166 protein-coding genes, 1 tRNA gene and 1 pseudogene (2 of these 168 only partly in view) are annotated in these 230686 nt (G+C 50.5%); 78 read left to right on the forward strand and 90 right to left on the reverse strand.

The window, feature by feature from the left end; all coding sequences use genetic code 11:
- Together ACN0YN_RS04040 and ACN0YN_RS04045 are read left to right on the forward strand one after the other, a co-directional pair.
- Positions 1-139 carry the 3' end of a PVC-type heme-binding CxxCH protein gene (locus tag ACN0YN_RS04040; RefSeq protein WP_417383704.1) on the forward strand. 2834 nt of this gene lie to the left of the window's left edge, so only the last 139 of its 2973 coding nucleotides appear in the window; the start codon falls outside the window, past its left edge; the stop codon is at positions 137-139.
- Positions 140-219: 80 nt separating this feature from the next.
- Positions 220-1845 carry a S41 family peptidase gene (locus tag ACN0YN_RS04045; protein WP_417383705.1) on the forward strand — a complete coding sequence of 542 codons (1626 nt, stop codon included), beginning with the start codon at positions 220-222 and terminating at the stop codon, positions 1843-1845.
- A gap of 52 nt (positions 1846-1897) precedes the next feature.
- Here ACN0YN_RS04045 and ACN0YN_RS04050 read toward each other — a convergent pair whose 3' ends face one another.
- The 5 genes from ACN0YN_RS04050 to ACN0YN_RS04070 all read right to left on the reverse strand — a co-directional run bounded on the left by ACN0YN_RS04050 (position 1898) and on the right by ACN0YN_RS04070 (position 9216).
- The gene (locus tag ACN0YN_RS04050) at positions 1898-4969 is read right to left on the reverse strand and encodes a M56 family metallopeptidase (protein WP_417383706.1); all 3072 of its coding nucleotides are present in this window, start codon (positions 4967-4969) and stop codon (positions 1898-1900) included.
- Positions 4966-5412 carry a BlaI/MecI/CopY family transcriptional regulator gene (locus tag ACN0YN_RS04055; RefSeq protein WP_417383707.1) on the reverse strand — a complete coding sequence of 149 codons (447 nt, stop codon included), beginning with the start codon at positions 5410-5412 and terminating at the stop codon, positions 4966-4968. The genes ACN0YN_RS04050 and ACN0YN_RS04055 overlap by 4 nt, the downstream gene beginning before the upstream one ends.
- Before the next feature lie 216 nt (positions 5413-5628).
- On the reverse strand, positions 5629-7647 hold the full coding sequence (locus tag ACN0YN_RS04060; protein ID WP_417383708.1) for a cytochrome b N-terminal domain-containing protein: 2019 nt from the start codon (positions 7645-7647) through the stop codon (positions 5629-5631).
- 76 nt (positions 7648-7723) lie between these two features.
- On the reverse strand, positions 7724-8242 hold the full coding sequence (locus ACN0YN_RS04065; RefSeq protein WP_417383709.1) for a ubiquinol-cytochrome c reductase iron-sulfur subunit: 519 nt from the start codon (positions 8240-8242) through the stop codon (positions 7724-7726).
- A 464-nt stretch (positions 8243-8706) separates the two neighbouring features.
- Positions 8707-9216: a HEAT repeat domain-containing protein gene (locus ACN0YN_RS04070; protein ID WP_417384121.1), complete on the reverse strand. Its 510-nt coding sequence runs from the start codon at positions 9214-9216 to the stop codon at positions 8707-8709.
- Here ACN0YN_RS04070 and ACN0YN_RS04075 point away from each other — a divergent pair.
- The 3 genes from ACN0YN_RS04075 to ACN0YN_RS04085 all read left to right on the forward strand — a co-directional run bounded on the left by ACN0YN_RS04075 (position 9215) and on the right by ACN0YN_RS04085 (position 12890).
- Positions 9215-9361 carry a hypothetical protein gene (locus ACN0YN_RS04075; RefSeq protein WP_417384126.1) on the forward strand — a complete coding sequence of 49 codons (147 nt, stop codon included), beginning with the start codon at positions 9215-9217 and terminating at the stop codon, positions 9359-9361. The two genes, ACN0YN_RS04070 and ACN0YN_RS04075, sit on opposite strands and share 2 nt — an antisense overlap.
- A 1373-nt stretch (positions 9362-10734) precedes the next feature.
- Positions 10735-12090, forward strand: a complete 1356-nt coding sequence (locus ACN0YN_RS04080) for a tetratricopeptide repeat protein (protein ID WP_417383710.1) — start codon at positions 10735-10737, stop codon at positions 12088-12090.
- Between the two features lie 38 nt (positions 12091-12128).
- Positions 12129-12890: a polyprenol monophosphomannose synthase gene (locus ACN0YN_RS04085; RefSeq protein WP_417383711.1), complete on the forward strand. Its 762-nt coding sequence runs from the start codon at positions 12129-12131 to the stop codon at positions 12888-12890.
- Between the two features lie 23 nt (positions 12891-12913).
- Here the strand turns inward: ACN0YN_RS04085 and panB are convergent, their stop codons facing one another.
- Positions 12914-13729 (reverse strand): 3-methyl-2-oxobutanoate hydroxymethyltransferase, encoded by an 816-nt coding sequence (gene panB, locus ACN0YN_RS04090; protein ID WP_417383712.1) that lies wholly within the window; start codon positions 13727-13729, stop codon positions 12914-12916.
- 674 nt (positions 13730-14403) lie between these two features.
- Here panB and ACN0YN_RS04095 point away from each other — a divergent pair.
- The 4 genes from ACN0YN_RS04095 to ACN0YN_RS04110 all read left to right on the forward strand — a co-directional run bounded on the left by ACN0YN_RS04095 (position 14404) and on the right by ACN0YN_RS04110 (position 18848).
- Positions 14404-15456 (forward strand): FAD-dependent oxidoreductase, encoded by a 1053-nt coding sequence (locus ACN0YN_RS04095; protein ID WP_417383713.1) that lies wholly within the window; start codon positions 14404-14406, stop codon positions 15454-15456.
- A 52-nt stretch (positions 15457-15508) separates the two neighbouring features.
- The gene (locus ACN0YN_RS04100; RefSeq protein ID WP_417383714.1) at positions 15509-16648 is read left to right on the forward strand and encodes a M24 family metallopeptidase; all 1140 of its coding nucleotides are present in this window, start codon (positions 15509-15511) and stop codon (positions 16646-16648) included.
- A gap of 40 nt (positions 16649-16688) precedes the next feature.
- On the forward strand, positions 16689-17879 hold the full coding sequence (gene bioF, locus ACN0YN_RS04105) for an 8-amino-7-oxononanoate synthase (RefSeq protein WP_417383715.1): 1191 nt from the start codon (positions 16689-16691) through the stop codon (positions 17877-17879).
- 90 nt (positions 17880-17969) lie between these two features.
- Complete coding sequence (locus tag ACN0YN_RS04110) at positions 17970-18848, forward strand: alpha/beta fold hydrolase (RefSeq protein ID WP_417383716.1); 879 nt, start codon at positions 17970-17972, stop codon at positions 18846-18848.
- A gap of 6 nt (positions 18849-18854) precedes the next feature.
- On the opposite strand, the gene ACN0YN_RS04115 is transcribed toward ACN0YN_RS04110, so the two are convergent.
- From ACN0YN_RS04115 to ACN0YN_RS04125, 3 genes are all read right to left on the reverse strand, one after another.
- Positions 18855-20111, reverse strand: a complete 1257-nt coding sequence (locus tag ACN0YN_RS04115) for a DEAD/DEAH box helicase (protein ID WP_417383717.1) — start codon at positions 20109-20111, stop codon at positions 18855-18857.
- 66 nt (positions 20112-20177) lie between these two features.
- Complete coding sequence (gene ftsH / locus ACN0YN_RS04120) at positions 20178-22169, reverse strand: ATP-dependent zinc metalloprotease FtsH (protein WP_417383718.1); 1992 nt, start codon at positions 22167-22169, stop codon at positions 20178-20180.
- Positions 22170-22454: 285 nt separating this feature from the next.
- On the reverse strand, positions 22455-23297 hold the full coding sequence (locus ACN0YN_RS04125; RefSeq protein ID WP_417383719.1) for a glycosyltransferase family 2 protein: 843 nt from the start codon (positions 23295-23297) through the stop codon (positions 22455-22457).
- A gap of 349 nt (positions 23298-23646) precedes the next feature.
- On the opposite strand from ACN0YN_RS04125, the gene ACN0YN_RS04130 reads away from it, so the two are divergent.
- The 3 genes from ACN0YN_RS04130 to ACN0YN_RS04140 all read left to right on the forward strand — a co-directional run bounded on the left by ACN0YN_RS04130 (position 23647) and on the right by ACN0YN_RS04140 (position 28459).
- Positions 23647-24825 carry an aldose 1-epimerase family protein gene (locus ACN0YN_RS04130; protein ID WP_417383720.1) on the forward strand — a complete coding sequence of 393 codons (1179 nt, stop codon included), beginning with the start codon at positions 23647-23649 and terminating at the stop codon, positions 24823-24825.
- Between the two features lie 484 nt (positions 24826-25309).
- Positions 25310-27145 (forward strand): 30S ribosomal protein S1, encoded by a 1836-nt coding sequence (locus ACN0YN_RS04135; RefSeq protein ID WP_417383721.1) that lies wholly within the window; start codon positions 25310-25312, stop codon positions 27143-27145.
- 474 nt (positions 27146-27619) lie between these two features.
- Positions 27620-28459: a sigma-70 family RNA polymerase sigma factor gene (locus ACN0YN_RS04140; protein WP_417383722.1), complete on the forward strand. Its 840-nt coding sequence runs from the start codon at positions 27620-27622 to the stop codon at positions 28457-28459.
- A gap of 38 nt (positions 28460-28497) precedes the next feature.
- Here ACN0YN_RS04140 and ACN0YN_RS04145 read toward each other — a convergent pair whose 3' ends face one another.
- The 16 genes from ACN0YN_RS04145 to tsaE form a co-directional block, all read right to left on the reverse strand.
- Positions 28498-29565, reverse strand: coding sequence for a hypothetical protein (locus tag ACN0YN_RS04145; protein WP_417383723.1), 1068 nt, complete (start codon positions 29563-29565; stop codon positions 28498-28500).
- Complete coding sequence (locus tag ACN0YN_RS04150) at positions 29565-31904, reverse strand: glutamine amidotransferase (protein ID WP_417383724.1); 2340 nt, start codon at positions 31902-31904, stop codon at positions 29565-29567. Before ACN0YN_RS04150 ends, ACN0YN_RS04145 begins: the two co-directional genes overlap by 1 nt.
- Positions 31901-35722, reverse strand: a complete 3822-nt coding sequence (locus tag ACN0YN_RS04155) for a hypothetical protein (protein ID WP_417383725.1) — start codon at positions 35720-35722, stop codon at positions 31901-31903. Before ACN0YN_RS04155 ends, ACN0YN_RS04150 begins: the two co-directional genes overlap by 4 nt.
- Before the next feature lie 2 nt (positions 35723-35724).
- On the reverse strand, positions 35725-37833 hold the full coding sequence (locus ACN0YN_RS04160; protein ID WP_417383726.1) for a vWA domain-containing protein: 2109 nt from the start codon (positions 37831-37833) through the stop codon (positions 35725-35727).
- A gap of 28 nt (positions 37834-37861) precedes the next feature.
- Entirely contained in the window at positions 37862-38794 is a 933-nt protein-coding gene (locus tag ACN0YN_RS04165; protein WP_417383727.1) for a DUF58 domain-containing protein, read from the reverse strand.
- A complete protein-coding gene (locus tag ACN0YN_RS04170; protein WP_417383728.1) occupies positions 38791-39816 on the reverse strand; it encodes an AAA family ATPase in 1026 nt (341 codons plus the stop codon). Before ACN0YN_RS04170 ends, ACN0YN_RS04165 begins: the two co-directional genes overlap by 4 nt.
- Positions 39817-39861: 45 nt before the next feature.
- A complete protein-coding gene (locus ACN0YN_RS04175) occupies positions 39862-40668 on the reverse strand; it encodes a DUF4159 domain-containing protein (RefSeq protein ID WP_417383729.1) in 807 nt (268 codons plus the stop codon).
- Positions 40669-40719: 51 nt separating this feature from the next.
- Positions 40720-43329: a peptidase MA family metallohydrolase gene (locus ACN0YN_RS04180; protein ID WP_417383730.1), complete on the reverse strand. Its 2610-nt coding sequence runs from the start codon at positions 43327-43329 to the stop codon at positions 40720-40722.
- 373 nt (positions 43330-43702) lie between these two features.
- Entirely contained in the window at positions 43703-44686 is a 984-nt protein-coding gene (locus ACN0YN_RS04185; RefSeq protein ID WP_417383731.1) for a DUF1559 domain-containing protein, read from the reverse strand.
- 330 nt (positions 44687-45016) lie between these two features.
- Positions 45017-47173 (reverse strand): prenyltransferase/squalene oxidase repeat-containing protein, encoded by a 2157-nt coding sequence (locus ACN0YN_RS04190; protein WP_417383732.1) that lies wholly within the window; start codon positions 47171-47173, stop codon positions 45017-45019.
- Positions 47174-47356: 183 nt separating this feature from the next.
- Positions 47357-48418, reverse strand: coding sequence for a biotin synthase BioB (gene bioB, locus ACN0YN_RS04195; protein ID WP_417383733.1), 1062 nt, complete (start codon positions 48416-48418; stop codon positions 47357-47359).
- A 280-nt stretch (positions 48419-48698) separates the two neighbouring features.
- Positions 48699-49274 (reverse strand): hypothetical protein, encoded by a 576-nt coding sequence (locus tag ACN0YN_RS04200; protein WP_417383734.1) that lies wholly within the window; start codon positions 49272-49274, stop codon positions 48699-48701.
- 227 nt (positions 49275-49501) lie between these two features.
- Positions 49502-53017: a DNA polymerase III subunit alpha gene (gene dnaE, locus ACN0YN_RS04205; protein WP_417383735.1), complete on the reverse strand. Its 3516-nt coding sequence runs from the start codon at positions 53015-53017 to the stop codon at positions 49502-49504.
- Positions 53018-53316: 299 nt separating this feature from the next.
- Complete coding sequence (locus ACN0YN_RS04210) at positions 53317-53607, reverse strand: hypothetical protein (protein WP_417383736.1); 291 nt, start codon at positions 53605-53607, stop codon at positions 53317-53319.
- Positions 53608-53710: 103 nt separating this feature from the next.
- Positions 53711-54715: an NAD-dependent epimerase/dehydratase family protein gene (locus tag ACN0YN_RS04215; protein ID WP_417383737.1), complete on the reverse strand. Its 1005-nt coding sequence runs from the start codon at positions 54713-54715 to the stop codon at positions 53711-53713.
- Positions 54716-54762: 47 nt separating this feature from the next.
- On the reverse strand, positions 54763-55245 hold the full coding sequence (gene tsaE, locus ACN0YN_RS04220) for a tRNA (adenosine(37)-N6)-threonylcarbamoyltransferase complex ATPase subunit type 1 TsaE (RefSeq protein ID WP_417383738.1): 483 nt from the start codon (positions 55243-55245) through the stop codon (positions 54763-54765).
- 219 nt (positions 55246-55464) lie between these two features.
- Between tsaE and ACN0YN_RS04225 the strand changes: the two genes are divergently transcribed.
- The 4 genes from ACN0YN_RS04225 (at position 55465) to uvrB (ending at position 61415) form a co-directional block, all read left to right on the forward strand.
- Positions 55465-56661, forward strand: coding sequence for an MFS transporter (locus ACN0YN_RS04225; RefSeq protein WP_417383739.1), 1197 nt, complete (start codon positions 55465-55467; stop codon positions 56659-56661).
- Between the two features lie 477 nt (positions 56662-57138).
- Complete coding sequence (locus tag ACN0YN_RS04230) at positions 57139-57903, forward strand: gamma-glutamyl-gamma-aminobutyrate hydrolase family protein (protein WP_417383740.1); 765 nt, start codon at positions 57139-57141, stop codon at positions 57901-57903.
- Positions 57904-58229: 326 nt separating this feature from the next.
- Positions 58230-59198 carry a segregation and condensation protein A gene (locus tag ACN0YN_RS04235; protein WP_417383741.1) on the forward strand — a complete coding sequence of 323 codons (969 nt, stop codon included), beginning with the start codon at positions 58230-58232 and terminating at the stop codon, positions 59196-59198.
- 171 nt (positions 59199-59369) lie between these two features.
- Complete coding sequence (gene uvrB, locus ACN0YN_RS04240; protein ID WP_417383742.1) at positions 59370-61415, forward strand: excinuclease ABC subunit UvrB; 2046 nt, start codon at positions 59370-59372, stop codon at positions 61413-61415.
- 16 nt (positions 61416-61431) lie between these two features.
- Here the strand turns inward: uvrB and uvrA are convergent, their stop codons facing one another.
- The 6 genes from uvrA to ACN0YN_RS04270 form a co-directional block, all read right to left on the reverse strand.
- Positions 61432-64029 carry an ABC-ATPase UvrA gene (gene uvrA / locus ACN0YN_RS04245; protein ID WP_417383743.1) on the reverse strand — a complete coding sequence of 866 codons (2598 nt, stop codon included), beginning with the start codon at positions 64027-64029 and terminating at the stop codon, positions 61432-61434.
- Between the two features lie 12 nt (positions 64030-64041).
- Positions 64042-64593: a ribosomal protein S18-alanine N-acetyltransferase gene (gene rimI / locus ACN0YN_RS04250; protein WP_417383744.1), complete on the reverse strand. Its 552-nt coding sequence runs from the start codon at positions 64591-64593 to the stop codon at positions 64042-64044.
- A 356-nt stretch (positions 64594-64949) separates the two neighbouring features.
- On the reverse strand, positions 64950-65264 hold the full coding sequence (locus ACN0YN_RS04255; RefSeq protein WP_417383745.1) for a hypothetical protein: 315 nt from the start codon (positions 65262-65264) through the stop codon (positions 64950-64952).
- Positions 65265-65437: 173 nt separating this feature from the next.
- Positions 65438-66766, reverse strand: a complete 1329-nt coding sequence (locus ACN0YN_RS04260) for a PhoPQ-activated pathogenicity-related family protein (RefSeq protein WP_417383746.1) — start codon at positions 66764-66766, stop codon at positions 65438-65440.
- A 110-nt stretch (positions 66767-66876) separates the two neighbouring features.
- Positions 66877-67311: a hypothetical protein gene (locus ACN0YN_RS04265; RefSeq protein WP_417383747.1), complete on the reverse strand. Its 435-nt coding sequence runs from the start codon at positions 67309-67311 to the stop codon at positions 66877-66879.
- Positions 67312-67466: 155 nt separating this feature from the next.
- Positions 67467-68519: a DUF1559 domain-containing protein gene (locus ACN0YN_RS04270; RefSeq protein WP_417383748.1), complete on the reverse strand. Its 1053-nt coding sequence runs from the start codon at positions 68517-68519 to the stop codon at positions 67467-67469.
- Positions 68520-69261: 742 nt separating this feature from the next.
- Between ACN0YN_RS04270 and ACN0YN_RS04275 the strand changes: the two genes are divergently transcribed.
- From ACN0YN_RS04275 to ACN0YN_RS04300, 6 genes are all read left to right on the forward strand, one after another.
- Positions 69262-70764, forward strand: a complete 1503-nt coding sequence (locus ACN0YN_RS04275) for a UDP-N-acetylmuramoyl-L-alanyl-D-glutamate--2,6-diaminopimelate ligase (protein ID WP_417383749.1) — start codon at positions 69262-69264, stop codon at positions 70762-70764.
- 56 nt (positions 70765-70820) lie between these two features.
- Positions 70821-72233 carry a UDP-N-acetylmuramoyl-tripeptide--D-alanyl-D-alanine ligase gene (locus ACN0YN_RS04280; protein ID WP_417383750.1) on the forward strand — a complete coding sequence of 471 codons (1413 nt, stop codon included), beginning with the start codon at positions 70821-70823 and terminating at the stop codon, positions 72231-72233.
- A gap of 279 nt (positions 72234-72512) precedes the next feature.
- Positions 72513-73619, forward strand: a complete 1107-nt coding sequence (gene mraY / locus ACN0YN_RS04285) for a phospho-N-acetylmuramoyl-pentapeptide-transferase (RefSeq protein WP_417383751.1) — start codon at positions 72513-72515, stop codon at positions 73617-73619.
- Positions 73620-73840: 221 nt separating this feature from the next.
- Positions 73841-75301, forward strand: coding sequence for a putative lipid II flippase FtsW (gene ftsW, locus ACN0YN_RS04290; RefSeq protein WP_417383752.1), 1461 nt, complete (start codon positions 73841-73843; stop codon positions 75299-75301).
- Positions 75302-75387: 86 nt separating this feature from the next.
- Complete coding sequence (gene murG, locus ACN0YN_RS04295; RefSeq protein WP_417383753.1) at positions 75388-76545, forward strand: undecaprenyldiphospho-muramoylpentapeptide beta-N-acetylglucosaminyltransferase; 1158 nt, start codon at positions 75388-75390, stop codon at positions 76543-76545.
- A gap of 374 nt (positions 76546-76919) precedes the next feature.
- Entirely contained in the window at positions 76920-78716 is a 1797-nt protein-coding gene (locus tag ACN0YN_RS04300; protein ID WP_417383754.1) for an aspartate kinase, read from the forward strand.
- A gap of 109 nt (positions 78717-78825) precedes the next feature.
- On the opposite strand, the gene ACN0YN_RS04305 is transcribed toward ACN0YN_RS04300, so the two are convergent.
- The 5 genes from ACN0YN_RS04305 to ACN0YN_RS04325 all read right to left on the reverse strand — a co-directional run bounded on the left by ACN0YN_RS04305 (position 78826) and on the right by ACN0YN_RS04325 (position 82118).
- On the reverse strand, positions 78826-79200 hold the full coding sequence (locus ACN0YN_RS04305) for a hypothetical protein (RefSeq protein ID WP_417383755.1): 375 nt from the start codon (positions 79198-79200) through the stop codon (positions 78826-78828).
- A 17-nt stretch (positions 79201-79217) separates the two neighbouring features.
- Positions 79218-79604 carry a DUF4440 domain-containing protein gene (locus ACN0YN_RS04310; RefSeq protein ID WP_417383756.1) on the reverse strand — a complete coding sequence of 129 codons (387 nt, stop codon included), beginning with the start codon at positions 79602-79604 and terminating at the stop codon, positions 79218-79220.
- Positions 79605-79635: 31 nt separating this feature from the next.
- Positions 79636-80178 (reverse strand): FHA domain-containing protein, encoded by a 543-nt coding sequence (locus tag ACN0YN_RS04315; RefSeq protein WP_417383757.1) that lies wholly within the window; start codon positions 80176-80178, stop codon positions 79636-79638.
- Between the two features lie 97 nt (positions 80179-80275).
- Complete coding sequence (gene clpX, locus ACN0YN_RS04320) at positions 80276-81562, reverse strand: ATP-dependent Clp protease ATP-binding subunit ClpX (protein WP_417383758.1); 1287 nt, start codon at positions 81560-81562, stop codon at positions 80276-80278.
- Between the two features lie 202 nt (positions 81563-81764).
- Positions 81765-82118 carry a hypothetical protein gene (locus ACN0YN_RS04325; RefSeq protein WP_417383759.1) on the reverse strand — a complete coding sequence of 118 codons (354 nt, stop codon included), beginning with the start codon at positions 82116-82118 and terminating at the stop codon, positions 81765-81767.
- Between the two features lie 701 nt (positions 82119-82819).
- Here ACN0YN_RS04325 and ACN0YN_RS04330 point away from each other — a divergent pair.
- From ACN0YN_RS04330 to ACN0YN_RS04340, 3 genes are all read left to right on the forward strand, one after another.
- Entirely contained in the window at positions 82820-83305 is a 486-nt protein-coding gene (locus ACN0YN_RS04330) for a hypothetical protein (protein ID WP_417383760.1), read from the forward strand.
- Positions 83306-83357: 52 nt separating this feature from the next.
- Entirely contained in the window at positions 83358-84005 is a 648-nt protein-coding gene (locus ACN0YN_RS04335; RefSeq protein ID WP_417383761.1) for a bifunctional 4-hydroxy-2-oxoglutarate aldolase/2-dehydro-3-deoxy-phosphogluconate aldolase, read from the forward strand.
- Positions 84006-84353: 348 nt separating this feature from the next.
- Positions 84354-85997, forward strand: a complete 1644-nt coding sequence (locus tag ACN0YN_RS04340) for a hypothetical protein (RefSeq protein ID WP_417383762.1) — start codon at positions 84354-84356, stop codon at positions 85995-85997.
- Between the two features lie 34 nt (positions 85998-86031).
- Here the strand turns inward: ACN0YN_RS04340 and ACN0YN_RS04345 are convergent, their stop codons facing one another.
- From ACN0YN_RS04345 to ACN0YN_RS04360, 4 genes are all read right to left on the reverse strand, one after another.
- Positions 86032-86358 (reverse strand): Sec-independent protein translocase subunit TatA/TatB, encoded by a 327-nt coding sequence (locus ACN0YN_RS04345; RefSeq protein ID WP_417383763.1) that lies wholly within the window; start codon positions 86356-86358, stop codon positions 86032-86034.
- A gap of 108 nt (positions 86359-86466) precedes the next feature.
- Entirely contained in the window at positions 86467-86673 is a 207-nt protein-coding gene (locus ACN0YN_RS04350) for a Sec-independent protein translocase subunit TatA/TatB (protein WP_417383764.1), read from the reverse strand.
- A gap of 442 nt (positions 86674-87115) precedes the next feature.
- A complete protein-coding gene (locus ACN0YN_RS04355; RefSeq protein WP_417383765.1) occupies positions 87116-88171 on the reverse strand; it encodes a hypothetical protein in 1056 nt (351 codons plus the stop codon).
- A gap of 171 nt (positions 88172-88342) precedes the next feature.
- Positions 88343-91366: a PQQ-binding-like beta-propeller repeat protein gene (locus ACN0YN_RS04360; RefSeq protein ID WP_417383766.1), complete on the reverse strand. Its 3024-nt coding sequence runs from the start codon at positions 91364-91366 to the stop codon at positions 88343-88345.
- A gap of 398 nt (positions 91367-91764) precedes the next feature.
- On the opposite strand from ACN0YN_RS04360, the gene ACN0YN_RS04365 reads away from it, so the two are divergent.
- On the forward strand, positions 91765-93105 hold the full coding sequence (locus tag ACN0YN_RS04365) for a hypothetical protein (protein ID WP_417383767.1): 1341 nt from the start codon (positions 91765-91767) through the stop codon (positions 93103-93105).
- Between the two features lie 46 nt (positions 93106-93151).
- Here ACN0YN_RS04365 and ACN0YN_RS04370 read toward each other — a convergent pair whose 3' ends face one another.
- Together ACN0YN_RS04370 and ACN0YN_RS04375 are read right to left on the reverse strand one after the other, a co-directional pair.
- Positions 93152-94222 carry a glycosyltransferase family 2 protein gene (locus tag ACN0YN_RS04370; protein WP_417383768.1) on the reverse strand — a complete coding sequence of 357 codons (1071 nt, stop codon included), beginning with the start codon at positions 94220-94222 and terminating at the stop codon, positions 93152-93154.
- A complete protein-coding gene (locus tag ACN0YN_RS04375; protein ID WP_417383769.1) occupies positions 94219-94950 on the reverse strand; it encodes a class I SAM-dependent methyltransferase in 732 nt (243 codons plus the stop codon). The genes ACN0YN_RS04370 and ACN0YN_RS04375 overlap by 4 nt, the downstream gene beginning before the upstream one ends.
- A 260-nt stretch (positions 94951-95210) precedes the next feature.
- Here ACN0YN_RS04375 and ACN0YN_RS04380 point away from each other — a divergent pair, with 260 nt between their 5' ends.
- Complete coding sequence (locus ACN0YN_RS04380; RefSeq protein WP_417383770.1) at positions 95211-96989, forward strand: hypothetical protein; 1779 nt, start codon at positions 95211-95213, stop codon at positions 96987-96989.
- A 28-nt stretch (positions 96990-97017) separates the two neighbouring features.
- On the opposite strand, the gene ACN0YN_RS04385 is transcribed toward ACN0YN_RS04380, so the two are convergent.
- From ACN0YN_RS04385 to ACN0YN_RS04405, 5 genes are all read right to left on the reverse strand, one after another.
- Entirely contained in the window at positions 97018-99447 is a 2430-nt protein-coding gene (locus ACN0YN_RS04385) for a YfhO family protein (RefSeq protein WP_417383771.1), read from the reverse strand.
- Between the two features lie 293 nt (positions 99448-99740).
- Positions 99741-100589, reverse strand: coding sequence for a carbon-nitrogen hydrolase family protein (locus ACN0YN_RS04390; protein WP_417383772.1), 849 nt, complete (start codon positions 100587-100589; stop codon positions 99741-99743).
- A gap of 112 nt (positions 100590-100701) precedes the next feature.
- Complete coding sequence (locus ACN0YN_RS04395) at positions 100702-101421, reverse strand: metal-dependent hydrolase (protein WP_417383773.1); 720 nt, start codon at positions 101419-101421, stop codon at positions 100702-100704.
- Positions 101422-102202: 781 nt separating this feature from the next.
- The gene (locus ACN0YN_RS04400; protein WP_417383774.1) at positions 102203-103006 is read right to left on the reverse strand and encodes an inositol monophosphatase family protein; all 804 of its coding nucleotides are present in this window, start codon (positions 103004-103006) and stop codon (positions 102203-102205) included.
- Between the two features lie 70 nt (positions 103007-103076).
- Entirely contained in the window at positions 103077-104321 is a 1245-nt protein-coding gene (locus ACN0YN_RS04405; RefSeq protein ID WP_417383775.1) for a lactate racemase domain-containing protein, read from the reverse strand.
- A gap of 487 nt (positions 104322-104808) precedes the next feature.
- On the opposite strand from ACN0YN_RS04405, the gene ACN0YN_RS04410 reads away from it, so the two are divergent.
- A complete protein-coding gene (locus ACN0YN_RS04410; protein ID WP_417383776.1) occupies positions 104809-108141 on the forward strand; it encodes an SNF2-related protein in 3333 nt (1110 codons plus the stop codon).
- 18 nt (positions 108142-108159) lie between these two features.
- On the opposite strand, the gene ACN0YN_RS04415 is transcribed toward ACN0YN_RS04410, so the two are convergent.
- The 7 genes from ACN0YN_RS04415 to ACN0YN_RS04445 all read right to left on the reverse strand — a co-directional run bounded on the left by ACN0YN_RS04415 (position 108160) and on the right by ACN0YN_RS04445 (position 122760).
- The gene (locus tag ACN0YN_RS04415; RefSeq protein WP_417383777.1) at positions 108160-111729 is read right to left on the reverse strand and encodes a hypothetical protein; all 3570 of its coding nucleotides are present in this window, start codon (positions 111727-111729) and stop codon (positions 108160-108162) included.
- A gap of 161 nt (positions 111730-111890) precedes the next feature.
- Positions 111891-114170: a glutamine amidotransferase gene (locus ACN0YN_RS04420; protein WP_417383778.1), complete on the reverse strand. Its 2280-nt coding sequence runs from the start codon at positions 114168-114170 to the stop codon at positions 111891-111893.
- Positions 114171-114216: 46 nt separating this feature from the next.
- Entirely contained in the window at positions 114217-116706 is a 2490-nt protein-coding gene (locus tag ACN0YN_RS04425) for a BatA domain-containing protein (RefSeq protein WP_417383779.1), read from the reverse strand.
- Positions 116707-116971: 265 nt separating this feature from the next.
- Positions 116972-117790 carry a hypothetical protein gene (locus ACN0YN_RS04430; protein WP_417383780.1) on the reverse strand — a complete coding sequence of 273 codons (819 nt, stop codon included), beginning with the start codon at positions 117788-117790 and terminating at the stop codon, positions 116972-116974.
- A gap of 275 nt (positions 117791-118065) precedes the next feature.
- Positions 118066-119346: a dihydroorotase gene (locus ACN0YN_RS04435; RefSeq protein WP_417383781.1), complete on the reverse strand. Its 1281-nt coding sequence runs from the start codon at positions 119344-119346 to the stop codon at positions 118066-118068.
- On the reverse strand, positions 119343-120323 hold the full coding sequence (locus ACN0YN_RS04440; protein ID WP_417383782.1) for an aspartate carbamoyltransferase catalytic subunit: 981 nt from the start codon (positions 120321-120323) through the stop codon (positions 119343-119345). Before ACN0YN_RS04440 ends, ACN0YN_RS04435 begins: the two co-directional genes overlap by 4 nt.
- A 157-nt stretch (positions 120324-120480) precedes the next feature.
- A complete protein-coding gene (locus tag ACN0YN_RS04445) occupies positions 120481-122760 on the reverse strand; it encodes a serine/threonine protein kinase (RefSeq protein WP_417383783.1) in 2280 nt (759 codons plus the stop codon).
- Positions 122761-123114: 354 nt separating this feature from the next.
- Between ACN0YN_RS04445 and ACN0YN_RS04450 the strand changes: the two genes are divergently transcribed.
- A complete protein-coding gene (locus ACN0YN_RS04450; protein ID WP_417383784.1) occupies positions 123115-123903 on the forward strand; it encodes a hypothetical protein in 789 nt (262 codons plus the stop codon).
- Here the strand turns inward: ACN0YN_RS04450 and ACN0YN_RS04455 are convergent.
- The 5 genes from ACN0YN_RS04455 to gyrA all read right to left on the reverse strand — a co-directional run bounded on the left by ACN0YN_RS04455 (position 123875) and on the right by gyrA (position 131667).
- A complete protein-coding gene (locus ACN0YN_RS04455) occupies positions 123875-125173 on the reverse strand; it encodes a 3-keto-disaccharide hydrolase (RefSeq protein ID WP_417383785.1) in 1299 nt (432 codons plus the stop codon). The two genes, ACN0YN_RS04450 and ACN0YN_RS04455, sit on opposite strands and share 29 nt — an antisense overlap.
- Positions 125174-125225: 52 nt before the next feature.
- Positions 125226-126336 (reverse strand): peptide chain release factor 2 gene (gene prfB, locus ACN0YN_RS04460; RefSeq protein WP_417383786.1). Its coding sequence is split into 2 segments (ribosomal slippage): positions 125226-126266 and positions 126268-126336, totalling 1110 coding nucleotides; the frame shifts between segments, so codons are not numbered across the junction.
- A gap of 90 nt (positions 126337-126426) precedes the next feature.
- On the reverse strand, positions 126427-127740 hold the full coding sequence (locus ACN0YN_RS04465; RefSeq protein ID WP_417383787.1) for a UDP-glucose dehydrogenase family protein: 1314 nt from the start codon (positions 127738-127740) through the stop codon (positions 126427-126429).
- Between the two features lie 87 nt (positions 127741-127827).
- Positions 127828-128850, reverse strand: coding sequence for a dTDP-glucose 4,6-dehydratase (rfbB, locus tag ACN0YN_RS04470; RefSeq protein ID WP_417383788.1), 1023 nt, complete (start codon positions 128848-128850; stop codon positions 127828-127830).
- Between the two features lie 57 nt (positions 128851-128907).
- Complete coding sequence (gyrA, locus tag ACN0YN_RS04475) at positions 128908-131667, reverse strand: DNA gyrase subunit A (protein ID WP_417383789.1); 2760 nt, start codon at positions 131665-131667, stop codon at positions 128908-128910.
- Between the two features lie 494 nt (positions 131668-132161).
- Between gyrA and ACN0YN_RS04480 the strand changes: the two genes are divergently transcribed.
- The 3 genes from ACN0YN_RS04480 (at position 132162) to ACN0YN_RS04490 (ending at position 137256) form a co-directional block, all read left to right on the forward strand.
- Entirely contained in the window at positions 132162-134405 is a 2244-nt protein-coding gene (locus ACN0YN_RS04480) for a serine/threonine protein kinase (protein ID WP_417383790.1), read from the forward strand.
- Positions 134406-134441: 36 nt separating this feature from the next.
- Positions 134442-136223: an adenylate/guanylate cyclase domain-containing protein gene (locus ACN0YN_RS04485; RefSeq protein WP_417383791.1), complete on the forward strand. Its 1782-nt coding sequence runs from the start codon at positions 134442-134444 to the stop codon at positions 136221-136223.
- A 427-nt stretch (positions 136224-136650) separates the two neighbouring features.
- Positions 136651-137256, forward strand: a complete 606-nt coding sequence (locus ACN0YN_RS04490) for a response regulator (RefSeq protein WP_417383792.1) — start codon at positions 136651-136653, stop codon at positions 137254-137256.
- A gap of 122 nt (positions 137257-137378) precedes the next feature.
- Here ACN0YN_RS04490 and ACN0YN_RS04495 read toward each other — a convergent pair whose 3' ends face one another.
- Both ACN0YN_RS04495 and ACN0YN_RS04500 read right to left on the reverse strand, forming a co-directional pair.
- Entirely contained in the window at positions 137379-139031 is a 1653-nt protein-coding gene (locus tag ACN0YN_RS04495; RefSeq protein WP_417383793.1) for a hypothetical protein, read from the reverse strand.
- 384 nt (positions 139032-139415) lie between these two features.
- Positions 139416-141827, reverse strand: a complete 2412-nt coding sequence (locus ACN0YN_RS04500; RefSeq protein WP_417383794.1) for a hypothetical protein — start codon at positions 141825-141827, stop codon at positions 139416-139418.
- A gap of 400 nt (positions 141828-142227) precedes the next feature.
- On the opposite strand from ACN0YN_RS04500, the gene ACN0YN_RS04505 reads away from it, so the two are divergent.
- The 4 genes from ACN0YN_RS04505 to ACN0YN_RS04520 all read left to right on the forward strand — a co-directional run bounded on the left by ACN0YN_RS04505 (position 142228) and on the right by ACN0YN_RS04520 (position 146819).
- On the forward strand, positions 142228-142734 hold the full coding sequence (locus ACN0YN_RS04505; RefSeq protein ID WP_417383795.1) for a hypothetical protein: 507 nt from the start codon (positions 142228-142230) through the stop codon (positions 142732-142734).
- 187 nt (positions 142735-142921) lie between these two features.
- A complete protein-coding gene (locus tag ACN0YN_RS04510; protein ID WP_417383796.1) occupies positions 142922-143917 on the forward strand; it encodes a M50 family metallopeptidase in 996 nt (331 codons plus the stop codon).
- A gap of 543 nt (positions 143918-144460) precedes the next feature.
- Positions 144461-146122, forward strand: coding sequence for an HD-GYP domain-containing protein (locus ACN0YN_RS04515; protein WP_417383797.1), 1662 nt, complete (start codon positions 144461-144463; stop codon positions 146120-146122).
- Positions 146123-146186: 64 nt separating this feature from the next.
- Positions 146187-146819: a hypothetical protein gene (locus tag ACN0YN_RS04520; RefSeq protein ID WP_417383798.1), complete on the forward strand. Its 633-nt coding sequence runs from the start codon at positions 146187-146189 to the stop codon at positions 146817-146819.
- A gap of 43 nt (positions 146820-146862) precedes the next feature.
- On the opposite strand, the gene ACN0YN_RS04525 is transcribed toward ACN0YN_RS04520, so the two are convergent.
- The 6 genes from ACN0YN_RS04525 to ACN0YN_RS04550 form a co-directional block, all read right to left on the reverse strand.
- Positions 146863-148149: a beta-ketoacyl-[acyl-carrier-protein] synthase family protein gene (locus tag ACN0YN_RS04525; RefSeq protein ID WP_417383799.1), complete on the reverse strand. Its 1287-nt coding sequence runs from the start codon at positions 148147-148149 to the stop codon at positions 146863-146865.
- A gap of 116 nt (positions 148150-148265) precedes the next feature.
- Positions 148266-148463, reverse strand: a complete 198-nt coding sequence (locus ACN0YN_RS04530; protein WP_417383800.1) for a hypothetical protein — start codon at positions 148461-148463, stop codon at positions 148266-148268.
- 196 nt (positions 148464-148659) lie between these two features.
- Complete coding sequence (locus ACN0YN_RS04535) at positions 148660-149175, reverse strand: HYExAFE family protein (protein ID WP_417383801.1); 516 nt, start codon at positions 149173-149175, stop codon at positions 148660-148662.
- 141 nt (positions 149176-149316) lie between these two features.
- Positions 149317-150639, reverse strand: a complete 1323-nt coding sequence (hisS, locus tag ACN0YN_RS04540) for a histidine--tRNA ligase (protein ID WP_417383802.1) — start codon at positions 150637-150639, stop codon at positions 149317-149319.
- Between the two features lie 83 nt (positions 150640-150722).
- A complete protein-coding gene (locus tag ACN0YN_RS04545) occupies positions 150723-151178 on the reverse strand; it encodes a YkgJ family cysteine cluster protein (RefSeq protein WP_417383803.1) in 456 nt (151 codons plus the stop codon).
- 87 nt (positions 151179-151265) lie between these two features.
- Positions 151266-151631 carry a hypothetical protein gene (locus tag ACN0YN_RS04550; RefSeq protein WP_417383804.1) on the reverse strand — a complete coding sequence of 122 codons (366 nt, stop codon included), beginning with the start codon at positions 151629-151631 and terminating at the stop codon, positions 151266-151268.
- 246 nt (positions 151632-151877) lie between these two features.
- Between ACN0YN_RS04550 and ACN0YN_RS04555 the strand changes: the two genes are divergently transcribed.
- From ACN0YN_RS04555 to ACN0YN_RS04570, 4 genes are all read left to right on the forward strand, one after another.
- Positions 151878-152756, forward strand: a complete 879-nt coding sequence (locus ACN0YN_RS04555; RefSeq protein WP_417383805.1) for a hypothetical protein — start codon at positions 151878-151880, stop codon at positions 152754-152756.
- 108 nt (positions 152757-152864) lie between these two features.
- Positions 152865-153734 carry a rhomboid family intramembrane serine protease gene (locus tag ACN0YN_RS04560; RefSeq protein WP_417383806.1) on the forward strand — a complete coding sequence of 290 codons (870 nt, stop codon included), beginning with the start codon at positions 152865-152867 and terminating at the stop codon, positions 153732-153734.
- A 79-nt stretch (positions 153735-153813) separates the two neighbouring features.
- Positions 153814-154425, forward strand: coding sequence for a sigma-70 family RNA polymerase sigma factor (locus tag ACN0YN_RS04565; protein WP_417383807.1), 612 nt, complete (start codon positions 153814-153816; stop codon positions 154423-154425).
- 51 nt (positions 154426-154476) lie between these two features.
- A complete protein-coding gene (locus tag ACN0YN_RS04570; RefSeq protein WP_417383808.1) occupies positions 154477-156165 on the forward strand; it encodes a serine/threonine-protein kinase in 1689 nt (562 codons plus the stop codon).
- A gap of 14 nt (positions 156166-156179) precedes the next feature.
- Here ACN0YN_RS04570 and ACN0YN_RS04575 read toward each other — a convergent pair whose 3' ends face one another.
- Positions 156180-157283 carry a glycosyltransferase family 9 protein gene (locus ACN0YN_RS04575; RefSeq protein WP_417383809.1) on the reverse strand — a complete coding sequence of 368 codons (1104 nt, stop codon included), beginning with the start codon at positions 157281-157283 and terminating at the stop codon, positions 156180-156182.
- A gap of 279 nt (positions 157284-157562) precedes the next feature.
- Here ACN0YN_RS04575 and ACN0YN_RS04580 point away from each other — a divergent pair, with 279 nt between their 5' ends.
- Positions 157563-158186: an EF-hand domain-containing protein gene (locus ACN0YN_RS04580; protein ID WP_417383810.1), complete on the forward strand. Its 624-nt coding sequence runs from the start codon at positions 157563-157565 to the stop codon at positions 158184-158186.
- A 192-nt stretch (positions 158187-158378) separates the two neighbouring features.
- On the opposite strand, the gene ACN0YN_RS04585 is transcribed toward ACN0YN_RS04580, so the two are convergent.
- Complete coding sequence (locus ACN0YN_RS04585; protein ID WP_417383811.1) at positions 158379-159176, reverse strand: enoyl-ACP reductase FabI; 798 nt, start codon at positions 159174-159176, stop codon at positions 158379-158381.
- 194 nt (positions 159177-159370) lie between these two features.
- On the opposite strand from ACN0YN_RS04585, the gene ACN0YN_RS04590 reads away from it, so the two are divergent.
- The 4 genes from ACN0YN_RS04590 (at position 159371) to secD (ending at position 165214) form a co-directional block, all read left to right on the forward strand.
- Positions 159371-160408, forward strand: a complete 1038-nt coding sequence (locus ACN0YN_RS04590; RefSeq protein WP_417383812.1) for a type II secretion system F family protein — start codon at positions 159371-159373, stop codon at positions 160406-160408.
- A gap of 54 nt (positions 160409-160462) precedes the next feature.
- Positions 160463-161581 (forward strand): tRNA guanosine(34) transglycosylase Tgt, encoded by a 1119-nt coding sequence (tgt, locus tag ACN0YN_RS04595; protein ID WP_417383813.1) that lies wholly within the window; start codon positions 160463-160465, stop codon positions 161579-161581.
- A 192-nt stretch (positions 161582-161773) separates the two neighbouring features.
- Positions 161774-162127 (forward strand): preprotein translocase subunit YajC, encoded by a 354-nt coding sequence (yajC, locus tag ACN0YN_RS04600; protein ID WP_417383814.1) that lies wholly within the window; start codon positions 161774-161776, stop codon positions 162125-162127.
- 201 nt (positions 162128-162328) lie between these two features.
- Positions 162329-165214: a protein translocase subunit SecD gene (secD, locus tag ACN0YN_RS04605; RefSeq protein ID WP_417383815.1), complete on the forward strand. Its 2886-nt coding sequence runs from the start codon at positions 162329-162331 to the stop codon at positions 165212-165214.
- A gap of 104 nt (positions 165215-165318) precedes the next feature.
- On the opposite strand, the gene ACN0YN_RS04610 is transcribed toward secD, so the two are convergent.
- From ACN0YN_RS04610 to tsaB, 3 genes are all read right to left on the reverse strand, one after another.
- The gene (locus ACN0YN_RS04610; RefSeq protein ID WP_417383816.1) at positions 165319-166545 is read right to left on the reverse strand and encodes an amidohydrolase family protein; all 1227 of its coding nucleotides are present in this window, start codon (positions 166543-166545) and stop codon (positions 165319-165321) included.
- Between the two features lie 60 nt (positions 166546-166605).
- Positions 166606-166929 carry a DUF6793 family protein gene (locus ACN0YN_RS04615; RefSeq protein WP_002648145.1) on the reverse strand — a complete coding sequence of 108 codons (324 nt, stop codon included), beginning with the start codon at positions 166927-166929 and terminating at the stop codon, positions 166606-166608.
- A gap of 363 nt (positions 166930-167292) precedes the next feature.
- Positions 167293-168030, reverse strand: coding sequence for a tRNA (adenosine(37)-N6)-threonylcarbamoyltransferase complex dimerization subunit type 1 TsaB (gene tsaB, locus ACN0YN_RS04620; RefSeq protein ID WP_417383817.1), 738 nt, complete (start codon positions 168028-168030; stop codon positions 167293-167295).
- 207 nt (positions 168031-168237) lie between these two features.
- Here tsaB and ACN0YN_RS04625 point away from each other — a divergent pair, with 207 nt between their 5' ends.
- Positions 168238-170106: a chloride channel protein gene (locus ACN0YN_RS04625; protein ID WP_417383818.1), complete on the forward strand. Its 1869-nt coding sequence runs from the start codon at positions 168238-168240 to the stop codon at positions 170104-170106.
- Positions 170107-170113: 7 nt separating this feature from the next.
- Here the strand turns inward: ACN0YN_RS04625 and ACN0YN_RS04630 are convergent, their stop codons facing one another.
- The 6 genes from ACN0YN_RS04630 to gap all read right to left on the reverse strand — a co-directional run bounded on the left by ACN0YN_RS04630 (position 170114) and on the right by gap (position 177181).
- Positions 170114-172087, reverse strand: a complete 1974-nt coding sequence (locus ACN0YN_RS04630; RefSeq protein ID WP_417383819.1) for an ATP-dependent helicase — start codon at positions 172085-172087, stop codon at positions 170114-170116.
- A 79-nt stretch (positions 172088-172166) separates the two neighbouring features.
- Positions 172167-173348 (reverse strand): serine/threonine protein kinase, encoded by a 1182-nt coding sequence (locus ACN0YN_RS04635; protein ID WP_417383820.1) that lies wholly within the window; start codon positions 173346-173348, stop codon positions 172167-172169.
- A gap of 202 nt (positions 173349-173550) precedes the next feature.
- On the reverse strand, positions 173551-174405 hold the full coding sequence (gene accD / locus ACN0YN_RS04640) for an acetyl-CoA carboxylase, carboxyltransferase subunit beta (RefSeq protein WP_417383821.1): 855 nt from the start codon (positions 174403-174405) through the stop codon (positions 173551-173553).
- Position 174406: 1 nt separating this feature from the next.
- Positions 174407-175081 (reverse strand): histidine phosphatase family protein, encoded by a 675-nt coding sequence (locus ACN0YN_RS04645; RefSeq protein ID WP_417383822.1) that lies wholly within the window; start codon positions 175079-175081, stop codon positions 174407-174409.
- A 15-nt stretch (positions 175082-175096) separates the two neighbouring features.
- Entirely contained in the window at positions 175097-175801 is a 705-nt protein-coding gene (rpe, locus tag ACN0YN_RS04650; protein WP_417383823.1) for a ribulose-phosphate 3-epimerase, read from the reverse strand.
- A gap of 357 nt (positions 175802-176158) precedes the next feature.
- Positions 176159-177181 carry a type I glyceraldehyde-3-phosphate dehydrogenase gene (gap, locus tag ACN0YN_RS04655; protein ID WP_417383824.1) on the reverse strand — a complete coding sequence of 341 codons (1023 nt, stop codon included), beginning with the start codon at positions 177179-177181 and terminating at the stop codon, positions 176159-176161.
- A gap of 523 nt (positions 177182-177704) precedes the next feature.
- Here gap and ACN0YN_RS04660 point away from each other — a divergent pair.
- From ACN0YN_RS04660 to ACN0YN_RS04760, 21 genes are all read left to right on the forward strand, one after another.
- The gene (locus ACN0YN_RS04660) at positions 177705-180389 is read left to right on the forward strand and encodes a chemotaxis protein CheW (RefSeq protein WP_417383825.1); all 2685 of its coding nucleotides are present in this window, start codon (positions 177705-177707) and stop codon (positions 180387-180389) included.
- Complete coding sequence (locus ACN0YN_RS04665) at positions 180386-180856, forward strand: chemotaxis protein CheW (RefSeq protein ID WP_417383826.1); 471 nt, start codon at positions 180386-180388, stop codon at positions 180854-180856. Before ACN0YN_RS04660 ends, ACN0YN_RS04665 begins: the two co-directional genes overlap by 4 nt.
- Positions 180857-180898: 42 nt before the next feature.
- Entirely contained in the window at positions 180899-183433 is a 2535-nt protein-coding gene (locus tag ACN0YN_RS04670; RefSeq protein WP_417383827.1) for a methyl-accepting chemotaxis protein, read from the forward strand.
- Between the two features lie 324 nt (positions 183434-183757).
- Positions 183758-184126 (forward strand): response regulator, encoded by a 369-nt coding sequence (locus ACN0YN_RS04675; RefSeq protein ID WP_417383828.1) that lies wholly within the window; start codon positions 183758-183760, stop codon positions 184124-184126.
- Complete coding sequence (locus ACN0YN_RS04680; protein WP_417383829.1) at positions 184123-185169, forward strand: protein-glutamate methylesterase/protein-glutamine glutaminase; 1047 nt, start codon at positions 184123-184125, stop codon at positions 185167-185169. The genes ACN0YN_RS04675 and ACN0YN_RS04680 overlap by 4 nt, the downstream gene beginning before the upstream one ends.
- 14 nt (positions 185170-185183) lie before the next feature.
- Entirely contained in the window at positions 185184-186026 is an 843-nt protein-coding gene (locus ACN0YN_RS04685; RefSeq protein ID WP_417383830.1) for a CheR family methyltransferase, read from the forward strand.
- Positions 186027-186326: 300 nt separating this feature from the next.
- A complete protein-coding gene (locus ACN0YN_RS04690; RefSeq protein WP_417383831.1) occupies positions 186327-187649 on the forward strand; it encodes a putative sugar nucleotidyl transferase in 1323 nt (440 codons plus the stop codon).
- Between the two features lie 444 nt (positions 187650-188093).
- The gene (locus ACN0YN_RS04695; protein WP_417383832.1) at positions 188094-188321 is read left to right on the forward strand and encodes a hypothetical protein; all 228 of its coding nucleotides are present in this window, start codon (positions 188094-188096) and stop codon (positions 188319-188321) included.
- A gap of 192 nt (positions 188322-188513) precedes the next feature.
- A complete protein-coding gene (locus ACN0YN_RS04700; protein WP_417383833.1) occupies positions 188514-188792 on the forward strand; it encodes a ribosomal protein L7/L12 in 279 nt (92 codons plus the stop codon).
- A 314-nt stretch (positions 188793-189106) separates the two neighbouring features.
- A complete protein-coding gene (locus tag ACN0YN_RS04705; RefSeq protein WP_417383834.1) occupies positions 189107-190351 on the forward strand; it encodes a hypothetical protein in 1245 nt (414 codons plus the stop codon).
- A gap of 49 nt (positions 190352-190400) precedes the next feature.
- Positions 190401-191681, forward strand: coding sequence for an ABC transporter permease (locus tag ACN0YN_RS04710; RefSeq protein ID WP_417383835.1), 1281 nt, complete (start codon positions 190401-190403; stop codon positions 191679-191681).
- A 10-nt stretch (positions 191682-191691) separates the two neighbouring features.
- Positions 191692-192381 (forward strand): ABC transporter ATP-binding protein, encoded by a 690-nt coding sequence (locus ACN0YN_RS04715; protein ID WP_417383836.1) that lies wholly within the window; start codon positions 191692-191694, stop codon positions 192379-192381.
- A 37-nt stretch (positions 192382-192418) separates the two neighbouring features.
- Positions 192419-194014, forward strand: a complete 1596-nt coding sequence (modA, locus tag ACN0YN_RS04720) for a molybdate ABC transporter substrate-binding protein (RefSeq protein WP_417383837.1) — start codon at positions 192419-192421, stop codon at positions 194012-194014.
- Between the two features lie 110 nt (positions 194015-194124).
- A complete protein-coding gene (locus tag ACN0YN_RS04725) occupies positions 194125-195162 on the forward strand; it encodes an ABC transporter permease (protein WP_417384122.1) in 1038 nt (345 codons plus the stop codon).
- A 57-nt stretch (positions 195163-195219) separates the two neighbouring features.
- Complete coding sequence (locus tag ACN0YN_RS04730; protein ID WP_417383838.1) at positions 195220-195951, forward strand: ATP-binding cassette domain-containing protein; 732 nt, start codon at positions 195220-195222, stop codon at positions 195949-195951.
- A gap of 1 nt (position 195952) precedes the next feature.
- Complete coding sequence (locus ACN0YN_RS04735) at positions 195953-196231, forward strand: MoaD/ThiS family protein (protein WP_417383839.1); 279 nt, start codon at positions 195953-195955, stop codon at positions 196229-196231.
- A 57-nt stretch (positions 196232-196288) separates the two neighbouring features.
- Complete coding sequence (locus ACN0YN_RS04740) at positions 196289-197038, forward strand: HesA/MoeB/ThiF family protein (RefSeq protein ID WP_417383840.1); 750 nt, start codon at positions 196289-196291, stop codon at positions 197036-197038.
- A gap of 40 nt (positions 197039-197078) precedes the next feature.
- The gene (locus ACN0YN_RS04745) at positions 197079-198512 is read left to right on the forward strand and encodes a neutral/alkaline non-lysosomal ceramidase N-terminal domain-containing protein (RefSeq protein ID WP_417383841.1); all 1434 of its coding nucleotides are present in this window, start codon (positions 197079-197081) and stop codon (positions 198510-198512) included.
- Positions 198513-198667: 155 nt separating this feature from the next.
- Positions 198668-200878, forward strand: coding sequence for a prenyltransferase/squalene oxidase repeat-containing protein (locus ACN0YN_RS04750; RefSeq protein WP_417383842.1), 2211 nt, complete (start codon positions 198668-198670; stop codon positions 200876-200878).
- Between the two features lie 138 nt (positions 200879-201016).
- Complete coding sequence (locus ACN0YN_RS04755; RefSeq protein WP_417383843.1) at positions 201017-202120, forward strand: HD domain-containing protein; 1104 nt, start codon at positions 201017-201019, stop codon at positions 202118-202120.
- Positions 202121-202175: 55 nt separating this feature from the next.
- Positions 202176-202547: a response regulator gene (locus ACN0YN_RS04760; protein ID WP_417383844.1), complete on the forward strand. Its 372-nt coding sequence runs from the start codon at positions 202176-202178 to the stop codon at positions 202545-202547.
- On the opposite strand, the gene ACN0YN_RS04765 is transcribed toward ACN0YN_RS04760, so the two are convergent.
- Positions 202535-204139 carry an N-acyl-D-amino-acid deacylase family protein gene (locus ACN0YN_RS04765; RefSeq protein WP_417383845.1) on the reverse strand — a complete coding sequence of 535 codons (1605 nt, stop codon included), beginning with the start codon at positions 204137-204139 and terminating at the stop codon, positions 202535-202537. The genes ACN0YN_RS04760 and ACN0YN_RS04765 overlap by 13 nt on opposite strands.
- 321 nt (positions 204140-204460) lie before the next feature.
- On the opposite strand from ACN0YN_RS04765, the gene ACN0YN_RS04770 reads away from it, so the two are divergent.
- Positions 204461-205786 (forward strand): Gfo/Idh/MocA family protein, encoded by a 1326-nt coding sequence (locus tag ACN0YN_RS04770; protein ID WP_417383846.1) that lies wholly within the window; start codon positions 204461-204463, stop codon positions 205784-205786.
- Positions 205787-205863: 77 nt separating this feature from the next.
- On the opposite strand, the gene ACN0YN_RS04775 is transcribed toward ACN0YN_RS04770, so the two are convergent.
- Positions 205864-206142 (reverse strand): hypothetical protein, encoded by a 279-nt coding sequence (locus ACN0YN_RS04775; protein ID WP_417383847.1) that lies wholly within the window; start codon positions 206140-206142, stop codon positions 205864-205866.
- A gap of 343 nt (positions 206143-206485) precedes the next feature.
- Between ACN0YN_RS04775 and ACN0YN_RS04780 the strand changes: the two genes are divergently transcribed.
- On the forward strand, positions 206486-207652 hold the full coding sequence (locus tag ACN0YN_RS04780; RefSeq protein ID WP_417383848.1) for a hypothetical protein: 1167 nt from the start codon (positions 206486-206488) through the stop codon (positions 207650-207652).
- Between the two features lie 18 nt (positions 207653-207670).
- On the opposite strand, the gene ACN0YN_RS04785 is transcribed toward ACN0YN_RS04780, so the two are convergent.
- The 3 genes from ACN0YN_RS04785 to ACN0YN_RS04795 all read right to left on the reverse strand — a co-directional run bounded on the left by ACN0YN_RS04785 (position 207671) and on the right by ACN0YN_RS04795 (position 212531).
- Positions 207671-208798: a M20 family metallopeptidase gene (locus ACN0YN_RS04785; RefSeq protein WP_417383849.1), complete on the reverse strand. Its 1128-nt coding sequence runs from the start codon at positions 208796-208798 to the stop codon at positions 207671-207673.
- A gap of 27 nt (positions 208799-208825) precedes the next feature.
- The gene (locus ACN0YN_RS04790; RefSeq protein ID WP_417383850.1) at positions 208826-209761 is read right to left on the reverse strand and encodes a dienelactone hydrolase family protein; all 936 of its coding nucleotides are present in this window, start codon (positions 209759-209761) and stop codon (positions 208826-208828) included.
- A gap of 127 nt (positions 209762-209888) precedes the next feature.
- On the reverse strand, positions 209889-212531 hold the full coding sequence (locus ACN0YN_RS04795) for an ankyrin repeat domain-containing protein (RefSeq protein ID WP_417383851.1): 2643 nt from the start codon (positions 212529-212531) through the stop codon (positions 209889-209891).
- Between the two features lie 151 nt (positions 212532-212682).
- Between ACN0YN_RS04795 and ACN0YN_RS04800 the strand changes: the two genes are divergently transcribed.
- Positions 212683-212946, forward strand: a complete 264-nt coding sequence (locus tag ACN0YN_RS04800; protein ID WP_417383852.1) for a hypothetical protein — start codon at positions 212683-212685, stop codon at positions 212944-212946.
- A 49-nt stretch (positions 212947-212995) separates the two neighbouring features.
- On the opposite strand, the gene ACN0YN_RS04805 is transcribed toward ACN0YN_RS04800, so the two are convergent.
- Both ACN0YN_RS04805 and ACN0YN_RS04810 read right to left on the reverse strand, forming a co-directional pair.
- Positions 212996-213286: a hypothetical protein gene (locus tag ACN0YN_RS04805; protein ID WP_417383853.1), complete on the reverse strand. Its 291-nt coding sequence runs from the start codon at positions 213284-213286 to the stop codon at positions 212996-212998.
- Between the two features lie 107 nt (positions 213287-213393).
- Positions 213394-214281: a DUF1559 domain-containing protein gene (locus ACN0YN_RS04810; protein WP_417383854.1), complete on the reverse strand. Its 888-nt coding sequence runs from the start codon at positions 214279-214281 to the stop codon at positions 213394-213396.
- A gap of 444 nt (positions 214282-214725) precedes the next feature.
- Between ACN0YN_RS04810 and ACN0YN_RS04815 the strand changes: the two genes are divergently transcribed.
- The gene (locus ACN0YN_RS04815) at positions 214726-215745 is read left to right on the forward strand and encodes a hypothetical protein (protein WP_417383855.1); all 1020 of its coding nucleotides are present in this window, start codon (positions 214726-214728) and stop codon (positions 215743-215745) included.
- A 17-nt stretch (positions 215746-215762) separates the two neighbouring features.
- Here ACN0YN_RS04815 and ACN0YN_RS04820 read toward each other — a convergent pair whose 3' ends face one another.
- Positions 215763-216704, reverse strand: coding sequence for a hypothetical protein (locus ACN0YN_RS04820; RefSeq protein WP_417383856.1), 942 nt, complete (start codon positions 216702-216704; stop codon positions 215763-215765).
- Positions 216705-217137: 433 nt separating this feature from the next.
- Between ACN0YN_RS04820 and ACN0YN_RS04825 the strand changes: the two genes are divergently transcribed.
- From ACN0YN_RS04825 to ACN0YN_RS04835, 3 genes are all read left to right on the forward strand, one after another.
- Positions 217138-218532: a neutral/alkaline non-lysosomal ceramidase N-terminal domain-containing protein gene (locus ACN0YN_RS04825; protein WP_417383857.1), complete on the forward strand. Its 1395-nt coding sequence runs from the start codon at positions 217138-217140 to the stop codon at positions 218530-218532.
- 205 nt (positions 218533-218737) lie between these two features.
- Positions 218738-218811, forward strand: a tRNA-Arg gene (locus tag ACN0YN_RS04830).
- Positions 218812-218904: 93 nt separating this feature from the next.
- Positions 218905-219648, forward strand: coding sequence for a hypothetical protein (locus ACN0YN_RS04835; protein ID WP_417383858.1), 744 nt, complete (start codon positions 218905-218907; stop codon positions 219646-219648).
- Positions 219649-219662: 14 nt separating this feature from the next.
- Here ACN0YN_RS04835 and ACN0YN_RS04840 read toward each other — a convergent pair whose 3' ends face one another.
- Together ACN0YN_RS04840 and ACN0YN_RS04845 are read right to left on the reverse strand one after the other, a co-directional pair.
- On the reverse strand, positions 219663-220769 hold the full coding sequence (locus ACN0YN_RS04840) for a sialidase family protein (RefSeq protein ID WP_417383859.1): 1107 nt from the start codon (positions 220767-220769) through the stop codon (positions 219663-219665).
- 336 nt (positions 220770-221105) lie between these two features.
- Complete coding sequence (locus ACN0YN_RS04845) at positions 221106-221414, reverse strand: winged helix-turn-helix transcriptional regulator (RefSeq protein WP_417383860.1); 309 nt, start codon at positions 221412-221414, stop codon at positions 221106-221108.
- Between the two features lie 136 nt (positions 221415-221550).
- Between ACN0YN_RS04845 and ACN0YN_RS04850 the strand changes: the two genes are divergently transcribed.
- Both ACN0YN_RS04850 and ACN0YN_RS04855 read left to right on the forward strand, forming a co-directional pair.
- Entirely contained in the window at positions 221551-222231 is a 681-nt protein-coding gene (locus ACN0YN_RS04850; protein WP_417383861.1) for an FMN-dependent NADH-azoreductase, read from the forward strand.
- An 880-nt stretch (positions 222232-223111) separates the two neighbouring features.
- Entirely contained in the window at positions 223112-223561 is a 450-nt protein-coding gene (locus ACN0YN_RS04855; protein ID WP_417383862.1) for a hypothetical protein, read from the forward strand.
- Positions 223562-223763: 202 nt separating this feature from the next.
- On the opposite strand, the pseudogene ACN0YN_RS04860 reads toward ACN0YN_RS04855, so the two are convergent.
- Positions 223764-223886, reverse strand: a pseudogene (locus ACN0YN_RS04860) (type I restriction-modification system subunit M N-terminal domain-containing protein); the annotation flags it as partial.
- Between the two features lie 384 nt (positions 223887-224270).
- Here ACN0YN_RS04860 and ACN0YN_RS04865 point away from each other — a divergent pair.
- Together ACN0YN_RS04865 and ACN0YN_RS04870 are read left to right on the forward strand one after the other, a co-directional pair.
- On the forward strand, positions 224271-224771 hold the full coding sequence (locus ACN0YN_RS04865) for a transposase (protein ID WP_417383863.1): 501 nt from the start codon (positions 224271-224273) through the stop codon (positions 224769-224771).
- Positions 224772-225353: 582 nt separating this feature from the next.
- Positions 225354-230477: a PVC-type heme-binding CxxCH protein gene (locus ACN0YN_RS04870; RefSeq protein WP_417383864.1), complete on the forward strand. Its 5124-nt coding sequence runs from the start codon at positions 225354-225356 to the stop codon at positions 230475-230477.
- A 188-nt stretch (positions 230478-230665) separates the two neighbouring features.
- Here the strand turns inward: ACN0YN_RS04870 and ACN0YN_RS04875 are convergent, their stop codons facing one another.
- A protein-coding gene (locus ACN0YN_RS04875) for an ATP-binding protein (RefSeq protein WP_417383865.1) crosses the window boundary here: on the reverse strand, positions 230666-230686 show its end. The gene runs 2358 nt beyond the window's last position; only the last 21 of its 2379 coding nucleotides appear in the window; the start codon falls outside the window, past its right edge; its stop codon occupies positions 230666-230668.

Raw genomic sequence — 230686 nt, forward strand, 5'->3', positions numbered from 1 at the left:
GACGGCCTCCAATCTGTCCCTGATGCCGGAAGGCCAGCTCGATCAGTTGAGCGAAGAGCAACTGGCGGATCTGATTGCTTATCTTGCTGGTAATACACAGGTGAAACCACCGGTCGCATCAGCGACGACTGGCCCTTAAAGAGAGATGTGAAAAACAGAATTCGCAGGCACACTGACAGGAATCTCGACCCCTTTTCTACCCGATAGAAGGAGAGCGTGATGACAGGACGTGTTATACATTGTCTGATGTTTCAGGCTGGCAGAGTACTCTGTTTATGCGCTGTGCTGTTACTGCTGACAGCGACGGCAGTGTCTGCGGAAGATCTGGGTAAAAAATATCCTGCCGGTCTGGATTCTTCGAAGCAGCCTCGCAGTTATGCTACAACGACGACAAAAGAAGATGTCTGGAAGCTTTCTTCGTTTGAATTTCAACTGGCAGACAAGTTCAAAATCCAGCTCGGTCCCGCTCAGGTCGTCCTGGGTCACCATGACAGAAACGTACTCTGGGCGGCTGTTTTTCCAGAGGCTCCCGGGGAAATTGTAATATCCGACGCAGGTAAAGGGGAACATGTCACCAGTCTCTGGTTGCGATTTCATCCGGCTCGCGTGGGAGAACTGTTTCCTGCTGAAACTGTGTTAAAGCAGGGGGATTCAAAATGGATCGAACAGGCGGTTGCTCTGGCCCGGCACAAAATAAGGTCAAGCTGGCAACAGAGCGGGAAGCCGATGGTGCCTGTGAAAGAGTCCCTGATTTTCGATCTCGAAACAAAAGAAGGGAACCGCAGGTTCTACGCACTCGATACCAGTCAGCAGACTGCGCAATATGTTGACGCATTTCGCCAGAGGACTCTGCCTGTCGCAGCCCCATTCAAGACGGGGGACGGTGCTGAAATCTTCGACAAAGTCTGGAGTGCCTTTGACCGCGAGTATGCGATGTTCGTCATTAAACCGGAAGTGGACTGGCAGAAGTTGCGCGAGGAGTATCGCCCCCGGGCGGTTGCCGCGAAAAACAACCGTGAGCTGGTAGAGATTCTCAGTGAGATGCTCGCGCACCTGAAGGATCTGCATGTCTATGTCCAGGTGGAGGGAACCTATGTGAAAGGGTTCAACCGCGAACGAGATTTTAATGCCAGCCCGGCTGCAGCAGCGCATCTGATTGGGAAGATCAACCAGATCAAAGGCATGCGCTGGGGCCGCACGCAAGATGAGATCGGTTATATCGCCGTTGACAGCCTCTCAAACCAGGCGTTGCTGAATGAGTTTGAAACGGTACTGAAACAGATGCGGGGGACACGCGGCCTGATTCTGGATATTCGTGCAAACGGGGGCGGCGCCGAACCACTGGCGCAGAAGTTGGCAGGATACTTTTTAGATCAGCCATGTCTTTATGCGACGCATCAATATCGCAGTGGAACAAAACACGATGATCTGGGTTCTATGCAAAAGCGGCGTCTGACTCCCAGTCAGGACTGGTATTACCGGGGACCGGTGATTGTGTTACAGGGGGAAAAAACGATGAGTTCTGCAGAAGCGTTTGCATTGATGCTGGCAGAATGCCCCACTGTGACAACGATGGGAGACCGGACTGCCGGATCCAGTGGAAATCCACGAAGGATTGATGCGGGAGCAGAGATCATCGTCAATCTACCCCGCTGGATCGCTTATGATGCGGCCGGAAAACCTTTTGAGACGGTGGGAGTTCAACCGGATATCAGAGTGAAGACCACTCCCGCGGACTTTACAAAATCCAGTGATCCAGTCCTGTCCGCTGCATTACAAAGACTGAGAAAACCAACTGAAAATCAGTCGGGTGGTTCTGAAGAAACACTGATTCGGCGCAAGTGAAATTCAAAGTGGATTGTGAAAATGCACATTCTTTCCGCAATCCGAGACACTCTTATTGTTTCGCATTCAGCACCCGCTCTATTTCCCGACTGATCAATGTGTATTGCAGCTGATTCATGATTTCTATCATCTCAGTTTGAGTTGCATTCTCAGCGGGCGGCCATTTCACGCCGCTTGCTTCTGCCAGGGTTTTCATGAACGCTTCGCGATCCCCCGAGGGATCGACATCGCTGCGGAATGTGATCTGGCCTTCCTGATTGATGACAATCAGTGCCGGATATCCTTGAATCCCATATTTCGCGCCTGTCTTACTATCCAGAATGGAAGTGCCCCGATCGATTCCCGTGGGTGTCGTCCACTGCTCGCTCTGGAGCAGCTTTTTGATCTGGCTCAGTTCTCCATCTGCAGTATGGATTCCCAGGAAGACAACCCCCTGCTCTTTGTATTTTCGGGCAAGTCGTTTCTGCGCGGGGATGGAAGCGACGCAGCCACTGCAGCGGAGCCCCCAGAAATCGAGCACCACTACCTGGCCGCGAAAATCGGAAAGTTTACGGGTTCGTCCATCAGACCATGCCGCGATCTCCCATTCCGGAGCCTGCTGGCCAACCGCCAGTGGTTTCTGTTTTTCTACCCTGGATGTAGATGTGGGGGCGAACTCGTTGATATGAATTGTCACTTCTCTATTTTCAGACTGGTTTTTACTGATCACCAGGTTGGTCTCTTTGATTTTCGTACCCCAGCGGACAGAGAGTCGAATCACACCACTCGGCAGGTTTTTTAAGACGGCTTTTCCTGCGGAATCGGTCCGGGTGATCTGGCGTCTCAAAGCGTAATCGCTAACGGGTTCCAGGATTGATCCCGGCAGGGGCTGTTCCTGTTCATCGAGAACAAGGACTGGAATGGTATGTCCCGGCTGAAGCGTCAGTGTATTAAAGTCGATCGGGGCAAAGTCCTTTTTGGCGTCCACGATTTCTGAATCGGTACCGGCAAACCCGTCTTTTGTCAGCGTGACTGAAAACTGCTGATTATTAAATACCTGGTTATCATAGATCGGCAGTTTTATAGAGAATGTTCCATCATCAGTGGTCTGGGTTTCTTGTCCCGTTTCACCACTGCCTCCCCCTTTTAAGCCTTCGATCACTCCCACCCGCACATCAGCGAGTGGATTCCCCTTCTCGTCCACGGCACGACCGCTCAGGCTCTGATAGCCAGTCGGTTTCGCAGCTTCGGTCTGAAAGGTCAGTAAAGGAACGCCGTCGCTCAGCGTGACGGTTGCTTTGCTGACGATGGCTTTCTTTCCCGAGGAGTCGGTCATTTCTGTTTTTTCAGTATCGGGAATCTGTTTCAGCGAGACGACCCGTGTATTGTCGAAGCCGGGGTCCACAATCAGTTCGGCTGTCATATTGACGAGTGTCAAAATAAATTTGCCGCTCGTTCCCACTTGCGTCAGTTTGCCGCGACCTGACTGATCCAGATAACTCATCGAACTGGCATTCGCTTTCTGAAACGAGACCGGTTCCCCCTTCAGCCAGGCGGCCCGTTTCGCATCGTCTTCTACTTCCTGAAGGGAGACCCTGTACTGGATCGGCTGGTCGTTGAGATGCGCGGTCAGGAACTTCAGTTGATGCTCGTTGAGCTTGCCTTTCCAGTGAATATTCCAGGTGGGGCCCGTTTGGGCTTTGATATTATGTTCCAGCACGGGATTTTCAGCCGTCGTGACTAACGCCTGCGTGCATTCTTCAGGCAGGAGCCAGTATCCCGGTTTTAATGTCGGGAACCAGAGTTGGATATTTCCGATGGGGACTTCAATGCGATACTGACCGGCGTCATTTGTGATCCCCTTTTTTTCTCTCTTGTTAACATCTGGTTCGGAGGCAACAAATATTTGAATTTCTGCATTCGAAACCGCTTCACCTGTCTGCGCATCACTAACGGTGCCTGTGATGAAATATTGTGCTGCTGGTTTGCTCTCGGAACGCTGTTCTGGTCTGGTGGAGACAGCAGGACGTTTTTGATTCTTCTCAGGCTGTTCCTTCTTCTGTGCTGCATCACTCAAACCTGTAACAAGGAAAAGTAACAACACACAGATCGCAAGAGCGGATCGGCAGCGACTCTCCCGGGTCGGATTTGTCAGCTGACTGATTCGTGCGCGCAGTGCCGATCGTTTGCCGGCCATGGGAAGTGCCGCGATCAGCCTTTGTGAATACTGCGAAAGCTGGATTAACAGTTCACCGTATTGGTGACGGGTCTGTTCGTCAAAAGCAGCTACTGTTGCTGCATCTACGGCCAGTTCGATTTCACGGCGCAGCCGACTCGTGATCAGATAGACGAGTGGATTGAACCAGTGCACAGCGATGGCAATCCTGCTGAGGAACAGCAGCAAAGCATCATGACGGCGGATATGTTCCAGCTCATGAGTGACGATGGCGCGTCGGGATTGCTGATCAAAGTCATCCCACAACTGGCGTGGCAGCAAAATCGTGGGACGCCAGAATCCACAAGAGGACGGACCCAATTCTGTGTCCGTCACATAACAGCGAACTGGGAATTTGAGAAAACCCTGTTGTTGTCTGGCAGCAATTAATAAAAGCAATTCTGTGTCCTGGAGCGGCTGACTGTTCGCCATGAGGCGTGACAGCATCCAGCGGGAACCGATTTCTCTGATCAATAAAATACAAAAACCAAGGAACCAGAGACCGGTGATGAGAGCGGAAATCGAAAGATGGGCTTTTGATCCAGGCTCTGGTGAAATCGTCGCTGGATGATTCACATCCTGTTCGTCTGCCATGTGTGTTTGTACTGAGTTGTGAGAGTTTGAGAGTTGAGGACCAGGCGAACTGCGTATCACTGTCTCAGCGGGCACCGTCATCAAGGTATCTGTAACCTGGGGGATGCGATTGGGGTCGATAGAGAAGAACTGAAACAGGCTCAATCCACTGGCTGGAACGATTAACAGCATGAGGCGAACCAGGGGAACCGTCCACAGCAGCGCACGCCATTTGGGAGAAATCCAGCGCTGCAGCAGTAAAAGGACACAGAAAACCAGGCACGCCAGGATTCCTGCCTGCCAGGTTGCACGCCAGATCAGTTGCCAGAACGGGGGAAAATCAGATACGAAGTTCATTGGTTTTTCCTCCGTTTTTGAGTCGGTTTCCCGGAAGACGGTTGTTCTTTTGTCTGGCTCTGATTCGTAAGACGCTCGTCCAGGGTTTGTCTGAGCTCTGAGAGTTCCTCGCTGGAAAGCGTTTCATTCTCGACAAAATGCATCAGCAACGATTGCAGATTACCGGAGAAGAATCGTTCCGAGAATGAGTGGGCAGCCGAGCGGACACATTCGTTTCGGGTTACAGCGGCACGGTAAAGGTGACGGGAACCCTCGACATGCACATTGACGGCCCCCTTCTCGACCAGCCGCGCGAGCAGGGTTCTGATCGTGCGATGACTGCGGTCTCGCAATGTTTCCGTGCGGGCGATGATTTCGCCGGCGGTCTGGTCCTCTGCTTCCCAGACACCCTGCATCACTTCCCATTCCGCATCTGTTATTTGTAATTCCGATCGCTGGTTCATGCTGCCTCCTGTGACTACGGTTGTAGTAATCTCTGGGTGTAGTGTTACCACAGCTGTAGTAATGGTGCAAGCAGAATTCTGGAGAATTATAAAATTCGCCACATTGCGGAGGGATGGAGCATTGCAAATAACAAGTCTGCAGACTCAGGATCGCACAGTGTGCGCGAGAATGCTTTGTCAGGTCAAACCTGAAATCGTGTCTGAAGTTAAGACGAACTATTCAGCTGTGGTCTGTGCTTCTTTTTCCGGTTCAGGCCGCTGCCATTCGCCGCGCATCCATTTGACGAGCAAAGTCAGATCGTGTTTGGAGAGTTTTGATTCTTCAAAGGAAGGCATAATGTTTTTGTCGCCGTAGAAGCGTTCGGCTCCTGGTTTGCGAATAAAGTCCATCAGCCATTTTTCAGAGCCATACCCGTTGAAATCAGGAGCGGCTCCGCCCCCTTCTTCGTTGGGGTCTCCTGCTTTCATCGCGTGACACTGGGCACAATAGCCATAGAATTCGGCGACTTTACCTGACTTGTCTTTGAAGTCGACACCACTGAAAACGGAGACGCCGCGTTTCACGGTTTCTTCGCTCAATGGTTTGAAGTCTCTCCGATTGGCTTCGCGGGCCACCAGTGCAGCGACCGCTTCAACATCTTCTTTGCTGAGAATTCCTTCGGGACCGACGTAACTGTCAGCCCAGTCGCTCATGTCGCCATTCATGATTGCATCTCCGCCTTTCGTCGCTCCGATATGACCGAAAAATTTCGGTGATTTGGGGTCCATCAGAAATTCCGTCAACCATTTGGTGGTAGCGAAACCTGCCAGATCGGATGCGCGGGGCGTTGCGATGACTTTCTTCCCGTCTTTCATTTCCATGATGTTATGCCCTGTTCCATCATGCCCGTTCCAGGTATGACAGATGCCGCAGTGACGCGCGAAAATCAGAGGCCCCATTGATTTGGGGTCGTTTCTGAGCAGGGAGGCGGGACCTTCAGGGGGAACGCCGTTCTCACTGGCCAGCCAGGAAGCCCGGGCTGCGTATGCGATTTCCTGTGAACGGTCGAGTGCATAATCTGGCGCACTGCGTTCTGTCTGAATGCCGTACCAGCTGATTCCGGAAATGATGAGTAAGCCACCTACATAAACAATAATGGCAACCCGCTGTCCCCACTTCTCACCCAGAACTTTTTCGTAAAAGGGAACCAGGACCAGTACTGCCAGAATCACCCCGGGTAAGACTGCGGTTACCAGCACTTCCATCTCTTTGGGCACCATATGCCGCAGCTCAAACAGGAAGCGGACAAACCATTCCGGTCGGGCAACGTACGGGATGGAACTGTCAGCAGGGGCTTCCAGTTTGATCTCGCTTGCAGGCAGATCTGCTTCCCAGTCGTGGTGCCCGACTGAGAGATGCTGATTTTTTAAAGTGGGATAAACCACCAGTTGGAGAATCACAATTCCGATCAGGATCAAAGCCAGTACCAGCGTACGAGTTGTCTGGTAAGGCCAGTATGGTTGTGTGATTTCGTCTTTGACCGGGTCATCTTCCTCCAGCTGAAAGTCAACTTCAGGGTCATCGGCTGCTTCTTTGATTTTCGCTGTCCGCAGACGTTCGCGGCGGATCAGAGCCATGTGAATGGTAAACAGCATCATGGCAATGACAGGCAGCACGATCACGTGAATGGTATAGAGGCGGGTCAAAGTCAGATTGCCAAATTCACTCCCCCCCACGACCAGGGACCGCAGTGTCGATCCTATGACGGGCATGGTTCCTGCAATCCCTGTTTCAATCTGATAAGACCAGTAACCTTTCTGATCCCAGGGGAGCGGATTACCCGTGATTGTTAAACCGACAATTACGCCGCCGATCAGCAGGCTGGTCCAGTAAATGAACTCTTTGGGTTTCCGGTATCCGGCTGAGATGATCACCAGAAAGATATGCACGACAATGGCCACAATCATCATATGTGCGGTGTAGTGATGTAGCCCCCGTACGAACCAGCCCAGGTCGACCTGGGTTTCAATATAATGCACACTTCCCCAGGCAGAGGCCTCCGAAGGACTGTAAACGGTCATCAGCAGTGCGCCGGTTACCATTTCCACCAGCATCATCAAAACGAGTGCCCCGCCCCAGATGAACTGCCAGCGGGAGCGTCGTTTGGTAGGGAAATTTAACAGAAAGATCGCGTGCAGGAAATTTTTGTATCCGGTTCGTTCATCGATCCACTGTTGGGCTTTTTGAGGCAGCACTGAAATCTCTCCCTAAGGGAAATCAAATTGATGAGTCTGTTAGTCAGTCAGTGAAAGAATCAAGGCAGGAGTTTCATTAACCAATGGGAACTTTTTCCGAGATACCGGTTTCAAATTTCTGGTATTCCACTTTGACCCACTGTTCTCCCCGGAAGGTTTCGATGGTTGTTTTCAGCTCATCCATTCCCCGTGGCTGTGGACCACTGACCATTGCGCCATCGGTCTGGAAAGTCGCTGCATGACAGGGGCAGAAATACTCTTCATCACCAGCGACATAGTCAACCACGCAACCCAGATGGGGGCAGGTGGAAGAAAACGCAGTGACGACCCCTTCCTGAGATTTACTGATCCAGACTGAGCCAATCGGCCCGGATGGATATTTGGTCCAGGCATCAACGCGCTGATCGTTGATGGTAAAACGCTGGGGAACACCTGGTTCCAGGTCTTTCAGACGCGTCAGACGGTAAGTTTTTTCTGTCTGCTTACCTCTTTTGAGAGTTGAAAACAAAAAGCCCAAAGCTGGTACTGCAAGTACGGTGGCGTAGATGGCACCCAGAATACTCGTGCAGTGTTTGAGGAATTTTCGCCGTCGCATGGTGTGAACCTTTAAATCTGAAAAGCGCCAGTCGTCAGTTACCAGTTCGCTTTGAACTGATTGCATTCTGATTCAAACAACGGGTGCCTTAAAGGGTAACGGTTTAATTTGTTCAATCTTGGACAGTATAGTACTTAGTGGAGCTTTCAATGGCAGGTTGCAACCGGTTTCAGCCAGTTACATTTGAGGAGGGAATCGTGTCACTAAAATCCAAATCTAAAATTGAGGTAATCAGTTCAAAACTATTTTATCAGATCCAGTCAGTGTTTACGAATCTTTATTTTTAAGTCTAGTGATTTCAATTCCTTAAGACAACAGAATTCATAAAAAAGGATTGTAATGTCCAGAATGGCTGGGTTCAATACTGGAATTCCCGGATTGGCTGTAACCAAAAAAAAACGGCTCTCCCGTTAAGGAGAGCCGTTTCGATACTTCGATTCAGTCAAGCTGAAGGCTTAATTGAACTAGTCAATCAGACCGAACAGGTTTGACAGGCTGTTTCCGCTCAGACGACGAGTCTGCTTCTGGTTCTGCAGACGGCTGGGGAAGTAAGCTTTAGGATCAGAAGCAGGAGCAGGAGCTGCAGGAGCAGCAGATGGTGAGCATCCAGCAGGAGCACATCCGTTAGAAGTGCAGCATGGAGTTTCACAGCAACCTTCAACAACTTCGTATCCACACAGTTCCAGAGCCTGAGTCGCTTCACGAACAACCTTCTTGTCGCAGTCGCCCAGAGCACAAGTCAGAGCAGCTGTCAGCTCAGGAGAGCATCCACAGCAGTGCTTGCGAAGCTGGTCGCCGATTTCATCAGCAGCTTTAGCACGAACGCGTTCGTCAGCGTCGTTCAGAGCGTAGATGAAAGCACACATGATCTCAGGATTGCATTTGCAGTTGAAGTGGTCACCCAGTTTGTGGATCGCTTTGCGACGGTGTTTAGCGTAGCAGGCGGTCTGTGACTGGTAGATCAGTTCTGCAATGACGCAAGGATCTGCGTTGCAGCAAGGTTCTTCGTTGCAGCAGCTGTCTGCAGCAGGAGCAGCACAGGTCTTAGGGGCTGGTGCACAGCAAGCTTTGGGAGCTGGAGCACAGCAGGCCTTTGGAGCTGGAGCGGCACATGCTTGAGGAGCAGGAGCACAGCAGGCTTTAGGGGCTGGTGCACAGCAAGCTTTAGGAGCTGGTGCGGCACATGCTTTAGGAGCAGGTGCACAGCAGGCTTTTGGAGCTGGGGTGCAGCAGTCATTCTTTGGAGCTGGAGCACAGCAGTTATCCTGGGCACAGCCAGAATCTGAGCAGCAGCGTTTCTTGAACCAACCACGCAGTTTGCGAGCTGGTTTGCAGCATGCAGGAGCAGCTTCACAGCAGCAAGGTGGTTTAATGTTAGAGCACTGACGTTGGTACGTATAAACGTTAGGCTCGCATGGTTTTGTAATAGTTGGTTTACAGCATTCTGGTTGACAGGTCGAGGCACATTCACAGCTCTTTGCAGCCCCGCAATTAAGCGAAAGGTCAAAAAGATCTGCTTGTGCAACGGCATTCATCCCCAATGCCACAACAAATGCACTTAACAGACTAATCCATTTCATAGAACAGCGTCTCCTTCTTGGGTCGTTTTCTGACCATCATAGACAGATTGATGTGCCTCTTTTGTCACATCAGAGTGGTTACGGCGCGAATTTTGTTTTGTTCCTTTAGGGACTGCTTATTCGTCCAAGTTGAAATCATCAACTCGCGCTGGCTTGAATCTCAGAGTGTTCCCTGGGGTAACACTCTCACAAAAATCTTCTTAGTAATTTTGATTGCGGTCGATGCCCTTGGGAGCACCGCCTGAATTCACATCCGAATCGTTTCCTTCGATCGCTCAGATATGAATTCTCATTGCGACTGGTACAATCTATCGGCGTGCTGTAATCGTCGCTTGAATGTCTCAAGTCATTATCAGATAAAAAGGTTACGTCATTTTTCCTCACGATTATATGCGTCGTAACGGTTGGTTAAACTGGGAGAGATTTGCATCTGTCTCAGCCTGCTGAAGGGCCTGAAAACATGTAAGTCTGGGTAGGCTGTATGTCGCGGGGTGATATAGATGGGAGCTTCGCGGCTGTTCCTAATGTGAGGAGCGACCCGTTCCCGGGAGTTAATTTTGTTGGATGGTTTGCACCACCGCTAACTCCGGTCACGCGTAATTTGAGGCCATAAACTTTCACCAGACTGTCTGCAAGTCGTTTAATTTATACCGGTCAGGCCTGTTTCAAACGGTCACATGATTTCTTTTCAACATACCTGCTGTTTCAACTGCTCTCGAAATGGGAATTGTGCAAAAAACTGAAGATATACCCGATTCGCCAGTCATACTGACGAAGTGTTCTCCGTTAATTTTCAGTGTGGCTGGTGAGAAATGCTTTCTGTTGTAGCGATTGAACAGTTCTTGCATTTCCCTGTCAGTCCCTGCATAATGACGTTATTCATCAGGAACTGGGCCAGACAGGAGAGTACCAATGCGATCACTTCTCATCGTGAGCACAGTTTTTCTGTTTGTGGGATCTCCCGAGCAGGCTTCTGCTCAAAGGCATCATTCTGCACACGGGCACCATCACCATTCTCACCATTATGGTACGTCTTATCCTCGCTATTATGGACGGACGTGGGCTAATCCCGGCTGGTCTGTGAGTGGATTCTCCGGAAATACAAGTTTCAACTTTTCCTTTCCGGGAAGTTCCTATTATGGAAATCCCTGGGGACCCTATATGTATAACCGTTTTGGTTATTACAGCACGGATGCATTTGTTGCCGGAAGTCCGGTTCTTTTCTCCAGTGGCTATTCCTTAAACGGTTTCTATCCAATTTTACCGGGGCAAGGCTGGTCGACTCCTGCCGTGTACCCTTACAGTAATGTTCCGGGAACTCTACCGACCTTGCCTTCTTCTCCACAGGTCAATGGTCCTCCTGCTGCCAGAAATATCCCGCTTAATAATGCACTCCAGAATGATCTGGAACGCTGGAGCGATAAAAATTACCTGCCTGAGCCATCACGTAAGATTCAGAAATATATTGTTCCCTCGACCCGGCATGCCCGCGAGTTGAGTCTGCGGAATCAGGTAAAAGGGGATGAATACTTTAAGAAACTGGATTATCGCCGGGCATACGAACGCTACAAACTGGCTGCATCCCTGACGAAAGACCTGTCGACACCACATTTCAGAAAAGGATTCGCTCTCGTCGCTCTGGGAGATTATGATCGCGCCGCATTTGAGTTTAAGCAGGGACTGGAACTGGATCCCACCTGGCCTTCCACAGGAGAAAGTCTGAACGAACTGTTTGGTGCAGATCATGTGATTGCGAAAGATTCGATGCTGCATCAGGTCGCAGAGTGGGTTAAAGGAGATATTCGTGATCCTGAACGGCTGTTTGTGTTTGGTGTCGTCCTGCATTTTAACGGTCAGACCGAAGAGGCGCATGATGTCATGGAGACCGCTGCCCGACTCGCCGGTCGTGGTGATCACTTTCTGGCGTTCCTGAATCCCCAACCGGTACCCGTCGATCAGCAGGCCGTAAAGCAGAAAAACGGGAATCAGCAGGGTTTCGTTGTTGATCCTGCTAAAACCCGTCCGCCTGCGTTCGAATCAAAACCGACTCCGCTTTCACCAGCGAAACCTCTGGGACCAGCGCGTTCCCAGCCACTTTCCAAACCTTTGCCTCCCCCTCCTCAGACCCCTGTCAGGAAGCCTGCGGGCAACGATTCAGCACTGCCTCCCCTGCCTCAAAAGGCAGATGCACCGGGTGAGCCGTTGATTCCTCTGCCAGAGCCTGCTAAAAGTCAACCACAAGCACCGTTGTTGATTCCACCCAAATGATCTGAACCATCCCTGAGCGACTGGGCCTGATTTTTCCGATGACTGATTCTGCACATCCTCGACTGCTAGTGACATTGTGTACCTACAACGAACGAGAAAACCTGGAGTTATTAATTCCAGAGATTCATAACTATCTGCCGTATGCTGCAATACTGGTGATTGATGACAATTCACCCGATGGTACGGGAGATTATGCTAAAGAACTGAAAAAGACTGATTCTCGCATTCATTCCATCCATCGCACGGGAAAACTGGGATTGGGAACGGCGACGATTGCCGGTTTTCAGTATGCCATCGAAAATCATTATGATCTGGTGCTCAATCTGGATGCCGACTTCAGCCATCCCCCGCGATTCATGCCGGATCTCGTTGAAGCGACCCGGGAAGCGGATGTGGCCATTGGTTCCCGTTATGTTCCGGGAGGCAAAATCGAGGGCTGGGGGCCGAAACGCTATTTCATGAGTGGTGCCATCAACTGGTATGCCCGGTTATTATTGAGGCTCAAATCCCGGGACTGTAGCGGCAGCTTTCGCTGTTATCGGGTTCCCAAACTGGCTGAAATCGATTTTGCTCTGTTACGTGCGAAGGGGTATGCATTCCAGGAAGAGATCCTGTATCGCTGTCGCAGGGTTGGCTGCACGTTTAAGGAAGTCCCTTTCACGTTTGAAGAACGTCGGTTTGGAAGTTCCAAAATCAATCTGGGGGAAGCGTTCTCTGCGTTATGGGTGATGCTGGTGCTGGGAATTGACAACTGTCTGGGAAAACGCGTGCGTACCCTGCCTACTGACTCTACCCGGTAACCTGAGTTCTACCGACACAAAGCTCAGGAATGACTGTGGGAGTCATCCGGGAATGTGCCCTCTCTTACTTCACTGGCATATGCCTGCACAGCGGTTTTCATCTCTGCAGCGAAATTGGCGTATTTCTTGAGGAAGCGGGGGTGAAAGTCGGCATTCATTCCCAGCATATCCGGTGTGACCAGTACCTGTCCGTCGCAGCCTGGACCTGATCCGATCCCGATAGTGGGGACATTCACTGTCTCTGTAATCTTTCGGGCGATGGGAGCCGTGATCATTTCCAGGAGAATTCCGAAAGCGCCGGCCCGCTCTACAGCCAGCGCATCCGCGATCAGCTGATCTTCATCACGTTGAATTTTTCCCATACTGCCAATCGCACGGACAGACTGTGGTTTGAGACCCAGATGTGCCATCACCGGGATATCTGCAGATGCAATGGCTTCGATCGTCTTCACCTGATTGACGCCCCCTTCGAGTTTGACGGCGTCTGCACCGGTCTCTTTCAGGATTCGTCCGGCATTCTCCAAAGCCTGAGCCGGGGAGATATGAAAGGACATAAAGGGCATGTCAACGATGATCAGCGCCCGTTGAACGGCACGGCTCACAATTTCCCCATGATAGATCATTTCATCTACCGTCACGGGCAGTGTGGTGCTCTTGCCCTGGACGACCATTCCTAAAGTGTCGCCTACCAGCAGGCAGTCCAGACCGGCTTCATCCAGAATTTTTGCAGACAGGTAATCATAGGCTGTCAGCATGGTAATCTTCTGTTTTTTCTCTTTTGCAGCAAGAAACCGGGGAACAGTAAATTTCTGGGGCCGTGCGGCGGACGCATCTGACACGGAACTCTCCTTAAAAACGCTCAGCAAATCTGAATCTGGACTGGGTAAAGGGAAATCATCTCTTTAAGTAATTGTAGACATCATCATTAGTTGGAGGGTTCACAATATGAAAACTCAGACCTGATTCGCAATACTCGGGTCCGGTTTTCTTTGAAATCAGCGTCGTGGTAATGGGTGTTGCATTTTGCGCTGTTTAATTCTGCAACAACTGTTGCGTTATGCACCACCTAGATGTGGAGGCAATTCTATTCAAAATATCTCTGAAAAATGTAATCGACTAATATTTATAGGCTTAGGGAAAATTTTGAAGATAATTTTCTGAATGGTACGGCTTGTGCATAATACTCATGGCAGCGATGGTGGCAAGCGTTGGCCCGCACTTGCTCCATTCAGCACAGAAAAGGTGCTTCAGTCATTCAATGATTCGAAGCACCTTTTTTTTATGCCTTCATCTCACTTCTCGAAATCAATCTCAACCCTCATTTTCTGGTCCTGCTTAAAAACCCTTCCTCCGGGCATCTGGAATTCCTGAGCGTACTTCATTAGGATTGTGACACACTTCCGGTTCGTAAGCTGGCTGTGTTTCAGAATTACAATTCACACGCAACTTCTCTGACAGGAGAACTTTCAGTAGTTTTCTAACAGGGAGAATGCATATCAGGAGGTCACCTAACGTGCCAGAAAAAGTCGTCGTGATCGGATCAGGACCCGCTGGTTGGGCAGCTTGCATTTACACATCTCGAGCCAACCTGGAACCCCTCTGTTTTGAAGGAGCGATTTCGGAAGAAAATCGACTGCAGGGGACTCTCCCGCTGGGACAGTTGGCTTTAACGACTGAAGTCGAGAATTATCCCGGGTTTCCTGCCGGGAATCTGGAATCCTATCTCGATGGCTCCATCGATAAATCAAAGCGACAGTATATGGCTCCCCACCTGGGGCATGGAGTCAGTGGTCCCGAGTTGATGGAACTGATGCGTCAGCAGGCGGTGAATTTCGGTACCAAAGTTGTGACCGATGATGTGGTTGATGTCGATTTATCTGCGCATCCTTTCAAAGTCACACGCGCGAATGGTGAAACGGTTGAAGCACTTTCGATCATCATTGCCACCGGAGCCCGGGCGAACTATCTGGGGCTCGAATCGGAAAACCGTTATAAGAACATGGGAGTTTCTGCCTGTGCCGTCTGTGATGGAGCGATGCCCCGTTTCCGCAATCATCCGCTGGTGGTAGTGGGCGGAGGGGACAGTGCCATGGAAGAAGCAAATTACCTGACCAAATTTGCGTCCAAGGTTTATATCATCCATCGTCGCGATGAATTCCGTGCCAGTAAAATTATGGCAGATCGGGCACTGGCCAATGAAAAAATCGAAGTGAAATGGAACTCGGTCGTCGAGGAAGTTCTGGGCGATGACGAAAAAGGTGTCACCGGAGTTCGGATTCGCAGCACGGTTGATGAAAGTCAGACCGAGGATCTGGAAGCTGCCGGCTATTTCGCAGCTATTGGTCACACACCGAATACGAACTTCCTCAAAGGGCAGATCGAAACGAACGACAAAGGCTTCATTCAATGGCAGATCCCCTTCCGAACGAACACTAATGTCGAAGGTGTGTTTGCCGCGGGGGATGTGGCCGACGACAACTACAAGCAGGCGATCACGGCAGCGGGCAGCGGATGTATGGCTGCTCTGGATGCCGAACGCTGGCTGGTCGAAAAAGGTTTTGAATAAGCGTACTCTGATTACTAACTGATAGATTCCCGTCTGAAAGGACGTATAACGCATGCTGACTCAAGAAGGTTGTCTGGCACGACAGAAACGATTGTGGGAAACGGTTCCCGATCACCTCGAATGGATTCTGATCGCGGATCCCCGTCACGTTCTGTATCTTTCCAACTTCCTGGTGCAGCCCTGCAGCTTTTCACGGGGCGAGCGGGCTTTGCTGTTGCTGGATCGTGAGAAGGGCGTCACGTTGATTGGTGATAACTTCACCCTCCGTTCCTCTGCTGCCGAGTTCTATGTCGATCACGAGGCGATTGAAACCTGGTACGATCATAAGCACTCAGTTGAAAATCGCGATCATGCGTTGTTCAAAGCCTTGAAGTCGGTGGTCCCTCAGCTGAAAGGTCGCCCCGGTGCGATTGAAGCGGAATGGCTGCCCGTAGGAGCATTGCAGGAACTGGAGATCACTCAGACCGATGCAACTCTCGAACTGGGGACGACTCTGCGTCAGCTGCGTCGTCAGAAGCATGCCGACGAAATTGCTTTGCTCAAACAGTGCATGCAGGCCTGTGATGCCGGTCATGCCTGTGCCCGGGAGATCGTCGAAGCGGGGAAAAGCGAATTCGACATCTTTCGTAAGGTCCAGGCAGCGGTGCTGCAGGCGGCTGGTCTGCCCGTGATCATTTACGGCGACTTCCGTGCTTCTACCCCTGCAGTACCCAAAGCGGGCGGCTTGCCTACAGGCCATGTTCTGGAGAATGGCGATCTGTTCGTTCTGGATTATTCTGTGGTGATCCACGGATATCGCAGTGACTTCACCAATACGATCGCAGTTGGCGAACCGAGTGCGGAACAGAAAAAACTGTTCGGTCTCTGTCAGGCCGCCATGCAGGGAGGCGAATCGACGCTCAAAGCGGGAACTAAATGTGCTGACGTGCATGCAGCGACCGCCGCTCCTCTCTGGGATGCCGGCTATAAAGAAAACTTCCAGCATCATGCCGGTCACGGTCTGGGGCTGGGGCATCCGGAAGCGCCGATCCTGGTTCCGGAAAGCATCGATACGCTTCTGGCGGGAGATGTGGTGACCCTGGAACCCGGTGTGTACGTGGAGGGGGTTGGTGGAATGCGAATCGAGCATAACTATCTGATCACGGAAGACGGCTTTGAGCGATTGAGTAATCACGTCATCGCGCTGAAGTAACTGGACTGGGCATTCAATCTCAAATCAGGTATCCGTGACTATGTCCTCTTCTGATTTCTCGGAATGGATAGAAGACGACCTGCAGAAACTACGGAAAGCAGGTTTGTTGCGTTCGCGACGTACCTTCAAACCGCTGCCGGACGGACGTTGCCTGCTGGAAGGTCGGGAACTGATCAATCTTTCCAGCAACGACTATCTCAACCTGGCACACGATCCACGTCTGATTTCAGCAGCGGTCTTGGCTCTTGAGGAAACGGGAGTCGGTGCCCGTGCGAGTGCCCTGGTCAGCGGTCGTACGGAATGGCATGCGCAACTGGAACAGCGGCTGGCTGATTTTGAGGGGACGAACACAGCGATTCTGTTTCCAAGCGGTTATGCTGCGAATCTGGGAGTCGTATCTGCCCTCGCGGGTGAGGGAGATACGATCTTCTGCGATCGGCTGAATCATGCCAGTCTGGTTGACGGATGCCGGCTCGCAGGGGCAGCCTTTCGCGTCTATCGCCATGATCGTCTGGATAAACTGAAACGGGAACTGGATAAAAAAACGGGTGATGGAAAAACCATCATTGTGACGGATTCCATCTTCAGTATGGATGGCACCTGGGCGCCTCTGGATCAACTCTGTGAACTGGCGGAGCAGTATCATGCGATTCTGGTGGTGGATGAAGCACACGGGACGGGAGTCTGGGGCGCATCGGGACGCGGGCTGGCTGAAGAATTGAATGTCGAATCGCGGGTCACCATTCGCATCGGTACGCTGAGTAAAGCGCTGGGAGCCATGGGGGGATTTGTGGCTGGCTCTGATTCCCTGATCGACTGGCTCTGGAATCGGGTACGGACACAGATCTATTCGACTGCACTGCCCCCCGCAGTCTGTGCGGCGGCCTGCGAATCACTCAATATTATCAACGCAGAACCGCAGCGCAGGCAGCAGTTGCATACGCAGGCGGATTTTCTGCGGCAGGAGCTGGCAGCACGGTCGCTGCTGGGTGACACTGCTTCTCGTGGGCCTGTTATTCCTGTCATTCTCGCAGCTCCTGAAAGAACGATGGCAGTTGCAGCAGATTTACAGGCCGCTGGCTTTCTGGTGGGAGCAATTCGGCCACCCACGGTCCCCCAGGGAACTTCGCGACTGCGAATTTCGGTTACCAGTGCCCATCAGCGCGAGGATCTGGAGCGGTTTTTAAAAGCATTGGACCATTCCCTCGCCAGAGACGGGCAATCGCGATAAGGTATGCAGATCAGGTTTTTCTACTCTCCCGCTGAAATAAAAGACACAGCTTCTGTTCAGGCAGATCTCATCAACGTTTGAAGTACCCCTATGAATTTTCGTGATCAAATTAAAAATGAATATCCGTTTGAATCTCATTGGTTGAAGATCGACGGTCATCAATATCACTATCTGGATGAAGGCGCAGGCCCGGTTCTGCTGATGGTGCACGGCAATCCAACCTGGAGCTTCGCCTGGCGACGTCTGGTGAAACAGCTCTCTCAAAAGTACCGTGTGATCGCAGTCGATCACATGGGATGCGGGTTGTCTGACAAGCCGCAGAATTATTCCTATCAACTCGCGACACATATTGAAAATCTGAAAACACTCATTCAGGAACTGGACCTGCAGAAGATTACGCTGTTTGCGCATGACTGGGGCGGTGCCATCGGCATGGGGGCTGCCGTTGATTTGCCAGAACGGTTTCAGCGGTTTGTGCTCATGAATACGGCCGCTTTTCGTTCCCAGGAGATTCCGCTGCGGATTGCCGTCTGCCGAATCCCGTTTCTGGGGGCCTGGGGAGTGCGTGGTCTGAACCTGTTTTCCGGGGCTGCTGTGAAAATGGCGGTCGAGAAGCCCGAACGGATGACTGCGGAAGTCAAAGCCGGTTTTCTGGGGCCTTACGATTCCTGGAAACATCGCGTCGCCGTCCACCAGTTTGTGAAAGACATTCCGTTGAAGTCATCACATCCCAGCTATCAGTCGCTGCAGCATGTTGAAGAGGGGCTGCAGCAGTTCACAGCACATCCCATGCTATTGATCTGGGGCGAAAAGGACTGGTGTTTTACCACCAACTTCCTTGACGAATTTGAACGTCGATTCCCGACAGCGGAAACATTGCGGATCCCCGATGCCGGTCATTACGTGTTTGAAGATGCACACGAAATCATGCTGCCCCGGATTCAAGCCTTCCTGGAGCAGCATGCCTGATCGGGTTTAAAAGTCACCAAAGTCTGGATTGATCAGGTGCTCGGTGCTGCCCAGGTGAGAAACTTTCTCGATTTGCTTGCGGGGTTTCTGGGGTTTATAAGCTTCAAAGCCGTCAACGCGAAACTCAGTCACCATGTGGTTGATCCGGTTCTCGATATTCGTCAACTGGTCACCTTCATCCGGAGCGACGAATGTGAAAGCAGCCCCTTTCTGGTTAGAAGACAGGCGACCGACGCGACCAATGCGGTGCACATAGTCATCGCTGAATTCCGGAATATCAAAATTGATGATGTGGGAAATACCACTGACATCAATTCCACGGCCCATAACATCGGTAGCGATCAGCAGTCTGATTTTTCCTTCGCGGAATTTTTTCAGAACCCGGTCGCGTTTAGGTTGTGGTAAATCTCCATGGATGGCGGCCACATCTTTAAGTTTTTTCGAGAAGATTCGATCCAGTTTGTCAGCACCACGTTTCGTACGCGTAAAGACAATCGTCTGTTTCGGTCGTTCCTGGAACAGCAGACGAGACAGCAGTTTGATTTTGCGGTCAGGATCGACTGTGATGTAGTACTGATCGATGGCATCGACGCTGACTTTATCTTCAGAAAGGTCGATCATCACCGGATCCTGCATGTAGCGATTTGCCAGTCGTTCAACAGGGGGAGGTAAGGTCGCTGACAGCAGCAGTGTCTGTCTTTTTTCCGGACATTTCCGCAGGATCTTTTCGATATCCGGGCGGAAGCCGATATCCAGCATCCGGTCTGCTTCATCCAGTACGACAAATCCCAGTGTATTCAGTTTGAGGTTGCCGCGGTTAATATGATCGATCACACGGCCGGGCGTTCCCACGGCGATCTGAGCCCCTTTTTTCAGTTGATTTTCCTGGGGGCGGACCGGTTTGCCTCCGACCAGTACTGCGATGCTTAACGATTTCGAAGTGCATAGTTTCCGCATTTCAGCGGCGACCTGCTCGCTCAATTCCCGGGTCGGTGCCAGAATCAAAGCCTGCATTCCGGGCAGTCGAAGATCGATTTGCTGGAGCACCGGGAGTGAAAAGGCAGCGGTTTTCCCGGTTCCCGTGCGGGCCTGACCGATACAGTCCTGCCCTGTCACTGCGATCGGAATCAGTTCTGACTGGATCGGGCTGGGGGTTTCATATCCTGCCTTGCTCAGATCCTTCAGAATTTTTTCATTCAGTCCTAATTGTGAAAAACTGGTTTTAGCTGGTTTTTTTTTCTTCTTTTTCTTTTTGGGATTCATATCCTGTGTTTTCCTGCTGAGGCAGGAGAAAACTCGCTCTGCGATGAGGCATTCCTGATCGGGTGATTACTCTGGCTGCGGATCACTTTCGCTGTCCGTACCAGATTGATTTAACTTGTCGAGACTTGCCTGTTCTCGAACCGAAACCCCAATCAAACGCTTGATGTCATTACTGTCAATGGCCTCTTGTTCAACGAGTGCTTTTGCCAGCAGATCAAGTTTCTCCCTGTTTTCTGTTAATATTTTCACGGCCCGCTCTTCCGCAGCATTCATGAAACGCTGCATTTCCTGGTCGATGACGTGTGCAGTTTCTTCGCTGCATTCACCTTGTGATTTCATCTCTTTCCCCAGGAACGGGTTTTCATCGGAGTGGCGGAATGCCACTGGCCCGATGACATCACTCATGCCCCACTGTCCCACCATTTTTCGTGTGATCTGGGTAGCACGTTTAATATCGTCTGCTGCTCCGGCAGTGTGTTCACCAAACACGAGGCCTTCTGCAGCGCGTCCGCCTAACATGAACGCTAGCTGGGAGTGGAGTTGCTTCTCTCCCATGTTGTATCGTTCTTCATCGGGGAGAAGCTGAGTCACACCCAGCGCTCTGCCTCGAGGAATTACGGTCACTTTGTGTACCGGATCAATTTCCGGCAATAACCAGGCCAGCAATGCATGGCCGGCTTCGTGATAGGCTGTCATTTCCCTTTCTTTTTCGCTCAGGATCTCTTCGCGAGGCGGTCCCATCAGGACACGATCCCGGGCATTATCAAAGTCTTCATTATCGACCTGCCCCTTGTTTAAACGGGTGGCTGACAATGCTGCTTCATTAACAAGATTCTTCAGATCGGCACCGGAGAACCCAATCGTACCGGCGGCAATTTTCTGTAAATCAACGTCTTCCGAAAGTGGGATCTTCCGGGAGTGTACTTTCAAAATGGCAGCCCGCCCCTCTTTTGTGGGACGGTCTACAGTAATATGTCGGTCAAAGCGTCCGGGACGCAGTAAGGCCGGGTCCAGAACATCAGGGCGGTTGGTGGCAGCGATGATGATGACTGCTTCATTCTGCTGGAAGCCGTCCATTTCGCTCAACATCTGATTCAGGGTTTGTTCCCGTTCGTCATGACCGCCACCCAGGCCGGCACCTCGGATTCGTCCCACGGCATCAATTTCATCGACGAAAATGATACAAGGGGCGTTTTCTTTTGCCGTACGAAACAGGTCGCGGACGCGACTGGCACCCACGCCGACAAACATCTGAATGAATTCAGAACCATTGATGGAGTAAAATGGGACCCCTGCTTCGCCTGCCGTGGCGCGAGCCAGTAGTGTTTTTCCTGTTCCAGGAGAGCCCATCAGCAGCACGCCTTTGGGGATCTGTGCTCCCAGACGCTGAAACTTGGCAGGAGTCTTCAGAAATTCCACGACTTCCTGCAGTTCCGCTTTGGCCTGCTCCATGGCGGCCACATCGTCGAAGGTGGTCTGCTCTTCAGAGGGACGAAACCGCTTTGCCGGACTTTTCGTAAAATTACCCAGCATGCCGGATCCCATGGGGTCCGCAGATCGTCGCAACATGAACCAGAAGAACCCAATAATCAACAGTGGGCCGATTAACCAGGGCAGGATGTAGGCACCAATGCCGACGTTGGTGCTTTCTGCCTTGAAGGTGACTCCCTGTTTTTCCAGTTCGGGAAGCAGGTTCCGATCTTCAACCGGATGTGAAGGCAGAACGGTATTGAATTCCTCGGCCAGTTTTTCGTCTTTTTTCTCTTTGTCGGGATTCTCGGGTCTGGTTTTCCATTTACCTGTCAGGATATCACCATGGAAATCAACCGAATCAACGTTCCCCCGTTTGAGTTCTGAAACAAAGAAACTGTAATCCACCTTCGAACCGGTATTCTCGGGCGAGGTTTTCATCAACATCAGGCTGCCGATCACCAGTATGAGCAGGATAATCAGCCAGGGACCGGTCGATGGGGTATTCTGAATTTCTTTGCCTGGTTGTTTCTGAGGAGCTTTGCCTTTGGGAGGTGTTGCCTGGGGGTTCTCCGGAGGAGAGGCCATATGATGTTCCGTTCGTTTACTGAGATCTATTACTGTTTGCTGATAACTGCATTTCTCATGGAGTGACAATCACGTCGCATCAGCCGTCTTAGCGGAATTTTGTACTGGGAAATTACAGGTGACAGATGTTTCTTTCTGAGTTTCAGTAACATGTTGCTGATTCTATGGGAAAATCTGTGTCACAGGCAATGCTGGCAGGGTTGTTTTTAGAAAGGATCGGGTAAGCAATTAATAAATTAAGTGCTTCATAATTGGGACCTTAATGCATCAGGCCCTCGGGCAATGTCAATCCTTAAGGCCGTAGCGCACAATACACCAGAGCGCTTTCACGCCGTCCCGCCAGCCGATTTTCTTTCCCTGGTCGTAGGTGCGACCATCGTAGCTGATTGACATTTCAAAGATCCGGCACTGACGGCGAGCGACTTTTGCGGTGAGCTCTGGTTCGATACCAAACCGGTTCTGACACAGTCCCGGTGCGATCTCTTTGATGACTTCCTTTTTGAAGAGTTTGTAACAGGTTTCCATATCTGTCAGATTGAGGTTGGTAAAGCAGTTGGAAAGAGTGGTCAGAAACTTATTTCCCAGAAAATGCCAGTAATACAGGACCCGGTGTGGTTGATCTCCCAGAAAGCGGCTGCCGTAAACGACGTCTGCTTTGCCTTCAATGATAGGCTGCAGCAGTCGTGGGTATTCGGAGGGATCATATTCGAGGTCAGCGTCCTGAATCAGCATGACATCCCCCTGGGCTTCCATAAAGCCGGTTCGGACAGCGGCTCCTTTGCCCTGGTTCTGTTCATGGAAGATCACGCGGACCTGGTTTTGCGGATCGTTTTCCGCCTGCATCTGCTCTTCCAGTTTTCTCAGAATCTCCCGAGTCCCATCCGTGCTGCCATCATCCACCAGGACCAGTTCTTTCCGAATCGGAACTTCTTTTACCTGACTGATGAGATTCTCGACGGTTTTTTGCTCGTTGAAAATAGGGATCACCACAGACAGCAGGAAATCGGGAGGAATCGGATAGAAGCCAAGCTGGCGGCAACCAGCCTCCCCCAGGAATCTCTTGAGTGAATTGTACCATTCGTCGGTATAAGGATATCCGTGTTCATCCGCTTGAGGAACTGAGGTCATTGAGAGCTGGTCCATGGGTAACTTTAATTGATCGGAACAATAGGGAATATGAAAAACGGAGAATGCAATTCGTTGTCTTGAATTGTATCGAGTGGAGAATGAGTTAGATACTCGTTTCCGTATGTGGTTGCCGTTATGAGCGAAAACAGCTTATTCTGTATTATAAGTCGTAAATTCCAACTGCAAGAGGAGTTTCTGTTTCCTTTTTGCTTTCGATACTGGCGAAGTAGAACAAACCGGTTTACATTATCCATACTGTCAGACCGAATCTGCGAGTTATATCGCTTATTCAGGTTTTGATCATTAACTGTAACTGTACGACTGATATTGCAATCGCTGAGGAGCGCTCATGAAATCGACAACAGTCTTGCTTACCGATGTGAGTTCTCAAACCTGGATCGAAGAGACCCTGATCAATGCAGAGTCTCACCCCGATTTTTCCAAAGAGCTCGGCTGGTTCATTAAAAAACAGCAGATGCATGGCGGCACCTCCGAAGGCGTCGACCTGATCACCTTACACAATGGAGCGTTAACACTCTCGGTTCTACCAACCAGAGGCATGGGCGTCTGGAAAGGGCAGTATCAGGAAACTCCTGTTGGATGGGACTCTCCCGTCAAAGCTCCTGTGAATCCGGCGTACATCGATCTTTCCGAACGTGGGGGCCTGGGCTGGCTGAGCGGCTTCAATGAGCTGATCTGTCGTTGCGGCCTGATCTCGAATGGTCCTCCCGGTAAAGATCGGGGCGGAAATCCTCTGGAATCGGAATTAACACTGCATGGACGGATTGCTAATACCCCCGCACATTTTGTGAGCGTGACCCTTGATCCGGAGGATGGCGGCTGGATCAGACTCACCGGGCAAGTTCAGGAAGCCATGCTGTTTGGCAGCCAGTTGCTGCTGGAAACCACACTCGAAACACAGCTGGGCTCGAACACGTTTCGAATTCGTGATCGGGTGACCAATCCTGGTGCAGACAATACTGAGTCTGAACTCTTGTATCACATCAATGTGGGGGCCCCATTCCTGGGAGAGGGAGCCCGGTTTGAGATGCCTTTTGCAGAGATGGCGCCCCGGGATCCCCGCGCTGCGGAAGGTGTGAAGGAAATGAATACCTATCTCGGACCGACAGCAGGATATGCGGAACAGGTCTATTTATTTGATCCTGTTGCTGATGAGCAGGGATTTACTCCCGCTTTGCTTTCCAGTGAAGATGGGGGGATAGGGTTTCTGGTTAACTTTAAAAAGTCGACACTCCCCTGCTTTACTCTCTGGAAGAATACGCAGCCTGAGGCGAGTGGGTATGTGACTGGCCTGGAACCGGGAATCAATTTCCCGAATTTTCGTGCAGAAGAGCGGGAACAGGGGCGGCTCAAGAACCTTGGTCCCGGAGACAGCTACGAGACGGAATTTGAAGTCTCGATTTTGAATAATTCGAATTCAGTTGATGCCATGAGACAGAAAATCACGAAATTAACTGAACAGGCCCCTGCTGTGATTCACAGTGACCCGCATTCGAAGTTTTCATGAGCTGGCACAAGTATGTTTCCGCTTCGTTGATGCAGGCGGTCTGAATCGCGCGAGAATCGACGAAAAAATAGAAGAAATCAGCGATTTCATCACATTCTGCCGTCTATATGGCTGGAATTAAATCAAATGGTTCTGATATATTTGCTGGACTGATCTCCTGGGTGTATCGTTCAATGTGTTGTGCATTGGCCGCCGAGTGAGACGATTGGTTTTGGAGAAGTTAATATTCACTGGATGGTTGCGGGAGATTCTCTGATCTCTTCGCTTTTTTTTTCGATTGTTAGTTTGCGTTCATTGGCAAGTTAACGGAATTTCTGATGCCCGTTTCGGCTGCACAGACTCGTTAACGAAGAGACGTCTTTGTAACACTGGGACGGCTGATCCAAAGGATTTCAGATCCCCGAGCCCCTGACATCAAAATGAGACTGACTTTCCTGCAAGAATATGATTTCGAAATTTTAAGTGTAGTTGGACTTTTTTTAGTATGGTTGATCGTAATTTAATTCGAGAGTTTGGTGTTTCCGATGAAGACCTGGATGCCGCGTTCGCAGAGGTCATGCCGGAAGTCGATGCCGATGTAGAAGGTGATGAAAACGAGTGGGTACTGGATGATGTGTACGCTTCCGTCTCCTGTGCCTATGATGTCAATCAGATTATTGACGGTGTGGTTCTGAGTGTGGACGGTGAAGAGGTTCTCGTCGACATCGGATTCAAGAGTGAAGGTGTTGTCCACATCGATGAGTGGTCTGAAGATGAAGAACCTCCCAAGGCCGGCGACAAAGTTCAGGTCCTGCTCGAAGAAGTAGAAGATGAATTCGGTTTAACCATGCTCTCCAAGCGGAAAGCAGATCGGATTCGCGAATGGGAAAAAGTCATCGCGACCCACGCCGAAGGCGATGTGGTTTCCGGTACTGTGGTTCGCAAAATCAAGGGTGGTCTGCTGATCAATATCGGCGTGAATGTCTTCCTGCCCGCCAGCCAGGTCGATATCCGTCGTCCTTCAGACATCGCCAACTACATTGGTCGTACCATTGAGTGTGTGATTCTGAAAATTGATGAAGCCCGTCGTAACATTGTTGTTTCACGTCGTAAGCTCATCGAAGAAAAACGCGAAAAGCTCAAGCAGGACCTGCTCAGCAAAATCGAAGAAGGTCAGATCGTCAAGGGGATTGTCAAGAACATCGCCGATTTCGGTGCCTTCGTCGATCTGGGCGGAATCGACGGTCTGTTACACATTACCGACATGAGCTGGGGACGTATTAACCATCCCACAGAGATCGTCAAGATTGATGACGAAATCGAAGTCATGATCCTGAGTGTCGATCGCGATAAAGAGAAGATCGCTCTGGGTCTGAAACAGAAATCACCCAGCCCCTGGGAACTGGTCGAATCCAAATACCCCGTCAGTACCAAGGTTATCGGTCACGTTGTCAACGTGATGTCCTACGGTGCCTTCGTGAAACTGGAAGACGGTATTGAAGGTCTGGTCCACATCAGCGAAATGTCCTGGACCAAACGCATCAATCACCCCAGCGAACTGGTCAACATCGGCGATGAAGTCGAAGTTGTTGTTCTGGGCGTCAACAAAGACAAGCAGGAAATCTCTCTGGGTATGAAACAGACTCAGTCCAATCCATGGGACGAAGTCACCAAGAAGTATCCGGAAGGTGCCAAGGTCAAGGGAACTGTTCGCAACCTGACCAACTACGGTGCTTTCATCGAACTCGAAGAAGGTGTCGACGGTCTGCTGCACGTCAGCGATATGTCCTGGACACGTAAGATTTCTCACGCCAGTGAAGTCATGAAGAAAGGCGACGAAATCGAGTGCCTGGTGATTTCAGTTGATGAAGAACGCAAACGTATCGCTCTGGGTCTGAAGCAGCTGGCTTCCGATCCCTGGGAAACAGATATTCCTCAGAAATATCAGCCCGGTGCGATCGTTCAGGGAACCGTCACCAAGATTACCAACTTCGGCGTTTTCGTTGAACTGGAAGAAGAACTCGAAGGTCTGCTGCACATTTCAGAACTGGCAGATCATAAAGTCGAAAATCCAGAAGACATCGTCAAAGTCGGTGAAGCTCTGGATGTGAAAATCCTGCGTGTCGATACCGATGATCGCAAGATTGGCTTGAGCCGCAAACTGGAAGAACCCATCGAAGAAGAATCTGCTTCTGGCGAAGGTGGAGAACCAGCAACTGCTGCTGCACCTCGTAAGGAACTGATGGGCGGTACCGGTGGGGATGCTCCACTGTTTACAATGCCTTCAGAAAGCAACGAAGAGGCTGCTGTAGAAGAAGAAGCGGAAGAGAAAACTGAGTAATTCTCTTTTGCTGATTCCAGCATAGAAATTGAAAGCGACGGTCTAATCCAGGCCGTCGCTTTTTTGATTAATGATATGCTACGATCAGGTGAGAACTCCAACCGGTGGCGTCACGACAGAGAAAGAGTGCGCATGGATGGATCAGCCTCTTTTTATGCAATGGCTGAGCTCAGAAATTGTTCAAAACTCCTGTGCCTGTTGTATTTTAGCAACACCAATCATCCTGATCCGCATAATCGATACAGATTCTGCAGTTTCTGGTTTTCGCATCCTGGTTTTCCAGAGAGGGTTCAGGAATCGGACGTCTCTTGCCGATAATAATCCTACAGGCTACTGCTGTTTCTACACGGTAGCCTGTCAATTACTCATCGTGTCGAGAGGAAACGAGTTCCCGCGAACGGTTGCAAATCTAATGGAAGCCAGGGACAAGAACGGCTTTCCATTTGTCAACAACAAATAGATAACAGGTTTTCCATGCAGAAAACTGCTCGACGGCGTTCCTCTTCAGCCGTACAGAATCCATTAGAAACATATCTCAAAGAAATCAACGAAACGGCCCTGCTCTCTGCAGAAGAAGAGAGAGAGTTGTCGAACCGCATCGAACATGGGGATAAAGAAGCCCGTGATCGCATGGTGCGTGCCAACCTGCGGCTGGTTGTGAATATTGCCCGTGCTTACTCAGGCAAAGGTCTGCCTCTGCAGGATCTGATTGAAGAAGGCAACCTGGGACTGCTCAGAGCCGTCGAAGGTTTCGACCCTGAGATGGGGACCCGCTTCAGTACTTATGCCAGTTACTGGATCAAACAGTCGATCAAACGCGCACTGGTGAATTCAGCCAAGACCATTCGTATTCCGGCCTACATGGTTGAACTGCTTACGAAATGGCGACGAGCGACTGCACAACTGCAGGATACTCTGGACCGCACACCGACGACCGAAGAAGTCGCCCGTGAGCTGGATCTGCCACCGAAAAAACTGAAGATCGTGAAGAAGGCAATTCAGCTTTACAATTCTTCTCCTCAATCGGAACAACAGGATGCCGGCTGGTCACTGGGAGAAATGATTCCCGATGATCGCCTGAAAGGCCCGGATGACGAACTGGTTGAGAATGACAATCTCAAACACGTCTTCCGTCTGCTCAAAGAAATTCCGGAACGCGAAGCCAATATTCTGCGGATGAGGTTCGGTCTGGATGGTGATGAACCCAAGACGCTGAAGGAGATCGGGCAGGCATTAGGTCTTACCCGGGAACGCGTCAGGCAGATTGAGAGTGAAGCATTGAAAAAACTGGCCAAAGAAATCTCCGGCGAGTAACCAGAGCTTCCGCAAAAAAAATTATGCAATAAGGCCAGTTATCGACTGGCCTTTTTTGCATTGACGGGGACGACTTGTGAATCGTAAATGGTCCGTCTTTGTTTTTGATCAGAACTGCGATACACGTTTGCCAGCTGAACCATCAGTGGCTCCAGCTGCTGGTAGTATTCATCCAGATTGGCAAAGGAAGCTTTGCGTTGTTTCAGTTCCAGGATTTTGATTTCCAGTTCGTCTCGAAGCCGCTTCTGTTCGCCTGACACGAGCGTCAGACGTTGCGTTGCCGACAGAATAAATTGATGGGCACGATAGCCGTCAGGCAGTGAGGCGGCTGTCTTTACGACGGATCCGGGAGTCTGATGTAGGCCCTGGAACTGATCGCCGCGTGTCCCCTGCTGATCGGCGTTGTCATCCAGCAGGGCATGCTCGGTCGCCAGCTCCCCTTTTTCCAGATAGAATTCCGCGGTCTGACGACTGGCAGCCAGATACGCTTCCAGCAGTGAAATCTGGCCGTCATGATCCAGGTCAGCCAGTCTATCACTGGCGGCTGTGGAAAGAAAGTTGCCGAAATGGGAGAAGTAGAATTCGTGTCCCGTTTTGGTCGCTGTAATGACAACCCGGTTTTCCGCAGAGAGCACTTCCAGGAAAGGGGCGCTTGACGAAAAGCAGTTGATCACCGCCAGTGGATGTTGAATGGCATGACAGGCTTGGTTTAATGCATCTGCTGTCAGGTCCGGTCCGCGTAGATTGAAGCGGGCGTTTTTGCCGTCAAAGGTGCCATGTCCAATCAGAATCAGCCAGGTTGCCGTATGGTCTGTTTGCTGGCTGAGTTCGTGCAGAACCAGATCCAGGTCGCTATGCCGGGCATCTACGCTGTCACCGATCAAGATCAAATCTGCCTGTTTGTCGGCTGCCAGCTGCTGCCAGCGTTCGGACCAGTCGGCAAACTGCTGTCCGTATTCCGACGTCCCTTCCGCTCCTGTCACCACGATCATTCGTTCGGTCTTCTCTGCGGAACTCGCTTGCTGTGCAGATGCTGTCTGGCTGTGTACCAGCAGGCAGAGACTGAAGAATCCTGTCAGAAATCGATAAAGCTTCATATGAGGCATCAGGGCAATCCTTTCCAGCGTCGCAATGACCATTCACCAAACAGGCATCCCAGAACGAGCAGCAGTACCCAGGGATGATGCCAGAGTGGAGAGATTGATTCTTCTGTAACCGGGATTTCGCGTTGATCGATTGAACGGACAAATCGAGTCAGGTGTGAAGCAGGAATGACTTCTCCCTTTGACTGGTGTGCCAGTTGTTTTAATAACGCGAGATCCGGATTCACCGATCGGAACTCGACAGTTTCCGGGGCATGAACCCAGCCACCTGTCGTTGTGCTGGTTTTTGATTCAGGAGTGGTCACGCGGGCCGCAATGGAATAGCCGCCTGGTAAGTCGGGCAGATAAACAGCCTGGTATTCGCCGGGCTGATCAGCTACCGGCTCTGCGTTGAGTTTCAGCGTTTCCTGATTCGGTGTGGTGATTTCCAGTTCGACCTGGTAGTCACTCCGCTTCTGAAATTCCTCATCGCGGACATGGACTTTGATACGGGTACCAGCCGCGCCCGCTGAACTCTCTTCAATCTGCAGATTCACCGGTTCCAGAGCATCTGTTGTCATCCACCTTAACAGCTGCCTCCAGGCTTTGTTCAATTGGGGATCGGTTGTGTCTTCTTTTAATCGCCAGCGCCATAAGTCGCCAATCATAACCGCTGAGACACGTCCCAGGCCGTAACGCTGGCTGGCGATGGCAGGCTGCTGAGATTGTTGAGCCCCCTTGAGTTCTGCGGTCAGAATCGCGCCCGGTTTGGTGGAATCGACATGATTGACGGTTTTGAAAGCAGGCATCGCGGCGAGCCGATCGCGTTCGTCCGATTCGTTTTTATGATGGCGCATCCAGGGTTGCAGCCAGCCGTCGCGGGTCAGATCAAACTGGTAGTCACTTTCGACAGCGTCAGCAGTTCTCTGAGTAAAATAAACGGGTAACAGCTGTTTGAGATCCGTTTTGTCGTATCCCCCCTGCTGGAACGACTCCTGGCCTCCCAACATGACCAGCCCGCCCCCTCGTTCAGAAACAAAGCGGGTGATCAATTCGATCTGGTCATGGGTAAAGAAGGCGGCTTCCAGATCGTCGATGATAATCGTTTCGTATCGAAACAGTTCTGTTTCCGTTTTCGGGAAACCGTCGCGCAATTCATCTGGTGACTGTGTATTGATTCGGACAAAGACAGGCTGATCATAGCGTTCGAGGTCGGCTTCGTTCTGCCGGTCAAAGCCCCTGTAGAGTGCATTCCCTTCTTCTCCGTCGCGGCTGCGAAAATCGAACTTGGTCTCTTTTTTGGCAATCCGAATCAGACCGACCAGCTGAATATACTCATCATCTTCAATCGCGCGACGCAGAAACTTGAATTCCCAGTTAGGACGTCCCGAAACATACAGCACGCGGTGTGCGGTTCGACCTCGGTCCAGTTTCAGAGTGCGCTGGTTATTGGCCAGTGTCAGTTCCGGTTTCGCGTTCTTTTGCAGTCTGGTTTTGATCTGATAAAAGGCGATTCCAGGTTGATCTGGTAGCACCTGAAACCGGATTTGTAACTGCTGATCGGGAGTCTCGATCTGACGGGTGACGGTTTCAACGACTTTCCCGGCCTGATCCAGCAGTTGTGTTTCCACCTGGCTCTGCTGGCAGTTTGTGGTCGAAAGATCCGTCAGAATTCGGATGGGCGCGTCTTCAAACGGGGAATAAGTGACGGACGTGTTCGTGATCGCCAGATCGGTGGCGGGAGTTTCGTTGCCGATGGGAACCGGATACACGGGCACACCTGGTTTTAACTGGCTGATTTCTTCCGCGGAGATGCCGTCGGTCATCAGGAGGATACCTGCTAAAGGGAGCTTCTGATAACGCTGATTCAGTTCATTGATGCTGGAAATGAGATTACTGTGTTTCCCGGCGAATGTCAGATGCTGTAAATCAGATTTTGCATGGGCGTGCGAGTCAACGGAGTACTGGCGTACGGAAAAGTTCTGTTGCAGATCAATCAGCCATTGGGGCTGAGATGAGGGCTGCTTCTTATCTTCTCCTGCGAGTAGTTGCTGAACCTGCTGCAGGCGCGTTTGACCTGTGTCGGGATCGGTGATCTGCAGGCTGGCACTGTCGTCCACCAGGACTGCAAACAGGTTGGTGCCCGGCTGAATTCGTGTACCACTCCATAAGGGTTCAGTCAATGCGATGGAGAGGATGGCAATAGCGGACAGTTTCAGGCATAACGCTGCTCCTGAGAGCGACTGTTTTAAAGTCAATGAGCGATAGGCGTAGAATAATAACGCGAATGCTCCCGCGATGACCGTCAGCGAGATGACAAACCATCCCGGCGCACCAAATTGAAGCTGTGCCAGATGCATCATTTTCCATTTCCTAGTTCTTCATAGTAACGACGGACCAGGTCTGAGTATTTTTCCGGAACCGGATCGCGGTCAATCGGTGCCAGCGATGTTTCCTCGCCTCGTTTACTGATTTCATTGGAGAGAATGTTTTGAAGTTCAACCAGCGGTTCCAGGATTTGTGCATTGATCATGTCTCCCTGAGGTGCTTTGGAATGACGTTTAAAATCCGCACGCATGCTCTGAGCACGTTCACGGATCTGAGCGACTTTACTGCGTAGCTCCGGATCCCCCACCATCTCTTCGACATCCCGCATTCGATCTGACCATTCCCGGAACTGATTACCGGTCAGCGGTCCTGAAGCAGGACTGCCTGGTCCCCCCTGGCCTCCTGCAGAACTGGATTGCCCTGCACTGCGGGACCCCTTCAACGATTTCGGAGCCAGCGATTGCGACGCAGGTGTTTCGTTTTTCTTTTGGCCTGACTGCCCCGATCCGGATCCTGCCTGTGCCGATACCAGCTGCACGGAAGGAGATTCCTGACCTTTTCCCTGTCCCGGTGATGAGCCGGGAGTCGATGCGGGTGAACCACCGGGAGAGCCCGATTTTCCAGGTTGACTGGATTTCGCATCTGACGAGGGGGACGGCTGTGATGATTTCTGGCCTGATTGGTTTTTCCCGGGAGCAGCGGAAGTTGGTTTGTTTCCGCTTTGCTGACCGGGTGATTGCTGGTTACTCTGCTTCGGGGCATTTTCTCCTGGTTTGGATGAACCTGGTTTGGATGAACCTGGTTTGGATGAACCTGGTTTGGATGAACCTGGTTTGGATGAACCGGGCTTTGTCGAGTTGCCAGGTTCCCTATGGTTGGTATTCGCTGCCAGGCTTTCTTCCTGCTTCAGTTCTGATGTCAGTGATTTGAGTTCCTGTCGGGCTTTCTTGAGTGCTTCCAGGTCATTTCCCAACACGCTCTCGGCGGCCATTTGAATGCCCTGTTTCATGGTGTCGATCCCCGCAGCGGCCCGTTGTTCTGCTTCCTGCGCCCGTTGCTGATCGCCATCCTTCAGAAACTCGGCTGCATTCTTTAATGCATCATCAGGACGAAACGGACGGGTTTTACGGATCGCATCGTACAGATGTTTCGAAAGCAGCGGTTCAGATTTCTCAGATTCCTGAACAACCTGCTTCATTTGCTCCATCAGGTTTTTCAAACGGTCTTCCTGTTCCTGCAACTGGTTTGCCAGTTCCTGTTGTCCCTGATTTCTGCGGAGCGATCTACGTTCCTGAGCTTGTGCCTGCTGTTGCTGTTGATCCAGCTGTGCACCGATTTGCTTCTGTTTTTCGTCGAGCTGTTCCGCCTGCTGTTTCAGCCCCCGCATCGTATCTGCAAACTGGTTGGCAGTCTTTTTACGGAAGTCATTTTTGAGTTGATCCAGCTGCTGTTGCGCGCGGGTTCCGGAATTCAGGGCACGAGAGATTTGCCCTTCTTTCAGGGACTCTGAGCTTTGTTGAAGGTGATTTCGCGTCTGTTCCAGTTCCCGCCGGGACTTTGACGAAGAGGGTTGTTTAGACTGATCCATCCGCTGAGCGACTTCATCGGCTTTCCTGAGCAGTTCTCTCTGACGCTCCCGTAATCGCTTCAGCTGGCGTTCGATTTCTTCGCGTTCCTGATCTGTTTTTGCAAATCGCTGTTTATCTGCTAAAGCTTTGAGTTGCTCATTCAAATCTTTCTGACGCTGTGCCAGTTCTCTGAGTCGATTGAGGATCTGCAGTGACTCACGATCCGGTTGCGTTGCCTGTGGCATCGACGCCTGGTTTTCCGTTTCATAACGCTGCTTTTGATTTGTCAGTTCCAGTTGCTGTAACTGATTCTGTGAACGGCTGCTGCTTCCCCCTTTGCTGCCGCCGCCGTTTTTGTTCTGCGAAACACGATGTTCGCGGGCACGGAGTTTGAGCAGCATCTGATAGCTGGCCTGTTCTGTGGAAAGGGCAGTCGTTAATGGTTCGACGTTCCCGGCTTCCTGAGACGAAGCAAGTAACGCGACCGTCTCCTGCATTTTGGCAGTGATCGATTCAATGATCGCTTTGGATTTCTGTTCTTTTACTTTGGCGGCCAGTTCCAGAGTCGCAGTCACCAGAGCCTGCTGAGCCTGTTTCAATGTGCCGACATCTTCTTTGAACGCTGTCGAGACGGTTGATTTGATTTCCCGACGTATGATCTTCCAGGTGGCACTAATAATCTGCTTCTGCTGCTCGGCCAGTTTTTCCGCCTTTTCCGCATTGCCTCCACTCTTTCCGCCTTTTGATCCACCGCCGGCTGACTGTCCCTGGCGAAAGATTTCTTCAAAGTGACGAACTTCCATGAAGAACATGTCGCTCGAGATACGCCGGGGTTTACCATCCGCTGCGATATCTTCGGCAAACAGATAATAAGAAATGAGCGTGTCGGGCTGCACCTGTAACCGTTCCAGGGATAACAGATGCTCCGCAGAGAATTCCAGATCGTTCTGTTCAGAATTCTTGAGCTGCACCGTTTGAGCCGGCTGACCGGGGATGGAATAGACGAAACCCACCTGCTGCAGGCCGTAATCATCGTTGACGGTCCCTTGTACGAGTGCTTCTTCAAGCGGTGAGACACGCGTGTCCCGGCCCGGGAAGGTAATTTTGATTTCCGGTGGTAAATTCGGGATCACAGCCAGATCAACAAATGGGGGCGTCCGGTTTTCTCGCTGGTCCGTGTCGATCAGCTTCAGGTTCCAGGTCTGGTTCGACTCCGCTTTCAAGGTAAGTCGAGCAGACAGCCCATCCGAAGCGACAGCCAGTTTCAGTGGTGGTTGCTCTTTCGCTTCCAGAGTGGCGGTTGAGACCGGTTTATTGAAGTGCGCCTCCAGTTCCACTTCTGAACCGATAATCGCGCTGATGGTCAGACTGTCTTCCAAGTTTTGTGCAGGCTGTCCGGTATAATCTGGTGGAGTGATTTTCGAATTCAGCTGGACCAGTTCAGGCAGGATATAAACTCCCACCTGAAAGGTTTCGGACTTCCAGTCTGCGGTCTGCACCTGATACGACAATGCTTCCGTAATGTCTGACAGACGTGCGGCGAAGACGGGGGCATCCAGATGTTTTGTCAGAGGCAGTTGTTTCAATTCCCCTGCTGCATTTTTGACGAGCAGTTCGGCGGTGTCGGGGGTTTTGCCTTTAAATCGTGCCGTGATCAGTAAGGGGTGATGTTTTTCGACTTCCGTTGTGCCTGGTTTGATTTCGACCTCATAGCTTGCTTCCGGTGCGGCGATAGAAGGTAAAGTATGATTTACTGCAGGAGCAGCCTTTAAGTAGGACAAGCAACTCAGACAGCTGATGAACCAGGCTGCGAAACAGAGCAAATGGGTCGTACTTTGCAGAATCAGCCTGCGGTTTGAGATTGCCTGTCTCCAGTCATGTTGTCTGCCATGCGTGAGAACCTGTTGAATCAAACGGTTCTGCAGAAAAGTGGGCCGCGTTTCCTGAGGAGCTTTTTCCAGTTCGAGAGTCGCCAGCAGACTGGTATCCAGATCGGGATAGGTGCGTTCAATCAGCGTGGCGATGGCATGTCGATTTGCCGGGGAGAAGCGATTTCCAGGTCGATACACGAGGATTCCGACAGCAATCAGAATCGGCAGGCCGAGCATGGCTCCCAGCAGAAGTGACTGGGCCTGGCGTGAGTCGACGGGGCTGAGCACAAACAGCGAAAGTAAAGTCAGTCCGCAGGCAGCGAGCCAGAGATAAGTCAACCGTCTCAGTTTCACGCTGGTCTGATAGCGGATAATGATCTGATTGAGTTGTTTAACGAGATCGGACAGGCCCATACTTACGCCTTTCGTGTCGCAGAAGTTTTGTCGGCAAACCATTTTGCCAGCAGTGTTTCCAGGCCCAACAGCGCGAGAGCCCCGAGAATCAACCAACGCCAGAGTTTCTGTTTCTGTTCCAGTTCGCGAACCTGTGCCTGGCGTCGAAGGTCGGCAGATTGTGTTTCAATAACAGAAGCTTCACCAGCCTGAATCAGTTTGACTCCCAGTGCCTCCAGTTGTTCCACAGGCAGTGGAGCCGTTTTACTTTCGTTAATATCCAGATTGACGGCAAACTGATGTGCGGCTTTCGGCTGATCTTCGGTGGTGATCTGATACAGGCCCGGCTGAACGGTTTCTGTGAAATCCTGCTGTCCGGCAGCAAGGTGGATCTGCGGTTTCGTGGGAGTACTGACGTGAACGAGCTGAACCGGTTCGGGTAATTTGACCTTCTGGCCGACCAGAAACTGAGTTCGTGATGCATTGAATTCTGTTTTGAGATTCAGGATCGCGTTCATGATGGGAACGAACTTGGTTGAAAGTGCAAACTGGCTTTCTTGCGGTGTCCAGCCAAATGTAGAGACAATTAACCGCCCTGCTCCACGGGGAATGCTGACCAGCGCAGGGTCTTTGTGATCAAACCGTGCGAGTACCTGATGGGACAGGCTGTCTGGCAGAGAGAGTTTCCGGTAGCTCCAGAATTTCAGGTTCGTGAAATCGGAAAATTCCGGAGCCTGAAACATTTGAAACAGTTTATGTTCGAAATCGATATTGGTGAGCAAGGCATAACCATTGACTTCCGTCGGTTCAATTTGTGTTGCTGCCTGTTCCTGTTTTGAGAGCGACAGCAGTGATTTGAGGGAGTCTGCCGACGTTTGATCGTTTAATGATAAAAGTGCGACGCCCCCCTGTTTAAGAAATTCGTCAACCTGTGAGAATTCCTCGGCAGACAATTCCCGGCTGAGAATCATCAGGTCGATGTCTGCTGTGCCTACAAGTAGCTGTGGTGAATCCGGGCCCACAGTGAGGAATTCAATTTTCCGTTCCGGCGTAGAAGGAAAGGCGCGTTTTACAAAATAGTCGGGAGTCTGAATCGAATTTTCTGCCGGAATCCCATAATGGACGATCGTCCGATTCTCAGTCTGGGGTGGTTGAAAATGAAGCGTGTTGTCAAAGGGATGATCATCGCCGTTCAGTTTGATCAGAGGTGTTGGCTGATCCGGTTTTAACGCAGGCAGACGCAGCACACGCGATTGGCCACGCGGCACATAAATCGATTGAGCGAGTTCAGGTTCGCCCGGACGCCATTCGTAGGCGACGGTGAACTGTTCCTGCTTTGAGTTGGAAGCATTCAGGATGCGTACGGTCGGCTGAGAACTGTCGATCGCCAGCAGTTGCAGTCCGGCGTTACTGGTCTGGGGTGTCTGGAGCGGATGCAGACGAACCTGCAGAGATTCTGGCCAGGAAAATTCCGCCAGGGAAGTGATCTGCGCACCCTCCTGAAAATCAGTGATGAGTTCGATCGTGCAGTTTTGCAGCGAAGTTCCTGTCGGATCAGAAATTGCCTGTTGCTGCAGCAGAGCAGCGATTTCCGATAAAGCCAGTCCCAGGTCCGTTGCATGCCAGCCTGGTGACAGGCTGCGAAGTCGTTCCCCGTACTGTTCTGTTAACGGGGGCTGTGCAGTCTGCTGTGAGGCCTGCAGAGGTTTGATCGGGTGTAAACTGGAATCGAATGTGTAGATCGAAATCTGGTTCTGCGCGTTTTCTTTCAGAATCTGTTCTGCCGTCTGAATCGCCTGATCCCAGAGGGAAGCTCTGCGCATGCTGGAACTGGTGTCAATCAGCAGAATCGTCTGCTTAACAGGCTCGGCGGTGGTTAACTGGAGATCGGTGTTCTTGAAAAAGGGACGCGCAAAGGCTGTGACGAGCAGGATGACGGCCAGCGCACGCAGTGAGAGCAGCAGCCAGTGTTCGATCTTATTTCTGCGATTGGTCTGAGGAGGTTTGTGTTCGAGGAAACGGAGGGAGCTGAAGAGCAGCACGTTCTTAGGCTGGTGTCTGACCAGGTGCAGCAGAATCGGGAGCCCGACTGCAATGATTCCCGCTAAATAGAGAGGCGTTAAAAAACTCAACTTGTTTCCTTCCCTCTTTGGTTTGTTCTCAGGCGGCGCGATCCGTCAGAAAATCAGAAAGCCCTACTTCCAAGGGGGTATCTGTCGTTAATTTGTGATAATGCACGCCCTGCTTGCGGCAGATGGTCTGGATTGACTCCAGGTGTGCGTTGAACTGTTCCAGGTATTGTTTCTGGGCCGCTTTGGGATTCAGCGAGATACGTTCTCCCGATTCCATGTCTTCGAAAATGGCAGCTTCGTGAAAATTCAGATGTACCTCCGCAGGATCCAGAATCTGGAACAGTGCAACTTCATGCCCTTTTGCCCGCAGGTATCCCAGCTGGGTATTCAGTTCATCCACGGAAGTCATCAGATCGGAAATCAACACGACCAGACCTCGCTTTTTGATCGTTTCCACGGCGTGTTTGAGGGGAGAGATCAGGTTTGTATGTGTGCCTTGCGGAGGGCGTTCGAGTTCAATCAGGATGCGTCTGAGCTGACCGCGGGTGAAGCGTGCCGGCACAATGGAATCGACGTGTTCGTGAAAGATGATCAATCCGCTGGCGTCGCGTTGCGTCGACAGGAAGTAGGCAAATGTGGCCACCAGCGTTTTGGCATAATCCGATTTGGAATATCCCAGGCTGTCAAACTGCATGGAGGAACTTAAGTCGAGCAGCATGTGACAACAGAGATTGGTTTCTTCTTCGAACCGTTTGATAAAATGCTGGTTGGAACGGGCCGCCAGTTTCCAGTCAATATGACGCGGGTCATCGCCGGGCGTGTATTCCCGATACTCTGTGAACTCGACGGAAAATCCGTGGTAGGGGCTGCGATGCAGGCCTTTCCAGGTTCCTTCGACAACCGATTTGGCCCGCAATTCCAGTGATTTAATTCGCATCAGGCAGGCCGGGTCGATCCGCTGCGAGATCAGCCTCTGATTCTGACTGGATCGGGATGTCTGTTTGAAAGGAAGTGTGCTCATGCTTCGACGGGCCTTTTGATAGTTTCGATCAGTTGTTGTACGACCGATTCGACCGTGATGCCCTCGGCTTCTGCACGGTAGTTGATCAGGATACGATGGCGCAGGACGGGGGCCAGCAATGCCTGGATGTCTTCCAGAATGACATGCACGCGTCCCCGCAGGACTGCCCGTGCTTTGGCACCCAGGATCAGGCTTTGCGCAGCACGCAGACCTGCGCCCCAGTTGACCCATTCATTGATGAAATCAGGTGTCGTTTCCTGTCGAGGCCGCGAAGCTGCACAGAGCTGAACCGCGTAGCGGACGAGTTCCTCTGCCACGGGAACTTCACGGACGAACTGATGAAACTGCTGGATGTCGCTGCCGGTAAACAGCGGCTGAATCGGCTCGGAATTGCGGGCGGTCGTCTGGGCGACGACTGCGACTTCGTCATCTTCCGAAAGGTAATCAATCACGAGATTGAACATGAAACGGTCCAGCTGTGCTTCCGGAAGTGGATAGGTGCCTTCCATTTCAATCGGATTCTGCGTCGCCAGCACGAAAAAGGGTTTATCCAGTTCATACTTAATGCCGGTCACGGTGACCTGCTTTTCCTGCATCGCTTCCAGCAGTGCGGCCTGCGTTTTGGGAGGGGTGCGGTTGATTTCGTCGGCCAGGAGGATGTTTGTGAAGACCGGTCCCTTGACAAATTTCATCGCCCGGGACTCCTGGGAATTTCCTGCGAGAATTTCCGTTCCCGTAATATCTGCAGGCATCAGGTCCGGTGTGAATTGAATTCGTTGTGACTTCAATTTGAAAACCTGTGCCAGGGAATTTACCAGGAGTGTTTTAGCCAGACCGGGGGCTCCCGTAATCAAACAGTGTCCGCCGGCAAATAACGCGATCAGGAGCTGATCGATGATTTCTTTCTGGCCGATGACTGCTTTGGAGATTTCCGCATCGATCTGCTTGCGGCTGTTCTGCAGCAGTTCGAAAAGGCGTTCCTCTTCACTGCGACTATCGGGTGAGACAACTTTAAGGTTCACGTTTCTGCTCCTGATAGAAAAAACTAAAATTTCAAGGCGCTGAATTCAGTGTGTCATGGCGTAAAAAACAATATTAATTCCCAATGGATATGCTTTCTTCTCGGAAAACTCCTGGAAGTACCATTTGTCTTCCCCTTCCCGTTCCCAGCCATCACCCAGGTCGGTATTGTGGCAGACGACGACAATCAGCCGCCCTGCATCATCAAAGATCCCGCGATAATGAACTTCTTTAGCGTCTTCCCGTTCCCAGGTGATACCTTCGGAGCGGCCCCATTGCGCAACGCCGATGCTGGGGACCTGTGGTTTTTCTTTCAGATCGTAAACGCAATGAAAGATAGGATGTTCCAGGGGGATGTCGACCAGTTCCCGTTCGGGGAAGACGCGTTTCATCTCCATCGCGAAATTATCCCACTCTGCTTCTCCCCAGAAATCATCCACCATCATGAAGCCGCCGTTCAGCAGGTATCGCCGCAGGCAGGTGGCTTCTTCTTCGGTAAATTCCAGGGAGCCGGGTTCGATCATGTAGATGAACGGGTAGTCAAACAGTTCTTTGTCGGTCAGTTCCAGGATGCGACCTTCCGGATCGACTTTCATGGAAGTGAGCTGCTGCAGGCGATAAGAGAAGTTTAAGTCACTGTCCGGGTAATCGGTGGCCCAGCGTCGCCAGCCCTGGTGGGAGTTATAGCGAACCCTGACGAAGGTAAAGACATCGTGCCTGAATTCCGGGTCGTTCTTCCACTCGGGAACACCATTGCGGTCCGCGGGGATGCTCCTGCGATACTGTCCAATGGAGATCGTAACTACAATCAGAGATGCGCAGATTACTGCTAGCGAAATCAATGATTTTTTCATGTCAGGCTCCTCCTGAGCCTTTTCAGTCCCTACATCAACCTGTGTATGACATTAAGGTGTGTTTGCAGTTAATTCGAGCAATAGTTGGTGTGCGGCCCTGAATCGAGGGGCCTGTTCGAGCGCGATGAGTGTGTGTCGTTTTGCTTTCTGTTTATGAGTATCCTGTAGCAAACGGGCGAGCTGATAGTGAGTTTCTGCAGGGTTATGTGGTTCTAACGCAAGAATCGCCTGATACGCGGCGACCGCTTCCGCAGGACGGTTCAACTGAATACAGGCAGTTGCCAGTCTCTGTTGAGTCTCCTGGTCAAGAGGATTGATCGCGTTGGCATCCTGGCAGGCCTGATAGACGGCGTGCCAGTTTTCCTGTTGCTGGTAGAGAGTCGCCAGTCGCTGAAAGACTGCGAGTGCGTTCGGGTTATATTTCGCGTGCTGTTCAAGATACGATTGTTCTACGTCAAAGCGTTCCTGTTTCTGGTAGAGGGCGGCCAGCCGCAGGCAGGCATTGTCTGCTCCCGTATATTGCGGATAGAGCCTGACCAGTTTTTTCAGGGTTGCTTCCAGCTCCGCAGTGCGGTTTTCCTCTTCCAGAATCCGGGAATACGCCATCAGTCCCTGGAAATGATGGGGATGCTCGCGGATCCAGTCATCGAATCGTTTCGTGTCATCACTGGTGAGAGCAGTCAGATCCTGTTCGGACCAGTCGACTTCAGACGCGAAATTATTCGCTTCTGCTGTCAGGTACGTAGCGAAATCCTGTTCCAGTTCTCCCAGTGTTTTCGTGCGACGTTCTATGGCGACATTGACCGGGACACCAGCCTGCAGATCACTCAGGATGGACTTCATGGCGTCGAAACCGAATTCATTAATCAGGTATTCCACAACCATGGATGACTGGTAGTAGGCAAACTGGATGTGCAGACCGCTTTTGGGGTTCAGGAAGGCGCTGCTCAACTCACTGATGGGAGTTGTTTCCCCTTTCAGAATCATGTCCCGGTACTGGGGAATCATCGTCTCACCCCAGTGAGGGTTTTTCTGGCGTTCTTCATAGACAGAAAGGCCTTCACTGATCCAGCGCGGCATTTTATTTTTTGTCAGTTCCAGCGTCACCACATGGCAGAACTCATGCCATAAAACCGACTGCCAGTTTGTGGGATGTTCTGATTGAGAAGCCGGGCTGTTGGCGGTGATGACTTTTCCAAAACAGACGCCCAGGTAACCAGAGACGGCAGGCATGCCGAAGGTGCGGACTGCGAAATCATCTGGATTGGGAAAAATTTCGACGGTGATTTTCTGATCGAGTTCCAGGCCATATTTTTTGCAGAGGGACTGTTTTGCTGCGTGCAGGAGTTTCAGAACTTCCTGGCCGTAAACTTCGGCTTCACGGGCTTCCATGCGTACGATGAAGGTTTCATCTTCCAGTGTTTTGAAACTGGCCAGCTGATCTTTGAGTTCCAGGAGATTGAATGTGGTCGTGTCATAACCGTCCTGCTGATGTGCCAGCAGAGCGTGTTCCCAGCCACTGACTTCGAGTCCCAGGCGTAATTCGTCCTGAGCCAACTGGATACGGGCTGGAATGAACTTAGCATCTTTCTGAAGTGCCAGACGCTGGTAGGCGGCTCCTTCGGAAAAACGATAGTGCTCGGAGAGGGCTTTTCCGATCTGGTAATCAACTTTGGGGTTCTGGTCATGGTGACTGAGCGCCTCCCAGTAACAGGCTGTTTCTTCATGCGGACGATGCTCAAAGTGTGCGATGACTGCCAGAGTAGACCAGGCTTCAGCCTGATGGGGATTGATATCGAGCACTAACGCCAGACGTTGTTTTGCCTCTGTATACTGCTCGGAATGGATGCAGCGATCGATTTGTTCCAGGTGAGCCGGGATGTAGTGGGGGTTGATACTCAAGACCTGGAGCATCAGTTTTTCAGAGCGCTCGGAACTGCCGGACTGCAGTGCTTTTGCCAGGCCGAACAGCAGGTCAACATCTTCGGGAATCTTTTTGGTCGCAGCTTCGAATGTTTCCTGTGCCAGAATAAAGTCGCGTTTGGATAAAGCCAGATTGCCGCTGGCGAGGTAAGCGTCTTTGTGTTCTGGATATTCCCTGATGGCACGATCGTAAAAGGACTCCAGGACAATGGCAGGATCTGCTTTTTTCAGGATGGAAGCCTGACCTAATGCGATCAGGCTGCTGGCATCGGTATACCGCCAGGCAGAGCGGCTGGCCAGTTCGTGAATACTGTTGAGGAATTCTTCGGCTGCTTCATGCTCATTATTGAGCTGATAGATCTCATATGCTTTGAGGCGAAGCGGCAGGCTCCAGGAATAACGTTTGAGTCCTGCATCGATGGTCTGTTTTGCTTCTGCATATTGACCGACGGCCAGTTCTGCTTTTGCTTTGAGCAGTGGCCATTCGGAACCGTACGTTTTTTTCAGTATTGCCGCTTCTGTTTTTTCAATGCAGGTCCGATACTGACCGGAATTGAGAAGTTGCTCACATTCTTCCAGATCATTCGCAAAGAGAGCCTGCTGGCTGAAAATGAGCAGTAGCAGGAAACAGAATGAGGCAAGAGAAAGAGTGCGGTTCACAAGTGTTTTGTGAGCGGGCCGGTTGAGCGAGGCGACCGGAAGTTCAGGTTTGAACTGGTAACGTTGCACTCTTTGCATATGCGCCCTTCCCTGGGAAAGTCCAATGTGCGAAATAAATTTCGCGATCATTGTGATACCGTACTTCAGAGTCGGATCCAAAACGGCTTCGTATCCGAAACACCGAAGGAAGTTACTTCTGACTCAAGTAGCGCTTGATGTAGGTCATAAGTTGGAGAGCCAACGGAGAACCATATCTGAATTTTGCAAAATGTGCAATAAGAATTTTTTTCAGGAGGGATAATTCTCAAGTTTCTTTCTTTTTGCCGGCAGGCCAGGTAAAGAAAAACAGGCAGCTCACTTTACTGTTTTGAAGTAAAGTGGCTGCCTGTTAAGCAGATCTCAAATTATGCTGAATGCAATTAAAGAAACTGTTTCAGCAGATCAACTGACTTTAGAATTCACCCAGAACCTGACCATCGTTGATGATAGAGAGTTTCTGATAAGTACCCATGGCAGCAGCACCTGCTGTTGAGTTGTAGTCAGCAGAGTTGATGTTCTCGCTGATGAATCGGACGGTACCATCACCCAGCAAGAAGTGACATCCACCTACGTGCTGGCTGCTGAAACCACGATGGGGAGCAGAACCAGAAGTCTTCTGGTTAATGTTAGTTGCTTGAGATACAACGCCCGTTGCGTCCTGCTCTAAACCACCGACAGTGCTGGTGATACCGGCAGTACCTGCGGCATTGTAGCGTCCACCAACCCAGATGGCAGCGGAAGGCTGAGTAATGGTGCTGCCGGTCTGCTGGAAGGCACGCTCACCAACCAGAATGGTGTTTGAGGTTCCGTCTGTAAAATCGCGGAAACGAACACTGCTTCGTGGGAAGAAGGCACCTTTGTACTGGTATGTGGTGTTCTGTGTTCCTGTCAGACCGGAAATGTGACCGGAGACAGCTGGGTAGCTCAGAGCACCGTAGCCGTTTGTGCCATCGGTACGCAGGTTGTTGACTACAGGTACGATCGATGAAGGACAACGATAGACGGGAATTGCAGTCTGCAATGCATTTGATGTCGAACCATAAGTATAAGTAGCCACTGGCAACAGCAATCCACCATTGGGGTTGATCGTGTTGTACAGAGGAGCTTGGTCAACGAAAGGGAGCAGGAAGGTTGACCAGGCCCAGTTGTAGTCGGTAGTGCCGCTGGCTGCGGCATTGGTGTAGCCCAGTGGGAAAACTCTGTGGGTATCAGCGTAGTTGTGAATGGCGATACCAATTTGCTTGAGGCTGTTTTTGCAGGTAGAGCGTCGAGCAGCTTCACGTGCCTGTTGAACAGCGGGAAGGAGTAACGCAATCAGGATCGCGATGATTGCAATTACCACAAGTAGTTCGATCAGTGTGAACCCGCGCTTGGGGGTTCCGGGACAACTCTTCATCTTAACTCCAGTTAAATTCGGGGGGGTTAGAGGGTGCCTGCGAGAAACGGCTGGTTTCTTCTATTTGAAGGTGGGTAGCTTCGAGCGCGTTAAACGCATTAGAAACATATACCTGTCAGGTAGAGGAAACAAGCAATCATTGAATATTGTTCAAAAAAAAACAAAATATTTTTTGAACGGTGTGATTGTGTGTCGTGTCCGGGCTCTAACCCCCCTTTTTACAAGGAGTTATTTTGGAAAAATATGTCAAGAAAAAAATGATTTACACGAACGTGGTTTTCTGTGCATGGGGAAAATACCATGTTCTGCAAATACTGGCACGATGTTTGATCAGCGTCGCAGCCGCTCAAAACGGGCCAGGGCCATCAACGGAAAGTAGGTCCGGTAAAGGTGGTATTTGAGATAGAATACCTTGGGGAACCCGGTTCCGGTGAAGGGTTCTTCGTCCCAGTTGCCGTCTACTTTCTGTGTTTCGAGCAGGTAATGCACTCCCCGCCGCACGGCGGCAGAGTCGATTTCGTCAGCCGCCATCAATCCCATTAACGCCCAGGCGGTCTGGGAAGGCGTTGCAGCTCCCTGACCACGAAGAGAGGGATCAGCATAACTGTCGGCGGTTTCCCCCCAGCCTCCCGATGGCTGCTGGTGGGATTTTAACCAGCCAACCGCTCTGACAATGCGAGGGTCGTCTGCACGAACACCGATATTCGTCAGCCCGACAATTGACTGCCAGGTTCCATACAGATAATTCACACCCCAGCGGCCGTACCAGCAGTGATCGTCTTCCTGCTGGCTCCAGACGTATTCCAGAGCTTTCTGGCAGGCGGGATGGCTGAGAGGCAGATCCACGTCGGCAAACGCTTCCAGAACGCGTGCGGTTAAATCGGCAGTACTGGGGTCGACCATCGCATTATGATCGGCAAATGGAACCTGAGTAAACAGTTCCCGGTTATTGTCTCGATCAAAGGCACCCCAGCCGCCATCCTTGTTCTGCATTCCCAGGATCCACTGCATTCCCCGCTGAATCGCACCAATCATGGGTTCAAGCAGGTCCAGATCTGCAAAAGCCTGTTCGCGAGATTCACTGCGACCCACGACGATTGCTTCCGTGCTGAGTTCTTCATCATAGGGGTTCCATTCCGGCGTGATGAGGAAGTCGGTCAGCCATTGGTCCTGCTTCAGCGTTTTCGGCATGCAGCGTCTGAGCGCCATGATGACCATCGCTGTATCGTCCACATCGGGATAGAACTCATTGTTGAATTCAAAGTACCAGCCACCCGGTGCTTGTGATTTGCTGGAGTTGACCCAGTCTCCCTGCTCCCGAGCCTCCTGGGAGAGGAGCCACTTCACACATTTGCGGATCGCGGGATGACGATTTGAAACTCCTGCCTCCCGCAGCGCAATCGTGCTGAGGGCGGTGTCCCAGACAGGCGATTTACAGGGTTGCAGGCGAATGCGATCGCCTTCTTTGATCTGCAGTTTTTTCAGTTCGCGTAATGCACGCTGGATGCCGGGACTGCTTTCTTCCTGTCCCAGACACTTTAATGCGATGACAGTCCAGATGATGGGCGGAAAAATGGCTCCCAGCCCATCGCTTTTATCAAATCGTTCGGTCATCCACTGATGTGCTCTGTTAACTGCTGTCTTGCGAAAAGGCTTCAGTCCCAGATTTTCAACGACTTTGACTCCCTGATCGACAATCTGGAAAAACCGATGCCAGTTGAACCAGGTTTTCTTCGAAAGAGAATCGAGTGCTTCTGACTTGGCGATCGTTCTGGGGTAGTCTTCCGGTCGTCCGGTAAAAAGTTCGTTGATCCCCTGCTCTTCCGGCAGAGTGATGGAAGGGCGATAAGCCCAGAGGATGCTCAAGGGAACCAGGATCGTACGGGACCAGGCAGACATTTCAAAAATATTGAACGGCATCCAGCGGGGAATCAGCATGAGTTCGGGAGGAACAGCCGGGCATTTGGAATAGGGAATCACTCCCAGCAAGGCGAGGTAGAAACGCGTAAAACTGTTGACCGCTTCGACGCCGCCCGCCGCCAGGATCGCTGTTTTGGCGCGTTGCATGTACTCCTCTGTCGGCGAGTGACCGGTCAGTTTGAGCGCGAAGTAGGCTTTGACTGAGGCAGAGATTTCGATGGGGCCTTCCGGATACATGTTCCAGCCCCCAGCCGGCATTTGTGTGTCCATCAGGTAGTTGGCTGCCTGGACTGCTTCGTCTGAGCTCTGTCTTCCCAGAAATGCCAGCAGAAGAATGTATTCCGACTCCAGAATGGAATCTCCTTCGAGTTCTCCAACCCAGTAGCCTTCTTCATGCTGCAGTGACAGCAGGTAATCACGCGAGCGGGCGATGCCTTTCAGCAGTTGCTCAGGATGATCAAAGGGGGCCGCTTCCGTACTGGGGAAAATCTTAAAGGTGGGGGCTGTCTCGTGACCAGGTTCGGGGTTGCCGGACAGATCACTGGCTCTCAGTCTGCCTGAATTCATTTCAGGTACTCCCTGACGTAGTTGATTTGGATTCCATTCCCGGGAAATTGCCGCGCGGAGTAATGACCGCGCAGACAATTTCGAGGTCGAGATCATACGCGGAGACCGCTTTTTGTACAACCTCAATCAAAATAAGGAGTTTGAGAATCCAGACACAAACGCTGTCGAGAGTTCTTTCGGGTTTCAGCAGGATTCCGCCTGGGTTGCCAGTTCAGAAGGCTCGCCTGTGGTGGCTTCCATCTCATGTCCTGAAATGATCACTTCAAATCCCAGATCGGCGATCATTTCATAATCGGCTTCCGCGGCCTGACCTTTGGTTGTCAGATAATCACTGACGAACATGGAGTTGGCAGCATAAAGCCCCATGGCCTGCATCGAACGCAGATTGACTTCGCGGCCGCCGGCAATGCGGATTTCCGTAGCAGGATGTGCCATCCGGAACAGGCAGAGTGCTTTCAGGCAGTAGCGGGGGTCGAGTTCATCAACGGCTTCCAGTGAAGTTCCATCAATGGAGTTGAGGAAGTTGACCGGGATGGATCGGGTTTCCAGTTCGCGGAGTTCAAACGTGGCATCCACAATGTCTTCCGGAACTTCGCCCATGCCTACAATCAGACCACTGCAGAGTTCCATGCCGGCTTCCCGGGCCACTTTCAATGTCTGCAGACGATCTTCATAAGTATGGGTGGTACAGATCTTTTCATAATATTCGCGGCTGGTGTTCAAATTATGATTGATACGGTTTACGCCTGCCTGCTGCAGACGTTTTGCCTGATCTTCATTCAACAGACCCAGGCAGCAGCAGATGCGCAAGTCAAACGAAGATTTAATTTTTTCGACGACAGAAGCGACATGCTCGACTTCTTTATCTGTCGGTCCGCGTCCACTGGCAACGATACAGTAGGTTCCCGCTTTCGCTTCATCAGCTGCTCTGGCACCTTCGAGCAGTTTTTCTTCGTTGAGCATGCGATATTTGGGAATATCGGCCTTGGAACCGCGTGCCTGCGAACAGTAGCCACAATCTTCCGGACAGAGGCCGCTTTTGGCATTTTTCAGGTAATACAGTTGGACCTGTTTCCCAAAATATTTCTGTCGAATGCGATAAGTGGCAGACAGCAGGTCCAGCAATTCATCATCGCTTGAGTTTAAGATTTCCAGCCCTTCTTCACGGGTAATCTGATAACCAGATAAAACCTGATCTGCGAGTGTTTGCCAGCGTGAAGGAGATGAAGTGACCTGATTGTTCATCAAAGATATCTTTCAGTGCAGAAGGAGCGAGTTTTGCGAAGTCATCCGGGAGTTCCGGTAAATCGTTTGGAATTCAGGGCCTGTACCATACTGCATCCCGGAAACCAGGGAAGCTTACTCAATCTGCCGCCGTTCTGAGCGGACAGTTCTTGAGAAAAGGTGCTTTCATGTGCAGTGGGTGTCAGGCTCCTGTTGTGCTCTATGATAGGCGAAATGAAGGAGAGTACAAGTAAGCTGACAGTCAGGAAGTGGGGCTGTTTTGAGGATTTTCAGAATCAGATCAATAGGATGTTCGAATCCACTTCTGGCTGACATCTCCTTTGTCGTCCCGCAGTGTGAACATTTTGTCTTCGATCGAGTGAATCTCGCGTTTAAATTCACTGCCCCAGAGTTGTTTGATGTAATCCAGCTTGTTTTCAGGACTTCCGCCAACGGCCCGTAATGTCAACGTGGCGGCATTGAGCTGCCATTCAATATCAATGGTCACTTTTTTGCCCAGAACTGTGCTCCAGATCCCCTGTGGTTCAATCAGCATCGTGGCGGTTCCATTTTCCTTGATGGTCAGGATCTGCCTGCTGGTGCTCTTGGTCTGTTCCCATTTGCCAACGAGCCGTGACAGGAGTTCTTCAGAACTGAGTTCAACAGATTTTGCCTCTTTTACGTCGGATTCAGGCTGTTTTTGGGGGTCAGCAGAACTGGTTTGGGAAATCACACGCGCGGGAATCTGTTGCAGAACCGGTTTCTGATGCTGAGTCTGTGCTGTGGTTGATCGGCTTCGATTTGAATCTGCAGCAGGATACAGGAAGGCGGCTGAGAGTCCAGCCAATGTCAAAATCGTGATTCCCGTCTTTTTCATCAATTGAATTCCTGGAGCTTTTGAACAGCGAAACAGCATCGTAACTATAATCTTATTTTCGGCTGCAGGGAACACCAAGATTTCTTTAAAAATGCCAGATCAGGTACTTTAGACTGTGTCCAGTATTACTGTAGCGTTTCCAAGGCTGTTTGACCCGAGTATATTAGATTGAGAGACGCTATGCTTAAATGTGATGCGCTCTAGAATCGGTCATCGCTGCAAAAGGGCTACCGGACCTGACTTCCATTGGTATTTTTTTTCTTAACCGGTGTATGGAAGTGTATATGGCTCTGGCCAATCACTGCTGTCAGCTGTGTTTCGAATTCATTGCTGCAGGAGACACGCATGCTGCCCGGAGGATTGAGCACATATCGTAGCTGGGTACTCGGATTTTCCTGGTCCACCGAATCGACGACCAGAATGACTTCCGTCTGGCCGGGGAACTGCGTCAACACATCATGTACATTGACCATATCCTGTCTGGTATGCACTCCCCGTTTAAAATTAATGGCCAGACGATCGGTAAACTGTTTCCGGGCATCGTTCAGCGTGAGCAACTGATCGACAATAACGTTCGGCTCCCTGCCCCGTTTGTCGATTTTCCCTTTGATGATCACCATCGCTTCCATTTTGACTTTTTCGCCCATCGATGCGAACTGCTCGGGCCACATGATGCAGCGTACCAGTCCGTGGGGATCTTCGAGGTCAAAGTTCACATAGCGGGTGTTCCCGTTCTTGCTGGGTTTTTTCGTTGCAGCCATTTTGATCGAAGAAACCATGCCAGCGAGGATGACTTCAACCCGGTCATCCATTTCTGCCAGTTCGTTGGTCTGATTTTGAGCATATTTGGAAAGCGCGGATCCCATTTCAGCCAGGGGGTGTGAAGTGAGGTAAAAGCCGAACACTTCTTTCTCGGCACCCAGTTTTTGTGCACGAGGCCAGTCTTCTGCTTCCGGCAGCGCTGCATCTTCCCCAGAGCCGGTTTCTTCGTCCTCAGGCTCGTCGCCAAACAGACTCTTCTGACCGCGGGCGCGATCGCGATGAATGTTCAGAGCCGCTTGCACGGCCCGTTCTACAGTGAGCATTAACTGCGCCTGATTTCCGCCGAGGCTGTTGAGGGCTCCTGCTTTGATCAGGATTTCGAGTGTGCTCTTGTTGAGTGTTTTGGGATCGACGCGTTCACACAGATTATACAGGCTGGTAAACGGGCCGTTCTCTTCGCGTTCCTGGACGACTGCTTCGAGAACCTGTTCGCCGACCCCTTTGATGGCTCCCATACCGAAGCGGATCTTTTCGCCATCCACGCTGAATTCCACGTCAGAGCGATTGATGTCAGGTGGGAGCACTTCAATTTTCATGCGACGGCAGTCATCCACATGTTCGTTGATGCGCTCATGACTTTCCATACCGCAGGAAAGTAAGGCCGCCATGAATTCTTTGGGATAATGCGCTTTCAGGTAGGCGGTCGCATAAGCGACTCCCCCGTAGGCAGTCGAGTGTGATTTGTTGAACCCGTAACCCGCGAACTTTTCGATCATTTCAAACAGGTCGGTAGCCAGTTTGACGTCTACGTCATTCTCTTTGGCGCCGGCAAGATACTGATCGCGGAACTCGGCAATGATTTTCAGTTTTTTCTTACTGATCGCTTTAATACAGCGATACGCGGCGGAGAGCTCGATGCCTCCCACCCGGTTCAGAATCCGCATGACCTGTTCCTGGTAGACCATCACGCCGTAGGTCTCGTCCAGAATTTCATCGACGATGGGATGCACTTTGGGGATCGGGATCCGGTTGTGCTTCACATCTACGTACTGCATCACCATCCCCCCTTCGAGAGGACCCGGGCGGTACAGAGCGGAGGTCGCGATGATATCTTCGAACTTATCCGGCCTCATCTTGGTCAGCAGGTCGCGCATCCCGCCACTTTCCAGCTGGAAAATCCCTTTGGTTTCTCCCCGCTGAAGCAGCGCGAATGTTTCTTCGTCGTCCAGGGGAAGTTTATGTGGATTGATGTCGACGCCGCGATGTTTTTTAACGTTTTGAACCGCTTTGTCCAGAATGGTCAGGTTGCGCAGACCCAGGAAGTCCATCTTCAGCAGCCCTACCGATTCCACCGTCGGGCCATCCCATTGGGTGATGATGTCGGTCTTGCCGGTGATGGTCTGCAGGGGAACGACTTCGGAGAGAGGCAGGTCGGCCACCACCACACCCGCAGCGTGAGTACCGGCACTGCGGCATAAACCTTCCAGCTGCATCGCCAGATCGAGCAGGCGTTTGATCTCGGAATCCTGATCATAGGCCGACTGCAGATCGGGGCTTTCTTTCAAGGCATCTTTCAGTTTGATGCCGAGCGATTCCGGGATCATTTTCGCGATTTCGTTGACCCGCGCCAGGGGAACACCCAGCGCACGTCCGACGTCACGGATCGCTGCCTTGGCTTTCAGAGTACCAAAAGTACCGATCTGCGCCACACTTTTCTCACCATACTTCTGTTTGGTGTAATCGATCACCAGCTGGCGTCGATCACGACAGAAGTCGATATCGATATCGGGTGGTTCGGTTCGGCTGGGGTCCAGGAATCGTTCGAACAGCAGGTCGTACTTCAGCGGGCAGACCTGTGACATACCGAGCAGAAACGCGACGATGGCGCCACACGCCGATCCACGAGCCGTACAGGGAATGCCTTCGTTTTCAGCGAACTGGACGAAGTCCCAGACGATCAGGAAGTAGCTGGAATATCCCATCTGTTCGATCACGCCGAGTTCGAGATCGAGTCGATCCCAGTGAGCCTGTGTCAGTTCGTCGCCATACTTTAATGGCAGGCGTTCTTCACAGAGTTTTCGCAGGTATTGCGTATCGGTCAGGTTATCGGGGGGCTGGAATACCGGGTAGAATTTTTTCCCCGACATCTGAATGTCGACCCGTTCTGCCAGTTCCTGTGTTCGGGCGACGGCATCCTCATGTCCCGGGAAGGCATTGTACATCTCTTCCTGGGTTCGTACGAAGAACTGGTCGCCGGTCATTTTCATGCGTTTTTCATCACTGACGACGGCACGTGTACTCACACAGAGCAGTACGTCCTGTGCGACCGCATCTTTCTGATCGACATAATGCGCATCATTGGTGGCAACGAGAGGAAGGCCCATTTTGTTGGCCAGATCGACTGTTCCTTCCAGGCACTGTCGCTGAATTTCCAGACCTGCGTTCTGAATTTCCATATAAACCCGGTCGCCAAAGACCTTTTCATACCAGGCGCATAATTTTTCCGCTTCTTCCCAGTTTTCTCCCAGGATGTGATGCGACAGTTCGCCGGCGGCACAGCCCGTTAGCAGAATCAGACCTTCGCTGTGTGCCTCCAGAATTTCCTTGTCGATACGTGGCTTATAGTAAAAACCTTCCAGGTAGGATGTGGAGGAAAGTTTGATGAGGTTTTCAAAGCCCTGTCGGTTCTGTGCCAGCAGCGTCAGGTGAAAACTGGCTTCTTTCATCCGGGAAGCCCCTTTTTCGAAGCGGCTGCGGGGGGCAATATAGGCTTCCAGACCCAGAATCGGATTCACTTCCTGACTGCGGCACTGATGGTAAAAGTCCATCGCGCCGTACAGGTTGCCGTGGTCGGTAATCGCGAGCGCATTCATGCCCGCTTCTTTGACTTTACTCACCATTTCGGGGATGCGGCTGGCACCATCCAGCATGCTGAAGTGAGTATGACAATGCAGGTGAGCAAAAGGTCTGGGGTCGCTCATATTTTTCCGTGCTCCCGTTTTTATGAATGCCATCCAGGCAAAAAACAGCTCAGGCTGTGAGAGATAAATAACCAGAGGAAGCTGGAGAGAGTTCTACAACAGCATTCCATTCCCTGAGTGTATGTGGATTCTCTGGTTTGTCAATCAACCTCAAGGCTCTGTGCTTTGGGTTTTTGATATGTACTTTGCCTGATGGTTGCAGGCTGGAAATTTATGCTGTCGTGGTAACGGATTTCGGTTGAAAATGGTTCGCTGCTTCCATGATTCGCAGGGCAAAAAACTCTGCAGCATCAAAGATTTCAACCGATCCAGAGGTTGATGTACCAGTTCACCCCATCTGAAAGCGGGGGAAAGATATCGCAGGCCAGCAGAAGTGGCGTATAAAAAGCGGCGAAGAAAGGGGAACTCATCGAGTTAAAGGAAGCATACCACTGCCAGAACAAAGGGCCGATGGAGAGCACATACAGCAGTAGGAAGACAGTCACCTGAATAGTGGAGGTGATAATGTACCGCTTCCACGACCACGGTTTCTGAGCAGGCTGCTGCTTCTGGTCTGGTTGCTCGGGTGACTGCGATTGATTGCTTTCCATGAATACTATTCTAACTTTCAGGCACAGGTCAGGTCAATTGCCGGGTTTGAGCACTCAGCTGCATTCGCAGGGAATTTACGCAGAATTCATAAGCCGTTGTGGATTATGGTAATTGATGATGGGTTCGAAACCATTCAATCGTATCGCCCATCGACTGCTGAAACGTTTTTTGTGGATGATAATTCAGTTCCTGTTGAGCCTTCTGTGCACTGAAATCCAGGTTCAGACCCAGAAACTTGATCCGCGCCTGTGACAGGATGGGCGCCTGCTTCTTTCCCAGGAATCTCCAGAGGCCTTCCATCACGCGCGCCAGGTTTTTCGCAACCGGCAGTGGAACTACTTTTTTCGGAGGCTGGTATTCAGCCAGTTCCGCGATGGTGGAAATGAATTCACGTTTACTGACCAGTGAAACATCGGTGATATTGTACGTCTGACTTAATGCCTCTTCATTGAACAAAGCCAGAAAGATCGCATCGACCAGATGTTCGACATAGGTGTTATTCATCAGCTTTTCAGGACTGCCGAGGTAAGCGAATCGACCCGATTTCAATCGCTCCAGAATGCGTGGCAGGACGGTCCGGTCGCGGGGGCCATAAATAAATCCAGGGCGTAAAATGGTGTAGGGAATCGAATGCTTTCGCAGCAGTTGTTCTGATTCAATTTTGCTGAGTGTGTAACCATCGATGCCGGACGCATGCGGGGGCTCTGATTCGTCCGTGCCATAATGATCGCGGGCTTCATAGACGCCGAGTGAGCTGATGTGAATCAGGTGCCTGATCAAACATTGTTCTTCGAGTGCCGTCAGCAGATTTTCCAACCCCTTGACGTTCGTGTTACGGTATTCGTCGACACTCCCCCAGTCCCCTACTTTGGCAGCGGTATGGACGACAATGGTGACGCCAGTCAGGACGTCGCGCAGTGTTTTTTTATCGGTCAAATCGCCTTCAATCAGCTCGGTATCGAATTCTTTCAGGTATGCTGCCTGGTCAAGCGAACGAACCAGCGCGACCGTTGGTATGCCCGCTTCTCGTGCCCTCTGAATGACATGGCTGCCGACCAGACCTGTTCCTCCAGTCACAAGCAGTTTTTGTTCCGATTGAACGGTCATCTCTTTTTCCTGATTCCTGTCTGGGAGAAGGTGCTAAGTAAAAAAAATCAGAATGCTTCCGTTTGCAGTTGGGCGATGATCTGTTTTGAGCGTGGTCCCTGCCCCTGGAACCGGAATAGACGAGCTGTTGGCGATGTATGCTCGATATTGATCTGCAGGAGATCGCCGGGAAGGACCTCGCTGACTTTGTCGGCCCATTCGATCAGGCAGACGCCGTCGGAGTACAGCAGATCATCGGCACCCAGTTCGAGAAACTCGTCGGTATCACGCAGGCGATAGGTGTCGAAGTGATACAGGGGGAGCCGTCCCTGGTATTCCTGAATCAGGACAAAGGTCGGGCTGGTCACATCAGCCGGATCGACGTCGAGTGCCGCGGCAATTGCCTGAACCAGGCGGGTTTTGCCTGCTCCCAGGTTACCATTTAACGCGATGACCGTTCCCGGGGTCAGGTACTCTGCCAGTTTTAGCCCCAGTCGTTGTGTATCGAGTTCACTGGTTGATTCAAAAGTCCACTCAATTTCAGCTTGCAACGATGACTCTCTCGATAAAAATTGATTTTGAATACTCAATGATTCTGATGGTATAGCTGGTTTTCGCAAAGATCACAATACAAGCCGTTTCAAGCTGCATCAGGAAATGTAGTAAAACAGTGGGGCCGTCCAGCTTGGGCGATTCGCATTCTGCTCCCCTGCCCGGTAGAATACCTGTTGACTAACGACTTGAATTCCTGCCTTAAAGCTTTCCTGAACATGTCCCACGCCTATCGCAGCCTGATTTGCCTCACACTCACCCACATCATTGTTGACGCTTCCGCAATTGTCGTGGGGCCTTTGTGGGGAGAACTGGAACGGGTCCATTCTCTGACGGAAAATGGTCTGTTTCTCGTGCTGACCATTCATGCGCTGGCATCGTCCCTGGCACAACCGGTGTTTGGATACGTTCGAGATCGTTATCCGATCAAATCCATCTTGTGGCTGGGCCCTCTTCTGGGAGCCGTGATGATGCCGCTGGTCGGGCCGGCGAACAGTGTCTTTTTTCTCTGTGTGGCTTTGCTGCTGGGAGGAATCGGTATCGGTTCATTCCATCCTGAGGCAGCTGTGGTGGCGGGTTCCCTGATACCTGAACGCCGTACGCGGAGCCTGTCGCTTTTCATGTTCGGAGGAGCGATGGGGCTGGCGGTCGGACCGATCATCTGTGGCGCGATTGTTTCTACCTGGGGTTTGTCAAGTGTCTGGATTCTGGCGCCGCTGTATGCCGGTTTGATTATTGTGTTGTACCAGATTGGTAAACCACCGGCGGCTTTGTTTGAACGGGATCGTAAACAAAAGGCACAGTCCCTGTCGCAGATGCTGGAGGGACGTGTGCCGCTGGCTCTGTTTCTGTTTATGGTCTGTTCGCTCAGACTGGTTCCCAATATGGCGATGGACAAACTGATTTCGTTCATTCTGAAAGATCAGAATGTTTCTGCGTTTCAGATTGGTCTGATTCAGTCCGTCTTTCTGTTTTCAGCCAGTGCCGGGATGTTGCTGATGGCATTTCGATTCAAATCCGGCCATGAAAAATTATTCATGATTGTCTGTCCGCTGCTGGGCATTCCGCTGATGCTGGTACTGGGCTGGGAAGGCTGTCCGATCTGGTTGATGACGCTGATGCTGATTCCCAGTGGTCTGATTTTGTGGGGCACGAGTCCTGCGATGGTCTCTTATTCGCATCAGCTGTTCCCCAAAGGGGGAGGTGTGGCGTCCGCGATTACGATGGGGATGGCCTGGGGCGGTGGTGGTATGATTCAGGCGAAGATCACCAGTCACTTTGTCGCGCTGGGAATTCCTCAGCGTGCATTTCATGCCATCATTCCCTGCCTGCTGCTGGCAACGGTGGGAGCGATACTGTTACCTTCGCTTTCATCGGCACTGCAATCCAAAACGGAATCGGTCGAAACTGCGTGATTGACGTCTGCTAGAGTCCTGAAAAGCAGACGTTTTCGAGTGTTCAAGACAATTTTATAAAAAAATGGGGAGCGGGATCACTGAATTCCCTGTCTGTCAACAGCGTCGGCACAAGATATGGTATGCGAATCTCAATCGGTCAAAATATTCGCTCAAAATGGTCGATTCGCTGGACAGCATCCGGGGGCGGTACTAAGATCCGCTCACTCAAGTGATTCAGAAAGTTTGGAATGAATCATTTGAAGTTACTGAGAATTGATCAGTAGCAGACGGACCGAAGGAACGGACCGCTAGAAGAGAATGGATTCTATTTCAAATCGTTCGATAGGGGGGATATTTCATCCGCTCGAACGCACTTCGAATGCGAATCTCTACGCAAACCGCTTCCTTCCATCCGCAGAATTTGGGGAAATCCCGTTTAGCCCCCAACTGTTTTTTGACCGCACAGGAAGTGCACTGAAGTGAAGGATGGATTCGATGTCTAAAAAACCCTTGATCGGAATTACTGGAGACTTTCGCCCCGAGCAAAAAGAGTCTCAGGCTTTAAGCTGGTTCTTTACCGGATACTATGATTCTGTAACAGACGCCGGCGGTATTCCCGTGATGATGCCTCCCCTGTCTGACGACGATGACTTGAAACAGTTTCTGGAACAGCTGGATGGTCTGATTCTTTCCGGTTGTGCATTAGACCTGGATCCGATCCGTCTGGGATTCGAAAAACACCCCGCTTCCCGCGCCATGCCTTTACGTCGCGAAGATTTTGATCGTCGTGTCTGCACGATGGCCATGGAAATGAAAATGCCTCTGCTGGCAATTGGTTCGGGTATGCAGCTGATGAACGTCATCAGTGGCGGCACACTGCATCAGCATGTGACTGAAGATGTCCCCGGTGCCATGTATCATCGTGATGGCGTGGAAACAAACCTGCGTCATATCATCAATATCGAACCAGGAACCCGCGTTGATAAAATGTATGGTCCCGGCGAAATTCGTGTGAACAGCCAGCATCATATGGCTGTCAAATATGTATCGAAAATGTTTGTCGTTTCGGCAACTGCTCCTGATGGTGTGATCGAAGCCATCGAAGTTCCCGATGAAGACTGGTTCTGTGTCGGCGTGCAATGGCATCCACAGAATCATTCTGCGTCTGCTCTCGATATGCAGGTCTTCGAAAACTTCCTGGCTGCCTGTGAAGAGCCCGAACCACAAATTCTGCAAATGCCTGTCCGCAAAGCTGCTTAACCCACAGAGGGGTTACCGGCGGGGTTCCTGTCTGTTGAGGGTAGACGGGAGTCGCTGCAGCTTTGTGTCATCGTGATACGATGAACTCGAAATCGGCAAGTCATTACGACTTGCCGATTTTTTTCTTTACCGGTCTGGCAGTCGGAAAATTTGAACTTGTAACGGTTATTCTGACGATAACGATAATATCACCATCGAAATGGACGGGAGCTGACGACGAATCTGATTCGATCCCGATTCGATTAAAATCTGTAACCCGCAATGAGAAAACGGTTTATCGCTGTTGTTCGGCACCCGTTTTCCACGTCTGAGCCCGAAAAGATCATATGACGACTGCCCAATATAAGGTCGACCTGAGTATATACAGTGGTCCATTAGACCTGCTGTTATACCTGATTCGGCGGAATGAACTGGACATTCTCGACCTGCCTGTCGCCTCGATTACGGCATCATTCAATGAGTTTCTGGATGTGCTGGAACTGATCGATCTGGACCTGGTGGGTGACTTTATTCTGATGGCCAGCACTCTGGCTGAAATCAAAAGCCGGATGGTTCTCCCTCGTGCGGAAGAAGAAGAAATCGCGGAAGTCATTGATGATCCCCGCAGCGATCTGATTCAACAGCTGCTGGAATACAAAAAATTCAAAGATGCCGCCAATGCGCTGGAAGAACATGCCGCCGAATGGCAGGAACATTATCCGCGACTCTCCGATGAACGACCAAAGTCGGGTAAAGATCCTTCTGAAGACCTGATTAAAGAGGTCGAGCTCTGGGACCTGGTCAGCGCACTCGCTCGTGTTGTGAAACGAAAAGAAGTCGAAGAACACTCCAGCATTACCTACGATGACACGCCGATCTCCACTTATGTGGAACGTATCGGCGCGCGTGTTCGTGCCGAGCAGCGGGTTACATTCAGCAGTTTCTTCGAAGGCGAAAAATTACGCAGCCGGATTACGGGGATCTTCCTGGCAATTCTGGAACTGTTGCGTCATCATCACTTCCGGGCCGATCAACCTGTCGAACATGGTGAAATCTGGGTGATGGCTCCCCTGGAAGAGACAGAAGAAGCTCCGACAGAGACTGCAGATCAGGAGTCTACAACTGAAGTGCCAGAAAATCCTGAATCTGCTTCTGAAGCGCCTGCCCCGCTGGAAGCTTCTGCTGAAGACGAACAGGAGTCTGACGTACTGGAGTCTGACGTACTGGAGTCTGACGTACTGGAGTCTGGCAGATTGGAGTCTGGCAGATTGGAGTCTGGCAGATTGGAGTCCAACGAACCCGAGACGGAAGAATAGTCCGTTTTCAAGGTGTCCTTTCTCCTGAGTTCCACTTCTTTCGGTGCGGCAGAGCCAGTCCCTTTCTTAATGGCCTGTCGACTCTCTACAATACAGGCTGAGAGTCCATTTCCTGTCTGAGCGCCCCGTAAGGATTACTGCAGGGGCTGAATCCGGAGACTGCAAGCAACCATGTCTGTGTTTCAACTGAAGAGTGAATTTCAGCCCTCGGGCGATCAGCCGGCGGCCATTGAAAGCCTGGTGAAAGGGATCAAGGCAGGCAAATCGGATCAGGTTCTGCTGGGGGTGACCGGCTCCGGTAAAACCTTCACGATGGCGAATGTGATTGCCGAGCTGGGCCGCCCTGCTCTGATCCTCTCGCATAACAAGACACTGGCAGCGCAGCTCTATTCCGAATTCAGGGAATTCTTTCCCGATAACGCCGTCAGTTACTTCGTCAGCTATTACGATTATTATCAGCCGGAAGCGTACATCCCGCAGCGTGATATTTATATTGAGAAAGACGCGTCCATCAATGATGAAATCGATCGTCTGCGTCTGCTCGCGACCAGTGCGCTCGTCAGCCGTCGTGATGTGATTGTGGTTGCCAGCGTCAGCTGCATCTACGGTCTGGGTTCGCCCAAGGATTATCTGGAGATGATGATTCCATTGCGCGTGGGGGAAGAAATCGACCGGGATGAAATGTTGCGCAGGCTGATCGATATTCAGTATGACCGTAATAATGTGGAACTGGCGAGAGCGAGATTCCGGGTGCGCGGCGATGTCGTGGAATGCTGGCCTGCGTATGAAGAGTTCGCCTTTCGGATTGAATTCTGGGGGGATGAAATTGAGAACCTGGCAATCATCGATCCGCTGACCGGCGAAGTGCTGCGGACCGTCAACGAGGCTTATATTTATCCGGCGAAGCATTTCGTGTTGCCGCAGGAACGAATCGAATCGGCAATCCAGGAGATTCAGACGGAGCTGGATGAGCGGATTCAGGTCCTGCAGAGCGAAGGCAAACTGCTGGAGTCGCAGCGACTAAGTGCGCGGACCCGTTATGACATGGAGTTGCTGGAAGAGGTGGGGTTCTGTCCGGGGATCGAGAACTACAGTCGCGCACTGGCGGGCAGAAAACCGGGATCTCCCCCTGATACACTGCTGGACTTCTTTCCCGAAGACTATCTGTTATTTGTGGACGAATCGCATGTGACGGTTTCACAGGTACGGGCGATGTTTGCCGGCGACCGATCGCGAAAGACGAATCTGGTCGATCATGGTTTTCGCCTGCCGATGGCGCTGGATAACCGCCCTCTCACATTTGATGAATGGAATGCACGACGGAAACAGACTGTGTTTGTCTCTGCGACGCCGGGGGACTGGGAACTGGAACGCGTTGAAGGTGAAGTCGTCGAGCAGGTCATTCGCCCCACCGGGCTGATCGACCCCGTCATTCGCATTGAGCCCGCGCGGGGACAGGTGCCTCATCTCAAAGAAGAGATTCTCAAGCGGATTGCCGTCCAGGAGCGGGTACTCGTGACGACGTTGACCAAGCGACTGGCAGAAGACCTGTCTTCCTATTTTCAGGAGGAAGGGATTCGCTGCGCCTGGCTGCATTCGGAACTGGATGCGTTTGAACGCGTGGAAATTCTGCGCGGCTTGCGTGAACAGAAATATGACGTGGTGGTCGGCATCAATCTGTTGCGGGAAGGTCTGGATATCCCGGAAGTCTCACTGGTCGCCATTCTGGACGCGGACAAGGAGGGCTTTCTGCGAAGCGAGACCAGCCTGATTCAGACAATCGGTCGTTCTGCCCGGCACGTGAATGCGGAAGTGATTCTGTACGCGGATCGTGTGACTCCCAGCATGCAGAATGCCATCGATGAAACTGAGCGACGACGGGCGATTCAGGAAGAGTATAACCGGGAGCATGGAATTACACCCGAGACGATCAAAAAAGCAATTAAGCGAGGGATCGAAGAAGAGATCGAAGCACGCCAGTTCGTGCGGGAGTCTGTCGGGTTCAAAGATGAGTCGGAGTACATTACCCAGGAGTTTCTGGGAGAACTGGAGCAGGAAATGCTGGAAGCAGCAGAGAAGCTGGAGTTCGAACGGGCCGCCTTGCTGCGCGATCGAATCGATGATCTGAAAAATCAGCGCAGCACTTCAGGTGGTTCGGCTCAGAAAAAGTCGTCGCGTTCCGGTAAAAAAGGGAAACGCCAGCGAAAACGACGGTAATCGTGTCAATTGGAAATCAGGAAAACTTCCCGTTGAGTGCCCTGCCTGTCAATGATGTGGGATGGGCGGCGACTTCAGCGGGCGTGCCTGTGACAACGATGTGGCCCCCCTCTGCTCCGGCCTGCGGTCCCAGGTCGATAATATGATCGGCTGCGCGAATCAGATCGAGATTATGTTCAATCAATATGATCGAATGCCCTGCTGTCAGCAGATACTGGAAACAGTTCAGGACGAATTGAATATCCAGTGGATGCAGGCCGCGCGTCGGTTCGTTCATCAGAAACAGGGTTCTGTTGCGACTGCTGGTGTTGAGGTATGCGGCCAGTTTCAAACGCTGGCATTCCCCGCCTGAAAGGGTAGGCAGAGGCTGCCCCAGAGGCAGGTATCCCAGGCCGACATCTTTCAGCTGTTTCAGTTTCTTCTGTAAGGCCGGCTGTCCGCGGAAAAAAGGAAAGGCTTCATCAACCGTTAGCTCCAGCACGTCAGCGATATTCAGTTTTCGATACTTGATTTCCAGAACTTCCCGCTGATACTGTTTGCCGTGACATTCCTGGCAGTCGATGGTTAAGTCGGCGAGAAACTGCAGGTCGATTTCGATTTTGCCCGTTCCTTTGCAAACCGGGCAGCGGCCTCCCGACTTGCTGTTGAAACTGAAATGGCCCGCGGAAAGATTTCGCAGTTTTGCGTCTGGTGTCTGCGCGAAGATCGTGCGGATTTCGTCGAACAGATTCAGGTAAGTTGCCGGGATACTGCGCGGGTTCTGTCCTGTCAGTGAGTGATCGAGCAGGATGACTTCGTCAATCTGTTCCGCGCCGGAGATCGACTGGCAACCAGTGTCTGCCTGGCTGCTGTCCGTGTCGGTAAGTTGCGCTGCGAGCATGGGAAACAGTGTCTGCTCAATCAAGCTGCTCTTCCCGCTCCCGCTGATGCCGGTGACAACGCATAATTGCCGCAATGGGAATTGGACTGTGATGTTCTGCAGGTTGTTGCGAGATGCTTCCGTCAGTGTGATCCACTCGGAAGCCGGCTGGTCCGGCTCCGATTTCAGGGGGCTCGTTTCTGTTGCATTCAGGAACTGACCGGTGGGAGAGCGGTTACTGGTGATCAACTCTTCCAGTGTGCCGGAAAAGACGACTTCCCCCCCTGCCTTGCCTGCTTCCGGTCCCAGTTCGATGATGTGTTCTGCCGCGCGGATGAATGTGGGATCGTGTTCGACAATGAGCAGTGTATTGTTGAGCTGTCGCAGTTTCTGCAGGACGTTAATGACACGATGGCTGTCGGCGGGATGCAGCCCTGAAGAAGGTTCATCCAGTACATAGAGGGTGTTGACCAGATTCGATGACAGGATCGACGTGAGCGCCGTCCTCTGGATTTCACCACTGGAGAGAGTAGAACGCGTGCGATTTAAAGTAAGGTAACCCAGCCCCAGTTCGTTCATCAACGCGAGTCGTTCCCGGACCTCCCGTAAGACGGGGGCCAGTGGTTTGGCTTCTGTTGCAGTCAGTCCTTTCGAATACTGTTGCAGCCAGGTGTATGCCTGCTGGATCGACAGTTGACCGAGTTGATCGATATTCAGTTCCTGGATGCGAACAGCGAGCGCGGAAGCATTCAGGCGGCTGCCCTGACATTGGGGGCAGGTTTCAGCAGAGCTAAATCCGGATCCGCCGCAATTCGTACAGGCACCGCTGGGGCTGAAGAAATTAAAGAGCTGTGGTTCTGGCCGGGCAAATTCCTGCTGACATTGCGGACAAGACAGTTTCGCTGAAAAGTCAAAACGAAATGCTTGCTGCTGCCCGATTTGGAAGGGGGAGCCCGTTGTCCGGTCTGTGAGAGGTTGCATGACCAGGAGGGTTGCCAGCCCCGAGGATTCGGTGAAGGCGAACTCCAGGCTTTCCCGAATGCGCTGCTCGTCGATCGATTTTGTCGTCAGGCGGTCGAGTACCACCAGGATTTCACGTTCCTCGGTTTCAAGCTGAGACAGTACATCAGTCAGGTCGTCAGAGAGTTGGTATTCTTCGTGATTCAGAATGAAACGATTGAGCCCCTGTTGTTTCAGTTCCTGAATGATTTCAGACGGGGATTGCTCTTCCGTCATGACCGGATAACAGATCTGATAGCGCAATCCGGTAGCCAGGGATTGAATGAATGCCAGCACGGAATCTGGCGACTGCGGAGCGACGGGAACATTGCATTCAGGGCAGAAAATCTGGCCTGATGCAGCAAACAGGAGTCGCAGGTAATGCTGGATTCCCGATTCAATGCCGGCTGTGGACTCCAGGCCTCGAGAGTAAAATTGACGCTGACTGGCGTTTTGCCTGAGGGCAATGGCCGGGGGAATTTGTGTGATCTGGTCCGCGTCCGGTTTAGGAAGCTGGTTCAAATACTGTCGGGCGGAGGGAGAGAGGGTTTCCAGGTAGCGTCTCTGGCCTTCCGCGTAGAGGGTGTCGAAGGCGAGGCTGGTCTTGCCCGAACCGCTGACGCCGCAAACTGCGATCAGCTGGTTCAAGGGAATATCAAGATCGATATTTTTCAGGTTATGAACCCGAACACCACGCACCTGGATGAGAGACGAAGGGGGCTGGGATGTGGTTTCGTCAGGCACGTGTGTGGTCATAAGCTGTCAGTTTCAGGCAGCGTCAGAAGCATCCAGATAATTGCTGATCCGGTTTTTGGGTGAAAGTCCGGGGGCAAAATCCTGTTCAGAGCGTTCCAGTCGGTACTGCAGGACGTAAGCGTCTTCGCCGGCATCCTCGAAGTAGTTTCGTAAAACGGAAACCGCACGGAAATCCATTTTACGGAAGAAAAGCTGTGCTGACAGGTTGGTTTCCCGAACTTCCAAGGCGATCTCGCGACGGCGTTGCTGTGACAGTTTATCAATCACGCGTTGTACCATCTGGCGACCGATGCCCTGCTGACGAAATTCAGGAGCGACTGCAAAGTTGAGGACCTGAATCATGGATTTATGGAGTTCATAAATCATGAAGCCAACGATCTGATGGTTGTGTTCGGCGACCATGCCGATGCAGTTGCGTTGTCTCAGGCAACTGAGAAAATACTCTTCAGACCAGGTGTATTCAAAGCTTTCTTCTTCAATCCGAAGAACTTCTGGCATGTCTCGACGGATCAGCCAGCGAATTTGTACCATCAAGTCCTGATTAGGGGGTTGATTGAGACTCATAGTCGCCTTCCTGCTACTGATAAGTTCTTCAATAAGTGCCGGGGTCTGTTGCTATTTTCGTCCTGAAAAAATACTGCATCAGTCCGGTGTTTAAGTGAATCTTTTTGGTTTGGACCAGGCGTCGAAACAGGTGATCATGATGGAGGATGTGATTCAGGGATTAGGACGCCTCGAATCGCGAGGTTGATTCGCGAAAGTTATCAGAAGTCGAAATCGGCGCACAGTCGAGTTTTTTATTTTTTTTCAAAATCTCATTGAAAGCAGATTGGAAACGGGGGGATCACAATGCTTCAAGCGCAGTACCAGACAGAACCTGTAATACTTTTGTCAGGCAGCAGACAAACGCTTAGTTTCTCTTACCCTTTTTTAGGAAGAGGCATTCGACGTTTAATGAGCAGGTGATTGATGACTTCTTCAATACCAGTCAGAGCCTGGATGCGTTTTGTGATATCCGGGCATTCACCGTCAAATTCCAGGACGCCTTTGAGGCAGACCCCATTTTTTGTGCGATGGACCACCAGAGAATTCAGGCAAACATCTGCATCTTCAGTCAATGCATGCTGAATTTCACATTCCAGAGAATGGGCGGCATTGAACTGCATAATGGCAGATCGAGCAGCGGTTTTGGCGGGAATTCGGTTAGTTTCGTGGGCGAGAGCTTTGTTTTTCATGTGGTTGTTCCTTTCACCACCAGATAAGATTCGGTCCATCCTTACAATGTCGAGGCGGGCTTGTCCTGCTAGGGCCTATCTTACCACTCAAAAAAGAAACTTATAGATGAAAAACAAAACTTCTTTGGATATTTGTTAAAAAGGATTAGTACCGCTGCAGTAAAAGGGCTGCGTCATTTTGACGTGGTGATAGTGCAGAGGGAATAGGGGATATTATTTATTGTGTAGATGGCTTCCAGGTAATAAGCGATATGCCCTTTCTCTGGTTTGTTTATTTTTGCTAAATACACACTTTCGTTAGCCGGAACATCGGTGGCTGTCCATTTTGAATCTCGGAAGTCTTTATCATCTGATAGTGCCGTCCATAATCGTACCTGAGCTGGTTTGCTGGAGCTGGTCAGCTTCAGTTCATAATCTTTTGAATTGTCCCAATCCAGCTTGGGTAGTTCTTTGCCGGTGGCCGCATGAATGAAGAAAGCCGCCAGTGTCTGTAGTGCATATTCCACTCCTCCACCCAGGTCATGGCCGGCATTGGGAACCTGGAGGATATATTTTGGACCTACCAGATCTGACCAGTAAAAACGCATGGCATCGACGACCCAGTAAGGGTCATTGGTGCCATTGATCAGAAGCTTGGGAAGTTTGAGCTGCTGGCGGTAAGTGTAAGGATCCATCATCAGGCGCAGTCGTTTTTCCCGCTCCGTTTCCTCGCCTTCCACAATCAGTCCTTTGCTGGTGTAATCAATAATCTGTACGCTGTATTTTCCCCACGTGTTGATCTGATGTTTCATCTGGTCCCGAAAATTCAGGGTATCAATCACAATGGGTGCGGTAGCGATAATGCGCTTGTCCACAACAGGAGTCAGCCAACTGGTCCAGCCTCGTTTTGAAGCACCAGTGATGACAAAGCCATCGATAATCTGGCTCCGTTTTTCCAAGGCAATTTCCTGGATCGCGTCCATGGCTTTGACCGCGCTTTTCGCCATCGGGAATAGAAGCGGCCAGTTTTCATCTCCCGTTTTCAGATAGCGCAGCCAGGTTTCTGTAATCAGGTCGTCCTCTTTTTTTCCGTCGAACAAAGGCTGGTTGGGGACCTGTGTGAGTAATGCGACTCGGGCACCCGTGGTTTTGGCCAGCAGGAAAGCAGGCTTTAAGCGTTTTTGATTGGGCTGGCCTCCATTGCTGCCTCCCGTGACGAACAGCAGCACTTTACTGTTGATCTGCAGGTTGTCTGGTTCAAATATGTAGAGCCAGTGTTTCCAGGTGATCCCCTGCCAGGTCTGAGATGTCAGTTCCACCGGATAGGCAGTGACACCTTCGTGCGAGAACGAATCGTGGATTTCCCATTTATAAGCTGGTTCCTCTCGTTCGATGTACTTAAAGAATGCGTCTGGGATCTGGCTGGCTGCTTCCGGCCTGGTTGGGATATTTGAGTTTTCTGCAGCATGTGACGTCACAGAAACAGTAAGGGCCAGCAAGAGAAGCAAAGATTTGAGACGCATATCATTATTCCATTTTTCAGATGGGCGAGAATGGGATGTTCATTCAGGGCAGCTTCGTAAAACAGGTTTATGGGAAGCTGCTCGTGGAGATGGTTTAAAAGTGATCGACGTTATTTCGTTTTTAAATTGATTTCGTTCAGGTCTGCAGCTTGTCCTTCCGTTGCGGTCACCTTGTGTTCTGATTTCTCTGGGTTGGTATAACGGCCTTTCAACAGATCTTTTTCTGACCCAGGGCCTTTTTTCAACCATTTGAACGTAAGAGTATATTCTCCCGGGGGAACACCATCCCCCGAGACATAGGTGCTGATAAAAACTTTGCCGGAAGCATCGGTTGCTCCCGAGAGGACGCGGTTATCTACTCCTCCATTAATGGGATGGCAGGAGACCGTAACGCCTTCTTCCGGTTTTCCATCAACTAATACTCTTCCTGTTAAGGGAACTGTTTTTGCCCTGGGGCCCCCTTGGGGGGCAGAATCGCCGCATCCGAAAATAGTAAATATGATACAGAGTGAAAGAAGATTATTTACTGATTTCGTCCCAATCATTTTATGAGCTACGTCCTTTTTGCAACTAGTGGTATGCCATTGAAGGACCTCGCCCCGGAATAAAGGGTTGTGTCTGAATTCACAGGGCGAGGACAATAGATGACGGTTCTAGATGTGTCATCCTTCACATGTGTAAATGAGAACTTAAGAGAGGCTTAGAATTCTCCGATCGTTTCTCCGCTGGCGCGGCTTACGAGCGAAGCGAATATGATTCCCGAAAGGTTCTCGCTGAGAAATCGGACCGAACCATCTGCCAGTAAAATATGTGCACCCCCGACGTGGTAGGAGTACAGACCGGCAGCATAACGATTGGGATCGCTGTGTGATGACTCGGAACGGGCATTAGAACAGTTGATTGCGCAGGGGCCCCGGTCAGATGTACCATCAAAGAGTCTGCCAGTTAATTGCCATGTCCCGTTGAGTGGATCAGCCCAGGCACCTCCACCAAACGCTGCCTGAAACTGTGCTTCGGGGTCTGAGGAAGCCACTTGAACCCCTTTACGAATCAAGTTATTCCGGTTTGCCAGTTCGCCTGTTAAGATGGTGTTGGAAGCACCGTCGGTCATATCTCTTAGTTTACCTCCCGATCCTCCCTGGGTTGCGCTAGGGGCGCCTGCAACGGCGATAATACCTTCTGCCCATCCATTCCGGTCACTGCCTGATAAGCCTACTGCTGCCAGAAACTCATCCTGGACGACGGTAGTGCTAACATAGTCAATCGGACCTGCGTTAGTTAAGTTCAGCGCCTGGACGGGATTGAAGTCTGTACCCCCGGCTGGAATGGAAACATTGATCCGATTGCCACCGCCTGGTGAAGAGGGGCAAATATAGCTGGGGATGAATGTTTGAGTCGCGGCTGTATTGGTTGCAGTCCAGCAGTTGGAATTAAAATTGTATAAGTTGTAAGTGTTGGCCTGATCGACGTAGGGGAGGATGGCCAGTCCCCAGCTGTTTGAGGTCATGATCGCTCCCGTCGATCCATTTACAGCGAGTATCGCAGGCATGGGAAATCGCGAGTACGTGTCATGGTAGTTGTGGAATGCCAGTCCGATTTGCTTCAGGTTATTCTTGCAGGTAGAGCGGCGTGCGGCTTCTCTGGCCTGTTGTACTGCGGGAAGCAGCAGGGCGATTAATATGGCGATGATGGCGATGACAACAAGTAGTTCGATCAGAGTGAAGCCTGTTTTGAGGCGCGATTTCAGTTTCATCTTCTCTCTCCTTTGGCACATCGGAATAAGTTGTCTGTGAAGGGAATAAATTGAGTAAGAATACTTCTCTAGCTGACAGGTAGAATAAAAACTCCTTGTAATCGAAGTTCAGAAGTCGTGAGCAAGAATTTGCTGTTTTGTAGCTTAAAAAAACGGTCAGCCTGTTCAGGCTGCAGGTTTCCTCCACTCAGGTCGTTTAGGGAAATGAACAGGTAACGGCTGAGTATTCTTTCAGGATACCGAGGCAAAATTTCAGAATCCATAGCATTATCTATTAAATAGGTGAAAATACCAATTTTAATTTCTGGCAAAAAGGAATTGAAATTTTGGCTGGTTTCGGTGTGCGAGGGGGCTTGTTTTGGTGTGTGAGGTATCCGGAGGCCATTTGGATTTCCTGCCCCGGGGATCCTGGTCCACTTTCAAGTGGAGCAAAATGCTGCATTGAAAGTCGTGCCGAAGCGACCTGCGATGTGTTGTTTGTGTAATATTTACAAGCCAGTGTGCGGGGGACTGTTTTTTGAATTTCCAGGGTTGACCTGAATCAGAGAATTACGAGAATGCTCCTCACTTTAAGACCAGTCACATTCTGAACAGATCCAGTTCACATACCTTTGCCCGTTCGGGCGACCCGGATTTATTCACCACACGATCACGTCAAAGAAGTTTCCTTCCATCGATTCTTTAACCAAATGGTTTTCCTGGAATGCATGGTTCTTACCTCACATCCATGTCATCTTCATTAATGAGCTTGTCGCCTGGGACAATTGCGGTCAGCATCCGCTCGCTGATTCCCTCCGCAAGCTTTGTTGATTGTGCCGATGTTTTTGTGACTTCGATCCAGTCCGACAGTCGCTGCTGTCAGCCGGGAGATCTGTTTGCCGTCGTAAGCAGCACCAGGGAATGTGCTGAAAAGTATGTTCCTGAAGCGATTCAAAAAGGTGCGAAAGCAGTTCTGACGGAACGTCCCTTAACCGGTCTGCAGGTGCCCCAGTGTATTGTCCCCGATGTGCGTAAGGTCTATGCCCTGCTCTGTTCTGAACTTGCGGGACGACCTGCACGACGTCTGGAAACGGTCGGGGTAACCGGAACCAATGGAAAAACGACTGTCAGCTGGCTGGTACGCTCTATCCTGCAGAACTCAGGCAGGAGAACGGGGCTTTCGGGTACGGTTGAGTACCACGACGGTGTCTCATCCCGGCCTGCTTCATTGACCACGCCTGATGCGAATGAGCTCTCACAATTGCTGGCGGAAATGGTTTGCAGAAAAACCACGCATGCGGTGATGGAAGTTTCGAGCCACGCGCTGGACCAGAGTCGTCTGGAAGGTACCGCGCTTGCGGTGGGAATCATCACCAATGTCACGCAGGATCATTTCGATTACCATCAGAACTTTGGAAACTATGCTGCCTGTAAAGTCCGTCTGATTCAACATGTTAAGCCGGAAGGGACGGTGGTTCTGAACTGGGATGATCCCACTTGCCGTTCATTTGCATCCCAGGTGAAGTCATCACAGAGACTATTGACGTATTCTGTAGAAGGTCAGGCAGATGTGGTCGCTCAAAATCTGCAGGAATCAACGGCGGGAGCGAAGTTCGAAATTCAGTTTAACGGGGATTCCGTCCCGGTACGAACTTCACTGATCGGAACACATAATATTTCCAACTGTCTGGCTGCTGCCGCCGCCTGTCTCAGTCTGGGGCTCTCATTAGCCGAGATCGCTGCGGGAATTGAAAAACTGGCAGCTGTACCCGGCAGGATGGAACGCGTGGCCTGCGGTCAATCGTTTACCGTACTGATTGATTATGCTCACACAGATGACGCCTTGAGCCATGTGATTCGTTCCGCGAAACAGCTTTGCTCCGGGCGTGTTTTTTGTGTGTTCGGTGCTGGCGGAGATCGGGATACTGCAAAACGCAGGCTGCTGGGACTGGCGGGAAGTGAAGCGGATCGGGTGATCATCACCAGTGACAATCCCCGCAGTGAAGACCCCGAACAGATTATCAATGCGATTGCCGAAGGGTGTCGAATGAAAGGTGTTTCCCCTGAGCAGATTATTGATCGACGGGAAGCCATTCATCATGCTCTGTCAGAAGCCAGTGCGGGAGACCTGGTTCTCATCGCCGGTAAAGGACATGAAAACGAACAGATTATCGGCGATCAGATTATTCCCTTCAGTGATCAGCAGGTGGTCGAAAATTACTTTCGGAAAAAACGTATCGAAAATTCACACAAGGTGCCTGCATAACTGACACGGCGGCAGTCAATTCTTTTCCCGAGTATTTAGAAAAACAAAACAGGCCAATGGATCGTATCTCAATCAACACAATCAGCCAGGTGATTCGGAGAGGGGCTACCAACCCGCTTCAGGAACTGGCTGAGGTTGCAGGGATTTCCATTGATTCGCGTACGACACAGGAGAACGATCTGTTCTTTGCCATTCAGGGGCAACGGTTGGACGGGCATGAGTTTGTCAACCAGGCGCTGGCGCGTGGTGCTGTTGCCTGTGTGGTGAAACGGGGGAAAATCTCCGATCCTGGCTCTCAGCTCCTGCTGGAAGTCGAAGATGTCAATCACGCGTTGCTGCAGTTTGCCCGCTGGTATCGGGAGCAGCAGACCGCGCAGGTGATCGGCGTCACTGGCAGTGTGGGCAAAACGACCACACGCTCGATGATTTATACCGCGTTGTCGTCCTGCCTGAACGGGATTCAGAGCCCTGCGAACTTCAATAACGAATTCGGCGTGCCTTTAAGTATTGCGAAGATCGAAGCCTCTCATCAGTTTGCGGTGCTGGAGCTGGCGGCATCGCATGCGGGAGAAATTGGAACACTGGCTGAGATTGTCCAGCCTCAGATCGGCGTGATTACCGGCATCGGCCATTCGCATCTGGAACATTTTGGGACGCTGCAGCAGACCGCTGAAACCAAAGGGGCTCTGTTCGAACATCTGCCGGCATCAGGGTTGGCTGTGCTGTGTGGCGATGACCCGTTTGCCGACTATCTGGCTTCTCGAACCACTGCCCGGACGGTGCGGGTCGGTCTGGGAGCTGACAATGATTTGCAGGCGGTCGCGATTACACAGGATCAGCAAGGCATCTCGTTCCGGGTGAATGATCAGCAGTATCAGTTGCCGGTCGTGGGACGACACTTCATCAATGCTGCTCTGGCGGCGATTGCGGTGGCCCGGGAACTGGGGGGCTCGGAACAGGATGTGGCAGAGAGTCTGCGAAACTATGCGACGGTTCCGGGACGCTGTCATCGGATGCAGATTGGTAACTGGACTGTGATTGATGATACCTATAACGCCAGTCCCGATTCCATGCGGGCAGCGTGCCAGGTGTTACGCGACTATACCGGTACCGGCAAACGTATCCTGGTGATCGGCGATATGCTGGAACTGGGGCCGGAAAGTGAACGCTATCATCGGGAAATCGGAACGCTGGTTGCCGAATCTGGCATTGATCTACTGTTTGCCTGTGGAAAGCAGGCTGAGTCCGTGGCGCAGGGTGCCCGGTCTGCAGGAATGCCTCCAACTGAAATAATAACTGCTGCTGATGTGGAACTGCTGGCCCAGGATGTTGTGGAACATCTTGAACCGGGAGACGTTGTGCTAGTGAAAGGATCTCGCGGGATGCGGATGGAGCGTTTGCTGCAGCATCTTCAGCAGATTGTTTCAGAACAGGAAACAACAGGAGCGACGAAAATATCGTGTGTCTAAACTTGTGATTTCACCATATGCTTCGGGTTTGCGGGAATCCAGAGCGCGTCCGCTTCGGCGGACAAATCAGCGACGGAAATTGTGATTACTTGGGTCGATCACTCCACTGCTGTATTATGGTGAAATCATTTCCGGACGTCGGGATTGGGGTCTCGGCGTCCGGAGTCTTTTTATATTGTCCTATTGTGACGGAACGAAATTAACGACCGCCTCTCTGATTATGAGGCGAAACAGAAAAACTGATCTGGTTCAGATTGTTAGTGGCGAGTAAATTACTTCATGATCATCTGGCTGGTGAAGACATTTTCTCCTCTTCTGGAGCAACTCGAAGTGCTTTCGACGGGGGACTCTCGCGTGTTTCTGACCGCGCGGATGGCTCTCGCCAGTCTGTCCTCCTTCCTGATTGCGATTCTGCTGGGACCGCTGGCAATCCGCTGGCTGGAGAAACGCTTTCGCGAACGGGTCGACAGTGATTCCGAGAAGTTGAACGAGATTCATGCTTCCAAGAATGCGACTCCTACGATGGGAGGCATCTTCATTGTCGGTTCCATTCTGATCTCCGGACTTCTATGGGCAGATCTTTCGAATCGCTACGTCCAGTTGGGGCTGCTGACAGCTGCCGGCTTTGCGCTGCTGGGGGCCTACGATGACTGGATCAAACTCAGTACGACCCGGAACGGTTTAAGGCCTCGACAGAAACTGATGGTGCAGCTGATCTTTTCGGCGGTCATCGGGACCGTTTTGTACTTCGATCATACGCGTGTGTCTGCTGGTCTGGATCTGATTATGCCTGTGACCCGCATGGTCTGTTACCTGGGTCTGTTTTTCATTCCATGGTCGATGTTTGTGATGACGGGCAGTTCGAATGCGGTGAACCTGACGGACGGCCTGGACGGTCTGGCCAGTGGCTGTATGGTGTTTGCGGGTTCTGCTTTCGCCGGCCTGACCTATCTGGCGGGGCATAAAGTGATGGCGGAATATCTGCAGGTCCCCTTCATCCCGGGGGCGGGTGAGTTGAGTATTCTACTGGGAGCCACGGTTGGCGCAGTGCTGGGTTTCCTGTGGTTCAACTGTTATCCGGCCCAGGTCTTTATGGGGGATACGGGGTCGTTGCCTCTGGGGGCGCTATTGGGATTTTCCGCGCTGGTCATCCGCCAGGAAGCGTTACTGGTGATTGCCGGCGGGGTGTTTGTGGTGGAAACATTGAGTGTGATCATTCAGGTTTTCTGGTATCGACGGACCGGCGTGCGCGTGCTGGCCTGCAGTCCGCTGCACAATCACTATCTGTTCAAAGGCCAGCATGAGATGAAAATCGTGGTCCGCTTCTGGATCTGTTCTGCCTTGCTGGCGATCATTGCGATTTCCAGTCTGAAGATTGCGACCTGAGTTTCCGGGTTACGGCTGGGTTTCCGGTCGTGTCGTTTCTATTGATCAGCTGATCTGGCAGAACTGGGAAAAGGCCTGTTAGCACGGTTTTGTCAGCTGGTTCGTATCAGCGCTGAATGTTTCTAAATCGTGATATCCCATAGGGCTTACCGTTGAGGGCGGATTGTTTTCGAAGTCGATTTCATTGATATGTTTTCTTCATTATCAATGAGAGTTTATCGATGAAGTCCTCCTTGCCAATCGATTCTCAGCCGGAGCACGATCGCAGCCTGTTTATTTCGATGGCCTGCGCGCTGCTGGGGATCGGCGTGTTGATGGTACACAGTGCCAGCATCACCTCCTGGCCGACGGAATTCGAACAGGTGTATTTATCAAAGCACCTGATCTTTCTGGCGATTGCGACCTGCGTTGCCTCGTGTGCTTCCTACCTTCCGGCCCGGTTCTGGTATGACCGTGCGCCCCTGCTCTTCTGGGGAACGGTGGTGCTGCTGATTCTGGTGCTGGTGCCGGGAATCGGAACGCGGGTGAATGGTGCTCAGCGCTGGTTGCGGTTCGGTTCTGTTTCCCTGCAGCCTTCGGAGCTGGCAAAAATTGCGCTCCCGCTGCTGACAGTGCGACTGATGGTGCAGCGTCGCAGTTCGGTGAAACACTGGTTCAAGGGAACGGTGCCGCTTTTGATTCCGCTGGGAATTATTATCCCCCTGGTGATTAAGCAACCCGATCTGGGGACGACGCTGTTCCTGGCAGGAGGCGTCATGATTGCCCTCTTTCTGGGGGGATGGCCGCTGCGAAACTTCATCGTCGGTCTGCTCTGTGCCTTGCCGGCTGTGGGGATGCTGGTCGCTTTGCGTCCGTATCAGTTGAAGCGCATCAGCGGCTTTCTGGATACCTGGACCAACTGGGAATCGGCTCCGTACCAGTTGAAACAGTCTCTGATGGCTTTAGGAACCGGAGGCGTTTCCGGATCGGGACTGGGCAAAGGGGCACAAAAATTAAGCTTTCTACCCGAAGCGAATACCGACTTTGTGTTTTCCGTCGCCGGTGAAGAACTGGGGCTGATTGGCACGCTCGCGATCGTTGGTTTATGGCTGGGCCTGTTTCTGGCAGGTTTGAACATCATTCGGTCGCAGAAACAGAATTCGTTTTCTTATGTGGTCAGTCTGACGTTGCTGATGCAGCTCGTACTCCAGGCCATTCTGAATGTGGCCGTGGTCACTGCCATGGTGCCTCCGAAGGGGATTTCGCATCCCTTGATCAGTTATGGGGGTACGAACCTGATGGTGAGCCTGCTTTCGCTGGGAATTATCATCAGCCTGACACGTTCTGAAACCGATCAGGATCTCGTGATCGATCCTGAACTGGACGAGGATGAGGCTCCACTCGTGAGCGAGTCGGTCGCCCTGGCTGAGGAAAAGACACCGTTCGAGGTGGATTCTTCCGAAGAGTGCGAAGATGAAGAGTGCGAAGATGAAGAGTGCGAAGATGAAGAGTGCGAAGATGAAGAGTGCGAAGATGAAGAGTGCGAGGATGAAGAGTGCGAAGATGAAGAGTGCGAGGATGAAGAGTGCGAGGATGAAGAGTACGAAGATGAAGAGTACGAAGATGAAGAGTGCGAGGATGAAGAGTGCGAGGATGAAGAGTATGAAGATGAAGAGGATCTCGAATCAGAAGAGAAGCCTTAGCTGTCAATTGGGAAGAAATGTTTCTATGCTGGTAAGTCGCACGGCAGTTTGAGTCTTTCCCTCTCGGCAGGTAGTTCCATTTAATAATGTCCCCTTCGATTCTCGACGGCAAATCGATTGTTTTTGCAGGTGGTGGCACGGGTGGCCATTTACTTCCCGGTCTGGCTGTCGCTGCGGAACTGGCTTCACGGGGAAACTGCCAGATCAGTTTTGTGGGGACCAATCGATCCGTTGAAAAGCAGATCATCGCGCGATCCGGGTACCAGCATATCGATCTGCCAACTACTCCCATGAAAGCGATGTTTCGTAACCCGTTCCGTTTTTTTGTGAATCATTTCCAGGCCTATCGGAAGGGACGCGCATTTTTAAAAGAGACAAAGCCGGCACTGGTGATTGGTCTGGGAGGCATGGCGAGTGTACCTGTCATCCTGGAAGCGTCCCGCTTAAAGTTGCCTGTTGTGCTGCTGGAACAGAATATTGTCTGCGGAAAAGCGAATCACTTTCTCCTGGGACGGGCCGACCTGATCTGCAGTTCCTTTCCCGATACGATCTGGAACAGTAACCGGATCGATGCCGGCCAGAAGCCTCGCGTTGTGATGACCGGCAATCCCGTGCGGACAGAGATCAGGCGACTTGCTGAATCAGAGACGGAGTTCACTTCCCGTGGCGCTGATGACGAATTCGTGATTCTGGTACTGGGAGGCAGCCAGGGAGCGGTCTCGGTGAATTCTGCTGTGATCGAGATGCTGAAAGGGTTACCGGCCCCGCTTCCGCAAGCAATTCGGATCGTACATCAGACCGGGGAAAGGGATTTTGCACGAGTCGAAAAGGCATACGCGGGGCTCGTGAATAGCGTTCCTGATTTGAAAGTCACGGTTCAACCCTTCTTCGAGGAACTTTCAGAATGGTACGCGTGTGCCCGTCTTGTGATTTCCCGTGCGGGCGCCACCACACTCGCCGAGCTGGCCTGTGCCAGGTGCCCGACGATATTAATTCCCTATCCGGGGTCGGTGAATGATCATCAGTTGCTGAATGCCCGCTATTTTGATCAGCATGGTGCTGCTGTGATTGTCGAACAGTGCTCGGATCCGGAGCAGACGACAAGTCTGCTGCAGGAAAACGTTTGGAAATTGCTGTCTAATGAAGGGGAACGCATTCAAATGGCGGCGAATATGAACTCACTGGCGGTTCCTGATGCGGCCTGTCGTGTTGCCGATGAAGTGCTGGCTTTGATTTCCCGCTAAATTTAAATAAATGTGTTCATGTGAATACACTTCGATTTCGTCAAAGGGCCGTTTGATGGTGCAGATGATGGGAATGTGCCTTTTTTCCGGCTGCTTTTTCTGGTTTTAACGAAACCTCAAAGTCTGATGATTCACGAATCAGGGTTGATTTGTTACCTTTTCCCATTCTCTGATTCACAGACATAACGGGACCGAATGCGTCAGGTTCAGTTAAAATCTGCGACCGCCGGTCAGTGATATCAGTACCTATAGCGCATTACATTTAACCATAGCGTCTGTCAGTCTAATATACTCGGTCCAAATGGACCTGGAGACGCTACAGTAAAACTGGACATAGTCTAGTTTATTCAATTGCAGAGAAATGGAGAAAAGAAGTGTCGCTCATTGTCCAGAAGTTTGGTGGAACGAGTGTAGCAGATACCAGCAAGATCCTCGCAGCGGCACGTCGGGCAACCGAAATGCAGCAGGCGGGGCATCAGGTTGTGATGGTCGTCAGTGCGCGCGGCAAAAAAACCGATGAACTGGTCGGGCTGGCTGCAGAAATTACGGACCACCCTACTCCGCGCGAGATGGACATGCTGCTCTCGACGGGCGAACAGGAATCCGTGGCCTTGATGGCGATGGCGTTGCACAAGCTGGGAGTCGAAGCGATCAGTCTGACAGGATCTCAAATCGGGGTCGTGACCGATTCCTCGCACACCAAAGCCCGGATTATTTCGATCTCCACCGAACGGATGAGAACTGCCCTGAACGAAGGCAAGATCGTGATCGCCGCGGGATTCCAGGGACGCGACAAGGACTGGAATATCACAACCCTGGGCCGAGGTGGCAGTGATACGACGGCGACAGCCCTGGCAGCCGTGCTGGAAGCGGACATGTGTGAAATCTATACCGACGTGGAAGGCGTGTTTACGACGGACCCTCGCATCGTTCCGGAAGCACACAAGATCGACAGTATCTCCTATGACGAGATGCTGGAACTGGCCAGCCTGGGTGCCGGCGTGATGCATTCCCGGTCGATTGAATTCGCAAAAAAATACAGAGTGCCTCTGAAAGTGCGACCTTCGTTTTCCGATGGCGAAGGAACTCTGATTGCCGTTCAGCCTCTGCCAGACGCTCCCGTGGTGACCGGGGTGGCTTTTGTGCGGGATGAAGTGCGCGTCAGTCTGACCGATATTCCTGACGAACCGGGGATCATGGGGAGTATCTTCACGCGGATGGCCGAGCGTAAGATCTGCCTGGACATGATTGTGCAGGATGTGGGAACCGCAGGTCTGGCCCGCGTTTCCTTTACCGTGCCGCAGTCTGATCTGGCGGAAACATTGACGGCAGCAGCGGAAGCGATTGAGGTGATCGGCGCGGGTAAAATTCAGCATGGTACGAACCTCTCTAAGGTTTCGATCGTAGGCTGTGGCATGCGGAACCATTACGGCGTTGCCAGTCGCATGTTTGAAATTCTGGCGGGAGCTGACATCAACGTGGGCATGATTACGACGAGCGAGATCAAAGTCACGGTGCTTGTCGATCGTGATCAGTGTGAAAAAGCGGTCCAGGTGATTCATAACGGGTTCGAGTTGAATCAGCTTCCCAGTTATTCCTTCGCGACCAATGAACTACTGGCTGAGGGAGAGCAGACAGGCGGTGCCGCCCAGGGATCGACTTCGCTGGAGCAGGATATTGTCAATCAGCTGTCTCACATGGAAGACATTGTTGTCAGTGAAGTCCTGCTGGATCAGAGTCAGTCCCGCGTGACGGTTCGTAACCTGCCCGACAGTCCCGGCATCTGTTCGCGTCTGTTCTCGGTTGTTGCCGAGGGGGGCGTTTCGGTCGATATGATCGTGCAGAATATGGGAGAAAACGAGCAGGCACATCTGTCGTTCACCGTCCCCCGGACTTCCCTGGAAAAAAGCCTGGAACTGGTCACTCCCCTGTTGAAAGAATGGGGCGCTGCCGAGTTGAGCCACGAAGCGGAAATTTCCAAACTGTCCGTTGTCGGCATTGGCTTACGCAGTCATACAGGCGTAGGACAGTCCATGTTCAGCGCGCTGGCAGAAGCTGGCATCAACATTCAGATGATCAACACCAGCGAAACCCGCATCAGTGCTGTTGTCGATCATGAACAAGGGGAACCGGCTTACCGCGGGCTCCTGCAGAAGTTCCACCTCGCCTAGACTGAGTCTAGACTGTGTCCAGTTTTACTGTAGCGTTTCCAGGGCTGTTTGGCCCGAGTAGATTAGATTGAGCGACGCTATTATTAAGTGCGATGCGTTCTCAGGCAACTCACGCTTCCTCAGAGAGAGCAGACTGCAGAATCTGAGGGAGCTGTGCAGAGAATCTGCTGCGTGGCATGACTTCGGAGCAACCCGCTTCCCGGGCTGCTTCCAGTTTTTCCACATCCACGTGCGGTCCGAAAGCGACACTGATGAGATCGGGATGTTCCTCGTGGATCGTTTTCAGTTGTTCCCAGTTCAATGAGGGCTGGTTGAGATCCACCAGCAGCACCTGGCGGATGGAGTCATCCAGTTGTGCCAGTGCCTGACGCGTACTGAGTACGGTGCAGAAGGAGTATTCCAGCTGTCTGGCAGCGCCGGTAATCTGGCTGGAAAACATGATGTCCGAACAGAGAATCAATACCTGGGAAGCAGGTTTGGTCATAACAGGTACCTGTGTTTTCAGATGGCAGATCGATGGAAATGGACATGCTGCCATTCGCCATCCTGTTTCTGCCAGATACGGGTTTCTTCACAGGCCGCAGTGGAATCGTGACCATGCTCATCAATGGCCTGGACGATACGGACATAGGTGATGAGGGCCACTTCTCCCATGATGGAGACCATAGGCGAGCTGATGGTCGACTGTCGCGGGCGGCCTGTGGGGTTCATATCAAAGTAGAAGCGGTGAAAGTCCATCCCGGCAATCAGGTGGCCCCGGGCTTCCGGTTCAAAGGCGGTCAGCTCTTCATCACAGAGACTGGTGTAGGTGTTCCAGTCTTTATGGTCTATGGAATCCAGCAGTTGCTTACTGAGTTTTAATAACTCTTGTACGTCATTGTCAGACATGATGAGGCTTTCAGAAATGGATGAATCGAATTCAGTTCCGGTCCATTTTATCCGTTAATTCAATTTCTGGAAATTGAATGGTCTTCTTATTTTCTGAAGAACTCTGATCTGGTACGTACTCATCGATGGTTGCTGTTTCACTCGATTTCTGCTGGTTCTCTGGTAAGGGAATGTCCAGGGCGCGGACATCGTCGGAGACTGAAGTCAGCGTGTTCTCGGGCAGGATTCCTTCCAGTGTCTTGAGGTTGATTGTCGAACCGACGTCGACGAAAACCTGCGGATCGTAGTCGACCTGAAAGTTGACGTCTGCGACAGATAAGACACTGCCCGGGATTAACTTCGTATCCCGTTTGGGAGTCAGCTTCTGACCATCAATGAAGGTGCCGTTTGAGCTGCCCAGGTCATGAACCAGCGCCACGGAACCAGTCAGGAAAATTTTGCAGTGGTGACGGCTGACGAGATCGGACTTCAGCTTGATATCGCAGTCCGCAGCTCGGCCGATCAAAGTCGTTTTCGTGAGCGTCATGGTTTTGGTTTTAGATGATGAACTTTGAACACTCAAACGAATTTTCATGACTCTACCATACACATAAGAAAACCCGCCGAAGTAAGGCTCCGGCGGGAGATTTATAGTTTCTTCAGTGAATTATAGGCCTCCTGCAGACACAAGTCTATGCGGCTGCGGAGTCATCTTTCGGGAAAAGTTGTTCAGTACCCTGGATGATTTCCGGCGTAACTACATATTTCTTACCGGCTTCCTGTTCGGGAAGTTCATACATGATATCAAACATGGCCTGTTCAATGACGCTGCGTAAGCCACGGGCTCCCGTATTTTTCTTCTGAGCAATACGGGCGATTTCGTGCAGAGCACCGTCGGTGAATTCGAGTTCGGCCTTCTCCATTTCGAAGAATTTCTGGAACTGCCTGACGAGGGAGTTCTTGGGTTCGGTCAGAACACGCACGAGGTCATTCTCGCCGAGCTGGCAGAGAGATGAAAGTACGGGGAGTCGTCCCAGGAGTTCCGGAATCAGACCGAATTCCAGCACGTCATCCACGGATGCCTGTGCCAGCAGGTCATTTTTCGACTGCTCCTGCACCTTCTTCTGCTGATTGTTCTGTCCGAAACCAATCGTCTTACGGCCCAGTCGTTTTCCGACAATATCTTCCAGTCCCACAAAGGTACCGCCACAGATAAAGAGGATGTTACTGGTGTCGAGTTGAATGTACTGCTGCTCGGGATGTTTGCGACCGCCTTGTGGTGGCACATTCGCTACGGTCCCTTCCAGCATTTTCAGCAATGCCTGCTGAACGCCTTCGCCGGAAACATCCCGGGTAATGGAAACGTTCTGGCTGGTTTTGCCAATCTTGTCAATTTCGTCGATGAATAAAATACCGCGCTGGGCTGCTTCAACATCGAAATCGGCTGCATGCAGAAGCTTGAGCAGCAGGTTTTCAACGTCTTCACCCACATAACCGGCTTCGGTTAACGTGGTGGCATCCCCGATGGCAAACGGAACCTGCAGGTAGCGGGCCAGACTTTTTGCCAGCAGTGTCTTGCCGGATCCGGTCGGACCGATCAGCAGGATGTTGGATTTATCGAGTTCAACGTCTGAGCCTTCTTCTTCAGAGTGCATCAGTCGTTTGTAGTGATTGTGAACGGCAACCGCCATGACTTTCTTGGCCCGTTCCTGACCAATCACATACTCATTCAGGTGTGTCACAATTTCCCGCGGAGTGGGAACATTTTTGAACAGTTTTTTGGTGGTTCCTCTGCGACGGTGCTCCTGCTCCAGAATGGATTGGCATACTTCAATACATTCGCCACAGATATAAGCGTTATCGGGACCCTCAACCAGGGGGCCGACTTCACGGTAGCTTTTTCTGCAAAAAGAACAGTTCGCGTTTTTCTTCCCAGAAGAATTACGTTTTCCAGAGGTGATATCTCGTCCGGTGGGCATAGCTTCCCTTCAACGGTGTCAACTAAATTATGGCGATCAACGTCCAGTGAGTTTTGATTCTGCCTCCGTGCAAATCACTCGATAGGTATATATAACTTTTGAAATGGATCCCTGATTAGAATCAATACTGATTTAATAAGAGGCAGTTATCGGATAAAAAATGTGATCTATTTCTATTTGCATTAAGAAGTACCGCCGACAGTTATTCCTGATCTGACTGACTGTTAATTTCAGCCTGATCAGAATTTGCGTCAACAGCGTCCTTATCCAGACCCTGATTGGCTGGAGCAACGAGTCGCTTTTTGATGGATCGGAATTCGTCGTCGGTAAGGTCACCTTCTCGCTGCATTTCTGCGAATTGCATAAGTAATTCACGAGCATCCACATGACGATCCTCATTTTCCCGAAAACGTCCTACGATCCATACGATCAACCAAATCAAAAAACTGACAATAAAGGCTGTCAGGATCCATCCAACGAGGTGATCGCCCAGAAGTTCCTTGAACAGCTTTTGCTTACCAGCCTGATTTCCCAGAGTTAAAAAATAAACAATCACTTCAATTCAGGCAGAGAGCAAGGTCTTCCTGCCTTTCCTAAATACCAACCTCAAAATGTGATGCAGGAACAGTCGCCTGTCATTCGGGAGCCATGCTTGAATCTGCAGACTGTCTTATTATTGGTGACAAATCTAAACGAGGCAAGCCCGCTCGTATCTCAGATCAGTATCAGTATATGCGAGAATAAGCATTTCACGCGCCCAAAATGGTCAATTTACGACAAGAAAAAGAAATAGGATTACTGGGAATGACGGATCACAGGCCCGCAAATCCACTCGTTCAGGCTGAAATTCACTACTATTTCAGTACGAAGCGTGCAAAACAGCGGAGGTCTGCCAGACTGAGTGTTTTTCAGATTCTATTCGACGGTTCCAACTCGAAGTCAGTCAGTTGCTCGGGAAGTCAGAGGAAATCGTAACAATTACATTGTCGAACTTACCGTAAGTATAATGTGAATTGTGATTTGACTGATTTCGACCGGCATGGGAGAATAACCTGTTGCCGGGATTCTGATCGCGCTGACGTCATCAGGGAAGCAGCGTCAAAGGGCCTGTGAGGCCAACGGACTGCTTGCATTGCATCCTGAACGGTTCAATTTTATGATCGACTCCCAAATCAGACATTAATTGCAGTTTCAGGTTGAACTGACAGCCGGTCAGGCTGATGTTTTTATACAGATCGATAGAATTTGAGGATTTGAATGGACTTTGAGAAACGCCTTCAGCATGCCATTAACAAAGGGCGTGCCGCCAAAGATGAAGAAATTCGGCAGGAAGTCGGTAAAAAAATGTCCGAGGAGGAATTCCGGAATCTTCATTTGAAATATCGCCTGGAATTAACGGAACACATCGACAGTTGCCTGAGAAAACTGGCCGACCACTTTCCCGGATTTCAGTTTAATACTCTGATGGGAGAAGAAGGCTGGGGTTCGAAAATTACGCGAGATGATGTGAGTCTGACAACAGGGCGCAAAGCACAGACTCTCTATAGCCGTCTGGAAATGATTGTCCGGCCTTTCACAGAGACACATATCCTCGAACTGGTGGCGAAAGCAACGATTCGAAATAAAGAGATCTATAACCGTTCCCATTATCAGTTTATTGCGGAAGCGGACATGCAATCCTTTGAGGACCTGATGGACCTCTGGATTCTGGAATTTGCCGAGCAGTTTTCATTTCAAGCCTGATCAATCAGTCTCCCTCCCTGAAAAACATCCCATAAATTAAGGTAAACAGCAGATGAGTCGTCATACAGATTTAACGCAGGTTCTGGATCGTGGTGCAGTCGCTATTATTCGTGCCCAGTCCGGAGAATTACTGGTCGATGTTTCAAAGGCGATTTATGCTGGCGGTCTAGATGTGATCGAAGTGACGTTCACCGTGCCTGGCGTGCTGGATATTCTGGCCCAGGTAAAACGCGAACTGGGGGATCAGATTCTGCTGGGAGCGGGAACCGTTCTTGATACAGAGACGGCCCGTGCGGCAATTCTTGCCGGTGCAGAGTTCATTGTGACTCCCACCGTCAACACCGATGTCATCGATTTGTGCAACCGGTATGACAAACTGATCATGACGGGGGCCTTCACTCCGACAGAAGTATTAACGGCCTGGGAAGCCGGTGCAGATATCATCAAAGTCTTTCCAGCGTTTGTGGGCGGGCCCGAATATCTGAAAGCGTTGCACGGCCCCCTGCCCCAGATCCCGCTGATGCCGACCGGAGGCGTTGATCTGGAAACCCTGCCCGCGTATCTGAAAGCAGGCGCCTGTGCTGTGGGTCTGGGAAGTTCACTGGTAACAAAGCAAATGGTGGAATCGGGTGATCTGGACGGCATTCAGAAACTGACAGCCGAGTATATGGGTAAGATTAAAGAACTGCGCAAGGGGTAAAACCCCTGATCTGACTCCGAGGGCTTTCCCTGTACAACAGGAAGATTTCCTCGTGTTTTCTCCTGTTGCGCTTCTGCTTTAACCCGGAAGATCGTCTCAAGTCCTACGAACCGAATGGACGATATGCGTAGATAGTCAATCTTCGGTTTACCAGTGCGCGTATTTCCCTGTGTTGTGTCTCATGCAGTTTGACTTCACTTCTGTTCGTATTGAGATGCTCTGGCAGGAACCCAAATACATGCTTTGTGCCCGGTGAATTGACTGTTAGCAAAATTCACAACTTCTCAGGAGGGACTCCAGGTCGGGATCACGAGAGAAAGTGATCTTCAGACAGGGAGGTGCATTGGCATGAGACTATTTACATTACTGGTAGTCAGTTGCTTGGTTGTAGGACTTCAATCGAATTCCGCTTCGGCTGCTGCACCTTCTGCTCCCGTCTATACCAGTAAAACCCAGTTTCGCATTCCTTACCATTACGATCAGGCTGAAATCGATCGACTTGGTGCACGGGAAATCAGGCTGTATGTCTCTACTGACCGCGGTGTGACCTGGAATCACCTGCAGTCCGTTTCTCCCTCAACGCGCAAATTTCCTTTTGAAGCCACCCAGGATGGAGAGTACTGGTTCTCCGTGCGAACTCTGGATTCCCAGAACCAGCTGCATCCGTCCGGTCGCGTCTTCGAACCTGGTTTACGGGTGGTGATCGACACGACTCCTCCGCGGCTGGATCTGGATCTGCGACAGGTCTCTCCGGGGAAAGTGCAACTGATCTGGAATGCAGAAGATCAGAACCTGGATCCCACGAAACTGGTTTTGGAATACGCTCAGAATGGCAGCCAGAACTGGCAGCGTGTGATTGTGGCCCCTCACGGAAAAGGGCAGACAACCTGGTCGATTTCACAAGGTGGTGTGGTCTCTGTGCGAGGTGTCATCAAGGACAAAGCAGATAATACCGGCAGCAGCCAGAAACAGATTCGGGTCGTTGCGGCTGCCAGTCGTACGCTTCCCAAACCCAAGCAGGATCTTCCCGACTTTAATCAGCCCATTGCTCAGGGAACCTTACCCGATAACAGTCTGACACAATCCGAGCCGGCAACGCTCGCACCTTATGCGGGTGACAATACAAATACTCAACCTGCACAGCCTCATGGTTTTGACGCGCAGACACCATTGGCAAATCGTCAGCTTCCCAGCGTCTTTCCTCAGCAAAAGCGATTCGATCAGGTCGATCCGGGAATGCAGTCCAACCAGGGGCAGGTCAAAAATCATTTTGTGGCCGACGATCCGGAGAAACGTCCGAATTATGCCAAAAACCGTTATCCACAGCCAGCCGCCCAAAACTGGGCCACAGAACGCAAGCAGGTGCTGAATGGAACGCAATTCCAGATCGGTTTCGAAGTCGATGAAGTCGGACCCTCGGGGATTGGTGCGGTTGAGCTCTACATCACAGAAGACAACGGCCAGAAGTGGTACAAGTACGGCGAAGACCCGGACAAAAAGAGCCCCTTCCATGTTGAAGTGCCTCACGACGGGATCTACGGATTCTCCCTGCGTGTACGAAGTGGCGTCGGGCTGGCGGATGCGTTACCCAAGTCTGGTGAGAAGCCCGATGTGGTGATCGTCGTTGACCGGACGGCACCTGCCCTGAAGTTAAATCCTGTCGTGCAGGGACTGGGCGGAGAAGCAAATAAGGTGACGATCTCCTGGGCCATGAGTGATCAGAACCCGGCAGAGAAGCCGATTGCCATCAATTTCTCAACGCAACCGGGGGGCCCCTGGGAGCCCATCGTTGACTGGCAGGAAGATCAGGGACGGTTTACCTGGTCTGTTCGACCAGGCAACCCTTCGAAATTCTATCTCCAGGTGATAGCCCGCGATGCCGCCGGCAATATCTCACAGGAGGTCACACCACAGCCGATTATCCTGGATCTGACCAAGCCATCCGGAAGAATCGTTGACGTGGAAGTATTGAGCAAGGCGTCTCCCTATTAAGTCTGATCAGTCAGATGAAGAGACGCCTGGAAGCTCAGGCCTGTTCTGATTTTTCTTCCGCTTTGGGTTCAGAGCTGGGAACTTCAAACTTGGGGGCGGTGAAATCATCAGACCGTTCTGAAGGAGTCGGTCGTGGAGTTTCAGGCTGAGAATGTGAATAGGATGCCTGATTCACTTCGTCTTCAATGCCACTGACGCCCTTTTTGAATTCGACAATTCCTTTCCCCAGACTGCGTGCGACTTCCGGTAAACGCTTACCAAACAGCAGCAGTGCAATGATGCCGACGATGATCATTTCATAGCCGCCGGGCATCCCGAACATAGCAGGAACAGGTGTGATGTGTGTGATTGTCTGAAACATTTGCTTACCTCTTTTTATGACTAAGGTATTGAGGGGAAAACATCAGTTGATTCCCCCTGATCCTGGGATCTTATGGTTAAGGGCGAAACGAGTTTTACCAGTATCAGTTTAACCGGGTGGGTTATCCTGTTTGGAGTCCTGTGACTGAATACGGGATGAATCTTCTGCGTCATCGGCACCTTCTTGTGTGCCCTTCTTGAATTCGACGATACTTCGACCCAGCGAATTCATGACTCCGGGCAATCGCTTACCAAACAGGAGCAGAATGATCCCTAAAATAATGGCGATTTCGAGCCAGCCTGGAAAACCAAACATACTTTGAGTCCCGTTAACTTCTATGAATCAGTCGAGTCGACGATTACGTTATTTAGTGGAGTAATCAGGTTCGTTCGGTGAAATGGTAACAGACGAAAGCTTCACCGAAAATGAACACCAGCGTAAATGGGATGATTCAATCAGGCATGCTCTGCTGGCGCTGAGGAAAAGACCAGTAGGGAGGTTGTCATTCCTGTATGATGGCACCTGCGAAAATAGTTCTCGGAGGAGATCCCATGGATGGATATCCACTCGGTTTGCCCGCAGGAGTCGCAGGAGGATTGAGCGGTAAGTAATTAAATCATAACCTCGCAAACGCGGCTGTCAACAGAATTTAACGTCCCAATTCGGGTGAATTTCGATTCTGACCGGCAATCGTGCCTGTAAAAATGATTTCCACCGGCGTCAGGAGCGGAACAAAGTCCGAAAATCCGGGTTTGACTTAACTGCTTACAGCATCAAGGGATGTTTTCTGCAATAACAGCAGCATTTCCAGCCATTGAACCTGTTTCGCAAAGGCATTCAGTTCGGGATCGGCGGTGGTTTCACATTCCTGACAGCAGTCGACAAAGGCATTCAGCAGCCAGCGTTTATTCTGGACTAACCGGGATTGCCAGGAGGCGACATGAGCGATGCCCGCATAGCGTTCAAACAGAGGCGCGACGGCGGTCGGCAGTTCGTCGTGTAATGGATGGTAGCCCACCGCCCTGCTCCAATACTTGGCATTGGAGTAATCGGGTTCGCGACGGTGCATGATGTGATGCCAGTAATCGCCTGCGCGGTGTCTGCCCTGGCTTTGGACCGACTGTGAGTATTCATGACTCTCATCAAGATAATCGTGCAGACAGAGCAGACCGGCTTTGAGTGCCGTCGCGTCTGGAGAAGATTCGATTGTAGTCAGGTCCTGCCGGGGATCATAACCGCGGAGCAGATTCAGCAGCCATTTTCTGTCTCTTCCCGGCAGAGCGGGAGCGAGTTCCGGGAGACTGCTCTCAAACGGGCTTTTGATAGTGAGCGGGTTTTCTAACTCAATAAGCTCAACGGGAACTTTCTGTTTTGCCAGTAGAATCAACGTCTGCCAGATCGGTTCCGGAGAGTCCGGCAGATCCTTCAGGCTGAGAAAGTCTGCTTTGCGGATCAGCAGGACGGCGTGCGAAAGCGGATTCATCGATAAAGCGGCCGCCAGGGGAGGCAGGATCTGGTAAACCTGGATCAGTGGTTCGGCAGCAGAGAACGGGAGCAGAGCGACGCCTGCCCGCAGCTGACTCGGATCGAGGTTCAATAGCTGGTCCAGGTCGGCCTGACTCAACTGGGGAGCATCGACAAACCCGAGATAGTCTTCTGTTGTATTTTCGAAGAGGGAAACCAGCTCTGCTTGCGACAGGGATGCGGGGGAAGCCTGTTCGAGTTCTCCCACGTGGATTGAGGAACTTTCCGTCGGGCAGTTCAATGAGTCCAGCACCTGGTGGGGCAGATATAGTTTTACAGTCGCAGTCATGACAATTCAGCTTCTGAGAATGAGACAATTCAGTTTTGATCGGAACAGCAGAACTGCTGCGCACAACCCTGATTGAGGAGTGAGATGCGTGCGTGCAGATTTGCTGTGCTTCCGCTTAAACTAACGGATTTTCAGTGAAACGGAAAGTCAGGCTGCCTGATTGACACTGTTTTAATCTGCCTGGAAGCAGAGGAGTTGTCCATTCTCCAGCGAGACGACAATGCTGCCATCGGCGTTGATTGCTGTTCCCCCCTTCACTGCCAGCGCAGGCAAGGCATGCGACCAGAGATCGGTTCCCTGTTCAATATCGATGGCGGTCAGGAAGGGCGCCTCCGGTTGTTCGTCAGGATGGCCGGCGGTCAGCAGCACATCCGGGGAGATGATGAAACTGGTAAACCGACGCTGTTGCTGATCTTCCCAGAGATTCTTGCGTTTGAAGGTTTCGCCTGTGCGTCGGGCACGCATACTGAGCCAGCGGGCGACCTCTTTTTTCTCTTTGGGAGCCCCGGGAGGCAACGCTTCTTTCAAAGTCAGGTTGGTAAACACGCTGCCTTCATAACTGGCATCGTGCACCAGTTCCCGTCGGTCTGCCAGTGTATGTTCGATCGAGAGATATTTTCCGTACTCAGGGTAATAGGGATAGAAAGCGGTCCGGTACTGCGATTGCACCTCGGTGCGAGGCGTATTCAGACACTTCAATGTCTGCAGATCATAACGGGCGATTTCATAGACGCCCCCTGCCAGAAAGCGAAGTTCGCCTTCATCGATATACAGGCTGCCCTGCAGGCTGATTCCGCTGTTGACGGTGGGGGATAAGACGCCTGAAGTATTGTTTTCCTGTTTGAGTTCTCCCGTAATGGAATTTAAGGCGACCAGATGTGTGCCGTCGAAATGAGCGATCCCGGCAGCGGCATAGAGCGTATCGTCATGAACGACGACGCCCCCGGCGACGGGCCAGGTTGAGATCAGCTTTCCATACACGGGAATCCAGCGTTGTTCGGGGGCGACGCGAAATGACCAGAGCGGCTGTCCTGTCTTTGCGGCGAACGCGTAGACTTTACCATCGGCTGAACCTGCATAAAGACGGTCTTTGCTGACTGTGGGCGGGTAATAGATTGCACCCCCCGTGTATTGTTTCCAGATCAGTTTTCCCTGCAGGTCATAGGCATAGATCACACCACTGCGGTCAGCGAGGAAGATCCTGTTCCCTGCGATCACGGGAGCCGTCAGCAAAGCTGACTTTGTCACCTGAGTTGACCAGGCGGAGTGGCTGTTTTTCGGGATGGCGATGTTCGTTGTCGAAGACTGATGCGCATCTCCGCGAAAAGCAGGCCAGGCGGTGGAGCGATCCGCCAGCGGTTCTACGGAATCGAGCTGGTCGGTAAAAACGGTACGACGTGGCGGAATGTCCCGGGCAGACGCAGCAGAATTTTTTTCCGGTCCCAGGCAGATGTGCCCGTAAAGGGACAATTCACAGCCGCACATCCAGGGGCCCCAGTACAGCAGGCCGTTGGAGACGATGACGCCGTCCTGACAGGGGGGCCGCATGGGAGCGATGTGTTGTGCAGTGTCCGTGGCTGTTTCCAGTCGGACCGTGCCGCCGCGTGTGCGAAAGAAAATACTGTCGACGCTGCCTGTGGCTCTGGTGCAGGCACGACGTGTGGGTAACGATGCCAGCTTTTCTCCGGTGGCATAATCCAGTTTCATCCCGGTCTCTTTGGGACCGGCAGCGTAGATGCCGTCATTGCGCAGCACCAGCTGCAGGTTCCCATGTTCTTTTTCCCACAGCATGTAGCCATCGGCGGCGGAAGCGGAAACGAGGTGCAGACGCTGCGGGCCTGCAAAGAACAGATAGTCATCGCTGCACTTCAGGTAGGTCGTTGTCGCGTAACCGGTGACATAATGCTGGGCTTTCTGATTGGAACCGATGGACGCCAGTAATTTTTCATCATTGTTTTTCCAGAGTTGTTTCCCGGTTTCCGCGTTGAGGCATCCCAGGAATCTGTCCGGGCAATAATAGAAGATGCGATTGTTTTTCATGCAGACGCCGCGGCTGTCGATGAAATCTTTTTCCTGGAAATGCCAGAGGATTTTCCGGTCAGCCAGGTTGATGGCGACAAAAGTGCGCCCGAAGCCAAAGGCCTGTTTCGGATCGGAATAGTCGTGCCCTTTCCACATCCCCCACGGCCAGTGCCCCAGTCCCCGCCGGGCTGACTTCTGTGTATCTACTTTGACTTCTTCGTTTCCGATTAAGGCATACAGCACGCCGTCCTGCATCCCCATCCATTTCCAGACAGGGCCGTCGGCCAGTTCTTTATTGATTTTGATTTCGTCGCGAATTTTACCGGTTTCACTGTCGATGATTTTACAGGACTCGTTGTCCGCCATGTACAAGGCGTCGTCGGTGCCGATCATCGTGTTGCGGTGAATCATGAAGCCTTCCGGCAGCGGACGTTTCCAGAGGATGGTCCCGTTAAATGCGTTGATGCACATCAGCGTATTCAGAATGGCGTTCTGGTTTTCTTTGTGAGCGATGTGTCCAAACGCTTTGAAGACTTTGCCGCCCGCTGCGACGGAAACTTCGGGCATGGGAGAAAACTTCGGATCAGCCAGAAACTGGGTTCGGTAGGGAGAGCGCGCATTCTGATCGGTCGATTGCGGATTGTTGTCCGGGCGATGGTAAGGATGGTTCCAGTAATCGTTGCCGGAGGGAATCGGCTTTTTCAATTCCCGTTTCGAGAGATAAGCGATCGCCTCGGGACGTAAGACACGCAGGAGTTCTGTCTGTGAAACCTGCTGCTCTGCCGTTTTTTCGACAATGATGACATCCGCCAGGTTACTGGCCAGCGCGAGCGACTGGAACGGGCCATGTTCGGCAAAGATCCGATCGCCGAGCACGCCATTCTGTTCCGCCAGTTGTCTGACGAGAGCAACGTCGGTCGCTGAATCAGACTGAAAGAAAATCTGGAACTCGGAATTGCGAATCATTTCGATTAAGACAGCGCCCTGCTTTTCTGGCGGCAGCCCGAGGATGACGCAGATCCCTTTTTGTGACGGCAGCTTTTCCAGGCGGACAGCTGCTGCCTGCGAGAGTTCCTGCTTCGGTTCTGCTTTTTCTGCAGCAGTCAGAGTGGCAGCAAGCAGGAACCAGATTGATGTGACAGTACAACACCATAGGTTTTTGCGAACAGGCATGGTCATCCTCCGTGGCGGTCTGAATGAAGCGGAGAGGTCACTTCACAGTATGATGTCAGGAATGGATTCCTATTTCAAAGCTTATTTATATGTCGCTGGGAATTTGTGAATGCGGCCCCAACTGTCGAGTTGTGACTGTACATGGTGTGTACAAACGGGGTTTTCTACTAATGAAATGCGGAGGATCTCAAGAAAATTCCAAATATCGGCTGGTTAAAATGAAAAATGTGTGAACAATAGATGCAGCTATTTTGACCCGGCATGCTGACCGCATCCTCAGGAATGAGATCGGAACTCATGCTGGTACTCAAGTTTGAGTGATGACAAGGGGACCTGTTTCAAGCTCAGACTCAATGATTCGACTGGTGATAGATTCTCATCACTGGCGGTATTCTTGTATGAACCATATCTTACCTGATTATTATGTAAGTGAGGCAACATGGTTTTATCTTTCCCTGTTGCTCTCTCTGGCGGTCTTTTTCCGATTTGACCGGATCTTCTCGCTGCGCAATCTCGATCTGGTGCTGCTGCTTTCCATCTCACCAGGATTGCTGTTTTTAAGTGACCGACCGGTACTGGGGAATATCTGGCTGTTTGCAGGGACCGGTTTGTTCGTCATTCGGATGTGCGTTGACTGTTTCTTTCAGCGACGTCCCCGGGGCGAGCAGAACCTCAACAGTTTCGGGATGGCGTTTCTGTGTATCTCGATCTTTGCTTTTTTCATCGTGCGCGTGTTTACAGAAAATCCTGCGCCGGAAACGATTCAGACCGTCAAGCAGGCAGACAGTCTGCTCAGCATGCAGGACTCAAAACAGCAGTCGCCTCCTGAAGCAGGACCCACAGCCAGGCTCCTGGCAGCGCCGGTTGTGCCACTTTCGAATGCGGTGGTCCAGGGATCGGCTCCCGTAACGAGCGCCAGTAAGCCCCTGGATCATTCCACACTGGCAGCGCGGATCATGGCGATTCTGGCGCATGCCTTTGTGATTGTGGGACTGTTCATCATCGGGAAAGTTCATTTTTCCGATACCCAGGTCGGGCTGGCGATGGCGCTGTTGTATCTCCTGCTGCCTTGTACTGCCTACGATGTGAGTAAGGCGAACCACGTCCTGCCGGCGGCTCTGCTGGTCTGGGCGTTCGTGACGTATAAGCAGCCGGTGCTTTCCGGTATCTTTATGGGACTGGCCTGCGGCGCGATGTTCTTCCCGGTCTTCCTGCTACCTTTGTGGGCCAGTTTTTACCGGAAGAATGGTTTGAAACGTTTTGTGCTCTCCGGCAGTGTGGTGGGAGCGGTGCTGCTGGGAAGCCTGATTCTGACGTCCGTCGACCGGTTTTCTTTCACTCAGCAGACCATCGGTTCCATCGACTGGTCCGTGATCAAGTTTCAGGGCGGGCAGCAGATTCCGGGGTTCTGGAGTGCCTACGATTCCGCCTATCGAATTCCTGTCTTTGTGGTCTTTGTGCTGCTGATCGTCTGTCTGACGATCTGGCCTCGCAGAAAAAATCTGGGCCACTTAATGTCGCATACGACGGCGATCATCATTGCCACCCTGCTCTGGTATCCACAGCAGGGAAGCGTTTATCTGCTCTGGTATCTGCCGATGCTGCTGATGGTTGTCTTCAGGCCGCGCCTGTTGCATACAACACAAAGTACTGACGTGGATCGCAATCAGCAGGCAAATGAAAAACCGGTTTCCCGTTTCCAGGACTCCGGGAACATCGTCAGGCATACCTCACAGTAAGGTCCCTGTCAGACCGGGAATGCCACGCTGGTCGTATTGAATTGATTCAGGTCTGTTGTGAGAATTCCTGATCCTGATCGGCTTCCGAAGCGGCTCCCTGCTCTTTAACGCACGACAAGAGGGGCGTTTCATCTTCAGGACATTCAAAGTTGGTTTTCGTGTTGACGATGAACATGGGACGGGCTCTGACCTGGTCGTAAATCCTTGTGACGTATTCCCCCAGAATCCCGATACCCAGCGCATTGAGGGCACCGAAAAAGGAAGCGGTAATGGTCACTGAAGCCCAGCCGGGGATTGCCAGCCCGGTAAACAGTTTATGGTAAAGCACAAAACTGATAACCAGCGTACACACAATACCTGACAGCGCCGCGATCAGGTAAAAGATGGTCAATGGCAGGAACGAGAAGGAGAAGATTGCGGTTTTCGCCAGCTTGCAGAGATGGATGAATGAAACACGAGGCGTGTTATCGTAGCGTGCCAGACGCTCCACGGCGACGCCGGTCTGTCGAAATCCTACCCAGGAACGTAATCCGGGAAAATAGCGATCGCGATCGTTCAGTCTGGCAATCTGAATTGCGACTTTGCGGTCAATCAGTCCGAAATTTCCGGCATCCCGGGGGATGGAAGTACTCGCAATCAGATTCAACGTCTTATGAAACGTATGAAAGGCCCAGCGTTTGATCACATTCTCTTTGCGTTCGGTTCGAATGGCGTAGACCACATCAAACCCGGACTGCCAGGCTTCCACAAAGTCAGCAATGGCAGCCGGACTGTCCTGCATATCCGAATCCATAATGACGATCGCATCGCCGGTCGAATGCAGTAAACCAGCCTGCACCGCGGCCTGATGACCGAAGTTTTTGGCAAAATGCAGGACCTTGATCCGGCGATTCAGTTCTGCCAGATCGTTCAGAATCGGACCACTCTGGTCTGTGGAGCCGTCATTCACAAAGATGATCTCGTAGCAGCAGCCGATCGACTGCAGGGATTCTTCCACAGACTGTAACAACTGAGGTAACACATTCTGCTCGTTAAAGACCGGCAACACGACCGAAATCAAAAGCGAGTTGATCTCTTTTCTTTCAGAGGATTCGTATGGTGGTACCGAGTGATTCATTTGACCAAAACCCCTATCAGAGAAAGTCCAAAGGGGACTCCTGTCGCGTGGATCAACTTACGTTCCACCCCGGCACAGGACAACAGGCAGTGATTGATGAATTTGGGGATCCGTGTGAAACGCGGTGTCTCATCCTGGTTTCGATTGAACACCCGCTCTGCTCCTCTGCTGAAAATGGCGGCAGGCAGAGTAAACGAATTCCAGTGAGTTACCCATTTCACTTTGAGACCAGCCTCTTTGACGTTCTGGGAAAAATGTTTTTTCGTATAACGGCAGTAATGTCCCAGTTTTCGATCCCAGCTTGAATAGAGGGACGGATAGGCGGGGACCGTGATGATAATTCCCCCCTCCTTCGACAGAGCTTCTGCCGCATTTTTCAGTAATTGAACCGGATCCTGCATATGTTCCATCACATCGAGTAACACAATGACTTTCGCCGACGCGGGAGCCACCGGCCAGGGTTGACTCAACTCATGAACAGAGAGATTGGTTAATCCACGCGAACGACCATAGTCGACGGAATCCTGCATCAGATCAAAACCGATGACCTCATAACCCATCCGCTTGAATTCGAGAAGATTTCGGGCAGAGCCGATCCCCCCTTCGATTAAAATACCGGGAGCCGGAAATTCCCTGCGCAGGATATCAGATACCAGCTTGCGTTTGGCGACATGCCACCAATAGCTTTCTTCCAGTTCAATTAATTCAGACAGGTGTCCCGGGTCCACGTGATTTCTTTTAGATACTAGGAGTCTGGTGGTGTTTAAAACGACGAAAATTCAATGCTGGATAGGAGTAGCGGCCCTGAAATACTGAGATAGTCAGGATATCAGTGCAATCAGGACAACTCCGCAGGATTCCCACGAAATTGCATAAAATGACGGAATTAAAACATATCTATTTTACCTGTGCTGCTTATTCTGTCTATAGTGTTGGTCTGTGGCGGGTAAATTGAGTTGAAAACGTGTAAAAATGTGGAGTAATTGCGGTGGCAGATCAGTCAGTCAAACAGTTCACACTCTCGGCGTGGATTGCTGCGTTTGTCTTGATCGCATTATTGACGTTGTGTGTACCAATGTTTATAAGGATGCCGCTCGCGACGGATGTTGTGTTTTACGATCTGCAGGCAGAGACGGTACGCAATGGCGGAACGTTATATAAAGACGTGTTTGAGACCAATATGCCGGGTATCATGTGGCTGCATATGTTGATCCGGCCGATCATCGGAAAGAGTTCCGATGCCCTGCGTCTGGTTGACCTGGTTAACTTCAGTGGCAGTGTGTTACTGCTGATGTTCTGGAATCGCCGGAACCAGATTTCTGTGACTGGCATGCTCTGGATCGGGATCACGCTGTTCGCGTTCTATTTTTCGCTTACGGAATGGTGTCACTTTCAGCGCGATACCATCATTCTGTTTCCGGCGTTAACGGCCCTCTGGTTACGACGGAGGCAGATTGATCGCATTCTTAAAAGCCAGCAGACGGACTCTGAAATCTCAAAGTCGACCGTCTGGCGCTGGGCATTTCTGGAGGGTTTGTGCTGGGCGACGGCGTTCTGGATTAAACCGTTCGTGGCGGTGCCTGCGTTGTGTGTCTGGTTTGGCTCATTGTTCTTAATCAGACAGCCTCGCAAATCGCTGGTGGATTTTTCCGGATTACTCCTGGGGGGTCTGGTTCTGGGTGCAGCCGGCATCATCTGGATGTGGCAGACGGGGGCCTGGCTATGGTTTTACGATACATTTACCGATTGGAATCCGGAGTATGTGGAATCACGTAAAGCAGGCTGGAATTCGTTGCGATTTGCGCAGTTTCTATACCGGTTTTATCCCTGGTTTCTGCTGCACCTGATTGCAGTTCCGCTGGCTCTGTCAACAACCTGGCAGTGTGTGAAAACATGGAAACAGAGTAAATCACCTCTGGAAACGGTGCAGCGTGACTCGCTGCTGTTATCTTTAATGTACCTGGGTTGGCTATTTCAGTCTTGTGCCTTTCAGCATCTGTTCGATTATGTGCACCCCCCTTCCCACCTGCTGGCCATTGCAGTGATCGGCGTTTATGTTGGCAATCGCGTTCAGCAACAGACGTTAAGCTGGGGCTGGAAAACAGGGATGGCCTGCTTTGCGGTCCTGGCAGTGCTCTCGTTTCCCAATTTCAAACCGGATCGAATCGCGCTCTGGCAGACCTGTTTAACCCATTCCAGCGATTTGCATCTCAAGGCGAAAATGGCCTTAATGGTTCAAGTGGACTGGGAAGATCTGGCCGCTGTGGAGAAATTTTTACGGGCTCAAAATGTGAAAGATCACGAGCTGCACTGTTACAACAGCACCCTGGTTTACCTGTATCCCGAGCTTGCCGTTGAACCTGCGACCCGATATGTATTTTTTGATTCGATCCTGATCTTCTGCCCGAAACATCGTCAGGAACTGATGAAGTCGATCAATGACAGCCCGCAGAGATTCATTGTCACCGATCTCCTGGAGAGTGGGTTTGACCGTCAGACGGCACTGGCAAAATCAGAGGATGCAAAGCAGTTGACGCCCCCTGCTTATCCAGTGAGTCTCGAAGGCGCTTATCCCTGGTCTCAGCCGGTTGTCTTTCGGGCAGGCCGTTATCTGGTGCATCAGGCTCAGCGTCCTTTCGGTCGATTTACCGGCAGTGGATACATTCCTACCGAAGAACAGGTTCAGACGCTGGCCCGTCGACAGCAACAGCAGAAAGAAAAACAGCAGAAAGAGAAAAGCGAATCCGCTTCAGTCTCAGACAAATGAGAGACAGATTGCAAAAAACCGCAGCAGCTCAAGTCGTCTGACTGCTATGAGGTTTTCGAAATGCACTAAGCAGTTGAATCAGTAACAGGGCCAGCGCCGTAACGGAGATAATTCGTCCGATTTGAAAACCGGGGGGCGTATAAGAGAGTTCGAGCCGATGCTCACCGGCAGGCAGAGGAATGGCCCTCAATGCGTAGTCTGCCTGCAGGACGGGCATTTCCTGATCGCCGATTCGGGCGGTCCAGCCTGGATAATAGATGTCAGACAGCACCAGATATCCGGGAGCAGTCAGACTGGCGTTGATCGTCAACAGGTTGGGGCTTGCATCATTGATCGTTGCTGCGGTGAAAGACTGGCGATTTCCTCGAGGCAGAATATCTCGCTCCAGCAGTACTTCATTACGTGGCTGAACTTTTGAAATGGCAGATACGATTTTCTGACTCGACTGGCTCGCATTGAACAAAGTCCCTTCTCCTGTGATATACGCCCTGGGAAGTGGGTTCAGATTTTCCAGAATCAGATAGGGTAATTGCTGAGGTGTTGCGTTCCGCAGGTGGAATTCTTCGGGGATCGAACCCTGCTCGATGATTTTCCAGCCTTCGATTTCCAGCTTCTGATCTGTCTGCAGGATGGCGTATTTGATGCTCATCAGATCCAGCAGAGGCTTTCTTGCCGTTAAGAGATCGGGGGTTTTGAACCCCGCCATCATCGCGGCGGCATCGGGTTGCGGGAATGTGGCTGCGGCCAGCAGTCCAAGCCGGGTGAGCGGAACGGGCTCGTATCCCTGGATTTTCATGATCTGATGCTGCCAGGCCTCGTAGTCGCTGAGTAGTTTCTGGTTGACCAGAACCCGATGTTCGCACAGGTTTTCCTTGAGAAACGTGATCAGTTTTGTTTCTCCCCGGAACGATTTTTGAGGGACAGTCCGCAGGATCTGATGCGCGTGGCTACCAAGTTCGCAGGTACAGATCAGGCTGAGAAGCAGTGTACCTGCTATCGCTGTTTTGCGTGAAAAACCGGCCAGCAAGAGCGACACGCAAACGGCTGTGATTGCGGCAAACAACCAGGTGAGTTGCACGCTGAAAATCTGTTTTGTTCCCATATCAAACGTGATTTCGCCGTGGGACTGGGTGACCTGATAGCCCATCAGCAGTACTGCTACTGTGAAGCCGATGCCGATAAAAATTTGCCAGCTTTTCCTGCGTTGACTCTGTGACAGGCGAAAGAGGGACTCGGATCCAAATCCTGCCAGCATGGCGATGGCCAGAGTGCAGATCCAGAGCAGGCGCGCGGGAAGTCGAAACATGGAAAATCCCGGGATCAGTTTATAGCACAATGTATAGAAAGGGAGATGGGGGCCAAAGGCGAGCAGTAAAGCGACCAGCCCGATCAGCGTGAGGCGGATGACATTCCGATTTCGGAAGAACACGCCGGTTCCCAGCAGTGCCAGCAGCAGTGGCAGACAGCCGAACGAGCAGATCGCCTCCCAGTAATACAGGCCCGGCCCCTGGTATTGATCGGGACGGCCCCACACAAAGGGATCAAGCAGTTGCAGCAGGCTATAATTGTTCAAACTTCCTTTGGATAAGGCGACCATGTCAATGCCGCTGGCGCGAACTGCCTGTTTGGTATAAATGAATACGGGGAACAGGTCGACAGCCACCAGACCTGCTACGAACAGGCTGACTGCAATCCAGCCTTTGAATTGTGCCCCGGGGGGACTCATCGTCACGGGAACGTCTGAAGTGACTTCTTCCCGGTTCTCTGGGCTAGAGACTGGCTGTCGTTTCTGCAGTATGAGATCCACCAGGCATTCCACCACCAGGCAGACGCTGAGAAACAGCAGCAGGTAAAACAGTTCCTGGACATGACCACAGAAAAAAGCGAGCGAGATCAGAATCGCCAGGAGCGGAACCGCTTTTCTGCTCCCTTCCCGCAGGAGTTCATAACCGTATAAGATCCAGGGGAACCAGGCGATCTGTGTGACCGACGTGAAATGCCCTTCTCCTGTTTTTGCGACAAAGTAGGGAGCGGCAAGAAAGACGATCCCGGACAGGAGCGCGCTGAAAAAACTCAACTTATATTTTCGTCCCAGCAGATACGCACCCAGGCCTGCCCACCAGTGGTGCAGTACCAGCGACCAGCTGATGGCACTGATGGCATTTACAAAAAAGAACAGCCAGTTACCTGGATAGAACAGGGACGACTGGGGGCTTCCCAGCCAGGGCATGCCCAGAAGTGAGTACGGATTCCAGTAGGGAGGTTGTCCAAACTGCTCCCAACTGGTTTTCTGATATTCTTTATAGGAAATAAACGCACTGGTGGTGTCGTTATAGCCCTGGTTCTGGATCCCGACCAGCACATCTGATGGATGACTTATCAGGGACTGAAAACAGACTCCCGTCACCACCAGCAGGATCAAAGCAGCGATCAGATTTTGAAACAGTCTGGATTTCATGTGTTAAGTTTCAGCACTGGCCGTAGTGGAGCAACGATCAGAAAGACGAAGACGTTGTAAAGAATCTGATACATCGCAGGACAAAACGATTGCGAACAGAAACACGTTCCATAACGGGAACGTCTTTCCTGGAAAAAAGTTCGGTAATCGAAAGCCTGTCGCCGGTCACACGCGAGTGCGAATAGAAGTGCACAGATCATGCCAACCATTGCCCCTCGTGACTGGAATTTACTGGCAACCTTGCAGAGCGGATTCGATCCGGCCTCTTTCAGCAACCTTCCGCCGAAAGCCTGTCAGTCTCGATTGGGGGGCTGCAGTCCATGTGGTTCGACCACTTTTGAGTACATTTCGGGGCGTCGATCTGCCAGACGGTGAATCACGTGTTTGTCGGGAACACGATCGACCCGTTTATTCCGGGCCCGGGCCGGATCTATGGTCGCGTAGAGAATTTCCGGCTCAGTCCCCCACGAAGTGGCGATGGTCTCCCCTGCCGGTCCCGTGATGCGGCTCTTTCCAATAAAGTCGAAGCCCCGTTCCGACCCGATGCGGTTGATGGCGCAGTAGTAGATGCCATTTTCCATCGAGCGGGTGTTGATCGCATGCTCGGCAACATGTTCCGCGCCCGTGGGCCAGTTGGTCGGCAGGATTATCAGATCGGCCCCCTCGATTGTCATGATCCGCGATGATTCGGGAAAGGCGCTGTCGTAGCAGATATTCAGGCCGATGTTGACTTCAGGATGCGAGCAGACGGCAAATTCGCGATCGCCGGGGAGCGCGAAGCGGTCGACTCCCAGGTAGGGCAAATGAATTTTGCGATAGCTACCCAGAACCCCTTCCGGTGTAATCAGAACTGCCGCGTTATAGACACCCTGCTCTGCCTGCTCCAGCATCCCGACGACAACAGAGTGATTCAGTTCACGACAGACTTCCTGCAACCTGTCGGTGGAAGGGCCGGGAATCGATTCTGCGTAAGGCAGGGCTTCTTCGAGACTGGCAAAGCAGTAACCGGTCAGCGCACATTCGGGGAACACGGTGAGGCTGGCACCTGCGGCAGCGGTCTCTTTGATTTTCTCGATGATACGGCTGAGATTTCCCTCTTTGTCCATGAGAGAAACATCCATTTGCACGCCGGCGATTTTCATTGAGTGCAGTCCTCAGTATTCCGAATGAATAAATATGCCGTTCGAGGCAGAATACTGATTATAGGAGCCTGCGCTGCTGGTTTCCATCCTGTCTGTTCAAAGTCCAACTGAATCAGAGGCGTTCCGTCGTCTTGAAGGGAGAGGCCTGCTGGACCGGGGCATCGATGTTTTCCACGGGAGCCGCCTGTTGAGGGGGGATCAGCACACCGGAATCGACAAGCGTGATGTAGGTCATCGTCAGTAGAATCGCGTAGGCGACGGCATTGCCAAACAGGCCATTCCCGAACCATTTGATCGCAGTGCCCGAGGATTTCTTCAGGCGGATGCTCACTCCTTTACGTTCCACACTGTAGACCTCATCCAGAACCAGGTGAGAAAGAAAACCAAGCGAGATGCCGCCCGCCATCAGGAACTTCACGGTATAGGAATCGCTGAAGTAGGCCAGAAAGACTGTTTCCCCGGCGATGATCAGTGCCGGGATGCTGTGGAACATGCCACGATGTACGGCAAACTTGCCGAGAATGGCGGCTGCACCGTAGCGAACGGAGGCATAAGTCACGACCGCCATCAGAATCGCATTGTCGGGATCAGCGCCTTTGTGAATCATGCAGCGCATGGCAACAAAGGAGGCGACAGCAGCGGTCAGGGAGAAAATCTCTTTGATGGGACGACCTGTTTCAGAGTCCAGGTCGGGCAGCATGCCACCGACCCAGGTCAGGACACCGGCCAGAATCCCCTGTGTCGGCGTGAACCCCATGAACAGGCTGGCGATCGAACCGTAGCCGATTCCGAGTAAGCCGCTGACGCTGATATGTTCTGTGTAACCGGCCATCGTATTCTTCCCTGAATGTTACGGTTCAATTCCGGATAGTTAGTCGCTAAGTCCTTGCAGGGACAATCGTAGCAAACTTAGTGGGAATCGATCAATGGGAGTTCAAATCGCTGGTTTTGAGGGGGAAAACGGCTCACGGAACCTGGTCTGGTTCGGCCTGTTCATCTGCGTGCTGTTCGGTGAGATCGAGTAGAATCGGCAACGAAACGCTTTCGCTGGAGAAAGTGCCGTTGACTATCGGGCGAGCCGACGGAGAGGCTCTGCCGGGTGACGATTGTTTGGCTAGAGATCTATTTATTTTCCAGGATGTCATTTGATGACCGGTTTATTCAGCTTTTCTGATGAGGGACTATTTTGTGGAGTGGCGCGAGTGAGTCAAGAGGATCTGAACAAAATCGGGTGGCGATACAGGGTGACACAGGCACGACCTGCTGCGATGCCGGGGTGGTTTTGTGGTGAAAGCCTGCGATGTGTGGCGACCCGCAGGCATACATTGTTAACTGGTGCTGTTATGCAAACTGAAGATCTGGAAAAAAGGACCGGAAATCGGGTGCATACAACGAACAGGTGTCGCGTGTTTCAGTGCTCTGTAAACTTGACACGCGCGCGACTCACTTCAGCGCTTATCATGTTTCGTGGCGCGGCGGCGTCAAGTCGAATTTTTTCAGTCCGTGCTGCGGGATTCCGAAGGGGCATTGATCGCAGGCTGAAACGCTCCGAAACGGCAAAAAGCACGATGTTCGGACTCGTTCGAGTACAGAACAGCGACGGAGCGGGCCGTTTATCGAGCGATGATTTCCAGAACTTCGTCTTTCAGAGCCGCATTGACGGCGAGACCATTTCCGGTATAGATGGACGGGTTACCATCGAAATCGATCCAGTGTCCGCCGGCTTCTTCCAGAATAGGGAGCAGAGCGGCTGCATCCCAGGGGCTGAGAACCGGATCCACCATGACTTCTGCCCGACCTGTGGCGACCAGCATGTGGCCGTAACAGTCTCCCCAGCCCCGTGCGAGGTAGGAGTTGCGGCAGAGGTATTCGTAGGCTTTCTGTTTACCAATCGTTTCCCAGCGGGTCATGGTTGTCGTACAGAAGACCGACTCGGAGAGTTTGGTTTTATCAGACACTTTAGCGCGACGGGGTTCCTGGTCACGAATTTTCCACCAGGCTCCTTCTCCCTTGATGGCGTAAACGACTTCGTTCAACGCAGGGAAACGACAGACGCCGAGTACCAGTTTTCCGTTCTCTTCCAGTCCCATCAGGGTTCCAAACAAAGGCACGCCTTGAGTGAACGGTTTGGTACCGTCGATGGGATCGAGGATCCATTTGAATTCGTTGGTCCCTTCTACGGGAGGGAGTTCTTCACCCAGAATACTGTCCTGGGGAAACGCCAGGGTGATCTCTTCCCGCAGCAGTTCTTCTGCACCACGATCGGCGATCGTCACGGGGGAGTCATCGGACTTTCGATCAACCTCAAGATCGGGAGACTGGTAATACTGCATGATCAGCTCACTGGCTTTCTCTGATGCCGCCAGTGCCAGTTCGAGACGTGCTTTTAATTCAAATTTCTCAGAGTGTGTATTCATGATTTTGTTTCGAATATTCTTGAGTGTTTATGGTTTTGATCGATTGAACAATGCGTTCCCGGTTTGCGGTCTATTCGTCTTCAAGACGGTAAAGGTGCTCCCCTGCTTTTCTGACGAGCAGAATCCCTTCGTCTTCCCGGTCGGCAAACGATTCGATGTCGATGCTGTCCGGATCCCGGTAGCCGAGATTGATTTTCTCACACAGTTCAGGAGGAATCTGAGATGCCAGAGTCACGCGAACCCGCGGACGTTCGACGCCGTTTTCAAATGTTCCCGTTCCCCGCACATGCGTCGAGTGGGCGAGGATCCCCCAGGGGTAGTCTTTAAACTGGTCCCACTGGTTTGTGAAATAGTCACGGACGTGATAGCCGACCTCTTCAATCAGCTTGCCGTGTGTGACGGAAATTTCTTTCATGTGTGGGGCGTAGATGATGAGTTCGCCGTCGTCTGCGACCACCGGTTCCAGTTTATACATGCATTTTCCGGCGACCCAGAGTTCATCGTACATCAATGGAGCACAGGATAAGACCTGCTTGAAGGGCTTAGGCTTGCGTTTAATATGGATCTGCCCTGATAGATCTGCCGCTGAATTCCAGGCGGATTCGGGAGTTCCATAAAAGAGACCATATAAGGAACTGTCAGGTGCCACGACAAAGGTGATGCAGCGTTTTTCGTTGGGAATCATCGCGGCGGACTGATTGACGACTTCGCGAACCGGGGTCTGTTTGACACCAATAATTCCAACATTAGTAATTAAGGCACCCAGCCAATGGAAGAAGTTCAGAAGATCCGGGCCGGAGATACCCGGGAAAAAGTACTTGCTGCCGCCGGAAAAGCCAACCACTTCGTGCGGAAAGACAGGGCCCATGATCTGCAGGATATCGTAATCTTTGATACGGGCATTGATGGTGACCGGGACATCCATTTCCAGGAGTCCGGCCGAGATGGAAGCGGTCTGCTCTTTCGTGAGGGTTCCGATTTGGGTAAGCTTGTCAGGTTGGTCCCATTCATGGTTGAAAAGACCGACATCCCTGTATTCCGACTGTCTGGCTTCTTCGGAGATTCCCAGCAGGCGGCAGATGTCTTTTTCGGGCATGGGAGGATGGGTCCCCAATGCCACCAGGACATCAATCCGTTTTGCGACCGGGCTGAGAATTCGATGGAAGGTTGAAAATAAGAGGGGTAAAGGTGCCGTGCGGGTCGCATCGGGCACGATCAGCAGAATACTTTTGTTTCGATAGTCTTCGACAGGAAGATTGGATTCAAACCACTGAATGACTTCCTGTTCGCTAAGAGTTTGATGGAGTTGTTCCATAGTCGCAGATTGCTTTCAGATAAGCCCCGACCTCAAGATTGCTGTTCAGGGCCGGACTGATGTTGAAAACAGATACTATAAATCATTTTAAAAAAAAGTGAATCGACTCAGCAGGCTGTGGGAGTCGTATATCACACTTTTTACAGTGGGACCAGTCTCAAGGGGGGGAACTTAATGAACTCTTTGAGATAACGGAATGTTCACATTCTTTTTTGATGGAAGTCAAAATTTCAGAAGAAAACCTGCTATAATGACTGGTCAAAAGCAACCGTGATCTAGTAACCTCGTAAGATGCGCTCTGAATGGGGTTTGAGGGTTGTAAGGCCCGATAGATCAACAGGCTTTTTTGAGAGCCGCACGATTAAAATGTTTGTGTTCCGACCGATACCAGCGTTGGTCCAGGTTCAATTCAGGACTGACTTATGAAAATATCCGGGAGTGTCTCAATAATGCGAAACGCGTTTTGGGATCAGGCAGGAGGCCGTCCATGACGTTGGCAGAATTGCTTGAAAATCAATTTCGTGCCGATATCCGATTTCGAGGTGCAGCATATATTGAAGCGGAACGGGTTGAACTGACCCGGATCACCGCTGATCATATTTTTGCTGTGGTGCGCGATGGTGTTGAGTACCAGACGCAGTTGTCACGCGATGACGGCAACCTGAAGACCTATTGCACTTGTGACCAGTTCCAGAAATTCAACGTCTGTAAACATTTATGGGCCGCTATTCTGGCTGTGGATGAAGCCGGTTATCTGGCCGGTGCAGTGAAACCGGGTTACATTCCGCCGTTTATCATCGAAAATGCGCCGCTCTCGTTTGATGACGAGATGGACGATTTCGAATTTTCGATGCCCGACGATTTTGAAATGGGGGGCGGGCGGTCCCGGAAAACCAAATCTGGTTCCAGCAGCAGTCAGTCAACAGCCGTTACTTCCAAACCACGTCTGCGTGACTGGGAAGCCCGACTGGTTGAACTTAAAAACGAGTTTGCGCTGACTCCGGTTCTCTCGAAAACCACACAGCAGGAACGAGAGATCTTTTATGAAATCGACGTCGAGGAAAGTCTGGAATCCGGGCAACTGGTGGTTCAGACATCTCAGCGTCAGCGACGTGCGAACGGGCAATGGGGGAAGTTGAAACCGCTCAAACTGAAGGCAGGTCAACTTCAGGAAGTCGAACATGAGGATGATCGCCGGATTCTGGCCTATCTGTCCGGAGGGACGCCGGAAAGAACGAACTGGCGGGCTCAACAGACGGAAACTCAGGTTGCTGCGTTTCGATATCGTATTCCCTATGAGTTATGTGAACTGATTCTGCCATTAATGTGTGGTACGGGGCACGTACGCTATCTGGACCGACAGCCCGACGATGTCGATTCTCTGAAATGGGATGGCGAACATACCTGGGAATTCTGCATGGGAGTGGAACGGGACCGGAAGAATTCCAACTGGAAACTGCACGGCCACCTGAAACGGGACGATGAAGTTCTGCAGATCTCCTCTGCACGGCTGATCGTCGCGGGGGGCCTGGTGCTGACAAATGATAAAATCACTCCGCTGGAAGACTACGATGCCTTTCCCTGGATCAAAATGATTCAGTTGAACGAAACCATCGAAGTGGAAGATGGCGAACAGCAGGAACTGGTTGACCGCCTGCTGGATATGCCGGTTCTGCCTCGACTGGAACTTCCTGAAGAACTGCATCTGGAAGAAGTCTCCTGTGATCCCCTGCCCGAACTGCTGATCCATTCGCCGCAGAAAAAACGCTGGCAGCAGGATCGTCTGTATGGTGAGATCCACTTCAACTATCTGGATCATCTGGTGTCCGGCTCGAGTACCCAGTGGGCGATCGTTGACCGGGAAGAAAAACGCTGCATTCTCAGAAATCGGGAGAAAGAATCGAAAGCCTGGACCCTGCTGCAGGACAGCGGTTTTCGCAGACTGCTGGACCGACGGATTCAGGGGCGGGATGTTGAGATTTCTGCCCGCGATCTGGGTGGCGCGGTCCGCGAGCTGATCAAAGAGGGATGGGCTGTTCGCGCCGACGGCAAGCAGGTCCATCAACCGGCCAATCTGATGTTCAAGGTTCAATCGGGTATTGACTGGTTTGAACTGCACGCAGATGTCGACTTCGAAGGACAGACCGTCCGGTTCCCTGAATTGCTTTCTGCTCTGGCACGCGGTGATTCTTCGATTCGGCTCGATGACGGATCTCTGGGGATCCTGCCGGAAGAGTGGATCGAACAATATGGCATTCTGGCTGGTATTGCAGTCACGGATGAAGATCATCTGCGGTTTGCTCCCAATCAGGTGGCGCTGCTGGATGCATTACTGAATGCACAGGAGTTTGTTGAGACTGACGCCAAATTCGATGAGATCCGCGAAAAGATTCGTTCTTTCTCGGGGATTGCAATTGATAAAGAGCCTGATGGATTTAAAGGGGACTTGCGAAAGTATCAGCTGGAAGGCCTGGGTTGGCTGCAATTCCTGCAGGACTTTCATTTTGGTGGCTGTCTGGCAGACGACATGGGTTTGGGTAAAACCGTTCAACTTCTGGCCCTGCTGTTACGGCGGAAAAGAGCCCGGGACGAGCATCTCCCTTCACTGGCTGTCGTACCGAAATCGCTCATGTTTAACTGGATCCAGGAAGCAGCCAAGTTTACACCTGAGCTCAAAGTGATCGAGTACGCAGGCGGGGACCGCAGCAAGCTGATTGAACAGTTGACTGAATTTGATCTGGTGCTGACAACTTACGGGACGATGCGACGAGATATCACCCAGATCAAAGATATTCAGTTTGATTACGCCGTGCTGGACGAAGCCCAGATGATCAAAAACTCCGGATCACAGGTCGCGAAAGCGTCACGGCTGTTACAGGCCCGGCATCGGATTGCACTCAGTGGTACTCCAGTCGAAAACCATCTGGGAGATCTCTGGTCGATCTTTGAGTTCCTCAATCCGGGTATGCTGGGACGCAGCTCCGTCTTCAAAGCTTATACGAATGATATTGAAGACAAAAATGCCCGTGTTATGCTGGGCAATGCATTACGCCCTTTCATTCTGAGAAGGACGAAAGAACAGGTTGCCAACGAGTTGCCAGAAAAAGTCGAACAGACTTTGTATTGCGATATGGGCAAAGAGCAAACCAGCCTGTACGACGAGTTGAGACAGCACTACCGGGATTCCATTCTGGGAATGGTCGAGTCCAAAGGGCTGGGTAAAACGAAGATTCATGTGCTCGAAGCATTATTGCGTCTGCGACAGGCCGCCTGTCACCCTGCCCTGCTGGATCGTGGTCGGGCTCTTGATGCTTCAGCGAAAATGGATGTTCTGATACCGCATCTGGAAGAACTGATTGACGAAGGTCACAAAGCGCTGGTCTTCTCGCAATTTACGAGTATGCTCTCGATCGTGCAGGAACACCTGGATCAGAAGAATATTGTCTATGAATATCTGGATGGTCAGACGCGAGACCGTAAAGAACGCGTCGACCGGTTCCAGAACGACAAAGACTGTGGCGTCTTCCTGATCAGCCTGAAAGCGGGAGGCCTGGGGTTAAACCTGACTGCCGCGGACTATGTTTTCATTCTGGATCCGTGGTGGAACCCGGCTGTGGAAACACAGGCGATCGACCGGGCACACCGAGTTGGTCAGACCAAACGCGTGTTTGCCTACAAGCTGATCTGTCGCAATACGGTCGAAGAGAAGATCACCGAATTGCAGCAGCAGAAACGGGAACTGGCGGATGCAATCCTGGAAGAGAACCAGAGCGTCCTCAAGAACCTGTCCAGCGACGATCTGGAATTGCTGCTGTCATAAGCGGAAAACAGTTTACGTTTATTTGTCTGAGGATTTCTTTTCAGCTAATCCTCGTGTAAAGGCCTCGTATGCTTCCCGGTATTCTTCGGGGACGGGCAGACGTCGGGTACCGATACCGTCGGCATTCTGTTTTCTGGTACTGTTGCGTTCGCGCTGGGCAGCCCGATTGGCGGGTTTGAGTGACTTTAACATCTCCTCAAACTGACGCTTGCGGGCCAGCGATTCAGGTGACTGCAATTCCTGATCGGGAGCCTGCAACTGCTTCTGTAACCGCTCAGAAAACTGCTGCATCTCTTCTTTTGTCCAGCCCAGTTCTTTGAGCAGTTCCTGATCGACTTCTTCTCGCTTCAGCTCATCTTTGATCCGTTTCAGTACCAGATTGGCCGCTTCTTTACCGTATTCCAGATTGGCATCCTCTGCTTCAGGCAGGCCGGGAGGAGAAGCATTGCCGGAGTCCTGATCTTCTGCTGTCGCAGACTGTCCCCCTTTCGTAGAGCCACTTCCCTGAGGATCACCAGACCGTTGCCCTGAACTGGATCCGGAACTTTCTCCGGATTTTGATTGACCTTTCCCCTGTGCACCACTTTTGTCCCCGCCGGGCTGTTTGCCACCTTTCTCTCCCGGTTTGCTTTCGCCGGATTTATTCTGGCCGGACTTGTTCTGGTTCTGCTCGGAAGATTTCTCGCCAGACTTGTTGCCTGATTCCGATTTATTATTCATCGACTGTTTCGAGTCAGCGGGCTGTTTCTGAGAACTCTGTTCCTGATTGCCTTTCTGTCCCGTGGAATCGCCTTTACCCGGTTGCTGGCTCCCCTTCTGTCCCTGATCATTTTGTGAGCTGTTGCCTTTCTCACCATTCTGTGGCTGTTTTGATTTCTGATCGGTAGGGCGACCTTTGTCTTGCGGAGGTTCATTGGAACCATCGGGTTGATCCGGTTTCTGTTTGGAATCCGGGTTGTTCGAAGGCTGCTGTTTACCGGAAGGATTCTGGTCCTGTTGTTCCGGCTTCCTCATGCCCTGCTTCGGATCTCCTTTCGAAGGGTTGTCCGCTTGTTGTGGCTTCGAATCCGGACTACCGGACTCAGACTTTTTAGACGCATCGCTGGCGGGCGAATCTTTCTCTCCAGGACGTGTGGCTGGTTTCTGATTGGGGTCGCGTTCGATCTCCTTATTGGTTTTTCGGGGATCAGCATCGGGATCGTGGTTCGGGGTTGCTTTCCCTTTGGGATCACCATTTGATTTCGTCTTCATCGCATCGTCGGAAGGTTCAGCCGGTTCCTGCTTGCCTTTGGGGACCGAATCGGATTGAGACGGTTTCTGCTTACTGCCGGGATCATTGTCCGGTTTGTCTGCCTTGTCTGAAGACGAAGGGCTTGAATTCTTGTCAGGACTACTTTGGGGTTCGCCTTCTGAGCCTTTTCCTGCATCAGAAGAGGGATTGTTCTTTTCGCTTGAGGAGCCGGATGATTTCTGATCCTGCATCTGCGGATCGTTTTCCGATTTACCAGAGTCCTGTTTATCAGCGTCGGGTTTTTGTTGCTGTTCGGAACCCGAGTCTGGCTGCTGACCTTCTTTTTTCAGCTGCTCCAGAATACGTTTGATGGCTTCCTGGTCATCAGCACCATCGCTGTCCAGCTCCTGTTTGTCGCCAGATTTCTTTGATTTCTGACCTGTGCCCGGATCATCTGACTTCTGAGGATCATTCGATTCAGATTGTCCGGAATTCTGTTTGCCTTTATTTTGCCCCTCTTTTTCCTGCTGATTCTCCTCTCCGGGTTTCGTTTCATTCCCGGGATTTCCCTTTTCTTCTTTCTGGTTCGGATCTTGCTTCTCTGATGGATTCTGGTCAGTTTTGTCAGATTTGTTTTCCATCTGCTCCGATTTGTTTTTCTGATCGGAGCCATTGTTTTGATTCTGGGGGGCGTCCTTCTGTTTTTGCTCTTCGAGCTGTTTCTGGGCTTCTTCCTTTGAGACCGGTTCTGTGATTTCAATTTTGATTTTCGGAGTGTTCTGACGATTCCCGGACGGGTGCTTGTTATCTCGGGCCTCGACCCAGAAATAAATCGTCTCGCCAGGGGAGAGTCGCAGTGGACTCAGTTCGAAATCATGATTGAGTCCGACACTCTTTTCAGCGCCTTCGAACAGAGTTTTATCCAGAATCCGGACCTGTTGTTTATCGACTCTCAGATTCAGATAGCGGATCTTGAAATCAGGGTCTTCTGCAACCACCGAAATGGGGACGATGCCGTTGGCGGGCATCTTCAGATCTGATTTTGGTGTCAGCAGGCTGATTTCGGGGGACTGATCCGGACGAATCATTAACGGATAGACGGTCGGCGACAGTGTTGTCTGCCCTGCTTCGTTTCGGCATTTGATCTGGTAGAATTTGGGGAAGGAACCATCAGCACGCAGTTTCAGTTTCCACGAGGCTGTAATGGAATTCTTGTTGATCTTTTTTTCGGTTTTGAATTCTTCCAGCAATGAACTGGAATCTTCTTCGTCCGAAAAAAGAACTTCAAACGAAGTAATTGGCATGTTTGTCGTCGCATCGACGGTGATTTTAGTTCCTTCCCAGGCATCGATGGCTCCGCCCGGCTGTTCGACCGCTGCCAGTTCCATATATTGTGGATATTCATAGCGAACGGAGTGAACGGTCGCAGAAGGTGGCTGGATGACTTTGACCTGAAACTCTTCTGATGTCGCGTCTCCTGCCTGGATATGGTAGGTCAACTCCTGGCGAATTCCCCGTCCATTGATCCCGACAATCATGCCCTGATAGCGTTTCTGGGTCTCATCCATGGCTCGCAGTTTAACAGGCTCGTCTACACGGCCTCCGTCGCTGGATGTATAAAAGAGTGTTACGGTTTCCGGCACTTCTCCCCGCAGGTCCACGATCACTTCCAGCTGACTTCCTGACAGGACTTCTGTATTGCCTGGTGTTACGGAATTGATCTGGGTCTGTGTGGCGAACTCTCGTTGAGGAGAAAATGAAATGGCCGCAGATATCGACGGCCAGATTTCTTTCGGCGAGAAGAGTGCATAAAAACACAACAGCGCCACAACGAACAGCAGAATATAAGAGAGCCGCATGAGCGGACGACGGTCGACGGCCTGCTCGGTATCGGTTTGAGAAAGTGTCAGTGCCGCCCGTTTTTCCAGTGAGTTGATGATTTCGGGATTCACGGCACGATTGGAGTTTTTCAGATCAATCAGGTTGAGCAGCGAACCTTCCATTTCAGAGGAGGTCTGCTCAAGGGCATGCGCGGAATAGAGGTGTGTCACCTTTTGGAAATAGGGTAAGATCAGCTTCCAGACTGCCCAGCCCAGACAGGCGATGAAAACGCCAGCCAGCATCAACAGCCGTGAGGTGTGACCGAAGCCCCCCTTGATGATCCAGTGATCGAACAGGACAAATACCAGCAGGTAACCCAGAAAGATAGCGGTGATCCCGACTGCAGTTGTCAGCAGATCATTGGCTTTGATATTCGAGCCGGTCTTCGAGACCTGATAATCGACATATTCATCAAACTTGGCGTACTGGCCTGATCGCTGTTCGGTCGTCTGCTTCGGATTGGATGCCGTTGACATGGAAAGCCTGTGCCTGAATCAGATTAGAAATAGAAAGGTTTCACTTATAACTATTATAGAATGATCGACGTCCGTGATGGTATGAATGTTCCTGAATTTTCAGGGAGATTCTATTTTCCCCGAATTTCCTTTTTCGATCTGAACAATGTCCGTAAAGGCAGTTAAACCAGACCTTTATGCTTCCTGAAGAACCATTCTGCACTCAGCAGTAGAATGAAGCAAAGCAGGAAGTACCAGTTGTCCCAGAGGGATACCCGGCGGTACCGGGTCAGGTCATTGTTCCATAACTTTTCTTTGTTCATCCGCGTCAGAAAACTTTCCAGTTCTTCCGGCGGCAGGGAACTGCCTCCAGAGAGTGAGGCGATGGATTCCAGCAGGGAATAGTCGGCGGCCGGGTTGTCCAGTTCCAGATCACGCGGATCGACAATGAAACGGGTGGTTGCATCAAAGCCGAGTGTGTTTCCATTTTTGTCTGCACGGACCGTGACCCAGTAATCACCGGGTTCCTGGGTTTGGGAAAATGTGGTTGTGGAAGTTCCAGTGGTTCCCTGGATTTCCGTCTTGCTGGTTTTGCCGGAAGGTCCCTTCACCTGGACTGTGAATTGAACATCGGAAATGGGTTTTCCTTTATCATCCCGGGCTCCAAACTGTATGGGGACCTGGCTGCCAGGGGCGACATTTCGCGGTTCGACGCGTGCCCAGACACTCTGATCAGATTCGTTTTCTTTATGAGCCAGCCAGAGAATCATTTGTCTCCAGAATCGCTCGTGCTCACTGCGATTCCCACTCAGGAACCACTGAAACGTCGTGTCTCCGGCGAATGCCATCACACGTGCATTTCCCACATCGGAGGCAAACAACAGAGGAATGGCTTCATTTCCAGCAGATTCCGCCAGGACCTCCACGGTTTCAAATTTCTTCCGGAGACGATTGGCTCCCTTGAGCGGAGCCAGCGCGTTCCATTTTTGCCGATTTCCCTCACGGGAGCTGTCCAACTGCATCACATAACGTTGCAGTCCAAGTGAGGTGGGGACCATTTTCAGATCCTCTAAATAGTGCAGATCTTTCGCGATTGCATTTCCGACCTGTTTTTCGCTGGCACGCATGACGACCGGAATCAGACTCTCCAGGGGAGTATTCGCGTAACCTCCCGGTCCAAAACTATGATATCCGCCCGTCATCAGCAGTCCGGCTCCCTGTTCGACTCGATCGGCAATTTTTCGAAGGACCGTTGGTCCCAGAATGTCGGCTGGAACATCTCCAATGAGAAAGACATCGTAGCGGGAGAGGTCTTTGAGATCCGCATTGACCGGATTTTTACTGCCGGAAAAACCATTGCCGACCGGAATATAGTCCAGCTGTATTTTGGGGTCGTTCATCGACCGGATGAATTTCTGCTCCGGTCGCAGAGAGTCAAAATAAACAACCTGAATACCCCCTTTCTGGACAGTCACAATGGTTTCCAGTCGATTGTTGGTCTGCTTGATTTCACCTTCCAGGGGAACCGCTTCCACCGCGATTTTATATTCGCCGGGAATTTCCGGGGTCCAGAAGAGTTCCACCGTGCTCAGTTCATTGTTCTGAGTCGGGTGGATCTGGGTTGCGACCCGGGAATTGCCGTAGGCTGTTGCGGGTACCATTTTGCCCGCTTCCCCTTTTTTGATTCCGGTACGGTCTTCCACCAGCAGGCGTACGGTGATATCGCGATTGGCCGCTCCCAGGCTGCGGACTTTGACCGTGATGGGGGTGTTCTTTTTCTCGAAAACCAGCGGGTCAATAATGAGGCTCTCCATGACCAGATCCAAAGTGGTGTCCTGGAGACTGGAAGAACCAAAGCCGACTGTATAAATGGGAATGCCGGTGTCACCGAAGTAGCTGGCCTGGGCTTTGGCATCAACGTCATAGGGAGGGAGTGTTCGTTCTGCGCCATCGGAGAGCAGCAGGATTCCTGCCAGGCGGTCCTGCTGTAACTGACTGGAAATCATTTCCAGGGCATAGCCGATGGCCGTCTGTTCTCCGGCAGCTTGCTCGGAAAAAGTTTCGACGGGAACCAGTTCGGTAGAGAAATCAAAACGACGAATGCCGATATTTTCGTCAAGATTATCGAGTACAGGTTTGACGGTTTGCAGTGTTTTCAATAATTCATTACGGCGGGTCACGCTGCCCGGCCCATCCTCTGTCTGCATACTGCGACTGGCGTCTGCGACGATGTACAGCCACGACTTCTGTTTCGTTTGATCACTGAATTCAATCGAGGGACGCAGCAACATGAAAGCCAGCAGCAACACTGTTGTTAACCGTAAACCAATCAACAGTCGACGCACTGCGGATGAGAAATGCCTGACACGTCTGGGGTATGTCGTCAGAACCAGTGCGATCAAGCCGATGATCAGCAGGATCATCGTTGGCCAGGACCAGATTGGTTCTAATATCGGTTGCATGTGATGTCAGTATAATCAATAAAACAGAATGGAATCAGGCTCAAATTCAGGAAGTCGTTTCGGCTGACTGATCGATTTCATAGAAATAGTTTGCAGTAAAGTGTTCGAGGCAGAACAGCAGCAGCAGCAGGGTTGCCAGTAAGGGGAAGATTTCCACGCCGAGCCGACCGGTTCGAATCGTGCGTTTCAATCCTTCCATGTCGTGAGTCAGGCTGTAACGATCGGCTCCCAGAAACTGATCCAGTTCGTTTTCAGAAATGGGGGTAAAGTTACTTTCTGCCGGATTGATGTTTACGCTGAAACCACTGGAAGAACGGGTACTGTCACTGGAATTGTCGATCAGCTGGTAATGGCCAATAGCAGTCGTTTCCGGGATCGTGATCTGCTGGGCCCCTGCTTTTACCTGAATTAGCAGTTGTTTTAAATCAGGGGTTCTTAATAGAAACGTTTCGGGTCTGATGGCAGACGCAGGCCATTGATAACTGGCAATTTCACCAGCAAGATAATTCGCACGATTTGATCGCGTGTGAATCAGGTAGCGGGTTAACTGGTCTGCGAATGCCAGATAAGACCAGCGTGCGTACAGAAGCTGACTCCAGCCAGCCGAATCGACACCGGTGGTCAAAACAACGACTTTCCCCTGCCCAAGGTTACGTTCGATGATTGCGGGAGAGTTTCTGGAATCGGTATATGTTGCGATCACCTGCCCTTTGTCGGTCGGTTCGACGCGCCAGTAGCGGGAGACTTCCATTGTTGAAAGTTCTCCCGTTCCTCCCAGTTCCTGGAAATAGGCAAACAGTGAATGAGGATTGTTTTCCAGATCGAGAAATTCCGGAGGGATGAATTTGAGAGATCCCAGTAATTCCAGCGGGAGTAGTTTTTGTGCTGCCAGTGAATTGAAGGAGACGATCATCGATTCCGGCGCGTCCCCGTCGCTTCCCAGAATGAAGCAGATTCCGCCGCCATTCTCCGCATATTCAGCACACAGTCGCCAGGCGGTCGGGGGCAGCGCGGTGACGTTAATCAGATAGACGGCTGCGAATTGTTCCAGTGGCGTCGATTCCAGTTCGTTGAGCGAAACGACGTTACAGCTATAGCGATTTTTCTTTAATGCGACGAGTTTCTCCGGTGCCAATGCTGCCTGCCAGAGTTGGGCAGAAGCAGGATCGGGACTGACGATCAAAATTTCGGGAGGCGGTTCCGCCAGAATCGTAAAATAGCGGACATCGTCGGGAAGGTACGGATCGGAAGAGGTGAGCCGAAGCTCGCCTTGTGTGGTTTTCTGGCTGATATTGGCCAGACTCATTTCCAGTTGTGTTTCCTGATTTGATTTTGTGGCAGGCTGGGAATCGGAATTTGCATCAGACGCACCTGTCGTTGACAGGAGACGCTGGTCGCGTTTGATTAACTGACCTTTCTCATTTTGCGTATAAAGTTCCAGGGTTGTATTTTCAGTCGTAATTCCAGAGCTCACGATCTCTGCTTTGACCGTTACGGAATTGCCCAGCGTGATGGATTCGCGCGAGAGATTGATGTGTGAAATGCCGATGTTTTTCGGGTTGGACACACCCACGTCGATGACATAAATGCCCAGCCATTTGAGTCGTTCCAGCTGCTGCCTGATCGATTGGGTTGGCTGACTTCTCCAGGCAGAACGTGCCAGATCTGTGTAAATATATATTTCCCGGACAAACTGATCTGCACCTGCAGACTGAGTTCCAGCGGGCTGTTCTGCGGACTGGCTGCGCTTGAAATCTTCCTCCTGACGATTGATGGCGGCGCGGAGACGATCATCCAGATACAGGGAGAAGGCGGATGTTTTCAGTGATTTGATTCGAGACTGGACTGCTGTCAGGTCGGACTGAAAGGGAAAGTTATCTTCGCTGCTGCTATGCATGACAGAGACTCTGCTCTGGGCAGGCAAGTTGCTTAAATGCTCATCAGCAATGGTTCTGGCCTGATCGAGGCGAGAGAGACTGTCCTGGCGATAATCCATACTGAGACTGGTATCAAACAGGAAGACTGCAGTAACCGGAATGTTCTCAGCTACCGCGGGTAGCGGTTCCGAAATTTCTGCGAAGATCCGTCTCTGGTAAGGCCATAAAACCAGAAGTGCCACCAGCAGAAAGGCGGCTGCACCGATGCCACCTCTTAAAAAAGTGCGACGTGTATTCAGCGTCTGCTGAGAAACTCGTTGTTTCTGATAGTGACGCATCAGTCCCAGGTAGGCGAAAACAGCGACCAGGCTGATGATGATGAGCATGGTCAGTTCGTAGGTCGAAAAACCATAGTTAGCCGGGGGGAGAGATGGTCTGGTCAATGCGAGCACAATCGCAACGATTACCAGGATTCGCAGCAACAGCAGCCAGAAATGACGAAGCTTGAGGCGTCGAGAGTTCTGGATTTTTTTACGTTGCAGAAGTGCCAGTGCCGGAAAGATCAGTTTCTTTGGTTTTGAGCGGAGCAGAAAATGTAAAATCACCGGGATTATTGCCAGAACGATTCCAAGTAATAAACCGGGGTGAATGAGTGACATATATGAAAAATCTATTGGAGAGATTGAGTGGTGAATCAAACGGCCCTGTCGGTAATCCGTTATCTTCCCGGATCCAGATTTACTGTGTCGTCTCCAATACCATCTGGGCTGTGTTTAATAGAATGAGAGAGTCTTTTGAAAAATGTGATACGATCTCGCATCTGATCTGCAGACTAGATCGCATCACATTTAACTATCGCGTCTCACAATCCAATATACTCGGTCCAAATGACCCTGGAAACGCTACAATAAAACTGGACACGGTCTAGAAGCTTGTACTTTCAGACGGGCCTGTTGAAGCTGAGTTAACGAACTCTACGGTTTCCAGGCTATAGTCCATCTGTTCTTTGAGTTTTGATTCACGAGCAATATTTTTAGGGATTACCAGCAAAATTACTACCTGACGATCTCCTGATTCGGTCAGGTAGATCTGAAGCTGGTAGGGAACTCCGTCGATCGGCATTTCAGGTTCAAAGATGCCCACACTAAAGGATTTGGGATTGGAATACCCTTTCCCTTTAGGAAAGCGTTCCGTTTGAAAATTTTCCGGATTCAGGAACAAATCAAATGTGTTGGCAATCTGAGTATTAACATTGTTGAAAAAATTGAGTGCGTCTTCTTTCTGCTTTTCCTGTAACAGAGCATGATTACTCAGTACATACAGGTACGCGGGACGCTCAGCGCTATCATTTTCAAGATCGACGGGAACTTCAGTTCGCCATGCACCCTCCAGTCCAGGCAGTACCAGGTCTGCATAGTCGGGTTGTCTGGGATCAATCGTAGGTGTGGGTTCTGGCGCTGGAGACTCTGATTCGTCTGTTGCTGCAGGGGCAGGAACATTCGGGGCTTCCATCTGCTGAAACTCGAGAGGCGCTCTCATTTTGATTGTGGGCGAAGTCCAGACACCTGAAAGTGCCTGATTACGAGTATCCACGTAGGCAAAATACTGAGATGTTTCATTCAACCGCTTTTCATAAGTTTCTGTGCCACAACCATGCAGCAGTGGCAACATGATCGACAGGAGCAGTATTTGGGCAGTACCTCTGAAATGTCCCAGATCAAATTTGAATGAAGTGTCCTGCATGCTCAATTTCATGTCCCATTTTAAGAATTAATGGCTGATAGATTGAAAACTGTTTCCGAAGTCTGAATGGCACTGTCACTCACTTTGACCGACCGATTCGATTGCCTGCACCTGGAAGCCGACCCTGAAACTGCAAACCTGTCCTGGTGCAGACTCAAGTGGTCCAGAGTATGACGCAATCTGAAGTCGATAGCCCTTTTTTACCAGTCACTTAATGATATTGTTGATGATACAGGAGGGAACGTCAACTTCGATCATTTTGTGTACAGAAGTTTTTAATTTTCGGCACGAAATCGGATTTCGCCGGAAACAATGACGACTTCTGCCCTGCCTTGCAGTTCTTTTCCGAGAAACGGTGTATTTTGACTGGATGATTTGAGGAGAGCAGGTTCGAGAATGTAACGAATATCCGGATTAATCAGGGTGATATCGGCGTCTGCGCCCTCTGCGAGCGTCCCCTTCGCAAGTCCCAGAATCTGAGCGGGACCAATTGTGAGTTTGGCGATCAATTCAGACCAGGAAAGGTGACCGGGAGTGATCAGGCTCTGCAGACAGACCGGCAGAAGCGTCTCCAGGCCGATAATGCCGAAATCGGCTCCCAGGATTTCATCGGTTTTCTTTTCCGCGGCATGGGGAGTATGATCGGAGCAGATCGCGTCAATGGTGCCATCCTTTAAGCCTTCAATCAATGCGTCGATGTGATCCTGTGAGCGAAGTGGAGGCAGAACCTTATAATTCGGATCGTATGACTCCAGCATCTGGTCGGTCAGTGCCAGATGGTGTGGAGTGACATCAGCTGAGACACGGATTCCCGCCGTTTTGGCGCGACGAATCTGGGAGACACTGTTCTGAGTGGAGATGCACATCAGGTGGATTCGCCCCTGTGTCAGTTCTGCCAGCGCAATATCCCGGTTGACCATGATTTCCTCTGCAGCGGCCGGGATACCTTTGAGGCCCAGAACCGTTGAATGGAAGCCTTCATGCATCTGTCCCTTGTCGGTCAGTTCCGTAACTTGAGGCCGATTCAGAATCGGTCGGTCAAACATGCGGGTGTATTCCAGCGCACATCTCATGATCTGGGCATCATCGATCGGTCGGTCAGCATCTGTAAAACCGACGGCTTTTCCCGCGACCAGCTGACCAATTTCCGCCAGTTCTTTCCCTTCATTATTTTTTGTGATGGCACCCAGCGGGTACACATGACAGTTCGCGGCGCGTTCTGCCTGGAGCAGGATGAACTCAGCGGAGGAGCGATCGTCAACCACGGGTGATGTATTAGGCAGACATCCCAGGGAAGTCACACCGCCGGCTAAGGCAGCAGCGGTTCCCGACTCAATCGTTTCGTCTTCTTCAAAGCCGGGTTCGCAGAGCGAGACATGAATATCAATGAATCCCGGGCTGACGATCAGTCCGGTGGCGTCAATGATTTCGTCAGCAGAGACAGTCGCCTCACACAGTCCGGTAATCTTCCCGTTTTCAATTAACAGGTTTCCCGTCTGGTCCAGATTTTGTGAAGGGTCGATGATGCGACCATTTTTGATGAGAATCGATTTCATCCTGGTGTTCCCAAGGAGGCAGTTCGCTGCAGGTGGAGCAGATAGAGGCAGGCCATGCGAATGATCAGTCCATTACTGACCTGGCCTAATATGACTGAATGAGGACCGTCGGCCACATCAGGAGTAATTTCGACCCCCCGGTTGATGGGACCCGGCGCGAGAATCAGTACATTCTCTTTGGCTTTGTTAATGCGCTGTTTGTTCATTCCAAAGAGGTGAGCGTATTCCCGGATGGAAGGGAAAAAGTGTCCCCGCTGTCGTTCAAACTGAATACGTAACAGGTTCAGACAGTCCGTTCGAGGGAGTACGTCGTCCAGGTTACTGGAGACTTCTACTCCCAGCTTTGAGATCTCACTGGGAATCAAGGTGGTGGGGCCGCAGACAATTACGTGTGCCCCGAGTTTTTTCAGCCCCCAGATATTGGAACGGGCTACGCGGCTGTGCAGGATGTCGCCGACCAGCGTGACCGTCAGCCCCTCAATTTTGCCGAAGTGTTCCCGAATCGTGAAGATATCAAGCAATGCCTGGGTGGGATGTTCGTGTGTACCATCGCCGGCGTTCAGGATGTTGGCATCCAGGTGTTGTGCCAGCAGTTGCGGAGCGCCCGGTGTTTTATGTCTGACGACGACGTAAGAAACGCCCATCGCTTCGATTGTTTTGGCGGTATCGACAAAGCTCTCGCCTTTGGAGAGGCTGCTGCCGGAAGCAGAAAAGTCGACTGTGTCGGCACTGAGACGTTTGGCAGCCAGTCCAAAACTGATTCGAGTTCGAGTCGAAGGTTCAAAGAACAGATTGGCGACCACGGTGCCAGCCAATGGTGTTAATTTGGTTTCCCCAATCGTGGCCAGCCGCTTAAACTCTGCCGCCTGATTGAGAATGATGTTGAGTTCATCCCGAGTGAGGTCCTGCAGTCCTAAAATATGCTTACGGTTCCATCCGCGGGAGATGTCGGTTCGATACTCATGGTCGATATTCATAGTCGCATCAGATTAGAGTAGGTACGTATTTCAACCCGGGTGACGTCAGTTGCGTACAGACCCCGATCGAAGGTTGTTATCACAGGACTGGTAGAGATATTACCAAGCCCCCCTGCTCCCTTCAAGGAGATCGCGCGGAGAACTGCGACTCAACGGCTTACTTTTCGAGGGATTTCAGACTGGCGAGAAAGTCTGGAAATAATTCTGGCTGAATACCCGGCGGTTGGGCCGATTTACGTGGCACTTGAGCCGCGGTAACCAGAGAGTCTGCGGGGCGGAGACTTATTTCAGCCGCATATTGAAATTCTCCCGTGGAGAGGCCTTCAATCATCATATTGTCTGTACTGAGTTCTTCGAGTGGCTGTCCGGGGGACTCCTGCCAGCCAGCGATCAGAATGTTGGAAGAAGCAACCGAGCCTTCCCCCATCAGTCCGACCGATGAGAGCCAGTTTTTAGGTGGCTTTGATCCCTGCACCTGTATCAGAGCAGACTGGGACAGTTCAAACACACAGTCTCGGGCTTCTATCTGAATGGCTCCAGGAATCTGAAGCTGATCGGACCAGTTCAATAACAGGAGTGGCCCCGTTTCCCGCATGGTCAGATGTTGCAGGTTGAGGTTTAACTGCTGGTCAATTTCCGGCGGGTGTTCCAGATAGAGCAGTGAGCGTGAAGTGAGGTTCAGGCAATTAGCGAGTGAAATACTCTGAGGTGTTTGAGATACATGTATCGCGTGCCTGGGAACAGCAAAAATCGTATTTTGAAATGTCAGATTGGTCCCGTTTCGTTGTTGGGGATCCAATGGTTTCCAATACAAGGCACTACGGATCTGGTTCGAGCCGGTATTTGCACCTGCTTCCAGTTGTGCAAAATAACAGGAGTGGAGTTTGACGTTTTGGGCAGTCACGTTTAGCAGGGCGTGATTCGTTTGTGCTGTTGAATGGGGGGCGCTGGTTCGATTGATAAATATCACATTTTCCACACTCAGCTGTTCAGCGACCACTTGAAATGAATCTTCTTTGACTTCAATGATCGCAGGATGTGCCGGATCCCCCTTGAGGGTAAGAGGTCCGATAGTGGTAATACTGGTTGATTCGTACACAGTATCCGCCTTCAATCGGATGACCCCCTGTTCGTCGGGAGCCGGGATCAACGTGAGAACGGAAGCCTCTGTTTGGTTTTCGCTGGGCTGAGTGCCGGGGGGCGTAGAGGGATTCTGGTCAGTCTGGTTGAAGGAAACTCTGGAAGTGATTTTCAGCAGCTGGGTTCGGGCTCCTTCATCCAGCAGTGTGTACGATAGTCCGGAGAGTACAAAAATCAGCGCGGCGATCAGAGGTAATCGGCCTGGTTTCTCTGATTTCAGGTCGGGTTCAACGCGGGAAGTCTGGTGCTGAAAGGAATCGTGGAATCTGGTGAGGAGATTTCGTGAGGTTGTTCCGGGCCAGAGTTTTTGCGCCGCCTGCATATTAGAGGGACGCTGCCCGGGATCAGCAGCCGTGAAGCGAATCAAAGCTTCGGCCAGTCCTGCAGGTGTTTCGGGAGCCCAACTACGGATGTCGGGCACGGATTTTGTCTGATGGCAGGCCAGTTTGGCCAGTGGATCACCTGTCGTAAAGGGAGGGCGTCCCGCGAGTAATTCCCAGAGCAAACATCCCAGAGCATACAGATCACTTTGCGTATCGGGATGGCGACCGGTGCCGATCAGTTCTGGAGCGATACCATCATAACAACGCGGTGGTAATGCGGCGTGAATGGTCAGCTCAGGAGAGAGGATGGGGGCCAGACCGGGATCGACGAGGGCAGCATTCCCCCTGGCAGTCAGACGGACATTCCAGGGACGAATATCGCCGTGTACGACTTTTCGCTGCTCGATCAATACCAGTGCCTCCAGCAGTTGCGCACCAATAGCCAGAACCACGGGGACCGGAAACCGTCCCCGGCGGATCAGCAGTTCTGACACAGGAACGGATGGCAGGTAATGACTGACAATCACAAACTGTTGGGGAAGTTGTTTAATGACCCGTGGTAATACCAGCGAGGGGTGATGCAGTCCCTGTAATCGCTGCAGCAGATCTTGAAAGTGTTTCTGTAACTGCTGAGGTTGATCGGTTTGGGGAGTCGTGATTTTCAGAGCACATTGTTCTGTACTCTCTGGAACCCTGGCGATATAGGTGTGGGACTGGGGAGAATGTCCCAGTTCCGAGATCAGCAGATACGGTCCTACAGCCAGTTGCTCCGGGTGTCCCGATTCCAGCACGCGTGCCTGGAAAGGAGTGATTTTCTGTGCCTGAACCAGTGCGTCTATCCAGACAGAGTCGAATGCGGGAATGCCACGTGCCAGTTTACGTACACGGCTCCGACAGCGTCTCACATCAGCTGTGGTACAAAGCTTGAGCTTTGTTAATCGATGTAATAATTCCGGAGACGGTGGTTCGAGCAACGTGACGAAATCCTTTTCCACAACGTTTTGGCGAGGAAGAGACCTCGAGCACGATTTATATTTCTGTATTGAGTCCGATCAGCCTAATAGACTGTGTCCAGTTTTACTGTAGCGTCTCCAGGTCCATTTGGACCGAGTATCATAGATTGAGCGACGTAATGGTAAAATGTGATGCGATCTAGAAAATGAGTTATGGCAAAATTTACAATATTTGGCAAGAGTGATCTTTAGCTTTGAGCAAGGTTGAAAATCCTTCCAGAGAGCATTTCAGAAACCAGGTCGATCAGATATAAATGCAGCAGCCTCGATACCGATATCTGGACAAAAGTGTAATTCTCGTAAGGCCTTTAACAGATGTATGTGCTGCTGATTGGTAATCTGACTCCGGAAATGGAATCCGTTTCGAACTCCGTCAGAGAAATCTGCAGCGAAGCCCGGATCCTGGAAATAACCAGCATCAATCTGATCCCGACTGTTAATATAAATCCGGATCTGATCATCGTTTGTCAGAACTGGCCTGATGAGTATGGCCCTCATATTTTAGACGAGCTTGTCAGCCGTTTTCCATTGAGTCGTTTTGTCTGCTGCTATGGAGTCTGGTGTGAATCTGATGGCAGAACGCGATCAACCTGGCCGTTCAGTATTCGTGTACCCGCCCGCAGCGCTGCTTCCCGGATTCAAAGAGAAATGGAAATAATTGAGTCAAACGCTCAGATTTTTCCCCTGACCGCCGGGCGTGATGAAATCTTTCTCTGGGAATCATCGACTGTACCACTGCGTCTGGATGGAGAAGGAATTGCACCGCGTATCTGTGTGTTTTCTGGCGACAGTCAGTATCGCTGCATGCTGGAAGACCAGATCAGAGGCTGGGGAGGAGAGATTGTGAGAGCCTCGCTCCAGGACACAGCTGATGCCATTGTGTATGACCTGGACCCCTGGGAATCCGTTCTGGATCAATTAATTAACAGGACGCTGATTGCGCCAGTCATTGGCGTCATGGGGCTGGCACACCCGGAGGTGATCGTTGCGGCAAAGCTCTGGGGAGCACGCAAAGTGGTAACAAAGCTTGCTCCCGAAGCAGAGCTGTTTCACGCAATTCGCAGTGTCTGTGAATTCAGGGAGCATCAGCCGGGAGACTGCTGACTTTCAGGTCTTTGAAGTTCAGATCGGTTGTGGGATCATGCCCCTGCAGGCTGATATGTCCCGCTTCCAGTCTCAGGCCTTTACGAGGATTTTCATCGGGCTTTCTGGTGTCGGTCCAGTCGGTCACCTGATAGCCGTCAATCCAGACTGCAATATGAGGACCATAGGCGGAGAGTGTGGTGGTGAACCATTCGTGATCGTTGGTCACCACGCGTCTGGCTTCGGTTCTTCGGAATATGGCACCTGTTCCTGCGTTTTCAGGTTTGGTCCGGTCTCCCTCTTTGATTCCATTATGAATCTGAACTTCGTAGCCATTGGCCATCCCTTTTTCCGAGCCTTTGATCGCACGGAAAAAGTAACCACTGTTGAGGGATTCGCCATTGGACTTTGCTGTTGCCTGAAACAGGAAGTCTCCCCAGGTCTCTTCTGTTTCCAGATAGCCCTGTTTTTCAGCTGTGACATGAATAGTGCTGTCGACGACTTCAAATGTACTCTGCGAACCAGGGACAACGTTCCAGCCTGCCAGATCGACCCCGTTAAAAATAGTCGACATCCGGAGTGGTTTCAGATAGATTTTGCGAAATTCGATGGCTCCTTCATTTTTCTGCAGTCCGATGAAACCGATTTTTCGCAGATTCTCTGAAGCATCATTAAAATTCAGAACCTCTTTGCCATTGATGCTGGCTTTGATTTTTGAACCTTCCAGATGTACTTCACAGGTTTGCCATTCGGAACTGGCGGGAACCGGTTTTTCGATCTTACTGCGGGCGACCAGGCTGCCGGTTGGAAATTCGGTTTTCTGATCACACAGATTCAGTTCGTAGCAGTCCTTGCTGGGATCTTTGGGATCAAATGTGGTTCTCAGAAACATGCCACTGTTTGTTTCGGGGGTCAGTTTGAACTCGAATTTCAGTTCGTAGTCTGCAAACGGAGATGTGGTGAGCAGTAGTCCTGGTTCTCCCTTGTCTGCTTTAATCACACCTTCTTTGACATGCCAGTTGACATCATTATTGGGTTTCCAGCCAAACAGACTATGACCATCGAAGAGTGCGATCCAGCCGGATTCAATCTCTTCAGCAGTCAAGCCTGTCTCGGGAATCACATTGCCCGCTGGTTCTTTGGCCTGTGGGGGTGTTTTAGCAACTTCACCGGGCTGGGGTTCCGCATGAGACTTTGCTTCCGGGGAAGGATGTTCCACTTTGAGGCAGCCTGCCAGTGCTAACGGAAAAAGTGTGATTAAAACCAGACAGGCACATGATTTTTGCAGCATCTTTTCTCTCCCCAAAATGAGATAATCAAACAGTATTTTTCTGTTTGACCTCTTAGTTTTCCGTCATACCCCAGCGTAGAAATGCTTCCAGGAAACCATCGAGATCGCCATCCAGAATGGGGCCAGGGTTCCCTGCTTTATACCCAGTACGAGCATCTTTGACGTACTGATCGGGGTGCAGAACATAATTCCGAACCGTCTGGCCGCCAAAGCCGATCTTTGACTTACCACCCCGTTTCGCAGCCAGTTCCGCATCACGTTTTTCCTGTTCGATCTGGAACAGTTTGGCTTTCAGCATTTTCCGGGCTTCCGCACGGTTCTTGTGCTGACTGCGATTGTTCTGACATTGCACCACAACACCTGATTCGAGATGGGTCAGGCGGATAGCAGAATCCGTTTTATTGATGTGCTGCCCCCCTGCTCCACTGGCACGATAGGTGTCTTCGCGCACATCCTGGTCCCAGTTAATTTCAATCTCTGCAATTTCACCCATGTCCGGTGAAACATCAATTGCGGCAAAGGATGTATGACGACGCCCGGCTGAGTCAAACGGACTGATCCGAATTAAACGGTGGTTACCGGTCTCTCCTTTGAGATAACCATAGGCGTAGTCCCCTTCAATTCGAATGGTTGCGCTGCGGATGCCTGCTTCTTCTGCATCGGAACGATCCAGCAGTTCTACATTGAATCCTCTGCGTTCACACCAGCGTAAATACATGCGGAGCAGCATCTCTGCCCAGTCAGAAGAGTCGGTGCCTCCTTCTCCTGCCTGAATGCTCAGGTAGGCAGCGGAACCATCTTCGGGAGCGGACATCATCGCCTGAAGTTCGAGATGCTCCAGGGTTGATTCGAGCCGTTCGGCAGTGGCAGCGAGCTCCGGGATGCTGTCTTCGCTGCCTTCTTCCTCAATGAACTCCATCAGCACTTCAAGATCCTCTGCGCCTTCAACGAGCTGGTTGAGCGGTTTGACAATCAGTTGAATCTGCTGCATTTCGTTGACGAGCCCCTGTGCCTTTTCCTGGTTGTCCCAGAAGCCGGCAGCTCCCATGAGCTCATTGATTTCCGCAGCACGTTTTTTTTTGTCAGCGTAGTCAAAGAGAGTCTCGTAGTTTAACGATGCGATCCATGATTCCTGTGCATTTCTCTTTGAGTTCGTGGTCCATTATTCCGTTCTTTCTGAATGTTCCTGATCACTTAGTTTCAGGAACCATGCTGCTTATTAAATCTGGTTTGATGATGCGCTGAGTTTTCAGCTACTGTTTTAAAGTACTGAGCCCGATACCGATGTAATCAAAGCCCTTTTGTTTCATTTTTGCAGGCTCATACAGGTTCCGCCCGTCAAAGATGACGGAATTTGACAGTTTATGCAGGATATAATCGAAATCCGCATTCCGAAATTCATTCCATTCAGTGACGATGATCAGGGCATCAGCTCCCTGCAGAGTATCATAGTGATGGTCGAAATAAGCAAGCTGATCACCATAAATTTCTTTGACATTATCCATGGCAACCGGATCGTGGACTTTCAGTTGTGCACCGGCCTCCAAAAGTTGATCAATCAAAACCAGTGCAGGTGCTTCACGAATATCATCCGTTTTCGGTTTGAAAGCGAGCCCCCAGATTGCAAAGGTCTTACCCTGCAGTTCGCCTTTAAAATAGTGGTTCACTTTTTCAAATAATACTTTTTTCTGAGCGGTGTTGACCTGATCAACGGCATTCAGAATGGATGGCTCCATCTGCTGATTTTTGGCAACAGAAATCAGTGCAGAGACATCTTTGGGAAAACAGGAGCCCCCATAGCCAACTCCGGGAAACAGGAAGGAGAAACCAATCCGCTGATCATGGCCGATCCCCCGTCTCACCTGATTGATATCGGCCCCCACGCGTTCACAAAGGTTTGCCATTTCGTTGATGAAACTGATTTTCGTTGCCAGCATGCAGTTTGCCACGTATTTGGTCATTTCCGCACTTTCCAGTTCCATGGAGAGGAATGGATTTTCGGTACGCAGAAAAGGCTTATACAGTTCGTGCAGTGTGTCTGAGATTTCAGGACGGGATACCCCGACGACAACACGGTCTGGTTTGGAAAAATCATCAATGGCGGCCCCCTCTTTCAGGAATTCCGGATTGGAGGCGACATCAACGACTCTGCCAGTCAGTTTCTGAAGCATTTCAGCGAGTTTGCGGTTGGTTCCTACCGGAACCGTACTTTTGATAATGACGATCGAGTCTTCAGCCAGGAGAGGGGCAAGCGATTCGGCAACTTTCCAGATGCTCTGGAGATTGGCTGATCCATCTTCCTGTTGTGGAGTTCCCACCGCAATAAAAATACACTTGGCCTCAGGAATGGCCTCATCGTAACTGGTTGTGAATAAAAGCCGTCTTGCTTTTGAGTTACGTTTCACCATTTCTTCGAGTCCAGGCTCAAAGATGGGAATCTCCCCCTCGTTCAGTCTCTGAACTTTCTTCTCGTCGATGTCAATACAGGTAACATGATTCCCGCTTTCAGCAAAACAAGTACCTGTCACCAGTCCCACGTAGCCAGTACCAATTACAGCAATTTTCATTTTATTCTCGTTTTGATAAATTGAGTTACAGAATGCAGAATTTCGGTCAGGCGGTTCTAATCGCTACATACTTCGTGATATCAGCGATTATGAATTTAAGCGGTTGCCATATTGCTGGTCGTAGTATTTCATATACTGTCCCGAGCGAATTCGATTGACCCACTCTGGGTTATCAAGATACCACTGAACTGTATCTTTCAAGCCTGTGTCAAAGTTGGTCTCAGGCTTCCAGCCTAATTCTGCTTCTGCTTTGCTGCAGTCAATTGCATAGCGTAAATCATGCCCTGGGCGGTCCGTGACATATTTGATTAATGATTCCGGTTTCCCGAGGATACTCAATAACAGTCTGGTGATCTCGATGTTCTGCATCTCTGCATTACCACCGAAGTTGTAGACTTGACCGGTTTCTCCTTTCCTTAAAGCTGCATCAATCCCGCGACAATGGTCAATGACATGAATCCAGTCTCTGACATTTGTTCCTTCACCGTAAATGGGCAGTGATTTATCTTCCTGAGCATTGGAGATAAATAGCGGGATCAGTTTTTCCGGAAACTGATAAGGGCCATAGTTGTTGGAACAGCGAGTGATGATAGCGGGGAAGTCAAACGTTTTAATATAACTTCTTACTAACAGGTCAGCAGAGGCCTTCGAGGCGGAATATGGGCTGTTGGGAGCAATCGGAGTTTTTTCCGTGAATAACCCCTCTGCTCCCAGGCTGCCATAAACCTCATCGGTTGAAACCTGCACATACCGACTGATGTTTCGACTGCGTGCTGCATCCAGAAGCACTTGGGTTCCTACTATATTAGTATGAACAAAGGGGCTGGAATCAAGGATACTGCGATCCACATGTGACTCGGCAGCGAAGTTAATCACTGCATCGAAATCATTGGAATTGAACAGCGAGTTTACAAAGTCCGCGTCTGTGATATCCCCTTTGACAAAGGTATATCCGGAGTGGGACTCGTACTCTTTCAGATTTTCCAGATTCCCGGCGTAAGTTAACTTATCGAGGTTGGTTACCGAAATGTCCGGGTATTCTGAGAGTTGGTATCGGATGAAATTTGAACCGATAAATCCACAGCCTCCAGTCACTAAAATCTGTTTCATTAGAGTATCCATTCTTCTGAAAGAAAAAAAATTCAGGGCTCGCAGCACAGACTGAAATCATTCGATTTCATCAGTTGAGCTCTCAGTATCTGTCGTTGGTTGAATATTATTTTCGGGAGCGCTGATCGGGGCCTCATTCTCAGATTCGTCAACAATTTCCGCAGGGATTCTAGCCAGCGAGACCAGTTTGTCATTGGCATCAAGTGTGATGACCCGGACTCCCTGAGTGTTTCGACCGACCTGACTGATCTCACAGCCTCTGACCCGTTGGATTTTCCCGCTTGTCGTTACCATCAGGACTTCATCATCTTCCGCTACCGGAATAATATCGACGGCTTTGCCATTACGTGCTGAAGTCCGGATATCTCGAATTCCTTTTCCGCCACGTCTCTGACGACGATAATGCATTCCGCTGCGGGTTTCCTGCTCATCATCGCCGTTTTCGTCCGAGTCAGCATCTGATTCTGCAGTCAGTTCCTCTTCATTTTCCGGAACTTCCTCTTCGTTTTCTTCGGCAGCAGGGATAAAGCCAAACGGAGTTCGTTTTCCGTAGCCATTTTCGCAGACTGTCAGCAGGCAGGTTTCCGGATCGGCGATAACCATACCGATGACATGACCCGACTTGGAAAGCTTAATGCCTTTCACACCACGCGTATTTCGTCCCATGCTACGGGCATCTGACTGGGCAAATCGAATGGCCATACCATCGGAAGTTGCCAGCAGCAGATCTTCTCCTGGTGAAACAATCAATGCTTCTACCAGCTCGTCGTCTTCATCCAGCTTGATCGCAATGATGCCCCCCTTCTGCGGACGCGAGTAAGCAGAAAGCGGGGATTTTTTAATGATCCCGTTCCGTGTTGCCATCACCAGGAAGCGTTCTTCATCAAATTCCCGGACAGCGACACAATTCGAAACAGCTTCGTCTTCCTGAAGTGAGAGCAGGTTGACGAGTGCACGCCCCTTGGCTGTGCGTCCCTGAAGCGGAAGGTCATAGACCTTCGACCAGTAAACACGGCCTCGATTTGTGATGAACAACAGGTAGGAGTGCGTGCTGGCGACAAACAGGTGCTGAATGGGATCTTCTTCATCTGTTTTCGCCCCTTTGACCCCTTTACCACCTCGGTTTTGTGCCTGGTAGGTATTCAGTTGGGTTCGTTTGATATAACCCCGCTGGGACAAAGTCACAACCATTGGTTCTTCTGTGATCAGGTCATCGCGATTGACATCGGTCAGCTCATCATCAGTAATATCAGTACGTCGTTTGTCCGAATACTTCTGCTGAAGCAGCAGCATGTCTTCCCGGATGACAGCACGGATGTGGTCTTCATCCGACAGCAGATACAGATATTCGGAGATGGCTTTGAGGAGTTCCTGGTGTTCGCCACTCAGTTTTTCCCGTTCGAGATTCGCCAGCGAACCGAGCTGCATCGAGACAATGGCTTCTGCCTGATTGGCTGACAGCGAATAATATTCGTGAACGCCCTGTTCATTCTGATATTCTTTGAAACCATCTTCACCTAATGCGCGTTCGATCAGTTTTCCGTCGACCTGCAGGCCCTGCAGGCTGATTTTTGCCTCTGCACGGCTGGGGGAGTTTCGAATGGTCTTGATCACTTCATCGATGTCAATCTGAGCAATCATCAACCCTTCAACGGTATGTTTTCGTTTGCGGGCTTCGGCAAGCAGGAATTCAGTACGACGGCGGATCACATCGATTCGATGCAGAATGAACTGTTGAATCAGTTCTTTGATCGAAAGGGTCTCAGGCCGGTTTCCGACCAGCGCCAGTAAAATGATACTGAAAGTGCTCTGCAGCGGGGAGAACTTAAAGAGCTGTGCCAGAACCACTTCTTTGTCTGCATCCCGTTTCAGGATAATCTGCAGATGTACTTTCCAGGGAGGGACATTTCTGTCCGTTAAGTCGACAATGCGGGAAATCCCTTTCACCCGGTCGTCGCGGACCAGCGTTTCGAGTTTCTCTCGAATGCGGTCCCGTGTTTCCATATATGGAATTTCGGTCACGACGATCACGTCGGATTGTTTTTCGGTTTCGAAATGAGTTCGTGCCCGGAGTGTGATGGTGGAACGACCTGTCGCATAACCTTTGCGAATGCCATAACGTCCACAGATAATTCCCCCTGTAGGGAAGTCGGGACCAGGCATCACCTGCAGAATATCATCGATGGTCGCTTCAGGGTTATCGATCAGTAAGGTGATGGCCTCACAGGCTTCTCCCAGGTTCTGAGGTGGGATGCTGGTGGCCATACCAACGGCAATCCCGCTGGAACCATTTACCAGCAGATTGGGAAATTTCGATGGTAGAACAACAGGTTCATCATTCCGCTGGTCGTACGTCGGGACGAAGTCAACCGTGTTCCGATTAATGTCGTCCAGCATTTCTGCGGCGACAGATGAAAGTCTGGCTTCGGTATAACGCATGGCTGCGGGAGGCAGGCCAGCCAGAGAACCGAAGTTGCCCTGTTTGTCGATCAGGACATTACGCATCACCCAGTCCTGCCCCAGTCGGACCAGAGTCGGGTAAATAGATCCGTCCCCGTGAGGGTGATAGTTACCGCTGGTGTCACCCGAAATCTTTGCGCATTTTACCCTTGATGAACTTGCTCCCAGGTTCAAATCATTCATGGCGACAAGAATACGGCGCTGCGATGGTTTCAGCCCATCCCGTGCGTCCGGAAGTGCGCGACTGATAATCACACTCATCGCGTACGTGAGGTAGCTGTCACGCATTTCATCCTGGATGTCCAGGTATTTGATATTCTTATCAATATTCGGTTCTTCGCCGTTGTCGCTAGCCAATCCTTGTTCTCCTTAAGGAAATGAACTACTGATTTATGTCTGATCTGGATTATTTGATCGGTTTTATTAAGCGGAGTGGTCAGAAACGACAGGTGCTAATTGAAGGTACTGGATGCTCCATCCCGACACTCTTCAACTGGTTGAGAAAGGATACTGCTTTCCATGCTGTAACGTTCAAGTCCACTCGCTGAATTGCAAGTTGTTTTTTGGTCAAAACAGGGGTTGAAAACTGCCCGAAACGTTACAGAATTCAAGTCTGTCAGACATTCTCAAATTGTAGTAGGAAAGACATGATTTCACAACTAATAAACCCCCTGAATTTTGGTGTCTTCCAAGGGAGAAAAACCTTGGTTTTCAATAAGTTACGTTCTGAGAATTGTCATTGAGAGCCGGCCCTCAATTGCATAGAATAGAAGCGGTGTTGTAAGCCGTTCCCAGAGCCATTCTGTGCCTGATTTTTTCCGCCTGAGTTATTTATCAAAGACATTGTTTCCATGAATGAGTCAGATCCTCCAGAGAACGCTCAAAATACTGGCGATGTTCGATCTTCAGGGGAACTGAATCCGGGAAATCAGGGATCTGAAACCGGAACGACAGATAAAACACTGGTTCAGTCACCTGAAGAACGTGCCCGGGCAGCTGATCTCAGCAAAGATCGGCAACTGCTGCCTGCCAAAGTTCCCGGCTACCTTCTGATGCGATCTCTGGGAGAAGGCTCTTATGGATCTGTCTGGCTGGCTCAGGAAGAAAATACGGGAAAATATGTGGCGATCAAATTTTATACTTATCGCCGAGGCCTGGACTGGTCGCTGTTGAACCGAGAAGTCGAAAAACTAGCCGAGTTATATACGTCCCGGCACATTATCAGTCTTCAGGGAGTAGGCTGGAACAGCGATCCTCCGTATTACATGATGGAGTATCTGGAGAACGGGTCCCTTGCTTCTTTTCTGGAAGCGGGACCTTTACCGGTCTCGGAAGCGGTTCGAATCGCCAAAACGGTTCTGCTGGCTCTGGTACATGCGCATGGCAGAGGTATTCTGCATTGCGACCTGAAGCCGGCCAATATTCTTCTGGATGCGAATTTTGAACCTCGTCTGTGTGATTTTGGCCAGTCGCGACTCTCAGATGAACAAAGTCCTTCTCTGGGAACTTTATATTATATGGCACCGGAGCAGGCCGATTTGCAGGCCGTTCCTGATTCCCGCTGGGACGTTTATGCCCTGGGGGCGCTGCTGTATCACATGTTATCCGGAAACGCGCCTTATCGTACCGCAGAGAATGAGCAGAAAATTCGCAGCCTGAATACGCTTGAAGAAAAATTAGCGGCTTATCGGGAACTGATTCAGAATTCTCCCCGACCGGCAGAGCACCGCAAGGTTTCTGGTGTCGATCGGAGACTGATCGATATTGTGGACCGGTGTCTTGAGACAGATCCCCAAAATCGCTTTCCCAACGCACAGGCAGTTCTGACGAGTCTTGTCCAGAGAGAAAAGCAACGGGCACGTCGACCTCTGATTGCTCTGGGGATTATTGCCCCGCTGTTATTGATTATCGGGCTGATTCCGGTGGCAGGTGCTGCCGTCAATCAGATGGTCTCACAGTTTCGGAAAAACCTGACACAACGGGCTCTGAAAAGCGATTCAATCTCAGCAAATTTTCTGTCCCAGTATATGGAGCGGGATCTGCAGGATCGCAAGGATCAACTGATTGATCTGTCAGAGCGAACTCTACTGCGGTCCCTGATGCAGGGAGACGTGGAGGAGGATGGGGAAGTCAAAAACAGATATCCGGAATTATTTGCGTATTTGATGCAGGAAAAAACTCTGATCGATGAAAAACGAGCCGCCCTGGATCGTGAACAGGATACAAGCTGGTTTCTCACTGATGCGAAGGGAACCCAAATCTGGCGCGATCCTTCCGGACCCACCATCGGACAGGACTTTTCCTATCGCGACTATTTTCACGGTCATGGTACCGAGTACGACAAAGACGACATTCCTGACGGAATCGAGCCGATCGAAGAGCCTTATATCTGTCAGGTCTTTAAGAGCGATGCGACACATCAGTGGATGGTTGCGATAGCGGTACCAGTCTGGGATCTCAAACATGAAAAGGTGCTCGGAGTGTTATCGCGTACGACTCATCTGGCTCAGTTATTGTCCGGCTTTGATGAAAGTCTCAGCGAAGATTCGGAAAATCTGGGTGACCGAAAGATTGCTTTGATCGATAGTCGTGACGGCAAGATGCTGGCGCACCCCCGGATGACTTCTGACACTCTGAAAAGTCTGAGTCGTGATGAAGTAGGTCAACTGGTTCTGTCTAAAAATGATTTCGAACAAATCCAGGCGTTAGAGCGAAGTCAGAAGAAAGATCAGACTGGGCATGTCACTGCTATGGTAGATCATTATCAGGATCCTGTAGAAGCTGTTTTATCCGGGGACGACAAAAATAACGTCTGGCTGGCGGCATTTTCTCCTATTGGAACGACTGGCTGGACTGCAGTCGTCCAGGAACGTCGCAGCATGGCTTTGAAACCGGTTGCTGAAATGCGCAACTGGTTAATTCAGTATGGATTTATTGTTCTGATAACAAGTTGTCTGCTGATTTTTACCGTCTGGTATTTTGTGATGCGGGTACTTACCGAACGTCGAATCTGGGACTGGTCCCGGCATCACAATGAAAAGCGTTCTGAGCAGGGATCAACCACATCCAGTTGGCCCGGGCAACAGCAGAGTTAAACAATTTTTTATGAACAGACAGGGAGACTTTGCTTGTTGGAGTTAGTCATATATGGAACCCAGTCTCAGCATTCTACCCGATACGCTTTGGAACCGGGCCGGGAGCTGGTATTAGGTCGTTCCCCAGAAGCAGATATTTCAGTTACCTGGGATGATCGGATTTCACGTAAACATGCGCTGCTCAAAGTGCAGCCGAAACAGTTATCCGTATCACGGTTTTCCAATACGGAAAATCAGATTTTCCTGGCTGGGATTGCATTCGATGATTTTCTGCTGGAGCCGGGAAGCACATTCGTCATCGGTTCGACTACTTTTCAGCTACTGGATTCTGCGTCCAGTTTTTCCTCTCCTCGAGAATCACCGCTGGAAGAAGTGACTTTTAAACCGAATGAGTTAATGAAGGTCCGTTATCGTGATGCAGATCAGAGGATCGATGTGCTGGCTCATTTACCGGAACTGATCCTGGATGCCCGGAACGACGCGGATCTGTTTCATCGACTGGTAACAATGCTGCTTTCTGGTGTGAAACATGCTGACGCGGTTGCTGTGGTCCGTTTGAATGACGAGGATCGGGTAGAGGTTCCCTTCTGGGAAAGACGCCGTCAGACCCAGGGAGGTTTTCATCCCAGTGGGCGACTGGTCCTGGAAGCAGTCAAAAAAAGCAAACGCTCGGTTCTGCATGTGTGGGCAGCCAAAGAGGAGAAAGAGAATCAGGAAGATTATACTGCAGTCGCAGAATTTGACTGGGCTTTCTGTACTCCGATTGAAGAGGGGGTGAATGGGAGATGGGGGCTCTACGTTGCGGGTGAATTAAACCAGCCATATCAGGTTTCGGTTCCACAGGGAGCTGGTGGAATTGATCTCCAGGCAGATGTGAAATTTACCGAGCTGGTGGCTTCAATCGTCAAGTCGGTGAGACGGCTCAATCAGCTGGAACGTCAACAGGCTGGTCTCAGACAGTTTTTTGCGCCCCCGATTCTTACGGCGATCGGCGATAATCTGAATACTGAGATTCTTGAGCCTCGGGAATGCGATGTGACGGTATTGTTTTGTGACCTGCGGGGATTCAGCCAGCATGCCGAGAGTTCCTCCGAGGATTTAATCGGTCTACTGGGACGAGTCAGCCAGGCATTAGGAATCATGACATCCCACATTCTCGATTTTGGTGGTGTGACAGGCGATTTTCAGGGAGACGCTGCCCTGGGATTCTGGGGCTGGCCCTTCTCTTCCGAACTGGCCCCCCTTGATGCCTGTCGAGCGGCACTGGCCATACGAAATGCATTTGAGCAGATCAAACTGCAACCCGATCACCCCCTTTCGGATTTTCGTATGGGAATCGGGATTGCTCATGGGAGAGCCGTTGCCGGTAAAATCGGCACGAGCGACCAGGTGAAAGTGACTGTGTTCGGTCCTGTGGTTAACCTCGCCAGTCGATTAGAAGGGCTGACCAAGCATTTGCGCGTGCCGGTTTTAATGGATGAAGCAACCTCGCAAATTGTGCGGACGAAACTGGACAGGGAAGAAGGCCGAGTCAGAAAGCTGGCACGGATTCTGCCGTATGGAATGGAAAAACCGGTGGTTGTCAGCGAGTTATTGCCTCCTGAGTCAAAAGCTGAAACATTGACCGATCAGGAAGTTACGTGTTATGAAACAGCGGTTGAGCATTTTATCCAAGGCCAGTGGGAAGAAGCATTTCGGCTCCTGCATAAGATTCCCCCATCCGATCGTGCTCAGGATTTTCTTGCTTTACAGATCACACGCACCAATCGGATTGCTCCGTTGGACTGGGATGGAACGATCCGGTTTGATAGTAAGTAGTTTTATTAAGCCTGCATGAAGTGATCTACGCCTGCAGCATTCGCTGAGTTCTGATTTTACCGGCTGGGTGGACTGAGTTAAAAGAGCGAGTGCCTTCCCCCTTCTTTTTTCCAGAAAAATCAGACAGATAGAGAAAGCTGACCTACTTTTTAGCAACGGAGATCACTTTGATGGGTTTGTGATCAGGTCCTTGAAAACCTATATCATTGTCAGCTTTGAGAGAAGAATCTATGAGCAAGGTAGAACTGTTAACTGAAGAGTGTATCGAGTCTTCTCAAATTGACTCTAAGTTTGAAGTGCAATATGAACTCGAAATGGATAACCGTTCCCAGGAGATGCTGCTTGTCTTAAATGAGGTCTTTGATTCATTGCTTCCCTCCAGTCAGTCTTAGTGGTCGATATCAATTCAATGTAATGGATTCCTCTCATGCTTCATTCTTCAGAAAAAACTAATGCTCGAGTCCTTGTGATTGACGACGATCCTTTATTTCGCAATCTGATGGTCTCTTTTTTACGCCGTGAATATTTTGTTTCCGTTGCCAGTGATGGATCGGAAGGTTTTCATAAAGCTCTGGAATATCCACCAGATATTGCGATCGTCGATGTGCAGATGGCTGTCTGGGATGGGTTGCAGACCCTGAAAGCATTTCGGTCGCACCCGACTCTGTCACAGACCAAGATCATCATGTTGACATCCGATGCCAGCAAGGAGACCGTAATCGCTGCGATTCAGGGAGGGGCGAATGATTACATCATCAAAACCAGTTTTTCGAAAAGCGAATTCCTGGAAAAGGTAAGACGGTTTGCACAACCGGGAGCGACACGTGTTGCTAATACCCCTAATTCTGGAAAACGACAGCAACCGGTTCCAACAACAACCAGACAGGCTTCTACTCAGAATACACAGGTTGAACCAGCGAAACCCAAGCCCGTTTACTCTGTTTCTGAATCGGTGGAAGATCAACTGACAGGGCTGTCGCTCGACCAGAGTGAAGAGGCACAGCTGGAAGAAATTATGGATGACTGGGATTAACCAGATCCGGATCAATTCAGGTACCGATTCATAATCCTGTGACAAATCAATAAAATAAAAGCCGCTGCGTTAAAACTCTAACGCAGCGGCTTTTTCAGTTTTTCGCGAATGCAGAGGGGAGATTAAAGGGTTTCTTTCGAGAACTTGGCAATCATATTCCCGATGAATTTGAGAATCCCTTTATCCAGCTTAGCCTTGCCGTCAATAGTATCATCTTCGCGTTTCATGACGAAGGAAAACGTATCATCCGTGCTTGTGAGTGACTTAATCAGCAACTCACGAATTTCCTGATTTCCTTTCTCACCGCGAAGCTTATTAACCATCTTCAGCCAGGGCAGTGTTTTGACATTCAATTCGATGACTTCCGGGCTGACCTTTTCAGGGGCCGGTTCTTTTACGATTTTGGAAGCATCGGTGATTCGTTTAATCGCATCCGGGCCGGCAGCTATCCAGAGTGCTTCAGTAGAACTACCTACATACAGGGCCTCCCCTGCTCCGAATAATTCATCGAAACCGGCTTTGTACATGTTTTTGATGTTGATCTTATGAATCTTCAGGGACTCTTCATTCACAACATCTGTTTCAACTGTCTGATCCTTCATTACTTTGGGGAGCAGTTCCACGATTTCTTTGAGTTTGGCACCGTCGGTGGAACGAACGCCGCCTAACAGGGTGTATTTATTATCTGTGGTAGAATTTGTATCGATGAATCCATCCACGAGCGATGTTTCTTTTCCCGCATCAAGCATCTCAATAATTAAAGCGGCCACTTTTTTACTGGCTGTTTTCTGTTCGTCCGTCAGGTCTTTGTTTGAGTCGATGCGATCCTGTATGCTCGGCAGAAGCAGTTTATAAAATGCGGTGAAATTTTCTTTTCGCATTTCATCCAGCGGGTGGTTAATTCTTCCGTTCAGAATACCATCCATTTTGACAGGAACGTTGGCAAAGTAGCTGGGCTTCGTCGCAAACTGTTTAATGCTGGCATCAAGGGATGTACCCTCAAGGGCTTTTAGGGAAAAGACAAGGCGCCCCTCATTCGCAGGAGCATCGGTTGTCCAGCCAATCACCATTTTTTCTGATTCGACAAACAGGCGCTCCAGCTCATCCATCTGATGGGTGAAGGCCAGTTTTCGCAATTCGAAAGCGTTGTCTGTCTCATCCCGTTTTTTCTTAACAGCTGCCAGTAACTGTTCACGGGTATTGACCATCGATTTTTTACGATCAGCGACTCCCTCTTTTTCATTGGTAATCAATGCGCTGAAATCATATTTTTCCTTCAGTAAGTCCTGAATTCTTTTAAGGGGATCCTCAATTTCGTTGACTTCAGAAAGCTGCTCAGAAATAACAACATACTTCTCCGTCTGGAGATAATTCATGTAGCCTTCGAATAAATTCCCTAAAATATAAGGGCCTTTTCTCTGCTTTTTGGAAGAGATTTCAAAGATTTCCAGGTTATCGCGGAATTCACCCAGATCGCTGATTGGAAGAATGAGGCGGTAACGTTCTTTCTGATTTTCACCCAGTAAAATATCGATCCGCAGAGGGCGAGTTTTATCTATTCCTTCCAGAAAGGAAGGAAGAAGTTCTTCGAGGTTACTCCAACCCTTTTTTTCATCAGCCAGGTCCAGAACCAGATACTTCAGGTCAGCAATCATGCCGTCTGCGTTGATCTGTGCCAGCGAGATATTGGGAGCGGATTTATTCTCAGCGTTGACTGACTTGGGGACGGTAAAGCAAAGTAATAGGATAAACGCGCAATGAGCAATACGGCTCATACATTTCCTCCATGATGTATATCTGGGGATCATTGTTGATCAATCATTATTGTCTGCACGGGATCAGCAGGTTCGTCAGAAGCGGTCAGCTTTTAATCCAGGTGATCCGTTCGCAAATGGTAGTTTATACCAAAAGTAATGAATAGGGAACTACGGATGAAGAAATAGCTAAAGTCCGAAATCGTTGAGTTATGAGTCAGGAATATCAGGCGAATTTAGCGTAGCAGGATATGTGTTATTGTGTATACGATGTCTGGTTTCGGCTGTCAGGTCCAGAATCTGATTCGGCGGAAAATCAGGGAAATACTTAATGATGTTCAACAACATTTGAAAAAAAAGAGGAACTGACATTGTTGTTGTGGGACAATCGATATGAGTCTTACATTACAGTTTGTCAGCCGGTTGCTTAGTCGGAACAGGTTTTTCTGGACTGGCTTTTGCGATTTGTAGACCGGTGATCAGACCCAGATAGCCGGAAATTCTTTCTGTGGGAGTGTAGACGTTACTCTCCAGAATTGCAGAAACTTCAGGCACTTTGTTCTGAATGGCAGCGATTGCACCGATCGTGTTCAACATATCTTCCCTCAAGACCTGATCTTTGATTGCTGTGACAAATTGAATCGCCTGATCAAATTTTGATTGATTAATCAACACAGAAAGCAGTTTCAGTGACAGCTGCCCTTTCCAGGCTTTCTTTAAATCCTCGTCTTGATTGATCACATGTGCGGCCTGTTCCGGTTTGCCATTTCTGATCAGTGATAAAGTCTGTTGAACCAGCAGATCTTCTTTTTTCAGGGGAGGGATATTGTCATTCAGAGCCTTTTTGATCTGAGCTGTCAAATCGGAATTTTTCTGATTCCAGTCCAAAATTGTGGCTGGCAGACCGGAATCCAACAGCGTATCTTTCAGGTTTTCATCTGTTGCCTGCTGGCTTTGCTGGGCCAGATTCCAGACGCTGGCAGACAACTCTCCTTTTGCAGCCTGAGACAATAAACTCACCAGGAGATTCGTCCTGTTTTCAGCTGCAGCTTTCAGTGCGGTGAGCTGTTTGCGGTAATCTCTGATCGCACGATTGATGCGATCGTTGGAATCAAGGTTTAAGGTATCTTTGATTTGATCTTTGAAATTGAAATTCGAAGATTCGTTCTGCTTAGACTGTACTGCGGCAAGGCTGGGGGCCGTAGCCTGAATTGCCTGAACCGCATTTTTCAGGAAACGGTTCGCTTCAGCCTGTTCACCCAGTTCCGCTTCGGCTAAGGCAATTTGCAGGTAAGCCTGTGAAGTCAGTTCGAGAGGCTCAGAAGCCGGTAATTTCATCGTATAAATTTCTTTGAGGCTTCCCAGTTTCATCGGTGTCGGAACCGGAACCTGATCCAGGAATGATTTTGATTTGGCCAGAAATGCTTTCGCCAGTTCTGGTTTCTTCAATACATTCAGTTCATGAGCACAACGGGCATACATCAGAGCATTTCCGGTCGCAGACAGTTTCATTTCTGCAGGCTGGATCAGCTCGATCCCCGGTTTCTTGTCTTGATTGACGGCCTGTTCCAGTACTGCCAGTGACCATTGTGTGACTGCTTCTGTGCGGTCGATTGCATCTGTTGCCAGGGCCGCCCAGTTCAGGGCTGCCTCAGGATAACCGTGAGAAACCAGGATTAAGGTTGTTGCTACGGACTGTGGTGCATTCCAGCGCCGATGCAAATCAATCAAAGCTTCAAAATCGTAGTAATTTGTTTCATGCGCGATCTGCAGATAAGCGGACAATTGCGCCAGGCTATTTTCAGCCTGATGCTTGCTGATCAGATCTTCTGCCGCATCTTCGTTGCCGGCTGCGACCCAGAATGCAGCCAGACGAGAGACGAGGTCAAGCGTATCACGTCCTCCATATTCGGGGATCTTTTTAGACAGTTCTACCGTTTCGTCTAAAGTTTTCTTCAAACCGGCTGAATCCTTCTCTTTTAACTGAAGCCAGCCAATCTCGATCAGGGGGAATATTTTGTAGAAAGGGAGAACTGGATCGACGGTATCGATTCGGCCTATCTGCTCACGTGAACCTGCCAGATCACCATAAATCGCATAAGCTTCTGCCGCTAAACGACGACTGAAAGGCTTGCTGCGGTTTTCTCGAGAGCGGGACAACTCTACCATGGAATTCAGAGATGCTTTCTGAACGGCTTCAGGATCAACCGGTTTTTTCTCTTGCTGCGTAGTTGTCTGGGGTTGTTGTGTATTATTCGCCAGTGGATTGACTGTCGGAGTGTCATTCCGGGGGAGCATCGAATTTTGTGACTGGTTTTTGATGATGGGGTTATCAAACGGTTTTGCCAGTTCTGAACCATCCTGACCTGTTGTGGTGAAGTAGAAATAAGCTCCCCCAATGGCAAGCGCTGGGATCACGATAGCCAGGATCAATGGCAGCTTTGATTTCTGATCTGAGACAGGCTTCTTCTCTTCCGTTGTTTTCCGTTCCGCAGACTCTGAATCTGGAATCGTGAAGACTGGCGCCAGGCATTCCGAGTTAGCGCATCTCACTTCTTTGCCAACTACTTTGGAAGAGGCGAATCCCGGTGTATCACACATGGGACAGACATAACGGTTCATCTTGCCTTTGACGGGCTTGCGCAACAGAGGGATGACTTTGGAAGTCTGTTGTTTGCGTTCCAGTTCAAACGGATCATCATCAGAAACCGTTTCACGCCTGTTACGGCTTCCCGGAGTAGCTGGAGTGGCAGCAGCTGATTTTACCGGTTGTTTACTGCTGGCAGCCGGTTTTTTAGCGGATGACTTTGCCGTCATAGATGCGCCACAGAAAGGGCATTCTGCTGCGTCTTCATCTAAAACTGATGCTCCGCATGATGGGCAAGTTGGCAGATCCATATTTTTGTCGTCCGATATGATTAAATGGTCAGTGGTTTGGGAGTCTCATGTTGTTAGATAGAGACAGATTGGATTTATGATACGGTGGCTGTATGATAGTAACGCAGAAGTGAAAACATAACATACTGTTTAAATTACAGCGAGCTAAGTCCATTCTATACCGTAGATATCCTCTCGTTCAAGGTTTATCTGTAGATAGTATCGGGTGAATCTGGGCAAAGGGAAATTCTCTGTAGTTCAATAAAAGACACTTAGCTGTTTCTCCTGAGATCAGTTTCTTCTTCAGGCAGTCTTCATCAGTTCAGGATATAATTCAGATATGCAGCAACAGGTTACCGAGATTGTGGAACAGTTTGAGTCCGTTTTACACCAGCAACGATCAATTTGTGATGTACTGGATCATTTAATGGAAGTTCTGGGAGGACGTGCGATCGGGCTTTGGCGTTGTGAAGCCAGTCACCTGAAACAGCTTGGTTTTTGCGCAGATTCACAAATGGATGCACAGGTAAAAAGCGAGTTTGCTGCGTTAACACAGGAAGTTTCCTTACAGAATACTGGTTTAGGAATCGTCAAGGCAGTCATTGATCAGAAACCAGCGATCGGAACTCTGCAGGCAAACGAATCCGGTTTACAGGGGTCTTCGGAGTGGTTGCAGAAATTTGCTGCAAAACAGTCTTATGCGATACCGGTTTTTGAGGGGGATCAGGTGGTTGGCGTTCTGGCAGTTTCCACAAACCAGGTACATCAGGCAGGCGATCCGGAATGGGAGTTGCAGACTCAGGTTGCCCGAGAGATTGGTGCAAAACAACTTTTGGGGATGTTTTAGCTGCTGGATTCGACTAAGATTGAGCGAGGTAGAAAAGAGTGGAATTGCCAAGGGGATATTGGGTGTATAACATTAAGTAAAAGCTACTTCCTCTTCTAACGAAGCGTTGCTGTCGATTTCTGAATTGAGCAGTCCTGCCACCTGACTTTAGTATTTCATTGGTGATCTTCTTCAGGTTTGTGTAAAGATGAGTCGTTCCAACCCATTGCACTGGTCATTTTCAATCGGAACCTGGTTTCTGACCCAGGTTCGCGTCAGTATCTTTCTACCTGTTTTGCTGCTGGTTTTCTGGTCTCATTATTCACTGGGACTGGGAGTGACCCTGTTTGGGATCCTGTTTATCAGTGTATTTCTGCATGAGATGGGGCATGTTGTCGCCTGCCGTCTAACAGGAGGTGAGGCAGATCAGATCGTTCTCTGGCCTCTGGGGGGGCTGGTTCCCTGCAGCCCGGAAAGGACATTCTCTGCGCGACTGTTGACCGTATTAGGGGGGCCGGCTGTCAATCTGCTGCTCTGTGCGATCACTGTCCCTGCAGTCATCTGGTCCGGGCATCTTTCGGATTCACTCAATCCGATCAAACTGCCAGCCGTGGATTTGAGTAATCAGCTGGGACAGGCTGTTTTACTGCTGATTTTCAACCTGAACTGGCTGTTACTGCTGGTAAACCTGATTCCTGTACTTCCCCTGGATGGTGGTAAGGTACTTCAGATCGTTCTCTCCCGTCGATTTGATGAAACCGTCGTACATCGGATCCTGTTGAGTGTCAGTTTCTGGATTGGTGGCATTGGCATGGTTGTTGGATTGAGTACCCACAGTGTATGGGTCGTCTTTTTCAGCGCTCTGTTACTGATGTTGAATTTGATCGAATTTACCTCAACGCAACGAGAAGATTCGTACGACGATTCAATCTTTGGGTATGATTTTTCTCAGGGCTATACCAGTCTGGAGCGTTCCAGCAGTCAGCTGGTAGAAAAGCAGGCTGGTTTCTTTCAGAAGTGGCGCGAAAAACGCCGCTTACAGAAAAAAATGCGAGAACGTGAAAAGAACCGGGATGCTGAAAAGCAGCTCGATTTGCTTCTGCATAAGGTGCACGAATTCGGTTTAGAGTCACTGACTCCTAAAGAACGTCAACAACTGAATCAGGTGAGTGCCCGCTATCGAAAGAGCGACTCCGAGACTTGAAAAAGAACTTCCGTTTGTGATGTTTCCGCACACATTTACGACTTCTTTGGTCTAACACAGATTCTTTGCGGCATTATTTCTGCTGTAGCCTCTTCTTTTTCAATCTCAGCCTGAATAATCAATTCAACTCACCAGAGCCATAAAACCCGACCATAAGATGTCCTGCTTTTAAGTAATGCTTAGTATTTCTGGTGAACACGGGAAATCCCTCCTTTCTTACCTGTTACGTATCCATTGATACCTCAAAGGGACGCTAATACCCTTCTCTGTATTGGGTTATGGATAATTCCTGGTCTGATTACATCTGAGATTTACCAATTGATGTGTCAAATGAACACGTTTTGGCAAGAATGTGCCCATGATTGTTCACTATTCCTGGTTTAAAGCCATTTTGAGTGTTTTTGACTCGTTTTCGAGTCAAAATTGCCGGGAATTGAAGAAAGAGACTACAATCACAGTCCAGATGCGATTTCTGATTTGCGGAATGGTGTTTGCGAACTAGCTTTTTAAGGGAATTTACCTTTAGAAAGTTGAGATCGGATTATGGTTTTAGGGACAATTGACTCATTAAAGAAGTTATCCAACTTCAGTAAATGCGGTGGTGAGTGGGATCAGGAATTGCATCAGGATGCAAAGAATGATCTTGCCATTAGTCGTATGAAGCGGATTTCAGAACTGACTGGTCTGTCGATGCATTGCTTTGACAGTAAGCAGAGAATTCTGCATGACAAATCAAATGCGCTGTCGCTCGCCTATTTCCCGGCGGATGTTCTCAATGAAATCGAGACTGTAGAAGGTCTGACTCTTATTGAAAACCCGAACGGGATTACTCACTTTCTCATTCCTCTGCTCAGGGATGCAAAACAGCGGTATACCGCAGTTGGTTTTGTGTTTTCCAGAGAAAAGAAGAAGCTGACGGAAATGGTTTTATCTGCAGTCAAGCAGGAGTGGAGCTCTGAAGATTTGGATTTCTGGCTGGAAAATCAGCGTGTTCTGGATGTGAAATCCCTGCATGCATTATTAAGCCTGGCTGTTCTACACCTTGAAGAAGAACTGCAGCTGACTCAATTAAATGACGAGGTCGACAACTTATCAGAGTGTCTGGATGAGACATTCGAAGAGATCAGTCTGTTACATGAGGTTGCACAACATTTGAAGATCTCAGAAACCCCGGAGCAGCTGGGGCAACTCTGCCTTGATCGAATCAGCACTTTAATTGAAGCAGAAACAAATATTATCTGGTTTGAAGGCCAGGATAATACTTCACGGTTTCTGTCTGACAGTCAGACTGACTTTGATGAGCTGAAGCTGGCACGCCTGGTGGCCCAGTTTGACGGGTATCACTGGAATCAGCCTCTGGTCATCAACCAGGTAGAGAGTTCTCTACTGTCGCTTGAGTTTCCAGACCTGCATAATCTGGTATTGGTTCCCGTTTCAGACGGCATCAATTCCTTTGGGTGGATTCTCAGCTGTAATTTACTCAAAAGCGAAGAATATGGAACGATACAGGCGAGCCTGTTGAATTCAGTTGCTTCATTCCTGGGGACACACTTACGCAATATTGATCTTTATGCTCAACAGGAAGAACTGATGTTGAGCTTTGTGAAGTCCTTTATCTCGACTCTGGATGCCAAAGATCCTTATACACGCGGTCATAGCGAACGGGTCGCATTGATTGCACAGCAGCTGGCAAAACAGTTGGGCTATTCTGGTGAGTTTCTTCAGGATATTTATCTATCGGGGCTATTGCACGATATCGGGAAAATCGGAGTCGATGATGGCATTCTTCGGAAGGAAGGAAAACTGACTGATGAAGAATTTGCCCAGATTCAAAAGCATCCCATGATCGGTTATAAAATTCTGACGGGGATTAAAAAGCTGAAGAATATTCTTCCGGGGATACGAAATCACCACGAACAGATTGACGGGCGAGGTTACCCTGATGGTTTACGGGGAGCTGACATACCATTGATGGCGCGGATCATCGCTGTGGCCGATGCCTACGATGCGATGGGCAGCGATCGTCCCTATCGAAATGGAATGCCACTGGAACGCCTGGAGAATATTTTCCGGGAAGGCAAAGGGCTCCAATGGGATTCTGATGTCGTTGATGCCTATTTCGAAATTCGGGATGAGATCACCCGACTCTCTCAAAAATATAATGCAGAGGCCGAAGCGCTGGCTGAGACTGGGGCAAACGGATAAACTGACACCTTTTCGCAGAGCAAATTGTTGCGGTAGACATCATCTGTCAAAAGGGAGCCGTCCGGTGAAAACTTATCGTTATCGAAAATGGATTCTTCACACTCATCTGACGCTGCTGTCTGTCTGTTTGATTCTGGGATGTGGATCAGAACAGTCTGCTGACCAGGCAGACCCACCGGTTCCCGTGGCGCCAGCCCTGACGGATTCAAATCTCAATACCCCAAAGGACATTTCCAGTTCTGGCGGGGAAACTGTAATCGATGGTATCCGGTTTCAGGTACCTTCAGGCTGGGAGCAGGTCGCACTCTCCCCTGCTCAACAGGGAATGATTGCAGCCAGTTTCAGGATTCCTGCTGCGGGTAAAGACGTTAAGCTGACTCTCTCTTCCGTCGGAGGTGGTATCGCTGCGAATCTGCAGAGATGGAAGGGACAGTTTCAATTGAAACCCGGGGAACTCCCCGTCGAAAAAACGATGCGTGTCGATGGTGTAGACGCTGTCTGGCTTGATCTGAGAGGCACCTTTGATTCCGGTCCCGCCATTGATTCTCCTGTGGCTTCGGGCATGCGTATGATCGGAGTGGCCATCCCTCGCAGTCCTCGTGACTTTTATCTGAAATTGACCGGTCCCCGTGAACAGCTTTTAAATGTCGAAGCTGAATTTCAGGACTTTGTGAAATCAGCCCGTTTCGTGCAGTAAGAGGACGATGCGGTCTCACAGGGGCTCAGGTACTCACGCTGCTTCAGCGTGAGGCGGGCTGCCAGTGACGCAGTAATCCCGCGACCAGATGTCCGCCAAAACCAAATGAGAGTTTCAGTACGGTGTTGATGGATTTCGAAACTGCGGTACGGGGTGTGTAATTCAAATTGCATTGTGGATCAGGATGTTCCAGGTTCACTGTCGGAGGAACGATATTGTCCCGCATTGCCAGTAAAGTGAACCCGAGTTCGACACTGCCTGCTGCACCCAGCAGGTGTCCCATCCCCCCTTTCAGGCTGGAGCAGGGAATCGATTGAGCCGGTTCACCGAGTGCATTTTGCAGTGCGCGGGTTTCGTAGAGATCGTTGATCTGGGTACCAGTACCATGCAGATTGACGTAGTCCAGTTCTTCAACTGAGACCCTGGTACGATCTAACGTATCGGTAATCAATCGTGCCAGACTTTCCGCAGTCGGGTCGAACTGCATCAGATGGGTTGAATCGGCACCGAGACCTCCTCCCAGCCATTCTGCATAGGGGGTCGCATTTCTTTCCAGCGCATGTTCCAGCGATTCCAGGATCATGATCCCAGCCCCCTCGCCTACGACAAATCCATTTCTCCGACTGTCGTACGGTTTACAGGCTTGCGCGGGAGACAGGAAGTCCGTGGCCAGCACTCCCATCCGTTGAAACGAACTCAGAACCGCTGGTACCAGGGAAGCATCGGCACTACCTGCGATCACAGTATTACAAATTCCATCTCGAATTAAGTCGGCACCTCGCATAATACTGGACAGGCCCGTTGCACAGGCGGAAACAGGGGTTAATGCTGCCCCCTGTAGTCCGAACTCTGCGGCAACGGCCTGACTGCAGGCATGAGGAAGGCATTGCAACCAGAATTCCGGTGGGATCGAATCATGAGAAGCCGATTTTCTGTGAGAAGCAGCAGCCAGTTCGGCATAGCCGGCGATGCCTCCTTTGCTGGATCCAATTACGCACCCGGCAAATTCATTCGAGAGTTGACTTCGATCGAGACCAGCATCCTCGATTGCTTCGCAGGTCGCTTTCAGAGTCAGATTGATGGCCGGATCACTCTGGAAGGGAGGACGGTCGAGAGATGCAGAGGAGAGTTCGGAGTCGGGAATGATTCCCCCTGCAATGGGGCGTCCCAACTGGTTAGACAGTTCCTGCAGCAGGCTGGTGGCAGAATGACCGGTGAGCAGCTTGTGCCAGGACTGTTCACGTCCGACCGCATAGGGAGTTATCAGGCCAATTCCCGTGATGACAACCCTGCGGGAAATCTGCTCTGTGACCGAAATCTTTGGTGGCATTAGCCTGTGTCCAGGTTAATTGTCGCGTTTCCAGGGGTACAGGGACCACCAGGAAGTAGGAAACTGTTGTTGGTGAGACGCACTCAGGAACTGATTTCAGGAGCGCATGAGGGCAATCAGGACCGATGACTGGTGCGGCAGATGGCAAATAATGCCAGCCCGACCAGGACTGCCACCAGGATGTATTCGATAATTGACGTCTGAGATGTCTGTACCAGGCCGCTCTGTCGAGTTTCTTCCTGGGCAAGAACAGCTCCCGTTGAAGCCAGTAAAACGCCTGTTGTTGAACAGAATTCACAGAAGCGTTTGGTCATGTTTTGGTTTCTTTTCATAACGATACGAAATACAACTCTGGTCAGGATTGAATACGACTGATACAGGGGATTGTAACAACAGTCCTGGCTGACTGCATCCAGAAAAGGTCATTCCTGGTAAAATCCGGGGGAATCCTGCTGTCAATCAATGGCTGGTACCTTGTTACTGTACCGGTTTCAAGGGACCAGCCCTGTTTCAGGCCTGGATGACGGCGTCAACGGGTTTCCGCATTTCGTGAAAATCCTGCTGGTGCAGGAAGACGGTTTGCCAGCTTTCTGAACGGGGTTTCATCTTAAGTCGATATTCATCGATTTTGACCAGGTAGAACGCATACAGGCTGCCCCGGAATTCAAACAGTTTTTCCAGACTGTTGGAGATCGAGTTTTCAGGGAGCTGATACGCAAAAACAAAGCTGGAGACAAAACCGTTCCCAAACAGGTCCTGCCACCGCTGAAGCCCTTGAATATCTTCCAGAGTGGCCCAGTTTTCCCAGCGACGGCTCTGCTTCTGATGAGGGGTGATTTCAGTGCGGCCTTTGACATCAATCAGCAGGTTCGGCCCTTCGCTGGCGTAGACAATGAAGTCCAGCGACTTAATGGATGCGTCTTTCGCGAGCGCACGTCGTTTCTCATCCACTGCCACATAAGGAATTTTCTGGTCGCGGAGGTATGCCTCAAACGCGGCATCATAATGGTTTCTGCGAATTACCATTTGAGTTACTTTCCCATGACAAAGAGGATCAGTCGACCTGTTCTTTTGTGAGCAGGCTGGCGAGATACTGTAAGTATCTATACTTGGGAAAGTAATATCAACAGCAGTTCGGAGGAAATTTAACAGAAGCACCAATGGCGATTACGTCAGGATCCGTCTGATATGTTCCAGCAGTTCTTCCTTACGAACGGCAGTCTGCGTCCCGGTCTGCATATCCTTGACCTGCCATTCCTGTTTTTCAAATTCCTCATCTCCAGCGACGATTACGATTTTGAAACCGTGTCGATTGGCGTATTTGAACTGCTTTTTGATGGCTTTGGTGTCCGCGTAGACTTCGACGTTAAAACCGTACATCCGGAGATCGCGGGCAATTCTGAGATAGTCGGGAGTGTATTTGGCGTCCATTTGTGTGACCAGAATCGGTGCCGGAGTCGAAATCTCTTCCAGCAGATTCAGTTCCTGCATGGCAGCCAGCAGCCGATCCAGACCCAGACTGGCTCCGACGCCTGGCAGTTGCTGTGTCGTAAACAGTTCAGCGAGGTTGTCGTAACGCCCGCCTGAACAGACACTGCCGATACCAGGTAACTGGTTCAGAAACGTTTCGTAGATGGTTCCGGTGTAATAATCGAGCCCGCGGGCAATTGAGGGATCCAGGACGATTCGTTCACTGACGATACCCGCTTTGTCGACCGCATCAAAGACTTCTCTCAGATATGCGACCCCCTGCTCTCCACATTCATTGCCGGTCAGCTGATTCTCGAGTGAATTCAGGATCTCCGCTGTGGGACCTTCAACAGTCGTCAGAGAAACCACTTTTTCTGCCTGTTGTTGAGTCAGGTTCCCCTGCTCCTGCATTTCTTTAATGACAGCATCGGCACCGATCTTGGGGAGCTTGTCGAGAGCCCTCAGTACATCCGCCGAACGTGACTGGAGACCCAGGCTTTCCAGCAGGCCATTCAGAATCTTACGGTTATTGATGCGAATCGTAAAATCGGAGAAACCGATCTTCACCATCAGGTCGTGAATGATGAAGAGGGTTTCGATATCGGCTGAATTGGAGGTGGTCCCGATTGTGTCAAAATCACATTGGACAAACTCGCGGTAGCGACCTTTTTGAGGCTGTTCTCCGCGCCAGACTGTACCGACGTGATAACGCTTGAACGGAGTTCCCAGTTCGCCGATATTCTGGGCAGCAAAGCGGGCAAACGGCACGGTCAGATCAAATCGCATGGCGACATCCCGTTTTCCCTGTTTGAAACGGAACATCTGCTTATCCGATTCAGTGCCCCCCTTTCCAGTCAGGATTTCGGTGTATTCCAGTGCTGGAGTGTCGATCGGGCTGAAACCATAACTGCGGTAGACTGACTTGGCTGTTTCAATCAGTTGTTCACGGGGAATCATCGCCGCGGGGAGGTAATCTCGGAACCCTTTGAGAGTCCGTGGTTCAATTAAGTCTTTTTTCACAGTCGTTCTACCGAATCGGATGGCAGCTGAGCTGTTTGCTGCCGGAAAATAATTAGGAAAAGCGAATGATCTCAATCATTCTGCTAAATATGGACAATGGGAAGCTTCTGGTGGGGCGTTTCAGAGGCGGAATCTTTTGTTTTTTTCTTTTTCTTCTTTTTGGGAGGCAGTACGGCGTGGGCGTATTCCCAGATCTGTTCCGGAGTTTCGAACAGGCGGTCGTAGGTGCCATCATTATCGTATTCGCATTCGTCCGTGGTGTAAGAACGACAGATTTTAGGTCGATCTTCGTAATTTCCACAGCGATAATCATCCAGCAGGTATTTACAGTCGCCGTAAACCATCAGGAACCAGACATCGTCGTCAACAAAAATGGCGCAGCTTCCATGCATGACGTACCAGCGCATGTGGTCGTAGTCTTCCCAGCTTTCGGGAGTCTCAATCGGCAGCGCAAAATAACGACAGCAGCGAGCCGTGCAATAACTGCACAAAACTTCGCCCGGTTTGAGTTCAGTTCGTTTGACTGTCACTGTTGACATATTGGGTTACCCCTGGTGAAGAGTTTGGTGGCAGAAGAAACTGCTGTAAGAGCCGCTTTTGAAAAACATTGAATTAATTTGAGTCTGTCAGCTTTTTGATAGGGTAATCTGCATCTGAAAAAACGCAACATTCAGAACTCCAGAAAAATTATGGAAGCATTGATTCTGGAACAGTTTATATCCTGAGTCTTTTATAAGCCATTCGAACCTAAATTGCACGGAAACAGAGGATAGAATGTAGACGAATTCAAACAGTCGCTCCGTCATGTTTACAGGAACCTGTTCAGCAGGAGTTGCTGTTTCAGGATTGCGGTTCGGTGATATTGCCCCTTTTGTACCGGTTTTATTGATTATCCGGCCAGGAGAAGTGGTATAATCTGGGTTTCTGCTTGACCCTGATTTATTAAGGGACTTATCATTAAATACATAGCACAGATTGGTTTTTAGCTGCATTCCAGTCTCTCTGCAGAGATCTCTTCAGGATCTGTACGTATAATTGATACCAGTCGAATTATTTTCGATCATGAGTTCCTGAACGTCGATGTTAGTTACAGGGGGTCGTAGCAGCTGGTTCCTGTAGTCTGTTCCAATAAGTTGAAATTACGGTAAGCGTTGAAATATACCGAACATAATTATCTTTAGATTCAAAACAAGATTACGAGAGTGAATCTCGTCTGATTCCATCAAGGTTCTATACAGATGCATAAATCCGGAGTAATCCTGGTCTGGTTTGTCGCCATTGCAACAGTAGGGGCAGTTCTGCTGACATCTAAAATGCTGGATGTCCGGGGAAGCTGGCTCAAAGTTGTCGAGAAGAATAAAGCTCAGATTGAGAAAAATACAACAGAAATTGAAGCCAGGGAAAAAGAACGCCAACAGCTTCTCAGAGAATTAACCCGGACCATGCTGGGCTGGGATCGATACTGGGATGCAGAAGTGAACATTGTCAATCCGCAGACCGGAGAGATTCAGGTGGCACTGAATAATAATCAGGTTCTGGGGGGAGAAAATATGTCGCCCGAGGCTGCAGCAGCTCAGGTCTTCTATGCATTTCAGCCTCAGACTAATCCGGCGAATTCCAATGTTTCCAGCTTTGCCGGTGCGTTTCGCTTCAAGCCCAACGACAGAACCAGACTGGTACCAATTAATCCACCTGTTGCCGGAGAGGTAGCTACCTGGAAAAATGGTGTTTGGAGAATGCGGGAACTGGTTCCACTCAACTATATGAATGCCTTGCGGGATCTGCGGGATCAAATGGTACAGAGTGAAGAACAATTCAAATTGAAGCAGGGTCATCTTCAAGATCTGAATCGACTACTGGCAGCTGCAAAAGAGCGACTGGAAGTTCGGGTCAGTGAACTGCTCGGTTCTGATAATGCTCCCCAGGATGAACTCCTGCCTGTCGAGCTCCGTAAAGGACTGGTCGCCGGTCTGGAAGAGGAAGAACAGGAACGAAACCAGGAATTCGCTGAAACCGATCGATTACGACGCGAGTTGATTACAATTTACCAGAAGCAGTTGGAATTGATTGATGAGGTAAGCAAACTCAGCAATCAGCTACCCAAACCCAAATCATAATCATCGCAAATGAGTGAGGCAGGCTTCACTCCATACCAGCATGGATGGCAGGCGTCCCGTCTTCAGACGCCCGGAATTACGAACTGACACATAAGGATACGTTGGGCAATGGGGATTGAGAGCCGGGATTACCTGCGGCATGAAAGCGGTGGAGGAAATTATCGCTCGTTTGGCGTCGCTTCCGGTGGCTGGGCCATCAAATATATCCTGATTGCAAACGTGGCTGTCTTTCTGGTTGAGATGGCTACATCAGATGGTCAGGGATCATCAGCGATAATCAACTATCTTGAGTTGGGACGTGCTGAACTCTTTTCTCAGTTTCAGATCTGGCGCCTGCTGACATATGGATTTTGTCACGCGCTGAATCCCCTCACACACATCATTTTCAATATGTTTGTGCTCTGGATGTTTGGTCGTGCGGTGGAGCCGATTCTGGGATCCCGTGAGTTTCTGACCTTTTATCTGGCAGCAATCGTGATCAGTGGCCTGTGTCATGTCGGGATCAGTCCGATTCCGGTCATTGGTGCTTCCGGCGGAGTAATGGCTGTTGTCTTTCTGACGGCCATGTATTTCCCACGAATGACGGTCCTGTTGTTTTTTGTTGTGCCTATCGAATTACGCTGGCTGGCTGTCCTGTATGCCGCCGTCGATCTATTTGGGTTCATTAATCCGGGGGGAGATACCGTCGCACATTTTGCTCACCTGGGAGGAGCAGCGTTCGGTGTGGCCTACAAATATTACGGCTGGAATCTCACTCGGCAGTTCGACAGTAAATGGAACCGCTTCCAGGTGAACCGCTCCGCCAGAAAAAAGAAACTCCGGGTGTATACCGAAGAAGATTCTCACCTTTCCAAGGCGAGCCTTGATGAACGCGTCGATGCGATTCTGGAGAAGATCAGCCGTGAAGGTGAAGCCAGCTTGACGGACCAGGAACGAGCGCTGCTTAAAGAAGCCAGCAACAAATATAAAAAGAGATGACGACGGTTGAGAACCGATTTGCTTTCTGTCAGGATGAACTGTCAGCAATCTCAGTCAAATTGGAATCCGGGAATCAATCATGTCGCAAACTCATTTTCAAGAGCTGATTCAGCGCACTCGTGCCGGAGATCGGGCTGCTGAAAATGAACTGATGCAGAAATGCCGAGCCTACATTTCGCTGGTGGCCCGGGCACAAATCGAAGGCTGGATGCGCACGAAAGTCGATGCCTCCGATCTGGTGCAACAAACCTTACTGGAAGCACATCAGGGGCTTGAGCAGTTCAAAGGGGAAACGGAAGCGGAATGGCTGGGCTGGCTGCGGGGAATCCTGAAACATAATACTCTGGATTTTGCCAGAAAATACCAGGGCGCAGCCAAACGTGACGTGAAGCGGGAGTTTTCACTGGATCAGTACGGGGCTGCGGCTTCACGGTCGGCAGCTCAGAACTGGGAGTTGAGAGATTCGATGGAAACTCCCAGTCATATCCTGTTGAATCGCGAGCAGGAAATTCTGATGGCAGATGCTGTCTCCGAATTGCCTGAAGATTACCAGGAGGTGATTATGCTGCGGAATCTGCAACGGCTTTCGTTTAAACAGGTCGCGGAGAGAATGAACCGCAGTCCCGGGGCCGTTCAGATGCTCTGGCTCAGAGCGTTAAACCAGTTGCAGGAGCGTCTGGAGCATCCTTGAAGACAGCAATGTGATTCAGTCGTGGACGGGTTATAGAGAGAGTACAGAACTGTGGATAACGAACAGCATCAAACATCTGAGTCCGTGATTAAAGTACTGAATCAATATGTAGACTATCTACAGAACAGTGATCAGGAAAGTTGCCATAGTTTACAGGCGGTCAATCCGGAATTAAGACCTCTGATGGCATGTCTGGATTCGCTGGAACAACTTGCCCCCCGCAGAGAAGAAAGCGGACTGTTGTCAGATTCTCTGGGACCTGACGATGCCACTCTGCTCCAGGCGACACCTGGTTCACAACACACTGCTCCTGGAAAGGTGACTCAATTCGGCAACTATGAACTGCTGGAAGAACTGGGGCGTGGCGGGATGGGAATTGTCTATAAAGCCCGCCAGAAAGACCTGAACCGGATTGTGGCCTTAAAGACGATCTTGAGTCATCAGTTCGCATCGGAAGAAGAGGTACGCCGTTTTTACCAGGAGGCCCGGGCAGCGGGACGGTTACAGCATGCGAATATTATTTCCATTCATGAAGTCGGTCAGCAGATGGGGCAGCATTACTTCACGATGGATTATATTCCGGGAGGTTCGTTAGCAAACTCGCGGCTGGAATTCATGAATCAGGATGCAGGTCGGGATTATTACCAGATTGCTTCGCTGATGCAGCAGGTTACCAAAGCCGTTGATTATTTGCATTCCCAGGAGATTGTCCATCGCGATCTGAAACCATCGAACATCCTGATTGATGATCAGAGGGTTGCTTACGTAACCGATTTCGGACTTGCGAAAATTTTTGCGTCTCAACAACAGGGTGACGAACAGGATGCACAAACACAGAGTGGAATGATTATCGGTACTCCCGGTTACATGTCCCCCGAGCAGGCGGCGGGGCAACTGGATGAAATTTCTGCGCGCAGCGATATCTTCAGCCTGGGAATTATCTTGTATGAACTGCTGACGGGAATCTCTCCGTTCAAGCAGCAGAGCCCTCTGGAATCCCTGGTGGCGGTGATTGAAGGGGAACCTCCCCTGCCTCGCGTACAGAATGCATCCATCCCCGGACCTCTGGAACTGATCTGCCTGAAGTGTCTGGAAAAAGATCCGGCTGCACGCTACCAGACAGCTCAGGAGTTAGCGGATGATCTGGAGCGATTTATCGCTGGGGAACCCGTTTTGGCGCAGCCTGCCAATTTCAGACAACAGTTCCAGCGCTGGTTCCGCAGGCAGCCTGCGCTGGTCTCGCGGTTATCTGCCATCGTATTAGCCAGTGGAATCATTCAGACCGTGTATTCGACGCAAGGAGTCGACTTCATTTATCACATGAAGATCATGACTCTGTTTGCGCTCTGGGCCATACTGGCTCTGTTTTTTCAGTGGGGACTGGATCACCTGGAAAACAAGATCAAGGTCCGATTCTGCTGGTCAGCCGCTGATGTGACTCTGTTAACCGGTTTACTGGTTCTGGCGGATACACCGATCGGAATCTTGCTGATTGGTTATCCCATGCTGATTGTCTCAGCCGGTCTGTTTTTCTACGTGCGTCTGGTTTTGTTTACCACAGTTCTGTCGCTGCTTGCAGTCACGGTGCTGGTGCTGGTCAGACCTGAACTGGCAGTCTTATGGCAGTATCCTGTGATCTACAGCATGGTGCTGGCGATCCTGGGACTGATCACCGCTTACCAGATCTATCGCGTGAGAGTTCTCAGCCGGTATTATGAATTGAGGCGACCAGAACGATAAGCCTGTAGGTTGTGTCAGGCGGCGCTGGATTTCCGTTGAGCAGCATGGCGTGAGATCAGACGATACAGCGCCTGCCAGACGCGGGTGACTTCCAGTTCGTCCATACAGCATAAATTTTGTGGCCCACGTTTGGGGCAACGTTTCTGATAGCTTGCTGCGCAGTCTACGTTCGTCGAGACAAGCTCGTGCTGTTTGCCGGGGGGGCCTGAGCGTAGTGAACTCGTGCAGGTAAAGATCCCCGTAACAGGAGTTCCCAGGCCGGCGGCCAGATGCATCGGACCGGAGTCATTGGTGAGTAAGTAATCTGTTTCCAATAATACTGCAGCCAGTTGTTTGAGAGTTGTCTCTCCTGCCAGGTTAAGGACGCGGCCTGTCGGCACGAATTTATGCAGCAACTGTTCGATCTGGCTGGTCAAAGGGCGTTCGTCTGCTGTACCTACCAGAACGATATTGCAGCGAAAGTGGCGGATGGCTTTGGCGCCCACAGCAGCGAAGCTTTCCGGGGGCCAGCGTTTCGTAATCCATTGTGCTCCGGCATGAATTGCCAGCGTGGGGCAGGATGGTTCTCCTGCTGAGAGGGTCGTCTTAGCCCAGGCTCGATCTTCATCGGCGATAAAGATCCGGGTATCCCGGCTGGTTTCACCCGACTCGAAGGCATCGGCAACATTCCAGTATTTCTGATAGGCGGGAACAAAACGACTTGTTTCCGGAATGGTCATATTGTAAGCCAGATGCGAACCTTCGCGTGCTGCTTCAATTCCGATTCGCCAGCGGGCTCGTGTGGCTGCGGTCATGAGTCCGGTTCTCATCAAGCCCTGCAGGTCGAGCACGAGATCAAACTGTCGCTGTTTCAGCTCTTTCAGGAATCCCCACCAGTAGGGAATTGAACTCCGCCTGCTGAAAGGGATGATTTCATCGATGTGTGGATGACCTTCCAGAAGATTCGCGAAACTGTCACGAATCACCCAGGAGATCTGAGCATCAGGAAATCTGGCTTTGAGAACCGGCAGAATGGGGAGCGTCTGTACGACGTCTCCTAATGCACTGGGTTTAATCAGGCAGATACGACTGGCTTCAATCTGATTCGTGAGAGATAAAATATTGTGCTGTGAACTCATCGCTATAAATTGATTTAATAATTTTGCAGGTTGTCAGTACGTAGAGAAACAGAGCTAAAGCCAACAGGCGCGGCATCATACCGGCAGAAGTGGATATGGGGCAAGATCAGCTTTCATCCCCCGAGTGCTATACTTCTCTTGTTTCATGAAAATACCAAAAATCAGCTGTTTTATGAAAATCTGCGAAACCAAAGTGCATGAAGTGAGTTTGATCTAATGTAAATTGAATCTACTGCAGAAGCTTAAATCTGCCTGTTTCTAACCTGAGGAGATACATAGATGCATGTCAAACCTGTACTGGTAACCGCGTTTGTTCTGGGAGTAGTCAGTTTTTCAGGAACCTCCGGCATACAGGCTGCAGACGGAAAAAAGGGGGAACGACCGAATCGTGAAGAAATCCTCAAAAAGTTTGACAAAGACGGCGATGGAAAGTTGAGTGAAGCAGAACGAGCTGCAGCACGTGAGGCCCGTGCTGATAAAGGGGGAAAAGGTCCTGGTGGCAAAGGGAAACCCGGGTTCAACCGCGAAGAGTTTCTTAAAAAATTCGACAAGAATGGAGACGGGAAACTGGACGAAACCGAACGCAAGGCAGCCCAGGAAGCCCGTGGGAAAATGGGACAAAATGGCCCGCGGATGAGTCGTGAAGAAATGATCAAGAAATTTGATAAAGACGGCGACGGAAAATTGAGTGAAGCAGAACGTCAGGAAGCCCGCAAATCAATGGGCGGTCGACCGGGAATGAATCGGGAAGAACTGGTAAAGAAGTTCGATACGAACGGAGATGGCAAACTCGATGAAACGGAACGTCAGGCAGCCCGGGCAGCGATGATGAAAAACCGCGGGAACAAAGGGGCTGGCAAAGGTCCTAAAGGGGCTGGCGGAAAAAAGAAGAAGTCAAATTGATCAGTTCGTCATACATGACTGTGGTTCCACTGCCTTAACAGTGATGTGAACGGAAAAGCCGACTGAACGAGATTCAGTCGGCTTTTTTTATCGAGACTGTGTCCAGTATGACTGTAGCGTCTTCATGGCCATTGGGGATAAGTCTATTAGGTTGGGTGACGCGATGGTTAATTGTGATGCGATCTGGTTCACTCAGGAATCTTCAGAAACGATTGCTTTATCAAAATAATTTGTCCCCATGCCTGCATCAATCACGATGCCTTGTGAATTGATGCCTGAAGAACGCGGACTGAGTAAAAAGGCAACCGTATTGGCGACTTCACTGGTCTGGACGGCAGATTTTCGAAGTGTTGCTTTCTCGGCGAACAGATAGCTGTCGACATATCCGGGGATGCCGGCAGATGCGGATGTCTTCAGTAAACCCGGGCAGACTGCATTGAACCGCACCTTGGAGAAGTTGGAAAATGATTTTGCCAGGAAACAGATCGAAGAATCCAGGGCTGCTTTCACAGGTGCCATATAGCCATAGTTTTCTGCAGCCATCCGCGTCGTTGAGATCGAAATAGTCACTACACTCCCCTGCTCCGGGTCTAGCAGGTCCTTGAAGGCGTTGGAAAGCGCAGTCAGGGAAAAACAGGAGATGTCGACAGCCTGCAGAAATGCAGCTCGCGGAGTTTCGTGAAAGGGAAGCCAGCCTGCGGAATAGTCTGCAAATGCAATTGAGTGGACCAGACCGTGAACGACATCGTAGTTCTGGCAGATTTCTGTTGCCAGCCGGTCGATCTGTTCCTGGTGTTCTACATCACAGACATAAATCGGAGCCAGGGGTGAAAGTTTGCCAAGAGATTCTTTGCGTACTTCCGAGCGCACGACATAAATGACTTCTGCCCCGGCCTCTTCCAGTACTTTGCCTGTCTGCCAGGCCACACTTTTTCGGTTGGCGACTCCAAAAACCAGTATCCGTTTGCCTGCCAGTTCCAAAAAATCCATAAACTTCTTCCAGTGAGCAATCTATCTAAACAAAACCCGATGCAACGAGGGTTCACTCTGACAAATTTTCTTTTTTTTCGCAATGTGGAAGGGATTGTCACTCTCAGATAAGTCCTGATTCGCAATAATGAAAATACTTTCATCTGTTATGAGAATCCCCTCAGATTCAATTCTGCTTGCTGAAGGTCCGTTTCATGTTCAAGTCCCGTGCTTCAATGAAATCTCTGTCTCTGCTGTGTCGTTCTTTAAGTACGATGCTGGAGTCGGGCGTTTCGATCATCAAGTCATTTCAACTGGCGGGGAAAAAACTGGGTGATCGTCGTCTACAGGAGTCCGTAAAGGAGATCACGGTTGAACTCAAGTCCGGAAATGACGTTACTTCTGCCCTTAAGAAGCAGGGGAATTATTATCCGGAACTCATGGTGAATATGATCAGCGTCGCCGAGCAGAGTGGCGGGTTGCCCGAAGTTTTGAAGTCTCTGGCGGAGCATTATGATAACCTGGTGCAGATGCGGAAAAATTTTCTGCGGATGATCGCCTGGCCGGTTTTTCAGTTTATTGTGGCGATACTGGTCATCGCGTTGATGATCCTGATTCTGGGATTAATCGCTCAGGGAGGCGCCCCGATCGATATTCTGGGGCTCGGATTATCAGGGCCTTCCGGAGCCATGATCTGGCTGACCTGCACATTCGGTTCACTGTTTGCGCTTTATGTTCTGTATCAGATTCTGGATCGGATGTTCGGTGGAAAACGCTATTTCCACAACCTGTTTCTGAAAGTTCCCGTACTGGGGAACTGCATGCGTTCCTTTGCCATTGCCCGTTTTTCCTGGGCATTTGCGCTGACTCAGCAGGCGGGAATGAACATCCTGGATTCGCTGGAGGCCAGTCTGAAAGCAACCGGTAATGGTGCCTTCATCGCAGCGATACCCCAGGTCAATGCAGCCATAAATGATGGGGAGCATCTGGCGGATGCACTGGCCGAAACCCGCTTATTTACAGAAGAATACATTCATATGGTGGATGTCGGAGAAACGTCGGGGACAGTGCCGGAAACTCTGGAAAGATTAAGCCCGCAGTTTCAGCAGGATGCCCAGCGAAGTCTGACTGCTTTAGCTGCTGTTTTCGGCTGGCTGGTCTGGGCTTTAGTGGCTGCATTTATCATCTTTGTTGTCTTCCGCATCGCTTTCTGGTATCTGGGGATATTGAATGATGCGCTCAAGCAGGTTTGATGACTGCCAGGGCGACAAATTGATTCGATTCTTCTAGTAAACAGAAATACTCTCGTGTCTGATTTTCATTTTGAACTGCTCCATACGGATGCAAAAACCTCAGCCCGTGCGGGACGGTGGCATACACCCCATGGAATTGTGGATACCCCTGCTTTTATGCCTGTGGGAACACTGGCTTCAGTCAAAGGATTATTACCTGAGCAGTTGAAGCAGGTGGGGACTCAGCAGGTGCTGGCAAATACCTATCATCTGGCCCTGCGTCCTGGTGCCGAGATCGTTGCTGAGATGGGGGGGCTGCATGAATTTATGAACTGGGATGGGCCCATTCTGACGGACAGTGGCGGTTTTCAGGTTTTCAGCCTGGCGCAACTGACGAAAATGGATGATGAGCAGGTTGTATTTCGCTCTCATATTGATGGAAGTTTATTCGAACTTTCTCCTGAGAGAGCTGTGAAAATTCAGGAACAGCTTGGGGCTGACTGTATCATGTGTCTGGATGAATGCCCGCCACATGATGTACCGCTGGAAAAAATGCAGGATGCCGTAGATCGTACAACCAAATGGGCGGCCCGTTGTCGCGATGCACAAAAACGTGATGACCAGGCTCTGTTCGGGATTGTTCAGGGGGGCACGGATCAGAAAATGCGGGAACGCTCGGCGGAGGGGCTGTTGCCTCTGCAGTTTCCGGGATATGCCATCGGCGGATTGAGCGTCGGCGAAAAGCCTGAGGATATGTACTCCACTCTCGATTTCACCACTCCGATGTTGCCGGTCGAAAAGCCTCGCTATCTGATGGGGGTCGGACGTCCTTCCGACCTGATTGAGGCCATTATCAGAGGGGTTGACCTGTTTGATTGTGTGATGCCTACCCGAAATGGCAGAAACGGGATGGCATTTACCAGCCAGGGACGGGTCAATCTGCGGAATCAGAAGCATGCCCGGGACCCCAGTCCGCTTGATCCAGAGATTGATTCTCCAGGCTCCCGGGACTACAGTCGGGCTTATTTGAGGCATTTATTCATGTCTCGGGAGATGCTGGGGCCGATTTTGATCTCGCTGCACAATATCGCTTTTTACCAGAAACTGCTCCGAGATCTTCGTCAGGCGATTCTCAATGATCAAGTTGAGGAGTTTCGGGCGGTTCACCTTGCCCGCTGGAACGCATCTTTCTAAGATACAGCTTACTTCATTTCAGGATAACTCCTGAAATTGTTTAGGTTTGGGCCAAATCATTCAAAGCGGAAACAGTTTTCTGACTGGGAATTCACTGTGAAAAGCAGTTCCCGACAGGATGTAGGTTATTCCTAAGTACAGTCAATCAGTTAATTTATGAAGTGAATCCAGCATCCACTGGAAGAGAACTTAATGAACAATCTCCTTGCGACTCTCTATCTCTTTGCTCAAGACGCACCAGTAAAAGAAGGTCCAGCGCCTTCTCCGCTTCTGCAGTTTCTGCCTTTGATTGCCATCGTCATTTTTTTCTATTTCATCATGTTTCGTCCAAATCAGAAAGAACGGGCAAAACGTGAGGCCGCTCTGAGCCAGTTGAAGAAGAATGACCGGGTGGTGACGATCGGCGGAATCATTGGCACGATTGCCAACATTGCAGAGAATGAGCAGGAAGTGACTTTGAAAATCGATGATAATGCAAAACTCAAAGTCCGTCGCAGCGCGATTCAGGGGCTCTATCAGGTTGAAACCAAAGAGACGACCAGTTAGTTTCCAGAGTATAGACCAGACCGTCAGTATCTGACTCGAAGCAGTCAGCTTAAATCTTTAGCGCCGAATGAATCGGCCCGTATAAAACAGAATCGTTTCAGGACTAATTGAATGACAGGGATTGATTTTCACTCAGCAGGTCTTTTCGCTGCGGAAGTGACTGAAAAAGCTCCATCAAGTGTATCAGGCTGGACTATCATATTGATTATTCTTGCCGTGTTTGTAGTACCTTTCGTGTTAGGGGTGGTCATTGCCCGTGCACTGAAAATGAAGGACTATGGGAAGAAAATTGGTCTGGTCCTGTTCACAGCAGTGATCGCTGCGACTCCCTTTATCTGGCAGGTAACTCACGGGCATGACTGGCGTGATGCCATTCGCCTGGGGATCGACCTCGCCGGCGGTTCGAATATGGTCTTTGAAGTCGATGAATCATCGAGTGAAAAAGAGCTCTCCAACGAAGTGATGGATCAGATGGTCGGTGCGATTGGCCGACGTATCAATCCTTCCGGTACGGAAGAAGTCACGGTTCGCAAAGTCGGCCAGAACCGGATTGAGGTCATCGTTCCCGGTGCGGATTCAGAAGATGTTCAGAGAATCAAGTCTCTGATTACCCGTCTGGGAAGTCTGGAGTTTGCGATTGTGGCCAACCGTAGAGACCGCGATCATGCAGATGAAGTAGCGCGAGCTCTGGAAAATCCTGAGAAAAAAGACATTCGCGATAAAGAGGGACGTGTCGTTGCCAGCTGGCGCGAAGTCAAAGGAAATGATAAATACGAAGGCGTTGATCAGATTGTCGCTCGACCTGTGACTCGCGAAGACGGAACACAGGGTGAAGAAGTTCTGATTCTGATCGAACCCAATGAGGATCGGCGGGTGACCGGGAAATACCTGGTGCGTGCCAGCCAGACGACTGACCAGAACGGTGCTCCTGCTGTTCGTTTTGTGTTCAACGCGAAAGGCGGGGGGCTGTTTGGACAGCTGACTTCAAAAAATCGACCCAGTAAAGACGGGTTTGAGCGGCATCTGGCTGTTCTGCTGGATGGCATGGTTCAATCTGCTCCCAGTATCCGGGATACGATCAGTACCGAAGGGATCATCACCGGCCGTTTCACCCAGAAGGAAGTCAATGAGCTTCTGAATGTGTTGAACGCCGGGGCACTGGAAGTTCCCCTAAAGCCGGAACCAGTTTCTGAATTCTCCATCAGTCCTCTGCTGGGGAGCGATGTTCAGGAAAAAGGGAAGCAGGCAATTCTGATTGCTGCTGTTGCCGTGATTTTATTCATGCTGGTTTATTATCGGTTTTCGGGTCTGGTGGCCAATATCTGTCTGACGTTGAACCTGCTGCTCGTCATGGGCTGCATGTCGTTTATTGATGCCACATTCACTCTGCCCGGTTTAGCAGGTCTGGTGTTGACGATCGGTATGGCCGTTGATGCGAACGTGCTGATTTTTGAGCGAATCAGGGAAGAAAAAGAGCGTGGTTCCAGTTTGAGAATGGCCATCAATAACGGCTTTTCCCGTGCTTTCACCACGATCGTTGACGCTAACCTGACAACGCTGATTGTTGCTGTTGTGCTCTATATCATCGGGACCGATCAGGTGCGCGGCTTCGCAGTCACCCTGTTTATCGGGATTGTGATGAGTATGTTTACCGCCCTGTATGTGGGACGGTTAATTTTTGATATCTTCGAGCGGAAACGCTGGATCAGCGATCTGAAGATGATGAGCATCGTCGGTGCGACCAGCGTCGATTTTATTGGAAAGCGGAAAGTTGCTGGCTTTTTCTCAGTCGCTCTGATTACCATCGGACTGATTGTTGTGGTGACTCGTGGACAGGAAAACCTGGATATCGATTTCACCGGTGGTACCATGGTCACTTTCGAGTTCGAAGACAAACAGGAAATTGACGATGTACGTGGACTCCTGCAGGAAGAATTCGGGAACAGTCTGACACTGGAACAGCTGGAGCTTTCGAACGACCCTGCTTCTGAAGGTCGTTTCTTCCGCTTGCGTACTACTTTAAATGATGCTGATGCGGGTGAAAATGATGCCAAAGCAACAGATAAGATTCGTGACAAATTAAATATCTCCTTCAAAGATGACGCTCATAAGCTGCGTAAAGTGACTATGGCTTATGGTGACGTCAAAAAACTGACTGGTAGCGAAGAATCTGCTGGCGGTAGTGAAGTCGCGCTGACTTTCAGTGGCGAAGTGAAGACTTCTACTATTGATAACTATCTGAAAGAAGCCATTGCAAACATCAAAAATAGCGATGGCTCAGATAAATACGATCGAATCCCTGAGTTTCAACTGCAGGGAGTTGCTGACAGTAAGGAAGAGGAAGCCGATAAGCGGTTTAAAAAGATGAACATGCAGGCCAGCCCGGATCTGCTGGAGGCAGATTTGAAAACAGCCTTGGCTAGCATGCAGACTGTCATGGAGACGACTGCAATTTTGGATGAAGTGAACAGCTTTGACAGCTCTGTGGCCAGTGAGATGCAGGAATCTGCTTTACTGGCGATGCTGATCAGTCTGATCGCGATTGTGGCTTACATCTGGTTCCGGTTCCAGAGAATTACCTTCGGTCTGGCTGCTGTTGCCGCGCTGGTGCATGACGTTCTGGTTGTTCTGGGAATGGTTGCCTTGGGAGCTTATCTCAGTGATACCGCCGTGGGGCCCATCCTGGGATTGAATGACTTCAAAATCAATCTGCCTATGATTGCTGCGTTTCTGACAATTGTTGGTTATTCATTGAACGATACGATTGTGGTTTTCGACCGGATTCGAGAAGTGCGTGGTAAGAACCCTGCCTTAACGACCAATATGGTCAATGAAAGTCTGAACCAGACTCTGTCTCGTACCTTGCTGACATCGTTTACGACTTTGATCGTGGTTCTGATTCTGTATGCCATCGGTGGTGAGGGAATTCACGGATTCGCTTACTGTCTGGTACTGGGCGTGATTGTCGGTACTTACAGTTCGATCTTTATCGCCAGCCCTGTTCTACTCTGGTTAATGAATCGACCTGGTAGTGCAACAGCTCGGGCAACCGAACAGAGCCAGAAGCGTGCCAGTGTAAGCAACTGATACGTGGGTTAGACAAGAATTAAAAAGGCTCACCTGTTTCGGGTGAGCCTTTTTTTATTGTTCCGATTTCGTATTTAATGTGGAGAGCGTGGGTTGGCTGGTTGTCAGCGAACCTGTTTGCCTTCAAGAAAGACCGCTTCTACCGAGCCTGGGAACGTAATCCCTTCAAAGGGGGACCAGCCACATTTGGTCTGCATGTCTTCGCGTTTAATGGTGACTGGCTGCTTCATGTTCAGGACTGTCAGGCTGGCGGTGTAGCCGGGTTCGATCCGTCCAAATTTCTTAGGTGATACATAAGGATTCACAAAGTTACCCGGGTTTTCCGAACAGAACAGTGCTGCCTGCTCGGGGGTGAATTTCTGGTCCAGAATCAACCATGTTACAAAGGCGCCATAAGTATCCAGGTGCGGTTGTCCTGAGATCCCCTGCTCGTTTTCTTCCAGTGTGTGCGGTGCATGATCGGTGGCAAGGTAATCCAGGGTTCCATCGCGTAAGGCAGCCAGCATCGCTTTACGATCTGAGATGGTTCGTAATGGCGGGTTCATCTGCATTTTTCCTCGATTTTCATCGGTCAGGTCAGACTGATCAAAATAGAGATGGTGTGGCGTCACTTCACAGGTGACTTTCACTCCACGGCTGCGGGCCTCACGAATCAGAGGGAGACCTTCCCCGACGGAGTAGTGACAGAGCTTGCCGCGCAGGTCATATTTTTCAATCATCTGCAGAGCGAATCGTGTGGCAGAAATTTCGCATTCCGCGGGACGGCGTTCTTCATGTGTTGCAGCGTTGGCATGCTCATCCAGCAGGATCGGATCTTCACAGTGGAAGCTGACATTACAGCCCCGGTAATGTGACAGCGTTTCATCCAGTTGTTCCAGTGTTCTGAAAAACAGATCACCAACGCTTGGGCCCATGTAGGCTTTGTAAGGCACTGCAAACGAAAGTGGTCTGGTTCCAGGACCGATACCGGCATACAGAGTAAAATGGATCGCAGGATTTCGCTGTTCCAGATGTTTGACTTTGTCGTGATAGCTTTCGTCCGTGATCGGGGGAACCGGATTGTTGGGCATATCAGCGACATGCACCACTCCACCATTGATCGCGGCAGCGGCGGCGGTACAGAAATCTTCCTTGTAGGTTTGTGATTCACCGACATCATCGCGGGCATGAATGTGGATATCACCCATGCCGGCAAAGATCAGGCAGTCATCGGAAAAAGTGAGATCTGCCTTGCCCAGATTTGCGCCGACCTCGACAATCTGATTTCCTGCGAGGCGGATCTGGCTGTGAGAAGTTCCTGAAGAACTGACGAGAGTTCCTTGTATGATCATCGGAGTGAAGTCATTCCGTTTCTGCGGTGTGTTGTCTCAATAGCAGGGATGCGATCTGGATTACCAGCCGACTGACATATTGGTTTCAATCGCCAGCTGTGCTTCGTGGAGATCAGCACCAGTGTCACGCATGTAAAGGCGAATGGCGTGGACTTTGTCGCCGGAAGCGCGGAACAGGCATTCGCGTGCCATGTCACAGGGTTCTGTGTGCCCTTCAATTCCGAGCAGGCGTTTTGAAATCACCCACATGTCGCGAGGACGTCGGGTGACTCTTAAGATCTCGTCTTCAGGATAATTTTCCTGAGCAGCATTTTCCGCTTCCTCTTGAGTATTTGCCCAACCCACCATGATATGTGCGTTTGTTTCAATCTCATAAAGAGCCATAATTCAACTCCAGTCTGAAGAATGGAAAAGTGATAATCTGACGAACGACGTCGAACAACAGGACTCTTTCGAAATAGTCGTGACAGTTCATACATAAACTCAGGAGTCTGAAATCGAACATTTCCGTGATCCACATTATAGCCAAGCGGGATTCCCGGGGAGAGTGTCTTCTTGAAAATGTTTCAAGAAAAACAAAAATCTCATATTATGAAGAAATTTCACTTAACATGAGTTCCTGTCAATCTTTAATAAGGATCAGAGGGTCAGCATTCAATCGCAATCAGGCATCTGTCAGGCGTGATGAAATGTCGGGGCTGGTGGCGAATGTATAAGTTACTCTGATCTGAAGAGCTGTTGTAGAACTCAACTGTTCTGTTGTGCGTCCCACTTCTCTTCTGCAGCACTTTTTCTGAGATAAAAGGGAGTCAGATCCCAAACCTCATTCCGTGTCGATTGATTTGCTGTCGTTTCCTGCAAAATACCCGCTGTGATTTCTGCGACTTCCGCTGCCTGTGGTGTGCGGCATTCTGTTCCGAGCAGGCGTGGTGCAGTGGGTAAGTCGTCTGGAAGCAACGCGATTCCCGGCCCGGATACGGTATCACCGGGTTGGAGAGAATTCCCAAATTCCTCAATGCTTCTCAGCTGGATTTCTGAGTCATTCTCCCAGTGGCGTTCGCTGGTTTTCCGATATTTCCCGACAAACAGATCTCCCCGTTGTGCATTGGAGATGACCCAGGTTTCTGTAATTTCAGGTGGACTTTTCATCGCGATGGCTGCGAATGTATCAATCCCGATTACAGGACAGCCAGTCACATATCCGAAAGTTTTGGCGAACGTAATGCCGATTCTTAATCCGGTAAAGCTGCCAGGACCGCGACTGACTCCGATACCGGTGATGTGCCGGGCTGAAATATTCAGGGACTCAAGGATGTTTTTGACTTCTGCTACCAGGGTTTGTGCATGTTTCCGTCCCTGCTGTGAAAGCTCAATCTGGGTGATTTGCTGACCAGGACGGTAGACTGCCACGGATCCGGAGAGCCCCGAAGTTTCAATGCCTAAATAAAACTCAGAATTTTCCACGCGGACACAAACAAAATACATCGAAAAAATGGGGCAAATTCGTTACAACCGAGTATCAGAGTATGACAAACTCCTGAAATGCTTCCAAGTCATGCGGGCCGAATTAATCCGCGACTACGGCAGAAGCAGGTAGAAATCAGAAGCCCGCCACTTAATGGGTCGCCGGAACTTCCCTCCGGCAGCCAGCGAACAGATTTATTTTCCACCATCAGACTGTAACAATCGAAAATGGTTTACTTTAAAAAATTGGGTGCGCTGCTGACTTCTTTCGATTTGAAGACCAGCGGCAAATGGTTTGTACTTTCCTGTCTGATCGGCATTGTAGCCGGCGCGGGAGGCATCGTATTTGATGCATTAATTCAGGTTGTCCAGCATCATACCCTGGTTGCCATTGCTGGATTTGACCATCCCCAGACCGTAGGCGAACACTCAATCTACGACGACGAAGAAGACAAAAAAGCTTTTTCTCCCTGGTTAATGCTGGCTGTGATTACCATAGGCGGTCTGGCATCGGGGATCATTGTTTATAATATTGCTCCCGAGGCGGAAGGGCACGGAACCGACGCGGCCATTGATGCATTTCATAATAAACGGGGACTGATTCTACCCCGTGTTCCCATCGTGAAGACGATTGCTTCAGCTCTGACTCTGGGAACCGGTGGTTCCGCCGGTCGTGAGGGGCCGATTGCTCAGATTGGTGCCGGATTTGGTTCCTGGGTGGCAACGGTCTTAAAGCTGTCTGCGCGAGATCGTCGGATCATGCTGGCAGCCGGGGTCGGTGCCGGGATTGGTGCGATCTTCCGTGCTCCCCTGGCAGGTGCCTTGTTTGCTGCGGAAATCATGTACAGCAATGCTGATTTTGAATCGGATGTGATTGTTCCCGCAGCGATGTCATCGATCATTGCGTACTCCGTTTATTGTATGTCGCTCCCACAGGAGCTGCAGTTCATGCCTTTGTTTGGTGACGGCCTGCATCATACCGTTGATTCCCACTTCGAGCTGATTCCTTATACCATTCTGTCAGTCATCCTCAGTCTGGCTGCCATGTTCTATGTGAAGACATTTTATGGTACGAACCGGATCTTCAAAAACATTCCGATCAAGCCCATGTTCAAACCGGCGATCGGTGCTTTTTTGACCGGTATTGTAGGCATCGCCATGTATTATGTGTTCAATAAAGATCTGCAGGCCTTATCCGTGATGTCGACAGGTTATGGCATTTTGCAGGACGCTTTAACTTCTGCGGCGAAGATCAGCGTCCCCCTGTTACTGACGGTAGCCGTTGTCAAAGTGTTTACAACTTCACTGACGATCGGATCAGGAGGCTCGGGGGGAGTATTTGGGCCTTCAATGGTGATTGGTGGTTGTGTCGGAACGGCGACCGGTCGCATACTTCAGGATTTATGGCCCGAACTGGTTACACAACCGGAAGCCTACGGTCTGGTCGGCATGGCAGGCTTTTTTGCCGGTGCTGCGCATGCTCCCATTTCGACGATCATTATGGTCTCCGAAATTACGGGAAATTATTCTCTGCTGTTGCCTACCATGCTGTCTTCCACGCTCTGTTTTGTGCTCTGTCAGAAGATACATCTCTATCAGAAGCAGTATCCCAGTCGGCTCGATTCGCCGGCACATCGGGGTGATTTCCTGATTGATGTTCTTGAGGGAAGCCGTGTATCGGATGTCTTCGATCCGGGCAGAAAGATTCAGTTGATTCATCAGTCGAAAACACTCGATGAAATTGTGCACTCCCTGGCGGGAACCCAGCAGCATTATTTCCCGGTCGTGGATGATGAGGGACGCATTATCGGCATCTTTTCCGAAGATGATGTCCGCGCTTATCTGTATGATGAGACTATCTGGAAGCTCGCATTAGCACGAGACATCATGCAGTCCAATTTTGTGAAAGTCAGTCCGGATGATGATTTGAATACGGTGATGCAGCGGTTTACCGCAATTAACGTGGAAGCCTTGCCGGTAGTTGATCACGAAGACTCCGGCATCCTGCTGGGAATGTTGAATCGTAAAGAGACGATTGGTTATTACAATCAGCAGCTCATGAAGCATAAGCGCGCAGGGGAAGAGAGTGAGGCTTAAAGCCGGGTTACTCTTCACCATCCGTATTACGCATTTCAAAGAGAAAACGCGACGGGAGTGTGGGTTGCTTTTTTCCCCATTTGGTTCGCGTTGCTGCACGACTTAGTGTGAGATAATCCTGAGCCCGCGTGATGCCGACATACGCGATTCGTCTCTCTTCCGCAATTTCTGAATCGGTACCTTCCACAGAGCGTTTGTGAGGCAGCAACCCTTCTTCCATTCCCACAAGATAGACGCGGGGGAATTCCAGCCCTTTGGCGCTATGAAGTGTCATGAGTTTGACGGCGTCCTGGGCGAGCTGGTCTTCTTTTTCGTTCAGATCATCTCGGTCCCCCAGTGCGGTTTCTTCCAGAAATCCCGCGGGGGAAGGATCACTGGCTCGGCGGCAGTATTCATTGATTGATTCGATGAACTGTTCAAGAACCACAATGCGTGCCTGCTGTTGCTCCGAAGTCTTGTACTGTTTTTTGATTTCCCCTTCGTAGTCAATTTCTTTGATCAAGTCATGCATGATTCGAGAAAGCTCGCGGGGTGAGTGTTCCAGTCGGGATCGATATCGTTTCAACAGATCGTGAAATCCATTCAGTGCACTACTTGCGCGGGCACTCAGGTCGTTTGTTTCCTGAGCGGATTCGACCATTTCCCAGAACTTGTTTCCGGCTTTGACGGATTGATTGACTAATTTTTCAACCGTGCTGCTGCCGATACCGCGCGTAGGTGTATTGATGATCCGCAACATGGAAAGTTCATCATGTGGAAATGCCAGAGTTTTGAGGTACGCGAGCAAATCCCGGATTTCGCGGCGATCAAAGAATGACTGGCTGCCGATCAGTTGGTAGCGGACATTCGTGCGGCGTAATTCTGTCTCAAAGACCCGGGGTTGTTCATTGGTGCGAAACAGAATTGCGAAGTCGCGTAAAGGAACGTCCTGTGCCTCATGCAGATACCTGATCTCACCAATGATCTTTTCGGCTTCGGTTAATTCGTCTGCCAGTTCAAGAAAGCGTACCGGAGCGCCCATTTTTTTGTGAGCAATCAGCTGTTTTTTGTGCCGGTCTCGATTATGGGTTACCAGGCGGTTGGCCAGATCAATAATTTTATCGGTACAGCGGTAATTGCTTTCGAGCCGAACAACCTTGGCTCCCGGGAACTGTTGCTGGAATCCCAGGATATGCTTTACCTCGGCGCCACGCCATCCATAGATAGACTGATCATCATCGCCGACCACACACAGGTTCTGGTGAGGCTTCACCAGCGCGCGGATCAGACTGAACTGTGAGAGATTGGTGTCCTGATATTCGTCGATCTGGACATAATCAAATTTTGCCTGAACCCGTTCGAGGACTTCCGGGTGATCTGAGAAGAGCTGGTTTGTCAGCATCAATAAATCGTCAAAATCGACCGCTCCGCTGGACCGCAGTTTGCTCTGATATTTTCGATAGGCCATCGCAGCCAGGAAGTCGAAATCATTTTCGGTGTAGTTGGTAGCATCTTCCGGGGATACATTTGCCATTTTCCAGGTACTGATCCGGTTGAGCAGATCACCGGGGCGCAGGCTTTTGTCGTTAACCCGGATTTCCCGGAGCGCAGTTCTGGCTGCCGACTCCTGATCGCCTCGATCGTAAATGACGAATTTCTCTGGATATCCCAGTAAAGAGATTTCTTCCCTCAGGATGCGGACACAGAGTGAGTGGAATGTGGAAATGAATGGCTTGGCAGGCAGTCGTTTGCCCAGCAATGCAGCCATACGTTCCTGCATTTCTTTTGCTGCTTTATTCGTGAACGTTACGGAGAGAATTTTATCCGGCGCAACTCCACTCCGGATGAGCTCCACCATGCGATAGGTGATGACTCTGGTTTTCCCGGTTCCTGCTCCGGCTAATACCAGAAGCGGTCCGGAAAGAGTGGATGCAGCTTCACGCTGTGCCGGATTGAGAGAAGCCAGGTGATTCGATTGGTTCGGGCTGGTAGACAGGGGCATGTAACTAAATCAATTGTCGTATAAAAAACAGGAGCGAAATTCATCTCATCGAATGCTGCTCCACTACAGTTGAGCGAATTCAGCGACTTTCATCGGGATTACCGGGTTTGGGACGCGAAGGTGTACTTTTTCGGGATGTATGCTGTTCTTTACCAGAAGCGGAGCCAGGTTGCGATTGAGTTTCTGAAGCTTCTGAAGAACCTTCCACTGGTGGTTTGCGTTTTCTCCGACGGAGTCGCTGCTCGGGAGTCAAATCTGACTTTTGAGTAGAGCGTGGTCGACTGGAGTTCGGATCGACTTTCTCACTAGTCCTTTTCTTTTCGGGAGCAGCGGCCGCAGGTCGGGATGTGGTACTGTCAGTGGTTTCGGTCTTCTGTTGGGCAACCGCTGTTTTCTGTGTCTGGTAGACTTCTTTAAGCGGGGCCAGCATCTCCTCGATTGTCTGCCAGCGATCCTGAGGATACAGCTCCAGACCTTTCATGATCGCATCGGCGACCCTGGGATCGATTCCGGGGAGCAGTTCCTGAATCGGTTTAGGTGGTGAATTGATGTGTTGCAGTACTGCTTCCATTGTTTCTGCGGCCTTCCAGGGGAGGCGTTTCGTCAGCATTTCGTAGCAGGTTACTGCGTAAGAAAAGATATCAATTTGCTGGCTGGTCTTCTGTCGCTTGATTAACTCAGGTGCCATGTAGGCGGCAGTCCCCGTGCGGTTACCAGGCTGTAAAAATGGCGGTGTATTGGGAACGACGAGGCCAAAATCGATTAATTTGAGCTGCTGCTCATTATCGACCATGATATTTCGGGGACAGATATCGCGATGGATCCAGTTTTGGTTATGGAAATACTGAATCGCTTCGCCGAGCTGGATCATGTATTTCAGGCAATTGGTTCGCATGTCCTCATTTTGAGCTTCGACCAGAAAGCTGAGGCTGTAACCTTCGATGAATTCCATGACAAGGAATTGCTCACCATCGGAAGTCAGTCCATGTTCGAATGTTTTGACGATATGGGGATGCTGAAACTGAACGGCAATGTCGCCTTCTTTGGGTTTGTTTAACCCGACGAATCTGGCTTCCAGTTCTTCCGTTTTCTGTTTATGGAGAACCTTGAGGGCGACGGTCCTGCCTGAATTGAGATCACGGGCACGCCAGACTTTCGACATACTGCCCTGCCCGACACGTCCGATCAGTTCAAAACGCTGCTTGATATTGACCCGCGGCTGGCGGGGCTCTTTGGAAAAGAAACGCTTTAAAAAGTTCATGTATTCACCAGCAGGCAAAGAGTGAATTCAGGACCAGGCATATCCCGGGCTCAGAAGAATTGTAACCGGCCCGATATCAATAGTATAAGTGTCTTTGAGGCAATACGCAAAGTGCTGCCAGACAAAGCTTTCAATAATACCGTTGAAGAAAGGCCTGTCCAGTCTTTGCCGTTGATGACAACGTGATTCCCGACTTCGGAGATCAGGCACAATAGTCGATCAGGCGTGCCAGTTCCGAACGAAGTTTTGGTCTGGAAACAATGCGGTCGATGAAACCATGTTCGAGCAGAAACTCACTGGTCTGGAAGCCTTCAGGCAGCGGGCTTTTGATGGTCGCCTCAACAACACGCGGTCCGGCAAATCCGATCAGGGCTTCTGGTTCTGCGACCACAATATCTCCCAGCGATGCAAAGCTGGCGGCTACCCCTCCCATGGTGGGGTTGGTCAAAACGGAGATAAACAACCCGCCTTTATCGTGGTAACGCCCGAGTGCAGCAGAGACCTTCCCCATCTGCATCAGGGAGAAAATTCCTTCATGCATGCGTGCACCGCCGCCGGAACCACTGATAATGATCAGTGGCAGTTTCAGCTCGGTTGCCTGTTCGATGGCCCGGGTCAGCTTTTCTCCTACGACGGAACCCATACTGCCCATAATGAAAGCAGAGTCTGTAATACCAATCACCAGGGGACGACCACGCATGTAGCCACGCCCGACGATACAGGCATCTTTCATCCCTGTTTTCTTCTGCTCAATGACGAGCCGATCTTTGTAGGTTTTGTTTTTGTCCGCAAATTCTAACGGGTCACCGGCAGTGAGATCCGGAAACCATTCTTCAAAACTGTCCGGGTCAAGCAGTTGCTGAATTCGGGTTTCTGCCGAGATGTAAAAATGGTGATCACATTCCGGGCAGAGGCCCAGCCCCTGCTCGACCTGTTTACAGAAAACGGTGGCATTACAGGCAGGACAGCGTTGCCAGAGTCCTTCCGGTACTCCCCGTTTGGGACGGGAAGAATGACTTAACCATGAATCAATATTAGATTTTGGAGTTGAACTCATCTTATTTGGCCTCCTCGAACCGCCACTTCTCTGTGTGGTTTCCTTGACCCTGGGGGGAATCCTTCTTTTCTGTTTGATCGTCAGAACTTACCTGTTTTGAATCACTTTTTTTGGGAGGTGATTCAAGAATTTCGAACATTTCATTCTGACAAAATTTACCGTTGTGTTCAAAAGAAATTTTCTCTTGATTTTCATTTCGTAACACGCAGGAAATGATTGTTGCCAGAGGTTCGGAAGCCACAATAGCAAAGTTCTGTTTCTTTTTCAGGTATTTCTGTAGTGTTTTTTGTACGCGTTTTACAGCTTCGGAGGCCAGTTCTCCCTCTGGTGGACAAACTGTTTCAGGTGATTCTGTCCATTGTTTCAGTAATTTCGGGTATTTCCGGCGAACTTCCTCATATTCCAGTCCCTGCCAGAGACCCTGGTTCAGGTTTTTCAGGCCTTCTTTTTCTTTGACGGGAACTCCCAGGTTTTCACCCAGCTGTTCGGCAGTCGAAAGGGCTGGTTCAGAAGAGGAAGTAATAATCGTTTCAATCCCAGAGTTTTCGATCTGAGAAATGAGATTTTTGACCTGTTCTTCCCCTTCTGCGTTGAGAGGAAGATCGAGCGTCCCTTGTATTCGTTCATCTTTATCAAAGTCTGTACAACCAGGTCGTATCAGTACCACAGTGGGCATTTTAATTTATCTCTTTTAAGTTGAGGAAGCTGTCTGGCTCCCGGCTTTAACAGCCAGTTCGCTGACAGCTGTAGAATAATCGGCCTGATCAAAGATCGCACTTCCGACAACAAAATAGTTGGCGCCAGCGCCGGCCGTTCCAGCAATCGTATCCAGGGCAATTCCGCCATCGACCGACAGAATCGTATCGTCGGCGATCATTGATTTCAGTTGTTTGATTTTCTCTATGCTCGATTCGATAAAGGATTGTCCGCCAAACCCGGGTTCCACACTCATTATCAGGACCAGTCCAGTCTGATCCAGGTAGGGTTCGACAGCGCTCAGGGGAGTTTTGGGGCTGATGGCCAGGCCAGGGATGACCCCTGACTGATTTAAATGATTTAATATCTCACTGGGATCAGGAACCGCTTCGATATGGACGGTGATGGAATCACAGCCGGCTTTGATGTAATCATCAATGTACTTTTCCGGATGGCTGATCATTAAGTGCGCATCAAAGGCCATGCTGGTCAAGGGGCGGACTCGTTCAATCAACAGTGCTCCGTAGGAAAGGTTGGGAACAAAATGCCCATCCATCACATCCCAGTGGAGTACCTGAGCGCCGGCTCTTTCCAGCAGCTCGATTTCCCGGTGCAGATTACCGAAGTCGCACTTCAGCATCGAAGGGGCGATTACGGGTGAGTTCGAATTCAATTTATACTTAAGTTCAGAGTTAGTCATAGATTCCAGAAATGATATACGATCGAAAATCAAAAACAAGTACCTGAGTTCTTAACCAGTCAGACTGTCGCATTACCGCTTGTTCTCAAAACACGTGATCTCGATTCGAAGTGGTGAGAATTTAACTGGATACGGCCTGGAGTCGGTACGTTGATTTCAAAATCAGTTAAATAATGAGACGGGCTTTAATTGTAAGCGTCACATTTTGACAATCTGGCTGAGCAGAGTCTAGACGAAAGTTAAAATGCATGGCCGGGTGTATATATGTGTCCGGTTCGAAAAACAGCCGAGATGGGGCTCATCTCGGCTGAATTATAAACTGAATCAAGGCTTGTTTTTGACAAGCTCTTATATAGCTTACAGTTGTGCCAGTCGGGCGATCATGTCTGCAGTCCGGTTTGAATAACCATATTCGTTATCGTACCAGCTCAAGACTTTCAGCATGTTTCCGCCGATGACAGTTGTCCAGCTGGCATCAAAGATAGAGCTGTGAGTGTTGCCTACGATATCGCTGGAAACGATGGGATCGGTGTTGTACTCCAGAATGCCTTTCATTGGACCTTCTGCAGCAGCCTTCATGGCGGCATTGACTTCTTCTACAGTCACATCTTTGCTCAAAGTCACAACCAGGTCAGTAATACTGCCGACCGGGACAGGAACGCGGAGGCTGAGACCAGTCAATTTTCCGTTCAGTTCCGGCAGTACCAGGCCAACGGCTTTGGCAGCACCAGTTGTTGTTGGAATGATATTCAATGCAGCAGCTCGTGCCCGCAGGGGGTCGGAGTGCAGCTGGTCTGAAACACGCTGGTCGTTGGTGTAAGCGTGCACGGTGGTCATTAAACCGTGTTCAATTCCAAAGTTTTCATGCAGGACCTTGGCCATCGGAGCCAGGCAGTTCGTTGTACAGCTGGCATTGGAAACACAGATGTGCTCAGAAGTCAGCTGGTCATCATTGACACCAAATACAACAGTCATGTCTGGTGTGTCTTTGGCAGGTGCAGAAATGACAACTTTACGAGCCCCTGCGGTCAGGTGGCTGTCGTAACCTGGTTTTCCGTCGGCTTCACGGTTTGTAAAGAAACCAGTTGATTCCAGAGCCACTTCAACTCCCAGTTCTTTCCAGGGAAGTTCACGTGGATCACGTTCAGCACAGACACGAACTTTTTTACCATTGACGATCAGATCGTTTCCATCGACATCAACCGTACCAGGAAAACGGCCCTGAACACTGTCATATTTCAACAGTAATGCCAGCTTTTTAGGATCTCCGAGGTCATTGATGGCAACGACTTCGAATTCTTCCGGACGAGCAGCAAGTGCTCTGAATGTGATACGTCCAATACGCCCAAAACCATTGATACCAACCTTTACCGCAGCCACAGGACTTACTCCTTCGTTTAATAAACTATTAGATGTATATATTTGAGGGCAGAGGAGATGGAGAACGATTCCACTACGCACCTCTGTCCGCTGTCGGGTAACTTTCAATCGGGGTGGATTGTAATGGTCTCAGGACGACCATACAACCGAACGCCGACTCAGGTTTGATTTCTTAATAATACAACAAAGTTAAGTATTCCGGGTGGAGTTGAAACTATTGTTCATTGCAATTGAGTCATTCTGTAAATCGCCCGGTGTGATGACTGTGCACCTGTGATGATAAAGGTCCAGATTCGCTGGGTAATTCCCCTCACTTCTGCATCTGCGGATAACAGGAGGTCAAGGGGCTTAAGGAGAAATGACGATAGTGCTTAAGGGGAGATCGCGTACTGTTGGGGGGATTATATTGAACGAAGCTTGTATAGAAGCTTGTTTATAAGTTCTTTCTGGTCAGTGTATTAGCTCTCCACGCCTAAGTCTTATTTACACTTCAATTACGTTCCCTAATCACCAGGACGGGCTGATGGACGACATTCTGCAGGAGTTTTTGGCAGAAAGCTGGGAGAATTTAGGTCAATTAGACTCAGAAATCGTAGAGCTGGAAAAAGATCCCCAGAATGCTGAGCTGATTGCCAGTATCTTTCGCACGATCCACACCATTAAAGGGACTTGCGGTTTTCTTGGTCTCTCGAATCTCGGAGCAGTCGCGCATTCAGCCGAGAATGTTCTTGGAAAGATGCGTGAGCGAATGCTCGAAGTATCTCCCGGAGCCATCTCTCTGGTACTGGAAGCCATCGATCGTATTAAAGAACTGCTGCAGGGATTAGAGGCAACCGGTGAAGAGCCGAAAACAGATCATTCAACTTTAACCCTGATGCTGGACGAGCTGGCCAATCTGGCAACGGCTGCTCCGGCGTCAACTCCTCAGCAGTCCTCCCCTGCTCCTCCGATAGCGGATGAAACTGAAGAAAACACTGTAGCTACTCAAGTCGATGAAGATCCAGTCAGCGAACAAAGTTTGAAAGATGTCGTCGAGTCCACTGAAAGTGAAGCAGTCGTCATTGCTGAAACAAACTCTGAAGTTCTGGCAGAGCCAGCGGATCTATCAGCTCCAGCTGCAGCTGATGAAGGAGCAGTCCGTTCTTCCAAAGTGAGTGTGGCTGACCTCTCAATCCGTGTCAATGTAAATGTAGTTGACAGTCTGATGAACCTAGTGGGGGAACTGGTACTGACGCGCAATCAGCTGTTACAACTTGCGCGGGGAGATGAGGAATCGAAATACGCGGCTCCCATCACGCATCTTAACCGCGTGACAACTGATCTGCAGGAAGGCGTGATGAAGACACGCATGCAGCCGATCGGAAATGCGTGGAACAAGCTTCCCCGTCTGGTGCGTGATTTATCTCAGGTGACTAATAAACATATCGAACTGGTCATGACCGGGGCCGAAACAGAACTGGATCGAACTGTTCTGGATGCCATTAAAGATCCTTTGACTCACATGGTGAGAAACTCTGCCGACCATGGCATCGAGACCGCGGATGTCCGAAAAGCAGCCGGCAAATCGGAATCGGGAACGATTCATTTAAATGCCTACCATGAAGGCGGGCATGTCATCATCGAGATTCAGGATGATGGTGCCGGGATCAGCCGGGAACGGGTTTTGAAAAAGGCGATTTCCCAGGGACTGATCAAAGAGGCTGATGCACCACATGTGACAGACAGCCATGTGTTTTCCATGATTTTCCAGGCAGGCTTTTCAACGGCAGAACAGGTCAGTTCCATTTCCGGGCGTGGCGTGGGGATGGACGTAGTGCGAACTCAGATTGAAAAAATCGGGGGGACTGTCGATCTCGCTTCGAAAATGGGAAAAGGAACGACTGTCAGAATTAAAATTCCACTCACACTGGCGATTGTATCCGCACTCGTACTGGAGAGTGGCTCACAGCCGTTTGCAATTCCTCAACTGGGAGTTGTGGAACTGGTTCGACTCTCTGCTGAAGACTGCAAAAAAATTGAAACGATTCACGACAAAAAAGTGTTTCGGCTGCGAGATCGACTGTTACCTCTCGTGCATCTGAATGAAGTTCTGCAACTGGAAGAGGATACTCCTGAAGATGACGATCTGCATGACACGAATATCGTAGTGGTGCAGGTTGGTGAAGATCAGTTTGGACTGATTGTTTCCCGCATCTTTGATACAGAAGAAATCGTGGTCAAGCCAGTCGGCCGGCTTTTAAAGAATATCGGTCTCTATCAGGGGACGACAATTCTGGGAGATGGTCGGGTAGTGATGATTCTCGATGTGGGGGGAATCTTTAACCAGTGTGGCGGAAGTTCAGCTCATTCACAATCGGTTGCGGAAGAAACAACAACCAGTTCTGACCGGGACACCATCAGTATGCTGCTGTTCGGTGTGAAAGATAATGTGACTATGGCGGTGCCTTTATCCCTGGTCGCACGGCTCGAAGAATTTCCGCTGGAAAGTATTGAGTTAAACGGTGACCGTAAGGTTGTTCAATACCGCGATAATCTGTTGCCACTGCTTTCAATCGAAGGTGCAGGTTATGGCGGAGGAGAACCCGTTGATCCCCAACCTGTTATCGTCTTCTCCGAAAATAATCGCTCGATGGGGCTGATGGTCAATGAAATCAAAGACATCATTGACGAGCAGCTTGTGATCCGGATGCAGTCTGATCGACCAGGCGTACTGGGGACTGCCATTATTGGCAAGAATGCAATCGATGTGATCGATACCCAGTATTATGTGACTCGTTCAACCCCGAACTGGTTTGAAAAAGTCGAAGATAAAAAAACATTCCGAGTCTTGATTGTCGATGATTCAATGTTCTTCAGGCAACTGGTGTCAACCGCTCTGGAAACGGAAGGTTACACAGTGGTGTCCAGAGACAGTTGCATCTCTGCTGTTGAACTGCTGGAGAAAGATTCCAGGTTCCATGCCGTGATTACAGATCTGGATCTGCCCATGATGGATGGATTTGAGTTTTGTGAATGGCTGAAATCTCAGGAAAGCACACAAGAGATGAATGTCATAGCTTTGACCTCTGCCAACAGCTCCACAGATCAGTCCAGAGCCCGGGACGCTGGGTTTGATGAGTTCCTCGTCAAGTTTAATTCGCATGAACTGATCTCCTGTCTGGATGAGTCTTTTGCACGGTCTAAATATAAAACAGGAGTTAATGCATGAGCATCGCAATCACAGATTCAGGAAGTGGAATGGAGTCGCAGCTGGATTATTCGAGTCAGTATGTCTCGTTTCGTGTTGATGACCAGTTACTGGGTATGCCGGTCAATATGGTTCAGGAAGTGTTGACGGAACAGGTGATTTCACCGACCCCACTGGCCCGTGCAGAGATCAAAGGTCTGCTGAACCTGCGTGGTCAGATCGTAACAGCCGTGAGTTTACGAAAACGTCTGGGGCTGCCTGATCTGGAAGATGATCGGTCAATGAATGTCGTTACCCGCGTAGGGGAAGAGTCCTTCAGTCTGCTGGTTGATGAAGTAGGCGATGTCATCAATGTTTCGGGACGTTCCATGGAGCCAGTGCCTCGTACATTGGATCCGCACTGGCGGTCGGTGACCATTGGTGTTTTTCAGTTAGATGAGGGCTTGTTTGTCATTCTGGATGTGGAAACCATTTTGAATTTTGAGTGATATTTTTTATTGAACTTTGCTGTCTGATTAAGGGCCCTGCCTGTGGATCTCAATGTTACTGCATTGCGGGAATCGTTCGAACTGGTTGCACCACGTGCAGACCAGCTGGCCGAGCGGTTTTATGAAAAGCTGTTCGAGGATTATCCCGATCTGCTGCGATATTTTACGCATACCGATTTTTCAGAACAGCGCGGGAAACTGATCCAGGCGCTGGTTCTGGTTTTGAAATCACTAGAGAATCCCCCTGCCCTGACCAAAATATTACACCAGCTGGGAAAAGAACATGGCGAAATGGGCGTCCAGAAGGATGACTATCCGCCGGTAACGGATACTCTGCTCGATGTACTGGCAGAGTTTGCTGGAGCTCAATGGAGTGAAGAACTGGAAGAGACCTGGCGTCAGGCTCTCAATGCAGTTGCAACAATGATGATTGAAGGTGCCAAAGACTCAAGTCGCGCAAAACAGCTTCAATCAACGGCAGTTTCAGGCTCAGTGGGAGCCGGTTTTGAAGAAGTGGATTCCCGGGTGGAAGACCAGCCGCTTTCAAAACAAGATGACCAAACCAATTCAGAACTACCCTTACGATCTGAAGCACAGATCAACCATCCGAAGGAGAAGAGTAAAATGTCGATTGATTCAGTACAGAATACGGGACAGAGCGCGGCTACTGAACGGTCGCAGGATACAGATCAGTTTTATGGAATTGTGGAACACAGTCCACAGGCCATTCTCTTTCTGAACTCGGAAGGGTCTGTCACATATTTGAATCGTAAAGGTCAGAAGCTGATCCAGGAACTGAGCACTGACCTGGGAGTCAATCCCCAGCAACTGGTCGGTAGTTCCATCAGTCTGCTGTTTGTAAAACTACCCGAACTGCAATCCGCACTGACCGGATTGACTGCAGAAAAATCTATTACGGCCTCCGTTGGAAATCGTTCGGTTAAAATCAATCTGAATCCGCTTGCCTCTGCAGGAACGATTCTGACCTGGGAAGATGTAACTCAGCAGGTAAAACAGGAAGAAGAACTCTGTGATTACACAGAACAGTTAGGCGCTCTCAGTGATGCCCAGGCTGTTATTGAATTTAATCTGGATGGTACCATCATTACGGCCAATCATAATTTCTGTGCCACACTTGGTTATACACTGGAAGAAATTCAGGGTAAGCATCACAGGATGTTTGTCGAACCTGAGTTTCAGATCAGCAATGAATACAGAGAATTCTGGGAGAGCCTCAACAACGGTATCAACCAGGTTGCGGAATACAAACGCATCGGCAAAGGAGGCAAGGAAGTCTGGATTTCTGCCTCTTACAATGCCATCCGTAATAAAGCGGGCAAACTGATTAAAGTTGTGAAATATGCACAAGACATCACAGAAAAGAAACTGGCTGAAGATGATATGGTCCGCGTCCAGAACATGATGGACAATATCCCCATCAATGTACTGCTTGCCAACAAAGATTTCGAGCTGGTCTATATGAACCCAGCTTCCTATAAACAGTTAAAAGAGATCGAGCATCTGCTTCCCAAACCGGTCGATCAACTGATTGGCCAGAGTATTGACATTTTCCATAAGAATCCGGAAATGCAGCGCCGCCTGCTGGCAGATCCCTCAAATCTGCCACACCGTGCCAAGATTAAAGTGGGTGATGAAACCCTGGACCTGCTGGCAACAGCAATTACGGACAAGGAAGGCAAATATATTGGTCCGATGATTTCCTGGTCTGTGATCACAGAACAGGTCAAAATGGCAAATGATTTCGAAACAGAAATTCAGGGTATTGTCAGTGTCGTGACTTCATCGGCTACCGAGATGCAGGCCAGCTCCAAGAGTCTGTCAGATATGTCTGACGAGACAGCACGTCAGTCTCAAGTGGTTGCTGCTGCCAGTGAAGAAGCGACTCGAAATGTGGAAACCGTTTCTTCTGCTGCAGAAGAATTGAGTGCCTCAATCAGCGAGATTTCACGGCACGTGCAAGAGCAGTCTCACATGACTTCTCAGGCAGTGGGAGAAGCAGATCGCACCAATGATACGATTAAACAGCTGGGTGATGCCAGTAGCGAAATCGGTCAGGTGGTAAAAGTCATTACTTCCATCGCTCAGCAGACAAACCTGCTGGCATTGAATGCGACCATCGAAGCTGCCCGAGCCGGTGAAGCCGGTAAAGGATTTGCTGTGGTTGCAAATGAAGTGAAAGAGCTGGCCCGCCAGACTGCACGTGCGACAGAAGAGATCAGCGAAAAAATTGGTGCCATCCAGGGATCAACAAATATCGCAGTATCTGCCATCGGATCGATTGGAGAAAGTATTCGAAAGATTGATGAAATTTCAACAACCATTGCCAGCGCAGTAGAAGAACAGACTGCTGCCACCAATGAAATTTCACGTAACGTGGCTGAAGCAGCTCGCGGAACGGCCGAGGTGACCAATAACATCTCAGGCGTTTCTCAGGCAGCATCGGACAGTGGAACTGCTGCCAATGACATGCTGGCTGCCGCTCAAGGTCTGACACAGGAATCTGTGAAGCTGGATGAGGCTGCTGCCGCATTCCTGAAACGGATGCGAGCTGTCTAATCCGCAGAACCTGATTTTCAGGTCCTGTGAATAATCAAAATCGTCATTACCGCCAGGGTAGACATGTGTATTAATACATTGGTTTAGCCTGGCGGTTTTTTATGGCCATTTAAATAACTGAGGTAAACCGCTCAAAGTCTGGGAAAATTCAGGATTTTAAGCATTGTTCGCGTCACATCCTTAAACGTGTCCTAGACTTCCTTCAGACAGTTTGATTTTCCGTCAGAGACAGAATGATTTCTGTATCCAAGTTCAGTTCACACTGAATCTGGCGTCAATTTAATAACATAGAGCTATTTTTTACATACTGGGAGACCGGTGAAAATGAAGACAATATTACTTGTGGACGATTCCCGCGCAGTCCGTCTGGTAGGACGACGAATCATGGGAACCTTCGGGTTGAATGTTCTGGAAGCAGAGGATGGAAAACAGGCTCTGGAGGTCGCTCGTGCGAATCCGGAATTGGATGCCGTTCTCCTTGACTGGAACATGCCGATCATGGATGGGATGGAGTTTCTGACGGCATTACGGGCTGAAGCACGTGAAAAACAGCCAATTGTGGTAATGTGCACAACAGAAAATGATATGCCTCAAATCGTACAGGCCATGCAGGCAGGTGCAAACGAGTATATTATGAAGCCATTTACCGAAGACATTGTTCGGGACAAACTGGAAGAAACAGGTGTTCTGTGAGCCATTCGATCATCAAGGTATTGCTGGTCGATGACTCAGCCGTGATTAGGGGCTTGATGACTCAGGCGATTAATCTGGATGCGGAAGTGAAAGTGGTAGGCTCTGCTATGCATGGTCAGACTGCTCTCACCTGGCTGGAGAAAAATCAGGCTGATGTTGTGGTTCTAGATGTTGAGATGCCTGTCATGGACGGGATCGCATGTCTGAAACAGCTGAAGCTGAAGTATCCGGAGCTTCCTGTAATCATGGCCAGCTCTCTGACCCGTGCAGGAGCAGAGATCACACTCCAGGCGCTTGAACTGGGTGCAGCAGGTTGTATTCCAAAGCCCGTTGCCACCAATGCGTCAGCAGCGATTGAGCAGGTTGCTCGAGATCTGCTGCCTCTGATCAAAGCTCTGGTGAAAAAACAGAATTCCAACCAGTCGGATTACTCACGTTTTCAGACGTCAGTCATCCAACGACCTGCCAAAACACCGATGGTGATGGTGGTAGGCTCCAGTACTGGTGGACCGAATGCACTCAGAACCATGTTGACTGCATTACCCGAGAAATTTTCGTTACCGATTCTGATTGCCCAGCATATGCCTCCCCTGTTTACGAGGACTCTGGCTGAACACATCGAACGGGATACAAAGCGTCCTACCTCTGAAGCCAGAGACGGGGCGTTGATTGAACGGGGGCATATTTATATTGCCCCTGGAGATTTTCATATGGTGATTGATAAGCAGAATGACCGGATGATAATCCGCCTGAATCAGGATGCACCAGAACATTTTTGCCGCCCTTCCGTCAACCCGTTATACGCTTCTGCTGCCAAATGGTATGGCAGCTCAGTACTGGCAGTCATGCTGACCGGTATGGGAGATGATGGCATCGAAGGCGCGGAATCAATCAGTGAGCGTAAAGGTTATATTATCGCACAAGACGAGCAGAGTAGTGTTGTCTGGGGAATGCCTGGCGCGATTGCCAAGGCAGGACTGGCCAGCCAGGTCTTACCACTCAGGAATATTGCTCCTGAACTGGCCCGACTCTGTTCTTTATAGAAAGTGGTGATCTCGTGTCTCCAGAAGATTATAATTTCATAACCAATTTTTTATTGGATACCACAGGTCTTTCTCTCGGTGAGAATAAAGAGTATCTGTTGGAAGCCCGCCTGATTCCTCTGGCACAAGCTCACGGTATGAACGGGATCCAGGATCTTGTATTGAGTTTGAAATCAAAGATGGATTCGAGTCTGGAAAAAGAAATCATGGAAGCGATGACGACCAATGAATCGTCCTTCTTCCGTGACCGTCGTCCGTTTGATGAACTCAAGGCAACCATTTTACCGGAGATCATTGCCGAACGTAAAATGACGCGAAAGCTGAGAATCTGGTGTTCTGCCTGCTCGCATGGTCAGGAGCCGTACAGCATCATGATGCTGTTACGCGAGAATTTCCCGGAGCTGAATGACTGGAATATTCAAATTATTTCGACGGATTTGTGTAGTAAAGCTCTGGAGAGAGCCCGCGAAGGCGTCTATTCACAATTTGAGGTCCAGCGTGGTCTGCCCGTGCAGTTGCTGATGAAATATTTTGAGCAATGTGAGCAGGGCTGGAAAATCAAACCCGAGCTGGGAACTGGAATTCAGTGGAAGCATTTAAATCTCCTTGAAGATTTCAGACATCTGGGGATGTTTGATATTGTGTTCTGCCGCAATGTCCTGATTTATTTCAAACCAGAATTGAAAAAAGACATTTTAAACCGTATCAGCAGCCAGTTGAATTCCAGCGGCACGCTGTTACTGGGAGCCGCTGAAACGGTATTGGGGATTTCAGACAAATACAGCAAACAGTATGGATGTCAGTCTGCCATTTACCAGCTGGCTTCTAATGCTGAAGCAGCTCCGATTGCCAGATAACAGGCTTACCTGTCAGGACCAACTGTGTCCGAAATTATTAAATTCCATTTTCAGAACCCGGTAGATCAATACCATTCCGGATTGTCTTACCGGGTTTTTTCTCTTTTCAGAGTGCGAAATAAATAAAAAGAATGTGTGAAAATTAAAATGGGCCTGAAATACCGGCGTCTGATATCTGTCGTCAGAAACTGCCTTTCCTCAATCGTGTAAATCTGTTATGACTTTACCGCAGGAAGTTCGTTACCTGGTACCATTGATTTCAACCACTCTTTTCATCGATTTCGCACAGGGAAGTGCAAAGTGAATCGACTTGCATTTTTTGAAGACCGTTCTGCACTGCAGTTTACCCCCATCGCATTGATGAGGCCGGTATTTGAACTGCTGTGCGGTCAGTTTTCTGCGCGTGAGCGGATGTTGAAATCACTGCCTGTCGAGGAATGGGGCGTTTTGATTCGCCCTGCTCTGACGGAAGTCTATTCAGAAGAATTTCCAGAAGCACGCATCAATGATGCCATCTGGCTCAGTGATGCACCCACACTGCTGATCAACGGACGCTGGCTGCCTGCCCTTCATGAAATTCCTCGTCTGGCGAATGTCACCGCTGAGAGTGTCGGGATGATGGGGGATACGGTTGCTTACCTGTTGCTGGAACCCGAAGAGGCGGCATTGTTGACAACGGATGCCTGGGATGATGCGATTCAGAAGATTGCCTCAACCAGAACACAGGTGGCCGTCGATGGTACTGAACTGCATTACCCCTGGGATCTGGTCAATCAGAACCGTCAACAACTTGTAGATGACTTTTCATTGTCTAAGTCATTACGACCTTCAACAGTCAATAACGAGAACCTGACGATAGTAGGGCCAGCGGATCTGGTCAGTGTCGATTCCAGTGCCGAGGTTGATCCTTTTGTCGTCTTCGATACTCGACAGGGGCCCATTGTAATCGATCGGGATGCCCGGATTCAGGCTTTCACACGAATTGAAGGTCCTGCTTATATTGGACCGGGCACACAGCTGTTCCGCGCGAATATTAAAGCAGGTACATCTGCCGGGCCACACTGCAGACTGGGGGGAGAGATCGAGGAATCGATTTTGCATGGTTATGCCAACAAATACCATGATGGATTCCTGGGCCACTCCTATATCTGTCCCTGGGTGAATCTCGGAGCACAAACCAGTAACAGTGATCTGAAAAACGATTATTCTCCGGTCAAAGTACCACTGGCGGGAATTCCCATTGAGACCCATTCCGTTAAGATCGGGTGTTTTATTGGCGACCATACCAAGACCGCGCTCAACAGCCTGTTCAATACCGGTTCCTCAGTCGGCGTGATGTCGATGGTTCTCCCGGTAGGCGAGTTACTGCCAAAACATATTCCCTCCTTCTCACGCTTCTGGCTGGGACGTATTGACAGTCAGATTGATATTGCTGATCTCTTCGAGCTGGCAGATACATCCATGCGTCGACGCGGCCTGTCGTTGACCACTGGTCAGCGTCTACTGCTGGTTTCGCTACTGGAAGAGACTGTGGAAGAGCGTCAAACGGCAATTCGCTGGTGGGATCAGAAACGAGGGATCACATCTGCTTCCAGCCCTCAACTGCCCGTCGAGAGACATTGAGCTGCCTGGGCAGCCTATTCAAATTATGCTGCGAGAAGAAGCGAACTCACCGTTGATCTGTGTTGTCATACAGGTGTGAAACGCTTATGCGAAAGCTATATGGGAAACTTGAGGAAAATCCTGCCCGGGAAGGTGATTTCGTAAGAATTATCATCTTGATGTAAGAATGTCGCAAATTGACGACAGTTCTTTTTCGGTCAAAACCGCAATTGTGAATTTTACTATTGCCGATGATACGAAAGCTTCAATCATAGCAGGCATTTAAGCAGGTTTGTCTGGTCATTCGGATTTTTCGGGCGGTTTGGTACAGTCCTTGCGATTCTCTTACTCGTCAGGCTTTTCCAGGGGTGAAGAGCTGCAGCCTCTCGAGCCGTCAGGCTGGGGACTGTGAATTCAAGTTTTTTAAGACAAAGTGTTACGATGATAAATCAGGAGAACAGGGTCATGTCAGAACAGGTCATGGAAGAGTTGTGGAATGGGTTGTCGCCAGCAGCAGATCGTAGCGATCTGGCAAATGCTGTGATTGACCGTCTGCTTGAGTTGAATATTGATCTACAGGAAGTCTCACTGTCAGATATGAAAATGCTGCTGACGCGTGCTTACACTCACAAGGCGCGTGTGGATTCACAAAAACGCAGCCGACGAATTTCTGATTGTGTCGTTGTGTCTTAACATGTCCCGTTCCCTGAATTATTCTGCGTAATTCAGGGAACGGGATTGAAATTGTACTTGAACAACGAAATATAATGGTGGTAGAACAGTGATGCATACTGCTGATTTCTGAATCAGCTTTGCAATATAACAGGTAGCAGGCTGATGTTGGTCTCCCTGTTACCTGTCCCTGCTCTTTGAGGAACTACCACCGTGAATGATGAGAATCAGCCTGATTCATCAGGCCAGGATGATGCAGCCAACGGTCAGTCTGAGGTCGCGCAACATATTCTGGAATCGCTCAGGCAGGGAAATAAAATTCAGGCCATCAAAGATTATCGCGAATCAACCGGCGCAGGTCTGAAGGAATCAAAAGAAGCCATTGAGGCCCTGATCCAGAAATATGACATTCAGATGAAGTCGGGTTGTGCATCCATGTTGCTGCTGGCCTCTTCTCTGGTCATGATCCTGCTCTTTGTCTGGATTCAGTAAATTCACAGGCGGTTGCTTTCTGTTCAGATCGGAATGCCGATCGAATTGCTCACACACGCATTGTCAGAATGCCGGAAAATGCCGAAATCGTGTGAATTCTCAGGTCAAGCAGTGATTACTCATTCAAAACGCCCTCACAAATCAGTTCTGATAAAAGTTTCGTGTTGAAATCATCTTTTCTTCACATTTACCTCATACTTTGTCATCATAGTATGCATTGATATCGGTTTATGAGACTTGAAGATACAGAGAGACGGCCGAATTCAATAACCGCAGCGACCCGCCAGACCTGACCCTCCATAAAAGGTGATTACATGAAACGGTGTTTAACATCACTCGTTGTTCTTGGAATCCTGTTAACGACCACAGTGATCTGGGCCTGCTCGGTTCCAGTTTTTCGATATGCACTGGAACGCTGGCCCGCTGATAAATACAGTGCGGTTCTGTTCCATCGTGGTAGTTTAACGCCGGAACAGCAGCAGCTGATTTCTCATTTTGACCAGGCAGGGACGATTGCACAAAAGTCTGCCAATGTTGAATTGAAACTGGTTGATCTGGACGCCGAGCCGGCTCCGGAAGATCTGGCACTGTGGAAGGCGCAAAAATCGGAAACGCTGCCTTTACTGGTGATGCGAACTCCCCTGCCCGCTCCGGTTCCCACAGGTTTCTGGTCAGGTGAACCGACGGAAGAAAACATTTCCCGCCTGATTGATTCTCCCCTGCGTCAGAATATTGCGAAACAGCTGATCGATGGCCAGACTGCAGTCTGGGTCTTTCTGGAAAGTGGCGATGCCGCGAAAGACAAAGTCGCCCGCGAACTGCTGGTCAAAGAACTCAAGCGGATGGAAAAAACGCTGAAGCTGCCAGAGATCGAACAGGCTGATATCGAACAGGGGCTCGTCAGTGTTTCGCCGGACAGTTTGAAGTTGAAATTCAGTATGGTGACCTGCTCTCGCGATGATTCTGCAGAACAGTCTCTGACACAGATGCTGCTGGCGACGGAGAACGATCTGAAAGACTTTGATTCAGAACCGATGGCATTACCCGTATTCGGACGTGGCCGCGTGCTGTATGCACTCATAGGCAAAGGGATCAATCCGGGAACCATTGAGCAGGCTTGTCGAGATCTGACCGGGCCCTGCACCTGTCAGGTGAAAGATCAGAATCCGGGTACCGATCTGTTAATGTCTGTACCCTGGGAAAAACTTGTCACGCCAGCGACACAGGATGAAAAAGAACTGCCGCCGTTGACGGGGTTGACCAGCTTTTCAAACAGTGATGCCGAAAAAAATGACTCTGCTTCCATGCCTCAACTGCTCAATAAACAGGTCGGTTCTGAAAGCCAGGCTACGGAGAAACCCGTTGCGGAGGAAGCAGGTCCGAGTGAGACTGTAGCAGAGGCCGTTTCCACTGAAACGAGTGAGGGGACGACATTAACTGCAGAATCTCAAGGGGCTGCTCCCGTGCATTATAAGATTGAATTATTTCTGCTGGTCGGCTCGGTTGTGCTTGTCATTCTTCTGGCGGGGAGTTACATGCTGTTAGCACGAAAACAGTAGTGTCGATTGAGAGTACCATGAACGGCTTGTTTAGAAGGATGTAAAATCAATGTCGCTATTTCACCTGGTGATTCAGGAAATGCAGCATCGCAAGATGAATTTTCTGCTGGGGCTGTTGTCGGTTGTGGTGGCAGTCGCCTGTCTCGTGGCGGCGTTGACGTTATTGCAGGCAGATGAGATTCAGACGGAACTGATTCTGGAGAAAAAATCAGTCGAAGTGAAACAGGCAGGCGCGCAGCTCGAAGATGCGATGCGAAAAATTACGAAAGGTCTGGGATTTAATATCCTGATTTTACCGGCGGATGAGGATCTGAGTGAATTTCATCTGACGGGAATCGTCGAAAAAACCATGCCTGAAGACAATGTGACAAAACTGGCCGAATCAAAAATCGTGACAGTCAATCACCTGTTGCCTATGGTTGCCAAAAAAGTCACCTGGCCGGAAAAAGAGTGTGAAATCATTCTGACCGGGACACGGGGAGAAGTACCCCAACTGGAGCGTGCCTTGAAAAAACCGCTTCAGCAGCTGGTGCCGGAAGGCAAGATGGTGCTTGGATATCAGATTCAGAAAAAACTCGGCCTTAAAACCGGTGATGAAGTTAAACTGATGGGCAAACCATTCAAGGTGAGCCAGACCTACCTCGAACGGGGGAATTCCGATGACAGTACCGTCTGGATTAATCTGAAAGAAGCTCAGGAACTGCTAGGCATGCAGAATCTGGTAAATGCGATTCTGGCACTTGAATGTAATTGTGCAACTGAAGACCGCGTCGCGGAGATTCGCAAAGATGTCGGCGAAATTCTGCCAGGCACACAGATTATCGAACGCGGCCCTCCTGCTCTGGCGCGAGCCGAAGCCCGCAATAAAGCACATGCGACCGCTGTCGCATCACTGGAACAGGAAAAGGCCAACCGGATTCAACTGATTGAACGACACGCCGATTTTGCGGCTGTACTTGTACCGCTGGTGGTTCTGGGGTGTGGTGCCTGGATCGGTTTTCTGTCACTTGAAAATGTGCGACGCCGCGCAACAGAAATCGGCATCCTGCGTGCGATTGGACTCCGTTCTTCTCAGGTCTTTGGGATCTTTATTTTCAAGGCAGTACTGATTGGTCTGATTGGTGCCTTGCTCGGTTATTTTCTGGGATATGGAATCGGAGTGATCTGGGGCAAGTTGCCTGAATCGATTGAACCCAGGGAAGTACTTTTCTCTGGACGCTGGTTGCTGCTAAGCCTGGTGTTCGCCCCGCTTCTGGCCAGTTTTGCCAGCTGGATTCCCGCTTTGATGGCAGCCCGCCAGGATCCTGCCACCATTCTTCAGGAAGGATAATTAGATCCCGATGTTACTTGAACTGGAACAACTGTCGAAATCATTCAAATCCGGCCCGGGGCGGGTTCAGGCGGTCGATGGGATCAGTCTGACCGTCGACACGAATGAGTTCGTAGCGATTCAGGGACCCAGTGGCTGTGGAAAGTCGACGCTGCTGCTGATGGTGGGAGGCTTGCTCAGCCCCGATTCCGGTGAGGTACTGATTGAAGGGACCAATCCTTACCGATTATCCAATGATCAGCGCGCCCGTTTTCGTTCGCAGCATCTGGGGTTTGTCTTTCAGCAGTTCCACCTGGTACCTTATTTAAATGTACTGGATAATGTGGCAACCCCTGCACTGGCGTCGAATCGTACTCATGCCCGGGAGCGTGCCCGTGAACTGATTACCCAGTTCGGACTTGAGCAGCGATTGCATCACACACCAGCCCAGTTGAGTACCGGTGAAAAACAGCGGGTGGCGCTGGCACGAGCCCTGTTTCATCAGCCGAAAATTCTGCTGGCAGATGAGCCGACGGGGAATCTGGATAGCGAAAATTCCGAAATCGTACTCGAAGCCTTAAGTCAATTTGCCGAAAACGGAGGCTGTGTGCTGATGGTCTCTCACGACGATCAGGCGGTCCAGACGGCACAACGGGTGTTGGGAATCAGGGATGGTCACCTCGTCACGCCCGATGACTCAGAAACATTAGTCAATTCCTGACAACACACTCAGCGCAGAATATAAACAGGACAAGAGAATGAAATACTTTGGAAAACAGGATATTCCACAGCCGAGTCGTAACGGGAAAGTGTCAGGACTCATGATCGCCGGCGGTTCGCTGGTCTTTCTGGTGATCATGCTGGCGGTTTTGGTTTATACCCCTCCGAAAGATACACCTCAGAAATCAGCTTCAACTGAGGGCGCTTCTGATGGAGAGCAGGATGCACTGGTGATGTATTGTGCCGCGGGAATCAAGCCCCCGATCGCCGAGATGGCAGCGCAGTTTGCTGAAGAAGAGTTCGGCATGCCGGTCCATCTGCAATACGGCGGTTCCGGAACTCTGTTGAGTAATCTACAGGTCGCAAAAAAAGGTGATCTGTATCTGGCAGCGGATACCAGTTATATCGAAATTGCCCGGGAAAAGGGGCTGGTTCAGGAAGCGATTCAAGTGGCCCAGATGCATCCGGTCATTATGGTTCAGAAAGGAAATCCCAAGGGGATCAAGTCAATCGATGACCTGCTGAAAGAAGATGTGACGGTGGCTCTGGCGAATCCCGATGCTGCTTCGATCGGCAAGCTGACGAAAAAACTGCTTACGAAAAAAGGGAAGTGGGAACCACTTTCCAAGTCGGCTCGGGTATTCAAGCCTACGGTCTCCGAAGTGTCTACTGACGTCCTGCTGGGAGCTGTTGATGCGGCCATCGTGTGGGATGCGACTGTCAATCAGCATCCGGAAAAGGCAGATATGGTTGATGTTCCCGAATTTCAGGAAGCGATTAAGAATGTGACTGTAGGCGTGTTGACTTCGTCTCAAAAGCCTCAGGAAGCACTGATGTTTGCCCGCTATCTGCAGGCACCCGAAAAGGGCCAGAAAGCATTCGAGAAGCTGGGCTATCAGACTGTGCAGGGAGATAAATGGGAACCACATCCCACAATTCTGCTGTTCAGCGGCGGTGTAAACCGACTGGCGATTCAGGATACGCTGAAAGAATTTGAGCAACGAGAAGGTGTGACGATCAATACCGTCTTCAACGGGTGTGGAATCCTGGTGGGGCAAATCAACAGTGGTCAACGGCCTGACGCTTACTTTGCCTGCGATACATCGTATATGGTTCAGGTCCAGCCCCAGTTCCAGACTCCCCTGACTGTGGCGGAAACGGATATGGTCATCATCGTGGAAAAAGGAAATCCCAAAAACATCAAGACGATCTACGATCTGGCTAATGACGACCTGCGCATCGGTCTGTCTCACCATGAGCAGAGTGCTCTGGGAGCATTAACGAAAAAACTGTTGAGCTCTCTGGAGCTGAATGGTAAGAACCTTTACGATCAGGTTCAGCCTAATGTGAAAACCAACACGCCGACAGCGGATCTTCTGGTGAATCAACTGCGAACCGGTTCCCTCGATGCTGCGATTGTCTACCGGGCAAATCTGCCTTACGTGAAAGATAAAGTTGACATTGTCGAAATCAAATCGGGCGATCCATTGGCCCAGCAGCCGATCGCGATTCTTAAAACCACCGCTTATCCCAACTTGATGCAGCGTCTGGTCGACAGGCTGACCTCTACTCCATCGCGCAGCCTTTTTGAATCCATCGGTTTCCGCTGGCGGATTACTCCGGAGTCACTATGAGCGGGACCAGCCCGGAAGAACAACCCCGCAAATGGAAGTCGCGATCTGATCTCCCGTTTTATGCTGTTTTTGTTACGGTCAGCGCTGTCTATGTGTTGCTGATTGTGGCGATGCTGGCAGCAGAGGCGACCTATACCACGCCAGGTCATATATTACGTTCATTTCGAAAGCCGGAAATTCAATATGCGATCTGGTTGAGCCTGGTTTCCTGTGCGATTACGACAGTGCTCTCTCTCTGGGTTTCGGTACCAATCGGTTACCTGATGTCACGGCATAAGTTCCCGGGAAAAACTTTGATCGACGCCATTCTGGATATTCCTATAGTGCTGCCTCCGTTGGTCATTGGACTGTGCCTGCTGATTCTGTTCCAGCTTCAGGTACCTCAGATCGAATGGTTGAATGAACTGGCAGGGGTGAAATCGGTAGTCCGAGATATTAATGAGGTTCCTGGACACGATCAACTGTCGACAAAGACAGATGAGTCGCTGGAAGCTCACGATTCAGACAGTGAAGAGCAACTGCAGGCAGATGAAGACCAGCCACTGGTTGCACAGAAACCTGTTGTTGACGAACAATTGCATGTAGACGAACAACTGCATGCTGACGAAGAACGGCTGGCTGAAACACAGAAGTCGATGGAAGATAAACCAGTATCAGTCGATCAGACGCAATCAATTGATGAACTGATTCGTAAGATCACCAAAGTGCTCTTTGGCAGGTCAATCGGTGTGTCTTATGAGATTCCTAGTGTTATTCTGGCGCAGTTCATGGTCGCCTGTGCATTTGCGGTACGTACTATGCGAGTGACTTTTGACCAGATCGGCCCCCGTTACGAACAGGTGGCTCTGACGCTGGGGTGTAACCGCGGGCAGGCTTTCTGGCGTGTGGTCTTTCCACAGGCTTACCGGGGACTGCTGGCAGCAGCGACGCTGGCGTGGGCCCGTTCCCTGGGAGAATTCGGGCCGATTCTGATTTTTTCGGGGGCAACCCGTATGAAAACAGAAGTGCTGCCGACAACCGTGTTTCTGGAGCTGACTGTCGGTAACATTGAAGGTGCCGTTGCTGCTTCCCTCATTATGGTTGTGTCTGCCTTGATCGTACTGATTATTGCCCGTATGTTTGGACTGACGCGCGGCACTGCAATATAAACATGATTTTTTCAACTCTGCTGCACCAGAGTACTCAACTACCTGATTTGACAAGTTATGATTTCAGTAAAAAACCTTTGTGTCCAGGTTGGCGAATTCCGTTTGAAAGATGTCAGCTTTGAAATTCCCAGTGGACACTATGCAGTCTTGATGGGTAAGACTGGCAGCGGTAAAACGACCATTCTGGAAACGATTTGCGGCCTGAAGAAAGTCCAGTCAGGCTCTGTTTCCCTGAATGGAATCGAGATGACACATGCCAGTCCAGCGGAACGCGAAATCGGTTATGTTCCCCAGGATGGCGTTCTGTTTCATACCATGACAGTGCGGGACAATCTGTCGTTTGCTTTAGAACTGCGAAAATGGAAGCAGCGGGATATTAACGTACGTGTTGAAGAACTGGCAGAACTGCTGGGAATCAGTACCCTGCTGAATCGAACCCCCTTTGGTCTGAGTGGCGGGGAAACGCAACGTGTCTCCCTGGGACGTGCTCTGGCTGCGAAACCTTCCATTCTCTGTCTGGATGAGCCTTTGAGTGCCCTGGACGAAGACACTCGCGGAGATATGTGTACCCTGTTAAGTGAAGTGCAGCGCGTGACCGGCGTGACGACTTTACATATTACACATAATGCCTCCGAATCAGAGCGACTGGGGGATATCAAACTGGTGATCACAGAAGGCATCGTACACAGCCTGTCATCGGATACTGCTGGAAACCCTGATGGTTCTGCTGCTGATAATCAGGTACTCGAAACAAAGTCAGACCCTTCGGCGAGAATGAAAGCGCAATAGCATGAAGATTAAAGTGGAATATACCGCCCAGGTCAAAAAAGCGGCTGGTGTTGGTGCTGAAGAATACGAAGTCTCACCAGGCAGTACACTGCAGGATCTGGTGAAGCAGGTCGCGGAAACGCATTCAACCGCCCTCAAGCCTCTGCTCTTCCCGGATTCAGACGCATTGCACCCCTCCATCCTGTTGTTTGTTTCCAACGAGCAGGTATTATGGGAAGAACCACTGACGCTGCAGCCTCAGCAGGTCGTGACCATTCTCTCCCCGATTTCCGGTGGATGAGAAACAGAGCTTCAGCAACGTAAAACAGAAATCCCGCCTCAAAATACAGGAGTCATAATGTCCGGTTTCGCTCCCCTGACGGATGAAGAACGAGCAGTTTATGAGTGGCAGATCTGGGTGCCCGAATTTGGAGAAGCCGGCCAGGAGAAACTGAAAAATGCATCGGTTCTGATCTCACGCTGCGGTGGTCTGGGGAGTGTGGTGGCATATGAACTGGCAGCAGCGGGAATCGGAAAACTGGTGATTGCGCACGCCGGCAATGTCAAACCCAGCGACCTGAATCGTCAACTGTTAATGACGCATGACTGGCTGGGCAAACCACGCGTCGAATCGGCTGAACGGCGTTTAAAAGAGTTGAATCCCCGTCTGGAAATTGTGGCAGTTCCGGAAAATCTCAGTGAGGAAAACGCAGAGCGGCTGGTGAATCAGGTCGATCTGATTGTCGATTGTGCTCCGCTCTTCCCGGAACGCTATGCCATGAACCGTCAGTCGGTATTGCAGAATAAGCCGCTCGTGGAATGTGCCATGTACGATCTGGAAGCCCAGCTGACGACATTCATTCCGGGGCAGACCGGTTGTCTGGCCTGTCTCTTCCCACACGATCCTCCGGCGTGGAAACGGGAGTTTCCCGTGTTCGGAGCTGTCTCAGGTACCGTCGGCTGTATGGCGGCAATGGAAGCAATCAAGGTACTCAGTGGTCTGGGGGAGACACTGGCTAATCAACTGCTGATGTTTGATTTGCGTGACATGACATTTCAAAGAAACCGGATTCTGCGCCGAAAAGACTGCGCTGTCTGTGGAGCCTGATCATTTAATTGAAACTGAAGCAATGCTTTGAGGACTTACCATGAAATCTTTCTTACTGCGTTTACTGCTGGTGACTGTTCTTGCCAACTGGTCTTCGTCTGTTGCAATAACACGGGTTGCTGCTGCGGAAACGGATGCGAAATCGGAATGGCGCGGTGCTGCTGCTTCAGTTGTGATCACACCAGACAAACCCATGTGGATGTCAGGTTATGCCGCCCGTACGAAACCCTCGGAGGGAAAGGTGCATGATCTATATGCCAAGCTGTTGATTCTGGAAGACACCCGCGGTCAAAAAGTGGTGATCATTACGACTGACCTGATTGGAATCACGCGTGCACTGCGAGATCCGATTGCTGCGCGTCTCGAATCGGATTTCAATATTCCCTCAGCTGCGCTCCTGATGAATGCATCACATACGCATTGCGGACCCGAATTACGGGAAGATAAAGCGACCCAACGGGGACTGGGAGGAGATCGAGGTGCGGAAGCCCGTCAGTACACGAAAATGCTGGTTGAGAAACTTCTCAAAGCGATCGAAACAACTCTCCCGCGACTTGAGCCGGTTCAACTGAAGTATGCATCTGCGCGTGCTGGATTTGCCATGAACCGTCGTCTTCCTACTTCAGAGGGCGTTATTAACAGTCCCTATCCGGAAGGTCCAGTCGATCAACGGGTGCCGGTACTGATCGTAGAGCGACCGGACAGTTCTCTGGTGGCTGCACTGTTTGGTTATGCCTGTCACAACACGACGCTCAGTTTTTATCAGTTTTGCGGCGACTATGCCGGGTATGCCCAGGAATATCTGGAAGCCGCTCATCCGGGGATGGTAGCGCTGTTCATGATGGGCTGTGGAGGAGATCAGAATCCCTATCCGCGACGGTCTCTGGATCTCGCGAAACAGCACGGTCGCGCACTTTCCAATGCCGTCGAAGTGGCTTTGTCCGTTAAGCAGCCTCGTACAATTCATGGACCGCTGGGAGTTGCCCTGGAAGAGGTGGAACTGGAATTTGCGACTCCCCCTTCCCGGGAAGAACTGCTCAAACGCAAGGAATCAGGCAATAAATATGAGCAGAGCCATGCGGTTCGACTGCTGGATCAGCTCGAAGAACGCGGAGGCATTCAGACGAGTTATGCCTTTCCGCTGCAGGTCATTCAGTTTGGGAAAGACCTGACTTTAGCGGCCATTTGTGGTGAAACTGTTGTGGATTATTCTCTCAGGCTGCAGCAGGAACTGAAATCGGGAACCGGGAACTCCGGCGAACTGGAACCCGTTGTCTGGATTGCCGGCTATTCGAACCACGTATTCGGCTATCTTCCCAGTCTGCGGGTCCTGAAAGAAGGCGGTTATGAAGGGAATAGAGCCATGATTTATTCTTCGTATCCCGGCCCCTTTGCTGAGTCGGTCGAGCAGCGGGTGGTTTCCAAAATTCACGAACTGACAAATCAGGCCAGAAAATCGGCTCAACAAAAATAGTCCTGCTCTGGTTTTGTTTCACTTTTTGTCTTGGGGCATGGATTTTTAATTTTTCCATTTCGCTTTTCCAGATGAGTGATTTAGAATAGATGAATGTTTGTTAAAGATATGATTATCTTTAAGGATCTTTTCTTTCCCGCCTGGAGTAGACAGTGATGCGCCGTCATCTTTTCAAATATCTGTATTTGGGTATTACTTTTGTTTTCTTCTCAACAGTTGTGTCTTCAAATTTGTCGGCACAGACCGAAGAGGAAGTGACCGCTTCCCGGCTCAAGGGGGTTGAGTTTCTCAAATCTCAACAACAGGAAGATGGCAGCTGGGAATTCGAGGGGCACCCGGTGGGGATCACCGCCCTCTGTACCATGGCGCTGCTGGAAAATGGAGTCCCCGTCAATGATCCGTTGATTCAGAAAGGCAGACAGTTTGTCCTGAAGGATTCTGAGAAGCTCAAATCGACATATGACCTGTCGCTGGCAATCCTGCTGTTATCGCGGATTGGTAATCGAGATGATAAAGCCGAAATTCGCCGGTTTGCCGCGCGTTTAATTGCCGGTCAGACCACAACAGGAGGCTGGAGTTACACTTGCCCTCTGGCTTCTGCGAGCAGTTTAAATAATCCGCGCGCCCGTCCCAAGCTGGGAACCTCTCCCGGCGATAACAGTTGCACTCAATTCGCGGTGCTGGGCTTGTGGACGGCTTCCCGTTCGAACATCAATATCGACGATCCAATGATCGGCGTGGCGCGACGGTTTGTGGAAACGCAGAACGAAGATGGAGGCTGGTCATATAAACTCCCTACCGAAGAGATGAAAGAACCTTCAAGGAACTCAATGACGCTGGCTGGCCTGTTTTGTCTGACGGTGGCCCGTGCGACAAAGATTCGTTCGATGAGCCAGGATATTCTCAAGGAAGCTGGTGCCCGGGAGGAGACGAAGAAGGAAGGCGACACTCTAATCTCCGATCCGATTTTTGCTAAAGGACTGGAGATGGCAGGTGAATATGCTGCGGGTATCAATGCGTCCTCGGCCCGTTATTTTCTCTGGTCGACTGAACGTGTCGGCGTCTTGCTGGGCCTGGAAAACCTGGGGAAAACGGACTGGTTTTCCAAGGGAGCCTCCGCTCTGATTCAAACTCAGAAAGAGGATGGCAGCTGGGAAGACTCGCGCGGGAAACTGGCAGAGACTGCTTTTGCGATCCTGTTCCTGCGTAAGGCCAATCTGGGCAGTGATATCTCGCGCATGCTGAACGGGGAGCCTGAAAAGAAGTTTCAGATTTATACCCAGGAGAAAAAGCCGGAGTTTGAAACCCTGCAGGCTGCGGTCGCTGCTGCCAAAGCGGGAGATCTGATTCGTGTGAATGGGGATGGGCCTTTTGGAGTGCCTCATCTGGAAATCGATAAGGATCTGAGCATCGAAGCCGGATTTGGTTATGCGCCGATCTTTCAGTATGAACGCGGGAAGAACAGTCTGGGGTTGAGATCAAGGCCGGAACGTGATCCCAATGTACGCCATATTCTGCGGGTTTCAAAGGGGACGCTGGCGCTGGAAGGCATCGGCTTTGAATTTGATCCACCAGAAGTTGGTAAGGATGTGCCCTGGGCGGCGATTGTGGTGAATGGCGGCAATTTGAAGATGCTGAACTGTTCAATCTCCGAACAGAACGATAAAGGCATGGCTGCGGTTCAGTTTTTAAAGCCGACCGATTCGACAATCACCAACTGTTTTTTCGTCGGAGGACGGGCCGCCTTTGAAATCGAGGGGACCGGAAAACAGACGATTTCGGTTGATGATTCGATTCTTTTCTCGCGTAAAATCTTCTCTGTTCTGAAAAGTACGGGGACGCCTGCAGGTGGTGATATTAATCTGAATCTTTCGTATTGTACGGTTCAGGGATCAGAGGGATTCGTGTTTGAGCGTTTCGTTAAAAATATCAATGTGAAGAGCGATCATTGTGCGTTCAAAGTCGAAAACCTGGGGCTTTCGATGTTGTCGAATAAAGGTTCAAAAGAAAATCGGTCATTTGCTGGTGAAGCGAATGTGTATGACGTCAGTGACTGGCTGGGGATGAGTGGCAAGGCAGAGTCCAGTGTGACCGACGTCAAAAGCTGGAGCCAGTTCTGGGGAAAGACCGATGAGACTTCCGTGGGGGATACACTCGCGTTTGCATTTCGTCGACCCAATAATTCATTCAATCATCGCTATAAGCCTGAAGACTGGGAAGTATCAGAGACTTCCCCCCTGGTGATTCGCGGTCTTGATTTTGGCGCCAAACCGGCCAGTGTTGGTGCCGGTGCCGGATTCAGCCGGTTTCGCAGTAGTATTCTGTATAATGAATGGAAGCAGAAACAGCTTGCAGCAGCGAAGTAAACGGGATTCGAGCCGAAAGCAATTTGCTTTTTTCAGGTGAAACGTTAGAATTCTCTGCTGACTGACATTCATGGCTGTTCATCAATGTCATTTCACTCTGACAACGATTCGACGGTGAGAACGTTCACCGATTAATGAATGAATTCGAGTAAACAGCGCCGCCAGATCATTTTTGAAGCGGCACGACTGATGTATTCGCGACAGGAAACGGAGTATTATCGGGCCAAAATGAAAGCGGCCCGCAAGGTCTGTCAGGGCTGGGTGAAACCCGCCGATCTGCCCAGTAATCGCGAAATTCGAGACGAAATCCAGCGTTTTGCCTGCACGTTCGAGGGTGAATCCCGAACCGAAAACCTGCTGGGCATGCGACTCCAGGCACTGCGTTTTCTGCGCATGTTTAAGCCCTTTCATCCCAAACTGATTGGCAGCACGCTGACCGGCCATATTCGACAGGGTTCGGATATTGATATTCATGTATTTTCACACAGTTGTGAAGCCATCACGGCGCAGCTGGATGAGGAAGGGATTTCCTACCGTGTCGAACACAAAACCGTAAAAAAACATGGCGAAGAACGGATTTTCACACACATTCATATTCAGGATGAATTTCCTGTCGAACTGACTATGTATCCGACCGAGCGCTCGAGTTATGGATTCAAATGTTCGATTACCGGGAAACGAATTGAACGCGCTACATTGCCCGAGTTTGAACAGATGCTCGAAAAGGAATACCCGGGTATCGATCTGGATCAGCGGCTGGCGGAAGTCGAAGAGAGTATCGACCGGTTCCAGATGTACCGGCTGTTGCTGCTCCCTTTAGCCGGAGTCAAGCAGTCTAAAAAATATCATCCGGAAGGCGATGCGCTGTACCACAGCCTGCAGGTGTATGATCTGGCGTGTGACGAACTGCCTTATGACGAAGAGTTTCAGCTGGCAGCTTTGTTGCATGATGTCGGAAAAGCCATCGATCCACATAATCATGTCGAGGCAGGATTGCAGGCACTGGAAGGATTGATTACAGAAAGGACTGCCTGGCTGATTCAGCATCATATGGATGCACATGCCATCCGGGATGGATCGCTGGGCGCACGTGCCCGTCGGCGTTTGATGGCGAATGAAAACTATGAGGATCTCCTGCTGCTGGAAGAGTGTGATCATCACGGCCGCGAGCCGGGAGTTCAGGTTCCGGATGTGGAAGATGCTTTAGAAGCAATTCAGGAACTGTCCCGTCTGTGTGGCTGAACTCATTCCTTATTATCATAATATTATTTTAAATAAATCAGAGAGGATTACAGCAATGACAAAACGTGTCTTAAGTGTCGGGCAATGTATGCCGGATGCCAGTTCGTTATCGCGTTTTCTATCCAGCCACTTCGATGTGAAGATCGAACAGGCGGACGTGGAAAGTGATACTTTCGAAAAATTAAAATCGAGTGAGTATGACCTGGTACTGATCAACCGCAAACTGGATGCCGACTACAGTGACGGCATTGAACTCATCCAGAAGATCAAAGCCAGTTCCGAAGTCAAACCGAGTCCGTTAATGCTGGTTTCCAATTATCCGGAGTACCAGGAACAGGCTGTTGAGGTCGGGGCGGTATACGGCATTGGTAAGGACCAGTATCGCGATCCCCAGACAGCGGCCCGCTTGCAGCCTTATTTAGGCTGATAGCGGAGATAACGCCCCGGTAATGTTGGCGAAGTGATTTCCAGCGGCTGGTTATTATGTACGATGGGAACTCCATTCGTGAGAACATAATCGATGCCGCTGGAGAACTGCTGCGGATTATCGTAAGTGGCATGATCCTGTACGGTATTCGGATCAAAAATCACCAGGTCCGCAAAATGCTGTTCTTTCACAAAACCGCGATTTGCCATACCGAACCGTTTTGCAGCAGACCCGGATAATTTATAGACCGCATCTTCCAGTGAAAAGAGCTGATGGTCCCGCACGCAGGGGCCGAGCAGCCGGGTTGCCGAACCGAACTGGCGCGGGTGAATCATCCCCCCTTCCATATAAATGCCGTCTGTTCCCATCATATACAGGTCGTGTTTCAAGACCGGATCCACGAGTCGGTCGTCACCCATATTGAAGACCAGCAGCACTGCCATCTCTTCTTCAATCAACAGGTTGATCAAAGCTTCTTCTTTGGGAAGCCCCGATTCTTCCACATACTGGCTCAACGATTTGCCCTGATGTTGTTTGTTCTTTTCGGTGAGCACCCAGGCAATCTGAATTGCCGAAATATCCAGCAGGTAATTTTCCAGCCCGTATTTGAATCGCTGCTGCATTTCGGGGAGTTTCAGTTTTTCGATCGCTTTTTTCGGGCCGTCTTCGAACACTTCATAAGGCAGCAGAAAATGCAGCATGGTGGAACCGGGTTGATACGGATACACGTCAAACGAGATATCGACTTCGTGGCGGGCGACCTTGTCGATGTATTCCAGAGCCTCTTCCGCCTGACCGGGATGCTGACCTTTCATATGGGAAATATGAACCTTGACCCCTGCTCTTTTTCCGATCTCCACGAGTTCTTCAATGGCCGGCATCAGTGTTTTTTTATAACGAATATGTGAGACATAGAGCCCGTCGTATTCGGCCATCGCCTGGCAGGCTTCGACCAGTTCATCGGTGGTGGAAAAACATTGCGCGACATAATCGAGACCGGTCGACAGGCCGACTGCGCCTGCTTCCATTCCCTTGCGGACATCGGCGCAGATCTGTTTCATCTGAAAGTCATCGACCCGCTGACGGCCAAATCCACAGGCCATCGAGCGCAGATTCGCATAAGGAATGTGCGTCATCACGTTCTGCACATTCTTACCGTCGATCAGGTCCATATAATCCTGCAGCGATTCCCAGCCGGTATATTCATGAGGATAGAGGCCGTCCAGAGACTGCAGGTAATAGACCCAGTCTGCAGCGGTGCAGCGGTCAACGGGGGCATACGAAATGCCGTCCGCCATGATCACTTCAGTCGTGAAACCCTGTGAGGTTTTGGAGATGAAGTTGGGAGTATTGAGCAACCAGCTGTCGGAGTGATTATGCACGTCGACGAATCCAGGCGCGACAACCTTACCCGTAGCGTCAATGACGGTGGCTCCGGATCTTCCGGGCAGTTCCCCGATCGCGACGATGGTATCCCCTTTGATGCCTACGTTTGCCTGATAGCGGGGAGCGCCTGTACCATCGATGACAGTACCGCCAGAGATTAAGACATCAAATTCGGGGTTCGAGGCTGCGGATTCATGGGTGTTCATAGATTACGTCATTTTCATGTTGTGGAGTGATCTGGGAGGGAACGCTGAATCTTCAGATTACTTTGACATGATTCCGGTTCAGAGAAAAGTCTCGCTGGAAAATATTTCAAAATTATCAGGAGCTCTCAAGCCTCAGACGGCAAGCTGCTGTTTCAAGATCCTGCCTGAATTATGCGTAATTCTGTTTTCTTTCGTTTAGGGGATAACTACAATAAATAGAACTTCTCTGATATGAGATTCCTGAAAGTTCAGAAACGTTTTAACCGACTAAAGTAAAATGGCGCAATACGAACCCATTAGACATTCAAACAGGAGTACTTCATGAGTCAACGTACCACTCGCCGCGAATTCATTAAACAATCTTCGGCGTTAGGCGCCGCGTTCTGGGTTGGCGGACAAAATCTGCTGGCAGTGGAAAAGTCGCCACTTGAGAAATTGAATTTTGCTTCGATTGGAGTTGGCGGGAAAGGTTCCAGCGATACTGCTTCTGCAGCAGACAGTGGTAATCTGATTGCCATCTGTGATATTGATGACAAACGTCTGGCCAAAGCAGCGGCCCGCTATCCTAAAGCCAAAAAATTTAATGATTACCGCGAGATGCTGACTGAAATGGAAGGTCAGATTGATGCAGTGACCGTCAGTACTCCCGATCACTCGCATGCTCCTGCCAGTGTGATGGCGATGAAAAAAGGCAAGCACTGTTTCACGCAGAAACCTTTGACCTGGTCGGTTCACGAAGCACGTGTAATGCGGGAAACCGCGAACGAGCATGGCGTGGCAACCCAGATGGGCAACCAGGGGACAGCCAAAGACGGGTTCCGCGAAGCCGTCGAAGTCATTCGTTCTGGTGTATTGGGCAATGTGCGTGAAGCACATGTCTGGACCAACCGGCCTGTCTGGGGGAAAGGCGTTGATCGTCCGCCCACAGGCGAACCCGTTCCCAAGCACATTCACTGGGACCTGTTCCTCGGACCTGCTCCGTACCGTGAATTCAGTACTCTGTACCATCCGTTTGAATGGCGTGGCTGGCTGGATTTTGGCACCGGAGCTCTGGGCGACATGGCATGTCACACCATGAACATGCATGTGATGGCGCTGGATCTGTACGATCCCCTGTCGGTGGTCGCAGAACAGGAAGGGATGATCGAAAACGAAACTTATCCCAAGTCAACGAAAATTACTTACCAGTTTGGTGAGCGCGGCGAAGGAAAGAAACTCTGCCCGCTGAAACTGACCTGGTACGATGGTGGGAATCTGCCCCCCGAAGAACTGCTGATGGGTGAGAAAATGAAATCCAGCGGTGTTGTTCTGGTGGGCGATGAAGGTAATTTCTATACGCCCGATGACTACGGTGCAGAATTTGTTCTGCTTCCCAAAGACAAGTTCAAAGACTTCAAGAAGCCGGAACAGAGCCTGCCTCGTTCTCCTGGTCACTTTGAAGAATTTGTCGTGGCCTGCAAAGGCGGCGATCCGGCAATGTCCAACTTCAACTATGCCAGCCGCCTGACGGAAACGACGCTGCTGGGTAACTGCGCCATTCGTGCCGGTAAGAAGCTGGAATGGGATGCAAAGAAAATGGAATTCACGAACGCTCCGGAAGCCAATAAATTCCTGAGCCGTGACTACCGTGATGGATGGTCTCTCTAAACCGAGACGATCTCGTCGAATCAATAAAGCCCTGCGGGACACCGTTCCTGCAGGGCTTTTTCTTATTAATCCACAGATCAGCGAATAATATCTTCGAGCGCCGAAAGAGATACCACTTCCCTTCGCGAGACCAGTGCACGTTCTCGATTCGCGGCGATCCCGTGCAGACCTATTTTATGGACGTACGTTTCCCGTGTGGTCGTTGTGTCGCGCAGGTCATGCACGTCTGCATTTTCCAGAAACAGGTAGTGCTGATCCTGGCCGATCAGAGTTCCGGCGATCACATACAGGCTGGAAAGGTCGACGACGACCATCTTTCCAATCAACTGTTCGAGGTATTGGGAATCCTCACTCATCTTCCATTCTGTCCTTATCAAGATGCCGAGCTGTTCTCAGCCGAGGTCGTTAAATCTGCTTCTCCATTCTGACTGGATTTCTTTTGAAATCAACCAGTGGAGCATTTGGTAGCGGGAAGATTTCAATCGTGGAACGTTCCACGGAAGGCGCAGCGGCAAACCCGGGTTGACCAGATTGTCAAAATGGAATAAGAGAGGGTTCTCAGAAACCTCTCACATCTTCTGACTGCATTCCCCATACTACTGTTTGTTCCAAGTCATATGATTTCAACTGCTTAGGTCCCTTACGGTCCGGTAGCTGATGATCGCCTTATTCTGTCTCACATTCGTGAAACGATTACTGATGAAGAAAACCAACTTTCAAACAATATCTGCGAAATGGTTCTGTGTCTGCCTGCTCTGGTCCGGTCTGTTTCATTCAAACCAGACATTCGCGCAGCAACCATTGCCTGCTGCAACACGATCCGAAACCTCACTGCTGCTGATGAAATCCGGCCGTATGGTCTCCGGCGAAATCAGTGAAAGTGCAGGAGGCTATCTCGTTAAAAATCCGACCGGTAGTATGGTGGTCCCGTTTGACAGTGTGCTCTTCGAAGCGAAAGATCTGCATGAGATCTACCTGAAACAACGGGCGGCGATGAAATATCCGACTGCGAATTCACATCTCGATCTGGCCCGCTGGTGCATTACCAATGAGCTTTACGAGGAGGCGAAAAGTGAATTGCGCGATGCGATTCGACTGGAACCAAAACGTTCGGAACCACAGCTGATGCTGCGTCGATTGATGGGGCTTACTACAGAGAATCAGCCTACGGTCCAGGAAAAGATTCAGGAAACACTTATCAAAAAACAGCTGGAAAGTGCTGACGAGGCGACATCGCTGACCGGTATCTCGCGTGAGCAGTCGGCATTATTTGTACGCAAGATTCAGCCGATCATGCTGAATAAATGCGGGAACGCGAATTGCCACGGCAATGCGGCCCAATCAGAATTTAAATTAACCCAGGTCACACGCCGCTATGGGAATCATCGTTTCTATGCTGAGAAAAACCTGGCAGAAGTACTGCGCTGGATTGACCTGGAAGACCCGCTGCGCAGCCAGCTGTTGATCAAATCAGAGCAGCAGCATCCTCAACAGGGAATCGTGGTTTACGCCGGTTATGCAGGACGGAAGCAACAGGAAGTCATTCAGAAATGGGTTGCCGATGTCGTCGCGGATCGAATCAAACAGGACCAGATTCGTGCGGAGCGACTGACAAAGCGTGCTCAACGCCGTACCGGACAGGCACGGGAAAATCTGCTGAAACAGGCCGCGGGAATAAAAATGACCAGCGAAGTACAACAGGCCGATATGGAAGTGGAACCGGCCCGGTTAAAAGGGGACGTTTCCCTCATTTCCGGTTTCGAACCGAAAAAGCTCTCCGATCAGGAAATCAACGAGCTGATCAAAGAGAAGCCCGCTGATCCATTTGATCCGGAACAGTTCAACAACGCCGCTGTCCCAGAGTAACGACTCAAATTGCTGTCATCAGCAGCACCAGTTTTCGATGAGTTTGGCAAACTTTTCGGTACCCAGTTCCAGCTGTTCCAGTTCGATGAATTCATCGTGGGTATGAGCCTGGCCGATGTCTCCTGGCCCGAAGACGACCATGTTCTTCATTTCGGGAAACAGACTGCCATCGGTTCCATAGGAAACGGTCTTTGCTTTGTCTTTACCGGCGATCTGCAGGACTTCGTTGACAAAGGGAGAATTCGGATCTGTGTATACCGGGGTGCCGCCGCACTTGAACTGAAATTCGAGACCACACTTGTCTGCAGCACTGCGGGCCCGTTCTACCAGTTCATCGGGTTCCTGTCCCGGCATCGGACGGAAATAAACCGTACAGATACTCTGCGGTGGTGTGATATTAACGGCGGCTGTTTTGTCGTTGATCCCGATATTCCAGCCGTTAGTGGGAGGATCGAATTCCTCATTCTGCCAGCGGGGATCGGTCATGCACTCTTCATACAGTTTTTTCATCTCGACAAGAAACGGAATCATCGCCAGGTTGGCATTCACGCCAGTGCTCAGACTGGAATGCGCTGCTCGACCGTGTGAAATTGCCTGAAAGCCATACGTTCCTTTGTGGGCATAAACGACTTCCAGTCGTGTCGGCTCTCCGATAATTCCGTGTGTTTCACCGGCTACCATTTCCCGGTACATGGTCGATTTTTCCGCGACGTTGCGGGCACCGTGATAACCGACTTCTTCGTCGGCGGTACAGGTAATGTAGAGCGGGTGTTTCAGGTCGCGATCCACATACTGCTTTGCAGCTGCCAGCATACAGGCGATGGAGCCTTTCATGTCACAACTGCCTCGACCGTAAAGTTTGTCACCCTGGACAGTCGGAGTGAACGGCCCGAATTCCTCGGTGAACCAGGGGTCAGCGGGAACGACGTCGGTATGAGCAAAATAAGCCATGCCCCCCTGCCCTGAACCGCGACGACCGATGACGTTGGCTTTCTGTACGCCCTTAGCGTCCTTGTATTCGATGCGTTCGATATCGAATCCCAGCTCTTTCAGAGCGGCTTCGACGTAATTTGTGACTTCGGCATTGGAGTAGCAACTGGTTGACTCAAATTCGACCAGTTCCTTCGTATAGTTCAAAGCATCCATGAATGAGTTCCGCGTATTCTCTGTTGGTTAAGACTTCAGGTGGCGCTGAAAGTGGGAGAGTGTCTTTTCCCACATGACGGGAGACAGCACATGCCCGGCTCCCTCTTCAATATAATAACTAAAGTTTGTTTCTGCATTCATGGCAGCGTAGTTGTTTGCAATTATTTTGACACCACGGCGGACTTCATCAATGGGGCTGCCTCCGTCGAGTTCGCCGAAATTCATATGCAGTGGACGAGGAGCGATCAGAGCAGCGATATCGGGGGTATCGCCGTATTCGTAGATGCCCGGAATAAAATTGGGGAAACAGTGCAGCATGTGTTCGCGATGAATGCCTTTATAAGTCGGCAGACAGCAGTTGCCCACCAGGCATTTGATGCGGGGTTCCCAAGGGCCGATGAGCCAGGTGTGTGTCGAGCCCATCGAATGACCGTAGCAGCCGATTTTTTCATCGACGACTTCGGGGCGGCTCTGCAGAAAGTCGATAGCCCATTTCATGTCGAGGATATTTTTCCAGGCCATGCATTTGCCGTCGACGACATACCGCAGGAATTCAAAGCGTTCGAAATTCCCTGTTTTAAGTTTGCCCGTCGGATCCTGCCGTTCTTCAAAACAGAGAGCATCGGGACAGAGGACGACGAAGCCCTCTTTCGCCAGGGCAGCTCCGGTATGATGCATCGGGTTACCCGCCAGACCCGCCGGTTCGCTTTTACCCAGATGATACTGCCCGGCATGCTGATGCCAGACCGCGACGGCGGGCGCGGGATGTGCAGGCGAGACCATATCCGGGATCAGCAGCATGGCAGGAATCGGATCGCCGGCCTCGGCTTCATAAGTCAGCGATTCAATTCGATAGCCATCCTTCTGGATGGTTTCGCGATGCTTGACGTTGAGTTCCGGCGGCGCAGGCCAGTCACCGCCCAGACCTGCTAACAGTTTTTGTTTAAAATCGGCGGGGGGCATCTTTATCACTCCGAGAACAAACGGGAAACGAATTTTAAAACGTGGTCCGATCTTTTTTTATAGCCTGTTCAGCTCTCTGAAGAAAGCGATTTTAAAAAAGGCAGACTCAAATTCTTAACAGGGAGCCTTATTCAACACCGCTGGTGTCAACGCCTCTTTGTTTCAGGTAAGCAAGCAGTTCCGGAAAACGTTGCCTCCAGCGTTTTTTGAGAAAGCTGAGTTTTTCATCCATATCTGATTTTCCGGGAACCAGCATTTCTAACGGTACGCCGGCATCGAGTAGCTTGATCAGACAGTCTAACTGCTCATTGTGAACTGCCCAGCTGAGTGGAGTGTTATTCAGTTTGTCTGATTTTAAGGGAGAGGCACCATGGTCGAGTAACCAACGGACACCCTGAGGTGATCCATACAATACGGTCTGGATCAGTGGTGTTTTGCCATTGGAGTCAATACCGGCATCAAAATCTGGTTTCTGTCTGGCGATCTGCTCGAGCAGTTCAGGATTATCCCAGATGTGACTGCTTTTAAATACATATCTCCAGTATTCCGGTTCAAGAACCGTCATCAGTTCCTGAAAGCGTTTCAGGTTGGGGTCAAGAGTGGGAAACCAGTTTTCCAGCAGCTTTTCCCGGACCAGTAAATTCTTTTCGAGCAGTTGTTGGATCAGTTCAGGATCAGCTTCCTGCGCAATGAACGTCAAGACGGTCCAGTTTCGCCAGTAGCCATACTCATTATATCTCTCGTGGAGCTTGCCTTTTTTCTCGATCCATTTGATAAACTTTTTGTGGTCCTGGTTGCGTAATGCCTGCAGCCAGGCGGGGAGTTTTTTGACCGGTTGTTCGCTCAGCGCTTTGATCAGGCTGAAAATATCGAAGGCGATCAGCTCAGATCCATGTTGAAAGTTGAGGGCTAGTTCATCAGGTGTGAAACCGGCCAGAACGCTTTTTGCTAACGCCTCAGGGGCGAGTTCAGCCTCTGTGATCAAAGCATGTACAATCTGATTCTGTTTGTTACCTGTGATGCAGAGATAGAGGAAAAAATCACTTCGCCCCTGTAGTTGGTCGGGGGCTGCAAATTTGGCGATTGGCAGATAGCCTGGAACGGGGAAATGTGTATGTGCTTTCAGGGCCGTTTTCAGATCCTGTTCTGGATTGTTGGCATTGATCCCGAAAAAATAGTGGAAATCAAGCGGTGTAGTGACGCCACCTGACTTGAGTTGCAGATGATTGGGGACCGGGATTCCGCCGTTGGTCTGCATCAGGAAATCTCGATAGAGTTGTGGTAACTGGATTTGGTGCTCGGTCTCAAACTTCTGGATGTCTGCCGGGGTGAGTTGGGGGCCGGCCTGTGTGAACTGAACGTGGGGCGGCATGGTCGTAGCAGGAGCTGCCACATTCGCTTCCGGAAGATCTGCCCATTCGAACATGAGCCCGTGTTCGTGGTCCCATTCCACTCCCAGAAAGCCGTTAATAGCGACAGCGTCATCGACGGGCCATTCTGGGATGTCCAGAGTGATTGATGGAGTGCCGATATAAGGTTTGAGTGAGTCAAAATCGGGTATTCCCTCGCTGTCGAACTCGACGTCAAATTCAGATTTTTCGTGGTCATCCATTTGGGACCAGTAGTCGCCAAACGTGTCGACGATCTGTTGTTGCAGGTCTGCGGCCAGGGATGAGAAGCGAGTCTGCAGGCGATCGAGGGCATTGAGGAGTAAACGCAGGGCTTTGTTCTGTCCCGGAGGGAACTCGATTTCGATCGACAGGCTGGTCCAGTCGGTCTGTAAAGTGTCCTGCTCGGGCCAGATTAGAAGGACGAGGTCCCTTTCTTCTTCCACCGTATATGGGCCGATTTTTTTTAACCGTTTCTGCACGGTTTTGACTGAGGTGACCTGGGGTTGAGACTTGTCGCCCGGTTTCCGTCGGAAGGCATCAATGCGTTCCAGGCCGGTTTTTAATTTGGGGTGCATTTCGTGTTTATATTTTTCATATTTCTGACACAGGTCGGTCAGTTTATCCGGAAAACGAAACGTTTTGCCTGGTTCCGCTGCGGCTTTCTGTTCAAATTCTTTGATGTATTCCTGGAGCAGTTGCAGATCGCGTTGTTGTGTTTTAGCGCGCTCTTCACGAAAGTGCTGTTCCTGCAACTCTGCCAGATGTGCTTCCGGATCAAATTCGGGATTCAGTCGTGGGTCTCCAAGTCGATCCAGATCGGCCTGAAGCTCTTCCTGGTGACTGGTGACATAGGCGTCCAGCAACAGTCTGATTTCTGCTGCGGTTTCAATTTCGGGGTCGAATGTCTGATCTGAAGACTGGTTGACGGGAATGCCTGCCTGTTTCGCAATTTCGGGAATCTCGTTAGCGATACTTTTTTGGATGTCTCTTCTTAACTGGGCCGGATCGAAGCTCTGCATCAACTCCTGAAAGTCTTTGTTTTCTGACTGGCTTTCCATGATCATGCCAGAGAATGATCTGTTTTTGATCGTGGGTATTTTCTCTGCAATCCGTATTGCACCGATCGCATTCAAGGCGAATATGGTTTTATGGATCCGGTATTTGAGCTCATTTCCCGTCTCATTAATTGCGTATGATCTCCACCACTGCAGGTCATAGTCGTCTCCCATGTCATGCAGAAAGTCATGCACGATTCTAGTGACGAGCCCCACTTCAGAGATTTTCTGCTCGTAGGTCTGGTAGCGATCGGCTTTGGAGTAATTTTTTAGATAGAGGCCAGCGTAGTTACACCAGTCTGTGTAGTCTTGCGAGTCGATCATGGCACTGGTTCCGGAGTAGTCTGCTGATATCCAGAGAAATGAATAGTGCTCTTGTTTATACCGTACGGACGTGTATTGTGAAACCTTCTATTTGCTATTCCGTCTGATTTAATTACTCTTGCTGAACTCAATTATCTGGTTCAAAAATGATATGAAACCTCTGTATGCTACAACTAACGCTCGTGTTTACGGGACTCCCGATGCCTGGCGATTTTCGAATCTGGCGCGGGCTGGTGAAACATTCCGGGAATGTAAAGTACGGTTGGAAATCCAGGGGGATGATGAAAGTCGATACTTTCTGATCGTCAGCCCTGAGGGATATTTTACTGCTGACACATGGTATGAAACACTGGATGCAGCACAGGATGAGGCGGAGAGGGTTTTAGGAGTGACTCGCGCAGACTGGACCGAATAGATACGAAAGCAGGCTGGATAGACCAGCCTGCTTCTCATCAAATTCTTCTTTACTTCTTGATGGTCTCCACCACCTGTGCCGCGAGTTTCTTCACGTCTTCGGGGTCAGAGAGGTCGTTAAAACTCTGTACGGTCACGGCCTGTTCCATGTAACCGGCGTTTTCCAGTCCGACGGTCAGATCCTGCAGGACATCGGAGTATTCGCCGGTCTCTGCGATTTTCTGGAGGGTGGGAACCAACTGGTTCTGTGTCAGTCCAGGGCTGACTTCAGGGGCAGCGGTCGAACTGCTTTCACAGCCGACAACAGTGAGAGCCAAAAACAGAATTGCGAAATATTTCATAGTGCCTGTCGTCTCTTTAAGTAATATTAGGAATGGGAGCGAAAGGATCGTGCGCCGTCCACGCTGGACGACGCACTCTCTTCGTTAGTCAAATGAGTGTGGTGCAATTAAGGCAGATTGATGACGTTTCCGTCAGCGATGTATCCCATGTTGCCGTATGTGGCGAGGTCGATGTTCTCACTGAGGAAACGAACCGCCCCGTCACCGAACAGGAAGTGACAACCTCCGGTATGCGAACTGGTAAAGTTCCAGGAACCGGCTGTGCCGTTAATACCGTAATAGGCGCTGGTCGGAGAAGTGATCGCGTTTTGCGTATAGTAGGCGGCATCGGAGTAATTGCCGATCCAGATTGTGCCGTTCTTGGCGCCTTCCGTACCCCGCTCGCCGATGAGCATGGTGTTGCTTAATCCATCGCGGATATCACGGAATGCGACGTAGGAGTTATCATAAAACGAACCAGTAGGTTTGGTGGAACCGGAGCTTTTATAAGTGTTTCCGGCAACTCCCGTGTAGTTGGATTTTCCATAGCCGCCCACATCAGTATTGATCCCCCCCATTGGGTCGGAGGGGCAGATATAGGCACTGAGCTTGATTTTAGAATAAGGGACCGACACGGTGGCCATACCAGTTGTGATTTCCGGGATCGTGGTCCAGTCATTGTTAAACCCGCCCACTGAACTGATGGAATCATAAAGCGCAGACTGCTCGATATAAGGCAGAATCATCGTGCCCCAGCCCAGCAGGTTTTTATTGGTGACATCAGCGGCAGGATCGTCATCCAGATAACCGGGAGGCAGTGTGTTGTGCACATCGTGGTAGTTGTGCATGGCGATGCCGATCTGTTTGACATTGTTTTTACAGGAACTGCGGCGGGCGGCTTCCCTTGCCTGTTGTACTGCCGGTAGCAGTAATGCGATCAGAATCGCGATGATGGCAATCACCACCAGCAGCTCGATCAGGGTAAATCCTCTGGTTCTTCGTTTACGTTGCAGCACGTTAGACTCTCCTTAGAGAAAATAGCAGTGGTTGGGTGAAAACAGTGTGTTCGATTCAACGGGCGAGTATGTGTTTTGTGGCACTCTGTGAGGCAGCAGCGGAGAAATCCATTTCATCAGATCAAATTGATCAGGAAGGAAATTCAGAGCTTTCATTGATGAAGCACTATTTATCAGGCTCGTTTAAATATCTGATGGTCGAAGTGTGAATAGTTCAAGAAGAGATCACTCTGAAGGACATCGGTGTCTGGAATCAGAGGCTGAAAAATCTGATGAAGTTTACGTATTTCGAAAATAAGATGCTGCAGGGGCGCACCCGAACAGTTAGGATGCTGGTAAGGTCAGGTGGACAAAAAATCGAAATAATTTAATCCATCGGACATCAGGTTGCGTTGTGAAGATAACAGCCGACAACCCCTTGCGATCTACTGATGAGATACCAGGATGACAATTAAAATCAGTTGCGGAATCTGCGGAAAGAACTACAAAGTTCAGGACACAGCTGCCGGGAAAAAAATCCGCTGTAAAGAGTGCGGTGAAGTGATGAAAATTCCCGAACCGGAAGTCGATTTCGGTGATGGGGATGATTTCTCAAAACTGCTCGATAATGCTGTTGCGGAAGAGGCAAAGGCCAAATCAATTCGACGCCCCGTACGCAAACCGATGGTCAAGGCAGAAAAATACGATGGCGATGAAGATGGGCCTGTTACCAGTAAAAAAGAAAATACCTACACGCAGGATCTGGTGCAGACTTTACTGTTTATGCTTGACCCGGCCAATCTGTTTACCTACGTACTTATCTGCGGGCTGCTCTTTGCCAAAGATATCATTTTGCCCTTTGCCGCTGTTTTAGGCCTGATTGGACGACTGATTATCCTGGGCTGGTATAGTAATTATCGCTTCAGTGTTATCTATGAATCAGCCACGGGGCGTAAAGAACTTCCCGAGCTGAGTCCCGAGGAAGGCTTCTTCATTCCGATGCTTCAGTGGATTGCCACCTGGTTCATGGTGCATCTGCCAGCCATGATATTTCTGGCTTACACCGTCAACTTCGATGGTTTTCTCTTGATGAAAATATTGACGGTCGGCGTTGATCATCAAGAACTGTCTGAGTTACTGACGGGAGGGCAGATCGCAATTCTGATATCTCTTTACAGTGCGGGGGTGTTCTTCTGGCCGATCCTGGCACTCTGTGTGGCGATAGGAGGCTTTGAGACCGTGTTCAGAATCGATCTGATGCTGCTCACGATTTTCAAATCATTCTCAGCATACTTTTTTACCGCCGGTGCAATGTTTATTACTGCATTCGTTTATTTCTTTACCGCTTATTTCGCTGGCGAACACGGCATTCTCATTGCCATTTTGATGATTCCCGTTTTACTTTACATGGAAATCGTCGCGCTGCGGATGATTGGCCTGTATTACCATCACTTTAAGAAACAGTTCGCCTGGCACTGGGGATAACCGCCAGATACCGCGTCCTATTTTTCGTAAACGGTATTCACGACATGGTCGAAAGCGGGACGCATTTGATCAAAAGTGGCATCGTCGCACAGGCAGATCAGATTGAACTGGACCCGGCCTGTCAGCAGCGTCACGCGGTAGCCTTTCTGTTTTCCTCCCAGAAGACTTTTCGTGGTAAAGATCGATTTGCAGGAGTCTCCCATTTTGGTTTTGAGTAACGTGTAATTTCCCAGCTCTTCGTAGTTCGAGTAATCGTCTTCAAACTTCCGTTTCATCAGCTGGTGAATGCCCACCACGGGAGGCTCGATATCTTCATCATCGGCACCCGGGTTCATTGCCAGACCGGCGCTCCCCAGAGCAGATCCGGCTAAGTTTCCGCGAATCGAAATGGTGACCTCTTCATCCGGGGAGATAAATTTAGCCCAACTCTGTACGCCTCCCTGGCCGCCGCCGTTTTCAACCTTCCAGCCTTCGGGGTACTCTGCCCCGATATCGCCTACTTCGGGTGAGAATTTGGCAAACTTCTGCGGTACTTCGACTTTGCTGGCTGCCTGACCGGCATTCACGGAACCGCTCATGGAATACATAAAGTAACCGAGCCCCCCGGTGAACAACACACCCAGCACGCAGCCGGCAATAAGCAGCGGGAGCGGTAATTTGTTTTCTGCTTTCTGTTTCGTTTTCTCCGCTTTTTTACTGGCCGCCGGTGTGTTTTTTTTGATGCCCGAATTTCCTTTGCGTTTGCGGGCACGGCGGACACGTTCCATGGCAGAATCATCGTAGTCACCGAACTCGTCTTCAAAATCATCCTGAGCTGGTTTCGGCTTCTTCTTTCCGTCAGCTTTCAACACAAATGGTGTCTCGCACGATTTGCATTTCACTTTTTTTCCCAGCAGATCGGGACTCTTGAGTTTTAATTTATTCTGGCAATGCGGGCAGGTTACCGTTACTCCGGGCATCGGCTACATCTCCTGTAAGTGAACGCAGACTCTTCTCCTGAGAGTGATTGAGAGAGAGGAATCAGTCTGTAAATATGAAGATACCGTTTTGCAAAATGCTGGCCCACTACAAAACATGCGAATACTCATAGATAGAAATTCACGGGATGAAATGCAATATCTTCCTGTGAATTCTCATCAGAAATTCATAGTGGAAACAGAAAAATATACAGACAAACCCTGTCCGGTCTGCGGTCTACATCACTACAAAGCCCGTTGATGTGTGTCTGTTTCTGGCGCGACAACACGCAATCAATGGGCTTTGTCTTTTATCAGGAGGCGTCTCAATCTCAGATTTCTATCGGGGCACTGGTTCACATGCAGGCTGTTTCCAGGCATAATAAAACGTGTGCCGCTGTCTGATGAACTGTGACTGGGTTTTGAGGAGCTACCGATGTTTGAACGATTCCCCCAATGGCTGCTGTGTCTGTTGCTTGTGTCAGCAGTCGGTCAGTTTCGTCTGAATGATGTCTCTGCCGCTGAGTCCCCCTCCTCCTTCGGATTTGCCAGAACAGAAATCACGCCCGAGGTTCCCCTGCGTCTTTCCGGATACGGGAATCGGGACACCGTATACGAACGCGTCGATGAGCCCCTCTATGTGCGGACGATGGTGATCCAGTCGCCTGAGAAAAAAATCTGTGCTCTCGTCTCCCTCGATTCCATCGGCTTTGCCGGCACTTTCACAGACCGGATCGCCGGTAAAGTGAAGGAGAAGTATGGTCTGAACCGCGACCAGATTGTAATCTGCAGCACGCATTCACACACGTCGCCGCAGCCGATGGAAGGACTCTCGAATATCTTCTCAACGCCGATGACCGAAGCCCAGAGCGAAGCCTCGCAGAACTACTGGAACACAGTGGAGCAGCGCATTGTGCAGACGGTCGGCAAAGCCATCAAAGATCTGCAGCCGGGAACGCTCTCACTGATGACCGGAAAAGTTGGCTTTGCCCAGAATCGGCGGGTATTGAAGAACGGCAAGTGGACCGGGTTCGGCTTCAATCCCGAAGGGCCCGTCGATCACAGTCTGCCCGTGCTGAAAGTGACCGATGCGACCGGCAAACTGCGGGGGCTGGTCTTTAATTACGCCTGCCACTGCACAACGTTTGGCAGCGACTACAACTGTCTGAACGGCGACTGGGCCGGTTATGCGTCGAAGTATATCGAGGAGCAGTACGGCGATATCGTTGCCGTCTGCACGATCGGTTGTGGAGCGGATCAGAACCCGATTCGCGGGAATAAAGAGGTCGCGAAAGATCTCGCCATCGGTCATGGCCGCGCGATCGCCGTCGAAGTCGCCCGGCTCTTAAAAGAAACGCCGCAGCCCATTACGGCATCGCTGGGGACCGCTTACGGAAAAGCAGCTCTCCCCTTCGAATCACCATCGAAAGAGGAACTGCAGGCCGCATTAAAAAATCAGCGCCCCCAGGTCAGACAGCATGCGACCAATATGCTCAAACATTTTGAAAAAGAGGGTAAACTGCCGACGAGCTACCCTGCTCCGGTACAGGTCTGGAAGTTCGGCAACCAGCTGACCATGATCTTTCTGGGAGGCGAAGTGGTCGTCGACTACGCACTGAGGCTCAAGCGGGAAATCAAGAGTGATGCTGTCTGGGTGACCGCGTATGCGAACGACGTTTTCGGCTATGTCGCTTCCGAACGGATGCGGGACGAAGGGGGCTACGAAGTCGATTTCTCGATGATCTACTACAACCAGCCCGGCCGCTGGGCACACGGCACCGAAGAGATTCTGATCAAACGAATCCACGAACTGGTCCAGCAGGCTCATTGATTCCAGTGAAAAACGTCCCTGGCCCAATATCTGCCACAGGATTTAGAAGATCATGGCAAAGAAACTCGAGTTTTTTTGAAATCGACGGCTGCAATCTGTGTTGTAAGTATTGAGAATGAAAGCACTTTCCCGTTAAAATCCAGCACCCATCCGGGGCCCCTCAGCGAACATCTTTGTCTGCAACGGGGTCAATAGAGAAACACAAGCGCCCGTAGCTCAGCTGGATAGAGCAACGGACTTCTAATCCGTAGGTCGGTGGTTCGAATCCACCCGGGCGTGCTTTTTCTGCTTACCTCTTCGGCTCTACATCTGTTGACGCGTTCTGCTCCCCTATTCTGAATCGATAATAAGGCACTTAAGCAGAGGTGTGGAATGGATTTCCGCTACGTCTTAATATCCGTCCTGTTCGTATTCCTGTCTGCCTGTTTTTCCAGTTGTTCCTCTGGTATCACGACCGGCACCTCCAGGCTGACCGACGAATTACCCGAGCTGACAGAGACGTCCGAGATCCCCGCTGAATGGTTCCGCGAGCCCGTCATCGCCGTGTTTCAAACTAATTTTACATCATATGCTAACAGTCACAGTCAGCCCGAAATTACCTTTGCCGTCTGGGACGATGGCACGTATTTGCTCAAAGAAAATCGAAACTATCGCACCGGCTCGCTTTCTGATGAATCGATGTCCTTCGTCAACCGCTTCAGTAACAACGCCGAATATCAGTCCTGTATATCGCAGCCGCTGCCCGCCTATCCGCATTCCGATCTCTACACCACAATCCTGTCGACGGCAAACAGCAAGTATAAAGCCGAATCCTCTTTCAGGGTCATCGGCCCCGAAAATCTCGATGACTTGAGCGGCTTTCTAAGCTTCACTAAAGGTCGTGGCGGTGAACATCTTCTCGAACTCCGTAAAATGAACAACAGTCTCTACGAGCATTTGAAACAGAGCACATCCTCTGCGACCGTGCTCTCGCTTTCTGAAGCAAGTGTCAGTGAGATCTGCAGAAAATGGATGCTCGGCCCGCGGTATCTCAGCCCTGAAGAGATAAAAGAGATTATCCAAGGGGGTTACGGACCACCGCTTATCACCAACGAGAACAGTAGCAAGACGGATTAGAACTGTAATGGTGGTTATTCCTGCGGACGGGCCCCTTCCACACCGATTGTATAAATGACCGGAGTGCGGCTTTTGTAACCCTTACTCGCCCGGGACGTCGTGATGACGATGTTGCCCGTCTGGCGGTCTTCAATGGAGTGCCAGTGCGACAGGTTCACGTCCTCTTCGTCAGGTAGTTTCGTGTCAATCACAACCAGATTCTCGCGAATGATTCCATAGGTTTTCGGATCGACCTCCCCAATTACCAGGGGCCAGCGGGGATGATTGGCCTGGCAGTTCTTCTCACTGATGTTTCCAATCCAGTAGGTACGACCGTTGGAGTGAGTGATCAGTTCTGACATCGAAGAGGGAGAAAAGAAAAGATCTCCATCCGAGTAGGTCCAGGGCTCTGGCTTGCTCCACTTGTGACCGCCATCTTTAGAGATGCTAATCCACTTTCGACTGGGCAGTTCGTTCGATGGGTCGCTCTTACCGCCGTTACTGCCTCGCATGATGCAGATGAGATTCCCATCCGGCATTTGAGTCAGAGTCGGCTCATACAACCCGCGGACGGTACGCTTACCATCACCCTCGATCGGTTCAGACGACTCCCATTCAATATCGTTGTTTTCCGTCCAGCGTCCGATGAGAATTCTGGTTTGAAGCCAGTACCAGCCGCCGCCAGGGTTGTGAAGATTTTTGCCGTCATCTGCCAGAGGGGGCATTTGCATGGGGACCAGGATCGTCCCCTCGCGGGTGCGAATCGGATCACAGCCGAGATCACCGAGGAAGAAGCAGTTCTTGCTGATATGTACGCCATCCACAGGATGCTCGGGGGAATACTCTTCTCCCTTTTGGGCGATGGGTTTATCGTACAGGTAGCTCCGTCCCCCATCAGTCGAGACACGGTAGCGAAGATAGTACCAGTGCCATTGCCAGCGCGGCTCATGTGCGTGGGGATCTTTATCTGGCGTGTCCATGCAGTTGAAAAGCGACAGAATGTTTCCGTTGACCGGATCTCGCCAGAGGCCGTAATGACTGCGTCGGTAGCCATAGGGCAGGTCTTTGTCAAAAACGGGAGTGGGTTTCACAGGCTCCCATGTGCGACCATTGTCAGGTGAAAAACCATTCAGTTTAATCATTTCCTGTCCTGAATGATTTTGATAGATGGCTTTAAACAATGGTGACATCGTATTGAGTATTTGCTTCTGCTTTAGCGAAAGCTTTCCCGTATCTGCTGCGAAGGTTGTTTGCATCAGAGAAATAACAATCATGGATGATAGGATCAGATTCTGGAACAGTTTCATGCGTGTTTCTCTGCTTCGAGATTACTTAGGCTATTGGGATTGAGTCTGAAATCGCTCCAGACTTCTATATTTCACCACTCTAACTATGCCCTGCTCTCTACTTCAAGCTGGTATTATCTTTTTCCATTAATGTGATCCTGGACCTGGAAGGTGGAACTCGCGGGTGATTTGTCATTTCTTCAACCGAGCCTCCTGATGAAGAACGTCAACTTCGTCGATGATTTCCAGCAAACGATGACCAAATGTAGACAAAGTGTATTCGACGCGTGGAGGAATTTCGGGGTAACTCGTCTTTTCAACGATGCCATGTTCGACGAGTCGTCTAAGTCGCTCCGAAAGGACTTTCGCAGTCATCCCATCGACTGCCTTCTCCAATTGACCCGGTCGTTGAATGCCTTGCTCAATGCGTCGGAGCAGTGCCACCATATAGCGACAACCCAGGCATTTTTCGAAAACTTCGGTTACATCTATCTCACTCATCTTTCTCGCACCCTACTTAAAAGAAAGTACCCCACAAATTTGTGCCCGGTTGAACCCGCCTCTTGAACGGTAATTATACCAGCAAAGTTACTGTAATTCAGATGCCAAAGCTTTTTGTTTAAAAAGGAGAACTGAAATGCCTCACCTGCTCCACATTGATTCAAGCCCCCGCAGCGACCGTTCTCACACACGTGGTCTCACAGCCGACTTTGTGCAAAGTTGGCAGAACAACCACCCAAACAGCACCGTGACGTATCGTGACATTGGACGAAGCCCATTGCCGCACGTGACAGAAGAGTGGATCGCGGCGGCATTTACACCACCGAACGAACGCAGTCAAGCTATGCAGGATGCCTTGCGATTGAGCAACGAACTGATAGACGAGCTATTGCTGGCGGATGTGATTGTTATTGGGATTCCATTTTACAATTTCGGAATGCCAAGCGGTTTCAAGGCTTACATAGATCAGATCGTGCGTATCGGTCGAACGTTCTTATTCAATCCCGATAACGAAGAATCACCATATACACCGCTCGTTCACGGTAAACGGATGATTGCAGTTATCTCCCGTGGTGATGGTGGTTACGGTTCCGGTGGTCGAAACGAGAAAAATAACCATCTTGATCCTCATTTACGGACGGTGTTTCACTTCATCGGCGTCAACGATTTAGAGATTGTTGCCGCCGAAAATGACGAGCATGGTGGTGCGGCTTTGGTCAACTCCTTAGAGTCTGCTCGCAGAAAACTTCTGAGGATTGCGACCGAAGATCAACCGCAAAGGGGGGACCTTGCTCCCTTCACCGACTCCAGAACTTGATTTACTGATCAGGATCCTGACACGATTGAGAAAAGGCGAACATGCCCACCGGGCGTCATTCATTCGAACAGATCATTTTGCAACTCCAGAAAGCCGATGTCCATCTCGTCCAGGGGATTTCGATTCCCCTGATGTGTAAAAAAGCGGAGAATTCACCAGCAGACGTACTGCAAGTGGTGTCATGAATACCGTGGTTTATGGATGGATCAGGCCAAACGCCTGAAAGAGCTGGAGAAAAGAATGTCCTGCTTGAGAAACTATTTACAGGGTCAGAACAATCATGACACTAAGTGGCTATGTTATTCTTGAGGCAGGTTAATATTGGCCAAATTACTGGTTTCAGTTGACTACCACTACTATCACTTTGGGCTCATTTAGCACTTAAAAATACTAGAAATCGGGATATTCTACGTAGCTCTACATATACAGTTATTGAAGCGTTTGACACGGCTGAATAAGGCTTCCTAGTACATTTGGCAAGGTTTTTTAAGCCGACTTCTTATCCGCAGGTCGGTGGTTCTATTCCACCCGAGCGTGCTTTTGATAGCGATTCACTGTAGTGATGAATCGTTTTTTTTTTGGCAGCCTCCTCACCTTTTCTAGAAATTGTTCAGTCAGTGGAGCTTGTCTTTTCTTCCCGATAGGCCGCCAAAGGCTAACTTCTGCTTGGGTTACCACTAAACTGGTAGTACTACCAAAACTTCTTGGCCGAACTCAAGGTCGTCACTCAGAAGGGCTGGATTCAGTGAAGTATTATTGGCTAACTCCCAAGGATCAAAGAAGGAACAATTGGATTCTTCACTGCGAGACCGCATCCGGGGTCTCACTTCGGACAAAATACGCTGATTTGCAATGCACCAAATGTCGCAAGGTGGATGAATTGGCGGCGATCGAACGTGGAATCGATGCGGATGTTAGCATTTATAGTAAATCTGACTTCCTAACCAGTGACGATGGTTTCGTAGCTGTGTCGAAACGCTTCCGCGATTCACTCGCCTCGCACAATGTTTCCAATATTTCGTTCGTTTCAATTCCAGCGTCAGACAACTACTTCATCATGCTGCCTAATGCCTTTGCGGCGATTGTAAGCGACAACGTTGGGATGGAGTTCCACAGAAAATGCGCTACGTGTGGTCGATTCCGCGAAACATGTTTTTTCCCCGTATTGGAGTCGTTTGCGGTTAATCCAGATCCACTTGCATTAAATGTACCGGACGTAAATCAAGAGAACACACGCGGTCGCCAGCTTTGGTTTTGTGGGTCGAATGAACTTGTATCCGTGCTCAAGCCGCAAAAACTCAAAGGGCTGGAATTCACAGAGGCATATTAACAAAAACGCAGATAACCAAGCGATGAACACGGAGCCGCCGACAGCGTGTTTTGCCAATGGAGAGTCGTTCGCGACGGCCCGGTTATCGCAATCGTTACCGGCCAACGACCGTTCCTCGTTCCCACGCGAACGAAACCCGCTCCACACGGCTACCCATCCTGTCCTTCATGTTAAAGGGCGGATTGTCCATGATCTAATAGGCCTTGAGTTCGGCGCGGCGTGCCTCGAATTTGTCGGAGACGAACTTGAGGAAGAGCAGGCTGAGTACGAGGTGCTTGTATTCCGAAGATTCCACACTGCCCCGCAGCAGGTTCGCGGAATCCCAGACGGACTCTACGAAACCTTACTCGGTCTTTTGGGGGCTGCTTTTTTCTTCGCCATTCTGGTTCCTGTTGCTGATTCTGGATGGTAGTGTGAAATATTTGTTTTTCTACTACGGCCAGCACGAAATGACACGAAAATCTGGCTGGTGCGTGTACACGAATTTCCAGTGTAGCTAATGGTTACGTGATCGAAAGTTAGAGATTATTGATGTAGGGGCGGACCCATGTGTCCGCCCGTTGTGTTGGTGTGTTCTGTATTTTGTGTTCGGAAGGATTTTGTGGTTCCGTTGTGGGGTTGATATTGTGGTATGTCGCGAGGCGGGTCGACACATGGGTCGACCCCTACGTGTGATGTGGTTTGTTTGCGAATCAAATGGGGGTGATCTATGGATATACCGCGGCGGAAGGAGATTCGGTTGCCGGGTTATGATTATTCACAGGCAGGATTTTATTTTCTGACGATTTGCACACAACACCGGTTATGTCTGTTTGGGAAAATTCTAGCGGGAGACCTGGTTCACAACGATGCAGGTAAGATGATTCAGCGTTGGTGGAAAAAACTGGAGCAGAAATTTCCTGAGATTATATTACATGATTCAGTTGTGATGCCGAACCATGTTCATGGGATTATTCAGATTCAGCGAAGTAAAGAAGAATCAAGGGAAGAGGCTCCGTCTGTGGCCACAATGATCCAGTGGTTCAAGACGATGTCGATGAACGAATATATTCAAGGTGTGAAACAGCAGGAGTGGCGACCGTTTTCAAAACGATTATGGCAACGCAATTATTACGAGCATATTATACGTGATGAAGATTCATATCACGAAATAGTGGAATACATTCGATCCAATCCACAGAATTGGGGAAAAGACAAATATTATATGTGATATGTAGGGGCGGACCCATGTGTCCGCCCGTTGTGTTGGTGTGGTTCGTGTTTTGCGTTCGGATGATTTTTGTGGTTCCGTTGTGGGGTTGATATTTTGGTGTGTCGCGAGGCGGGTCGACACATGGGTCGACCCCTACGTGTGATGTGGTTTGTATGCGAATAATGTAGGGGCGGACCCGTGTGTCCGCCCGTTGTGCTGGGGTGTTTTGTATTTTGCGTTCGGAAGGTTTTTGTGGTTCCGTTGTGGGGGGGATATTGTGGTGTGTCGCGAGGCGGGTCGACACATGGGTCGACCCCTACGTGTGATGTGGTTTGTATGTGAATAATGTAGGGGCGGACCCATGTGTCCGCCCGTTGTGTTGGTGTGGTTCGTGTTTTGCGTTCGGAAGATTTTTGTGGTTCCGTTGTGGGGTTCATATTTTGGTGTATCGCGAGGCGGGTCGACCCCTACAGGAATTCAGGGGCAAAATATGCCAAAAGCCTAGCTTCTGCCTTGGGTTACTACTACACTGGTAGTACTACCAATATTTCACTCCCCAATCCTCTGTCGCTCTTTTTAAATACGGATGATGCTGGAACTATGAAACGATTCTCTCGCTGCTGTGCCGTACCTGCTTTGAAATCTGTTTGTGGGGCTGTTGCTCTCTGTCTGTCGCTGCTGGTGACCAGTGTTGCCAGTGCGGGGCCGCTGGTTTATCAAGGGACGGACGGGCCTGGTGTGGGCAAGCATATTGTCTTCCTCGCCGGCGATCATGAATATCGCTCTGAAGAATCGCTGCCGGAACTTGCACGGATTCTGGCGAAGCGGTTCGGGTTCAAATGCACCGTGCTGTTTAATATCGATCCGGAGACCGGCGAGATTGTGGCCGGTAACTCGAATATCCCGGGGATGGAAGCACTCGACTCCGCAGATCTGGCGGTGATCTTTCTGCGGTTTCAGAATCTCCCCCAAGAGCAGATGAAACATCTGGATGAGTACCTCAAACGGGGCGGCCCGGTGGTGGGCATGCGGACTTCGACTCATGCCTTCAATATGCCCGCCGATGCTCCCTTCTCTAAATATTCCTATCAGAGTAAAGACAAAGACTACGAGCTGGGCTTCGGTCACCAGGTGCTGGGGCAGACCTGGGTGGGACACTATGGGACCAACCATAAGCAGAGCACGCGCATCAGTGTCATTGACGAGAAGAAGGATCATCCGATTCTGCGGGGCGTGAAAGATGTCTGGGTGCAGGCCGGCGGTTATGTCGGCAAGCCTGTCGAAGCGGAAGTGCTGACGATGGCCCAGCCACTCAACGGTATGAAACAGGACTCCCCTGCCGACGAAACGAAGCCTCCCATGCCTTCGGAATGGACGCGGACTTACACCTCTGCTTCCGGCAAGAAGGGGCGCGTATTCACGACGCTGTACGGCACGCCTGAGGATCTGTTGAACGACGGCTATCGACGGATGCTGGTCAATGCGTGTCTCTGGGCAATTGGCCTGGAAGATGCGATTAAGGCGGATGCGAATGTCGATTTCGTCGGGCCGTTCGAACCGAATACATTTGGCTTTGCCACTTACGCACACGGGATCAAGCCGGAAGCGTATGCCGGGTTCACGAGTCCGATTCCGGCGAATCATAATACCAAACGAACTGACACTCCGAAAAAGAAACCAGCTCCGAAGAAGAAAGAGGCCAAGGGTAAAAAGTCTGATAAGCCGACCGCTTCCATCGTGACTGGTAAGCCGGCCCGTTTTGTGCGGATTGAACTGCCGGGCGACAAGCGGATTCTGACTTTGGCGGAAGTCGAAGTGATCAGCGGTGGTAAGAATGTCGCTAAAGGAGCCAAGGCGACACAGTCGAGTACGATGGGACCGGGTGTGGCTGCGAAGGCACTGGACGGCAATAAAAGCCCGGACTGGGGCAAAGGGGGACAGACTCATACTTCCAATTCCGGTTCGAAAAATCCCTGGTGGGAAGTCGATCTGGGCAAAGCCGTCGCTGTGGACAAGGTGGGGATCTGGAATCGTCAGGGGTTAGAAGGCCGCCTGGAAGATTTCACACTGACGCTGCTGGATGCAGACCGGAAAAAAGTTTTTGAGGTCACGAAAGTGGCTGCTCCGTTTACGATGGAAATTGACATCAAGAACGGGGGTAAGCTGGAGTATCTGACCTTCACTGGATCGGCGGGGGTTCCTTATAAGTCGACTTCGAAGTCGGTCGGTGCAGAGTCACACAGTCAAATCGAAGATCCCACGCTGGTTGAAGTACCTGCGAATTATCGCGATCCGATTCCGTTTGCGTTTCAGGAAGGAGATGTGGTTGCCATCGTGGGGAACGGGCTACCCGATCGGATGCAACATGACGGCTGGCTGGAAACACTGCTGCAGAGTGAACTGCAGGGGAAGCAGGTGCGGTTTCGCAATCTGAGTGCCAGTGGCGACCAGGTGGATTCGTTCCCGCGAAGTAAAGGGGCCGCCACGATCACCGAATATCTGCGGCATATCAAAGCGGATGTTGTGTTTGCCTTCTTCGGGTATAACGAATCGTTTCAGGGGGTGAAGAAAGCCGGCGATTATCAGAAACGGCTGGTTGACTTCGTCAGACGGACCCGTGGTTCCAAAGCGAACGGAAAATCATTCCCGCGGATTGTGCTGTTCAGCCCGATCGCGCATGAAGACACCGGAAATAAAAATCTGCCAGACGGCAAAGCCCACAACGCGCAGCTGGCTGCCTACACGAAAGCCACGGAAGCGGCTGCCCGGGAAGCGGGAGTTGCGTATGTGGATCTGTTCCACCCATCCCTGCAGATGTTCAAAGAATCGAGCGAGCCGTTAACGATCAACGGAATTCATCTGACGGAAGAAGGGAACAAAAAGCTGGCGGAAGTGGTTTCGTCGGTACTGTCCGGTCATCAGGTGACTGCTTCACAGACGATGGAGCCGCTGCGGTCGGCTGTGCTGGATAAGAACTATAAGTGGAACAACCGCTATCGCGCCCGTGACGGGAATGACGTGTGGGGCGGACGATCGATTCTCAAGTTTACGGATGACCAGACCAACGCGGAAGTGTTGCAGCACGAACTGTCGATGCTGGACGTGATGACGAATAATCGCGATGGCCGTATCTGGGCATTTGCGAAAGGGGAAGATTTCAAAGTTGATGACAGCAATGTTCCGCAGCCGGTCAAGGTGATCTCGAATGTCGGCGGGGGGAGCAAGAGCTCCAGTGCCGTCAAAGAGGGGAACTTGAATTACATCAGCGGCGAAGAGGCGATCCAGCATATGGCGCTGGCCGACGGGTTTGAGGTCAGTCTGTTCGCTGACGAGAAACAGTTTCCTGAACTGGTCAACCCGGTGCAGATGCAGTTCGACACGAAAGGTCGGCTGTGGGCGGCTGTCTGGCCGACTTATCCCAAGTGGGAACCATTGAAAGAAATGAACGATGCACTGCTGATTGTGCACGATGATGACAATGACGGTAAAGCGGATCGTGTGACCGAGTTTGCCCGGATTCAGAATCCGCTGGGCTTTGAGTTCTGGAATGGGGGCGTGCTGGTGGCGTCCGCGCCGGAGCTTGTATTCCTCAAAGATACTGATGGAGACGATGTCGCTGATGTTCGTACTGTGATGCTGCAGGGCCTTGATTCCTCGGATACGCATCATGCAGCGAACAACCTGATCTATGGTCCTGACGGTGCCATTTACTGGCAGAGTGGCGTGTTCATGGTGCATAACCACGAACATCCCTGGGGCCCTTCTCTGCAGGCCAGCGAATCGGCCATGTATCGCTTCGATCCGCGACGGTACACGATTTCGATGCACGCGGTTAATTCCCCGAACCCACACGGGATTTCATTCGACTACTGGGGATACCATTATGCGACGGACGGAACCGGCGGTCGTGCTTATCAGGTGCGTCCGGATAAGGGCGGCTTCAAAATGCACGAACTGCTCAAGAAAGAAGTTCGTCCCGTGACGGCCAGTGAAGTCGTCAGCAGCGCACACTTCCCGGATGAGATGCAGGGGGACTTTTTGATCTGTAACGTGATCGGGTTCCTGGGTATCAAGCATTATGATCTGGCACGGAACAGTGAAGATGGTACCGTGTGGGGCGAGCCTGCCGGTGATGATCTGGAAGTGACAAGACTGAATGCGGACGGGACGAAGACGCCCGACAAGTCCAAAGGTCTGATGATGAGCGGTGACAAAAACTTCCGTCCCGCTGATGCGATCTTCGCGCCTGATGGTTCGCTGTATTTCTGCGACTGGCATAACGTGATCATCGGCCATATGCAGCATAATGTTCGCGACCCCAACCGCGATCATCAGCATGGTCGTATTTACCGGATGACTGCCAAGGGACGTCCGCTGCAGAAGCCGGTTGCCATTGATGGGGAACCGATTGCTGCCCTACTGGAAAATCTCAAATCGCCAATCGACGGCATTCGCCATCGGACGCGTGTGGAACTGAGTGAACGGGATTCCGACGCCGTGATCGCTGCGACCCAGGAATGGATCAAGCAGTTTGACCCGAATAAAAAAGAAGACGCGCATCATTTGCTCGAAGCACTCTGGCTGCATCAGCAGCATAACGTGCGGAACCTGGAACTACTGGGGCTGCTGTTGAAGTCACCCGAGCCACATGCCCGCATTGCTGCGAATACAGTGAAGCATCTCTGGTTTAACGTGGAAAGCACGATGCGTGGCGGCGTGATTGCGGAATCAGAAGAAGCTGCGACACAAAAGTCGGGGATTCTCAGCGATACCCCTGAACTGACGACAATTCGCATCGGGACGGTTCGTGAGCGGATGCGATACGATGTAACGAAACTGACCGTGAAGCCTGGTAAGAAAGTCAAGCTCACGTTTGCCAACCCGGATTTCATGCCTCATAACATTATGCTGGTCAATCCGGGGAAAGCCGATGAAGTGGGACTGGCGGCGATTGATCTGGGAGCCAGCGGGTTTTCCGTCGGCTTTATTCCCGAGAGCAAAGAAATTCTCTGGCACAGTAACCTGGTCGACCATGGTCAGGAAGAGGTCATCGAATTTGTCGCGCCGACCAAAGAAGGTGCCTACCCTTATATCTGCTCATTTCCCGGGCATCACCTGCTGATGCGGGGAACGATGTACGTGACGAACGATCTGAAGGAGTTTCTCGCTAAGAATCCGGAACAGGTGACTAAGGTTACTGAGTGGAAGCTGGCTGATCTGGAAGCAGACCTGAAACGGGTGGGACAGCATCGAAACTTTACGCGGGGACAGCAGGTTTTCACCAAACTTGCCTGTGCTCAGTGCCATAAACTGACGAAGGAGAGTGTCACGCTTGGCAACAATCTTTCGATCGGCCCCAATCTGGATGAAGTGATCAAGAAGCATAAGAACGATGCCAAAGCGATTCTGGCGGAGATTCTGGAGCCTTCCCGCAAAATCGAGGATAAGTACAAAACGGTACTGATCCTGCTGGATGACGGACGGAGCCTGAACGGGAACATCGTCGCTGAAGATGAAAAATCAATCACAATCGTAACGGGGCCGCCTCAGGTGAAGGAGCAGAAAATTATGAAGAGTGCGATTGAATTCCAGCGCAGCTCCCCGGTCTCCATCATGCCGGCTGCTTTGCTGAATACGCTGGATAAAGAAGAGATTCTCGATCTGCTCGCCTATGTGATCTCGGGAGGAAACGCGAAAGACGCGGCCTTCCATCATCATCATTAATCGGACACCCATTTGCCATTATGATCGGAGGAAAGTGGCGACGCGAGTGTGATCGTAACTGATCGTACTGGTGCGCCACGCCGTTGGTTCATGATATGTTCAGAGAAACCTGAGCAAAGACAGTGCTGCAGCAGGTTTTGTGGGCGTAGTCTCTACCTGGGTTGAAGGGCGACTCTGTTTCTCTGATGTCATCTGTTAATTGACATCAG

The sequence above is a fragment of the Gimesia sp. genome (genome assembly GCF_048260065.1).
GTDB lineage: Bacteria > Planctomycetota > Planctomycetia > Planctomycetales > Planctomycetaceae > Gimesia.

What these genes read in the sequence shown, in the direction of transcription:
- ACN0YN_RS04045 (WP_417383705.1), top strand. Translation starts at nt 220, where the DNA reads ATGACAGGACGTGTTATACATTGTCTGATGTTTCAGGCTGGCAGAGTA.
- ACN0YN_RS04050 (WP_417383706.1), bottom strand. Translation starts at nt 4,969, where the DNA reads ATGAACTTCGTATCTGATTTTCCCCCGTTCTGGCAACTGATCTGGCGT.
- ACN0YN_RS04055 (WP_417383707.1), bottom strand. Translation starts at nt 5,412, where the DNA reads ATGAACCAGCGATCGGAATTACAAATAACAGATGCGGAATGGGAAGTG.
- ACN0YN_RS04065 (WP_417383709.1), bottom strand. Translation starts at nt 8,242, where the DNA reads ATGCGACGGCGAAAATTCCTCAAACACTGCACGAGTATTCTGGGTGCC.
- ACN0YN_RS04075 (WP_417384126.1), top strand. Translation starts at nt 9,215, where the DNA reads ATGACGCAAGGATCTGCGTTGCAGCAAGGTTCTTCGTTGCAGCAGCTG.
- ACN0YN_RS04080 (WP_417383710.1), top strand. Translation starts at nt 10,735, where the DNA reads ATGCGATCACTTCTCATCGTGAGCACAGTTTTTCTGTTTGTGGGATCT.
- ACN0YN_RS04085 (WP_417383711.1), top strand. Translation starts at nt 12,129, where the DNA reads ATGACTGATTCTGCACATCCTCGACTGCTAGTGACATTGTGTACCTAC.
- ACN0YN_RS04100 (WP_417383714.1), top strand. Translation starts at nt 15,509, where the DNA reads ATGCTGACTCAAGAAGGTTGTCTGGCACGACAGAAACGATTGTGGGAA.
- bioF (WP_417383715.1), top strand. Translation starts at nt 16,689, where the DNA reads ATGTCCTCTTCTGATTTCTCGGAATGGATAGAAGACGACCTGCAGAAA.
- ACN0YN_RS04110 (WP_417383716.1), top strand. Translation starts at nt 17,970, where the DNA reads ATGAATTTTCGTGATCAAATTAAAAATGAATATCCGTTTGAATCTCAT.
- ACN0YN_RS04115 (WP_417383717.1), bottom strand. Translation starts at nt 20,111, where the DNA reads ATGAATCCCAAAAAGAAAAAGAAGAAAAAAAAACCAGCTAAAACCAGT.
- ftsH (WP_417383718.1), bottom strand. Translation starts at nt 22,169, where the DNA reads ATGGCCTCTCCTCCGGAGAACCCCCAGGCAACACCTCCCAAAGGCAAA.
- ACN0YN_RS04125 (WP_417383719.1), bottom strand. Translation starts at nt 23,297, where the DNA reads ATGACCTCAGTTCCTCAAGCGGATGAACACGGATATCCTTATACCGAC.
- ACN0YN_RS04130 (WP_417383720.1), top strand. Translation starts at nt 23,647, where the DNA reads ATGAAATCGACAACAGTCTTGCTTACCGATGTGAGTTCTCAAACCTGG.
- ACN0YN_RS04135 (WP_417383721.1), top strand. Translation starts at nt 25,310, where the DNA reads ATGGTTGATCGTAATTTAATTCGAGAGTTTGGTGTTTCCGATGAAGAC.
- ACN0YN_RS04140 (WP_417383722.1), top strand. Translation starts at nt 27,620, where the DNA reads ATGCAGAAAACTGCTCGACGGCGTTCCTCTTCAGCCGTACAGAATCCA.
- ACN0YN_RS04145 (WP_417383723.1), bottom strand. Translation starts at nt 29,565, where the DNA reads ATGCCTCATATGAAGCTTTATCGATTTCTGACAGGATTCTTCAGTCTC.
- ACN0YN_RS04150 (WP_417383724.1), bottom strand. Translation starts at nt 31,904, where the DNA reads ATGATGCATCTGGCACAGCTTCAATTTGGTGCGCCGGGATGGTTTGTC.
- ACN0YN_RS04155 (WP_417383725.1), bottom strand. Translation starts at nt 35,722, where the DNA reads ATGGGCCTGTCCGATCTCGTTAAACAACTCAATCAGATCATTATCCGC.
- ACN0YN_RS04165 (WP_417383727.1), bottom strand. Translation starts at nt 38,794, where the DNA reads ATGAGCACACTTCCTTTCAAACAGACATCCCGATCCAGTCAGAATCAG.
- ACN0YN_RS04175 (WP_417383729.1), bottom strand. Translation starts at nt 40,668, where the DNA reads ATGAAAAAATCATTGATTTCGCTAGCAGTAATCTGCGCATCTCTGATT.
- ACN0YN_RS04180 (WP_417383730.1), bottom strand. Translation starts at nt 43,329, where the DNA reads ATGCAAAGAGTGCAACGTTACCAGTTCAAACCTGAACTTCCGGTCGCC.
- ACN0YN_RS04185 (WP_417383731.1), bottom strand. Translation starts at nt 44,686, where the DNA reads ATGAAGAGTTGTCCCGGAACCCCCAAGCGCGGGTTCACACTGATCGAA.
- ACN0YN_RS04190 (WP_417383732.1), bottom strand. Translation starts at nt 47,173, where the DNA reads ATGAATTCAGGCAGACTGAGAGCCAGTGATCTGTCCGGCAACCCCGAA.
- bioB (WP_417383733.1), bottom strand. Translation starts at nt 48,418, where the DNA reads ATGAACAATCAGGTCACTTCATCTCCTTCACGCTGGCAAACACTCGCA.
- ACN0YN_RS04200 (WP_417383734.1), bottom strand. Translation starts at nt 49,274, where the DNA reads ATGAAAAAGACGGGAATCACGATTTTGACATTGGCTGGACTCTCAGCC.
- dnaE (WP_417383735.1), bottom strand. Translation starts at nt 53,017, where the DNA reads ATGAGCGACCCCAGACCTTTTGCTCACCTGCATTGTCATACTCACTTC.
- ACN0YN_RS04210 (WP_417383736.1), bottom strand. Translation starts at nt 53,607, where the DNA reads ATGGAAAGCAATCAATCGCAGTCACCCGAGCAACCAGACCAGAAGCAG.
- ACN0YN_RS04215 (WP_417383737.1), bottom strand. Translation starts at nt 54,715, where the DNA reads ATGACCGTTCAATCGGAACAAAAACTGCTTGTGACTGGAGGAACAGGT.
- ACN0YN_RS04225 (WP_417383739.1), top strand. Translation starts at nt 55,465, where the DNA reads ATGTCCCACGCCTATCGCAGCCTGATTTGCCTCACACTCACCCACATC.
- ACN0YN_RS04230 (WP_417383740.1), top strand. Translation starts at nt 57,139, where the DNA reads ATGTCTAAAAAACCCTTGATCGGAATTACTGGAGACTTTCGCCCCGAG.
- ACN0YN_RS04235 (WP_417383741.1), top strand. Translation starts at nt 58,230, where the DNA reads ATGACGACTGCCCAATATAAGGTCGACCTGAGTATATACAGTGGTCCA.
- uvrB (WP_417383742.1), top strand. Translation starts at nt 59,370, where the DNA reads ATGTCTGTGTTTCAACTGAAGAGTGAATTTCAGCCCTCGGGCGATCAG.
- uvrA (WP_417383743.1), bottom strand. Translation starts at nt 64,029, where the DNA reads ATGACCACACACGTGCCTGACGAAACCACATCCCAGCCCCCTTCGTCT.
- rimI (WP_417383744.1), bottom strand. Translation starts at nt 64,593, where the DNA reads ATGAGTCTCAATCAACCCCCTAATCAGGACTTGATGGTACAAATTCGC.
- ACN0YN_RS04255 (WP_417383745.1), bottom strand. Translation starts at nt 65,264, where the DNA reads ATGAAAAACAAAGCTCTCGCCCACGAAACTAACCGAATTCCCGCCAAA.
- ACN0YN_RS04260 (WP_417383746.1), bottom strand. Translation starts at nt 66,766, where the DNA reads ATGCGTCTCAAATCTTTGCTTCTCTTGCTGGCCCTTACTGTTTCTGTG.
- ACN0YN_RS04265 (WP_417383747.1), bottom strand. Translation starts at nt 67,311, where the DNA reads ATGATTGGGACGAAATCAGTAAATAATCTTCTTTCACTCTGTATCATA.
- ACN0YN_RS04270 (WP_417383748.1), bottom strand. Translation starts at nt 68,519, where the DNA reads ATGAAACTGAAATCGCGCCTCAAAACAGGCTTCACTCTGATCGAACTA.
- ACN0YN_RS04275 (WP_417383749.1), top strand. Translation starts at nt 69,262, where the DNA reads ATGAGCTTGTCGCCTGGGACAATTGCGGTCAGCATCCGCTCGCTGATT.
- ACN0YN_RS04280 (WP_417383750.1), top strand. Translation starts at nt 70,821, where the DNA reads ATGGATCGTATCTCAATCAACACAATCAGCCAGGTGATTCGGAGAGGG.
- mraY (WP_417383751.1), top strand. Translation starts at nt 72,513, where the DNA reads ATGATCATCTGGCTGGTGAAGACATTTTCTCCTCTTCTGGAGCAACTC.
- ftsW (WP_417383752.1), top strand. Translation starts at nt 73,841, where the DNA reads ATGAAGTCCTCCTTGCCAATCGATTCTCAGCCGGAGCACGATCGCAGC.
- murG (WP_417383753.1), top strand. Translation starts at nt 75,388, where the DNA reads ATGTCCCCTTCGATTCTCGACGGCAAATCGATTGTTTTTGCAGGTGGT.
- ACN0YN_RS04305 (WP_417383755.1), bottom strand. Translation starts at nt 79,200, where the DNA reads ATGACCAAACCTGCTTCCCAGGTATTGATTCTCTGTTCGGACATCATG.
- ACN0YN_RS04310 (WP_417383756.1), bottom strand. Translation starts at nt 79,604, where the DNA reads ATGTCTGACAATGACGTACAAGAGTTATTAAAACTCAGTAAGCAACTG.
- ACN0YN_RS04315 (WP_417383757.1), bottom strand. Translation starts at nt 80,178, where the DNA reads ATGAAAATTCGTTTGAGTGTTCAAAGTTCATCATCTAAAACCAAAACC.
- clpX (WP_417383758.1), bottom strand. Translation starts at nt 81,562, where the DNA reads ATGCCCACCGGACGAGATATCACCTCTGGAAAACGTAATTCTTCTGGG.
- ACN0YN_RS04330 (WP_417383760.1), top strand. Translation starts at nt 82,820, where the DNA reads ATGGACTTTGAGAAACGCCTTCAGCATGCCATTAACAAAGGGCGTGCC.
- ACN0YN_RS04335 (WP_417383761.1), top strand. Translation starts at nt 83,358, where the DNA reads ATGAGTCGTCATACAGATTTAACGCAGGTTCTGGATCGTGGTGCAGTC.
- ACN0YN_RS04340 (WP_417383762.1), top strand. Translation starts at nt 84,354, where the DNA reads ATGAGACTATTTACATTACTGGTAGTCAGTTGCTTGGTTGTAGGACTT.
- ACN0YN_RS04345 (WP_417383763.1), bottom strand. Translation starts at nt 86,358, where the DNA reads ATGTTTCAGACAATCACACACATCACACCTGTTCCTGCTATGTTCGGG.
- ACN0YN_RS04350 (WP_417383764.1), bottom strand. Translation starts at nt 86,673, where the DNA reads ATGTTTGGTTTTCCAGGCTGGCTCGAAATCGCCATTATTTTAGGGATC.
- ACN0YN_RS04355 (WP_417383765.1), bottom strand. Translation starts at nt 88,171, where the DNA reads ATGACTGCGACTGTAAAACTATATCTGCCCCACCAGGTGCTGGACTCA.
- ACN0YN_RS04360 (WP_417383766.1), bottom strand. Translation starts at nt 91,366, where the DNA reads ATGCCTGTTCGCAAAAACCTATGGTGTTGTACTGTCACATCAATCTGG.
- ACN0YN_RS04365 (WP_417383767.1), top strand. Translation starts at nt 91,765, where the DNA reads ATGAACCATATCTTACCTGATTATTATGTAAGTGAGGCAACATGGTTT.
- ACN0YN_RS04370 (WP_417383768.1), bottom strand. Translation starts at nt 94,222, where the DNA reads ATGAATCACTCGGTACCACCATACGAATCCTCTGAAAGAAAAGAGATC.
- ACN0YN_RS04385 (WP_417383771.1), bottom strand. Translation starts at nt 99,447, where the DNA reads ATGAAATCCAGACTGTTTCAAAATCTGATCGCTGCTTTGATCCTGCTG.
- ACN0YN_RS04390 (WP_417383772.1), bottom strand. Translation starts at nt 100,589, where the DNA reads ATGAAAATCGCCGGCGTGCAAATGGATGTTTCTCTCATGGACAAAGAG.
- ACN0YN_RS04395 (WP_417383773.1), bottom strand. Translation starts at nt 101,421, where the DNA reads ATGGCCGGTTACACAGAACATATCAGCGTCAGCGGCTTACTCGGAATC.
- ACN0YN_RS04400 (WP_417383774.1), bottom strand. Translation starts at nt 103,006, where the DNA reads ATGAATACACACTCTGAGAAATTTGAATTAAAAGCACGTCTCGAACTG.
- ACN0YN_RS04405 (WP_417383775.1), bottom strand. Translation starts at nt 104,321, where the DNA reads ATGGAACAACTCCATCAAACTCTTAGCGAACAGGAAGTCATTCAGTGG.
- ACN0YN_RS04410 (WP_417383776.1), top strand. Translation starts at nt 104,809, where the DNA reads ATGACGTTGGCAGAATTGCTTGAAAATCAATTTCGTGCCGATATCCGA.
- ACN0YN_RS04415 (WP_417383777.1), bottom strand. Translation starts at nt 111,729, where the DNA reads ATGTCAACGGCATCCAATCCGAAGCAGACGACCGAACAGCGATCAGGC.
- ACN0YN_RS04420 (WP_417383778.1), bottom strand. Translation starts at nt 114,170, where the DNA reads ATGCAACCGATATTAGAACCAATCTGGTCCTGGCCAACGATGATCCTG.
- ACN0YN_RS04425 (WP_417383779.1), bottom strand. Translation starts at nt 116,706, where the DNA reads ATGTCACTCATTCACCCCGGTTTATTACTTGGAATCGTTCTGGCAATA.
- ACN0YN_RS04430 (WP_417383780.1), bottom strand. Translation starts at nt 117,790, where the DNA reads ATGCAGGACACTTCATTCAAATTTGATCTGGGACATTTCAGAGGTACT.
- ACN0YN_RS04435 (WP_417383781.1), bottom strand. Translation starts at nt 119,346, where the DNA reads ATGAAATCGATTCTCATCAAAAATGGTCGCATCATCGACCCTTCACAA.
- ACN0YN_RS04440 (WP_417383782.1), bottom strand. Translation starts at nt 120,323, where the DNA reads ATGAATATCGACCATGAGTATCGAACCGACATCTCCCGCGGATGGAAC.
- ACN0YN_RS04450 (WP_417383784.1), top strand. Translation starts at nt 123,115, where the DNA reads ATGTATGTGCTGCTGATTGGTAATCTGACTCCGGAAATGGAATCCGTT.
- ACN0YN_RS04455 (WP_417383785.1), bottom strand. Translation starts at nt 125,173, where the DNA reads ATGCTGCAAAAATCATGTGCCTGTCTGGTTTTAATCACACTTTTTCCG.
- ACN0YN_RS04465 (WP_417383787.1), bottom strand. Translation starts at nt 127,740, where the DNA reads ATGAAAATTGCTGTAATTGGTACTGGCTACGTGGGACTGGTGACAGGT.
- rfbB (WP_417383788.1), bottom strand. Translation starts at nt 128,850, where the DNA reads ATGAAACAGATTTTAGTGACTGGAGGCTGTGGATTTATCGGTTCAAAT.
- ACN0YN_RS04480 (WP_417383790.1), top strand. Translation starts at nt 132,162, where the DNA reads ATGAATGAGTCAGATCCTCCAGAGAACGCTCAAAATACTGGCGATGTT.
- ACN0YN_RS04490 (WP_417383792.1), top strand. Translation starts at nt 136,651, where the DNA reads ATGCTTCATTCTTCAGAAAAAACTAATGCTCGAGTCCTTGTGATTGAC.
- ACN0YN_RS04495 (WP_417383793.1), bottom strand. Translation starts at nt 139,031, where the DNA reads ATGAGCCGTATTGCTCATTGCGCGTTTATCCTATTACTTTGCTTTACC.
- ACN0YN_RS04500 (WP_417383794.1), bottom strand. Translation starts at nt 141,827, where the DNA reads ATGACGGCAAAGTCATCCGCTAAAAAACCGGCTGCCAGCAGTAAACAA.
- ACN0YN_RS04505 (WP_417383795.1), top strand. Translation starts at nt 142,228, where the DNA reads ATGCAGCAACAGGTTACCGAGATTGTGGAACAGTTTGAGTCCGTTTTA.
- ACN0YN_RS04510 (WP_417383796.1), top strand. Translation starts at nt 142,922, where the DNA reads ATGAGTCGTTCCAACCCATTGCACTGGTCATTTTCAATCGGAACCTGG.
- ACN0YN_RS04515 (WP_417383797.1), top strand. Translation starts at nt 144,461, where the DNA reads ATGGTTTTAGGGACAATTGACTCATTAAAGAAGTTATCCAACTTCAGT.
- ACN0YN_RS04525 (WP_417383799.1), bottom strand. Translation starts at nt 148,149, where the DNA reads ATGCCACCAAAGATTTCGGTCACAGAGCAGATTTCCCGCAGGGTTGTC.
- ACN0YN_RS04530 (WP_417383800.1), bottom strand. Translation starts at nt 148,463, where the DNA reads ATGACCAAACGCTTCTGTGAATTCTGTTCAACAACAGGCGTTTTACTG.
- ACN0YN_RS04535 (WP_417383801.1), bottom strand. Translation starts at nt 149,175, where the DNA reads ATGGTAATTCGCAGAAACCATTATGATGCCGCGTTTGAGGCATACCTC.
- ACN0YN_RS04545 (WP_417383803.1), bottom strand. Translation starts at nt 151,178, where the DNA reads ATGTCAACAGTGACAGTCAAACGAACTGAACTCAAACCGGGCGAAGTT.
- ACN0YN_RS04550 (WP_417383804.1), bottom strand. Translation starts at nt 151,631, where the DNA reads ATGCAGCTAAAAACCAATCTGTGCTATGTATTTAATGATAAGTCCCTT.
- ACN0YN_RS04555 (WP_417383805.1), top strand. Translation starts at nt 151,878, where the DNA reads ATGCATAAATCCGGAGTAATCCTGGTCTGGTTTGTCGCCATTGCAACA.
- ACN0YN_RS04560 (WP_417383806.1), top strand. Translation starts at nt 152,865, where the DNA reads ATGGGGATTGAGAGCCGGGATTACCTGCGGCATGAAAGCGGTGGAGGA.
- ACN0YN_RS04565 (WP_417383807.1), top strand. Translation starts at nt 153,814, where the DNA reads ATGTCGCAAACTCATTTTCAAGAGCTGATTCAGCGCACTCGTGCCGGA.
- ACN0YN_RS04575 (WP_417383809.1), bottom strand. Translation starts at nt 157,283, where the DNA reads ATGAGTTCACAGCACAATATTTTATCTCTCACGAATCAGATTGAAGCC.
- ACN0YN_RS04580 (WP_417383810.1), top strand. Translation starts at nt 157,563, where the DNA reads ATGCATGTCAAACCTGTACTGGTAACCGCGTTTGTTCTGGGAGTAGTC.
- ACN0YN_RS04585 (WP_417383811.1), bottom strand. Translation starts at nt 159,176, where the DNA reads ATGGATTTTTTGGAACTGGCAGGCAAACGGATACTGGTTTTTGGAGTC.
- ACN0YN_RS04590 (WP_417383812.1), top strand. Translation starts at nt 159,371, where the DNA reads ATGTTCAAGTCCCGTGCTTCAATGAAATCTCTGTCTCTGCTGTGTCGT.
- yajC (WP_417383814.1), top strand. Translation starts at nt 161,774, where the DNA reads ATGAACAATCTCCTTGCGACTCTCTATCTCTTTGCTCAAGACGCACCA.
- ACN0YN_RS04610 (WP_417383816.1), bottom strand. Translation starts at nt 166,545, where the DNA reads ATGATCATACAAGGAACTCTCGTCAGTTCTTCAGGAACTTCTCACAGC.
- ACN0YN_RS04615 (WP_002648145.1), bottom strand. Translation starts at nt 166,929, where the DNA reads ATGGCTCTTTATGAGATTGAAACAAACGCACATATCATGGTGGGTTGG.
- tsaB (WP_417383817.1), bottom strand. Translation starts at nt 168,030, where the DNA reads ATGTATTTTGTTTGTGTCCGCGTGGAAAATTCTGAGTTTTATTTAGGC.
- ACN0YN_RS04625 (WP_417383818.1), top strand. Translation starts at nt 168,238, where the DNA reads ATGGTTTACTTTAAAAAATTGGGTGCGCTGCTGACTTCTTTCGATTTG.
- ACN0YN_RS04630 (WP_417383819.1), bottom strand. Translation starts at nt 172,087, where the DNA reads ATGCCCCTGTCTACCAGCCCGAACCAATCGAATCACCTGGCTTCTCTC.
- ACN0YN_RS04635 (WP_417383820.1), bottom strand. Translation starts at nt 173,348, where the DNA reads ATGAACTTTTTAAAGCGTTTCTTTTCCAAAGAGCCCCGCCAGCCGCGG.
- accD (WP_417383821.1), bottom strand. Translation starts at nt 174,405, where the DNA reads ATGAGTTCAACTCCAAAATCTAATATTGATTCATGGTTAAGTCATTCT.
- ACN0YN_RS04645 (WP_417383822.1), bottom strand. Translation starts at nt 175,081, where the DNA reads ATGCCCACTGTGGTACTGATACGACCTGGTTGTACAGACTTTGATAAA.
- rpe (WP_417383823.1), bottom strand. Translation starts at nt 175,801, where the DNA reads ATGACTAACTCTGAACTTAAGTATAAATTGAATTCGAACTCACCCGTA.
- ACN0YN_RS04660 (WP_417383825.1), top strand. Translation starts at nt 177,705, where the DNA reads ATGGACGACATTCTGCAGGAGTTTTTGGCAGAAAGCTGGGAGAATTTA.
- ACN0YN_RS04665 (WP_417383826.1), top strand. Translation starts at nt 180,386, where the DNA reads ATGAGCATCGCAATCACAGATTCAGGAAGTGGAATGGAGTCGCAGCTG.
- ACN0YN_RS04675 (WP_417383828.1), top strand. Translation starts at nt 183,758, where the DNA reads ATGAAGACAATATTACTTGTGGACGATTCCCGCGCAGTCCGTCTGGTA.
- ACN0YN_RS04695 (WP_417383832.1), top strand. Translation starts at nt 188,094, where the DNA reads ATGTCAGAACAGGTCATGGAAGAGTTGTGGAATGGGTTGTCGCCAGCA.
- ACN0YN_RS04705 (WP_417383834.1), top strand. Translation starts at nt 189,107, where the DNA reads ATGAAACGGTGTTTAACATCACTCGTTGTTCTTGGAATCCTGTTAACG.
- ACN0YN_RS04710 (WP_417383835.1), top strand. Translation starts at nt 190,401, where the DNA reads ATGTCGCTATTTCACCTGGTGATTCAGGAAATGCAGCATCGCAAGATG.
- ACN0YN_RS04715 (WP_417383836.1), top strand. Translation starts at nt 191,692, where the DNA reads ATGTTACTTGAACTGGAACAACTGTCGAAATCATTCAAATCCGGCCCG.
- modA (WP_417383837.1), top strand. Translation starts at nt 192,419, where the DNA reads ATGAAATACTTTGGAAAACAGGATATTCCACAGCCGAGTCGTAACGGG.
- ACN0YN_RS04725 (WP_417384122.1), top strand. Translation starts at nt 194,125, where the DNA reads ATGCTGGCAGCAGAGGCGACCTATACCACGCCAGGTCATATATTACGT.
- ACN0YN_RS04730 (WP_417383838.1), top strand. Translation starts at nt 195,220, where the DNA reads ATGATTTCAGTAAAAAACCTTTGTGTCCAGGTTGGCGAATTCCGTTTG.
- ACN0YN_RS04735 (WP_417383839.1), top strand. Translation starts at nt 195,953, where the DNA reads ATGAAGATTAAAGTGGAATATACCGCCCAGGTCAAAAAAGCGGCTGGT.
- ACN0YN_RS04740 (WP_417383840.1), top strand. Translation starts at nt 196,289, where the DNA reads ATGTCCGGTTTCGCTCCCCTGACGGATGAAGAACGAGCAGTTTATGAG.
- ACN0YN_RS04745 (WP_417383841.1), top strand. Translation starts at nt 197,079, where the DNA reads ATGAAATCTTTCTTACTGCGTTTACTGCTGGTGACTGTTCTTGCCAAC.
- ACN0YN_RS04750 (WP_417383842.1), top strand. Translation starts at nt 198,668, where the DNA reads ATGCGCCGTCATCTTTTCAAATATCTGTATTTGGGTATTACTTTTGTT.
- ACN0YN_RS04755 (WP_417383843.1), top strand. Translation starts at nt 201,017, where the DNA reads ATGAATTCGAGTAAACAGCGCCGCCAGATCATTTTTGAAGCGGCACGA.
- ACN0YN_RS04760 (WP_417383844.1), top strand. Translation starts at nt 202,176, where the DNA reads ATGACAAAACGTGTCTTAAGTGTCGGGCAATGTATGCCGGATGCCAGT.
- ACN0YN_RS04765 (WP_417383845.1), bottom strand. Translation starts at nt 204,139, where the DNA reads ATGAACACCCATGAATCCGCAGCCTCGAACCCCGAATTTGATGTCTTA.
- ACN0YN_RS04770 (WP_417383846.1), top strand. Translation starts at nt 204,461, where the DNA reads ATGAGTCAACGTACCACTCGCCGCGAATTCATTAAACAATCTTCGGCG.
- ACN0YN_RS04775 (WP_417383847.1), bottom strand. Translation starts at nt 206,142, where the DNA reads ATGAGTGAGGATTCCCAATACCTCGAACAGTTGATTGGAAAGATGGTC.
- ACN0YN_RS04780 (WP_417383848.1), top strand. Translation starts at nt 206,486, where the DNA reads ATGAAGAAAACCAACTTTCAAACAATATCTGCGAAATGGTTCTGTGTC.
- ACN0YN_RS04785 (WP_417383849.1), bottom strand. Translation starts at nt 208,798, where the DNA reads ATGGATGCTTTGAACTATACGAAGGAACTGGTCGAATTTGAGTCAACC.
- ACN0YN_RS04790 (WP_417383850.1), bottom strand. Translation starts at nt 209,761, where the DNA reads ATGCCCCCCGCCGATTTTAAACAAAAACTGTTAGCAGGTCTGGGCGGT.
- ACN0YN_RS04795 (WP_417383851.1), bottom strand. Translation starts at nt 212,531, where the DNA reads ATGATCGACTCGCAAGACTACACAGACTGGTGTAACTACGCTGGCCTC.
- ACN0YN_RS04800 (WP_417383852.1), top strand. Translation starts at nt 212,683, where the DNA reads ATGAAACCTCTGTATGCTACAACTAACGCTCGTGTTTACGGGACTCCC.
- ACN0YN_RS04805 (WP_417383853.1), bottom strand. Translation starts at nt 213,286, where the DNA reads ATGAAATATTTCGCAATTCTGTTTTTGGCTCTCACTGTTGTCGGCTGT.
- ACN0YN_RS04815 (WP_417383855.1), top strand. Translation starts at nt 214,726, where the DNA reads ATGACAATTAAAATCAGTTGCGGAATCTGCGGAAAGAACTACAAAGTT.
- ACN0YN_RS04820 (WP_417383856.1), bottom strand. Translation starts at nt 216,704, where the DNA reads ATGCCCGGAGTAACGGTAACCTGCCCGCATTGCCAGAATAAATTAAAA.
- ACN0YN_RS04825 (WP_417383857.1), top strand. Translation starts at nt 217,138, where the DNA reads ATGTTTGAACGATTCCCCCAATGGCTGCTGTGTCTGTTGCTTGTGTCA.
- ACN0YN_RS04835 (WP_417383858.1), top strand. Translation starts at nt 218,905, where the DNA reads ATGGATTTCCGCTACGTCTTAATATCCGTCCTGTTCGTATTCCTGTCT.
- ACN0YN_RS04840 (WP_417383859.1), bottom strand. Translation starts at nt 220,769, where the DNA reads ATGATTAAACTGAATGGTTTTTCACCTGACAATGGTCGCACATGGGAG.
- ACN0YN_RS04845 (WP_417383860.1), bottom strand. Translation starts at nt 221,414, where the DNA reads ATGAGTGAGATAGATGTAACCGAAGTTTTCGAAAAATGCCTGGGTTGT.
- ACN0YN_RS04850 (WP_417383861.1), top strand. Translation starts at nt 221,551, where the DNA reads ATGCCTCACCTGCTCCACATTGATTCAAGCCCCCGCAGCGACCGTTCT.
- ACN0YN_RS04865 (WP_417383863.1), top strand. Translation starts at nt 224,271, where the DNA reads ATGGATATACCGCGGCGGAAGGAGATTCGGTTGCCGGGTTATGATTAT.
- ACN0YN_RS04870 (WP_417383864.1), top strand. Translation starts at nt 225,354, where the DNA reads ATGAAACGATTCTCTCGCTGCTGTGCCGTACCTGCTTTGAAATCTGTT.